Consider the following 230,686-nt stretch of genomic DNA (forward strand, 5'->3'; position numbering starts at 1 on the left):
AAATCATTGGACTATTAACTACCATTTTATAAACCGAATACACACTTTTGAAATAGTTTTTTAAAATTCAACATTCCTTCAAATTGCATTTTTACTTTTGTCTAATAAAATTAAAACAATAAGATAAATGCGAATTAAAATCATTCTTTTAGTCTCATTTCTATTGCTATCAATAGCAAATTTAGTAGCCCAAGAAAAAGTGGTAACGGTATCGGGCAGTACAAAAGACAAAATTACCAAAGCAGCTTTACCTTTCGTTAATGTAGTTTTAAAAACTTCAAAAGATGCTTCTATAGTTGCTGGCACAATAACCAATGAAGAAGGAAGATTTTCAATTGCTAACATAAAATCAGGAAATTACGTTTTAGAATTTTCATTCATTGGTTACAAAACCAAAACTCAATTGGTTTATGTGGGTTCACTTTCCGAATTTTTAGATCAAGGCACTGCAGAATTAGAGGAAGATACCACAACTTTACAAGAAGTAGTAGTAGTTTCCGAGCAAAATACTATTGGAGAGAAAATGGATAAAAAAACATTTTCTATGGCTGATAATATTAGTCAAAGTGGTGGTTCAGTGCTGCAATCAATGCAAAATTTACCGGGTGTTACAGTGCAAGATGGCAAAGTACAAATTAGAGGTAACGATAAAGTTACCGTATTAATTGATGGTAAGCAAACGGCTTTGACAGGCTTCGGAAACCAATCAGGGTTAGATAATATTCCAGCTTCAGCAATCGATAAAATCGAAATCATTAATAATCCGTCAGCCAAATACGATGCAAATGGTAACGCGGGAATTATCAATATCATTTACAAGAAAAACAAAAAAGAAGGCTTTAACGGTAAAGTCGGTTTTACTTCTGGATTAGGTGCTTTATGGGAACGAAAAGAAAATTTACCTGCAATAAGACCTCAATACTCACTAACTCCAAAAGTTAATCCTACACTATCACTTAACTACCGTAAAAATAAAATCAATGCATTCTTTCAAGGCGATTATTTATATACCGAAACGCTAAATAAAAATGAATTTGTGACGCGGACATACAATGACGCAACAATTATTAACCAACAATTAAAAAGAAACCGAAATACACATTTCACAACTATCAAATCGGGAATTGATTGGAACATCAATGACCATAATACACTTACTGTTTCGGGTTTGTTTGGTTCAGAAAAAATTATTGATAACGGCGACCAGCCCTTTTTTAATGCGGACTATTCCGAGCGATTGCGACTTTGGACATTTTTGGAAGATGAATTAAAGACAACATATATGGGAACAGCATCGTATCAACATAAATTCAAACAAGCTGGACATTTATTGAATATAGGTTTCAATTATACTTTTCATAGAGAAGATGAAAAATATTTTTTCGATAATATTCTACCTACTTCAACCAGTAAAGATGCTTTCAAATTGTTGTCAGACGAAAGTGTAGTAGATTTTAATATTGATTATGTGAAGCCTTTAAAATACGGTCGAATTGAAACAGGGTTTAAATTTAGAAACCGAATTATTCCAACCAATATGCAATTCTTTCCTGGAACAAATTCGCCTTTAGATGCAAGCGCAGGAGGCGAAGCAACTTATGAAGAAATTATTCCTGCAGTTTATGGAAACTACATTTATGAGACTAATAAAATCGAAGCAGAAATTGGATTACGTTTAGAGTATTTAGATTTAGAATACGAAGTAAATCCAAACCATCCAACCTATAAAACTGATGGCTATTTCTATTTAGAACCGTTTCCAAATTTTCGCTTTGCCTATAAAATCAATGATAACAACAAACTATCGTTGTTTTACAACCGCAGAATTGACAGACCAAATGAAGTTGATATTCGAATATTTCCAAAATATGACGATGCCGAAATTATCAAAGTGGGAAATCCTGCACTGCGACCACAATTTACCAATTTAGTAGAATTAGGTTTCAAAAGAAATTTAACAAAAGGATATTTATATTCGGCTTTATACCATCGATTTGCTAATGCAACGATTACAAGAATAGCATCTACCGTACCCAATAGTAATCTAATTTATGCCATATTTCAAAACGTGGATAAAAGTTCTAATACAGGTATAGAAATGGTTCTTTCCCAAGATTTCACAAAATGGTATTCCTCCAATCTTAACCTAAATGCCTATTACAATCAAATTGGTGCGTTTACGGTGCAAAATTTATATCCACAACCCAATACCTTTTCAGCAGCAAAACAAGAGGTTTTATCAGGAAACATAAAGTGGAATAATACGCTGCACTTGCCCAAAAAAATAGATGCTCAAATAACGGCAATATATTTAGCCCCAGATATTATTCCGCAAGGCAAAATAAAATCGCGATTTTCAATTGATTTAGGGTTAAAAAAATCAGTCCAAAATGGCAAAGGAGAATTCTTTCTTAATGCAACAGACATTCTAAACACTCTGGTAATTAAAAAAGAAATTCAAGGGCAAAATTTTAGTTACACTAGTGTCGATTATTATGAAACACAAGTGATTAGATTAGGATATAATTATAAATTTTAATTTTTAAATCAAGTCCAATGAAAAAATTACCAGAAATCACCATAGCATTTTGGATAATGAAAATTTGCGCAACTACTCTTGGAGAAACAGCAGGAGATTTATTTTCAATGACACTTAATATAGGTTACGCAATAAGTTCATTAATTTTAATAGTTTTTTTTATCATTACACTTCAAATGCAATTGTATGCAACTAAATATAAGCCTCTACTGTATTGGTTTGTAATCCTTGCAACAAGCACAGCTGGAACTACAATGTCGGATTTTATGGATCGAACATTGGGATTAGGATATGCCGTAGGATCATTAATTCTAGTTATACTATTAGCGATAACATTTATACTATGGAAAAGAACAGAAAAATCAGTTTCTGTAGATGATATTCATACATTTAGAGGAGAGACATTTTACTGGATAGCAATATTGATTTCTAATACATTAGGTACAGCTTTAGGAGACTTTTTAGCAGATAATTCTGGACTTGGATTTCTTGGTGGTGCTACATTAATAGGCAGTTTGCTACTACTTATAATTTTAGCACACTATTTTCTTAAAGTTTCATCAATAGTATTGTTCTGGTTTGCATTTGTTTTAACTAGACCATTTGGAGCAACTTTTGGAGATTTACTTACTAAACCAATCGAAAAAGGAGGTTTAAATTTTGGAACTATTGGTTCATCCTTAATCCTTTTTACAATTCTAATGCTATTGATAATCTTTGCAATTAAGAAAAACAATGAGTTAGAAAAAGTAAGCTTGATTGATAAAAATTAATCTCAAAAAAATAAGTTAAAAAGCACTACTGATTTCAAAATTCAATATTTCTACAAAATTGGTTTACAACTTTGGCTATTATTAATTCAAAAATAAATAGCAATGAGAAAATCAGTAATTATTTTAATAGCATTAGTGTTATCTACAATCGCTTTTGCTCAAAAAGTAAAAGTTACAAAAGTACCAGAGATTGTATCTAAATCTCTATTGTCAAAATATCCCAATGCAAAAAATATCAAATGGGATAAAGAGGAAAACAATTATGAAGCCAGTTTTGAAAATAATAAGATCGAAAATTCAGTCTTATTTAGTGCGAATGGTAAAATCATCGAAACAGAAGTTGAAATTACCGTTGCACAATTACCGAAATCAATTCTTAATTACATAGGTAAAAACTATAAAGATCAAAAAGTAAAAGAAGCGGCAAAGATAATTTCAGAAAAGGGTATCATTACTTACGAGGCTGAAATTCAAGGAAAAGATTTGTTTTTTGATGAAAACGGTAAATTATTATCAGTTAGTTAATTCTTTCATATTAAAGCACTCACATCATTTGGCGTGAGTGCTTATTTATTTTTAAATATCCTAATAAAAACTTGGTTGATGTATACTGTTTTCATAATAGTTGCAAATCATTGTGCCCGTAGTACTGGAAATGATGAAATTGATGTGGTAATTATCATATTCCTTCATTCACCTTCAATCTTCTGGAATATCTAAATCAAAAAATTAAAAAACAGCGTTCTCAAATAGATGTTTTTCCAACCTTTTTCAGTCATAAACTATTAAAATAATATTTAATGAAAGTATCCAGCAAAATAAACTTTATTAGAAGGAAGCTTACTCGTTATCTTACTTCAAACATTGGAAAATCTAGTAATGAAAAAATAGATGCTGGTAAGTTTAACAATAGAAATATTAAGATTCTAATAGTAAGACCAAATCATAGATTAGGAAACTTACTTTTATTAACACCTGTTGTAAAAGAATTAGAAGATATTTTTACAAATCCCTCTATTGATTTATTCGTAAAAGGAAATTTATCTGAAATCATCTTTAAAAATTATGATTCTATAAATAAGCACATAAAACTACCTAAAAAACCTTTCAATAATCTCTTTTATTACTTTTTAATTTGGACAAAATTATTATTTAAAAAATATGACTTGGTTCTTAATATTGATGAGTTTTCGTCGTCAGGAAGATTAGCGTCAAGCCTCGTAAATTCCAAATATAAAATTATTGGAAATGATAAAAAATGGTCTGAAAAATCAGATTCACATTCTGAAATATTTAAGCATATGGCAATAAAACCCATTGTGTTGATAAGAAGTTTCTTGACTAATACATCGTTTCAAGATGGAAAATTTTATTCATTAGATTTAAAACTTGATGAAAAAGAAATTGAAAACGGAAATCGAGAGTTAATTAGAATTTTCAAAAATAATAAAAAAACAATTTCAATTTTTACTTATGCAACTGGTAACAAAATGTTATCTAAAGAATGGTGGGATACTTATTATAATCATTTAAAAAGCAATTTCTCAAATTATAATATTATTGAAATACTACCTATTGAAAATGTATCTCAAATTGATTTTAAAACAAAAACATACTATAGTAAAAATATACGTGAAATAGCTTCAATAATAGCTAACACAGATATTTTTATTGGAGCTGATAGTGGAATTATGCACTTATCCGCTTCTTCAAATACAACAACTATTGGTTTATTCAGTGGGGATTTTAAATACAAATATGAACCATACGGAGAAAAAAATATTGGAATGGATAAAAACAAGTTTTCCCAAAATGATATTATAACAGAAATGAAAAAAAAATTAGAAAGTTAATAATCATACTAGTCCATTTATATTAATCCATTTTTTCATAATGATATATCATAAAACTAACCCCCCTAAATTATTAAAATGTTTAAGACCCTTTTATTTTTACTTTTAAGTATCTCTACATTGAATGCACAGGAAGTCTTTACAGATAGTGTTCAGAAAAAAGACAACACTCACGAATTTAAATTTAAACAATTAATTATTCCAACAGTTCTAATTGGCTATGGTGTTATAGGTCTTGAAAGTGATGGCTTGAAATTATTCAACACTGAAATAAAGGAAGAGGTAAACGAAAATATCGACGAGAAAATAACAATTGATGATTTTTCACAATACCTACCCGCTGTTTCTGTTTATGGTCTTAATGCTATGGGAATAAAAGGCAAACATAACTTTAAAGACAGAACTATCATTTTAGGAACTTCCTATTTGCTAATGTCGGCTACAGTTTTAAGTTTAAAATCCATAACAAAAGTAGAACGACCTGACGGTTCTGCAAATAATTCTTTTCCTTCAGGACATACAGCAACTGCTTTTGCTGGAGCAGAATTTCTTTGGCAAGAGTACAAAGATGTTTCTGTTTGGTATGGCATTTCTGGATATATCGTAGCTGTTGGTACAGGAGCATTCCGAATTTACAACGACAAACATTGGCTAACTGATGTTGCTGCAGGTGCTGGAATAGGAATTTTAAGTACAAAAGTTGCCTATTGGATAAATCCTTGGATGCAAGAAAAAATATTCAAATCTAAAGAGAAAAACACAACATCAATTATGGCTCCTTTTTACAATGGCAAACAATTAGGAGTAGGATTTGTAAGGTCTTTTTAATTATCACCATTCTATGGAATAATTTAATAAAAGATTGAATCCGTCAAAATAATAAAACTGTTTTTGACTAACAAAATATAAAACGATCTTATAGTATTAAGGTCTTAAAACCACATCATATATGAAGACTTATAAAAAGGCATTCTTTCTGAAACCCATTTTAAACTTTTTAATTCTAGGTTTATTAATCACTACATTATCAAGATTTTTTTTGTTTTTTTTATTTAGAGAAAGAGTAATCGAAACAGAAGACTTTTGGTATCTTTTTCCAATTGGTATGAGAATGGATTTAATTTTATTAAGTTATATTATATTTCTTCCTGCGATATTAATATGTTTGCTTCCAGATTCTTTTTTAAAAAAAATAAGTCCTTTTTTAAATTTTTATTTTATTTTATTCTTGGTTCTAATTTTGTTTTTGGAACTAGCCACTCCGAATTTTATTGGACAATATGACACGAGACCCAATCAATTATTCATAGAATATTTAATTTATCCTAAAGAAGTAATTCAGCTACTGTACAAAGGCTATCTAGTGTCAATTATTGCAACATTTATATTTATTACTGCTTTTGTTTATATCCTAATAAAATTTAGAAAAAATCTTTTCGGAATAGAAACTTCTGTTTATAAGACTAAATTGATTTTATTTCCTGTTATTGCCTTTCTTTTGTTCTTTGGGGCTCGTTCCAGTCTCACTTCAAAACGTCCTATAAATGCGAGTAATGCTGTATTTTCTACAGACCAATTAACAAATTGTTTAGGCTTAAATTCATTTTACACTGTAGGTTTTGCAGTTTATTCTATGAAGAATGAAGGAAATTCAGATAAGATGTATGGAAAAATGAATCCTATTGAAGCGATTTCTAGAGTGAAAAAATATATGAATGTTGCTGAAAGTGATTTTATCAATAAAGAATTGCCGTTACTTCATCAGGTATATTCGGATAGTTTGGTTGATAAACCATACAATATAGTGATTATACTTGAAGAAAGTTTAGGTGCTGAATATGTTGGTAGTCTTGGAGGGTTGCCATTAACACCTGAATTTGATAAACTGACTAAAGAAGGTTTGTTGTTTACTAATTTGTTTTGCACCGGAACACGAAGTGTACGTGGAATCGAAGCTGTTGTAACGGGATTTTTACCTTCTCCATCAGAAAGCGTAGTAAAATTAAACAATTCTCAAACTGATTTTTATACTATTGCCAGCTTACTGAAAACAAAAGGATATGATACCAGTTTTATATATGGAGGAATGGCTAATTTTGATAATATGGGATCATTTTTTAACGGCAATGGTTTTGATACAATAATTGATGAAGGAAATTTTGTTTCAAAAGAAAGTGCTTATCATTCTACTTGGGGTTGGTCAGACGAAGATGTGATGAAAAAAGCCAATACCTATTTTACTTCTTTAAAAGAGAAGCCTTTCGTCTCATTGATTTTTTCTTCTTCAAATCACGAACCTTTTGAATATCCCGAAGGAAGAATCAAATTATATGACAAGCAAAAGAATACTGTAAATAATGCAATGAAATATGCCGATTATTCCATTGGAAAGTTTTTTGAAATGGCCAAAAAGGAAGCTTATTATAAAAACACCATTTTTATCGTCATAGCAGATCATAACACCAGAACCTATGGAAAGCATTTAGTTCCAATACATAAGTTTCATATTCCTGCATTAATCATTGGTCCAAATTTTCCTAAAGGAGAGAAATACACTAAATTGTGTAGTCAAATTGATATTCAACCTACTGTTTTAAGTAAAATTGGAATGAATGTAATTACACCTATGCCTGGAAGAAATTTATTTTTGTTGCCAGAAAGTACAAAAGGACGTGCTATAATGCAATTTCACGATGTAAATGCTTTTAGAGTTGATAATCAGGTAATCATAATGCAACCTTATAAAGAACCCTTGCAATTTAAAATTGAAAATGACACCGTTTTAACTCCAGTTTCTTTAGACAAAGAATTAGCTAAAGACGCATTGGCTCACGTAATTACTGCCTCCTATCTGTATAAACAACGAAAATATAATTTAAAAATTCCAAATTGAAATTAAGCAAATTATAATAAATTTTATTTAGTAATTATTTACTGAATGCCTTCTGTACTGGAAAATAACAATTTCGAAGTGTTTTAAAGCATACTATTTTTACATTTGTTAAATAAATAAATTATTGAATGCCAAAACCACAAAGAATAAAAAAGAAAAAGATTGCAAAGAAAAAACCAATTACAGCATACGCTGTGATTCGTATTATATTGATAACATTAGTTTGTTCAATCTTGATTCTAGGAATAGTGGCAAGAATTATGCACTATTTTAATTTTCATCTCAAATAATTATTAACAATAAAATAAAAATTACTACTTTTACACCAGTGAAATTTGTAAACATCATATTATCAATCATTTTCCTAATACTTTCAAGTATGCCTTGTGCAGATATGAAAGTGGATCGTTCTGTATATGGTAAAACCGAATTCGCTTCAAGCCACGATAATCATTCTCACGATAATCAAAAAGATTTATGTTCCCCATTTTGCATTTGCAATTGTTGCGGTTCACAAATTACAAGTTTTTCAGAATTTGTAATTATTGACTTTCCAATACCATCCAATGGTATTAAAACACAATTACCTACATACAAATACGTTTTTGCTTCCAATTTCTTCGGAAGTATTTGGCAACCACCTCAAATAGCATAATGATGCCCGAGTAATTTCGGGTTAGAAAATTGTGACTTTTTCACAAATAATGGCAAATATTCTATTTGCTCATTTCTAATTCATTATATATTTTCAATGTTAGACAAAATCATACAATTTAGTATAAAGAACAAGTTCATTATACTCTTATTTACCCTTGTACTTATAGCTTGGGGAAGCTATTCTATTAAAAATTTACCGCTAGATGCCTTGCCAGATGTTACTAATAATCAAGTGCAAATTATTACTACTGCACCAACATTGGCAAGTCAGGAAGTAGAACAATTAATTACCTATCCACTCGAACAGGCTGTAAAAACTATTCCAAAAGTAATCGAATTGAGAAGTATCTCTCGTTTCGGATTGTCTGTGGTAACTGTTGTCTTTAAAGACGATGTAGATATTTTTTGGGCAAGAGAGCAAATTTTTCAGCGCTTAAAGCAAGCCGAAGAAAACATTCCTAAATATGCAGGCTCTCCAGAATTAGGACCTATTTCTACAGGTCTAGGAGAAATATACCAATACGATGTATATGCTAAAAAAGGCTATGAAGATAAATACGATGCCGTAAAATTACGAACTATTCAAGATTGGATTATCACTCCACAATTACAGGGTGTTGAAGGTGTTGCCGAAGTCAGTACTTGGGGAGGAAAATTAAAACAATACGAAGTGGCTATTAATCCGAATAAACTAAATAGTTTAGGAATAACCATTACCGATATTTTTGAGGCACTCGAAAAAAACAATCAAAATACAGGTGGTGCTTATATTGAAAAAGACCAATACTCTTATTTCATTCGTGGTGTCGGTATGGCTACAGGCATCAAAGATTTAGAAAACATAGTGGTTGCAAATAAAAACGGAGCACCTATTTTAGTTCGAAATGTAGCCGAAGTTCGAGAAGGTGTAGCACTGCGTTATGGGGCATCTACTAAAGACGGAAAAGGAGAAATTGTATGTGGAATGGCTCTTATGCTAAAAGGAGAAAATTCAAGTGCAGTTGTCAATAGAGTAAAAGAAAAAATGGATCAGATTAACAAAACTCTTCCAGAGGGAGTGGTTGCTGAAGCTTTTATTGATAGAGGAAAATTAGTAGATAGTGCCATAGGAACTGTTACTAAAAACCTATTGGAAGGTGCATTAATAGTAATATTTGTATTGATCTTATTTCTTGGAAATCTTCGTGCAGGACTAATTGTAGCATCTGTAATTCCATTATCAATGCTTTTCGCTGTGATTTTGATGAATACCTTTGGAGTAAGCGGAAATCTAATGAGTTTAGGAGCAATCGATTTTGGAATTATTGTCGATGGTGCGGTTATAATTGTCGAAGCAACAATGCATCATTTGCAAAAACTCAAAAGAAAAAAAGATTTAACCCAATCTGAAATGGATGAAGAGGTATATCAATCGGCTTCCAAAATTAGAAACAGTGCCGCTTTTGGCGAAATAATTATCCTAATAGTGTATTTACCAATCCTGGCATTAGTTGGCACAGAAGGTAAAATGTTCCGACCAATGGCAATGACAGTAGGATTTGCAGTAATAGGTGCATTTGTTATGTCTTTAACCTATGTACCAATGATGAGCGCAATGTTCTTATCCAAAAATACAGAACACAAAACCAATTTTAGTGATAGAATGATGGCTTGGTTCGAGGGAATATATACCCCGTTTTTAGAAAAAGCATTGCGTTTCAAAAAAGCAGTTTTGGCTATTTCATTAGGTCTATTTGTATTGGCACTAGTAATTTTTCAAAATATGGGTGGAGAATTCATTCCAACAATTGAAGAAGGAGATTTAGCCTTAAATGCTACAATTATGACAGGAAGTTCGCTTTCGCAAATGGTAAAAACAACCACAGAATATGAAAAAATTCTAAAAGCTAAATTTCCCGAAATTAAAACAATAGTAACCAAAATTGGTAGTGGTGAAATTCCAACGGATCCAATGCCTATAGAAAGTGGGGATATGATTATTGTACTTAAAGACAAAAGTGAATGGACAGGTGATTACGACAATTGGGAAGATTTAGCCAATGCAATGAAAGAAGAAATGGAAGCCATTCCGGGTGCTAATATTGAAGTTTCACAACCAATTCAAATGCGATTCAACGAGTTAATGACCGGAAGCCGAAGTGATATAGCCATTAAAATTTTTGGTGATGATTTAGAAATTTTAGATACTAAAGCCAAAGAATTGATTGCTAAAGTCAATAATATTGAAGGTATTGGCGATTTAAAAGCAGATAAAGTAACAGGCTTACCGCAAATTACTGTAAAATACGATTACAATAAAATTGCATTATATGGTTTGAATATTACCGATATCAACCAAATCATCCGTTCCTCATTTGCAGGAGAAAGCGCAGGTAAAATCTATGAAGAAAGCAAACGATTTGATGTAGTGGTAAGAATGGATGCAGCTAGCCGAACAGATATTACTGATGTGAGCAATCTATTTATTCCTTTACCAAACGGACAACAAGTACCACTATCACAAGTAGCAACGGTTTCTTATGAGCAAGGCCCTGTTCAGGTTTCTCGTGAGAATGGTAAACGTAGAATTACTGTTGGATTAAACGTTCGTGGTCGAGATATAAAAAGCGTTGTCGAAGAAATTCAGGCTAAACTTGATAAAGATTTCAAACTTCCCCCAGGTTATTATGTTACTTATGGAGGACAATTCGAAAACTTGATTGAAGCTACTAAAAGACTTTCGGTTGCCTTACCTATTGCATTAGCATTAATAATGGTGCTGCTATATTTTACTTTCAATAGTATGAAACAATCTTTGCTAATATTTACAGCTATTCCATTATCAGCCATTGGAGGTGTTTTCGCACTATGGATGAGGGGAATGCCTTTCAGTATTTCGGCAGGAATTGGATTTATAGCCCTTTTCGGAATCGCAGTGTTAAACGGAATTGTATTGATTTCTTATTTCAATCAATTGAAATCTGAAGGAATAACCGATCCATTACAAAGAGTTTTAATGGGTACAAAAACGCGTTTACGCCCTGTTTTAATGACAGCTGCTGTAGCGTCTTTAGGATTTATGCCAATGGCATTATCCACCAGTGGTGGAGCTGAAGTACAAAAACCATTGGCAACAGTTGTTATTGGAGGATTATTATCGGCTACATTATTGACGTTGATTGTTTTACCAATACTTTATTTATTGTTTGAAAAAGGAATTAAAGCAAGAAGAAAAATAAAAACACCAATCGTTACCCTAATAGTTTTATTGATAAGTAGTTTTTCTTTTGCTCAAAATAGCCAGCCTATTTCATTACAAAAAGCTATCGAAATTGCAAAAACCAATAATATTGATTTAAAGATTGCTGATAAGGAAATTGAGAAACAAACGGTTCTGAAAAAGACAGCATTTCAAGCAGATCCTTTGCAAGTGCAATATCAGGGTGGGCAATTCAATAGTAAATATTATGATAGCAATGTTTCGATACAGCAGTATTTTCCAATTGGAAGAATTACAAAAGCCAATCGTCAATTACAGGAAGAATTGGTGAAACTAGCTGAAAAACGAAAAGCATTATCCGAATATGAAATCGAAAAAGCAGTAACAATCGCCTACTATCAATATTTATATGGTGTTTCTGTACAAAAACTAAATGCAGATTTATTGGAAATTTATTCCAAATTCTTAAAGAATGCAGAACTACGTTTTGAAACAGGCGAAAGCGGAAAAATTGAAGTAATCAGTGCCAAAGCAAAGTCAAAAGAAATAGAAACACAGCAAGCGCAACTCGAATTTGATTTGGCAATTTACCAAAAACAATTACAATTTTTTATTCAAACGGAAGAGAATATTGTACCGGATAGTACAACGCCAATGCAATATTCATTTCAACCAAATGAAAACCAATCCAAAGTAGAAACGTTGGTAACCGATTATTATACACAGCAAATTTCGGTGTATCAAAAAGAAGCCAATACTTTTAAAGCATTGCGAACACCAAAATTAGGATTAGGTTATTTTGGACAAACCATTGATACCAAATCTTATTTTCAAGGGTTTACTGCGGGTTTACAAATTCCTTTATTTGGTGGGGTAAATTCAGCTAAAGCTAAAGCATCTGCTATCAGTATTTCGCAATCCCAATTAGAATTAGACAAAAATAAATTGACTTTGAAATTACAAATGCAGGAATTGAAAAATGATTTCGAAAAGCAACAAAAAGCATTAGATTATTATCAAAAGGAAGGTTTGCTATATGCAGAACAAATAATTGCAACGGCTCAAAAAAGTTATGCCAATGGTGATATGAGTTATTGGTATTACATCAGTTTTTTGAATCAGGCTATCGACATCAAAAAGCAAAATGCCGAAGCTACCAATGCTTATAATCAAAGTGCTATTCAATTGCAATTTCCATCTATTTCTAACAAATAAAATTTCTCAAAATGAAAAATATAAATTCAAAATTCAAAATTTTCTTAATACTTAATACTTTATTCTTACTACTTCTCACCTCTTGTGGAGAAAAGAAAACAGAAGAAGCAGGACACGAAGAAGAAAAATCAGAAAACGAAGTAGCATTAACAGCCTTACAATTCAAAACAGTTGGTATTCAAACAGGTTCTGTAGAAAACAGGAATCTTAATTTAGTGATTAAAGCCAATGGATATACGACAGTTCCACCACAAAACAGGGCTAACATTTCAACCTTAATTGGAGGAACGGTTAAGGATATTTTTGTTTTAGAAGGCACGTATGTAAACAAAGGAAAAGTACTGGCAACTATTCAAAATTTAGAAGTAGTTGGAATGCAGGAAGATTATAATTCGGCTGTTGCCAATATTGAATACCTGCAATTAGAATACAATCGCCAGAAAACATTAACTGATGAAAATGTAAACCCTAGAAAAGTACTTCAGGAAGTAAAATCAAAACTAGCTGTTGAAAGAGCCAGAGCAAAAGCTGCAAAAAACAAATTGCAAGCCCTGAATATGAGCACAAGCGGATCAAGTTTGGTACCGATAGTTTCACCAATATCCGGTTATGTTGGAAAAATCAGCATTGCCAAAGGAGCATTTGCCGAAACAGGAATAACCCTTTTTGAAGTCGTAGATAATAGCCAGATGCACTTGGACTTAAACGTTTATGAAAAAGATTTGGAATCAATTTCTGTGGGGCAAACGATAGACTTTATTTTGACTAATCAAGGAAACAAATCCATTAAAGGAAAAATATTTGGTATCAATAAATCCTTTTCAAATGAAAGCAAAACCGTTGCTGTTCACGCCAAAATTAATCCAGCTGATTCCAAAGATTTAATTTCTGGAATGTATGTTTCTGCCAATATCAATATTAAAAATGCAACCGTCCCTGCCCTACCCAAAGATGCTGTTGTAAAAAATGGAGATAAATACTTTGTCTATATCCAAGAAGAACACGAAGAAAAAGCCACAGGTAAAAAAGCAGAAGCTCACGAACACAAAGAAGGCGAAGCACATTCTGAAGAAGCTGTTGGCGAGGAAGAAGGACACAACGAAGTACATTTCAAAGCAATAGAAGTTGTACCAGGAACAACAGATTTAGGGTATACCGAAGTGAAATTTGTTGAAGCAATTCCTGCCGATGCAAAAATTGTAATTAAAGGAGCTTTTTATTTACTGTCTGCTATGAAAGGTGGCGGTGAGCATACACATTAATAAGTAGTTTAAGAAGCATTAGTAAATTTTATTCACAACAATAGCTCGAATCGAACGGAGTGTGATAAAAATATCCTAAAACGTTATGGGCAATTAGAAAATTTAAGACTATCTAAAACCGCTAGTATTATTTGTATTGGCGGTTGTGATAGTAAATTAATTGATGAAGACTATGCCCCCAAAATAATATTAGAAAAATCATTAATTGCTGAATATGAAAACAACAAAATATAGTTTTCTGCGAAATACTAGCGGAATAAAAAAGATAATAATTTGTCTTACCTTATCATTATTGTTGTATTTCATTTTACTGTTTTTTAAAATTGATATTAAAAACAGGATAATTTTATCCTGGGATCTCTTTTGTCTTTCTCTAATTATATTTAGCTGGGCATTGTTTTTTACTACCACAAATAAAGATCTATGTGAGGTGGTAGAGCGTCAGGATGATGGACTTAAAGTGATTTTTACGATAGTGCTCATTGCTGTTTGTGTTAGTTTGTTTGGTACTTTACTCCTTTTAAAAGGTACAGAAGAATCGTCCTTTAACAGAATATTTGATGCAATCGTTTCATTATCGCCCATTTTAGTGTCGTGGACATTGCTTCATACAATTTTTACAATTCGGTATGCACACTTATATCACGACCATAATCAATTAAAAACGGGTAGTAATGTTGGAGGTATCAAATTTCCGTGTAAGGAGGAGCCTGATTATATTGATTTCGCCTATTTCTCATTCGTAATTGGTATGACATTTCAAGTTTCAGATGTCCAAGTAAGCTCAAAGGTTATCAGAAGATTTGTTTTGTTGCACAGTCTAATTTCATTTGCGTTCAATACAATTATTGTGGCACTGACTATTAATAGTATTGCCAGTTTTAAATAACTATTTAATATAAAAATCAAAATCATAGCTCCCATTTACTGTATAAATGGCATAAAAATTGCACCTATGTATTATAGTATTAACATAAAAAATTTAGAAAATGAACAACAGACTCAATTGTTGGAAGTGTGTATTAATGCTTTCAGGTTTGCTTGGAATGGCTACCGTTTTTTCATAATAACATTAACCAAGTATCAAATTAGGGTTGTAAATAGTTATACTATTTGCAACCTTTTTTTATATAATTTAAAAAACATTTTAAATCTAGTTTGATGAAAAAATTAATAGTACTAGGAATTATAAATATTGCAATAATGACGATTGTTTTTTCCTGTAAAGAAGAGAAAAAAGTACAAAAGGTTCATATTCACAAAAAGGCAGAAGCCCATAAGATAGTCTACGAATGCCCTATGAAATGTGAAAAAGGGAAATTTTATGACATTTCTGGAAAATGTCCTGTTTGCAAAATGTCATTAATAAAAATTGAACACGAAGAAAATAAAAACCATTTAGAACATAATCATAAATAACTAAAAAATAAACACCAACACAAATACGATGCAAACAGCAAACAGCTTTGGTGCAGACAGGAAGAAAAAATAAATCACCAAACAAACAAACAAACAAACAAACAAACAAACAAACAAACAAACAAACAAACAGGTTGTTCTACTCACAATGATTCAGAAAATCATTCTGATGATGTTCATAAACGCTAAAGCGAAAGAAATGTCTGCCGAAGATAAATAACACGGCTGTTCGCACGATCTAAAGCACAAGCATTAAAAAGTAGAACATAAATGAGTATTGTTTTCTGTACTCATTTGCATTATAAAAATTTTGATTAAAAAGACAGAAGAATGAAAAACAAAATAAATTTGTTACAAATAACCAATTTAGTGGTGTTGTTTTTTTGCATAAACTTTGCAAATGCCCAGAATTTAGACATTGATGTTTTAAGAAACATAAATCATAATAGGAACAAATCACTGGATCCAGCATTAAAAGGAATTACAAATAGTCTAGCTCCTGTAAGTATTGGAACTCCAATTATTATGTACTCTGTCGGATTGATAATGAAAGATAGTACAGTCAAAAAGAAAGCTATTTTTATTGGAGAAGCCTTTTTGGCTTCAGGATTTATAACATTTACTTTAAAAAAAACAGTAAATAGAGAACGACCATTTGTAACTTATCCAGATATTGAGCAAGTTACAACAGCAACCGAACCTTCTTTCCCATCAGGGCACGCTTCTTTAGCTTTTGCAACTGCCACTTCTTTGAGTATGGCGTATCCAAAATGGTATATTATTGCTCCTTCATTTGCGTGGGCAAGTGCAGTAAGCTATTCTCGTATAGTATTGGGTGTTCATTATCCAAGTGACGTGTTAGCTGGCGCAATCATAGGAAGCGGATCGGCTTATCTTTGCTATAAATTGAATAAATGGGTTAATAAAAAACAGAGGAAAAAAATCCCACAGCTTTGGGAATAAATAGTTCTTTTTATTTAAAATCAAATACTTATGTTTTATATAGTAAAAATAAAAAGGTTACAAACATTCTAAAACGAAAGAAAACTGCGAGTGAACGATTCAAAAATGGTAAGATGAAACAAAGTAATTAATTATAAATGATTATGTTTTTGTTCTAGATGGATTTTGTCTAAATAATTAAAAAATTAATTTATGCTATTAAATAAAAGAATATCAATATTCACATTTTTGAAACAAATAAAATTTGACATAACTGCCATTCTAATCTATGCTATAGTAGTAGGAATTGCTGACCAGTACGGTTTTCTGTCAAAAATAGAAATACCAATTGCTATGAGTGCCATAATCGGAACTGCATTATCATTATTACTGGCTTTTAGAACAGCCCAAGCTTATGAAAGATGGTGGGAAGCAAGAATAATTTGGGGTGCAATAGTAAACGATTCAAGAACTTTAATACGTCAAGTAAAGCAATTTTTACCAGAAAAAGACACTAAAATTGTGCAGGATTTTGCGTACCGTCAAATAATTTGGTGTTATGTTTTAGGAGAATCGTTGCGAAAATTATCGTATTCAAAAAAAGTATACGATTATGTTAAAGAACATAAATTATCAAAAAACAACATCCCAAATGCAATAATTAATCAACATAGTGAAGCACTATCTAAACTAGAAATTAGCGATTTCAAGCAAATACAGATTGACAGTACTTTAAGTCGCTTGTGCGACTCTATGGGAAAATGCGAACGTATTAAAAATACCGTTTTTCCAAAATCATACAGCTTATTGGTACACTTTTTTATTTATGTTTTTGCCACGCTTTTACCATTTGGGTTAGATGATAAATACGTTTTAGTAGAAATATTTTTAACAGCTTTGATACCTATAATATTTATAGCCATAGAACGAACGGCAATTATATTACAAGATCCGTTCGAAAATGTAACAACCGACATTCCAATGACAAGTCTTGCAATAACAATAGAAATAAATATTAAAGAATTGATAGGCGATACAGATTTACCAATTGTAGAAAAGCCAAAATCGTTTTATATAATGTAATATATAAATTATGGATATAAATGCAGAATTAATTATTGTTTCCAAACTGATTGTCTCCTTTTTATTAGGAGGATTTATTGGTTTAGATAGAGAAAAACACGGTCAAGATGCAGGAATAAGAACGTATGCAGCCGTATGTATTGGCGCAACTTTGTTTACAGCTATTACAGCCCATTTGGTAAATAACCCAGCGGATACTTCAAGAGTAATTGCAAATATTGTAACAGGCGTTGGTTTTCTAGGTGCTGGAATTATTTATCGCAATTCTACTGCAGGAACATCACACGGATTAACAACAGCAGCAACCGTATGGTGTACATCAGCAGTTGGTGTTGCGGTAGGATTAGATATGTTTATTATAGCTATAATAGGTGCTTGCGCATTGTATTTTCTACTTTCATTACACCATCAAAAATGGTATATAAAATGGAAGCAAAATATGATAATAAAACACGGTAAGGAAAACGAAAATGATTAAATAAAATATTCTTAATTAATTTAAAATGATTAAAAAATGAAAAATACAGATCCAAAACACAAGCACACTTATGATGCTCAAGGCAAAATGACTTGCTGTTCACAAGAAGAAAAAATAAATAAAATAGCAGATAAGCAGGTAAAAAAGAAAACTAAAAAAGAAAGCTGTTGTAGCAACGAACACGATGATACAAAGGCTAAAAAAGTAGTAAAGGATCAGCACAATCACGATGAGCATTCGGATGATGACGGACACGACCATTCAGGCGGTAATCAAACGACGTTTCAAATGTTCTTGCCAGCAGTTATAAGTTTTGTGCTATTACTCATTGCTATTGGTTTTGATAATTATTTTCCACAAACTTGGTTCACTGGCTGGGTGCGTATTTCTTGGTATGTAGTAGCTTATGCTCCTGTAGGTTTTCCGGTAATAAAAGAAGCTTTTGAAAGCATACGTAAAGGCGAAATCTTTTCAGAATTCCTATTAATGAGTATTGCTACAATCGGAGCATTCGCTATTGGTGAATATCCCGAAGGTGTTGCCGTAATGCTATTTTATGCCGTTGGCGAAGTATTTCAAACACTGGCAGTTCAAAGAGCAAAAAACAACATCAAATTATTGTTGGATCAAAGACCAGATACCGCTACAGTTATCAAAGAGGGCAATACTATTGATAAAAAAGCAGCTGAAATTGTCATTGGAGAAATAATCCAATTACGCCCAGGAGAAAAATTAGCACTCGACGGAAAATTACTTTCAGATAATGCTTCCTTAAACACAGCAGCATTAACAGGAGAAAGCAAACCAGATACAAAACAAAAAGGAGAAACCGTTCTTGCAGGAATGATTAACCTGAATACAGTTGTTCAAGTCGAAGTGACAACGGCTTACACTGATAGTAAGTTGTCAAAAATCCTTGAGATGGTGCAAGATGCCACGGCTAAAAAAGCACCTACCGAACTATTTATTCGAAAATTTGCTAAAATATACACCCCAATAGTTGTGTTTTTGGCAATCTGTATTTGTTTAGTTCCAATGATATTCATAGAAAATTATATCTTCAACGATTGGTTATACCGAGCTTTAGTTTTCTTGGTTATTTCCTGTCCTTGTGCGCTGGTAATTTCTATTCCTTTGGGATATTTTGGAGGTATTGGTGCAGCAAGTAAAAATGGAATTTTAGTAAAAGGCTCGAATTTTCTAGATATAATGGCATCTATTCAAACAGTAGTTATGGACAAAACTGGAACGCTGACCAAAGGCGTTTTTAAAGTTCAAAAAGTGGTAGCCGTTGATATTCCGGAAGCTGATTTAATAAAATTCACAGCAGCATTAGAAACCAAATCCACACATCCGGTAGGAACTGCTATTATTGAATATGCCAAAGGTTCAGAAAAAGAGGTAACCGTTACCGATGTCGAAGAAATTGCAGGACACGGATTGAAAGGTAATGTAGAAGGAAAAGAAATATTGGCAGGAAATGTAAAATTAATGAAGAAATTCAATATCACTTACGATGCTGAAATCGACAACACACCTTTTACAATAATAGTTATTGCCATCAATCAAAAATATGCAGGATACTTTCTAATTGCTGACGAAATAAAAGAAGATGCAAAAACAGCTATTGAAAGTTTGCATAAAATAAACATCAAAACCGTAATGCTTTCGGGAGATAAACAAGCAGTCGTTGATGCTGTTGCAAAAGAATTAAATATCGATCAAGCCTATGGCGATTTGTTACCTGAAAACAAAGTAGAAAAAGTAGAGGAACTTAAATCACAAAACCTAAAAATTGCTTTTGTGGGCGATGGCGTAAACGATGCGCCAGTGGTTGCCCTTGCCGATGCCGGAATTGCAATGGGTGGTTTAGGAAGCGATGCCACTATTGAAACGGCTGATATTGTAATTCAGAACGACCAGCCTACAAAAATTTTTACAGCTATAAATATTGGTAAAAAAACAAAACAAATAGTGTATCAGAACATTGGTTTAGCATTCGCTGTAAAAGCAGTTGTTTTGGTTCTTGGTGCAGGAGGTTTAGCCACAATGTGGGAAGCTGTTTTTGCAGATGTAGGGGTTGCAATGTTAGCTATTTTGAATGCAATTAGAATACAAAGGATGAAGTTTTAGCACTAAATTTTAATTTAATTGCCCTATTGTATTACAATCACAATTTATTATATCAAATTTATAATAAATTGTGATTTTTTTATAAGATTTAATTTGTTATTTTTTTACAATTCATCAAAATATTAAGTATTTTAGTTCGTTAACAATTATACCATTCAAACCAGTATAGCCCTTGAAAAAAACATAGAAATTACTATTAAAGCAGTTAAAAATTTAATCGTGATTTTTCTCAACTGAAACCTAATTTTCTATATTTCTAACCCTATATGAAGCCAAAATACATTTTAGAAAACTACGATAGAATCCTAAAAGAAATCAAAAATCCAAAGATTATTTTCAGTAACGATTTAGTACCTTTTCTAGAAAATTTTACTTCTGAAAGCTTCCTTATCTACCAAGTAGATTTTATAAAACAAGACAGCACCACAAAGTACGTTGTCAAAAAACCAATTCACAATCTGCATCCAAAAGCTACAAAAATAAATTTCAAGGAAGTTGATGTTGCGGAAGAATTTAAAACATTAATTCCAAAAATACTGGATGAATTAAACATTCTGGAGCATCAAATTAATTTGCGTTGGTGTAGCAAAAACGGCAATACTTTATACATTTTAAAAGCGTGTGAAATAGAAGATTTATCCCAAGAAAAACGTTTCTTTCTGTATTGTTATCATTCACTCAAAGATGAAAACTTAAAAATAAAGAAAATAAATAAAGAACTGGTTTTTAAACTAAAATCAAAAAAAAGAATTGAACAATACATTCATCGAAAGCAGTATGCCCTTGAAAATTTAGCCCATAAATTAATCAAAGAAATCAACCCAATAAATTCATCAGAACTTTATCAATTTTCTAATAATTATGATAAAATTGATTGTCTAAAAATTGCCTATATCTATCTTGAAAAATTACTGCGTTTCATAGAAAAAGAATATCGTAACTACTTAAATGTGGATATTAAAATACCATATCGTTCCACTTTTGTCAAAGAATTTGAAATCACAAAAAAAGGCAAAGAAGTCAAATCACAACTATTAAAAAGTAATAGCAACGAAAAGCTATTAAAATTAGCTTTCGAACCCTTACTAAAAATTGAAACAATAAACATTAAGGAAAAATTGACCTATTATGAGTTCAATTACTGTTCCGAATTTATCTTGACACTACACAAACAAATCAACTCCGAAAATAATTCCGAAGAAACAATCAAAGAATGCCTTTTCTATTTAAACTTCAATTCATTACAGTTTTTTAAATACTTAACTGTTGAGGTTCTACAAGAATTAGAAACACAAGAAAACAATATCAAAAAAATAGATATTCTATACCGATACCTCAAAAATTACAATCAAAAACAAAGTAGAAACTTCATAAAATATAAGCCAAACTTACCTTCGTTAAAAGAACAAATTATTGGTTGGTTAGAAGAAGAAGTAGAATATTTAACCAAGAAAGTGAAACTAGAAGCCAATCAAAATATTGCTAACGACGAAGAAAAAATCAAATTCTTAACAGGATTGTCAGTGGCTCAATTAAGTTATTTCTTTGGTCTATTGATGGAAACAGGAATTATAAAACACAAAAACCAAACCGATGTTTTTAGATTCATTTCGGAAAATTTCAAAACAAACAACACCGAAAAAATTTCTGTGGATAGTATAAAAGTGAAATATTATAATGTCGAAAGCACTACTAAAAATGTACTTCGAGAAAAAATAATAGAATTAGTTGGTCTCACGAAGTTCTAAAACTTCTCGCATCATTCTCCAACCAAAACCAACCATTCCAAGCAACACCTCATCCTCAATTTGAAGTAACGAATTAAGATCTAAAATTTTATGCAATTCCATAAATCGTTGTAACTCGGGACTAATTACAGTTTCATTTTTCATAATAATATCTTTTTTAATATATACGAAAAAAATCCATTTTGGTATTGGTACAAACAACAGCGTGGGACATCGATCACCAGCCAAAGAGGTACGACCAAGCACCTACAGCTCCGATAAACCGAGCCCACGCATAGCGTAGGCGAACAGTTTATTTGTAGAGCTGATTTTGAAATTTTGGTCGTTTTCTTTGGCTCGAAATAACTTTCGCAATATATTTTATAGTGGTTTACCACTATTCTGTATTCATTAGGCAAATTTAGTTATAATTGCTTTAAAATAGCTATCCAAAACACATAAATAAAAAACTTTTTTAATGTTATTAGCTGATTTTGTTGGGGTTTGTTGGGGGTTCCGTAACCCCCTGTAACTGTTTTGGTATTACTTTATTATTTCTCTTTGTCCAAAATATTTAAAACCACGACACTATGGCAATCGAAGTTATCACTCGCGAAGATTTAAATGAATTTCGCACACTCCTGCTTTCTGATTTAAACACAATCTTTAATTCAAAACCGCAACAGCAAAAACAATGGCTCAAATCTTCCGAAGTCAGAAAGTTGCTAAACATTTCCCCAGGTACTCTACAGAATCTTCGCATCAATGGAGTGCTATCTTATACCAAAGTTGGCGGAATAATTTTCTATGCGTATGCTGATTTGCAAAAAGTTTTAGAAACTAACAAAGTCGAAGCAACTCCCAATTTGTTCAATCCTAAATGGCTGGTAAGATGAATTATATCAAACACCTCACAGGGTTTTTCAATCGCATTGCGCTTGAAAACTCACTTAATCCAACACACATCAGTTTATATTTAACACTTTTTCAATGTTGGAATGTCAATCGGTTCAAAAATCCAATCACAATCTCCAGAGACGAAATGATGAAAGGAAGCAAAATTGCATCAAAAGCAACCTATCATAAGTGCATTAAGGAATTACAAAGATTAGGATTTTTAGACTACCAACCTTCTTTCAATCCGTATTCTGGAACATTGGTTTTTGTGCATAATTTATCCGAAGGCTACATCGAAAAACCAATTATTGAAGAAAAAACCAGTTCAAATAATGACCCAACCACACCATTTTTTGAACCAAGCAAACCAAAAAATGAACCTGTTAATGGTAATGTTCCTGAACAGGTTAATGAACTGCCTTATATATATAATAATAAACAAACATCTAAAAACAATAAAAACATAGATATAGACACCAATTTTCAAAATTTTGATAATGATTTGTTTTTAAAAAACGAAACTGCCGAAAAAAAAGAAAAAAGTTCCGGCAAAAAAGAAAAAGTAAAATCGCCAACATTGGAATCAGTCAAAGAATATTTCAAGTTTCAAAATTTCACCGAATTTGAAGCGGAACGATTTTTTAATTATTACTCCAGCATCGGTTGGCTCATTGGTGGTAAAACCAAAATGAAAGATTGGCAAGCTGCTGCACGAAACTGGATGTTGAATACACCTAAATTTTCAGTCAATTTGCCAAATCCACAAGCCCAAAAAGCAAATCCGCAACCAAGAGCCTACAACCTCAACGCAACCATTGACAAAAATTATGCAGAACCATTGTAATCCGATTTGTCATTGCGAGGAACGAAGCAATCTACGTTTTGACAAATAAAAAATAAAATTTTCAAAACGATGAATTCACAATACAATTATACCGAAATAATGACTTGGTTAGAACAAAAAGGCAAATTGCAGTTTGGCGAAAAGTTCCATTTCAGAGAAGCGGATGTAATCAATATTCAAAAACTGATTTGCTATTTTCTAAAAGATGAGGTAATGGCAGCCCATTTTAATTTAGATCTATCCAAAGGAATTTTACTTTCTGGACCTGTTGGTTGCGGTAAAACAACATTGATGACTTTAATGCGACACGTTGCACAACCAAACTATAAATTCATAGTAAAAACCTGCCGAGACATTAGTTTTGAATTCATCAAAGAAGGCTATCAAACCATTCAAAAATACAGTAACGGAAACAATTCACATAGCGAATACAGAAACTATTGCTTCGATGATTTAGGTGTAGAAACCAACATAAAATACTATGGAAATGAATGTAACGTAATGGCAGAAATCATACTCTCCAGATACGATATTTTCATTTCAAAACAAGTCATAACACACATAACCAGCAACCTTTCCGCTTCTGAAATAGAAGCTGCTTACGGCAACCGTGTTCGCTCCCGTTTGCGAAATATGCTCAACCTAATTGCCTTTGACAAAGACACGAAAGACAAACGATAAAGTCATTGTGAAGCAACAAACAAAACTTAAAAATTATACAAATGAGAAAAATAAACACATTCTGGAACTGGTTCCAAGACAACAATACAACCATCCAAAACATAGTAAATGAAACACCTAAAAATCAAAAGCACATTAGTTTTTGGATAGATAAACACTTGAAATTCTATTGCAAGGAATTAGATTTTATACTCGTTTTTTCAAAAATAAAAACAACCAAATCCGAAATGATAATTACGGCAAATGGCAATCCGGATTACTTCCACCAAGTGATACATTTAGTTGACAATGCACCTCAACTCAAGAACTGGAAATTTACAGCGTTTATTCAACCAACATCTGAAATAGACAAAATTAGTATTGGACTTGATGAACCTTACTTTTTTCAAGATATTACACTAAAAGCAAGTGAACTCAAATTTGCTGCACTAGATTATGATGAAGAAAAATCAAGATTAGATCTAATTATTTACCTCAAAAACTACGCATTACATTGTGATAATAAAACATTGCAACAAGCCATTTTTATAGTAATTCAGGATTTATTAGGAGAGAAATCCCTTTTCCAAAATATTAATTTAGTCCAATTGGCACAAATGCCCGACAACGATAATGGCTTAATTCACTTGTACGAATTGCAGTTTTATATTGATGAAATTAATGCTTTCAAAAAAAAGATAATTCCGTAAAAATATAAGTTTTTTTTCTATCCAAAATACCAACTTGTTTTTTGATAAACATTATGCCTACTTTTGCAGTCTTGATTGATACTTTTTAAAATATGGAAGAAACAGCCGAAAGAATACTTGAAATTTTACAAGATTATCATTGTGATTTTCCAGCGACCAAATACGAAATGTCGGTCGAGCATATTACAAAATGGGCAAATCAATTTGGAGATGATGCGGCATTTGTGCTTTCAGAATTATTGCATTTTCTGCCACAAGTTTACATTTCCAAAAGCAAAGCAATCGAGTTACTGAAACAAAGATTAATAGACTTCCAAAATCTTTACAAGTACCAAACAATGAATGAATTCATTGCAAATACGCATTTTATTGATGTTCAAAAAGAAGAAAAAAGCCAAAAAGAGATTCTAAAATTAGTCAAAGAAATCATTAATAATAACTTCGGAATTAATTACGATCTAACAATAAACGAACCTAAAAAGCATCATATTTATTTTGATGATGTGTTAGCAACCGGAGGTACTATTTATCGAGATATTTCCATTTGGTTAACTGAAAATTTTCAAGATGTTGTTGAAAATAAAAAAACGTTTGCATTGAGTTTGTTCTGTTTTCATCAATTGGGTTATGGGAATATGAAATGGGGATTAATGCAAGATGAAGGATTGAAAAAGCTATTTGATACCTTTGAAGTAAGTAATAATATCATTGAAAAAGTGGTACAAACTAGAGCCAATTATATTATAGAAAATCAAGCAAAATGGAGTAATCAAAAACTAAATTGTGCATATCCATTGCAAGAACAATCAAAAGATGTGTTGGTTTATTTAACTAATTTTAGCGAAAGTAGTAGCAAAGTACAAGCATTTAGAACACCCAATACACCGTTAATCGAAACCTTTTTTACAAACAGTCAAAACAGAAACAAACTCGAAAAAATATTTACCGAAAAGGGATTGGAGCTATTAAAAAAAGTCAATTCGGATGAAGTTGATTTTGCTAAAAGACCTTTAGGATATACTGTAAGAAGTCATAAAACTTTAGGAACAGGGACTTTGTTTTTTACTTGGCGTAATATATCCAATACTTGTCCTTTAGTATTTTGGTGGGATGTACCTAGTCACAACTGGACACCATTATTTTGTCTCAAAAACAGAGGTATTTAATATTTTTTCATTAATTTGGCACTATGAAAATTTCAGAAAGAACATATAACAGTTCAGAAGTTATTGCTTTTAAAAGCACTAAAGAAGAATTTGGAGGTTTATCAAATATGGCTCCGGGTTATTCTATTCGTGTAAATGACGTAATTATCCCTTCCGCTGAAGCTTTATACCAAGCGTGTAGATTTCCTTTGTTTCCTCATATTCAAGAAGAAATAATCAATCAAAACAGTCCAATGACAGCTAAAATGGTTAGTCGAAAATACACCACACACACCAGACAAGATTGGGAAGAAATCAAATATGCAGTAATGTATTGGGTTCTTAAAGTAAAACTATCTCAAAATTTTGATAAATTCTCTAAAATTTTAAGTAAAACAGGTAATACTCCAATTGTGGAATTATCTCATAAAGACAAAGACTGGGCAGTTATCGCTGAAACAAAAGACACCCTAAAAGGTAAAAATGCGTTGGGTAGATTACTAATGCAGCTTCGTTCAGAGTTTATTATAAATAATAATGATATAGAATGTGTTTGTCCTCCAAACATTAATGGTTTTATGCTGTATGGTTCAGAAATTGAAACTGTTTGTAATCCCGAAACTGAATTAGAAAACAAACTACTTTTTGATTTAGATTTCGCATAAGAAACCTTTATCTTTCTTAACCCATTATCTCATTCAGCTGCACAAAACTTTCATTTAGTCCAAGTATTCCTAAACTCAAGTCTTTGTTTGCTTCATTTCGCTAATTACGTTTCAAATATCTAGAACATTTTTTTTCGTTCGTTGGTAAAAGTCAAAATGATTTTAAAACACATTAATCTTTTTTAACAATTGATTAGTAATCAATTAATATAATTTGATTAATTTTGATTCAAATTAAAGCACAAATGAATAAATTTCACATTATAGTAATTGTATTATTTGGTTTCTTATTGATGCCAAGTAGTTCTTTTGCGTGTGAAAATAATTCATCAAAACATTCTTCTACAAAAGAAACTTCCTCAAAAATGGACAAAGAGGATTGTTGCAAAAACGACAATCATTCCAAAACAAAAAACCACGAAGGTTGTGGAGGAAAATGCAACCATTCTAAATGTGGTTGTGCTACTTCTTGTAACAGTTGTACTGTTGCTATTAATGAATTAAAATTCAATAGCAATCTTTTTAATTTCTCTTCTGAAAAACAAAATTTTTACAATTATGAAACCAACATTTCTTCCGGTTTCTATTCACTATGGCTTATACCAAAAATAAGCTAAATTTCAATTCTGATAGCCATAATTGTATCTAATTGATAACAAATATTGGTATTCAAATCATTTATTTATCGGTTAATTTCAGTTTCAAAATAATGACTTTATCATAGTTTCATTTTTTGTTATTGATTAACTAATTCAATTTCAAAATTATTCACAAAATGAACTCATTAAAAAAAATAATGATGGCAATACCGTTATTGTTATCAATCGTGGTATCCAATGCACAAATAAAAAATGCTAAAACAGAATCCGTTAAAATTTACGGAAACTGTGGTATGTGCAAAGCCACAATAGAAAAAGCAGGAAGTCTTAAAAATATCGCAAGCGTTGATTGGAACGCAGATACAAAAATGGCTGTCCTTACTTATGACCCAAAAATAACCAATCAAGACGAAATACTCAAACGTATTGCATTGGCAGGTTATGACAGTGATAAATTTCTTGCTCCAGATGCTGTTTACTCAAAATTGGCAGAATGTTGTCAATACAATCGTGAGGCAAAAGTTTCCGTAAAAGTAGATGCAATATCAGGAGCAGATAAATCAGAACATTCAGAAATGGATATGTCTAATCATTCTAAAACAAATGATAACCAGTTAAAATCAGTTTTCGATAATTATTTTCTATTGAAAGATGCTTTGGTAAAAACGGATGGAAACACTGCTTCATTGAAAGCAAAAGATTTACTTTCAGCAATTATTGCAGTAAAAATGGAAACTTTAAAAATGGACGAACATTTGGTTTGGATGAAAGTATTAAAAGATTTAACTGCTGATGCCAAAAGTATTTCCGAAACACAAGATATTAAGAAGCAAAGGGAAGCTTTTAAATCATTATCCAAGAACACGTATCTATTGATAAAAGCTTCAAAACCAACCGAAGCCATTTATTATCAATATTGTCCTATGCAAGATGCCAATTGGTTAAGTAAAGAAAACGCAGTCAAAAACCCTTACTATGGCTCACAAATGTTGAGTTGTGGTAAAACAGTAGAAACAATTAAATAACAATTAAAATACTAAAAAGATGAAAACAATAATTATCGTATTAAGTGCATTTTTTGCATTTAGTTCAACCGTGATAGCACAAAAAGCTACAAAAAATGAAGACCAAAAAGTAATTTATACTTGTCCTTCTCATCCTGACGAAATGAATTCAACTTCTGGAAAATGTCCAAAATGTGGTATGGAATTGAAAAAAGTTACCGAAAAAGTACCTACCTACGCTACAAAAGGAAGTCAACCAATGACTAAAACGGTAACCAAATATGTTTGCCCAATGGACGGATCAACTTCTGATAAACCTGGAGAATGTTCTAAATGTGCAATGAAGATGGTAAAAACTACCGAAAAAGTAGATACACACCCTCTAAAAGGTAGTCAGCCCACAAGCAAAATGGTAACAAAATATGTTTGTCCTGCCGATGGTTCAACTTCAACAACCGAAGGAAAATGTTCTAAATGTGGGACTGGAATGGTAAAAATCACCGAAACAATAGACAACCACCCTCAAAAAGGAAGTCAGCCTAAAACCAAAACTGTGACTAAATACGTTTGTCCTATGGATGGAACAACAGCCGACACCAAAGGAGAATGCCCTAAATGTGGAATGCAAATGGTTGAAAAAGAAAATCACAAACACTAATCTCTATATTCTAAATAAACAACCCATCACAATAATTATTTGTGATGGGCTTGTTATAAAATCAAATATTCATCAAAAAACATTGTCAATAGCGACAATAAACAATTAAAAAAATAATACAAATGAAAAATGTAATTCTTTCAATTCTAGCAATAGCATTAGTAATGTTTTCTGCAAATGCTCAAACCAAAAAAGTACAAACCAAATTTTCAATCGATAAAATTGTAACCGATTATTTAGCTTTAAAAAATGCTTTAATCAAAGATGATAGCAAAGCATCAGCCAAAGCAGGAAAAACTTTGTATGCAACATTCAATGCTGTAAAAACAAATACAATTGATCCTAAACTAAAAAAATCCTATCTTGATATTGCCGAAAGTGCCAAAGAAAATGCAGAACATATTGGCGATAACGCAGGAAAATTAGACCACCAAAGAGAACATTTCGTTTTATTAAGTAAAGACATCAACGATTTGATAAAAACTTTTGGAACAAAGCAAAAACTCTATCAAGATTATTGCCCAATGGCAGATGATGGAAAAGGGGCTATTTGGATTAGCGAAGTAAAAGAAATTAAAAACCCTTATTTTGGTTCTAAAATGCTTACCTGTGGTTCAATAAAAAAGATATTATAAAATGAAAATTATCATCCAAAGAATAGCGATCATTAGTTTGATTTTTTTTTTGTTAATGCAGTTATATCAGCCTGATCGAAACATTGCTTTTGAGCAGGATATAACTGTTAATTTTACAAAAATCTATACTGTTCCTAAAAATATAGAAAACATATTGCGTACTTCTTGTTATGACTGTCATAGTAATAACACCAAGTATCCTTGGTATTCTAATATTCAACCCGCACGTTTTTTTATGGAAAGACATATCAAGGAAGGCAAAAAAAACTTAAACTTTAACGAGTTTGGCAATTATTCTAAACGAAAACAAGAAAACAAATTAGACAGAATTGCAAAACAAATAAAATCTAGCGAAATGCCTTTAAGTTCTTATACATTAATTCATAAAAATGCAATACTCACACCTACTCAAAAAGTAGAAATAATCAATTGGATAAATACACTAAAAAATGAAGAATAATTTTGGAATAACAATCATAATTCTTTTTATTGGATTATCTGCAACTGCCCAAAAAATCGTTCGCTACGATTTATATGTACGAGATACAATTGTCACTTTTGGAAACAAACCAAAACACGCCATTGCAGTAAACGGACAAATCCCTATGCCTACTTTAACATTTACCGAAGGAGACATTGCCGAAATCTATGTACATAATGAGTTAAAAGAAAGTACCTCTTTGCATTGGCACGGTCTATTTTTGCCCAATAAAGAAGATGGTGTTCCTAATTTAACACAAATGCCAATTGAACCCAACACTACTCACAAATACACTTTTCCAATTATACAAAACGGTACACATTGGTACCATAGTCATTCGGGATTACAAGAACAAATAGGTATGTACGGAAATTTTGTAATGCTCAAAAAACCAACCGATCCAACTTTTAGAAAAGGAATTGACGATTTGCCAACTGTTCCAATCGTTTTAAGTGAATGGACAGATATAAAACCTGAAAATATTCATAGAATGTTGCATAACGCAAACGATTATCCAGCAATAAAAAAAGGAACAACCCAAAGTTACACAGAAGCTATAAAGCAAGGGTATTTTGGTGTAAAAGTAAAAAACGAGTGGAAGCGGATGAATGCAATGGATGTAAGCGATGTATTTTACGATAAAATCCTTATGAATGGTAAACCAAGTACAGATGTTAAAAGTATTGATGGCAAACCTTTAAAAGCAGAAGATAAAGTTCGTTTGAGAATTTCCAACGGTGGAGCTTCTTCCTATTTTTGGCTTACTTATGCAGGTGGTAAAATTACTGTTGTTGCCAACGATGGTAACGATGTCGAACCAGTAGAAGTCGATAGATTAATTATTGGAGTTTCTGAAACTTACGATGTTGTTGTTACTATTCCTGCCGATAAAACGGCTTATGAATTTTTGGCTACCACCGAAGATAGATTATATTCAGCCTCCTATTTTATTGGCGATGGTATCAAGCAACTTATTGAACCTCTTCCTAAACTTAAATATTTTGAAGGGATGAAAATGATGAACGGAATGATGAAAATGAACGGCGACCTTGACGATATGGGAATGCAAATGAGTCTCAATCAAATGGATATGAACGTTGTAATGTACCCGGAAATAACAGGCGAACAAAAAAAGAAAGCGGATATGAAAATGAAGGATATGAAAATGACCGAAGCCGATTATAACAGTAATGCACTTTCGGATATTACAACCTTAAATTATGCAATGCTAAAATCGCCAACAAAAACTACACTCCCAAAAGATGCACCAGTAAAAGAGTTAAAATTTGAACTCACAGGAAATATGAACCGCTATGTTTGGAGTTTAGATAACAAAGTAGTTTCCGAAACCGATAAAATTTTAATCAAAAAAGGCGAAAATGTCCGCATTACAATTTATAATAATTCGATGATGCGACACCCTATGCATTTACACGGGCACGATTTTAGATTATTAAATGGTCAAGAAGATTATGCACCACTAAAAAACATTGTGGACATTATGCCAATGGAAACCGACACCTTGGAATTTAATGCTAACGTTGAAGGTGATTGGTTTTTTCATTGTCATATTTTGTATCATATGATGAGCGGAATGGGTAGAGTTTTCAGCTATGAAAACCAAGAACCAAATCCCGAGATCCCAAACCCAAAATTAGCACAGCGTAAATTGTTTGCCGATGATAGAGCATTTCATTTTATGGCAGAAAATGATTTTGCAACCAACGGAAACGATGGAGAAGCAATGTACCAAAGTACTCGTTGGAGCATTGGAACAGAATGGAGATTAGGTTACAATGATATGCACGGTTACGAAACCGAAACACACATTGGGAGATACATTGGTAAAATGCAATGGCTAATGCCTTTTATTGGTTTTGATTGGCGTTACAGAAAAATGGGTAAAGATGAGCAAGAACATAATATTTTCAATCAAACCAATACCAAGGACAATCGTTCCGTTTTTAGTGCTGGTATCAATTATACCTTACCAATGCTTATTATGGCACAAGCAGAAATTTTTACTGACGGAAATATTCGTTTACAATTCGAACGAAAAGATATTCCTGTATCTAAACGATTACGAATGAGTATAATGTGGAATACAGACAAAGAATATATGGCAGGATTACGTTACATCGTAAAAAGAAACTTTGGCATAACAACTCATTATGACAGTGATATGGGAATTGGTTTTGGAATGAATTTGAATTACTAATATTTTTGGTTAAGGCTAATATTGAGAGTGCTTGTTGTAAAAGACAAGCACTTTTTTTATGCTAAATATCAACTCGATTTCAAACAGTCGATATTTCCGTTCTGTGGTAAAAAAGACGTTTTACATTTCAATTGCCACTCCTTTGCCAACGCTCCAAAAGTTTTTGTACGCCCTAGAACGTTTACGATTCTAAAGGAAATTTAGTAGTAGGGCAACAAAAACTTTCCCCAAGCTGTGTTACATAATTGAGTATTATAATTCATTACAAAGCGTTGTTATTGTTTTTTGGTTTTTGCAATGAAGTTATAATATCATTTATGTAAAACAGCCGCCACACCCAACGCGCTAGGCGGTGGCTCTAGGATGGTTTTTTGAGCAGCTTCCTCGCACCAGCCGGCTCCTCAAAAAACCACCCTTCACCACCGCCCTCAACAACGTTAGCTATTTCATAGGAACATTTTTCGAACTTAATTACTTTCAAGAACTTTCACGGTCACTGTCTTTAGCAACTTTATGTTTAAATCGGTAGTGTTTGCATTGCTTTTGTAAGTGCCAAAAATAGCAGGAACTTTTTCTATAATCTACAAATTTTGATTGTGCTATTTTTGGCACCCACAAAACCAAAAAAGCCAGCAAGAGTGTGATTTTTTATTTGCCAGAAAATAAGAAGTAATTGTTTTCACGATGGCTTGATGCCATAGCAATTTCATAGCACATTTTTTGACAATTGAAAATCTGATAATTTCAAGAACGTTTCTGGCATCAAGCCATCATAAAAACAATCAGAAACACCCCAGTAGGCAAATAAAAAACCACACACTTGCCTGCGCTTCTGCCTCATCACACTAGGAATTATCTTTTCATTGTTTTTGTAAGTATTGAAAATCACTTGGAACTTTTGTCTAAAATTAAAAACATCAGTAAAGTGATTTTCAATACCTACAAAATCAAGTCCAGGAAAGAGTATGAAATTTTAAAGCAGAAAAATAATAGGAATGGTTTTGATGTTTCTTTTTTCTGCTTTAAAATTTCATACCCTTTCTGAAGAACTCCCTTCTTCCGAATCAACTTTTTTCGATCCCATTTCATAAGACGTTTATCGGTCACGAGGAAAATAAAAAAATAAATAAAAAGAAAGTAAAGGTAAGCTCCAGTTTCAAGAAAAGAAAGTTCAAGCCTACGGTTTTCAATAAAATCTCCACCCTCGTTTTCGTTTCGCTTCAACACTTTTTGTGAAATCTAAACTCCAATTCCGAACAACTTTATCGTAAAAATCCGGGTAGTATTTTTTTGAAAAAACTTGCTTTTCTTGAAACCTCCACTTGAGAGATGACTTTCTTTTTTTTTCTTTTTTTTCTTTTAAAAAATTTAATGTGTGGCGAGTTCAGCGAGGCACATCATCCTAAAAACCGAAAGTATGACAAATTTTATCATTAAAACCCACCAAAAAAATACCAGTTATACAAAACCCCATTTATTCATATTGAACAAAGGAATGAACAGCGGTAAGCCACAAAAAGAGCCTTTTACAAACAGTTTTGTGGTCATTTTTCAAAATGAAGAAGATTGCGAAAGTATCTATTTTGTGGCTTACAGCTTATGGAAAACCAAGTTTTGGCATCCACATTTAGTAGGCTCGGTTATTCCATTTTTACGTCTTCCTAATTTTTTAAAAGAATTCAATCTAAAAGCCAGTTTGATGATGCAGGAGCACGAAGAACATCAAAAAAATATCGCAACTCTCAAGCTTTTGGAGAAAAAAGAAAAACAATTTCACGAAAACATCAATCTAATCAACGATTTAAGAAGAGTAATTCTATATCGCTATTCTAAAAGATAAAATCAATTTCTAACTTTAAATTTTGACAAATGAAGCTATTTATTTTGTACCAAACCGACAATTGGAAATCCAAAGCATCAAGAGTGTGTTTTGGAGTTTTCGACACCAGAGCCAAAGCCATAGACAGCGCAAAATGGCAAGAATTATACAACCACAATTCAGAAGTAGTCGTTTTAGAAGTTACCCTTAATCTATTTGAAGAAGTTTAGTTTTTAACCACAAAAAAGCCCAATCCTTAAGGTTTGGGCTTCAATATCGTCTAATCCAAAGGTCACCACAACTAGAATTAGACTATTTTTTGTGCTTCTTAATGAAAATTTTGAGTATCAAAGATATTAAAAAACTGACTATTGCCCCAAGCGTGGCAAGAATTATAGTTTTAAGCACATCTTCCGAATGTAGATTCGGCAAAACACTCAAAAACGTACCGCTAGCGGTACCCATTACAGTTGAATTACTGTGATCCATCAGCTTTTTCGGTTGTCAATTGGCTAACCGCTGAAATAACACCTCCAGCAACCGTCAAATAACCCGCTACCGAAGTAACAACAACTGGTAAAGCAATGGGTGCAGCCAAAACAGTTCCGCCAACGGCGGCCAATGTCAAACCAATATTTCGAAGCACTTTGAAAAATTTTGGAGTTGGAGCTTTCGCTCTTTTTATTGCATTCATAAATTTATTTTTTTGTCATTCCCGTTTGGGAATCTGATTTAACAATCAATTCAACACTTTCGCCCTTATCTAAAGCTTTATAAACCAATTCTTTTAATTTGACAAAAGCTTTTCGAGACATCAGACCTAAACCAGGACCTGAAAGTTTCGTTACAGGAGCAATACAGCCATTCAATTCTTGCAAAGCATTATTGGCTGGATGAAACAAAATCAAACTTCTCTTTTTTACACCCAAAACCTCCAAATGCCATTGAAATTTGTTGCTATATCGTTTTTTTATAAAATATTTCCCTTCCGGAATGCAGGAAACTTTCGTTTCGTTATTCTTCCAAGACAATTCAATGGTATTACAAATGAATTTACCCTCACATTCGAGTTTACTGTTTGTTCCATCAGGGAAATAAGTTCTAGTTATAGTAAGAACCATTATACACCACTATCAACTTTCACAATAGATAATGGGTTATAAGCACCGTTTTTCAACGAATACATTTGACCATTGACCTCTTGATAAAACTCCAGTCCTAAAGCCAGAAACAATGGTTTTGTACTTGCAGGAGTTACAGGGTTTGAATGACTAATAGCGACGGTCGGAGCAACAGTCCACGGCAAAATAGCTGTTTCTGCATTCGAAACAACGAATGTTTCAGCTTCAAAATCAATTTCTGCACCTGCAGAAATGATTTTAAAATGCGTTGAACCACTTGGAGCGGCAATCATATTCAACGGAATAAATGGTGCTAAATCAACTGTGATAGCGCCAGTCACACGATCAATAGTAGCCACAAAAGGAGCAAACAAACTGGTACCCAGTTTTCCTTGAATATTGAATTCAAAGCCTGCTAAAAGTTCAGCTTCCCCATCAATTACGTTACGCAATCCTCTGTCACTAGTAGTATCAGCTTGGATAACCTTAACCATTGTTTGAGTAAGACGACTTACCATTCTGCTATCCGCAGAATTGATTAAAACAGCTCTCAAAGCCGTTCTCAAAATCTTCCCAGCTTTTCCAGCTCGACCAAACTCCGAACCATTTTCACGTGTTCTCTGGAATGCTGGATCGCTCGCAATTCTGCTCGCATCTATTCCGCCTTTTTCACGTGCCAAATGCCCGTCTTTGGTTTTGTAAAAAGTAATATCTCCGATAGTACCTTTCAACTTAATTATGCCTTTCTGTCTTGCCATAATTTCTAAAATTTAGATTAATAATTACTCTAAATCATCTTTCTGTTGCAACATCTTCCGATTGATTTCGAAACAAATTTTAGCCAATTAAACCAAATAAAAAAGCAGTGCCTATTCCGTATGTCACTTTGTGACATAAATGGCAGAAATCATCATAAATGCCGATTTATGAACTTAATAAATTAAAGAAAACCAACGCTTCTGAACAAAAAAGATTATTCCTTAATTTTATCACATCAAATATTTGGACCATAGGGCTTTCAAGTATATCAAAGCCTAGTCAAAGCTATAGATAGTGTATGAAAACTGAAAATAAGCGGTTGTGTATCTACCCAAAGGACATACAACGCATTACAGGAAAGAGTTATCGCCAAAGCATTAGATTGTTGCAAAAAATCAGAACCAAGCTTAATAAGCTTGAAAATGAATTTGTATCAATTGATGAGTTCTGCCAATACACCAGTTTAAAGATTGAACAGGTTTTGATTTTGATTGTTGATTGAAATATGCTAGTGTCCTATTCAAATAATGAACTGAACATAACTAAAAAATGAATTTAAAACCAGTTCATTTATTGGTATTGTTTACCCCTTAAAAGTTTTGTTTTAACTGGTTAATTATGTACTTTTACAATTCACAAATTAATCGAATTCAAAAACGATAAAAAAGGGGGGTGAATTCGGTTACCCAATTTTAAATTCAATTACAAATAGCTGGTTTTTAAATCGTTGGAATAGGTTGTCAAATCCCTCTTTCTCCGCCAGTAGAAATACAAATGGTTACAAAACCCACTAAATTCAACGATTTAGTGGGTTTTTTCGTTTCTAGGAATGTCAAATTATTCATTTAATCTCAAAGTTTTGGTGTCTTTCGAGGTGTCACTAAATTATAAAAATTTAAGTGACACCTCCCGCAGAAAACCACCAGTACAGCAAGGTGTTCAATAACATATTCAGAATATGTACATCTTGTTTGTAATTATTAGAAATTTTAAATTTAATAATAACTAAAAGGTTACCACTTATGAACACTACTGTATCCATTCTCTTTTACATAAAGAGATCAAAAGCCAACAATGAGGGCGTCTGCCCTATTTATGCAAGAGTAACAATACAAGCCAAACTATTTGAGTTTAGTGCTAACAAGTATGTAAATCCAGAGAAATGGTCGTCAGAAGGCACAAAAGTTAAAGGTACAAATGAAGAAGCTAGAACAATAAATAGCCATCTGAATTATTTGAAAAATCAAGTTTTGGAAGCCGAAAAAAGATTATTTAAAAAAGACATCAAAATTACATCTGAAACTTTGAAGAATGAATTGTTTGGAACTACCGAAACTAAACGAATGTTAATTCCCATCTTCCAAGACCACAACAACAAAATCAAAGAATTGGTGGGCAAAGAATATGCACCAGGAACATTAGAACGGTATAAAACATCTTTGAGCCATACAATCGAGTTCTTGCAATGGAAATATAAAGTTTCGGATATTGAGATAACCAAAATAGATCACGCTTTTATTACTGATTATGAATTCTGGTTAAGAAGCGTTAGGAACTGTGCCAATAACACAGCTGTAAAATACATCAAGAACTTTAGTAAAATAATCAAGCTTTGTCTGGCCAATGATTGGCTAGACAAAAATCCATTTGCAAATTACAACATCGAAAGTTAAAGAAGTCGAACGAGTTTATTTATCTGAAGAAGAAATTCAAAATATCATTGAAAAAGATTTCAAAACGGAAAGATTGTCATTAGTGCGTGATATATTCCTTTTTAGCTGTTTTACTGGCTTGGCATACATAGATGTCAAAAACTTAACAAAGTCGCATATAAGCATCGGAATTGATGGAGAGAAATGGATATTTACTCACAGAAAAAAAACAGAAACTGCTTCTAAAATCCCAATCCTTCCTGTAACACAAATGATTATTGATAAATATGAGCACCACCCGAAAAGTAATAACGAGGATAGACTACTTCCAATTTTGACAAACCAAAAAATGAATGCCTATCTCAAAGAGATAGCAGGCGTTTGTGAGATAGAAAAAGAACTAACCTTTCATATTGCTCGACACACTTTTGCAACGACTGTAACCCTTACAAATGGCGTTCCGATAGAAAGCGTTAGTAAAATGCTCGGTCATAAAAATTTGAGAACAACACAACACTACGCAAAAGTTTTGGATAAAAAAGTAAGTGAGGATATGCAGATTTTGAGGAACAAGTTTACAGCAACGGTTAATAAATTTAATAAAGCCAATTGATTAAAAACTCAAAAAAAATCCACAATAAATTATTAAAGAGTAAAAGATGTTTTTATTCTTTAATAATTTCTTTTCTATATGCTGTTCCCCAAACAGCTAGTTGTTTAATTGAGTCCTTTAATTTTATTCCGTGTTCGGTAAGTTCATATTCTACGGTTATTGGCTGCGTTTCTAAAACAGTTCTTTTTAAAAGCTGATTCAATTCCATATCCTTTAGTTCTTTGCTCAACATTTTTCCTGATATTCCTTTAATTTCTTTTAAAAGATCGGAATATCTTTTTTTACTGAAACAAAGTACTGCAATAATTGGAATCTTCCATTTACCATTCAGTACATCCATTGCATCGTGTGCGGCTCTAATGATTAAAGTACACTCTGATTCTTCATTTTGATTTGCTTCCATAAGTTACTTTGTTACCTTATTGTTACCATTACTTTTTGTTACTATATTACAAAAGTAAACTAATTTGATTTAGTTTTGTAAGTCATTAAATTATAAATTTATACAAATATAGTAATCAATATTCCTATGCTTTCTTGAATAACTAGGCATAATAAATTATAGAACAACACGATGAATAAACTAATTTATGTAATGGATCCGCTTTGTGGTTGGTGCTATGGAAACAGTACCAACACCCAACAGTTATACGATAAATACAAAGACAAACTAACTTTTGAGATTTTACCTGCTGGAATGTGGATTGGAGAAAACACCAGAAAACAATCCAAACCAATGGCGCAATTTATCAAAAAGCACGACCTTCAAGTACAGCAAACTACGGGAACTGAATTTGGAAAAGATTATTTTGAATTTATAGAAAATGAAAGTATCATTTTAGACAGCGAAATTCCATCAAGAGCGATCGTTACTGTAAAGAAACTATATATTATACAAAGTGTTCCTTTTGCTATTGAAGTTTAAAAAGCAAGATATCTATACGGAAAAGACTTGAATGAAGATGCTACCTATTTAAGTATTTGTGAAAATTTAAAATTGGATAAAAAACAATTTCTAGAAGTATTTCATTCCCAATCAATAAAAAAAGAATCACAAGAAACTTTTACTTTGGCACAACAATACGCCAGTTCTTATCCAACACTTTTGGCAGAAAAAACAGGTAATTTGTATATTCTAGAACAAGGATATGTGCCATTTGGAGCCATTCAAAAAACAAATTGACACATTCTTTTTTAACTAATTTAATGATTGAAAAATGAAACAAATTATCTCAACAGTATTTTTAGCAACCTTAATTTTATTTAATATGGAATCACAAGCACAAAGTTTCAAAACAATTGAAACCAAAGATTTGAAACTTCAAGTTTACAACGCATCCGAAAATAGTTTTGGTGTAGCCTCGGTAATTGTATCAGGAAAAACGGATGCGATTTTAATTGATGCACAATTTACTTTCGTGGATGCTGAAAAAGTAGCCGCAGAAATCAAAGCAAGTGGAAAAAAATTAACCACTATTTATGTTTCTCACGCAGATCCTGATTACTATTTTGGATTGGAAATATTCAAAAAATATTTCCCTGATGTAGTGGCTTATGCTTCACCAGCTTCGGTAGAAGCTATCAAGGCTACAGCTCAAAAAAAATTAGACGTTTGGGGCGAACGATTAGGTAAAGCTATTACGTCAAATGTTGTTTTGCCTCAGGTTTTAAAAGGAAACAGCATTGAATTAGAAGGTCAGCAATTAGAAATCATTGGTTTGGAAGAATTCCCAAATAAAACTTTTGTGTGGATTCCTTCTATCAAAGCTGTTGTAGGCGGAATCAATGTTTTTGGAACCACTTTTCATCTTTGGATGGCAGATGCACAAACTACAGAGGCCCGTAAAAATTGGATTTCAGTTTTAGATAAAATCACGGCTTTGAAACCTGAAATTGTTATTCCTGCTCACGCCAATTCAAATTCGCCATTTGATATCACTTCCGTAAATCATACCAAAAGTTATATTCAATTCTACGAAGAAGCATTGAAAACAAATAAAACTTCAGAGGCTTTAATTTCAGCTTTGAAAGCAAAATATCCAATACTTACTTTTGAAACTGCACTGCAAATTGGTGCCAAAGTAAATACAGGAGAAATGAAATGGTAAAATCAATTATTTACACCCTGATAATACTTTTAGCATTGTCAGGCTGTTCTTTAAATAAAAAAGCAATGACAAATCTTGATATCATAAAAAGCACTTACGAAGGAAAAACTTCGGAAGAAAACGGTAAAAATCTAGCTCAATATTCGGCTGAAAATATTTCCTGGACTGAAGCAAAAGGTTTTCCATACGCAGGAACTTATATAGGATTAGAAGAAATAACCAAAAATGTTTTTAGCCGATTGGGAAGTGAATGGATTGATTATAAATTCACTCCTGAAGATTACGTGGCTAGTGATGATAAAGTGGTTGCTTTTGGAACCTATTCTGGAACTTATAAAATTACAGGCAAATTATTCACAGCCAGAGTAGCTCACGTTTGGAAATTAAAAGACAGCAAAATAATCAATTTTGAACAGTTTGTAGATAGTCAGCCAGTTAATGATGCTATGAAATAAAAATCATTTTTTTGTATATTGCATTGTCTTTAATACGACTAACAAACAGTTAAATTTGTTCTTTTTTAGCTTGCTATTTTTAATTTAATCAAAAATCAATGCACCAAAATCTTATATCCTACATAAATCGATATACTACTTTACCACTTACTAGCGATGAAGAAGCTTTGATTGTAGCTACTTTTAAACCCAAAAAGTTCAGAAAAAAACAATATTTTTTGCAGGAAGGCGATGTTTGCAAATACGCTGGTTTTATTGTAAAAGGAGCTATGCGCCAATACAGCGTAGATGATAAAGGAGTAGAACATATTGTACAATTGTACATAGAAAACTATTGGGCAAATGACCGAGAAAGCTCTACAATGCTTACTCCTTCTATTTATAACATTGATGCTTGGGAAGATACCGATATACTACTTATAACCAGAGCCGATATGCTGGATTTAATGGCAAAAATTCCTTCAATGACAGAAATGATACGGTTAATGGATGAACGAAATGCCATTGCCAACCAACGAAGATTGAATTCTACTATTAGTAATACAGCAGAAAAACGCTATGAAGAATTTTCAAAAAATCACTCCCAGTTTATACAGCGATTTCCACAACATCTTATTGCCTCTTTTTTGGGTATAACAAAAGAAACCTTGAGCAGAATTAGAAAACAAGCCATAAAATAAAGACTCGATTTAAAATTTTACAAAAACCGTTGACATTTGTCAACGGTTTTTTTTATCATATCTCATTGTCGCAAGGCTTACCATTGATGCAACTTTGCCTTATCAAAAATTATTAAAATTTAAAAAAATAAAACAATGAGTGATTTATCAAAAATGTCAAAAACGGTGGTTTTCCACGAAGCTGGAACGGCAGAAGTATTAAAAGTAGAACAAGTTGAAGTTGCTTTCCCAGCAGCACAAGAAGTAAGAATTCAAGTTAAATCAATTGGAATTAACAGAGCTGATGCTATGTACCGACAAGGAATGTATATCGAAAATCCTATTTTTCCAGCTCAATTAGGTTATGAAGCCGCTGGAATTATCGAAGCAGTTGGTGCTGAAGTTTCGCATTTGGCAGTGGGCGATGTCGTAAATGTTGTTCCGGGGTTTTCTTTACACAACTATGCTTCTTATGGCGAATATATTAATATGCCAGCCTATGCAATACACAAATATCCATCTAATTTGTCTTTTGATGAAGCAGCATCTGTTTGGACAAGTTACTTAACAATGTATGGTATGGTGGTGCATTCAGGTCAATTAAAAGCGGGACAATTCGTGGTAATTAATGCCGCTTCAAGCAGTGCAGGATTGGCTGCTATTCAAATGACAAACTACGTTGGAGGAATTGCAATTGCTTTAACTACTTCGTCAAAGAAAAAAGAAGCATTATTAAAAGCGGGTGCGGCTCACGTTATTGTAACATCCGAAGAAGATATAGCTGCTTCAGTTTTAAAAATCACCAATAATGTTGGAGCTCATATCATTTTAGATCCTGTTGTGGGTGCTAAATTCAGTAATCTTTTAAGCTCGGTTGCCGAAAACGGAAAAGTATTTGTTTACGGTGCATTAAGTCATGAACCTGCCAGTTTCCCAGCATTTGATGTTTTGATGAAAACACCAACTATTAGAGGTTATTCAGCGATTGAAGTAATGGGAAATATGGAAGTTTTAATACAAGCTGTCACTTTTATTGATAAAGGATTAGCAGAAGAAAAATTGAAACCAGTTATTGATAAAGTTTTTAGTATTGATGACATCGTTGCTTCTCATAATTATTTAGAATCCAACCAGCAATTTGGAAAAATTGTAGTGAATATATAAGTCACGACACTTTAAAAAAAATCAAAACAGTTGACATTTATAACTACTGTATTTGTTGGAAGGGTTTAACAAAACTGACTTACAAACAGTCATCAAAAAAAGAATATAAAATGAAAGTAATTGTATTTGGAGCTACAGGATTAGTTGGGAAACAGATTGTAAAAGAGAGTTTAAAACTTGGAAATGAAGTAACAGTTTATATCCGACAAACTGGATTTTCAATTGACGGAGTAAAAGTTATTTCCGGAGAATTGGATGATGAAGCTAAAATTGCAGCAATCATTAAAGATTATGATGCAATAGCTTGTGCAGTAGCCAATAGAGATCTTGAAGATCCTACACAAGTTCTAACACCATTTGTAAAATTAGTTACTAAACACATTTCGCAAGAACAAAGATTGATTGTAGTAGCAGGTTCTGGTTTAACACTTTTAAATTTCAATACTTTAAGAAGAGATTTGCCAGGACAACCAGCATTTTTGAAAAATCCACGAGCTGATCATTGGGATGCTTATACTTATCTTGCAGCTATAGATGTCAATTATTTAGTTGTGTGTCCAACAATGATTGTTAAGGGGGACTCTGATGGTAATTATATTTTTGAAGAAAAATATTTTCCACAAAGCGAAAGCAAAGAAATATTCGCAGGTAATGTAGGGCATTATATTGCGAAAGAGCTTAATGAGCAAAATTTTAAACAAACAAGAATTGGTCTTGTAAACAAAGGATAACTTATAGTATCCCCTTTAAAATAATTCAAAACCGTTGACAAGATGTCAGCGGTTTTTTTATGAATCGATGTTAAAAAATAATGTGACAATAATTTTAAACTAACATTCTTTTGATAATTGATTATGAATTTCACCCCACTCTGCCATAGCCTCTAGGACAGGTAGTAATGTTTTACCTTTTTCAGACAAATAATATTCTACGTGTGGGGGAACAATTTCTTTTGCATCTCTCACAACCAAACCATCAAGTTCTAACTGTTTCAGTTGTTGCGCCAGCATTTTCTCTGTAGTGAATATCAATATTTTTTTCAACTGTCCAAATCGCAATGGCTCATTTCGAAGTTGATATAGAATGATCGTTTTCCATCGCCCACCAATCATTTCAATGGTAAAGGACATAGGACATTTAGTAAGGACGTTATTGTTTAAGCTATTGGTTGAATTCTCTTTTCTCTTTGCCATTTATACGCTTACTTTTTAGGTAGTACTTGTTTTTACAATAGTGCAAATATACCTTTGTATTATTAAAAATCAAATAAAAATAAAAATCTTATGAAAGTATTATTAATTGGAGGAACGGGCAACATTGGGCAGAGAATTTTAAAAGAAGCTTTGGATAAAGGGTATGAAGTAACGGCAGTGCAACGTAAACCAGAAGCATTAGAATTGAAACACCCAAATTTAACAGTAATCAAAGGCGACTTACTAAACCAAACAGAATTACCGTCTTTAATAGCTGGTAAGGATGTTGTAGTATCTGCAATATCACTTTATGCAGGACTTTCTCCAGAACAGTTTAAAAAAGCGCATCAAAATCTTATTGATGCTTTAAAAAAACAATCACAAACAAGAATTATTGCAGTTGGTGGAGGTACCAATAATGAGGTTGCACCAGGCGTAAGAATGTTGGATGTCGCTGACATTATGAGTAATATTCCTGAAGAATATAAGCCTTCGATTTTCGTACACGGTGAAGTTCAAAAATTATATGAAGCTTCAGGACTGGAAAATTGGACTTATTTTAACCCAGCAGCAATGATACAAGCAGGCGAAAGCACTGGTAAATTTAGATTAGGAACTACTAATCTAGTTGCAGACGAAAACGGAAGAAGCACTATTTCATTCGAAGATTATGCGGTGGCATTAGTTGATGAAATCAAAAATCAACATTACGTTGGTAAGCCATTTACTATTGGTTATTAATTGAAAAATTGCTTTTAAAATAATCGTCTATCACAAATAGAATTGCAATTTTTAGTCAATCTTAACGGTATTAAACCTGTTTTCAATTCTAAATAATTTTGACTAAACCGTTGACATTTGTCAACGGTTTTTTTTATCATATCTCATTGTCGCAAGGCTTGCCTTTGATGCAACTTTGCCCTATCAAAAACGATAAAAAAACAACATTAAAATTGAATCAAAAATGAAAAATTTAAAAACAATCACATTAGCCCTATTAGTAGCATTCGGAACAACCGTATCAGCACAAACAAAAAAAGCAAAAAACACAAAAAAAGTTCCAGCTACAGAATTGCTTCGAAACAGCTTAAACACCTTTCTTTCTAAAGATATGAAAGCTTGGTCAGAACTTTGTGATAAAGACGTAGTATGTGAATTTCCTTTTGCTCCTGAAGGTATGCAAGCAAAATTTGAAGGGCGTGTTGCCATTTATGAATACCTAAAAAATTACCCAACTTACATTGATGTAAAATCGCTTCCAACCTTGAAAATCTATCCTACTGATGACGAAAATGTTGCCATAGCAGAATGGAGTGCGTCTGGTGTGGTAATTGGTAATGGCAATCCGTATGAAATGAAGTATGCCACTTTTGTAACTTTCCGTAACGGACTCATTATAAACTACCGTGAATATTGGAATCCACAAGCTTTCCAAAAAGCAATGACTGGTGGTAGTTTTGATAAGAAATAATTATATACACCTTTTTTTACAATACACCAATAGAAACCGTTGACAAATGTCAACGGTTTTTTTTATCATATCTCATCGTTTTAAGACTTGATTAGAATGCAATTTTACAGTATAAAACAAACAAAAAAACAACCCTTAAAAATTAGAAAAAATGAACAAGAACAAAATTATTTACTGGGCAACAACTGGAATTATTAGTGCTATGATGATATTTAGTGCTTACGGATATTTTTCAAATCCAGATATGAAAGCAGCATTCGTGCATTTAGGATTCCCTGATTATTTCAGAATTGAACTTGGAGTTCTCAAAATTTTAGGAGCTTTAGCATTAATACTTCCAATAGTTCCAGATAAAATTAAATCGTTCGCTTATTTTGGATTTGCATTGACATTTGTTTCTGCATTTATTGCACATATAGCAAGTGGAGACCCAATGTCTGTAGCTACTGCACCGATTATCTTTTTAGTGATTTTGGGAGTATCTAATTACTACCAAGATGAAATTTAATAAATAAAATATCCACTAAAAAAACGGTTGCGAAGCATAATGAAATAAGATCGCTCAAAAAACAAATCCTATACCTATGAAAAAGGAAACCAGTTTCTCTACAAAAGGTAACAAAACCGATCTCGGTCCTTTGATTATCAATAGAATTTTACCCAATCGCTATGCAAAAAAAGTAGGTCCTTTTGTGTTTCTTGATTATGTAGCACCAGCTATCAAAGAAATCATCAATACAAAAGGAATGGGTGCTCATCCACATCGGGGCATTGCTACATTAACGTATATTCTTCAAGGCGAAGTAGAACATTTTGACAGTGCAGGACATACCGGAAAAATTTATTCTGGCGGTATGCAATGGATGAAAGCCGGAAACGGAATCATACACGACGAAAATTTTAACTACGACTCTCAAACGGATAGTAAAATGATTCAAGGCTTTCAGTTTTGGATTAATCTTCCTGCCAAAAACAAAGCAGAAAGTCCAGAACATATAGCAATCCAAGCGGAAGAAGTACCTAGAAAAGCATTGCCTAACCAAGCAGGTTGGATAAAAGTAATTGTAGGCAACTATGAAGAATTGAGTTCTAAAATCCCTAATTATTCTGAACAGTTTTTATATCACATTCATTTAGAGGTTGGAAAGAAATTTTCTATCAATTTGGCTGATAAAATAGAAGTTGCCGCTTTTTTAACCACACAAAATGCAATACTCAATGATGCCGAATTTCAAGCAGGAGAGTTTGTAGAATTTGGTAGAAAAGCAGGAGAAATTGAAATAATAAACACCTCACAAACCGCTATCGATGTGTTATTGTTTGGTGGCGAAGAATATACAGAACCTATTGTGTCAGAAGGTCCGTTTGTGATGAACTCACTAGCCGAAATATGTGAAGCATACCGTGATTTTTATGATGGAAAATACGGAAAAATTAATCTAAATAAATAAGAAAAAATGAAATTATTACAATCAAATAAAATTGGAAACTTAAGTCTAACAAACAGTATAGCAATGGCACCTATGACACGTGCTCGTGGCGAAGGAAACGGAGTAGCAAATGATTTGACCGTTCTTTATTATACCCAAAGAGCAACTGCAGGGTTGATAATTACGGAAGGCATCAATATCTCGGAACAAGCATTAGGAAGCCCTTTTACACTCGGAATTTATACCGAGGAACAAATTGCAGGCTGGAAAAAAGTAACAGATGCAGTACACGAAAAAGGAGGCAAAATTTTCGCCCAGCTTTGGCATACAGGTCGTGTAGCCCATTCGGCAGATAAAAAAGGTGTATTACCAGTTGCACCATCTGCAATTGCTATTGCAGGTCAACAACATTTTTCGTCGCAAGGACTTGTAGATTATGAAACGCCAAGAGCATTGAGCACAATCGAAGTAAAACTAGTGGTGCAAGATTACAAACAAGCTGCCATAAATGCTATAGAAGCAGGCTTTGATGGGGTAGAACTTCACGCTGCTACAGGTTATTTACCGAATCAATTTTTAGCCGAAAGTGCTAATATCCGCAATGATGAATATGGTGGAAGTATCGAAAATCGAAGTCGTTTTATTCTGGAAGTAATGCAGGCAATATCAGCTACTATTGGCGAAACAAAAACAGGAATCAAATTATCGCCAAGTATTCCATATAACAGCATTATCGAAAGTGATCCAATTGCAACCTATTCTTATTTAATAAAAGAACTGAACAATTTGCCTTTGGCTTACATTCATTTAATGAATCCATTGTTTCTTCCAGAACAAGGCTTTGAGCAATATGCAAAAGATGTAATGGGAACTTTTGGAACATTAACAAAACATACCGTAATTGCCAATGCAGGTTATACTCGTGAAACTGCCGAAGAAGAATTACAAAAAGGAATAGCCAAAATTATTTCTTTTGGAGTTCCGTTTATTGCCAATCCCGATTTGGTAAAACGTTTTGAACTGAACTCCGAACTTAATGAAGCCGACCGCACTACATTTTATGGAGGCAATGAAAAAGGTTATACCGATTATCCAAGTTTGCAATAAATCGATTATTCAACCAACAAATTATGATAACATCAATCAAAAAAGTAGCTTTGATAACAGAAGCTGCAACAGGTATCGGTCGTGCTATTGCCATTCGGTTGGCGAAAGACGGAATTGCTATAGCGGTGAATTACATTGGAGATTCTAAACCAGCCGATGCCGTTGTAAATGAAATTACTGAAGCTGGTGGAATTGCAGTAGCATTTCACGCCAATGTGGGTGTAGTATCAGAAATAAGTAGCCTTTTTGACGCTGTGATTCAAGAATTTGGCGGAATCGATATTGTTGTAGCCAATGCAGGAATAGCTATTATGGGGATTCCTATTGCAGATGTTACGGAAGCCGACTTTGACCGAATCAATGCGGTAAATTACAAAGGAACTTATTTTGTCTTGCAACAAGCAGCCAAACACGTTAAAAATGGCGGACGCATTATTCAAATTTCTTCATCGAGTTCACTTTATCCAGCAGCGGGTCTAGGTATTTATTCTCCCAGTAAAGCAGCTGGAAAAGTAGTTGCCGAAATCTTATCACAAGAACTGGGTCATCGCCAAATATCCGTAAACAGCGTTTTTCCAGGACCAACCAGAACTCCTTTGATGGAAAAAGAAATTTCAAAAGAAGAAATGGAAAGAATTTCTCAAGCTATGAATTTAGGAAGAATGGGAGAACCAGAAGACATTGCTGGTGTAGTGGCATTTCTAGCAAGTCCTGAAGGAGCTTGGATAAACGGACAACAAATCATTGCAAATGGCGGTGGTAGAATATAATTTTTAATTAAAAGTAGTATGGAAATAGGAATAGACAGTTTTGCATCCGGCACAATTCAAAAAGCCGTTGATGGCGCAGATATTCTCGAAGATTTATTAACCCGAATAGAACAGGCGGATCAGGCAGGTTTGTCAGTATTTGGTATTGGCGAGCATCATCGTCGTGAGTTTTTCGATTCAGCACCAGCCGTAATTTTGGCAGCCGCTGCCGCTAGAACAAAACAGATTAGACTAACCAGTGCAGTAACTGTTTTGAGTGCTGCCGATCCAGTGCGGGTTTTTCAGGAGTTTGCCACGCTTGACCTTATTTCGAGAGGGAGAACAGAATTAGTAGTAGGACGTGGCTCATTTACAGAATCATTTCCTTTATTCGGATTCAATCTTCAGGATTATGATGCACTTTTCTTGGAAAAATTGGAATTACTAATCCAAATTCAAAATAATGAAAAGGTCACTTGGTCAGGAAAGTTCAGAGCTCCTTTACACAATCAATCTATATATCCAAGACCGTTCCAAGATACATTGCCTTTATGGATTGGTGTTGGCGGTACTCCAGCATCCTTTGTAAGAGCGGGTACGTTAGGAATACCACTTATGATTGCAATAATTGGGGGCGAAACAAGACGATTTAGAGGATTGGTAGATATGTATCGAGAAGCAGGAAGACAAGCAGGACATTCGCCAGAAAAATTAAAAGTTGGTGTACATTCTTTAGGTTATGTAGCCACTAGCAAAAGCAAGGCATTGTCTGATTATTATCCTGGTTATGCCGAAACCTTTACCCGAATGGGAAAAGAAAGAGGCTGGCCACCAATTACTCCAGCCCATTTTGATGCTCAAGTAGGCAAGAATGGTGCATTATTAGTTGGCGAACCCGATGAAATAGCCGATAAAATAATGCGATTCAGTGAAGATTTAGGAGGTGCTTCCAGATTTACTTTCCAAATGGACAATGCGGGTTTAACACATTCACAATTAATGGAATCCATTGAATTAATTGGAAGTAAAGTTATTCCCATAATTAATACTTAAATCTAATTATATATAAAGTGTCTGATAGCGAACTTCTGTTTGTATCAGACATTTTTATATTCTTTAATTCAAATATTTAATTCAAATTGTATGAAACAAAAATACATTCTGGAAAACTATGACAGAATACTAAAAAAAATCAAAAACCCAAGGATTATTTTCAGTAACGACCTAATACCATTTCTAGAAAATTTTACTTCAGAAAGTTTCCTTATTTACCAAGTAGATTTCATCAAGCAAAGTGGGAATACAAAATATACTATAAAGAAACCAATCCACAATCTGTATCCAAAAGTTACAAAACTAAATTTCAAAGAAAGTGATGTGCCTGAAGGATTTGAACGATTTATTCCAAAAATACTTGATGAACTAAACATTACAGAGATCCAAATCAGTTTACGTTGCTGTTCCAAAAACGATAATGTTATATACATTTTACAAGAGTGTGAAATCGAAGATTTATCACAAGAAAAACGTTTCTTTCTATATTGTTACCATTCACTGAAAAATGAAAATGCTAAAATAAAGAAAACAAATAAAGAACGGGTTTTTAAATTAAAATCAAAAGAGCAAATCGAGCAGTACATCCATCGAAAACAGTATGCACTTGAAAATTTAGCTCATAAATTTATAAAAGAAATCAATCCCGCAAACTCATTAGACTTATATCAATTTTCCAATAATTATGATAAAATAGATTGTTTAAAAATTACTTATATTTACGCACCTATCCATATTAAGACAAACGGTGTTAAAAGTATAAAATAAATTCAGATATTTGATTAATTAAAACAAATCAAATGGAAGAAAAATTAAAAGAACAAGAATCAGAAACGATTTTTGAAAAAGGAATTGGATTGGAAAAAGAATTTTGCGAGTATTTAAAATCTGATTTAGGTTGGGAAAAAGCAAGAATACGTTCTCAAATGGCATCGAAGTTTAATATGCGAGGTACTAATGTTGACGTGATTGCTGAACGTTTAGATAATAGAGGCGAAAGATTAAAAAAACTAGGTAATTTCTATATGATTATTTGCATACTTACTTGTTTGATAGGTCTATTTTTAGTGATAAACAATAATTCAGATGGAATGTATATAATATTTTTTGGCACATTTGTTTTAATAATTGGAATTATTTCTTTTAAATTAAGTGAAAACTTAAATAAAGAAAATGCTTGGGTTGAATGTAAAAACCTTAAAACAAAAGTTAATATTAGTCAAGTTCAAAAAACGATTGATGAAATTAACCATTATAAAGCAAGTGAAAATAAAGAATATAAGTTTGTTGAAGTGTATTTTATTTCATCAAATGGATTTGTAGAAAACGCTTTGAAATTAGCAATAGACAATAAAATAATTTGCTACATAAAAGAGAATGAAAAATTTAAAAAAATTGATTATTGGAATCACTAAAAATTAGGAAAAATGATAACAAAAGAAAAATTAAAAACAGCGTGGGATAAGCATCCAATAGCTTTAACAATTGGAGTTTTAGCAGTTTTAGTTGGTTGCTATGACATTTATAAAAGGAGTAAATAAAATGAACTTAAAGCAATTACATAAGGACTTTGGAACACAAAAAAAGTGTGTTGCCTATCTTGAAAAAATAAGATGGGGCAAGAATCCTGTTTGTGCTAATTGTGAATCGTCAAACGTTACTAAACGTAAAGATGGTATGCGTTGGCATTGTAACAGTTGCAGGAAAGACTACAGCGTGATTATGGGAACGATATTCGAGGGAACACGTTTACCTTTACCACAGTTCTTTCAAGCAATGTTTATAATGAATAACGCTAAAATGGGAATATCTGCATCTGAAATTTCAAGAGCAGTAGGAATCAAATATAATACGGCTTGGTATGTTTGCCATAGAGTAAGATGCGCAATGATTAACAACGAATTAAGATTAGAGGGAGTTGTCGAATTTGACGAAGCATATATGGGTGGAAAAGCAAGAAACAGAAAGAAACCCATAAACGAAGCAAATTTAGCAAGGATAACATCCACAAGAGGTCGAGGCACGTCTAAAATACCAGTAGTCGGGGCAGTCGAAAAGAAAGGTAAAGTATATGTGAAAATTATTGAGAAACTAACTTCAAGAAATTTGTTGGCAATGCTTAAAAAAGTAGTTAAGACAAATGAAACGATAGTTATTACAGATGATTTTAGAAGCTACAAAGCATTTGATGACGAAGTAGAACATATTACTATAAAACATAGTGAGGGTTACGGTAAAGGAATGAGAACGATAAATACAATTGAGGGGTTTTGGAGCATAATCAAAAACGGAATCAAAGGTAGTTTCAGGAGTGTAAGCAAAAAGTACCTACCATTTTATCTTGCCGAGTTCTCATACAAGTACAATAACCGTCATTTACAGAAAGATGCTTTCCTGCAACTGCTTAAAAATGCGGTAGTTGAAGAAAAACATTTCAATAATTATAAACCTATCGGAAATCCGAGGGATATAGTTTATAATCAATAACTTAACAAAGTGCATTTGTCTTAATATGGATAGGTGCGTATATTTATCTTGAAAAATTACTTCGTTTTATAGAAAAAGAATATCGGAATGACACTTTACAAACAAATAAATTTTACAACTATTTCCGAAGAAACAATCAAGGAATCCCTTTTCTATTTAAACTTCAATTCTCTTAAGTTTTTTAAATACTTAACTGCTGATATTATTCAGGAATTAGAAGCTCAAGAAAACAATTTCCAAAAGATAGATCTACTATACAAGCTTTTAAAAAATTACAACCAAAAGCAAATTAGAAATTTCATAAAATACAAACCAAATTTGCCATCATTGAAAGAGCAAATAATCAGTTGGATTGAAGAAGAAATTGATTATTTATCCAAAAAAATTAAACTCGAATCCAACCAATTGGCAACTATTTCAAACAATGAAACAAAAACTAAATTTTTAACCAATTTATCAGTAGCACAATTAAGTTATTTTTTTGGCTTATTGATAGAAACAGGGATTATCAAACACAAAAACCAATCAGATATTTTTAGGTTCATTGCAGAAAACTTCAAAACAAATAATACCGAAAAAATATCTGTGGATAGTATTAAAGTAAAATATTACAACGTTGAAAACTCTACTAAAAAAGCATTTCGAGAAAAATTAATAGAATTACTGGGGCTCACGAAGCTCTAAAACCTCTCGCATCATTCGCCAACCAAAGCCATCCATTTCAAGCAGTATTTCATCTTCTATCCAAAGGTTAATAAAGAAAAAAAGTCTATTCCTTTATATCATTTTCTGTTTTCTAAATTCATTTAGAAAAACACACCACAATCACAAAGTTTAAATTAACAAAAAACAACGGCGATAATCGCCGTTAAAATTATTTTACATAAACTAAATAATTTACATTATCTTTGTATAACGGCGATTAACACCGCAATAAGCTAAACTTTTAAATTATGGCTGTAAATGTAATACGAAGAAAAGAGTTATACGAAATAATGCCCGAGGGTTTAGTAACTACTCATAAGTGGCTTATGGAAAATAATTTAAGCCGTCACGCAATAGATAATTTGGTAAAAAGCAATCAACTAGAATCTATCAGCAAAGGGGTTTATGTTAGAAATATCAGCAAAATAACTTGGCAATCCGTAGTTTTCTCCTTGCAATCAGTATTGAAATTAGATTTGGTTGTAGGTGGTTTAACAGCACTTGAAATACAGGGATTATCGCATTACTTATCACTTTCAGAAAATAAAATAGTGCATTTATTTGGAAATGATCTATTGCCAGAATGGGTTACTAATTTAGATTTGAATATAAAATTTGTTAGACATACTACCAATAGTTTATTTGTCGAAAATAAAGAAAACAAACAATTACATCCTTTTACATCAGAAAGAAATTGGGATAATGACAATAGAAAATTAATACTATCTATCCCAGAAAGAGCCTATCTCGAAGTATTATTAGACGTACCGCAAAAAACAACTTTTGAACACGCAGACCAATTAATGCAAGGGCTAACAACATTGTCCCCTAGAAATCTCCAAAAAGTGCTGGAATGCTGTCAAAATGTAAAGGTAAAACGACTTTTCTTTTGGTTTGCAGACCGCCAAAATTATGTTTGGTTGGGTAAAATAAATCGAGAAAGTATAACATTGGGTTCTGGAAACAGAATGCTCATAAAAGGCGGAAAATTAGATACTAAATATAAAATAACAGTTCCTGAATGGCTTTAGACGCAAACAATATATACCGCAAACAGGTACAACTTTTAGTCCGTGTTTTACCGTTAGTGGATACTGAAAAATGTTTTGCATTAAAAGGTGGAACAGCAATTAATTTGTTTTACAGAGCTTTGCCTCGACTTTCTATTGACATTGATTTACTATACATTCCGATGGATGATCGAGATACAGCATTACTAAATATTAGAGAAGCTTTATCAAGAATAAGCAAATTGATACAACAAAAAATACCTGGAACCAAAGTACAAAACACACACGACCAAAGCGATGCACTACGCTTAATTGTAAGTCAAGATGAAATTCGCATCAAAGTAGAATTATCGCCAGTAATCAGAGGAACTGTTTTTTCAGAAGTTAGAATGGAAGTTGTTGAAGAAGTGGAAAGAGAATTTGGATATGTAGAAATGCAAGTAGCATCGCTTCCAGATTTATATGCGGGTAAATTATGTGCGGCTTTAGACAGACAACATCCAAGAGATTTATTTGATGTAAAATTTCTTCTCGAAAACGAAGGTTTAACAGATAATTTACGAAAAACATTCTTAATATTTCTAATAAGTCATCAACGACCAATGTCAGAACTGTTGGCACCAAATCGAAAAGATATTAGCGAAATCTACGAAACCGAGTTCAAACAAATGGCTGAAGTTGATGTACCTTTAGAACAATTGGAAGAAGCTAGAGAAAATCTAATTTATCAAATCAATTCACAAATGACAGAGAATGAAAAGAAATTTCTTTTGTCTTTCAAAAACAAAACTCCTGATTGGAATTTACTAGAAATGGAAAATATTACAGTAATTGCTAATCTTCCTTCGGTACTTTGGAAAATGATAAATCTTGAAAAAATGCCAACTCATAAGCACAAAGAAGCGTATGATAAATTGCAAAATATACTATATACTATATCCAATACAACAAAAATACCCTTTAAAGCATATCCCAAATTCTAAATGATAAAAAAAACGCTACCTTTTGACGCAAGATAAACCCCATAATTTGAGGTTTATCTTGCAACGATTGGTAATATAATTAAGAATTAATTTTGGGACATCATTACTTCGTTTCTGTTTAATTTTCTTAAAATAGAAGCTTTTAATTGACGACCTTTATGATTGTGCCAATTCCTAACCAAACAGGATTCTATGCGTTCCAATGCTTCTGACCATTCTCCTTTTATGCTATCAATTTGGGCTAGAGCATAAAAAGCTGCATCTTGCCAAGCCGCATTCCAAGTGGACTTGAATAATGATTTATAGGCATCTTCCAATTTGCCTTGCATTTTCAAACAAAACCCTAAATTGTAGTGAGGCTCACCATCATAAGGATTTGGACTACGTTCTGTTAAAGTTTCAATTGCGGTATTAAAATAGCCTTCAGCTTCTTTAAACTGTCCTCGTCTCATAGCCAATAATCCTAACGCATTATTGCAACGCATGTCTTTTGGTTCTCTTCTTAAAGCCTCCAAATAATAATCCATAGGATTGTAGGTAGCATGACGGTATTGCTCTAGATGCAAACCTGTTAAAAACAATTGTTCAATAGACAAAATATCTTTTGGCTCCAGAGCAGCTTTTGCTGGATCTGGAACTGGTTTTAATTCTGGATTTTCTTCTTGATATTCAACAAGTATCTTCCCTTCCGCTGTATAGATCGAAAAAATCAAATTCTCCGATAATCTATTTCCAATCGAAACGCTATTTTTATACGGATTTAACGGTGAAATCGTGATTTCATCTTGAAATAACACAAGTCCTTCATTGTCTTTGAGTACTAATTTTAAATTTTCGAAAAGACTGGTTGTGTATAAAACTAAATTGGCATTGTCACCCTCAACTTCAATATTGATCATTGCATCCTTGGTAGCATTTTTTACATAGCCCACTTCGGCATAAGGCATAAAATACTGTACCCAAGATTTTTCCTCATAGGCTTGCAACCAAGAAAAATCAGGCTGGTTATCTGTAAAAACACCCGTCATCAATTCGATATAAGGTCCGTCAACATCTGTTAAATTTCTATCCCATGCAAGTCCAAAATCTCCATTACCCCATGTCCATTGTTTTTTTCCTGGTGATACATGATGGTTTGCAACGTGAAGCAAACCTGCTTGAACATTATCCTCATAACCTCCAACAAAATTATATTTGGAGGAAACAGCCGTGTAAGATGTAGGGACAGGAATGTTTTTGTACTTGGAGATGTCCACCCCAGCTGAATAGTCTTGCTTATAATATTCTCCTGTTGCGATTGGAAATTTTGAAACATCTCGTTTCCCGTGATCAAAAACAGCATTGACATCTGGAGGAAATACGGACTTGTAGCTTTCATTAACCACAACTGCTGGATTTGCCCACCACAAAAAAGTTTGATGAAAAGCTGTTCTATTGTACACTTTTACTTTTATCTCAATATACGCTTTGTCAGGGTGTAAAGTAAATCCTTGCATTCCTTTGGTTCTAAACATGCGCTCTACTTCATTGCACCAAACTGTTTTACTTCCATCTGTATTTTCTTCAATACTATAATCAGTTGGAAGAAAGGTACTTGGTCGATGGTGTTGTGGCCAATTAAACTCAATTCCTCCAGAAATCCAAGGACCTGTAAGTCCAACAAGAGCTGGCTTTATTACTTGATTATAATAAACAAAATGACATTGCTTTACCTTGTCATAAGCCATGTGGATACGACCGCCCAATTCAGGCAATATCATGATTTTTATGTATTTATTTTCTAGGAATAAAGCATGATAGGATTGATCTACCTTGACATCCGATATTTTTTCTACAACAGGATAAGGATATACAGCACCAGAACTTCCTTGATAAACTCGTTTTTCAAGGAAAATTGGATTTTTTTCCTCTTCCCCTATTTGGTAAGTTGGCAATAATACATCTTCTGCCCACACACGAACAACACCATCTTCATGTACAGTGGATTGTATTAAATAAGAAGTTATCTTTTCGTCTTTAAAATTTTCGGTCAAGGGCATTATTACGTCTTGTGTTTTCATTATTTTATATTTTAACAGTATTCGATGGAGTTCAATTCAAAGTTTTTTTTTAATTTAATACTGTATTATTTTGTCAATTCGTTTTCTATTTTTTCTAATGATTTTCCTTTTGTTTCTGACAAATAACCCCTTAAAAAGAGATACCCCTGAATACAAACAATACAATAAACCTAAAATGTTCCGTAAGCTCCTAAACTGCTATTTAGCAATTGAAAGGTGTAAGTAAGTACAAAACAGGTCGTCCAAAGCGCAAAAGTTGAAACTGTCATTGCCAATACACGAACTATAGTTGGAAATATTTCAGACAAAACCATCCAAGTTATTGGAGCAAGTGTCATGGCGTAACAAGCAATGGCTGCAATAACAAGTATTAAAACAACTAGACCAGTCACTTCAAAATAATAACAAGCTACTAACAAGGCATAAATACAATCCAATCAATCCAAAAACATGAGTGCCCTTCTTCTCAATTTGTCAACTAAATACATCCCAGCAAATGTGAATATCAAATTAGTCAAGCCAGTGATAACAATATTGAACAGGATATCTGTTACTCCACACCCTGCAGCCGAAAAAATTTCTTGGGCATAATTGAAGATTACATTAATACCTTACCATTGTTGAAAAACAGCTGTAAAAATTCCCAACAACATATTTTTTGACATTTTACCTTAAACAATAATTTATAGTCTACTTTTTCATTTACATCACCTGTACAACAGCCCAAAATAGCACAGCTCATTACCCAACCTTGCATTGAAGGAGAATTTGTTACATTAAAGAAAACTTCATAAAATGGTTTGGCTCCTCTAATAACAACCCAGTCGTATTCAAACAATAAACCACCCATGGCCGAAACCAATGCAATGAAAAGCAAATAAGAAGAATTGTATTTGTACATGTATATTATAATTGATTTAACTAACACAAAAGTATATACATCGCAAAGCCTACAAAATGTAAAATCCATATAAAAGATGTATAAAATCACGATTTTGATAAATATTTTATCATAATGAAAAATAAAAATGATTATTTTTGCATTACACATTTTTTTTAATAAAAAAATGTGTGAAATAGATATTGTAATCAATAAATCTACTAGTGTTATTAATTACTTATGAAACATTAGGTAATAAAAACAGGAATAATACATAAAATATAAAACCCAACAACACCACTAATAAACTGACTTAAAGACTATTAAACAAGAGGGATTAAATCACAAATTATTTACATTAATAATTAATTTTTTAAAAATTAATTGATCACCAATTAGGTATTTTGATAATTTTGGATTAGTTTTTTTAATATTTCAATTTATTTGAAACATTCAACACAAATACATTTGAATTAAAAATTAAAACAACCTCTTTTCAAATAATGTACTATTTGATTATTTTATACATTTAACCCCAAATCAATTCTTCTTGGATTTTTTTTTAAATTTTAATATATCAATGATAAATGGAAAAAATAGCCGATGGTTTTAAAGGAGAAAGAGCAATAGTTGTTCCTTACAGTATACGCCATTTCCAATCTGAAAATCAACTTACAAATACATTCTTCATCACACATATTGGTTATTATCCAAATGCTAAACACCATTTTAGAAAACGTTCAAAAGGAGCATTGGAAAACATTCTTATTTATTGTGAAAACGGAAAAGGATTTATAACCATAGAAGACGAAAAATTTGCACTATCCAAAAATGAAGTTTTCATAATTCCGGCAAATAAGACTCATAGTTATGAAGCAGAAGCGTCTAATCCATGGAGTATCTATTGGATTCATTTCAAAGGAACAAATACGCCTTTTTATTCCTCCATTTTTGAAAAAATAATTAACCTCGATGACAAAAGGTTATCAGATAGACTAGACCTTTTCGAAGAAATTTATCAAAATTTAGAAATGGGTTTCTATTCTGATAATATAGAGTATTCAAGTGCTTGCTTTCAACATTTTTTAGCCAGCATAAAATATGTAGATCAATTTTTAAAAACTAAAACTGTCGACGAAGACACTTTAGATGTGATACATAAAAGCATTATTTTTATGAAAAATAATTTGACCAACAAAATAACGCTCCAACAAATTGCACAGCATGTAGGTTTTTCAAGTTCCCATTTTGGAACTTTGTTTTTGGAGAAAACATCATTCACTCCTATGGAATATTACAATCAATTAAAAGTGCAGAAATCATGCTCTTTATTACAATTTACCACTATGAAGATCAAAGAAATTGCTTATCATCTGTGTTATTACGACCCATTCCATTTTTCAAAGTCTTTTCACTCGGTAATGGAAATATCACCGCGAGAATATCGCTTTAGATATAAAGTTAAAGGTTGATTAGATGAGTTGTAGCAAGTGATTTAAGATTAAAACAAAAATCTCCAATCTTAATAGTAGTGCTAAAAAATTAGTATCGATTATTAGAAAAAGAGGTTTAATAAATTGAATCTATTCCAAAACAAATGGTAACTTTTTTAGAACGTATCTTTTATTCACTCTAAATCCTCTATAAAATAATCCAAGTACTCACTAGTGTCCACTAAAGATTAAGAGATGTTCTTTTAAATTATTGTAAATCTAACGTGTTTTTGATAGATGTGGATACACAAACTAGCAACTTGAATTAATTATTCTCAATTAATTTTCATCTTCTGAACCTGTATTTTGGATTGTATTTACTCTTATTTCAGTGTGACGAATTTCTCCACCAGAAGTTCCTGTTTGTTGAGCAAAAAAAACACCTACTGCAGCTACTACAACAGCTAGATAAGAAACCATTTTAGCTTTAGAATTATTTTTATAAGTCAAAAACAAACCCAATACCGAAATTAATCCCAAAGCATATAAAACTAGTGCTAATTTTTCGGCGATTTCTTCATGCTCATGGATGATTTTTTTACCAACAGAGGGCATATTTTCAACCAGTTCTTCTGCTCCTTCTCCAGTCGCCATGCTGAATACTGCAAAAATTGCTCCTACAATAAATACAGCATAAGCAGTGTTTTTAACTGAATTGTTTTTCAGAATCATTCCTGCAATTAAAATTCCTAGTCCCAAAATTGTCCCGATAATAGGAAAATGGTTTACTACCATGTGTAAGTGTGCGTCGTTCATAATTTCAATTGTTTAGTTATTTTTATAGATTTTATTCCGCCAAATCAAAAACACCTTTTACTAGTATTTTTGAAGAAGCATTAATTTGGTCGTTCGGCACAATTTCGACTCTGTTTTCAGACTTTTGACCAACAGTAACTGGTACTTTCTTAAATAAAAATTTGTTACTGTTTTTGTTATCTAATAAAAGTACGAAATTTTTGTTATTTTCAGGAATTAAAGCATCTTGAGGAATGGATAATCCTTTCTTTGAATTAATATTTATCTTGGCTTCTACAAACATTCCTGTGAGTAATTTTTGCTTGATGTTGTCGTCCAGATGCCCGTGAACATTGATGGTTCTGTCGTTGCCTTCAATCGATTTTCCAACCAAATGCACTTCGGCTTCAAAAACTTCTTTGTTAGCTTCTGGAACGGTAAAAGTGATTTTTTGCCCTACTTTTACTTTTAAAATATCTTTTTCAAAAACGGCTAATTCCAGATGCAAATGATTGGTATCTACAATTTCCAAAATTACATCCGAGGGCGCAACAGGCATTCCGACATTGGCATTCATAATAACAATATCGCCAGTAATTGGGGCATAAATGGTAACAATTGAAGTCAATTTGCCACTTTCTACTTGGCTTGGATTGATGTTCAACAATTGCAATTTAGCTCTTAAACTTTGATACATTCCCAATGTTTTTCTGTAATCACTTTCGGCTTTGAGGTAATTTTTTTGGGAAGTTATTTTTTCGTCATAAAGTGTTTTTTGTCTTTCGAATTCCGATTTCAAGTATTTAATTTGCTCGGCTACTTCTAGATACTCTTTCTGAATATCAAGATATTCTGTGTTTTCCAAAGTTAAAAGTGCTTGACCTTTAGTCACTTTATCGCCAACCAAAAGTCGAGTAGCTTTAACGTATCCTCCAATAAACGAAGTTACTTTTGCTCTGTTTTGAGGCGGAACATCAATTTTTCCAGAAGTATTTATAGTAACATCAAAATCCTGTTCAACGAGACTTGCTATTTCCATCCCCGATGATTGAAATTGAGCTGCCGTGACCGTAATTAAGCCGTTATCTTTGACTGTTGGTTCTTCGGTTTTGGCGTCTTTACAAGAAAACAAAAGCGAAGTTATGATGAGGGTAAATATTGTTTTTTTCATTGTTAAGATGTTAAAAATTAAGATATTGCAAGTCTAATTGGGTTTTATTGAATTGAAGCACATTGTCCAAATAATCCACTTGAATAGTTGTCGCATTTTCCAAGCTTTGAATGTATTGAAAGAAATCTATTTCACCTTGTTTGTAACTTCGATTCCCAACTTTGATAATTTCTTCCGAGAGTTTTTTTCCGTATTGGTTGTAATAATGAATAGCTTCTTGATATTTTGCCAATTCATTTATTTTCTGGCTAATATATTTATCTATTTTTTGCTCTTCGTTTTGTTTTTGTTGTTCCCAAGATTGCAATTCCAATTGGGCTACTTTGGTCTTGGCTTTGTTACCAAAATAAAATAACGGAATTCCTACTCCAACCTGAAAACCATATAAAGATTGTGATAATCCACTGTTTTTTCCTTGAAAATAATCCACGTTTAAATCGGGCAACCAATGTTGTTTTTGCAAACTAATTTGATTCTTATAATTTTTTGTAATACTTTCTAAATAAGAAGAATAAAGTAATTTACTTGTTTCGTTTGTTGCATTATTTATCGATTCTATTTTAGTATTGCTTATCACAATTTTATCTTCGGATTGAACCAAGGATTGCAAGATTTCATATTGTGCTTTTTTATCGTTTTCTAGCTGCAAAAGCGTGGTGGTTATCTTTCTGAATTTGGCTTGAGCCGTAATTTTTTCGAGATAATTGGTTTCTCCTAATTCAAATTTTCTGTCGCTGGCTTTGGAGAAATTCTGATACAAACTGTCCAAATAACGATACAGTTTTTCCTGATGTTGCAAATACACGATATGATGATACGTACTAGAAACATTAAAAGTCAGTTTGTTTTTTTGAATTTCGAAACTGGCTTTTTCTTTCTCATATTCGGCAGTATTAATGCTTTTTTGTGCACCATAAACGGTCGGAAAAGCAAAACGCTGTTGAATGCCAAAAACTTTCAAAGCATTGTTATTTACAGCCAAATTATTTTGGTCATAGCTGTAATAAATATTGGTTTTATCAAAAGAATAAGCTGTATTGATATTCGCTTTGGTTTTATCGACTTGCAATTGTGCTGCTTTCAAAGCTTTATTATTTTGAATTCCATTCGCAATCAATTGATCTAATTCAGCATTAGCATTTTGAGCAAAAGAAAATGAAGTACTCAACAATAATAAAAAAATATAAGTTCCGCTTTGGTATTTTTTGAATTTAGGTTTCTTAAATTCTTTTCCATCAAAAACTTTAAATAAAACAGGCAACACAATCATTGTTAATATAGTAGCCGTAAACAAACCTCCTATAACAACTGTTGCTAACGGTCTTTGTACTTCGGCACCACCTGAAGAAGAAATTGCCATTGGCAAAAAACCTAAAGCAGCTGCAGCAGCGGTTAGTAATACAGGTCTTAATCTATCGGTTGTCCCTTTCAAAATCAATTGGTCTTTGTTTGTTATTCCTTGGTGTTTCAATTCTTTAAAATGTTCTATTAATACAATTCCGTTTAATACTGCAATTCCAAACAACGTAATAAAACCAACTCCTGCCGAAATACTGAATGGCAAATCTCTAATCCATAAAAACAATATTCCTCCAACGGCCGAAAGCGGAATTGCCGAATATACCATCAAAGCTTCTTTGATTGAACCAAAAGCAAAATACAACAGTATAAATATTAAAAATAAAGCAATTGGTACAGCAATCATTAATCGGGCTTTGGCACTTTGAAGGTTTTCAAATTGACCTCCATATTCAATCGAATACCCAGATGGTAATTTTACTTTGGCAGATACATTTTTTTGAATGTCAGTTACCACACTTTGTAAATCTCTATTTCTAACATTAATTCCAACGACAATTCTCCTGTTGGTATTGTCTCTAGAAATTTTTGCCGGACCTTGAGTATATTCAATTGTTGCCAATTCTTGCATTGGAATCTGATTACCCGACGGAGTAGTTACATAGAGATTTTTTAAATCCTCAATATCATGTCGGTTATTTTGATCCAAACGAATGACCATATCAAATCGTTTTTCGCCTTCAAACACATTTCCAACCGTTTTTCCGGCAAAGCCAAGAGCAATCAATTCATTCAAATCAGCAATATTCAATCCATAACGTGCTATTTTAGAACGGTCAAATTGTACACTCATTTGTGGCAAACCTTCTGTTTTTTCTATAATGATATCCGAAGCTCCTTCAACATTTCTAATGGCCTTCTCAATTTCTTGTGCTTTTTTAGCTAAAACATCTAAATTTTCCCCAAAAATTTTCACCGCCACATCCGAACGTGTCCCTGAAATTAATTCGTTAAAACGCATCTCAATAGGTTGGGTAAATTCGATTTCCATATTCGGAATTTGTTCTTCGACTGCTAATTTGATTTTATCAGCCAATTCGTCTTTGCTGGAAGCTGAAACCCATTCGGATTTTGGTTTTAACTTTACAATAACATCACTTTCCTCCATACTCATTGGATCGGTTGGGACTTCGGCTGCACCTATTCGACTCACCACCTGTTGAACTTCGGGAAAGTTTTTAAGAATTATTTTCTCAATTTTAGTTGTAGTTTCGATGGTTTTACTCAAAGAAGTTCCTGTTTTTAAAACAGGCTGAATCACAAAATCGCCCTCATCCAAAGTCGGAATAAATTCGCCTCCCATGGTCGTAAATAAAGCTATAGCCATTGCCAATAATCCGATGGCACCGTACATTACTTTTTTGGTATTGACCAATGCCCAAGTGATTACGGGTAAGTAAAGCGAATTTAATTTAGCTATTAATTTATTCGAAAATGAATCTGGATTTTCTTCTTTAGGTTTTAAAAATAAGGATGCAACCACTGGAACATACGAAAAACAAAACAACATTGCTCCAACCAAAGCAAAACTAAAAGTCATTGCCATGGGTTTGAACATTTTTCCTTCAATGCCGGAAAGCGATAGAATTGGAATGAAAACAATTAAAATAATTAACTGTCCAAAAATAGCCGAATTCATCATTTTTGAAGCACTTTTGTAGGTAATCTGGTCAATTTCTAGTTGACTATCTTCTTTTGAAAGTTTGGCTAAATTTGCTGATTTATGCGCAATTTGGAACGCAATAAATTCGACAATAATTACAGCTCCATCGATAATGATTCCGAAATCAATCGCACCTAAACTCATCAAATTGGCATCAATGCCAAAAATATTCATTAACGAAATGGCAAACAATAAACACAGCGGAATAACCGATGCTACAACCAATCCTGAACGCCAATTTCCAAGCAACAAAACAACTACGAAAATAACAATCAAACAGCCCAGAATCAGGTTTTCGGCAACTGTAAAAGTGGTTTTACTTACTAATTCGCTACGTTCCAAAAAGCCATTGATATAAACGCCTTCAGGTAAACTTTTCTGAATTTCAGCTACTCTGTCTTTTACATCATTAATTACCTTTTTAGAATTGGCATCTTTGAGCATCATTACTTGTCCAAGTACCTTCTCTCCTTCTCCGTTTCCGGTAATTGCTCCAAAACGATTGGCGTGACCAAAACGCACATTGGCTACATTTTTTATCACAATAGGCAATCCGTTGTTGTTTTTAACTACTATGTTTTCAATATCTTCAAGTGATTTTACTTTTCCTTCGGCACGAATAAAATAACTTTGGTTGACTTTTTCAATATAGGCTCCTCCTGCAATTCCGTTGTTATTTTGCAAGGCTTTAAAAACATCCGAAACACTAATATTCATTGCATTTAAACGAGAGGGCGAAATGGCTATTTCGTATTGTTTTAAATAACCGCCCCAAGTATTAATTTCGACTACTCCTTTAATTCCTGAAAGTTGACGTTTTACCACCCAATCCTGAAGTGTTCTTAAATCCGTAACCGAATAATTGTTTTTAAATTCAGGTTTTACTTCAAGTGTATATTGATAAATTTCACCCAGTCCGGTTGTTATAGGCCCCATTTCGGGTGTGCCAAAACCTTCCGGGATTTTCTCAGCAGCAGATTTTATTTTTTCAGCTATTAATTGTCTTGGCAAATAAGTTCCTAAATCATCATCAAAAACAATAGTTACTACCGATAATCCGAATTTTGAAACCGAGCGAATTTCTTTTACTCCAGGCAAATTAGACATTTCAATCTCCACCGGATAGGTAATAAATTGTTCAATATCCTGAGTAGAAAGATTACGTGAGGTAGTAATCACCTGAACTTGATTGTTAGTCACATCAGGAACAGCACCTATGGAAATTTGGAACACAGAAAAAATTCCGAATCCAAAAATTCCTAAAGTAAACAACAAAACAATAAGTTTGTTTTTTAGACTGAAAGCTATAATTTTTTCTAACATCGATTTCGTGATTTGATATTACAAAAATATTGAGCTCAATAGAAAAAACGCTTAAGGACAACTTAAGATGTACTTATGGGAAACTTAAAAAACTATGATTTAAAATATTTTCTACAGCAGTAAATCTTGATGAAAAACAATCTTGTAATGTATTAGTTTTCAAAACTTAAAACAACTGTAGTTCCTTTGCCTACTTCGCTATGAATTTCAAATTGAATATTGAGCAAATCTGCTAATCGTTTTACAATAGAAAGTCCTAATCCAGATCCTTTTATCTCGGGATGCTGCGTTGGATTTGAACGATAAAAAGGATTGAAAATTTTATCTAAATCTTCTTTAGCAATACCAATTCCGTTATCCGTAATGGTACAAGTTGTAGTGTTTTGATTTTGTGAAAGTTGTATTGAAACAGTTCCTTTCTCATTAGAATATTTAATTGCATTACTGATAATATTACTAATGATTATGGATAGTAAATAATTATCGGATTCAATATTAAAATCTTTTGAAAAAGAAGGATTGATGCTTATTTTTTTGACATTAATTTTACTGGAAAATCGGGTCAGAATATCTAAAATCATAGCGTTCAAATAAACTTTTTCTACCTTCAAACTTTGAATTTGATTTTCAAATCGAGCCAGTAATAACAGTTGATCTACTAAAGTATTCAATCGATTTACTTCTGAAATTCCATATTTAATTTTGTCTTCATATTCCGCTTGTGTTCTGGGTTTTCTAACCAGAACTTCTAATGTTCCTTTCAAAACCGTTAGTGGAGTTCGTAATTCGTGTGAAGCGTGTGAAGCAAATTGTTTTTCTCTTTCTACGGCATTTTCAATTCTATCCAGCAAATCATTTATTGTTTTGGATAAAACATAAAGTTCGTCTTTATTTTGAGGCAAAGAGATTCGTTCTTGCAAATTGTCTTTAGTGATTTTGCTAGACGTTTCAGTAATTAAGGTTACAGGCTTGATACTTCTTCCGGCAATGAAACGAGCAATTAAGAAAAGAATAGCTAATATCAATGGAAAAGCAATCAATAAAGTATCCTGCAAATTCATTAAAATCATTGTTGCATCATCTAATGACATGGCAATTAATAAATAACCAACCACTTTATTTTTGTCTAATAGTGGTACTTGAATTTGTCTAATTGGTTTTTTATTCAAGTAAGTATCTATGAATTTATTGTTCCATTTTGTAGAATATACTTTGAGTTGTATTCCTTTTAAATTAGGAGACTTGTCAATTAATTGTTTGTTGATGTCTAAAAACTGTACAAAAACTGGATTTACATTAACGGTATTGTGCTCCCGTTCTCGCCATTCGTCAACATGAATTAAATAAGTATTATTAGGATCAATGACAATCTCTCTTAAATGCTTTTGCACTTCGTCGTTAATATCTTCATTGATATGAGTATTTACATTGTGATCTATACTATGATAAATCAAAAAAAACACCACCGAAATCAATAATCCCGTGCTGATGATGTAGTAAAAAGCAATTCTGTTTTTAAAAGAAAAGGAAAACATATATTGGGTGTTAATCATTAGCAATATAACCAACTCCTCGAATAGTTTTGATTAAATCTTCGTCTTTATTTAAATTTAAATTTAATTTTTTACGAATGGCATTCATAAAAACATCAATCACACCAGTATCATATTCAAAATGAATGTCCCAAACGTCTTCTATAATTTGAGTTCGAGTGCAAACTTTTCCTTTATTTTGAACTAAATAGCGTAGCAATTCAAATTCACGTTGTGTTAAATTCACTTCATTTCCATTGACGCTAACAAGATATTGAGCCAAATCAATTTTTATAGACCCCAATTTTAATATTTCAGGTTGAGTTTGATTCCTAAAATGAATTTTAATTCGTTCGAGTAATTCTTCAAAACTAAATGGTTTTTTGATGTAATCATTGGCTCCAGCTTTGAGTCCTTCTATGGTTTCCTGAACTGTATCTTTGGCCGTAAGGAAAATAATTGGTGTTGTTGAATTTGCTTTTCGAATAGCTTTACAAACTTCAATTCCAGTTATTTTGGGTAACATCCAATCTAAAAGAATAATATTTACTGTTTGAGCCAAGGCTAATTCGAGTCCTTTTTTCCCATCATTAGCAACTAAAACAGTATAACCTTCTTCTTCCAAACCTTGTTGGAGAAAATTAGCGATACCTATTTCGTCTTCAATTAGTAGAATTTTCATTTTTTTATTGTAAGATAAACTTAAATCCAATAGTAGCAATATTTGCTGTTAAATTATCACTTCTTTGGTAATGATTGAATCTGAAATCGATATTCTTTAAACCTAATTTCCAAATTTTTGCTCCTGTAAAAATATCAGTATAATTAATACCAAAACCATATTGATTAGCATCAAAACTACTTAAATCAGCATCCGAAGTATAATATTTTTCGGTTGATAAATGGGTTTCATAAGGCGCATAATATTTAGATTGCGTTTGGGTATAAAAACGATACATTGGGAAAATAGTAAATCGATCAGAAATTTTAAAAGGTAATTCAACATTAGCTGTATGAGACTGAATATCCCAATTGTCGGAATAATAGCGATAATAAGTTCTCAAAACAAATCGTTCGTTAATGTAATAATTGAGTCGCCCTCCAATAGGCAATTTGAATCGACTATTAGGTAATCTTTCAATATCGTCTGCTAATTTATAAACACCTGTATTACTTTCATTTTCGTAATTTGCAATATATTCAGGTTGGCCAATATAATAATTGTCTTTGTCAGCAAAATAAATTCGGTGATACGGTGTTGACAATAATCCTTGTTGCTTTAAAACATCAAAGAATACAGAGAATTGTAATTTTTTTGAAACTACCTGCGAAAATCCAAATGAAGCAGAATACGAATTTCGATTCACAGCACTTACAGTTTGAAAAGTTGAAGGTAAATAATCCACCGTAGCTTGTCCGTTTTGATTTAAAACTGAAACTCCATTAAAAAATCCTTGGTTTAAGAAATCAGGACCGTTTTTTGAATATTCGTGTAATTCTGTTGGGTAAATGGGTTGCCATTTATCTAAATAAGCATTGACTTTTAGACTTATTTCCGAGTTTTTATCGTTAAAAAGTTGCGCAATTCCTCCTCCAAAACCTATAGAAGTATAATCATATTCATTGGAAAAAGAAACATCTGCATTCCAAATAAAATTACGAGAATCACTACTGTGAGCATAATTTACGGTTATAGCTGTTAACTGATCACTCTTTGAAGCTCCTGAAGAAGCTTGCCAAGGCGTTCCATAAGGTTCGCTGGCTGCTGCCATTGTCTTGTTATTACTTTTTCTGTCATCATCGTCATCGCCACCACCCGAAGCACCAGTTGCATTAAATGGATTAATATTACTAGAAGAAGCAGATGAATATGCTGAAATACCCAAATCAACCGTTAAAACATCATTGTCATTTATAGGCATGGAAACTACAACATTTGAAGCTATATCTGTTAATTGTTCCGAACCAAGACCTCCCGAAACGGCTGATTTAGAACCATCTTGATTGTAATAACTCAATAAAAAATCTACCTCGGTACTTTCTAAAACTCTTTTCTTAAACTGGATGCTGTCAGTAGTTTTTTGAGAAAATGCACTGATTCCAACTAATAAAAAGAGAAATGTGATTCTAATTTTCATCTTAAAAATTGTAAAATAATATTGTTTTTTATTTATCGAAATTTAGTTGCAACCACAACCTCCACCCGATTTTCCACCATTGGCTCCAGCCGCTGCTTCTCTATAAACTTGAAAAGTAATTTCATAACGTTCTGCCGTTCTTGCAGAAAGTTTCATGTCAGGATCGTTGATAGCAACTTTTTCGTACTCTTTTACAGTATTACACGATTGCAAAAAAAGTCCAATCACTACTACTAAAATTATTTTCTGTATCATCTTATTCAAATTTTTTGATGTCTATTCCTTTTGATGTATGAATTTTACCTTTATCATCCACAATAATACACTGAATCCCTTTCATTTGATTGACTAAATCCAAGCCTACTTCTACTCCAAGAACAAAAATTCCTGTAGCTAAAGCATCAGCAATTTCGGTTTGTTTGGCAAAAACCGAAACACTCACAATACCTTGAGCCGGATATCCCGTTCGTGGATCAATGATATGAGAATAGCGGATACCATTAAAAACAACAAATTTTTCATAGCTCCCAGAAGTTTCTACAGCACTGTTTTCTAATGGGAAAGTGGCAAAAATTTTATTTTTATTCATGGGGTTTACAATAGCAACTGTCCAAGATTTTCCATCAACTTGTTTACCCCAAGTATTAATATCGCCTGAAACATTAACAATACCTGAAACACAGCCTTTAGTTTGGAGTAATTCTTTCACTTTGTCAGCAATATAACCTTGACCAATGCCACCAAGTCCTAATTTCATTCCCTCCATTTTAAGGAAAATAGTTTGCTCTTTTGAATCAAGAATAATGTTTTTATATCCAATTTTAGAAACCGATTTCTTGATGGCTTCTTCCGTTGGCATGGCTTTCATACTACCATCAAATTTCCAAATTTTATCCATTGAAGCATAGGAAATATCAAATGCTCCAGAAGTAATTTGGGATACTTTCATAGCTCTACCCACTAGATCAAATACTTCTTTATCTACTTTAATGGCTTTGATTCCGGCATTTTGATTGACTTTCGATATTTGCGAACTCGGAATCCAATCGGAAATTAAGTTTTCTATACGTTTGACTTCGGCCACAGCCAAATCGATATATTGATTTCCTTGAATCGTGTCTTTAACAACCACAGTCATTTCGAATGGACTACCTAACATTGATAGTTTTCTCTTGTGAGTGATTTGTCCAAAAGAACTATAAGTCGCAAGTAAAAAAAGGAAGTAAGCTATATTTTTCATTTTTTCTCCAATGAATGAATTAACTGTATATAATCTGTTGCTGAAATGTTTTTGAAACCAGTCATTCCAATCACTTTTCCTGTTTTATCCAAAAGAATCACCAAGGGAAAACTACCATTTCGATTGTATTTTTCCGCCAATTTATTATTCGATTCTGTTTGTTCGACTGACAACTGATTGGCTTTCTTTTTAGGAAAATCAGCTTTATAAATCACCCAGTTTTTTTCGGATTCCGATTTGAATGCTTCCGATTTCCAAACAGCATTATCTAATTTGATGCAAGGTGCGCACCAATCTGATCCTGAAAATACAAGAAGAATATTTTTATTTTCATTTACAGCTTCTTTTTTAGCTTCATCAAAATTACTTTTCCAATCTTGAGAAAAACTGGAACTACTAATAAAAACAAGCAGAATAATACAAATTTTTTTCATTGATTTATGTTTTAAAAATTAAGAACAATTTTCTTTATTTTAAAACACAAAAATAGAATATAAAGTATGGAGCAAAATGTCAGAAACAGAAACTTAAGCCAATATTAAGTTTGAAATAGCAGACTAAATAAACTGAAATTGAGTTCTTTTTGTACTACAACATCCCATTGTATTTTCGAACAAACCACTCCGAAGTTAGTGTAATGGCTATTAAAATCAACAACCAAACCCAATCAATTAAAGGTGTTTTGGTTAGGATTTCTTTTTGAATGGCTTTGTAATTTTCGTCTTCCAAAAGCGATTTGATTAAAACATTCACTTGGTTTGGATAATAAATTTTTCCTTGAGTTTGTGTTGCCAATTGATTCAATTTTTCGACATCGGGATTAACGAATTGTTTTTCGATATTAAAATCCAGAATTTCAAAATGACCTGAATAACTGGTTTTCGAATTCAATTCTTTTACCGAAAAATTATAACCACCTGCCGAAAGTCCGTCCAAATTGACTTTAAAAGAATTATTACCTTTTAGTAAATCGTAATTTTTGGTTTGCTTGGTTTTTATATTGGTTACCGAAATCGTCAAGCGAGCCTTTTCATCAAATTCGTAGTTTTTATTGAAATAAGAAGCTGTAATTTCGATGGCTTCTCCCGAATTATAAAAACTTTCGTGATTGACCGCCAAGGATTTTTTGGAATCATTAGATGCCAAAAACTGAATAATTTTATCCACAAAAACATCGTATTTTCCGAAAGACTGATGGTCAAGATGAAATTGAATACGCCATTTCCAACTATTCTCTCCCAAAAGAAAAGCAGAACGTTTGCCTTGATTTTCGGCAAAAGCCAACAAAGGTGAATTAGTTGCTATATTTCTAATTTTGGAAGAAAGCAAAGTAGAAACCGTTCCATTTGTAGTTATCGTTCCAAAAGGATTTTGCAGTGGAGGAAAATTTTCGAAACCTAAATTATCCATGGCAAAAAGAGTAAACTGCGAATTAAATTCGGCTAAATAATCCTCTTTTTGACTGCTCATTTTGAAAACCAAATTGTTTTGTTGTTGGTTCAAAAAATTGAAATCCGTGCTATTTCCAGTAATAATAAAAGTATTAATTCCAGCTACTTTATTCTTTTCAAAAACCGACTTAAATTCATTTGTCGGCTGATACAGGATTAAAATATTATAATCTTGTAATAAATTGATTAAGTTAGGTTTAAGAACACTTACTTTGCGCTGTACATTAGTTTCAATAGCACGTTTCAAAGCACCCAAATCGGGATGATTTATAGCCGAAACAATGGCAATATTTGTCTTTTGATCGATGACTTCAACCGCAAAATTTTTGGTGTTATTATAAGTATTTTTCTCTTTTTGGTTAGAAGAAATGGTCGCTTTAAAAACTTGTATTCCTACTTTGTCTGCAGGAAGCAAAACGTTTAAAATCACCGATTTTTTGGATTGAGAAAAAGAAACCGTTTGCTTACTCAAAACCGAATTCCCTTGCGAAATACGAAAATCAGCCGTTACATTTTTGTTTCCCGAATAATTCAAAAATACTTCTACAGGAAATTTATTTTTCTGAAAAGCATATTTATTGACGTTTAATTGACTCACTTTTAAGTCTAAAAATTTAGTTGTATCACCAACAACTAAAGGATAAACCTTGTTGTTTGCATCAAAAGAATACACATAATCATTCCCCGAAGTTTGATTTCCATCCGTAATCAAAACCGTTGGAAAAGTGGTGTTCTTATAAATACTTTTCAAACTTTTGGCAACTTCATCCAGATTGGTTTGCGTTCCTTTGAAATCAAATTCCTCCGATTGTTGAAATTCACTGTCAAATTGATAGGATTGCAAATCAAATTTTTCCTGCAATTCTTTGTTTTGAGAAAGTTTTTTATACAATTCTAAAGCTGTTTCTTTAGATTTTAAATCAGCAATAGAACTCGAATTATCTACTACAACAGGCAAAGGTGTTTTGATAGTTTCCAATGTTTTTCGGGTCATTATTGGATTAATCAACAACAATAATATTCCGAAAATGGATAAAAAACGTAAAAAAGCCAAAACCAAGTTCAGTTTCGACTTGGTTTTGGCTTTATAATAATATTGAAAAAATGACAAACCGCCTGCTATTAATAAAGAAAGTAATAATAATAGAATCGTGTTTGTTGTCATGTTTTTAGTATTCAGCGTTCAGTATTCAGTGTTCAGTTGATTACTGAATACTGAACACTGCTAACTTTTTTTAAGTAAGCATTCCTCCGCAAACGTTCAAGACTTGCCCTGTAACGTAAGCACTCATATCTGATGCCAAGAAAAGACAAGCATTGGCAACATCTTCAGTTGTTCCGCCACGTTTCAATGGAATTCCTTCTCTCCAACCTTTTACTACATCTTCGCTTAATTTAGCTGTCATCTCCGTTTCAATAAATCCAGGAGCAATGGCGTTGCAACGAATGTTACGAGAACCTAATTCTAATGCTACTGATTTTGTAAATCCAATCGCACCTGCTTTTGAAGCAGCATAATTGGTTTGACCTGCATTTCCAGAAACCCCAACAACAGAACTAATATTGATAATGGATCCAGCACGTTGTTTCAAAAACGTTTTTTGAATCGCTTTGGTCATATTGAAAACCGATTTCAAATTTACATCAATTACTTGATCAAAATCCGCTTCGGACATACGCATCAACAAGTTGTCTTTCGTAATTCCAGCATTGTTGATTAAAATATCTACAGTTCCAAATTCAGCTAAAACAGCATCAACAAAAGTTTGCGCTTCGTTAAAATCAGCCGCATTTGATTGGTATCCTTTGGCTTTGACGCCCAAAGCATTCAATTCATTTTCCAATGCCAAAGCAGATTCTACAGATGAACTATAGGTAAACGCTACATTGGCTCCGTGTTTTGCAAAAACTTCTGCGATTCCTCTTCCGATTCCACGACTTGCGCCAGTGATGATGGCTACTTTTCCTTCAAGTAATTTCATATTATGATTTGATTTTTTATTTCTAATTGAATTTCAAATATAGGCATAATGTATTTCGTGCCAAAAAAAATGCCCAACGAATTACGTGGGCATTTCAATTATTTTAGAATTTAGGATTTAGAAAGCCACATTCCATCTTGGTAATTTTGCGTTTTCGTCCAAGAAATTTTGTAGAATTTGTCCTTCCAAGAAAGTTGGGATTACTTTATTCTTGTCGTTGAAAGTTTCATACCAAGCCACTTCTAGTAATGAAATATTTTCCAATTTCATTTGCGCTGGCCAAGAATATTTACGCCCTGTTTTTGCAAATTGGTGTCCATTTACAATCTTGTCATACAAACCACCGTTTTTGCTTTTCAAAGTTCCGTCGTTTTGCACAGTTCCAGTAGAACCTACCATAATCAATTCTTTTTCTTCACCTTCAACGGCATAAACCAAGAAGATTCCGTTTCCAGTTTCTGGCGCATTACACACTTCCTCTAAACTATCGTCAACTGAAAAAGTAAATTGATTTTGAACTTTAATTTTTTTTAATTCTTTATACATTTTATATTTATTAATCAAAATGCCTCACTATTTGGTGAGGCATTTTGGATTATGTTATTTAAAACATTGGAATTTAACTATCCCAATACTTCTTTTACTTTTTTACCAATTTCTGCAGGAGAGTCAACCACGTGGATTCCACATTCTCTCATGATGCGTTTTTTAGCTTCAGCTGTATCGTCAGCACCACCAACAATTGCACCTGCGTGACCCATTGTTCTTCCTTTTGGAGCAGTTTCACCAGCAATAAACCCGATAACTGGTTTGCGGTTTCCATCCGCTTTTACCCATTTAGCAGCATCAGCTTCAAGTTGCCCTCCAATTTCACCAATCATGATGATTGCTTCCGTTTCTGGATCATTCATCAATAACTCAACTGCTTCTTTAGTTGTAGTTCCAATGATTGGATCTCCACCAATTCCGATAGCTGTTGTAATTCCTAATCCTTGTTTTACTACTTGGTCAGCAGCTTCATACGTTAAAGTTCCTGATTTAGAAACGATACCAACAGTTCCTTTTTTGAAAACGAAACCAGGCATAATACCTACTTTAGCTTCACCTGGAGTAATGACTCCTGGACAGTTTGGTCCGATTAATCTAGAATTTCTTTGTTTAACATAATTGTTGGCTTTGATCATATCAGCAACAGGAATTCCTTCAGTGATAGCTATAATTACTTTGATTCCAGCATCAGCAGCTTCCATAATTGCATCGGCAGCAAAAGCTGGTGGTACAAAAATAATGGTTGTATCAGCACCTGCTTGATCTACTGCTTCTTTTACAGTATTAAAAACAGGACGATCCAAGTGAGTAGATCCTCCTTTTCCTGGAGTAACACCACCAACAACGTTTGTACCATACTCAATCATTTGAGAGGCGTGGAAAGTACCTTCACTTCCTGTGAATCCTTGAACAATAATTTTGGAATCTTTATTAACTAAAACACTCATGATATATTTTTTTATGTGGTTTTTAAAATTTGTGTTGCAAAAGTATAAAATTGTAAACAGTAATCTGTATTGATTTTTTAGTATTTTATAATAAAATTGTTATAATTGGCTTATTCGATTAATCTCGAAATAATTTATCAGCTCAAATTTATCAAATTACTAATAGAATTGATTCTGAAATTTATTTAAAGAAAACTATTGCCTTTTATTTCAATTGATTTTGAATTTCGGGTATTTTTTTCAAATTTGCCAATTGTTTTAAAAACTCTCTCGATTCCTGTGCTGGATTTCCATTATAAACTTTATTTCCTGGGTGCGATTTGGTTACGCCTGCTTGAGCCAAAAATACTGCTTTTGACCCAATAGTAATTCCGCTTGTTACACCAACTTGTCCCCAAAGTGTCACTTCGTCTTCGATAATCACACAGCCTGCAATTCCGGTTTGTGAGGCTATTAGGCATTTTTTACCAATGACGGTATCATGACCAACGTGTACCTGATTGTCAATTTTAGTACCTTCGCCAATAGTAGTATCCCCTGTAACTCCTTTGTCTATGGTACAGAGTGCTCCGATACCAACATTATTTTCTATCACTACACGACCTCCTGAAACTAACTGATCAAAGCCATCAGGACGTTTTTTATAATAAAAAGCGTCAGCACCAAGTATGGTTCCTGCATGAATAATAACATTATCGCCAATTATGGTGTGGTCATATATAGATACATTAGAATGAATCAGACAATTTTTACCAATAATAACGTTGTTTCCAACAAAAGAATTAGGCTGAATTATGGTTCCCTCTCCTATTTTTGCAGAAGCTGAAATAGCAACATTTGAAGACTGAAAGGGTTTAAAATGTTTGGTTAAAATATTAAAATCCCGAAATGGGTCATCAGAAATTAACAAAGCTTTTCCTTGTGGACAGTCCACATTTTTGTTTATCAAAATGATTGTTGCCGCAGAATTTAATGCTTTGTCATAATATTTGGGATGATCTACAAAGACAATATCACCTGGCTCTACCACATGAATTTCGTTCATTCCAGACACCAAAAAATCAGCATCACCAACATATTCACAGTTGATGATGCTTGCTATTTCTTGTAAGGTTTGTATTTGAGAAAATTTCATAAACTTCTAGGTTTTGCAATCTAAAATTCTGCAATCTAAATTCTAAAATTTACTCTTTAACACGCTCCATGTAACTTCCTGAAGCTGTGTCAATTTTGATTTTATCTCCTTCGTTGATAAATAAAGGAACGTTTACAGTAGCTCCAGTTTCAACTGTAGCAGGTTTTGTAGCATTGGTTGCTGTATTTCCTTTTACTCCTGGTTCAGTATAAGTCACTTCTAAAATCACAGATGATGCCATATCAACAGATAATGGTAAATCGGTTTCTGTATTAATTTGAATCATTACATTTTCTCCTTCTTTTAATAAATCTGGAGAATCCAAAACATTTCTATTTAATGTAATTTGTTCAAAAGTTTCAGCATTCATAAAATGAAATTCATCTCCTTCTGGATATAAAAATTGAAAAGTGTGAGTTTCTACACGAACGGTATCAATTTTATGACCTGCAGAAAAGGTATTGTCTAATACTTTACCATTAGTCAATGATTTTAATTTGGTTCTAACAAAAGCAGGTCCTTTTCCTGGTTTTACGTGAAGAAATTCAATGATCTTGTAGATATCGTGATTGTGCTTAATGCAAAGTCCGTTTTTAATGTCTGATGTTGATGCCATTTGAATGTTTATTTGTTTATGCGTTAAATCGGTTATTTGTTTATTTGCTAAATCGGTTAATTGTTTTCCGAATAAACGAATAAACAAATAACCGATTCAACTTTTATTTATGAATTTCCAGTATAGCCTTTCATAATTCCTCTGGATGAATTTCTGATAAAATCCAATATTTCGTCACGTTCAGGAGTTGCTTCCATTTCTGCTTCGATGATACCAATGGCTTGAGTAGTATTGTAATTCTTTTGATATAAAATTCTATAAATATCTTGTATTTCTCTGATTTTTTCAGGAGTAAATCCGCGTCTTCTCAATCCAATCGAATTGATTCCAACATAAGACAAAGGTTCTTTTGCTGCTTTAGTAAATGGCGGCACGTCTTTTCTTAACAAAGAACCTCCCGAAATCATTGCGTGATCACCAATACTAATAAACTGGTGAATAGCCGATAACCCGCCAATAACAGCATAATTACCAACAGTTACGTGTCCTCCTAAAAGAACTCCGTTTACTATAATGGCATTGTCACCAATATGACAGTCGTGAGCAATATGAGCAGCTGCCATAATCAGACAGTTGTTTCCAATTACGGTTTGTCCTGAAGCGATAGTTCCTCTATTGATCGTAACACATTCACGAATCGTACAGTTATCCCCTATGATTGCTAAAGAATCTTCTCCTCCAAATTTTAAATCTTGAGGAACTGCAGAGATTACTGCTCCTGGAAATATATTACAATTTTTTCCGATTCGTGCGCCTTCCATTATGGTCACGTTTGAACCTATCCAAGTTCCGTCACCTATGATTACATTATTATGAATGGTTGTAAAAGGTTCTATAACCACATTTTTTGCGATTTTTGCACCCGGATGAACATAAGCTAATGGTTGATTCATTTGTTTTTGTTTAATCGTTTAACTGTTTAATTGGTTAATCAAATAAACGATTAACCAATTAAACAAAAAATTACTGCTTTTTAGCTATTTGAGCCATTAATTCTGCTTCTGCAACGAGTTTTCCATTGGCGTAAGCATTGGCTTGCATGTGGCAAATTCCTCTTCTGATAGGAGTTATTAAATCACATTTAAAAGTCAAGGTGTCACCAGGTAATACTTTATGTTTGAATTTGACATTGTCTATTTTCATGAAATAAGTCAAATAATTTTCAGGATCAGGAACAGTGCTCAATACTAAAATTCCTCCTGTTTGCGCCATCGCTTCTACAATGATAACACCAGGCATTACTGGAGCTCCAGGGAAATGACCTACGAAAAAAGCTTCGTTCATGGTAACATTTTTCAAACCTACAATATGACTATCAGACATTTCGATAATTCTGTCCAGAAATAAGAACGGAGGTCTGTGTGGCAAAACCGACATGATTTTGTGAATATCCATCAAAGGCTCTTGATTCAAATCATAAACAGGAACAAAATTTCTTTGTTCGATTTTGATGATTTTTGCCATTTTCTTGGCAAATTGTGTGTTTACAAAATGACCTGGTTTATTAGCAATTACTTTTCCTTGAATTCGAGTTCCAATCAGAGACAAATCTCCAACCACATCAAGTAATTTATGTCTTGCTGCTTCGTTTGGATAATGCAAAGTCAAATTATCTAAAATTCCGTTTGGTTTAACTGTAATTTCTTCTTTTCCGAAAGCTGTTTTTAGGCTATTCATTGTTTTTTCGGAAATTTCTTTATCCACATATACAATGGCATTATTCAAATCGCCGCCTTTAATTAATCCGTTGTCTAAAAGCGATTCTAGTTCATGCAGAAAACTAAAAGTTCTAGATTGAGCAATTTCGGTTTTAAAATCTCCAATATTTTTTAGAGTAGCATTTTGAGTTCCTAATACTTTAGTACCAAAGTCAACCATAGCAGTCACACTATAGCTATCACTTGGCATAACAATAATTTCGCTACCAGTTTCCTCGTCTGTATATGAAATTACTTCTTTGACTACATAAATATTTCTTTTAGCTTCTTGTTCAACAACTCCCGCCTTTTCGATAGCTTCTACAAAATATTTTGATGATCCATCCATAATAGGCAATTCTGAAGCATTTAACTCGATAATAACATTATCTAAATCACAACCTACTAATGCAGCCAAAACGTGTTCTGGGGTTTGAATTTTAACGCCTAATTTTTCTAAATTAGTTCCTCTTTGTGTGTTGACAACATAATTTGCGTCTGCTTCAATAACAGGATGTCCTTCTAAATCTAATCTAGTAAAGGTAAAACCATTATTAATTGGCGCAGGTTTAAAAGTCATTTTAACTTCTCTTCCTGTGTGTAATCCAACTCCTGTCAGTGAAATTTCTGTTTGGATGGTCTTCTGTTTAACCATTATTTTCTTTTTTTTGGTTTAATATTTCTTTTTTTATTTCTTCTATTTCTGAAACAATCTTTGGTAAATTCTTAAAATGAACATAAGACTTGCTAAAATCATTATACCCCATTGTTGGGCTTCCTTGCAACGTTTCGTTGTCTTTTATATTACGAGCAACTCCTGATTGTGCTTGAATTCTAACATTGTTACCTATCGTTAAATGACCTACAATCCCTACTTGACCACCAATCATTCCATTACTACCAATTTTTGTAGAACCAGCAATTCCTGTTTGGGCAGCAATTACGGTATTCTCACCAATTTCTACATTATGTCCAATCTGGATTTGATTGTCGAGTTTGACTCCTTTTCTTATAATAGTCGAACCCATTGTGGCTCTATCAATCGTTGTATTGGCTCCAATATCTACATTATCTTCGATAATTACGTTTCCTATTTGTGGAATTTTTGAATAAGTTCCGTCAGGATTTGGTGCAAAACCAAAACCATCAGCCCCTATAACTACACCTGAATAAATGAAACAATTATTTCCAATTATGGTATCTGAATGAATTTTTACGCCAGCAAAAATAGTAACATTATTTCCTAAAACTACATTGTCACCAATGAAACTATTGGGGTAAATCTTCACATCATTACCAATAACTACATTTTCACCTATATATGTGAAACTCCCCAAATAAAAATTAGCACCATATTTTGCACTTTCTGACAAAGTGGAAGGCTGTTCGATACCTACTTTATTTCCTTTTTTGGCCTGATCATAAAATTCTAGTAACTTGGTAAAAGACAAATAAGCATCTTCTACTTTAATTAATGTTGTTGATAGTTCTCCTTCTGGAATAAAAGTGGTGTTTACAATAGTTATCGTGGCCTGTGTGGTGTAAATATAATGCAAGTATTTTGGGTTTGCCAAAAAACTTATTGAGCCTTCGGTACCCTCCTCAATTTTAGATAATTTATATACTTCGGCTTTGGGATTGCCTACGACTTCTCCATCTAAAACGCCCGCTATTTGTTCTGCTGTAAATTTCATCTTATTGTATTGTATTTTTTATAATAATAAGATGGAACTTTCTAAAAAACGTTCGGCTTATATTCAAAAAAAATATACTAATTTGTTTCATTTCGACAAAAATATAAAAAATTAACCTTTAATGTAGATTTTTATAAAAGTTGTTTAGGAAAGCAAATATAATATTTAGTTACTGATTTAGATAAGGCTCTTAAATTCAGCTGATCAGAAGCTTCTACTACGTCTTCAATTGTTTTGTCTTTTTTCAAAATTCGAATAGGTTCGGCGGCTTTGCTATAGGCTTGGTTTTTTATTTTTCCCTTAAAAATAAAATAATTCGTGTCCACAATTGAGATATTATTTTCTGATGAAAAACGTTCTTTCAACACTTGCAATTCATCAGAGGATGGCTTTTCCTCGGTTAGTTGTATTTTCAATAAATCTCTATTGATAATCATTTTACTTAAAGACGATAAAATAAAATCATCTTGATTTTGCCAAGATTTCAAAGCGCTAATAATATCAAAATCATCCAATTGGGAAAATAATTCTAGATTTTTACTATCAAAAGTTTCGATCGTAATTTTGTTTTGCATGAAGAATAGCAAAGGTTCACTACACGGCAAAACGATTCCTTTTTGAGTCAATTCTTTAGCACGTTTTAAGACTTTTGTCAAAATTAATTCGGCTGCCAAACTGGTTTTGTGCAAATACACTTGCCAATACATTAATCGTCTGGACATCAAGAACTTTTCGACAGAGTAGATGCCTTTTTCTTCAATAACCAAAACATCATTTACAACATTCATCATCTGAATCAAACGCTCTGAATTTACATTTCCTTCTGCCACTCCCGAATAAAAACTATCACGCTTTAAATAATCCATTCGATCCATATCCAGCTGACTGGAAATGAGTTGCAACATAAATTTTCGATGATATTCTCCTTTAAAAACTTGAATGGCTAAACTCAACTGACCATCAAATTCTATATTTAATTGGTTCATAAACAACAGTGAAATCGCTTCGTGGTGCACATCTTCCACAATACTACTTTCCATAGCGTGCGAAAAAGGACCATGACCAATATCGTGCAATAAAATAGCTATATATAAAGCATTTTCTTCCTCTGAAGAAATAGAAACTTCTTTAAAGCGAAGTACATCAATTGCTTTTTGCATAATGTGCATACAGCCCAAAGCGTGATGGAAACGAGTATGATTGGCTCCAGGATAAACTAAATAAGACAATCCCATTTGAGAAATTCGTCTTAATCGCTGAAAATAAGGATGTTGAATTAAATCGTAGATTAAAGCATTGGGGATGCTAATAAATCCATAAATAGGATCATTAAATATTTTTAGCTTGTTGATTTCGCTCACTATAATTTTCTTTTTGGGTAACAAATATAAAGGAAATTAAGTGGCAATGAAAATTTTGTTTTGGAAATGGAAATCCATCACGACCGTCAAATAAAATAACATGAATTCTATATTTCTAAAAATCTAAACCAACTATTTAACTCCGCCACAAAACGGCAGACAAATAAATGATCTTTGAAAAGTAAATCCAAAAACTATGTCAAAACTAATTTATTTCAAAAGGTATTTGTACGTTATCGACCGCTTGCGAAGCCGACCTTGTAGTTTCAATGAATTGCAAGAACACGTGATGCGCAAATTGGAAAACGACGATATCGACACAACTTTTGAATATGCCATTCGTACTTTCGAAAGGGACAAGAAAGATATTTCCACCCTTTTTGGAATTGATATTCACTACAACCGAAAAGACAAAACCTACGCTATTGACGAAGAAGAAATCGAAGACCAATCAGTAACCCGAATGATTGATGCTTTTTCGATTCATCACGCCTTACAAAAAGGCAACAAATTATCTCCCAGCGTGTTTCTGGAAAACCGAAAATCATTAGGAACGGAGCATATTCACGGTATTATTCACGCCATACAAAATCAATACATTTTACAATTTACCCATCAAAAACATTGGGAGGATTTTAGCACACAACGTATAGTTTATCCCATTGCCATCAAAGAATCGCAACAAAGATGGTATTTAGTTGCCTTGGACAAAAAAAACGAAACTGTAAAAACCTTTGGTTTAGATCGAATTTCGAATTTAAAAATTACCGATACCAAGTTCAAACCCATTACTTATAACGTAGAAAAAGAATTTCAACACGCTTTTGGAGTAGAGACTTATGAGGCAGCCGAAAAAGTGATTTTGGAATTTTCCAAACAACAAGGTAACTATATCAAAACATTTCCCTTGCACGAATCGCAACGCATTCTGGAGGAAACTCAAAATACTGTTGTACTGGAAATTTTCATTCACACCACCAACGATATTAAAATGGAATTGTTGAAATACGGTAGTGATGTAAAAGTGCTCTCTCCTATTTCACTTCAAAATGAAATCAAAAACAGAATTTCGGAGATGTCTAATCTTTATAAATAATTATGGAAAAAGAAGAATTTGTGCGCTTATTTTCAAAACGGATGGATAAACTAGAGGAAACTTTTAAGGAAAAACTCCCTGATGGGATAGATGATAGAACGACAGCGACTATTCCACTGGGGTTTCTGAATCGATTAGTAATTGATGGGAGATTGTATAAGATAGAAATTTCAGGGATGAATATTACAAATTGTAATGAATAGCAATTAAACTTATGGATTGTTTTACCGCAATAGATTTTGAAACCGCAACGGGTTATAGAAATAGCATTTGTCAGGTTGGATTGGTAAGAATAGAAAACGGAATCATAACCCAAGAAGTCAATATATTGGTACAACCACCCGATAATTATTATTGGAGTCGTTTTACAGACATTCACGGGATTGCGGCAAAAGACACTTTGAACTCACCCACTTTCGACCAAGTTTGGCATCAAATTGCGCCTTATATCAAAGACCAAAATGTAGTGGCACACAATGGTTTTGGCTTTGATTTCCCTGTTTTGGATAAAACACTAGCTTACTATAATTTACCAACTCCCGACTACAATAAATTTTGCACTTATAAGATTTATAGGTCAAATTTAGCTACCTTGTGCGAAGAATATAATATTCCGTTAAACCATCACGATGCGTTGAGCGATGCTAAGGCTTGTGCGGAGTTGTTGTTGAGGAGGTTAAAAGATTAACAAATAAAAAACTAAATAAATAATGGAAATAGAAAAAAAATTTACAATTAATGCAAAAACTTGCACACTAAAATACAATAATCAAAATGGGCAAGCAATTGTATTAGATAATAAAACAAAATACATCATTCCTATATATCAAAGACCTTACTCTTGGACTGAAGATCAAATCATAAAATTTATTTCTGATATTTTCACTTCTTATTGGGGAAATGATTGTTTATCAAACGAAGAACCAATGTTTATAGGAACAATGCAATTATCCGAAAAAAATGAGGAGAAACAAGAAATAATAGATGGACAACAGCGAATATCAACTTTTTTAATTCTAATCAAAGTTTTAAAGAATAAATTTCCTAATTGCAGTGAATTAGAAAAAATAAATCTTAATTGGTTGATTACAAGAGTAAATAATGGAACGCAACAAATATTTCTCGAAGAAATGATTGCGGATGAATTAATAATATCTATGGAAAATTCATTAAATCCTTATTTAAAAAACGCATATTTAATAAAGCAACTAATAAATGAAAAAGTCGACAGTAACGATGAAAATCTGGGAGATTTTGAAATAGACCGCTTTATAAAGTATTTGTTTAGCAATATTTATTTTGTAATAATCGAAACACAAGCTGGACTTTCAAAAACTTTACAAATATTCAATGCAATCAATACAACTGGTTTGGACTTGAATGGAAGTGATCTCTTTAAAATCAGGATGTACGAGTACCTTACTGATATAAAACAAAAAGAAGAAAATTCTTTTGAAGAAATTAGCGAACTATACAAAAAAATAGACAAATATAATTCTGATTTAGGCTCTAAAAAATCTAACATTAATGACATTCTCAACATATATCAATATATTTTGATAGCAAAATATAATTTACCCGTTACGCTTTACAGTTATGGAACAGATACTTTCTTTGAAAGGTTATTTGATAGCATACTGAATATAAATCAGTGGGAACATTTCAAAAACAATATTAAAGATGTTGAACTTTCGATAAAAGATATAGATCGAATAATCGAAGTCCGTTATGCTTGGCAAAAACATTATTATGCAACAGCAGAAGATGCTTGTGCGATGCACTTTATATGGTGGTCAAGATATGGTAGATATTGGAAACTAATATTTGTATTTTTATATAAGTTTGACAATACCGAAGATTCATTTGATAAAATGTTCTTGTTTACTAGACAATTGAGTAAATTATATACTATTTATAGTATAAGATTTCAAAAATCCATAAATCATATTCATACATTCACTTATTCTGTAATTAATAAAATTATTAATGGGTCTTTTGAAGAAATCGTTGAACTTATTAATAATGAAATTGGTACGATTGAAAATCATAGAGGATGGAATAATTTAGAAAACACTTTAAATGGAAATATTATTTACAATGGAAAGTTAAAAAATATACTTTGTCGTTTATCAGCAATGCTTGAAGAAAATTACAAAACTTCAAATTTTGAAGAATCAGAAAAAATCAGGGTAAATTTATTTGAACAAGAAATTGACATTGAGCATATTCAATCTTATAATGATAGTGACGGAGAAAAACGAGAAGATGTTTGGGAGGAATGGGGTGAAGAAATTAATTCTATTGGAAATTTGATTGTATTGGAACAATATATAAATCGTTCAATAAGTAATAATCCATATCCTGAAAAAATAATACGTTATCCTGAAAGTCTTTACTCAATTGTTGGTAAACACGTTGAAAAACACAAAGAATGGAACTTAAATTTATGTAAAAAACGAAAAGAATATGAAATCAAAAAAATCGTGAATTATCTATTTGAAAAATAAAGTTTTAATAGCCACAACGACACTCCCACCCGAGTGTCGTTTTTTATACAAAAAAAACACTCCGCCACACTTTGGCACACTCCCCTACTTTCTTTGTAAGATGGGAAAGCCGAAAACCAATTTAGAGTAGGCAAAATGAAAACAAATAGTATTATGGCACAAATGATTTTAAAAGGAAAAAAAATGATTCGCATTAATCCAACAACGAAAACCAAAATTGAATATTCTACCAATGATGGAAGAAGCTGGATTTCACGGTATAATTCCAGCAGCTGTGGCGATTTTAATGATTTAACCGACAATGGCAAAGAAATTTTAGGAATAACCTCAAAAGGATTGTATTATTCTACCAACGATGGCAGAAGTTGGATCAAAAGGAGTTAAAGACCATTTGCTTCAAGATATATCTTTGTCAAAGTCAAAAAAACTTTGACAAAGATTCTCAAAATACCTAAACAACAAAAAAGGCATTACGATTATGCAATGCCTTTTGATTCTGTTTGTGTAAATGCTACAAATACCTTTCCTGAAAAACCTTCTGATGGTGTTTCAAATGTCCAATAATCAAAAATCCAATAGCTCTTACTGAAATGGGATGTTCGGACGCAATTCCCATTCGGGTTAATTGTTCTTCTGAAAAACTTTTGAACAACAATAAATTAGAATGTCTTACAGCGGAAAATTCGGTTAATAATTCTTGAAGATTTCTACTATTGCCATTGGTATTTTCGACATAATCATTTTCTTCGAATCCAGGTAATGGGGTTTTGTCATTTCTAGAAATTCTCAAAGCACGATATGCAAAAATCCTTTCGGTATCTATGATATGCTGAATAATTTCTTTGATTGTCCACTTTCCATCGGCATACCGATAATCAAATTTGTCCATTGGAATATTCTGGACAAATTTGATAAAATCGTGTAAGCTAATTTCTAATTCTTCCAATAATTCCACATTATCAATTGCGTTGATATAAGTCGCATTGAATTGAGAATACTCATTTACGGGTAACTGATTGGAATTCATATTTTAATTTTAATCTTTCTTTGAAACAATCTAAATTCTAAAATCTAAACTCTAAAATTATTTTTTAAGCTGAATTTCTACTAGCATTAGTGTTTCCAAAAAGCGAACGAGTTACAATCTTCTCGTAAGTATTTATTAACTCCAAATCTGGATTTTTCTCTTTGTTCAATTCGTTGATTCTTAACAAAGCATATTGTTGTATTGTCAACAAAGGCAATACGATACGCTCTCTTATATCAATCGATGCTTTTCCGTCAGGATAGTTTTCCATTAAACCTTTGTGACCCGCAATTTTTAGCAACATACTTTTTGTTAATAAAAATTCGTCATAAATAATTTGCCAAAAATCCCCAAATTCAGGATCTTTTCTCATATAAGCTGTCAAAGGGAAAAATGATTTTGCCAAGGACATCATACTGTTTTCTAACAAGGTTTTGAAGAACAAAGAGTCGTCATACAAATCTTGAACCTTGTCCCATTGTCCGCTTTCTTCAAAATGTTTTAAAGCAGTTCCTACCCCAAAGAAACCAGGTACATTTTGCTTCAATTGACTCCAAGAACCTACGAACGGAATCGCTCTTAAATCGGCAAAATCCAAATGTTCTGATTTACTTCTTTTGGATGGACGACTACCAATATTGGTTTTAGCATAATATTTCAAAGTACTCATTTTCTCCAAATACGGAATAAACTTCTCGTGATTTTTGAAACTCAAATATTTATCATATCCTAATCCTGCCAATTGATCTAAAATAGCAATTTCGTCATCCGACAATTCATTTTTGTTTTTGCTAAAATGATTGGTAACCCCAGCACTCAATAGGTTTTCTAGATTGTAACGGCAAGAATCCAATGTTCCAAAATTAGAACTAATGGTTTGTCCTTGTACGGTAACTTGAATTTCGCTGTTTTCGATTTTTGGTCCTAATGAAGCGTAGAATTTATGTGTTTTTCCACCACCACGAGCTGGAGGTCCACCACGACCGTCAAAGAAAATAGCGTGAATTCCGTATTTTCTAGACATTTCTGTCAATTCTTTTTTAGCTTTATAAATACTCCAGTTCGCCATCAAATAACCCCCATCTTTTGTTCCGTCAGAGAAACCAAGCATGATGGTTTGCTTCTGATTCCTGTTTTGCAAATGTTTGGCGTAAGCAGGATTTTTATACAATTTTTCCATAATAATATGGGCACTTTGCAAATCATCAACTGATTCAAACAAAGGAATAATATCTACAGACAAATCATCTCCCCAACCATTTAAGTGGAAAAGAGCAAAAGTCTCCATCACATTCAATGCACTTTCATTATTACTAATGATGTATCGATCCGCTCCAGATTCTCCGTTTGAATCTTGAATTTTCTTGATAGCTTGAATGGATTCCAATGTTGATTTTGTGATTTCATTCTCAAAAACATTGGTATCAATATTCCCTTTTACATTCGACAAAACTTCAATTTTTTCATCCTCTGACAAATCATAATAATTAGCTGGAAAAACAGTTGAACCCGAATTCAAATAATACCCCAAAACATCTTTGACAACTGCATCGTGTATTTTACTGTTTTGACGAATATCTAAAGAAGCAAAATGGAAACCAAATAAATTTACTTTGATAAGCAATGATTCTAATTCTTCTAGATACAAAGATTGGTGTTGCTCTATAACAATAGTTCTAATCTTATCCAATTGGGTTTTGAATTCCTCTAAAGTGATAAAAATTTCTCCTTTAGAATAAAACACAGAACGATATAATTTTTGTTCTAATTCGGCGACCAAAATATCTACACCTGGAAAAGTCAACTTTCTTTTCAAACGTCTCATTTCGATATAGTAACATTTCAAAATGGAAGTTCTCAATCTTTCGGCTACTTTTAGTGTGATTTCAGTGGTTACAAATGGGTTTCCATCACGGTCACCACCTGGCCAAAATCCTAATTTTATCAATTGATTTTGGATGGAATCGCCATTATTTACGTTCTTTTGAAGGTAATGCACTATTTCACCAGAAGTTTCATAAAACACATTTTCTAGATACCAAATCAAACTAACCGCTTCATCAAAAGGATTTGGTTTTTCGTTTTGAATAAAAGGAGTTTTCCCTAATTGAGCCAATAATTGTTTGATTACCAATAAATCATTTTTGCGTATAGCATCGGTCAAATCATTGATAATTCCGAGTACTGATCCTGGATAAAATTGAGTTGGATGAGCCGTAAGAACCGTTCTTACATTGAAGCTTTCTAAAAAATCGATTAATTCTGATTTTCTCTCTTTGGCATCTGATTTTTCTTTTATATCTCGCAAAGACCCTCTTCCTTCCATATTGTTAACGACAGGAAAAGCAGCATCTTCTATAGCATCAAAAAGAACAATTTGACGTTCTATAAATTGTATGAAACGAAACATTAAATCGATATTTTCTGTTTCAGAAACATTGTGCAAATATTTATTAGTAAAGAAATTAACTATTTCTTTAGGCGTTTCTTGTTTTTTGAAACCAGTATCGCAAACATCTGAAAACAAAGGCAATAAAACTCCTGTATTATCTATAGAATCAAAAGGCAAAGTAATAAAAACACTATTATAAATTTGGTATTTAGAAAGTACCTCCTCGTTAAATCGTTCAATTTTTGGATGTGTGTACATATATGGAAAATTTGTTTTTTGTGATTATTAAAAAAAAACCCCAAGAAATTACTTGAGGTCGTTATAAAAAAAACAGCGTTCAAGTAAATTACATATTTTTGAAGATAGTGTGCATCAAACGCTTTTTGTCGTTGATACTTTCTTCTAATGAAATCATTGTTTCTGTTCTATATACACCTTCGATATCGTCTATCATAAAAATTACATCTTTTGCATGTTTTGTATCTTTTGCTCTTATTTTGCAAAAAATATTAAACTTACCAGTCGTTACAGATGCCACAGTTACAAAAGGAATTTCGTTAATACGCTGTAAAACAAATTTTGTTTGAGAAGTATTATTAAGAAAAACGCCCACATAAGCTATGAAAGAATAACCTAGCTTGTCATAATCAAGGACTAATGACGAACCCATTATAATCCCTGCGTCTTCCATCTTTTTCACCCTAACGTGAACGGTTCCTGCTGAAATCAATAATTTTTTGGCAATATCTGTAAATGGAATTCTAGTGTTGTCTATCAACATGTCTAGTATTTGGTGATCTACTTCGTCTAAACGGAACTTACTCATAATTCTTAAATTAATATTATTATTGCAAATGCAAAATTCTCATTTTGAAGGAATGGTTATTGTTTTATAAAATCATCGAACCATTCACAAATTTAATGTTATTTTCAATATAAAAATCAGCTTTTTGATCTAATTTAGGAATATTGTTAAAATTATCGCTATAAAAAGCTCCTTTCCCATCAAATTCAAAATGTCCAAAATAATTATCTAATTCTCCTATTTTTGCGATATATGCAGTAAAACAAATAGAATCGTCAATTAATTCTTCTTTATATTGTAATGCAAAACTCGTGATTATTTCAATACCATCATAATTTATTTTGATATTTTTACATATAAAATCATAAAAAACGACTTTATTTTGAGAAATACTCAAATAATCATCTAGTTTACTAACAACTATATCGTTTTCGCTTATAATTTTAAAGCTAGTTATCAAAGCCATAAAAATATACTTTCGGGTTTCTTCTCGAAGATAATCCCCCTGAAAATGACCAGCTTCAAACAAAATTGTAGGCACTCCTAAATACTGAAAAGTATCTCCAATACAATTAATATTAAAAGAATCATCAAAACGACCTACTTGACCAGGAATGTACTGCTGTAAAACAGCATTCATGCCAGCAATTATATTAATTGCTTTCAATCGGGATGGATTAATTTCTCTGGCTTCATTAAAAGCTGGCGCCAAAAAAGATACCGTTGCTGGTTTTCCAGTATCTGCCACGCCAAAAATAGTACGCTGATCATGAAGATTGTAACAAAAATCAGGTTTGAAATCCTCAAAAGTCGCTCTTAAAACTTTGCTCTCTGGTTGTGTTAAATCTTGTGAATCTCTATTCAGGTCAACATTGTTAGCGTTTGCTCGAGTATGTAATTTTGCTCCATCAGGATTCAACATCGGAAGGCAACAAAATGTAAATTCAGCTAGGAACTGATTTGCTAATTCAGAACCACTGTGAAGCAGATTTAAAAAATCAAAGAGTGCTTTTGTAGTAGTACCTTCATTTCCGTGCATTTGAGACCAAAGAAAAATTTTAATTTTTCCTGTCCCAATTTGATATTTATATATTGGTTTATCCAATACAGATTTTCCAATAATTCTTAATTCATGATTTGTATTTAATCGATTCAATAACGGCTCTATTGCATCTAAAGTAATGTAACGTCCGTGTAATGATTGTTCTTTGTTTTGTTCAAATAATTGTTCTAAATCCATAGTTGTAATTTTGCTTTACAAAAGTAAACATCTTTATTTTTACATTTGTAAACACCAAAAAACATTATTATTTTATTAATGTAAACAGTTTTTAAAGTTTTAAATCAGCTATAAAACGAACACTTAACAACAATTGTTAAGTGTTTTTTAAACTATAATCAAATTGCTAAAAATCAATATTTTAAATAATTAAATATAAAGTTATAATTTACACAAATAAGCCATAATTTAACAATTTACAATTGTAATATATGATTGCTATCGCTTTTTGATTACATTTGTAACTTATTTGTTTTCAAAAACATTTCACAATGGTAAACACTGATGATTTTATAAAAAGACTAGAGTTCATATTAGAATATTACGGACTAAACGCCTCTTCTTTTGCTGATAAAATTGGAGTGCAACGTTCTAGTCTATCCCACTTACTATCTGGCAGAAACAAACCTAGTTTAGATTTTATTCTCAAAATTTTAGATGTTTTTCCTGAAGTAGATTTGTATTGGGTTTTGAACGGAAAAGGAACTTTTCCAAAATCAGAAACAGAAAATGAAACTCACTCTCCTGCTCAAACTTTAATCGAATCAGCTCAAGAATTTAGTAATGAAAAAACGGTTAATTTGTTTTCAGAAGAGTTACCTAGTTCAGAAAAATGGATTCAAGAAAAAACTACACCTACATCTCAAAACACAACCGAACTAAAAAATAGTTCCGAAATAGATCGAATTGTAATTTTTTATAAAAATGGGACTTTCAAAACCTACTCTTCAGAATAATTATTTTAGAAACACTTCTGAAATTCAATTTTATTCGCTTTATTTGAAATAAATCAAATTTCAAATGCTCAAAAAACTCTGTAGTTACCTACTTCCTTTTAACATTCACAAACAAAAATCTTCTATAAGTCAAACATTAGAAGTCACTTGGACTGATGGGCAATTGGTTTTAGACAGTAAGAACACTAATTATTCATACGGAAGCCTACAACGCATTTTGAGAAAAGGCTTGAAACACATTGGTTTTGAAAAGATAAAAGCCATGAACAGCATCCTTGTACTTGGAGTGGCTGGCGGAAGTGTAATAAAGACCCTGGTTGACGAAATTCGTTTTGAAGGCAAGATTACAGGTGTCGAAATAGACAAAGCCATAATCGCTATTGCAAATGAGTATTTTCATTTAGACAAAATTCAAAATCTAGAAATTATCATTGATGACGCTTTTGAATTTGTGCTAAAAACCAAAGATAAATTCGATTTGATTATCATTGATGTTTTTCAGGATTCGACAATGCCAAGTTTTCTTTTTGAAAAACATTTTACAGACAGACTTTGTTTTTTATTAAATTCAAAAGGTTTTATTCTTTTCAACTCAATGGTATTAAATGACAAACAAAAACAATTGAATTTGAATTTTTTCAACGCTTTTGATCAAAAAAAATACGTTGTGACTAAACTACATAAAGTTGAAGAAAAAAATGAATTAACAATTATTGAAGGACTGTTTTAAAGTGATTTACAATAAAAAAAACTGGAAAATTTCATTTGAAAGACTATTTCGAAATCACTTTTTCGAAACGCATCATTTCAATATTTCCTGAAATAAAACTTAAGATTTTCCCATCTTTGGAAATGGAATAAGAATCCACTTTTTCTAAAGTTTTCATATAAGTAGCTTCGCCTAAACCCTGGCAAGCCATCATTGTAGAGCCTATTTTAGCGTCCTTGAAATTAATCTTATTTGCATCTAAAAGTAAAGCCCCAAAATATTGATTACAACTATTATTTCCTGATATTTTATTTTCTTTTAAATCAAAATTAATAGTTGGTTTTTTCTCTGGATACAAACCATTGAAAGCTATTCTAGGTCCAGTAATGTAGTTGAGCTGCCAAGTTCCTTGTAAACCATTGTCAGTAGTAGCAATAGATTTTGTAGTATTACAAGATAGTAATGTGATGCAAAAAATGGCTAGTGAAAAAATAATTGATTTCATGTATCTCGGTTTTATTTTTTAATGGTAAAATTAAAGCTGTTAAAATTCAAACTAATCTTAAAAAGTTTCGCCTGCGTTGAGATAAAAAGCTTTCGATTTTCGACCCCAAGCATAATTTAAGACCAAATTGGTTCGAGTGGCTTTGTCTATTAACACACGTAAACCAACACCCGCTGCAGGCTGAATGTGTTGAAATAATCGAATATTTTGATCTCTATCACTCGCAGACGTAAAATTACCAAAAACAGTGCCACTGATTAGGTTGCTACAAAGAATTGGGAATCGGTATTCGGCTTCAAAATTGACCAATTGTTGTCCTCTAAACAATCCTTGCGTATATCCTTTGCCGCTTCTACTTCTTTGATCCCAACCAATGGATGGCAAATTCAGATAAGGAAGCGTTCCTGCAGTAACAAATTGACCTGTTGCCCAAATACTAAAAACATGTTGCTTATTGATTTTACTCAATGGTAAAAAATAACGATACTCCATAAAAAGCACATTACTAGCATTTTGATTCTTATTAAAAGCCGAATTAATTCGATAATTAATATTGGCAAACATTCCGTTATTAGTATTAATTTGATTGTCTCTTGAATCGTATAACAGATTCAGGCTGAAACCATTTACGTAATATTCATTCTCATTAAAACCATACTTTTTACTGTAGTTGTAATGGTTTGTAAACTGATTGTTAGGCACATCCAAATTTCTATCGGTTATGGTGGTGTACCAGTCCAGATGTACTCCCGCACCTACATAATAATTATTCCATATTTCCCAAGAGGCCGTTTGATGTAACTTGAAATAATTATAATCCATGGGTTCTTTTATGGACTCTAAATCAAAATTATTTTCTTTGGTATTTCGAGGAATTACATCGGTTCCTAATCCGTAATTGGCTTGCGAAAAAATATAAAAACGCCAGTCACCGCTTAAGAATATTTTATTATTTTTAAGCATTACACTATTTTTAAAATTAAGAAGTAACTGTTTTTTTTCGGTATAAGTAGCTCCTAAATTGACGGATGAATATTTATCCTTCTCCATTTTCCCTTTAAAAGTATATTGAGAGACAAAACCATAAGCAAAACCTGTTGCTGGTTGTGAACCAATAATTGGAATTATAAGAAAAAAATTGTTTTTGGCTGGTTTTAAAACCAATACTGAATCCCTTTTTTTAAAAAGTTCCGGAAGTGATTTTTCAGAACAATAATTACTTATCGAATCTATAGAATTTTGAGCCAAAATACTATATTGTATAGCAACAATTAGCAACAAACTGAAAACAAAGGAGCGTCTTTTTATAAAAAATATCATGCTGCTAATTTATGCAATTATATACAATGGAGTCAATACCTAATTTTTAAAAATCAATTATTTTTGACTTAAAACAAAACGCAGATTATAAACCTAAATTGTGTTTATAATCTGCGTCAAAATGTTTTAATAGAATAAAACTACTCTTTTTGTAAAAGTCCTGTTTTAATGAGTTCAGTTTTAATAGCCAAGATAATACTGTCTAATGTCTTATCAATTTTTGTTGGATTAATTGTTGAAGTAGTACCTGCCCAGAGTAATTTATTGGTTTGTACATCATAGAGATTAGTTTCTACATAATAGGTTTTGTCTTGCTGGTAATAACCTGGCATTCCGAAAGCACCACCAAAACCCATTCCGCCATAGCCCCATCCGCCAAAACCGCCATAAAAGCCTCTACCGAAACCCCAACCACCATAATACATACTACCAGGAACATAAGAGGTACTTTTCTCTATATCGGTCAAACGCATCAGAATAATGCCTTCGATACCATCTTTCAACAAACTAGATACTACTAAATTTTGATCCTGCTGGTCTGGTTTTAAATATTGATAAGATGGAATAAAATTACCTAAAGAGGAAGATGCTACAATTTTATCTTCGGTAATTCTTCTGGAAGTTTCGTCTTTTAGTTGAGCGATAACCAACACTTTTTTGTAAGCCTTTACCTTTTCTGTTGTCAATGTCGGACTGTACCACATTTTAGTAAGTTGTGTTGATGGTCCGCAGGAAACAAACAAAACTGTTGTTATAATTGCTAATGCTATTTTAATTTTCATAATTACATTTTTTAAATTATTTATTCCTTTGAAACACTTTTTGAATCTTATTATTTTCCATATCAATTATTTAACCAAAATATGTTTTTTTGACAACTATTTAATTTATTTTTTATTAACAGCTTTTATTTCACCATTAAAAGAAATGGTACTTCTATTGTTACTACTCACAAAAAGATACGCGCTTCCGTTATCATATATGGAAAGCATTAGTGTGAAATAATCTTGTTGCCCTTTCACTCCAGCTTTAATTATAGTTGCTTTTTTTGTTTTTTCGACTTGGTAGTTTTCAGCTTTTCCTTTGAATCGCAATCCGTTATCGCCACCATAACCTATACCACTAAATCCTCTACCAAAAAATGGTAACTCACTCTTAATAGAATCTACATTAAATTCGATGCTATAGTCTTCAGTCAAATTAATGAGCCTACCACTTTGCGGGGTTGCCATATTGGTTATAAAAACAAATTCTTTAGAATCTATCAAAAGTTGGGTTTGTTTTTGTTTTTCTACTCTAGCTTTTTGTTTTAATTCTTTTTTGGTTAGTTCTTGTGCCATTCCTTTCGAAAGAAATAGAAATGAAACTAGTACAGACAATATTGAAAGTTTTTGAATTTTGTTTTTCATAATTTTTAAATAATTGATTAAAAAATACTTACTAATTTCAAAATTACAGAATCAAAGTTTAATATTAAGTTAAATAAATAACCCTCTTAAAATCAAAAAAATGAGTTATTTGCTCTTATTTTTTTATTTCATAATAAGTCTTTTTAACCACAGGAATTCCTGTTGCAGTAATACCCTCCAGCGCTACTTTAACTTTGGTTTCTACTTTGGTATTGTAATAATTTACGGTTGCATTACCTGTTTTGTCTGGATGCACGTACGGATTCCAATAAATGGTGTTTCTTACCGCTAATTTATTTTCTAACTCGGCTTGCTCGGGTGTTGGCGAATAGAAAACACGTGCTGTATAAAATCCGTCTATTTTTACTTTAACAGTATGAAAGTATTCATTAATGATTTTACTCCTATTTCCATTTGTGAAAACGGAAATGACAACCCCTCTTCCGTACACAGCTTCAACAGCCTTTCCACTAGCAACTTCAATTTTTATAATATCTTCAGGTGCAATCGTCATCAATTCAGCTGCTTCATAAGCTTGATTACCATCTATTAATATCATAGGATATGTTGACTCGGGATCAAAATAAGAATTTACTTCCATACTAAAATTAGGGCGAATAACTCCAAAACATTGGTCTTCAATAAGTTCAGCAGCATTGTTCTTCTTTTTTGCTTCTTTTTTATCTATCATGTACTTATAATCTGGTATCCCGTAAAGTACAGGTGTATATTTTTTATTTTGAACCTTAATTTCTACTTCCTTCAACATATTTTCAGATTTTACTCCGAAAGCAGTATATTTTTTGAAAATATTATCCACTACAATTCGAGTTGATTCCGACCAATTAATAGGCTCTTTTTTAAAAGAAACCGCTACAGGTGCATTTCCAACGGAATCTAAAACTATTTCTCCTTTGAACTTTCCTTTTTCGTCTCTTGAATTCAAACTCATATCAGTTTTATCTGAAAACATAATGTTTTCAAACTTAAAACTTCCCGTTGAATCTGTTTTTGTCTTAAAAGTATTGATGTGTTTTTTGTTTAGTAAAACCAATCCTACTCGATAATCTGTCTTTGCCTTATCGCTAAAAACTTGCTTTACTCTACCTGTTATGGTAAATCCTTTTTCAGCAATATAATTTATACCGTCAGTAGCTTTTGGAATGGTTTTCCAAAGAAAATCTCGCCAACCTTGGGTCAAGAGTAAATTATCCAAATGATCTAATTTTTTGGGATTATTAATATCAAAATAATAACCAGGCTGATGTACTTTGCCCTTAATATCGGATTCCATCAAAAAATAAGAACAGATATTGGAATCATACTCTTTCTCCTCTATTATTCCGTTTGTATCAGTCACGCTTAAAGAGAAACTTCCCGATTTAGCCATTCCATCATTCGATTTTGAACTAATTGTTACAATTGCTTTTTCATTGGGTTTATAGATTGGTTTATCGGTAGCAACTGTTACTTGGAAGTCTTTTTCTTTTTCAATAATAATCAATCGCTCGCTGTGAGGTTTGGAATTACTGTCTAATAAAGTAATTTGACTTATACCATCGGGAGTGGCATTTTTTTCTAATTCGAATGAAGTTACGGTTTGAGTAATAGTTTGTCCATTTTCTAAATAAGAAATCCCTTTGGCTTTGCAAATAACTGTAACTGCTGCATTTGGATTTTGCAATAAAGTTGCTTGGTTGGTCAGAATTGAAATAATGTTTCTACCTTTCAAGGCTTTATAACTCAACAAATAACCCTGTTTTTGCACATTGGGCAAATTTTCTTGAAGTGTTCCTCCTTGCAAAGTTTTAATTTTTGCATAATACTTTTTTCCTTCCATAGGTAGGATTTGAAATTTCCCCATACCATCGTGAACGCTAGAAAAAGAAGTAATCAATTGATTATCGGAATCGAAAATATCGCCCGTAATTTCTATTGGACTTCCGTTAGCATCCACTGCTTTGAAACCAACAATACTAGCAACATTCTCCAGAAGTGAACCCCCTTCAGGGAAGAAATCAACCTTATAATTATTTAGAGAATTAGTAGTTATAGGCTGGATTTGAGGTTGACTTTTGGCTCGTTTGTCTTCTTTTTTGGTGGAATTAACTTTAGAATTGGATTCGAATACATCAATAATTTCAATATTCTTTTTAAAAACAAATTGGTCTCCAAAATTTCGATTCCAATTCGTGTAAGCTCGTAGCTGATAGACTCCTGGTTTTACACCAATCGAATCTGTTAATTTAAAATCGCCATGCCCCAAACCTATTTCAATATTGGTTTTGTTTCGGGCAATTATTTCTTGATTTGACGAAATTAATTCAACATATACAATATTACTATTATCAAAAAGAATATTGTTAGAAGCCCGAACATTATAGACTTTATAAAACAAATCATCGCCAATAGCATAAATAGAATTGTCTGTGTGGAGATAAACTTTCTCAACATCAGGATTGGTTTTTATTTCTTGCGCTTGCAAAAAACCTAATGAAAGAACAAAACCAAGAAAACAAAGCAAACGGCAATTTTTAGCCCCAATAAAAGTCTTAAACATATAGTATTTGATTTATAGTAAACAATATTTTTTTTTATTTTTTAATCGTGTAATAAGTATTTTTAACCACAGGAATTCCTGTTGCAGTAATGCCTTCCAAAGCCACTTTTACTTTAGTTTCTACTTTGGTATTATAATAATTTACAGTTGCATTACCTGTTTTATCTGGATGCACATACGGATTCCAATACAATGTATTTCTTACTTCTAATTTGTAGTCTAATTCAGCTTGATCAGGTGTTGGCGAGTAAAAAACTCTTGGGGTATAAAATCCGTCTATATTCACTTTAACAGCATGAAGTCTATCATACACTAGTTTACTTCTATTACCATTGGTGAAAACGGAAATAACCCTAGACTTTCCATATAATGCATCAACCACAACTCCACTTGTAACTTCTATTTTTAATACATCTTCTGGTGCTATTGCTAACAACTCATTCTCTTCGATTGCCAGAAATCCATCTATTAATATCCCAGTAGTTGAATTCAGATAAAAATATTGATAGCTATTCATAACAAAGTCAGGCGCAATAACACCAAAACATTCATCCTCTATAAGATAAGCTACATTTTTTTTCTTTATGGCTTCCTTTTTATCAATCACATATTTATAATCGGGTATTCCATAACCAACAAAAGCGTAATTTTTCTTTTGGGCTTTAACTCGTACTTCCTTCAACATATTTTCTGATTGTACTCAATAAGCTGTAATTTTTTTGAATACATTATCAACAATTGCTTGGGTGGATTCCGGCCAATTAATTGGTTCTTTTTTGAAAGAAATAGCCATAGGTGATTTTCCCACAGAATCTAAAACGATTTCACCTCTAAATTTTCCTTTTTCATCTCTTGAATTCAAACGCATATCGGTTTTATCCGAAAACATGATATTTTCAAACTTAAATTTCCCTGTTGCATCTGTAAATGTCTTGAAAGTATTGATATGTTTTTTATTCATTAAAACCATTCCAACCCTATTGTTTACTTTTGCTTTATCACTAAAAATTTGTTTCACTCTACCCGTTATGGTGAATCCTTTTTCTGCTTCATAATGAATGGTATCAGTAGCTTTTGTTGTTGTTTTCCAAAGAAAATCACGCCAACCTTGGGTTAAAAGTAAATTCTCTAAATGATCCAATCGTTTGGGATTTGTGGTATCGAAATAGTAGCCAGGATTATTTACTTTTCCTCTAATATCGGATTCCATCAAGAAATAGGAACAAATATTAGAATCAAAATCTTTCTCCTCCACTATTCCGTTTTTATCCGTTACGCTCAAAGAAAAACTGCCTGATTTAGCTTCCCCTGTTTTAGTCTTGGAGACAATACTTATTATCGCTTTTTCATTAGGCTGATAAGTTATTTTATCTGTAGAAAGTGATATGTTTATATCCTTTTCACTCTCAATGTAAATTAATCGTTCACTTTGAGGCCTATCAATACTATCGAATAATGTAATTTGACTTATGCCATCTGGAGTGGTATTTTTTTCTAATTCAAAAGAAGATATTGTTTGAGTTATTGCCAATGTATTTTCTAAACAAGCAACTCCTTTTGCTTTGCAAACCACCGTCACAGTTGCGTTTGGATTTTGCAATAAAGTAGCTTCGTTGGTCAATACTGAAATAATGTTTTTCCCTTTTAAAGCTTTATAACTTAATAAATAGCCAACTTTTTGAACTTCTGGAAGATTTTGTTGGAGTTCAGTTTCCTCTACTGTTTTAATTTTAGCATAATACTTTTTTCCTTCCATAGGAATGATTTGAAATTTACCCATTCCGTCATGAACGCTTGAAAAAGAAGCAACCAATTGGTTATCGGAATCGTAAATATCTCCTTTGACTTCTATTGGTTTTCCTTCATTATCAACCGCTTTAAAACCAACAATACTGGAAACATTTTCGAGAAGCGAACCGCCTTCAGGAAAGAAATCGATTTTATAACTATTGAGCTTTTCAATTACAACTGTTTTCTTTTTTCTTTTAATATTAGTTTTTTCAACAGCTTTTTGTTCTGCAATGGTTTTAGAATTGGATTCGAAAACATCTATAATTTCAATATTTTTTTTGAACACAAAATCTTCTCCAAAATTTCGATTATAATTAGTGTAAGTCCTCAATTGATAAACGCCTGGTTTTACGCCAAGGGAATCCACTAATTTAAAGTCACCATGTCCCAAACCTATTTCGATATTGGTCTTGTTTCGGGCAATAATTTCTTGATCTGAAGAAATTAATTCTACATATAAAATATTGCTATTATCAGTAAGCAAGTTGTTTTTTGCAGATACATTATAAGCCTTATAAAACAAATCGTCACCTAAAAAATAGATGGAATTGTCCGTATGAAGATATACTTTTTCGACATCAGGAATGGCTTTGCTTTCTTGCGCTTGCAAAATACCAAAAGTTAAAACAAAGCATAAAAAATAAAACAAACTGCAGTTTTTGTTCCCAATAAAAGTCTTAACCATACAATAGTCAATTTATGATAAAAAATAAAATTTAATAAAATTAACATTAATCTTATTAATTTAAACTTAAAAAAATAAATCAACAATCATACCAAGAAAAATCTTTCAAGAACAAGAATAGTATAATTTTATGTCAACTCCTTAAAATACTGTAATAAAATCTTATTATTTTCTAACGTAGGTGTGAAAATTTCAAGAATACTTGGTCTTTCATTTTGAGCATACAATTCTTTTAGACTACTTTCTAGGCTACTTTCATCACTAGCAATGCTATATTCAAAACCATACATTTTGGCTAAATGTTCCGCCGTCAAGCAATGCGAGGTTTCGAAAAATGTATTAAAAACAGGGGTTTCTTCGTGACCTGGCAAAATTCTAAAAATGCCGCCTCCTCCATTATTCAAGAGAATAATTTTAAAGTTTTTGGGCGTGTATTCGTTCCACAAAGCGTTGCTGTCATACAAAAAACCAATGTCGCCCGCAATCAAAACCGTCGGTCTTTCATTGGCAACTGCCGCACCAATAGCTGTTGAGGTGCTACCATCAATTCCGCTAGTACCTCGATTGCAAAAAACCTGAATCGAAGGTTTTATGGCTATCAATTGTGCATATCGAATAGCCGAACTGTTACTCAAATGCAACATCGAATTTTCAGGCAAAGAAGGAATTATTTTTTCAAAAACCTTAAAATCTGAAAAAGGAATTTTTCCCAAATATTCCTGATGTTGCTTCTCTCTTAAAATGGAAATTTGATCAAAAATCGTAAAATAATCACTCGCAATTGGAATCGTAAAAGGCAAAAATTGATTGAAAAATATATTCGGATTAACTTCAAAATGTTTGGTCAAACAACCATAAGTATCGTAAGCTCTCAAGGGATCAATGTGCCAATGATGTGCAGGTTTGTATTGTCGTAAAAAAGCTTTTATCCTTTTGGAAACCACCATTCCTCCAAAAGTGATTAGAATATCAGGCTGAAATGCTTCAAATTCTTTGGCTGTAAAAGGCGTAATTATGGTATCAATATTGTTTAAAAACGAAGAATGATGCAGATTAGAAGTCGTTTCTGTCATCACCACAACCGAGTTATCTTTGGCTAAAGCCTCAATAATTTTAGCATCAATTGTATTGGGTTTGTTTTCGCCAACCAGAATTAATTTCTTTTGCGATTGGTTCCAAATATTGGTAAATTCATCTAAATCATCAATTGAAATTTTATTGTTTTTTTTACTAAAAGTCGAAATTGTTACATCAACATCCAATTTGGAAACCGTTTGATACAAAGGTTCTTCAAAAGGTGCATTGATATGAACGGGACCTCTTTTAGTAAAAGCGGCATTAATGGCTTCGTTGATTTTCAAATCATTTTCAACAGAAGCATCTTCGTTTAAATTAGCGTTATACAACGAATGATTTTGAAAAACATTTTCCTGACGAATCGTTTGTCCGTCGCCAATATCAATCTTACTTTGTGGTCTGTCAGCCGAAATTACAATCAGTGGAATCTGGCTGTAAAAAGCTTCCGCAAAAGCAGGATAATAATTCAACAATGCCGATCCCGAAGTACAAACCACAGCCACTGGTTTCTGAATTTGTTGGGCAATACCCAAAGCAAAAAAAGCAGCACAACGCTCGTCAGCAATACTATAACAATTGAATTCGGGATTATTGACAAAACCTATCGTTAAAGGTGCGTTTCTTGAACCGGGAGAAATTACTATATTTTGGATTCCTTTAGACAAACAAATTTGGATGATACTTTGTGCCAAAGGTATTTTAGGATAAACCATTATTTAAAGTTAGAAGTTAGAGGTTCGAAGTTTTACAACCTAAACCTGAAAAGCAAAGTTACAAACTTGACAACTGAATTCATCCAATCCGAACAACTTTTTCTTACTTTTGAAGTGAAATATTTTAAACAATGGAAATCCAAATTAGACCTTATCAAACCGAAGATACCCAAGCTATTTTGGACATCATCAACCACAATATTTTGCATTCGACGGCTTTGTATGATTACAATATTCGAAGCTATGAACAGCAAAAAACTATTTTGGAAGACAAAGTAAATAAAAATTTTCCAGTGATTGTTGCTGAATATAATAATCAAGTGGTAGGTTTTGGAATGTATAGCGAGTTTCGATTTCGGGAAGCATACAAATTTACGGTAGAACATTCGGTATATGTGAACGAAAATTTTCACGGAAAAGGCATTGGCAAATTATTACTTCAAGAATTAATTTCTCTGGCTCGAAAACAAAAACTCCACACGATGATTGCCGTTATCGATGCCGAAAATCAAAGTAGCGTAGAATTTCATGAGAAATTTGGTTTCAAAACCGTGGGAATCATCAAAGAATCAGGTTTTAAATTTGACCGTTGGCTAGATTCGGTTTTTATGCAATTGATTTTGGAGTAATTATATTAAGGAGTACGCCGCAGATTCGCAGATTTTATAAAAACTTTTAAATTAAAATCTGTGAATCTGTGGTGTTTTATTATTTGCAACTCTATTTAAAAATCGAATGCCTTATCTTTGCTGCTTTACAAAAACTATGGACTTTACCCTACTCTCTTCGCCTTTACAAGGATTTACTGATTTTCGTTTTAGAAATGCCCAAAACAAACTCTTTGGAGGAATTGACACTTTTTATTCGCCTTATATTCGATTGAACGGAAAATTGGTAATAAAAGCTTCTTATGAAAGAGATTTACTTCCTGAAAACAATATTGGTTTAGAGGTAATTCCACAAGTGATTACAAACGATGCCGAAGAATTTTTGTTTGTTGCCAAATACGTTCGAGAATTGGGTTACAAAGAATTGAACTGGAATTTAGGTTGCCCTTATCCAATGGTAACGAAATCGGGAATGGGTTCGGGTTTGATTAAAAACACCGAACAAATCAATCATATTTTAGACAGAGCGCATTCTGAAACTGATATTATTGTTTCGATGAAAATGCGATTGGGATACGATACTACCGAAGAAATTTTGGATGTTTTACCGATTTTAGACAACTATCCTATTAAGAATATTGCCATTCACGCCCGAATTGGCAAGCAACTGTATAAAGGTGGCGTGCACTTGGATGCTTTTCAGCAATGTATAGATAATACTAAACATAAACTGTATTATAATGGCGATATTACTTCGGTGGCAAAATTTCACGAAATGCAGGAACGTTTCCCAACGATTAACCACTGGATGATTGGACGAGGATTAATATCAGATCCTTTTTTGCCCAGCATGATTAGAAATAATACGTCTGAATATCCGAAAAACAAAATGGAATTATTCAGTGCTTTTCACGATACTTTGTATGCTATTTATAGTGAATCCTTATCGGGACAAACCCATATTTTATTGAAAATGTATCATTTATGGGAATATTTTTCAGAAACTTTTTCAAATCCTCATAAAGTTTTAAAACAGATAAAAAAAGCCAAAAGTATCCGAAATTATGAAGCAGCTGTGGCTAGTATTTTTAAGAACGAGAAAATTTAAAACCATATAAGTCATATAAGTTCACATAAGAGTAATACCTTAAATGAACTTATATGACTTATATGGTAAAAAATCTATTCTATAATTATCCTTTAACCCAATTGACAACTTCTGGATCAGAAGGCAAAGTTCTTGAGGATATTACTTTTTCTAATACGCCTTTTTCGTTAATTAAATATTTCTGAAAATTCCAACCTACTTCGCTGTCTTGTAATCCGTTTTTTGATTTTTGAGTCAAAAATTGATAAACAGGATTCATATCACTTCCTTTAACTGAAATTTTACTCATCATCGGGAAACTAACACCGTAATTCAATTGGCAAAAAGAAGCGATTTCTTCGTTGGTTCCTGGTTCTTGTGAACCAAAATTATTAGCAGGAAAACCTATAATTACAAAACCTTTAGACTTGTACTGTTTGTACAAAGCTTCTAATTCCTTGTATTGTGGGGTCAATCCACATTTAGAAGCTGTGTTTACAATCATAATTTTTTTTCCTTTTAAAGAAGCAAAATCAAAAGTATCTCCTGATAAATCTTTTACTTTAAATTGGTAAATCGTTTGTGGTTTCATTGCTGTAGCACTTTTTTTGTTCTGACTTTGAGCTGGATTGCTTATCAAAAGGAAAATTCCGCAAGCAATAATAAATAAGTTCTTCATTGGATTTATTTTTTTATAAAATTAGGCAAAATGATTTCTTAATCACACGAACGATTCCTAAATTTTTGATAATCTTTTTTAACAATAACAGCCACTCCAAACCATTAGCATGAAGCAGCTGCTATCTAACAAAAACAAAACAATCTAAATTTATTAACCACATTTATAACTGTCAAATTTATTTACGAGAATTAAATGTTTACAGTTTTAAAAAAGTTTAAAAAAATTTCTTTTATAAGAAAAATAAAATGAATTACTTTTATAACATCCAAAATGGGATTTCTATCGTATATGCTTTTAACAAAAACAAAAAAACAATGACACAAGAAGAATTAATTCCGTTGATCCTCCAGAAGGATGAGCGGGCATTTACAATCATGTATGATATGTATTCGAAAAGTTTATTTAGTGTAATATCGAATCTTTTAAAGGAGACTGAAGATGCCGAAGATGTTTTGCAAGAAGTATTTGTAAAAATATGGAAAAGCATTGATAGTTATGCCGAAAGTAAGGGACGTTTGTACACTTGGATGTTAAACATTGCACGAAACACAGCCATTGACAAATTAAGATCTAAAGGATATAATAACAGTCAAAAAAACCTATCGTCTGATAATTTCGTACATCTATTAGACGACAGTAACAAACTATCTAACAAAATTGATACGATTGGAATTCTAGAATTTGTCAAAAAATTAAAACCAAAGTGTATTGAAATAATCGAGTTATTATTCTTTCAAGGCTATACACAACAAGAAGCTGCAGAAGAATTATCGATTCCGTTAGGAACGATCAAGACACACAACAGAAATTGCATTAATGATTTAAGAACTTATCTAAAAGTATAATGGACACGAAACAATATATAGAAACCGGGATTTTAGAACTCTATGTTTATGGTTTGCTCTCCGAAACCGAAAACACAGAAGTGAGCCAATTGGCACAAAAACATCCAGAAATCGAAGCCGAAATTGTTTCAATTGAAAAAGCAATTGTGAACTTATCGACTAGTTTTTCTCCGTTTTTATCTGCCGAAAATTTTGAAAAAATCAAAGCTAAATTAGATTTGAAACATTCAAAAGTGATTCCAATGAAATCAATATCTAATAGAAACCAATATATAGGTTGGGCAGCTGCTGCTATCCTTTTTGTTGGAGTTGGGTATCAATATCTGCAATTATCCGAAACTAAAAACTTGGTAGCAACTACCGAAAAAGAAAAAGCAAATTTGCAAGAGAACGTTGCTAGTTTAGAACTTAAAAACAAGCAAACAACAACCGCTTTGACTGTAGTTCGTGATACAAAAAATACGGTAATTACTCTTGGAGGTCAAGCAGTTTCGCCAACATCGTCAGCTAAAATTTACTGGAACAAAGAAACCGAAGTGGTTTATGTAGATGCCAGCGGTTTGCCAGAACCACCAGAAGGAATGGTGTACCAAATTTGGTCTTTAAAATTACAACCACAACTGACTCCAACAAGCATTGGTTTACTGTCTGACTTTACTGCCAATAAAGAAAGAATATTTGCTGTAGAAAAAACAAGCGATGCCGAAGCCTTTGGAATTACATTAGAACCAGCAGGCGGAAGCAAATCGCCAACAATGGAACAATTATATACTTTGGGGAAAGTGTAAACCTAAAACTGTTTTAAATAAAAAAGCTTCCAATTGTAATGATTGAAGGCTTTTTTATTTGGTTGAAAAATTGTCAGAGATTTTCAATCAATAGAAATTAAAAAATGATATCAAAGCAGTATCATTTTTTCACCATATAAGGCATATAAGTTCATTTAAATTTTGTGTAAATAACTTATATGAACTTATATGCCTTATATGGTAAAATTTAAAAGTCTAATTGTTTAGAGCTAATTATTTCTTACTCTTTTTACTGTAATATTTCCTGTATTTTGGATACGTTATCGCACCTAAAATTGAAATAACTAGTATTGATTGCCAGATCCAATCCAATGATTTTGCTTCTCCACTGGCATAAGAATGCAAACCTACCAAGTGGAAATTTACCCCAAAATAAGTAAACAAAATTGACAGGAAAGCAAAAACACTCATTAGATTGAAAATCCATTTTCCTCTTAAAGCTGGAACAAAACGAGCGTGAATCACAAACGCATATACCATAATACTAATCAATGCCCAAGTTTCTTTTGGATCCCAACCCCAATAACGACCCCAACTTTCGTTCGCCCATTGTCCACCTAAAAAGTTACCAATAGTCAACATAATCAAACCAATAGTCAATGCCATTTCGTTGATGTATGATATTTCAAGGATATTGAGTTCCATTTTGGCTTTATTTTTTTCATTGGTAAACAAAATCAACAATAGCGAAACAACTCCTAAAATCATTCCCAAAGCAAATGGGCCGTAACTTGCCACAATAATCGCTACGTGAATCATCAACCAATAGGAATTCAGAACAGGTTGCAAATTAGCAATTTCAGGATCGATCCAGTTCATGTAAGCCGCTGTCAGAATCATTGCAGTTACAAAAGCAGAAGATGCCACAGTCAATTTCGATTTAATGTCGAATGCCAATCCAAAAAACATTGTTGCCCAAGCCACATAAATGATAGATTCATACGCATTACTCCAAGGTGCATGACCCGAAATATACCAACGGGCGATTAAAGCCAGTGTATGCAAAACAAAAAGCAAACCGATAATAACATGCATCGTGTTGACCAAAATAGTCAGTACTTTTCTTTCTTTGAATATTTTAAGAATCGTAAATAACAACATCAAAATAGCAGCTGTAAGATACCAATAAGGGAGTTTTTGGAACACATCATATTGGTTATATAGTATTTCCATAGAGATTTTATCTTCACTTGGACGAACCTTGCTCCCGTATTTTCTCTGGAAACCATTCAAACTTTCTAATAATCCATCTGCATCTTTATAATTACCAGAAACCGTAGCTTGATCTAATGCTGCAAAGTAAAGTTGCAAAATATTTTGAGTGTACATTGATGCCATTCCTTGCAAATGAGCCTGTCCTAATTCAGGATAAGAAATCCATTTATTATTAGCATTGTTAGGAATTGGAAAAATCTTAAGGATACTGCCACTCAAGGCATCGTTCATCAAGTTGATTTTCTTGTCCGTCTCTACAAAATCTTTTTCAAACTGATTCGGATTGGCAGTTTTGTAGGCAGCATCCAAATATTTGGCTAATTTATAATTCCCAAACTTATCGAAAAAGGATACGAATGACGCATATTTAGCTTTAGAATCTACGCCAATAATTTTACGAATACTATCATTTCCGCTTTTCATATAAATCATCGGAACGTGAATCCAAACGCTACCTTCCTTTGTCATAGAAAGCAAAACCTGATCGGGATTCATTCCGTTATACGAATTTTCATGACTCACTTTTCGCAACAATTCAGACGAAAAAGTATTGATTGGTTTCATTCTTCCGCCCGCATCTTGAATAATCAATCGCCCAAATTTAGCTGCGTGTGCCTCTGATACTTTACGCTTGTTAAGAATAGAATCGACTTGTTTTGCCGTTGGTACAATTATTTCTGGAGCTACTGTACTTTCCGTACTTACAGGTGCTTCGTGATGGTGTCCTGGAGCATTGTGATCGTGATTGTGGTCGTGCTCTTGTGCAAAAGCATTAAAACTCAACAATAAAATCAATATCGTAATTAGCTTGTCTTTTTTGGTTTTTACCACTTCTAATTTTCGTTTCAAATCAGCAAAACGAGAATGCTTGGTAAACATGATTGCCATCAATGCAAAATACAACAAATAATACCCAAAATAAGTAATATTTGTTCCCCAAAAATCATGATTTACAGACAATACAGTTCCTTTTTCATCTGGATCAAATTGAGATTGAAAAAATCGGTAGCCTTCGTAATCCAAAATATTATTCATAAAAATTCTAGCATCAAAAGTTTCGGTACTATCCTGAACGGTAACTTTACTTTCAAACGAGGAATAACTTTTCTCGGTTCCAGGATATTTTTGAGCTATAAAATCATTTAATTTAATGCTAAACGGCAAAATGTATTCTTTGCTTCCGAAGAAAAAAGTATAATCTACTTTCCCTATTTTAACCGATTTAGACTGACCTGATTTTCCTTTAGACCCTAATAATTTAATTGTTTTCTCTTGTCCTTCGGCAGTCAATTTTAGTACCAACGCATCTTCACTTCCTTTGGCTTTAAAATCATTTTTAGATTCATAATCGACACTTCCTTTCATTGCAGGATCAGGAAAAACAAAACGTTTTTCGCCAACGCTGTAAAGGGAACGCATCATCAAGGGTTGTTCCACATCTTTGACAACTTTGCCTTTTAGCTGATCAGCCATTCGCATAAAATCACCTTCAAACGGCATTTGAATCGTAGAAACACCATTTTTTATAGTAATATTAATAGCGCCTGCTGTAAATTTGTTCAACGTAAAAAGTACGTTATGAATGTTTTGAATTTCTCCTTCTTTCAAAAAATGTTCTTCACGTCCGCCCTGACCTGCTTCAACTAATTTTAGGTACAAAACGCCTTTTGGATCGGGTTTGATTACTTCTTTTGCCCCCATAATAAAGTTCTCATATTCCACTTTAAATGGAATGTCTGCAAAATTTTCAGCAATAGAAAAATTATTATTAGTTACTGGCGAAAGCAATAATGGTTTTTCATAAACTCGGCGTTTCATTTCGCCTTTGTATTCGCCATCGGCAAAAATGGTTAGGTACATTTTATCCGAATAAAATTTATTTTCCGAAGCGCCTTCGCGAATTGGCATCATTCCTTCATAACTAATATATCGGGTAATAAAAGCCCCTGTGAGGATAAAAATAAAAGACAAATGCAGCAATAAAGTGGCCCATTTCTCTTTTTTTAATAATTGGTAACGCTGAATATTTCCAAAAAAATTGATTAGAAAAAACACCATAATTACTTCAAACCACCAAGCGTTATATATCCAAATTCTAGCGGTATCAGTATTGTATTTGCTTTCGATAAAAGTTCCAACACCCATTGCAACTGCAAAAGTCAGGAAAAGTATTGCCATTAATCGAGTGGAAAATAAAATGGAAGTAAATTTAGTATTCATTTATGAAGAATTACGTTTTGTAAAAGTGGTACAAAAGTACTCAAAAATGTTGAGTTGCAAATTTTGACGTTTGTTAATTAAAACCAAAAATAGAGATGACAATCTTTTAAAATAGTTAACAGAGATTTCACAAACTTACACAGATTGATTTGTGAAATTTTGTGATGAAATTTTTTTTTGGAATCCGTTAGAAATACACTTATCAATCAAGGCATTCGCTTTTAGATTAAACGCAAAATCATACCGCAGATTTGCAGATTTTTACTGTATAATTCAGAAAAAATTAACGCAGATTTTTGAATTAGTGAAATAAAACAGCACTATATTTATTTTTAAAATCTGCGAATCTGCGGTGGAATTTTAAAAGCGAATGCCGTGCTTATTAACATTTAACTTTTTTGCTTAATTTTGCAGAATGGTTAAAGTAATACTTATCGGTTCTGGAAATGTTGCTCAACATTTGATTAAGGCTTTCGCCAAAAGCGAAAAAATCGATGTCATACAAGCATTTTCAAGACAAAAACAAGCCCTCACTCACCTAGTCGATGCTGATAAAATTACCAACAATTTCAAAGATTTGACAGAAGCTGATTTGTACATCATAGCCGTTTCTGACGATGCTATTGCTGAAGTTTCATCCCAATTGCCTTTCGAAAATCGTTTGGTGGTGCATACTTCAGGAAGTGTTTCTTTAGACGCTTTGGACAAAAAAAACAGAAACGGAATTTTCTATCCTTTACAAACTTTTTCGAAAAAGGCAGATGTCGATTTTAGTCAAATTCCACTTTGTTTGGAATGCGAAAATGAAACCGATTTTGAATTATTGAAAAATCTAGCCGAAATAATTTCAGATAAAGTATATGAAATCAATTCCGAACAGCGGAAAGCATTGCACGTTTCGGCCGTTTTTGTAAATAATTTTGTGAATCATCTGTATCAAATGGGAAATAAAATCTGTACAGAAAATAATGTTCCTTTTGAGATTTTGAAACCTTTAATTCAGGAAACAGCAAATAAAATCATGACCCTTTCGCCAAACGAAGCACAAACTGGTCCAGCGATTCGAAATGACAAACAAACCATTGCCAGTCATTTGGATTTTTTATTAGACGAAAATCAAAAAAACATCTATCAAATACTAACACAATCTATACAAAATAATGGCAAAAAGCTATAAAGAAATAATGAACGACATCACGACTTTTGTATTCGATGTTGATGGCGTACTTACGGATGGTTCCGTTTTTGTAACCAATGAAGGTGAAATGCTTCGAACCATGAATATTCGTGATGGTTTTGCGTTGAAAGTGGCTGTAGAAAGCGGTTATAACATTTGCATAATTTCGGGAGGAAGTAACGAAGGTGTTCGCATTCGATTGAAAAATCTAGGAATAATAAATATTCACTTGGGTTCGCCAGATAAGGTAAAAACCTTTAAAGCATACACCCAAATAAATAATATCAATGCCGAACAAGTTCTCTATATGGGCGACGATATTCCGGATTATAATGTGATGCAATTGGTTGGATTGCCTAGTTGTCCTCAAGATGCTTGTCCAGAAATCAAGACTATTTCCCGTTACATTTCGCACATAAATGGCGGAAAAGGTGCTGTTCGTGATGTGATCGAACAAGTAATGCGAGTGCAAGGAAAATGGAATACCTATTTTGATGGAAAACTAGATTAGTATTCAGTGGTCAGTAATCAGATTGCAGATTGTGTACTTCCAAAAAAATTAACCTTGCTGAAACAATCTAAAATCTAAATTCAGAAATCTAAAATTGCTTGCAAAAACAATCTAAACTCATAAATCTAAAATTAAATTTAAAATGATAAAAACAGTAATTTTTGATATGGATGGCGTAATCGTTGATACGGAACCCGTTCACAGTTATGCTTATTTTCAACATTTTGCCGAATTAAACATTGATGTTTCCAAGGATATGTTCACTACATTTATGGGAAATTCGACCCGAAATACGTTTCAAAAACTAAAAAATTTATTCCCAATAGAACAAGAAGTTGAAGATTTGATTCAAAGAAAACGAACCATTTTTAACGATGCTTTTGACAATAAAGAAGATTTGTATTTAATTGAAGGTGTTGAAAAATTAATTCAGGATTTGCACAGCAATGGAATGCAATTAATTTTAGCTTCATCGGCAGCAAAAGTAACAATTGACAGAGTTTTCAAGCGATTCAATTTACACCAATATTTCACTCATATTGTGAGCGGAGAAGATTTTCCTAATTCAAAACCCGATCCAGCTATTTTTGAATATGCTGCTAGTTTGTCTGTAGCTCCAAAAGAAAACTGCATCATTATAGAAGACAGTACTAACGGTGTAAAAGCAGCAAAAGCAGCAGGGATTTTTTGTGTGGGTTATAACAGTGTCAATTCTAAATTGCAAGATATATCAATGGCAGATGTTAAAATCAATAATTTTGACGAATTGAATTTTGAAATAATCTCAAATTACTAACTTCAATTAGCTAATAATTAACACTTTTTGATTCTTTGAATTTGTAATTTTGAAAAAACTAAATTTTATACTATGAAAAAAATAATCTTCCTACTAGCAATGATGATTGCTAACTATGTGACAGAAGCCCAAGTAAAAACACCGCAAGCGAGTCCGAAATCGACTTTAATACAAGTGGTAGGTTTGACTAATGTAGAAGTTGTTTATTCCAGACCTAGTGCTAGAGGTCGTGATGTATTCAATAATTTAGTGCCCTTTGGCAAATTATGGAGAACTGGCGCTAATGAAAACACCACAGTTTCATTTAGCGATGATGTTACAATTGATGGCAAAATCTTACCAAAAGGAAAATATGCTTTATACACCAATCCAAGGGCTGATAACTGGGAGGTCTATTTTTACACAGCTACAGATAATTGGGGAACACCACAAACTTGGGATGAATCTAAAATTGCTTTGAAAACAACAGTAAAATCTCAACATTTAGATAAATTTGTAGAAAGTTTTACTATTGGAATTGATAATTTAGATAACAATTTTGCTAATCTAGAATTGTCTTGGGAAAACACTATTGCTAGTATAAAATTTGAAGTTCCAACCCAAAAAATTGCAACGGCAAGTATCGAAAAAGCATTGGCAGGACCGACAGCAGCTGATTATTATGCCTCTTCACAATACCTATTTCAATCGAATGGTGATTTAGCTAAATCATTGACTTATATCGACAAATCATTGGAAATGAGCAAAGAAAAACCTTTTTATTACTATCGCCTGAAATCATTAATTCAAGCTAAAAAAGGAGACAAACAAGGAGCAATCGAAACTGCAAAAATCTCGTTAGCTGGTGCCGAAGCTGCCAAAAATCAAGATTATATCAAAATGAATAAAGACAGTATTGCCGATTGGAGCAAGAAATAATAGGTATCAATATTAACCAAAAATCCCGTTTTGATTCATTTTTCAAAACGGGATTTTTTTATGCTTCTTGAAATTCATTTTTGCTGAAAAGAGTAAACTGCATGAGGATAGACAAAACTATAGTCAACAATGCTCCAATGAAATTGAGCCATAAATAGCCTAATTTTTCTTCGCCACTTGGATAGATAAAAATGAAAAAATAATAAATAATAAAAATGGTTATTTGACTAATTACCGCACTATAAAATATTGCTTTTGCTTGAACGTACTTGATATAAAATCCAACCAAAAAAATCCCCAAAACCGTTCCATAAAAAACAGATCCAACAATGTTTACTAATTGAATCAGGTTTTCGAACAAAGTTCCAATACTGGCAAAAAGTATAGCTACCACTCCCCAAAACAAGGTAAAAAACTTGGTTACATTTACGTAATGCCGTTCTGATTTTTCTTCTTTTACATTTCGTTTATAAATATCAATCGCAGAAGTTGATGCCAAGGCGTTCAATCCAGAAGCTGTAGAAGACATGGCAGCTGAAATAATTACCGCTAATAATAAACCTATCAATCCTTTAGGTAAATAGTGCAGAATAAAATGAAAAAAAACATAATCTTTATCATTAGTTTCACTATTACTGTCTGCTTTTTGAATAATTTCTTTAGCACGATCTCTCAAATCTTTTTCTCTACTGGATAACGCAACTAATTCTTTTCGCAAAATAGGATTATCATAATCCTGATTCAATTGGTCAATGTACAATAAGTTGATTACTTTTTTATCTTCAGACAAAGCATCTAGTTTTTTTTCAAGCGAATGGTATTCGTTTTTAAAAGCTGATTTTTCTATTAAAGCTTTGTTGTTGGGATTAAAATTCAATGGAACTGGATTGAACTGAAAAAACACAAAAACCATCACTCCTGTAAGCAAGATAAAAAACTGCATGGGTACTTTAAGTAAGCCATTCATTATCAATCCCATTTGGCTTTCACGAACTGATTTTCCAGATAAATAGCGTCCTACCTGCGATTGATCGGTACCAAAATAAGCCAATGCCAAGAAAAAACCGCCCGTAATTCCGCTCCAAAAAGTATATTTCTCTTCTGGATCAAACGAAAAATCTACAATATCCATTTTGTCATTTGCCCCAGCAATATGCAAAGCGTTACTAAAAGTCATATCGTTAGGCAAATAATACAAAATCAAAAAGAATGTGATAAACATACCTGACATAATCACAAACATTTGCTGTTTTTGGGTCACGTTGACCGCTTTGGTTCCTCCCGAAAAAGTGTAAATGATTACCAAAACTCCAATCACAATATTCATGATGGTAAGATTCCAACCCAATAATGCCGACAAAATAATCGCTGGCGCATAAATCGTCAATCCGGTTCCTAAACCTCTTTGTACTAAAAATAAAATGGCTGCTAGAGAACGGGTTTTTAAATCAAATCGTTTTTCGAGGTATTCGTAAGCGGTAAAAACTCGGTATTTGTGATACAAAGGAATAAAGGTCAAACAAATAACCACCATAGCCATGGGCAAACCAAAATAGAATTGTAGAAATCCCATTCCGTCGTGATAAGCCTGTCCTGGAGTGGAAAGAAAAGTAATCGCACTGGCTTGTGTCGCCATAACCGAAAGTCCCACAGTGTACCAAGGTGTTTCGTTGCTTCCGAGGATGTAATCTTCTACATTCTTGCTTCCTTGCGTTTTCCAAACACCATAAATCACTATAAATAGCAAGGTAATAATTAGAACAATCCAATCGAATAATTGCATAATTTTAGGAGTAAAGTTGCATTAAAAAAACAAAAATCAAAATGTAAATGGCATTGGCTACTAAAACCCAAGTGTAGCTTTTTTTCCAATTATAAACTTTTTTAATATTCATAGCTTTTTGTTTTATTAAAGACTAAAGCAATCGCATCAATAAGTTGAACACGAGCTGTGCAAATTTACACGAAAAAATAGGTTTTCAAGTTGCACTAATTATTAAAATCATCATAAATTGTATATTGAAGTACAAATCAATTTTTCAACGAAATCATATTTGCCATTAATTTGTAAGCACCCAAAACGCCTTCGGGTAATTCCCTAAAGAAGCTTAAACCAGTATAAATATAATATCCATTTCCATAAGGAGCTAACAACAAAGCACCATTTTTAGGACTTTCGCCTTTGTCGTTAGAAGATAAAATAGGCACAAAAGCAGCATCAAAATCATTAGGATAATACAATCCTTGTTCTTGTTTCCAACCCTTAAAATCTTTTGCTGTAATTTTATTTGGCGAATTCAAAACTCGGTGATCAGGAGCCAAAAATCGAACTTCAGCATTTTCTTCTGTTACTCTATCTCCAGAAAGTTTCAACGGAAATGGAGCAATATTTTCAGTTATTAATTCTTTTGGTGTGTTGTATTGCACCAGCATTGTCTTACCACTTTTAACAAAATCAAAAAGGATAGTTTGCTTATTTGCTAACTCTTTGATAGTGTTATAGGCACGAACTCCTGTCATTACTACATCAAAATTAAGCAATTTTTCAGGGGTAATTTCTTTAGGATTTAACAGCGTGACTTTATACCCCATTTGCTTCAAACTATTCGGAACTTCATCGCCTGCTCCCATGATGTATGCAATTCTCTCATTATTCGTTTTCAAATCCAAACGAATAAATTTTGATTCTGAAAATTTTAGCACTTGCTGGTTCGAAATATGATCGTAGTCGATAATAATTTGGTCTTGGTCATAGCGTTTGCCATCCACAATAGCCACACTTTTGGCGATTGCTTCCTCTTCCGAATCTGGAGGTGTCACTTCAAAATGAACGTTTTTTTGATGTCCTTTTTTATCCAAACTAAAAGGAATTGATTTGGGCGAAACTATCCAATTTTCAGGTAATTCGAGTTGTAATTCTCCTTTTACAGCATCTTTTCCCGCTTTAATTTTTACAGTAATTCTTTTCTTTTTAGTATTCGTAAAAAGCAATACTTTATCGGAAATACTGGTTGTTGCCGCAGGAATAATATCCAAATAATTGTACATCTCTCCTTTTACATTGTCGTTGTATTTGTAAACCACAGTGCGCTCAAACGGGATTTCAACTCCATTAATAAGAATAGTAAAAACGACTTTTACCTCTCGAATAATGTCTGGAATTCCAATATTTTTTTGATCCGAAACACTATACATCCCATCCGTTCCTTTTTCTTTTAACCAATACGGTTGGCTGTAATCTAAAGTTGTTGGCAATTCTATATCAAGATTTATATTTTGAAGTAGATTATTCTTTAAATCCAAATGCTGTGGAATACTTTTAGATTCTGGCAAAATCGTTAGGTTAACCAAATTCATTGCAACTGCACTTCTATTTATGGCTTCGATTTTTAGTTTCAAAATACTAGCCGGAACTGCTTCTGGATTTTGTGATACCGCTTCAAGATACAAACCTGCACAAGCAGCAATGGTTTTTTTAATCTCTTCTGATTTGATTGTTTTCCAATGATTTTCTTCTAAAGATTGTATCATTGAATACACTTTTACCAAATTTGGAATACTTGCTGATGGATTGGAAAAGTTAAATTCAGAACTAATTTTAGTTAGTAATTCGCCAATAGACTTCCCTCCTTTTACTCGATTCCAAGACGTATCAATACCTTCAAAAACTGATTTTTTATCTTTTAAAATATCACCATTAATTTGCTCTAAATATTCGGTTTCTTCGCCTCTAACTCCTGTGCTTCCAAAACCTTGCGATTGATGGCGACTGCGACTCAAAGCGGCAATTTCCTGATTAGATTTGCCAATGGCGGCATAATAAACACCTGTTTGCAAATAGATAAAATTCGATTTATCGGCAGTATTAAATTTTTCTTGACTTCCGTAAAACCAAACCGAAGGATTAAAAAACTGACGTTTGGTTTGCCAAGGTTGCACCAAGTTCAATTGTTCTGGAAAAATGTTGGGATCATTCGCTTTATTAAAACTTTCAACACTCAACAATGCAGATGCGGTATGATGTCCGTGCGTATTTCCCGAAGTGCGATGATCGAATCGATTGATAATTACATCGGGTTGAAATTTTCGGATGGCAAAAATAATATCCGCTAGCACTTTTTCTTTATCCCAAATTTCTAATGTTTCGTTTGGATTTTTAGAATAGCCAAAGTCATTGGCACGAGAAAATAATTGTTCGCCACCATCAATTTTTCGGGCTTCGATTAATTCTTGGGTTCTGATAACGCCTAATAATTCTCGGAGTTCAGGTCCAATTAAGTTTTGCCCACCATCGCCACGAGTCAACGACAAATAAGCAGTTCTGGCTTTAATTTCATTCGAAAAATAAGAAATCAATCGGGTATTTTCGTCGTCAGGATGTGCGGCAACATACAATACTGAACCTAAAAAGTTTAGCTTTTGAATTTGATTGTAAATTTCTACCGAATTGGGTTTCTGGAGTTGTTGCGCATTTATGGTTTGAAAACAAAGAAGGAAAATAACAAAATATGAGATTAAAACTTTCTTCATTTTTTAAGGAATTAAATGGGTAAAATAGGAAAAGAAGTGTCTTGAATGTTTCAACAAAAACTAGACCAAATGAAATTAAGTAAGCAAATCTTATCTAAAAAAATTATCACAAATTTTAGCATCATTAAAATTTGTGATAATTTGTATTTAGTTTTTATATTCTATTTTTTACTTGGCAATTCAATGTAATCTTTGAGTCCGCAATCCTTAATTTTCTTAAGGCTTTCAGCAACTGCAAGTGCATTAAAATCAGCACCTTCTAAACCGGTATGAGTATGATCTTTTGGGAAAAATGGTTTCACCGCTTCTTTGCCCAAAGCTTCGTATTTCAAAGCTACAATTTCATTCAAATCGATGTAGAAAGCCTTTTGATTTGCAGCAGCTATTTTAGACCATCCGCCATAAGAATCACTTCTTCTTTCTACTTTATCGTTTGGCCATTCGTTTCTTGGTGTTTGGCTCAAAACAATTGGAATCGCTCCTTTTTCTTTGGCTTCTTTGATAAAGGTCTCCATATACCAGCCAAAAGTATGTACTTTTTCGGTTAAACTATCACGAACTACTTCTTGAGTTTCATTGCCATTTCCTTTCAGAGAACCTCTGAATTTTTCTTTATCCACCGCTCCCGCATCATTATGACCAAATTGAATCATAATGTAATCGCCTGGTTTCAATTGATTTTTAACGGCTTCCCACAACCCTTCTTTCACAAAAGTTCGGGTGCTGCGTCCGCCACGAGCTTTATTGATAACTTCAACTCTCATGGTATCGCAATATTTCGGAAAAGCAACTCCCCAACCCACTGCGTTCGGATTTTTACCATTATCAGCCATCGTAGAATCGCCAATCAAATAGACTTTTTTCTTGGCAGGAAGTGTAATTTTTGGATTTTTAAGAATGCAATTTTTTAAAGAATTATCACTTTTTTTCAATTCGTTGATAATTACCGAAGCCGAAAGCACCGCTCCTTTAGCAGAAGTATGGGTATGATCTCGTTTGTAAAAATAAGTTCCTGTAACTTTGGCTTCGCCCAATTTTTCCATTTCGATAGCCATATTATCGTTCAATTCGATAAAAGTTACCTTTTCTTTTTCGGCAATTTGCTTTGCCCATAAACCATAAGAATGATTATTTCTTGGTACTTTACCTTCCTTCCAATCGTTTCTTGGAATCGATGAACAAATAATTGGAATAGCTCCTTTTGATTTGGCATCACGAACCACTTTCTGGATGTACCAGCCGTAACTGTGAACCACTTCACGCTTTTTGGTCATCATGTTATCGATTTCTTGGGTTTCGTCGCCAATGCCTTTGATAGTTCCTCTAGCACGAAGCGTATCGTTCAAAGGCGCATCATCGTTGTGACCAAATTGAATCATTACATAATCGCCTTTTTTTAATTTTTTATATACTGCTTCCCACAAACCTTTAGACTGAAAAGTACGGCTACTGGTTCCTCCTAAAGCGTGATTTTCTATTCTAACTTTAGTCGTGTCTAAAAACTGACCGATGTAATCACCCCAACCCCAAAGTCCGCCATCGCCTTTACCAGCACCATTTTTCACGGTCGAATCACCTACGGTATAAACAGTGGGTTTCTCTTGTTTTTTGGGTGTAAAATTGAAAAACAAGAACGCTAAACAAAGGATTGAAACTATTTTTATTGACTTCATAATGTATTAAAATCTAAATTTATTTATCTGCTGTAACTCTAAAATCGAACCAAAGATTCATTGTAATTCCATCATCGCCACTTTTGATACGGATATTGGTGGCTTGACTTTCAGGCCCTTGATGCTCTAAAGGTTTGAAATCACGCATCGCTGGAATTTCATACATAAAGGAAATGTCGCCAGCTGGAAAATCAGGTTGTGGATAACTGCCTGGGAAACCATTTTTAGGCAAATCAGGGGTGAATACTCGCAAAAACATATTGTCCGATTCACTAAAAACTTTAAAAGATGATGTGCCTGCTTTTAGGTTTGCTGCATATACATTGGCGTGATAGCCTTTAAATTCTGGGTAAACCAAATTTTCAAAACTTTCTCCTGTAATTGTGGTGTTATAATCTTTCTCCCAAATACCGTAAGTAGTTCCTTTTATTCTGTTTTTCCAAACGTGGTAAGGACCTCTTCCGAACCATTTCATTCCCGTAACTCCTTGTTCTGGAAAGCTAAACGTGATTCCAAAAGCATTGATTTTGTCTTCAAAAGCTGCTCCGTCAAATCCACCATTATTTTCCGAATTTTTCAAAGCGATTAATTCCATTTTGAATCTTCCATCAGGCTCCATAATCCATTTGATAGATGACAAACCTCCAACATACAATACTTTGCAAATCGCTTTGTCGCCTTCTTGAGATACTTGAACTTCTTTCAATTTGGCTTTCATACCAACAGGACGTGGGCCATTGGTCAATGGAATTGTAGTCGTTCCATTAGTAACCGAAAGAATTTCACCTCTTGTTTTATCCAAAGTCACACTGACATCACTTCCTTTTAAAGTTACTTCATTTCCTGACTGAACCGATGTTGCTTTTGTTTTAGTCGTTTTTGCCACTAAAAATTTATTGGCATAAAATGAAGCTTTGTGGATTGGCCAAGTCCAAGTATAAATTTCGTTTCCGTGAATATCATTTGCTGTTATCGACAAAACATCGCCCTCGAAAAAATTAGTTGGAACTGCAAATTTAATCTTTCGAGTTTCTCCAGGTTCTATGCTTGGAATATCAATTTTTCCAGAACCAATTGTTTCAGGAACAGCATTCGTGTAAAGAACTGTATTTTCCGATTTTAGTATTTTGTATTCCATTCTACTGGAATTCAAATTGCTAAAAAGGTAGTCATTGGTAATCAAAAAGGAACCATCAAAACTCTCTACAATTTGTTTTGGTACAAACTGAATAGGTGCCCAAACTTCTTTTACAGTGTAATAGCTACCTTCTTTTTCACGGTGAGGACCTAAAATTCCATCAGCTGCAAGAGAACCTTTGGAGTCAAATTTAGTTTCGCCTTTCCAATCGGAACGAAAAACGGCTTCATCTAACATTGCCCACATAAAACCACCAGCAAACAAAGGGCTCTGTTTATAGCGAGTCCAGAAATCTTCCAAGGCAGCTCCGTGTCCGTTATCATAAGTTCCGTGCATGAATTCGGTTGGGAAAAATACGTTTTCTCCTTGATTGAAACGGTGCATTCCTGTTAGATAGGTTGGATAATGATGTGTATCCCAACCGTTAAAATCCGCCCAAGGATGGATTACGATTCTTTTTTGTGGGTCATTTTCTCCAAAAACTTTATCTACTTCATAATTCCAACCACCTTCGTTTCCGTTATCCCAAATAATTACCGAAGCATGATTGACATCTCGAACAACGGTTTCGGTAACTAATTTTGTGCCTAATTTTGTGTCATACGAGTTTTGCCAACCGGCTAATTCATTCAAAACAAAAATTCCTAACGAGTCGCAAACTTCCAGAAAATGTTCGTCTGGTGGATAATGTCCCCTAACGGCATTCATATTCATGTCTTTTATTAATTTACCGTCTAATTCGCTGATGCGCTTGCTAGTACTACGTCCGCCCTCTGGCCAAAAGGAATGACGATTAATTCCCTTCATGATAATTTTTGTACCATTTACATAAATTCCGTCTTTCTTTTTGAATTCTAAAGTTCTAAAACCAATTCTTTTAGTCACTGTATGGATAGTAGTTCCGTTTTGTTTTAGCACCAATTCTAAATCGTATAAATTTGGTGTTTCGGTGTTCCAAGGTTTTACGTTTTTAAATTGGGTTGCAATGGTTTCTTTAGTGCTTTTGGCTTTTATTGGAAAAGAAAAAGTTTGAAATTTTTCGCCATCCAAACCTTTTAAAGTAGCTTCAACAGTCGCATTTTTGGCAATATTTTTTAAGTTCATATCAATAGTGATTGAACCATCCATTTTTGGATTTACAGCAATATGCTGAATTTGAGTTTTAGGAGAAACTTCTAACCAAACTGGGCGATAAATACCACCAAACAACCACCAATCGGTTTTGCGTTCGGCTGCATTTACACTTTTGTTGCTAGAATGTTTCCAAACGTGAACTTCTAAAACATTTTTTTCTCCGAACTTTAAAAGCGAAGTAATATCATATTTGAATTCGTAAAAACCACCTTGATGAATTTCTCCTGCCAGTTTTCCGTTGACCTTAACTTCGGTATCCGTCATGGCTCCACCAAAAGCAATTACGACATCTTTACCTTTGTAGTTGGCTGGAACTTCAAATTCGAATTTGTATAAACCTTCTTCTTTACTTGGTTCTTTTTGGTTCAGTTCTTTGTACCAACGTCCATAAGTATATTCGCCAAAACCTTCTAATTCCCATTGTGAGGGAACATTAATTTTAGTCCAAACGTTACTTTTATTTCCGCCAGTACAATAAAAATCCCATTGCACAGGATGTTCAAAATCTTTTCCTGATAGATAAACTTTATCTGTTTGTTGTCCAGAACTATTTAATGTCGAAAAAAGAGCAATTGCAGTAATTGCAAAATTTTGTAAAGTATTTTTTAGTTGCATAATTGAGTTGTGATTAGTTTCCGTCAGGTTTTACAATTTCGAAGCGAGTACTCATTGGCAGTGTCCAATTCGAAAAAGAATTCGGTTTAGTTGGATCGTATTGTGGAGTTTCTTTTGAAATTTGCTTTTTTAGTGGAATATCCAATTCACGGATTCCTGTGATAACGCAAAGGGCTACTTCATGCGCTCCAAACATATTAAAATGCGTATTATCTTCTAAAACTTTTACTTGACCTGGAAAAGTGTTTAATGGATAATGTACCAAAGCTTTTTTTGTGGCCTCACTACCCCAAGCTTGATACATTTGAGTCGTCATTTTGGTAACATCAATAAGGACAATATTATTTTTTTTGGCAACTGCTCTCATGGCGTCTGGAAATTCTCCGTGAGTTTCTTTTAAAATTCCGTTTTCGTCAAAAGAACGACGTTGCGTTGGAGTCACTAAAACTGGAATGGCTCCTTTTTCTTTTGCAGCTTGTACAAATTCTGTTAATAAATTGGAGTATAATCCCCAAGCTCCGTTGCCTTCGCCTTTTACTTTTTCGTCATTATGACCAAATTCAACAAACAAATAATCGCCTTTTTTGATTTCTGAAAGAATTTTTTTCAAACGGTTTGTACCTTTAAAAGAACCCAATGAAGAACCTGAATACGCATAATTCGCTACGACTACTTCATTGTTAAAATAGTTGGTTATCGCTTGCCCCCAAGAAGCCCAAGGCTCGACATCTTGATCGGTTACGGTGGAATCTCCCGCTAAATAAACGACTGTAAGATTGTCTTTTTTAGTGATTTTGATACTTTGAATCGCCACTTCTCCTAGAAATTCCAGGGTTAATTTATCATCCCAATTGAAAATTTCTTTTTCTCGGTCTTTCAAACTGATGGAAGTATTAGAATCGATTTTAGGAGTTCTGATATTAACATTAAAAATTTTGGTAATTGTTTGTCCTTTTTGGATAGAAAGTTGATTCACCATTAATCTTCTTGATTCCGCTTTTATAGTGACATTGGAAGCTGTTTCTTTGCTGCCCATCGTTACTTCAATTTGGTAATTTCCTTCAGGAACTTTTACCGAAAAGTACGTTGGTTTTACAATAGAAAAATTATTCGAATTGATTTTTACATTCGCATTTGTATCCCAATCAAAGCCATAACCTGTAGATGAATTGTAAACTAAAGTAGTATTTATTGGGTTTTCTTTCTTTGATTTTGAAGCTGTTCCAAAAGAAAACAATTGCGATTTTTCTTTTTTACTTGTTTGAAGAGAATTCGTTTTTATTGCTGGACTTTCTGGATTTTCGATTATAGAATTTGTACCATTTGCCAAAAAAACAGTAGGCATTGAGATACATAAAGTAGCCAATAATAGGTTTTTGATTGGTGTCAATTTGATGAAATTTATTAGGTTAGATTTTCAAAACTAATAGTTCAGAATTGATATACTGTCCTGTACTATGATGTTAAAAAAACTTTAATACACTAAAATTATGCCAAAAAGACAAAGCATCATTAAAATTTGCTACCTAATATTTTTAATCCTCCAATAAATCGGGACGCCTGTTTTTGGTATGTTCATACGCCATATCTTCTCGCCATTTATCAATTTTGGCAAAATTTCCGCTGGTTAAAACTTCAGGAACTTTCCAACCCTTATAATCTGCTGGTCTGGTATAAATAGGTCCTGATAATAAATTATCCTGAAAACTATCTGTTAAAGCCGAGGTTTCATCACTCAAAACGCCTGGAATCAATCGTATCAAGGAATCGCATAGAACTAAAGCTCCCAATTCTCCTCCGCTCAAAACATAATCGCCAATAGAAATTTCTTTGGTAATAAAATGATCCCGAACCCGTTGATCTACCCCTTTGTAATGTCCACAAAGAATAATGATATTTTCATACATCGACATGGTATTTGCCATTTTTTGGTTCAAGGTTTCCCCATCAGGCGACATATAGATTACTTCGTCGTAGTTTCTTTCACTTTTTAAATGGGTAATACAATCGTCAATGGGCTGAATATTCATAACCATTCCAGCTCCACCACCATAAGGATAATCGTCAACACTTTTTTGTTTGTTGGTCGTATAATCGCGTAAATTATGAAAATGAACTTCTACAATTCCTTTATCTATGGCACGTTTCATCATCGAAGCTTCAAACGGACTTCGCAATAATTCAGGGAGAACGGTAATAATATCTATTCGCATTTTTATGTTTTCTAGGTCGCAAAGGTACAAAGTTTTTTTGCAGAAGAAATTTAGGGTATTCGTTTTTTATATCCCAACTTTATTTTTAATTTTATCCAATAAAAAACTCATACAAAACCACCTCTAATGGCTACATTTAGCAAACAACTCTCTTTTCGTTGGTCAGATTTAGATCCTAACTTTCACTTGCGTCACAGTGCTTATTATGATTTTGGAGCTCAACATCGTGTCGAAATTTTAGCCGAATTAGGATTAACTATTAGAGCCATGCAAGCGGTTCACATTGGTCCTGTATTATTTAGAGAAGAATGTATTTTTAGAAGAGAAATCAACCTTTCGGATGTGATTGTCATGCAAACCAAAATGGCAAAAATGAATACTGATGCTTCTCGTTGGTCTATTGTTCATGAGTTTTACAGAGAAGAAGTTTTGTGTGCTATTATTACTGTAGATGGTGCTTGGATGGATACCAAACTTCGAAAACTAGCCAGTCCTACTCCACAAATTGTTACAAATGCCTTGAGTATATTCCCAAAGACAACTGATTTTACAAACTTATAATCAAACAGAACTATGTTTACAATTACACAAATAAAAGAAGCCCATTCTAAAGTTAAATCAGGTGCTGAATTTCCTGCTTATATTCAAGATTTAATACAACTCGGCGTTCAAGGCTATGAGATTTTTGTCAATGATGGTCATGAAGAATATTTTGGCAACGCTAATTATCGAGTAGTAGCAACTGAAACTTATCCTAGTATTACTATTGCACCATCAGCAAACAAAGAGCGTTTTATTGAATTTCTAGTGATGCACCAAGACGGGCAAACGGATTACCTTACTTTTTGTAATCATGCAGCACAATGCGGTATTGCTAAATGGAGTGTAAATATTATCGAAATGACTTGTACTTATTTTGATTTATCTGATGCAGCAATTTTAATCGAAAAAATACCTGTTTAAAACTCCTGAATCTAACTTTAATCTATTTTTTAAAATTTGAAATTCCTATTTTAAGCCAAGTTTCATATTCTTCAACTCCAACATAACTAATTGTTGGTTTTTCTTGATTCAAGCTATTGCCTTCCAAATCCGTTAAAACGTATAAAGGTTGTGTATTAGTTTTGTATTTAGAAATCATAAAATCTGTCCATTTATCACCAACCGTTTCTATGGTTTCGCCTGTAGATTTAGAAACAAATTGTTCGCTTTTAGGCAAATCCCTTTTGTCGTCAACATATAGTGAAATCAAAACTACATCATTTTTTAGAATGGATAAAATGCGTTTGTCAGACCAAACATTATTCTCCATTTTTCTACAATTGACACAAGCATATCCTGTAAAATCCAACATAATGGGTTTGTTGACTGTTTTGGCATAAGCCAATCCTTTGTCGTAATCTTCAAAAACTACTATTTGATGCGGGCCTAATTTGGCGCCTTCTGGCAAAACTTCTGCCGAAGTACTACTTCCTGAACGCCCCAATCCTAATGGACTTTCGCTATATTCCATTGGTGGCGGAAATGCGTTAATTAATTTTAATGGCGCGCCCCAAAGTCCTGGAATCATATAAATTGTAAAAGTTAAAGTCACTAATCCTAAACACAATCTTCCCACCGAAATATGTGGCAATGGACTATCATGTGGTAAAGTAATTTTTCCAAATAAATAAAAGGCTAAAGCTCCAAAAATAGCAATCCAAATCGACAAGAAAACTTCTCTTTCTAACAAATGCAATTGCAAAACCAAATCAGCATTTGACAAGAATTTGAATGCTAAAGCTAATTCTAGAAACCCTAAAACAACTTTAACCGTATTTAACCATCCACCAGATTTTGGTAAAGAATTCAACCAACCTGGGAACATTGCAAAAAGCATAAAAGGCAAGGCTAATGCCAATGAAAAACCTAACATTCCGACCACTGGAGCAATTCCACCTTTGGAAGCAGCTTCAACTAATAATGTTCCAACAATTGGTCCTGTACATGAAAATGAAACAATTGCCAAAGCCAAAGCCATAAACAAAATCCCAATAAATCCGCCTCTATCTGCTTGTGAATCGACTTTATTAGCCCAAGAATTAGGTAACATAATTTCAAAAGCTCCTAAAAATGAAACCGCAAAAACGACTAATAAAATAAAGAAAATTAGATTAAACCAGACATTTGTTGATAAAGCATTTAGAGCATCGGCACCAAAAATTCCTGTTACTAATAGTCCCAAAATTACATAAATCGCAATAATTGAAATCCCATAAATGATAGCATTTCTAACTCCTGCAGCCTTATTTTTTGATTGTTTGGTGAAAAAGCTAACCGTCATTGGAATCATAGGAAACACACATGGCGTCAACAAAGCTGCAAATCCTGACAGGAAAGCGATGAAAAAAATGGTCCACAATCCTTTTTGAGTTTCAGGTTTGGAAGCATCTGTTTTTACTTCTTCTAAAGGTGTTTTTGACTCCTCAATTTTTACTGGTTTCGCAGGAATTACTTTTTCTTTTATGGTATCAACGGTAACAATTTCTGTTACTGATTTTGAAATAGCAGGAAGTTTAAAACTGAAATTTTTCTCCTGATTGATGCAAACTTCTTTACAAACTTGATAATTTAAGTCCGCTTCTATTTTTGACAGTTTTCCATTTAGTATCGAAATTTCTTGTTGGATTTGAACTTTCTTTTCAAAAAAAGTTTCATTTACCTCAAAAACATCATTGTAAGCTGTTCTAGTTTTGCTTTCTTTAGCTTTGCCAATTAAACTAAAATTCCCTTTCTGATTTTTGAAAATCACTTCCAATGCTAGTGGCCCACCATCGGGAGTAAATTGAGAATACATGTGCCAACCATCCTCGATTACTCCATTAAAAGTAAGCACATAATTAGTTTCTGATTTTTTTTCAATTTGAGTAGTCCATTTTATAGGGTCTAAAATTTGTGCATTTCCATTGGCGAAAGCCAAAAAAGTTAAGAGTAAAAGAATATATTTCTTCATTATTCCAATTGTATTTTAAGTATATTTTGAGTTGAATCCGTTACTCTAAAACGTTCGTCTTGTCGAATACCAACAATCCAAACTATTTGATTATTAGAAACTAAAATCCAAGTTTTTTCTTTTTCAATCAATGATAATTTTTCGTCTTTGAAAAATTTGCTCACTTTTTTTGATTTTCCTTCCATTCCGAAAGGTTGAAAAACATCACCTTCTTGCCATGGTCGCAAAACCAATGGAAACTGCAGTTTGTTTTCGTCCACAAATATAGTCGAATTGGAAACTAAACTAATGTCGGCTACTTTACTAAACGCAAGTTTTAAGGGAATCTTAACTTCTGTTTGGTTTTTATTAATAAAATAGACTTCCTCTACACGCTCTTCATTTATTGGACTTAAGATTAAAAAATCTCTGTTTTTGAGTAATCGAAATTCAGGTGAAAAAACTTGTTTACCTGATTGCCCAGCAACCAAATCATAAATATCGTCCCAAGCAGAAAACCCAAATTCATTAAGCCATTGGTACAAATAGGATTTATAATTGGGTAACTTTTTCAGCTGATTCAAATCGAAATAAATGTCCTCTCCTTTTTCTTTTGCCACTTGCTGATAGACCATAATTGCTGCATCTTCGACCATAGTTTGTACTTCCTGCAAATAGGTTTGGGTTTTATAAAAAGAAGCCAAAAAATCAGGATTCAGCTCTTTTAAAACAGGAACCAAATCGTGTCTGATTTTATTTCGCAAATATTTATCCGAAGCATTGCTACTGTCTTCTCGCCAATCGATGTTATTTTCTTTAGCATATTGGGCGATTTCTGAACGAGAAAAAATCAAAAGTGGTCGAATAACATTCTCATTTTGCGCTGGAATTCCCGTCAAACCATCCAAACCTGTTCCTCTAGCTAGATTAATCAAAAAAGTTTCCAGATTATCATCAGCGTGATGAGCCGTGAGAATATAATCGTATTTCTCGGTTTCTAATAATTCGTAAAACCAATTGTAGCGTAATTCTCGAGCGGCAACTTGGGTCGAAAGTTTATAATCTTTGGCGAAAGCTTCGGTGTCAAATTGGGTTAAAAACAATTCGATATTATTAGCTTCAGCATAATTTTGAACAAATTTTTGATCGCCAAAACTCTCCAGTCCTCGTAATTGAAAATTGCAATGTGCCATCGCAATATCAAACGAAAGTTGATGCAACAAATCAACCATTACCATACTATCTAATCCTCCACTGGTAGCCAAAAGGAGTTTTTTATTATTCAAAAAAGGAAAATTTGTATCGATATGATTTTGAAGTATATTCTTCATCTTAATTTTTTATTTTATTTCGTACCACGAAAGAACATCGGCTGCGGTTCTTTTCTCGTTTTCTAAACCTGCATAAACCAAGGTTTTGGATTTTACATTCTCTTTTGCCAAAGTTTCGAAATAGGTAATTCCTTTGAATAAATCGTGCATAATAGTCTTGGTCGATTTGATTTCGATAACATTATAATTGAAATCATCTTGACGAATTAAATCTACTTCGTGTCCTGATGCGTCTCGCCAAAACCAAAATTCGTCATAATTATTTTGATGATAATTTTGTTTTGCATACTCTGAAACAATCATATTTTCGAACAAATTGCCTTTGAAAGCATTTTCAATAATTTGATTTTCGTCTTTTATTTTCAACAAATGACAAAGTAATCCTGTATCATAAAAATATAACTTCGGAGTTTTTATAATTCGCTTGTTAAAATTATTATGCAAAGGTTGCAACAAAAACACAATATAACTACTTTCTAATGCTGATAACCAAGCTTTTGCAGTAGGTTGCGAAATACCACAATCAATGGCTAGATTATTCAGATTCAACAAATGTCCAGCACGAGCGGCACATAAACCCAAAAACATTCGGAACGAACGTATGTTTTGTATATTGACCAAATCGGTAATATCTCGCTCCACATAAGTTTGAATATAACTATTATAAAAGTTTTTAGACGGAATATTTCTATCATAAATTGCTGGATAAAAACCTTTCAACATGGCTTTTATATAATCTTTATCCAATAAGTTTTTGGATTTAAGTTCGTTAAAATCTAACGGAAATAATTTAAAAATAGCCACACGACCTGCCAAACTTTGAGTAATACTTTTCATTAAATGAAAATTTTGCGAACCCGAAAGAATGTATTGCCCCATTATTTTGTCGTTATCTACTTTAGTTTGCAAATACGAAAACAATTCAGGAGCCCGTTGTGCTTCGTCGAAAATGCAAAACTTATCATATCTTTCGAAGAATCCTTTAGGGTCTTTAGCTAAAAAATTTCTAGCATCAATATTCTCTAAACTCAAGTATTCATACTCCGGAAAACTCTCTCTTAACATCGTAGTTTTTCCAGATTGTCTTGGTCCAGAAATAGCAAGAATAGGATACATTTTTATATTCTCGTTAATTGCATTTACTATTTCTCTTTTTATGCCCATAAATTATTGATTATAAGCGCAAATATAAATAAATATTTTGAATTAACAAGACTTAAACTTTGAATTAACAGAAGAAATATTTTGAATTAACATGACTTAAATTTTGAATTAACAAGACTTAAACTTTGAATTAACAGAAGAAATATTTTGAATTAACAAGGATAAATTCAACTTAAAACTTCTCGCATTGCATTGGCTTTCAACAAACACTCTTCGTATTCTTTTTCAGGAATTGATTTTGATGTAATGGCACTTCCTACAGAAAAAGAAACGTATTTATTTTCTTGATTGTATAAAATGCTTCGGATTACAACATTGAAATCGAAATCGCCATTTGGAGTAAAATAACCGACAGCTCCGCTATACAAACCTCTTTTAGTTTCTTCTAATGCTTCAATAATTTTCAAAACCGATATTTTAGGCATTCCTGTCATGCTTCCCATTGGAAAAGTAGCTTTAATGGCATCGACAGCCGTGTATTGACTATCTAATTTTGAAGCGATTGTAGAAATCATTTGATGCACTTGTTCAAATGAATATATTGTGCACAACTCTGTTACATTAACAGAGCCTTTTTGAGCAGTTCGAGACAAATCATTGCGAACCAAATCGGAAACCATAATGTTTTCGGAACGTTCCTTGGGATCGGAAGCCAAATCATTTTTGGACTTTTCGTCTTCTATCGGGTCTTGAAATCGCTTTGCAGTTCCTTTTATCGGTTGCGAAATCAACATTTCACCTTCTTTTCTTAAATACCGTTCTGGCGAAGCAGAAAGCAAAAATTGATGGTTATTTTTGAAATAAACAGCTTGAGGAGCTTTAGAAATTTCGTTAAGCCTTAAATATTTTTCCAATGGATTGATAACTGCATTTGTAGCAAAAAATTCCATACAAAAATTAGCTTCATAAATATCACCTCGATGAATATGGTCTAAAATTTTAGACACTTTGTCTAAATATTTTTCTTTTGAAATGCGTTGTTTAATATCAATCTCTGAAGTCTGAAATATGAAATCTGCAATCTGTAATTGTATTTCCTTAAAGTCGTCCTCTACCTCATCGTCACACATGTTGAGATATTGAATTTCGAGTTGATTTCCTTTGAGCGAAAATACTTTTTTAGGCTGAAAGAAAAACAAATCTGGAAAACCCAAACCATCAAAATTATTGGATTGTAAATGTTCTACATCATTTTTTAAATCGAATGATAAATACCCAAATAGCCAATCTTTTGTAGTTTGTTGGTATTGTTTTAAATCCTCGAAAGCGTTGTGATAATCCGTTTTTATGGAAGTTAAGGCATCAACCGCAAGAATGCAATCGAAACTAGAATAACGTTGTGGATAATCATTACTGTCCAAAAAAACAACTTCACGAAACTGTTGTGACCAAATCAGAAGTTCTTCCTTAAACCGAATAGGATTCGCTATATTTTTTATGATTGATGTTCTCAAAGAATAGTTTTATTTAAAAAACTCAAAATTACGATAAATTTATTTCAAAATTTTTAGTATATTTATAAGACTATTAACCTCTAAAACTGTTTGTTATGAAAATTGCTATCATTATTATTCGTGTTTTAATTGGAGTTTTGTTTCTTTTTACCTCAATTGGCTTCTTCCTAAAACTTTTTCCAGAACCTGAATTCACAGGAAATTTTAAAGCTTTCCAACTAGGTCTTATTGCTTCTAACTATTTAATCCCTTTGGCAAAATCAGTTGAACTCCTTTGCGGATTAGCATTTGTGACCAATCGGTACGTAACATTGGCGAACATTCTAATACTTCCAGTAACGGTAAACATTCTATTTATCAATTTCTTTTTGAGTCCCGAAGGAATTCCACTAGCTTTATTTGTATTTTTTGGCAACTTATTCTTGATTTATAGCCATTGGAAAAACTATAAAGGCTTGTTTGTAGCATAATTTTTTTTTCAAACCATCAGAAAACTGATGGTTTTTTTTCATATAAAATATACCTTTGATAGATAATAATTATCGAAAACCAATTACTATGTGTCATTCAAAAAAAACATAGAAAAAAAACTAAAAAAAACTGAATTACAATAACTTAATATAGAAAAATCAACTTGAACACATTTTTAGAGTAATATCAAAGAAAAAGAATTGGTTATTTTACAAGATATTAAAAAAACGAAAAAACTATTGACTAAATCCTCTTTTTAGTTTAAATCACAACAAATGAATCAAAACTTACAAAAAAAATTTCCGTCATTTTCAACCCCACTTATAGAAGACATCAGCGCTAACGCCATCGAGCAATCTTTTAATGCAGGTCATGTTCTTATGAAAACGGGGCAGTATATAAAAAATACCGTGTTAGTTTTAAATGGCAGTATCAAAATTTACCGTGAAGATGAAGATGGAGGTGAGTTTTTAATGTATTATTTACAATCAGGACAAGCCTGTGCAATTTCTATGATATGTGCTACCAAAAGTGAAAAAAGTCAAATCATGGCTAAAGTGGTTGAAGATGTCGAATTAATCATGATTCCATTACCATTGATGGACAAATGGATGATGCAACATCGTAGTTGGTATGAATTTGTTATCGATACCTATCGTAGCCGATTTGAAGAAGTACTAGAAGTAATCAATAGTATTGCTTTTAAAGCCATGGACGAACGTTTAGAATTTTATTTAAAGCGTAATCAAAAAGCTTGTGGTTGCAGTGATTTGAATTTATCACACCAAGAAATTGCCACAGAGTTAAATACCTCAAGAGAAGTTATTTCACGATTACTCAAAAAATTAGAACAACGAGGTGATTTAAAATTGCATCGAAATCATATTGAACTTTTGAAATAAATCAACTAATTATAAAAAGAAGTTATGTGATTTATACCTTGACTGTTGGCATTTCAATTGTTATATTTGTGATATGGAAAATAGTAACAGAATTTACCTTTAAAAATATTTTTTGATTTATTACTATTACAATTCTACCACGATGCATCCTCGGTTAATTACTTTGTCCAAAAAATTGATCTACTGCATTTTACAACATTGATAATCAACACCAAAACGAAACAGTTATGGACGTAGAAATTCTTGCTCGAATTCAGTTTGCTTTTACCATCGCTTTCCACTATATCTATCCGCCATTGAGTATCGGAATTGGATTAATAATGGTTATTATGGAAAGTCTCTATCTCAAAACTGGCAAAAAAGAATACGAAATTTTAACACGCTTTTGGATTAAAATATTTGCATTAACATTCGGTATCGGAGTGGCTACTGGCATCATCATGGAATTTGAGTTTGGAACTAATTGGGCGGTTTATTCTCGATATGTTGGCGATATTTTTGGCAGTGCTTTAGCTGCCGAAGGATTGTTTGCCTTTGGTTTAGAAAGTGCCTTTTTGGGTGTTTTGCTTTTCGGTTGGCATCGCGTAAAACCATGGGTGCATTTGGTTTCTACCATTGGTGTTTTTTTAGGTTCTTTATTCTCGGCTGTTTGGATTGTAGTGGCTAATTCTTGGCAACAAACGCCAGCGGGTTATCATATCGTTGGCGAAGGATTAAACGCTCGTGCCGAAGTTACCGATTTCTGGGCAATGGTCTTTAATCCCTCCAGCATGGACAGATTAGTGCATACTTGGCAGGGTTCGTTTTTGGCTGGAGCTTTTTTGGTTTTAAGTGTTCATGCCTATTATCTACGAAAAAATCGTTACACCGAAATTTCTAAAAAAGCATTTAAAATTGCTTTGGTTGTAGCTACTGTTTTTTCTTTATCACAATTAGTTTCCGGACATAGTTCTGCCGATGGTGTTGCAGTCAATCAACCTGCAAAATTAGCTGCTATGGAAGGTCATTTTCAGAAATCTGCCCCTGCGGATTTGTATCTACTGGGATGGGTTGACAAAGAAAAACAAGAAGTTACTGGCTTAAAAATTCCAGGAGGATTATCGTTTTTGGTGCATCAAGATTTTAAAGCGCCCATAACTGGTTTGAATACTTTTCCTGTTGCAGACAGACCGAGCCAAATCAATGCCGTTTTTCAATTTTATCATATTATGATTGCTATTGGAATGATGCTTATAGGACTAACACTTTACGCCTGTTTTCTTTGGTGGAAAAATCAATTATTCGAAACCAAATGGTTGATGTGGATTTTTTCTTTCTCCGTTATTTTGCCTCAAATAGCCAATCAAGTGGGATGGTTTGCTGCCGAAATGGGCAGACAGCCCTGGGTTGTTTACGGACATTTACGAACATCTGATGCTTTTTCGCAAGAAGTATCGGCCAACCAAATCGTGTTTTCGTTAATCATGTTTACCCTAATTTATTCGCTTTTATTTGTCTTATTCATGTATATGGTCAACAAAAAAATAAAACATGGGCCTTATGACGAGCTGAACGAAGCTATAAATTTTCAATCATTCTAAAAACATAAAAAGCAGTAATTATGGAATATTTTTTAGGAATTGATTATCCCACTTTATGGTATTTAGTTATTGGGCTTTTGTTTTCGGGTTATGCCATTCTCGAAGGATTTGATTTTGGTGCAGGAGCTTGGCACTTATTTTTTCATAAAGATTTAAGCAGACGAATAGCCATCAATGCCATTGCACCTGTTTGGGATGCCAATCAGGTTTGGTTGGTTATTGGCGGTGGAGCTTTATTTGCAGGATTTCCTGTTATGTATGCTACAATGCTATCGGCAATGTACGTTCCGTTTATGCTGTTTTTAATGTTTAATATACTCCGTGCGGCAGCCATAAAATTCCGTAGTGCCGAAGAAATGCTATGGTGGCGTAAAACTTGGGATATTGTGTATAGCGTTTCTAGTATTATGATTGCCTTCTTGTTAGGAGTTGTTCTAGGCAATATTCTACAAGGTTTTCCTCTGGGAGAAAATTACAGTTACAAAGGCGATGCTTTTTTCTCGTTTTTAAATCCCTATGCTATAATGACTGGGCTAACAACGCTGTCTTTGTTTATGACACAAGGCGCTATTTATTTATTGCTAAAAACCGAAGGACGATTGCACGCCAGACTTACTTTTTTGCTCCGTCGTGGAATGATTTTTTTCATCATCACTTTCGGAATAATGACGCTTTATACTTTGGTTTTTATTCCAAAAGTAACGGCAAATTTTAGAGCCAATCCCGTTTATTTTATAGTCCCAATTCTTTCTTTTCTGGCCGTTGCCAATGTACCTCGTTTGGTTTCCAAAAAAAGATACATGCTGGCACTAGTCTTTTCATCCATAACAATGATGTTTTTGTTAATGCTTGTGGCTATCCAATTGTACCCTACTTTATTACTATCGACTATTGACCCAAAATACAGTGTAACGATTTACAATGCTGCTTCGTCTCAAAAATCTTTAGGCATCATGCTAACTATTGTTGTAATTGGAACTCCTCTGCTGGCTGGATACTTCTACTTTCTGTACAGTACCTTCAACGGAAAAGTAAAGCTAGACGACACTAGTTATTAAAATTGAAATACTAGTTCCTATAAAATTTTGAGCTTCCTACTCTTTTTATAACATTTTTTGTGTTGTGTAACTTTTGTCACTATTTAAAGTAAAAACTTGAAATACCTTTGTATTGAATTTATCAACAAACAGAATTTACACCATGAAAATAGAACAGATTTACACCGGATGTTTAGCACAAGGAGCTTATTATATCACATCTAATGGCGAAGCTGCTATTATTGATCCCCTTCGTGAAACAGAACCATATATGGACAGGTTAGAAAAAGATGGTGGCAAACTTAAATATATTTTTGAAACTCATTTTCATGCTGACTTTGTTTCTGGTCATTTAGATTTAAGCAAAAAAACGGGTGCTCCTATTGTTTACGGACCAACCGCAAAACCTGATTTTGAATTTATTGCTGCTACCGATGGACAAATTTTTGAAATTGGAAACATCAAAATAAAAGTATTGCACACCCCTGGTCATACTATGGAAAGCACCTCGTATTTACTAATTGATGCTGACGGAAAAGATCATGCTATTTTCTCTGGAGATACTCTATTCATTGGCGATGTAGGTCGTCCTGATTTGGCACAAAAAGCCGCTTCAATGACACAAGAAGAATTAGCAGCAACCTTATTTCATTCGTTACGAAATAAAATAATGACTCTGAACGATGATGTTGTTGTATATCCAGCTCATGGTGCAGGTTCTGCCTGTGGAAAAAACATGAGCAAAGAAACCGTTTCGACCATAGGAGAACAAAAAATGACTAATTATGCCTTGAGAGCCAACATGACCGAAGCGGAATTTATCAAAGAAGTTACCGATGGTTTACTGCCTCCACCAGCCTATTTTGGGATGAATGTGGCTATGAACAAAAGCGGAATCGAAAGCTTTGAATCGGTATTTAACAACGGAATGCAAGCCATAAACTCCGCCGAATTTGAAAGTGTTGCCGAAGAAACTGGAGCATTAATTTTAGATACTCGCAACAACGAAATTTTTGCCAAAGGCTATATTCCACAATCTATAAACATTGGCATCAATGGCGATTTTGCTCCTTGGGTTGGTGCTTTGATTGGTGACGTAAAACAGCCTATTTTATTAGTTACCGAAATAGGAATGGAGGAAGAAACAGTTACTCGCTTGTCTCGTGTTGGTTTTGACAACCTTATTGGTCATTTGAAAAATGGATTTGAAGCTTGGACAAAAGCAGGATTCGAAATTGACAGTGTAAATAGAATTACTGTCGAGCAATTTGAAAATGAAATAAAAACTAGCCAAAGCAAAGTAATTGATGTTCGCAAAGAAAGTGAATACGAAGCAGAACATGTTGACGAAGCTTACAGCCGACCACTTTCGGCAATAAATGAATGGGTAAAAGATATTGATCCCAAAGAACATTTTTATCTTCATTGTGCAGGAGGCTATCGTTCGATGATGGCAGCATCCATATTGCAAGCACGTGGTTATAGAAACTTTTCCGAAATTGAAGGAGGATTTAATGCCATTGCAAAAACAACAGTTCCTAAAACCGATTTTGTGTGTCAAAGCAAAGTTTTGAAAGTATAAATAGTAAAACATTCAACATCAAATGGACGATTCAAAGACAATAAACAAAGATTTAATTTTAAGAGAACGATTGGCATTACAACGAACTGTTTTAGCTAATCAATCTACTTTTTTAGCATTCTTAAGAACGGCAATGTATTTTTTAATTGCTGGTTTGAGTTTAAGAAATTTGCTCAAAATAGAGAATAGTTTTTTTACAGAAATAGTATTATTTAGCATAGCATTTGTGATTTTTATCCTTGGAATTATTAATTATTTCAAACATAAAAAGTCAATTTTAGAAGATCAAAAACACATTGGAAATTATCAATTAGAATATTATCAATAATTAAATATGGAAATTTTAGAATTCATCAAACAACCCTGGCCATGGTACATCGCTGGCCCTTTAATTGGTCTTACTGTACCAGCCTTATTACTATTAGGGAACAAAAACTTTGGTATAAGTGCTAATCTACGCCACTTTTGTGCCGCTTGCTTGCCGGCAAATATTCCGTTCTTTAAATACGATTGGAAAAAAGAAATCTGGAATCTGTTTTTTGTCCTCGGAATTCTTATTGGAGGTGTGATTGCTTTTCAGTTTTTAGCCAATCCAAATTCAATGCTTATCAATAAAGATTTAAGAACCGAATTAGCCACTTATAGCATTACAAACATTGATGGAATGTTGCCTTCTGCCATTTTTTCGTGGGAAAATCTATTTACAATCAAAGGTTTTTTGATGATGGTTGTTGGCGGATTCATGATAGGTTTTGGTTCTCGCTATGCGGGTGGTTGCACTAGTGGACATGCTATTTCGGGATTGTCTAATTTACAATTACCGTCTTTAATTGCTACTTGCTTTTTTTTCATTGGTGGACTTATAATGGCAAATTTCATCCTTCCTTACATCCTTTTACTTTAAACTAATAATCATGGAAATCAAAGATAAAAACACTGATTTTGAAACTCGTTCTTTAGATACTATTTGTGTCAACGAAAGTCATTTGCAACACAAATGGTATCATAATATCAAATATCTAATTGTAGGTTTATTGTTTGGAATCGTATTTATCAAAGCCGAAATCATTAGTTGGTATCGCATTCAGGAAATGTTTCGTTTTCAATCCTTTCACATGTACGGAGTTATTGGCAGTGCCGTTGTGGTGGGAGTAATTTCAGTTTTAATAATCAAAAAATTCAATATCAAAACCATATATGGAGAAAAAATAGAGTTCCACGATAAAACATTCAACAAAGGTCAAATCATTGGTGGATTCATTTTTGGATTGGGTTGGGCCATTACAGGTGCTTGTCCTGGTCCTCTTTTTGCTCAAATAGGAACTGGAGTAACTGTTATGATTGTTACTTTATTCTTTGCTATTGTGGGGACTTGGGTATATGGTTATTTTAGAGATAAATTACCTCACTAATTTACCTCTTTTCAAATTGTGAGTTTAATTATTTTTTAATTCTATAGCCTTGTTAATCCAAAAATTATTTAATTCGTCATAATTAACTGGTTTTGCTGGAGGCTGATTTGTTAATCGTCCTGATTCAAAAGCTCTTACAAGTATGGTTTCTATTAAAAAATCTTCGTTAACTTGAAAAGGTGCATAAGGAGTTTTCATATTAAGATCAAACATTTTTGCAGTAGTGTTCGACCAAAATGCAGTCCATCCGCTTTTTAGGGTTTTGACTAATTCATAAGTCGTTTCACCTGTTTGACGGTGAATCAGTTTAATAAGTATTTGCCCTTGCTTGCGAGAAAGTTTTTTAAGTCGAGCTTCAAATTCATTGTTGATATAATCTTCGGCAATCTTGAAGTATTTCTTTTTTTCTTTATTTGTTTTCAAACTAGCCATGCCTTTATTAAGCGCAACCAATTTATCAGCTGCTAATGTTGCATACGGATAGGTTTTGTACACTCTACTTCGAAGCAAATCAAATTGTTTTTTAGCTACTTGATCTAATTTCCCTTTATAAAGAATTATTTCAGGCAACTGAATAGTGTCTTTAAAAACAGTATCAGTTTCGGTCAACGCCTCATCAATCATAGAGCCATCTCTAGGCTTTGTTTGCGCATGACCCAAAATAGAAATAAACAGTAAAAGAAAAGACAAAAACATTTTAACAATCTTCATATAACAAAAATTTATGTCACAAAATTATACATTAAATACACAACTCTAATCTCAAATTTATATTTTAGCAAAAAATAATTTTATGAGTTCAAAATCGATATTAAAAAAGACTTCGCTAACATTTTTAGAAAACTACCTTAACAACGCATCCCCTACTGGATTTGAAAGTTCTGGTCAAAAACTGTGGATGGATTATTTAAAACCTTATGTAGATACTTTTATCACGGATACTTATGGAACTGCGGTTGGGGTTATTAATCCCGATGCTCCTTACAAAGTAGTAATTGAAGGTCATGCGGATGAAATTTCGTGGTATGTAAATTATATTACTGATGACGGATTGATTTACGTTATTAGAAATGGAGGTTCAGATCATCAAATTGCTCCTTCTAAAAGAGTAAACATTCATACTAAAAAAGGAATCGTAAAAGGTGTTTTTGGATGGCCTGCTATTCATACCCGTGGTAGAGGAAAAGAAGAAGCTGCTAGAATTGACAACTTATTTATTGATATTGGTTGCTCTAAAAAAGAAGAAGTAGATGCTTTGGGTGTTCATGTGGGGTGTGTGATTACTTATCCAGATGAATTTATGGTACTCAACGAAAACAAATTTGTTTGCCGTGCTATTGACAATAGAATGGGTGGCTTTATGATTGCCGAGGTGGCGCGTTTGTTACACGAAAACAAAATCAAACTTCCTTTTGGGTTGTATATTACTAATTCTGTTCAGGAAGAAGTAGGTCTTCGTGGTGCCGAAATGATTACCAAAACCATCAAACCGAACGTTGCCATTGTTACTGATGTATGCCACGACTCGACTACTCCAATGATTGAAAAGAAAATTGAAGGAGAAACAAAAATTGGCAAAGGTCCTGTTATTACTTATGCTCCAGCGGTTCAGAACAATTTAAGAGAATTGATTTTGGATACAGCTGAAGAAAAAAATATTCCTTTCCAACGTTTAGCATCTTCCAGAGTTACTGGAACTGACACTGATGCTTTTGCTTACAGTAATGGCGGAGTAGCTTCGGCTTTGATTTCGTTGCCTTTGCGTTATATGCACACTACAGTAGAAATGGTGCATCGTGATGATGTGGAGAATGTTATTAAATTAATTTACGAGACTTTATTGAAAATCGAAAACAACGAAACATTTTCTTATTTTAAATAAAAAAGCATATTTCTATAAATTAAATCCTTTCCTTTTTGTAAAAATTAAGGAAAGGATTTTTTTTATAAGCCAAAATCAATTCAACTAAAGAAGAAATTCTCCAAAATCCCATTTTAAGATAATCTTCCAAACTGTTATACCGAAAGAATAAATCAAAATGGTAACTTTGCGTTTTGCCAAAATTCTATGCTAGAAAACGACAACAACATTGAAGTATTAGGTGCGAGAGTGCACAATCTAAAAAATATAGACGTAAAAATTCCAAGAGAGAAACTAGTGGTGATTACAGGACTTTCGGGTTCGGGAAAATCTTCTCTTGCTTTCGACACGATTTATGCCGAAGGTCAGCGCCGTTATGTCGAAACTTTTTCGGCTTATGCGAGGCAATTTTTAGGTGGTTTGGAGCGTCCCGACGTGGATAAAATTGACGGACTTTCTCCTGTTATTGCTATCGAACAAAAAACAACCAGTAAAAGTCCTCGTTCTACCGTTGGAACCATTACCGAAATTTATGATTTCCTGCGTTTGTTGTATGCACGCGCCGCAGATGCCTATAGTTACAACACAGGCGAAAAAATGGTTTCCTATAACGATGAGCAAATCAAGGATTTGATTACCCAAGATTTTTCGGGAAAACGTATCAATATTTTGGCACCAATTATTCGTGCTAGAAAAGGACATTATGCCGAATTATTCCAGCAAATTGCCAAACAAGGATTTTTGAAAGTTCGTATTAATGGTGACGTTAAGGACATCACAACTGGAATGAAACTCGACCGTTACAAAACGCACGACATCGAAATCGTGATTGACAGAATGGTTATTGAAGACACTCCCGACAACGAAAAACGCCTGTCCGAAAGTATTAAAACAGCGATGTATCAGGGTGAAAATGTTTTGATGATTTTAGACCAGGACACTAATGAAATTCGATTTTTTAGTCGGAATTTGATGTGTCCATCTACTGGAATTTCCTATCAAAATCCGGAACCGAATTTGTTTTCGTTCAACTCTCCAAAAGGCGCTTGTGACCATTGTAAAGGTTTGGGAACGATAAACGAAATCAACCTTAAAAAGATTATCCCAAATCCTAAATTATCTATAAAAGCTGGTGGTTTTGCACCTTTAGGCGAATACAAAAGCAGTTGGATTTTCAAGCAATTGGAAATCATTGGCGAAAAATACAGTTTCAAATTGACAGATGCTGTCGAAACGATTTCCGAGGAAGCGATGGAAATGATTTTGAATGGTGGCAAAGAAAAATTCTCTGTCGAATCGAAAGTTTTGGGAGTAACCAAAGAATATAAAATTGAGTTTGAAGGAATTTCGCATTTCATCAAAAACCAATATGACGAAAGTGGTTCTGCAACGATAAAACGTTGGGCAAAGGAATTTATGGACGAGGTAAAATGTCCCGTTTGTGAAGGTTCACGATTGAAAAAAGAAGCGTTATTTTTCAAAATCAATGAAAAAAATATTGCTGAACTGTGCAACATGGATATTTCAGATGTAACGGCCTGGTTTCTGGAATTGGACAAATATTTATCCGAAAAACAAAAAACCATCGCTACTGAAGTTATCAAGGAAATCAAAGACAGATTAGCATTTTTGATGAATGTTGGTTTGGATTATCTGGCTTTAAGCCGAAGCTCCAAATCACTTTCAGGTGGTGAAGCACAACGCATCCGATTGGCAACACAAATTGGTTCGCAATTGGTTGGGGTTTTATACATTCTGGATGAGCCAAGTATTGGTTTACACCAAAGAGACAACGACAAACTGATTAAATCATTGGAACAATTACGTGATATTGGCAACTCGGTAATCGTGGTCGAACACGATAAAGATATGATTGAGCAAGCCGATTATGTAATTGATATTGGTCCGAAAGCAGGGAAATATGGTGGCGAAATCATCAGTATTGGAACGCCTGCCGAAACCTTAAAATCGAATACAATTACTGCGCAGTATTTGAATGGAAAAATGAAATTGGAGATTCCAAAAAAGCGTCGTGAAGGCAACGGAAAATTTCTAAAATTAACTGGAGCAACAGGAAACAATCTAAAAAATGTCTCAATTGATTTGCCTTTGGGTAAAATGATTTGCGTGACGGGAGTTTCGGGAAGCGGAAAATCGACTTTGATTAATGAAACCCTCTACCCTATTTTGAACGCTTATTATTTTAATGGTGTCAAAAAACCGCAACCCTACAAGAAAATTGAAGGTTTGGAACATATCGACAAAGTGATTGATATTGACCAAAGTCCGATTGGAAGAACACCACGTTCGAATCCTGCGACTTATACAGAAGTTTTTAGCGAAATCCGAAACCTGTTTACAATGACTTCGGAGAGTATGATTCGTGGTTATAAAGCGGGACGTTTTAGCTTTAATGTAAAAGGCGGACGTTGTGAAACCTGCGAAGGTTCTGGAGTTCGAACGATTGAAATGAATTTCTTGCCCGATGTGTATGTGGAATGCGAAAGCTGTCAGGGGAAACGTTTCAACAGAGAAACTTTGGAAATCAGATACAAAGGAAAATCCATTTCGGATGTGTTGAATATGACTATTGACGAATCCGTTCCTTTCTTTGAGAATATACCAAAGATTTATCGAAAAGTCAAAACGCTACAAGATGTTGGTTTGGGTTATATTACTTTAGGTCAACAAAGTACCACGCTTTCGGGTGGCGAAGCGCAACGTATCAAACTGGCTGGAGAATTATCTAAAAAAGATACAGGAAACACCTTTTATATTTTGGATGAACCCACAACGGGATTGCATTTTGAAGACATTCGGGTTTTGATGGAAGTGATTAATAAATTGGTTGACAAAGGCAATACCATTTTGATTATTGAACACAACATGGACGTCATCAAACTGGCGGATTACATCATTGACATTGGTCCCGAAGGAGGAAAAGGCGGTGGCGAAGTGGTTGCCAAAGGAACTCCAGAAGAAATTAGTAAAAATAAAAAAAGCTATACAGCGCAGTTTTTGAAAAAAGAGTTAGTTTAAGGATTAGTTCAAAAATCATTTAAAAAAATAATTACATTTGTTTAAAACAGATACAAGATGAAAGAATCTATAATCATAAAAAATCTCGGTCCTCTAAAAGATATTCATATTGAAGAAATAAAACCTTTTACAGTTTTTATTGGAGAATCAGGCAGTGGAAAAAGTACTTTGATGAAAGTTATCTCTTTATTTCGATGGATTTATAAAATGCAAAACATTCGCTCTTATTTAAAAACTAGTAAAGTAAATTCTCCTTTTCGCTTTAGAATGGATTCATATTTGAAACAAACTGGCATAGATGAATTTATGAAATCAAATCCTGAAATCATCTACACAACCACATTTGATAACGGAATGACTTATGAAATAAAATTTCAAAATCATAAACTATCCTTTTCAAAAAATATAATAAATGCCTCTGACTTACATTTCAATAAAATTTCTTTTATTTCAGAAACTAGAAATATAATACCTCTATGGGCAAATAGAGGAGCATCATTAACAGGAGGTTATTTAGGATTCTATTTTCACGAAGTTTTTAAAGATTTTGATTTGGCTTCGGATTCTATAAAGGATGTTGAATTAAAACATTTAGGACTAAAGTTTTTAGTTAAAAAAAGCCATTCTGGAAAGAATTATAGAATTGAATCAAAAAATAATGAAAAATTTGATATAGAATTCAGAAACAGTTCTTCAGGAACACAAACTTCTGTACCAATAATTTTAATTTCACAGTTTTTTGCACAAAATTTTAAATTTGAAGATGCTTTTAACAGCTCAGTTTTGAAATATTTATCTTCAGCTGATAGTTTAACAGAATTTAAAGCGGTGAAAAATTTGAGCGATATAAACAAAAAAATATATATTCACATCGAAGAGCCTGAATTGAGTTTATTTCCTGATGCACAGTGTAAATTAATGGATGATTTAATAAAAAATTGTTTTATAGATAATACTAATCCTATTGAATTATTAGTTTCTACACACAGTCCATATATTGTGAACTATCTAAATCTACTTATAAAAAAATTTGATAAGAATGAGAATGATGCAAAATACAATTATGATGAGTTAACTGTCTATCAAGTTGCAAATGGAAGTTTAATTAATTTAATGGCTAAAAACGAAAGATTGGTAAATACAAATCCTTTATCCGATACCATAAACGATATTTATAACGAATATGAAAAATTAGGATAGTATGGATAGTTTACTTAAAAATGATTTTACTTCATTCCATCAGTTACCAATTTCTATTCTTAAAATACGTGAAGATACTAATTTACCTTATTTTGAATTAGAAGATATTAATACTGTTTTAACTCTATCCTCTATTAAAAATTCTGGAACAGCAAAATACTCGAATCCTAATAATTTAGAAGTAACTATAATTGATTACGATACTTTTCTAACTAATTTATCACATAAATTTAGGCAAGGAAAAAGCAGATGTGACGCTATAGTTTACACTCAAAACAAGTCTTACTTTTTATTGAACGAATTAAAAAACAGAAAAATAGTTGATGAGAATGCAGACGAGGAAGTACTTTCGAAAGCCATTTCTCAAATGCTTAAAACATTAAAATTGATAAAAATTGTTCCATCAATTGATGCTTTTATAAACTCTTTTACTCAAAAAATATGTTGTTATTGCAATAAACAATCTAATACCCCATCTCCTATTATTAATGCTCCAAATGCTTTTGGCAGATTAAACAATTTATTACCAGATGGAATTGAAATGGAACATACTGAAATCAATGCGTTCGGATTTCAATTATTTCAATATACAGGTTCACAAACAATAAAATTTAATTGATATAATCAATTCAAACTAGCGGATTACATCATTGACATTGGTCCCGAAGGAGGAAAAGGCGGTGGTGAAGTCGTTGCCAAAGGAACCCCTGAAGAAATTAGTAAAAATAAAAAAAGTTATACGGCGCAGTTTTTGAAGAAAGAGTTAGTTTAAATTTCTTTTCCAAAGTTAAAATTTTGTACTATTATTTAGCATAATATAAATAGCTACACGACCAAAACCTATCTAAATCAGATAGGTTTTTTGTTTTTCACTCTATTTTAATTTAGAAAACGCATTCCTAATTCAAATCCAACATAAGCAGTATAATTGACACAATTCCCAATTATCATGATGAATTTTAATTTTTTCGTATGATTAGACCTGTTTGTTATCATATTAATAAATTTTCAATCTTTTTAATATGATGCGTTTTTTTTACTAAATTTAGAAAAACAGAGAAACACAATTTACTCCTAATAAAAATATTGATTTACTTAATTGTTTTGATATACTATTAAGAGAAATTAAAAAGAAAACAGCAATTTAATACATGGAAATATTTCATATCGGGGCGGAGTGTTATCCAGTGGCAAAAGTAGGTGGTTTGGGCGATGTTGTGGGAGCTTTGCCAAAATATCAAAATAATGCAGGACAATTGGTTCGAGTAGTACTTCCTCGTTATGAAACAAAGTTTATACAGGAAAACGAATTTGATGCTGTTTTTTCAGGAGTTGTAAAATTGGGGATTTCAGAATTTTCATTCAATGTATTAAAAGAGCGTACCAATAAATTGGGATATGAACTGTATTTGATTGCAATTCCAACCTTATTTGACAGAAAAGAAATCTATGGTTATGAAGATGATATTGAACGTTTTTTATCCTTTCAGATAGCAACTTTGGATTGGATTACTACTCGAAATGAAATTCCAACTATTATTCATTGCCACGATCATCATACGGGTCTGATTCCGTTTATGATGCAATGTGCCAATAAATACGAGAGATTACAAACTGTACCAACGGTAATTACCATACATAATTCTATTTATCAAGGGCAGTTTGGGTTTGATAAATTGTATTATTTGCCCGAATTTGATTTGTCGAAAGCCTATCTTTTAGAATGGGATAATCGAATCAATTCTTTGGCATCGGCCATAAAATGTGCTTCGGCAGTAACTACGGTTTCTCCTAATTATTTGAATGAAATTAATGATTGGGCTTATGGTTTAGAATCTTTGTTTAGGCTTGTAAAAGATAAATCAAAGGGCATTTTGAATGGAATTGATACCGAAGTTTGGAATCCAGCTACAGATAATATGTTGGAAACCAATTATTCGATCAAAAATTTCCAAAAAGGGAAACAGGAAAATAAAGAAAAGTTGTGTACCGAATTTAATTTAGACCCAAAAAAACCGCTTTTCAGTTTCATTGGTAGATTATTAGAAGAAAAGGGAGCTGATTTATTGCCACACGTCGCAGCGATGGCTTTGTCAGAACATCCGAAAGAAATAAATATTTTGGTTTTAGGTTCAGGAAATGCCGAAATTGAAAATCAATTAACACATTTACAAACGAGTTTCAAAGGAAATTACAACGCAGTGATTGGCTACAATGAAGAGTTGGCACATTTAATTTATGGAGGATCTGATTTTTTATTAATGCCTTCCAGAGTAGAACCTTGCGGGTTAAATCAAATGTATGCCATGCGCTACGGAACGATTCCAATTGTGAGAAGAACAGGTGGATTGAAAGACACCGTAATCGATTTTGGAGACAACGGAAACGGGATTTGTCACGATCAGGCTAGTGTTAGTGATGTTTGCTATTCGATTCAAAGAGCCGTGAATTTATACAAAGACAAGAAAAAAACAAATGATATTCGAAAACTAGGAATGCAAATTGACCATTCCTGGGAAAGCGTTTGTCAACAATATATAGAAGTGTACAATTTAATACTAGAACAAAAATGAAAGCTAAAAAGAAAAGTGTTATTTCCATTATTTTAGGAGGTGGACAAGGGTCAAGATTATTTCCTTTGACAAATTCAAGGTCTAAACCAGCCGTACCGATTGCAGGTAAATATAGATTGGTAGATATTCCAATTTCGAATTGTATGAACTCCGATTTAAAGCGAATATTTGTTTTAACGCAGTTTAATTCGGCTTCCTTGAATGCACATATAAAAAACACTTATACATTTAATGCTTTCAGTCAGGCTTTTGTAGATATTCTTGCTGCCGAGCAAACTCCTGATAATCCAACTTGGTTTCAAGGAACTTCAGATGCTGTTCGTCAATGTATGCCTCATTTTTTGAATCATGAATTTGAGTACGCTTTGATTCTTTCGGGCGACCAATTGTATCAAATGGATTTTAATGAAATGATTGACGCTCATATCGCAGCAAACGCAGACATTTCTATTGCTACATTACCTGTAAATGCTAAAGATGCTCCCGAATTTGGAATCCTAAAAACCAATAGCGAAAGTTGTATCGAATCTTTTATCGAGAAACCAGACGCTTCCCTTTTACCAGAATGGGAATCTGAAGTGAGTGAGCAAATGAAATCTGAAGGTAAAATTTACCTTGCTTCGATGGGGATTTATATTTTCAACAAAAAGCTTTTAGTTGAATTAATGAAAAACCCTGACACCAAAGATTTTGGAAAAGAAATCATTCCGCAAGCCGTTGGAAACAAAAAAATATTAAGTTACCAGTACGAAGGTTATTGGACAGATATTGGTAATATTGACTCCTTTTTTGAAGCCAATATTGGACTGACAGACGACGTTCCTCAATTTAATTTGTTTGATAATTACAATAAAATTTACACTAGACCACGATTATTACCGCCTTCAAAATTTCAAAACACCAAAGTGGATAAATCATTAATCTCCGAAGGTTGTATCTTGAATGCCAAAGAAATTACCAAATCAGTAATTGGAATTCGTTCTCGAATTGGCGAAGGAACCGTAATTCAAAACAGTTATGTTATGGGTAACGATTTCTATCAAAATATTGACGATATGAATGAAGACATCGCCAATAATAGACAATTAATAGGAATTGGAAAAAGATGTTTTATCAATAATGCGATTGTAGATAAAAATAGTAGAATTGGAAATGATGTTTACATCAGTGGTGGCAAGCATTTAGAAAATACTGTGCATGAACTATATGCCATCAAAGAAGGAATTGTAGTCATCAAAAAAGGAGTAGTAATCCCTAATAATTTCGTAATTAAGTAATTAATCTTTGTCAAAGTTTTAAACTTTGACAAAGATTTTAAGATGAAATACAAAATCATTTTAGCAAATTTTAGTTGACTTTTAAAAATATAAAATGCAGAATCAAACCCGAATAGTAATAGAAAATCTTGCTCCTCAAATCGACAACGGAGCATATTACATCAAAAGAATTGTTGGTCAAACGGTAACCGTTACCGCAGATGTTTTTTCAGACGGACATGACATCATCGAATGTTGTGTAAAATTCAAACATGAAGCCGACAAAAACTGGCAGGAAGTTCGAATGAGTCCAAGAGACAACGAACAATGGACTGCCAATTTCAAAGTAGAAAAACAAGGATTGTATTCCTATTTTGTTGAAGGTTGGGTGGATTATGCCTTGAACTGGCAACACGGAACCGAACGAAAAATTAACGACAATCAATACGTAAAATCCGAACTATTAGAAGGTGCCGAATATGTAAAAGCTGCACTGAAATATGCTAATGATTCCGAGAAAGAATATCTTGAAAAATTAGTGATTCATTTCACCAATGAATCCGATTATGAAGTGGCCATTCAAGAAGCCATGTCATCCGAATTGAATCAAATCTTCAAAAAATATCCGATTAGATTGTTGGAAAATAAATCCCAAGAATTGCAAGTTTATGTAGATAGAAAAAAAGCTTTGTTCAGTACTTGGTATGAATTTTTTCCACGTTCGGCTTCCGAAGAAGAAGGAAAACACGGAACGTTCAAAGATTGTGAAAGATTATTGCCAAGAGTTGCTTCGATGGGTTTTGACACCTTGTATTTTCCACCCATTCATCCTATTGGAGAAGTAAACCGCAAAGGAAAAAATAACGCCACCAATGCAGAACCCGGAGACGTTGGTTCGCCTTGGGGAATTGGTTCACAATATGGTGGACACAAATCTACGCATCCCGATTTGGGAACGATTGATGATTTCAAATCATTAGTCAAAAAAGCAAAAGAGTTAGGAATTGAAGTAGCAATGGATTATGCTTTGCAAGCTGCGCCTGATCATCCTTATGTGAAAGATTTTCCACAATGGTTCAAATGGCGTCCTGACGGAACGGTGCAATACGCCGAAAATCCACCAAAAAAATACCAAGACATTCAACCCATTTATTTTGAAAGCAAAGATTGGAAAAACCTTTGGAAAGAATTATTGGATGTAGCTTTATTTTGGATTGAAGAATGTGATGTGAAGATTTATAGAGTTGATAATCCGCATACGAAACCGTTCTTTTTCTGGGGTTGGCTGATTGGCGAAATCAAGAAAAAACATCCCGATGTATTGTTTCTGGCAGAAGCTTTTACACGTCCGAAAATTATGAACGAATTGGCGAAACAAGGCTTTACACAATCCTATACGTATTTCACTTGGAGAAACTCCAAACATGAATTAACACAATATGTAGAAGAATTAACACAGTCTGAACAAAAAGAATTTTACCGCCCTAATTTTTGGCCTAATACGCCAGATATTAATCCATTTCACTTGCAAAATGGAAACGAATCCATTCATCTTCAAAAATACTTTTTGGCTGCCACATTAAGTTCTAGTATTGGAATTTATGGTCCTGTTTTCGAATATCGTATTTCAACACCTTTGGCTCCTGGAAGAGAAGAATATTTACATTCCGAAAAGTATGAATTTTTCAAATGGGATTGGGAAAAGCAAAACAAAATCACCACGTTAATTACTAAAATTAACACCATTAGAAAAGAACAAGCTTCGTTGCAACAAACCAATAATATTGCTTTTTGCGCTACAAACAACGACCTAATCATGGCCTATTATAAGTTTGACGACGACAAAGAGAATGAAACCCTTATGGTCGCCAGTCTTGATTCTAATTACACTGCGCAATCTATGGTGTTACTTCCAAATGAATTGCACGAAAGACTCCCTATCCATATTACCGATTTAATTACTGGAAATAGTTATATTTGGGAAAATGAATGGAATTATGTGGAATTGTCTGCTGATTTGCCTTTTCATTTGTTTAAAATTCACAAAGAATAGTTTATTTTAACCACATAGAAAAAAATTGTTAATTAGCAGAATAAAGAAAAAGTAATGACATTAAAAGAAGCCGTATTAAAAAGTCTAGAAGATATTAGCGAAATAACCAATTATTCAGCGGTTCTTAATCATATTATTGATAAAAAGTATTATGACTTTGGAACTGGAAAAACTCCTGGTTCTACAATTTCGGCAGTTCTTGGGGAATTCATTCGTAAGGGAGACACTAGAGTAAAACGAATTAAGCAAGATGGCGGAACATATTCCTACTACTTGACAAAAAATGAACAAAATATTGGAATTGAAATTTTGAGCGGTGATACAGAAATTCAATTAGTAAAACCGCTCAAGATAAATAAGTCAAAAACTTATGATGAAAGAGATTTACATAAACTTTTAAGTAGTTATTTAAAAAATACTGACACGTATTCAAAAACAATATTTCACGAACAATCTAATGGAAAAGACAACAATCAAATTTGGACACATCCTGATATGGTTGGAATTAAATTTTTGAACTTACAAACAAAAGCTAGTCAAAATTTTTTAAAATCGATAAATCGTGTTGATACTTTTAAATTAAGTTCTTATGAACTAAAAAGAGAAATTAATAGTGATAGTGAGTTAAAAAAGGCGTTTTTTCAAGCAGTTTCAAATTCAAGTTGGGCAAATTATGGATATTTAGTTGCCTTTGAATTCAGTGATAGTTTAAACGAGGAAATGGCAAGGCTGAATCAATCATTTGGAATTGGTATTATTCAACTTAATGCAAATCCATATCAAAGTAAAGTTCTTTATCCTTCGATATTTCGTGATTTAGACTTCAAGACTATTGATAAACTCTGTAAAATGAACAAAGAGTTTGAAAAGTTTATTGAACAAACGGAAAAATTAATGACAGCAAGCGAAAAATATGTTTCGGGAGCAGAAAAGGAACTTGATGAGTTTTGCGATAAATATTTTGTTAACGATACAGAAGTAGAAAATTATTGTAAAGAAAAACACATACCAATAAACGAAGAGTAAAGAAGTATTAATTCTACAATTGAATATTCAAATTAACCCTCCCAAAAATAAACTATATTAGCAATATGAAAGTGAAAGAATCCATACAACTGAAATTAGCAGAATTTTTAGCATTATGCAAAAGCCATAATGTTAAGAATATTTATGCTTTTGGTTCGGCTATAACTGAAAATTTTAATGAGGAATCTAGCGATATTGATTTATTAATCGAAATTGAAAATGAAGATCCAATCGAGCGTGGCGAGAACTTGATGGATATTTGGGATAAACTAGAAGTTTTTTTTCAAAGAAAAGTGGATTTACTGACTAGTTCTTCCATTAAAAATCCTATTCTTAAAAAGAATATTGAAGCTACAAAAATCTTACTTTATGACGGAAAAGAGCAAAAAGTATCTTTCTGATGTTTTACTATCGATAGATTTAATTAACGAATTTACTATTGGTATTTCAGACTTCAATCTTTATGATAAAGATAGAAAAACCCAAAGTGCAGTCGAAAGACAATTGGTAATTATTGGAGAAGCCCTAAATAAATTACGCCAAAATGAAACCGAAATTGTAATTGAAAATGACCATCAAATTATTGGTTTTCGCAATCGTTTAGTTCATGCTTACGACAGTATCGACAATTAAATTGTTTGGGCAATTATAAATCGGCATTTAGAAAAGTTAAAAATTGAAATCGAAAATTTACAAAAAGAATAAAATCACCACCGAATTTAATATTCGTATAAAAGAAAACCATTAAACCAAACCACCACCACTACAATGAGTCAAGTACAACCCTATTCCCTTTTTACCGATTTCGACATTGATTTATTCAAAGCAGGAAAACATTTCCGATTATACGAAAAATTAGGCGCACATCTAATAGAAGTTGACGGTGTAAAAGGCGTTTATTTTGCTGTTTGGGCACCATCAGCACGTTCGGTTTCTGTGGTTGGCGATTTCAATTATTGGATTCAGGGCGAACATCAATTGAATGTGCGTTGGGATTCGTCAGGAATTTGGGAAGGATTTATTCCAGAGCTTGAAAAAGGAGCCATTTATAAGTATAAGATTCAATCGAACAACGGCGGAATCATTACCGAAAAGGCCGATCCATTTGCTTTGTATTGCGAACATCCACCCCATACAGCATCCGTAATTTGGGATTTAAAATACGATTGGAAGGATAAAAATTGGATGGAAAATCGTAAAGATCACAATGATTTAAACAAACCCTATTCCGTTTATGAAGTGCATCTGGGTTCGTGGAAACGCAATGCAGAAGGAAAATTTTTGACCTATCTTGAATTGGCTACGGAATTGGTCAATTATGTCAAAGAAACGGGTTTTACCCACGTGGAGTTTATGCCAATAATGGAATATCCGTACGATCCTTCTTGGGGTTATCAATTGGTTGGCTATTTTGCGCCAACTTCCCGTTTTGGAAAACCACAGGATTTTATGGTTTTGGTCGATAAATTACATCAAGCAGGAATTGGAGTAATTCTGGATTGGGTTCCATCTCATTTTCCAGAAGATGCTCACGGTTTAGGCTTCTTTGATGGTTCAAATCTTTTTGAGCATCCCGATCGCAGAAAAGGATATCACCCCGATTGGAAAAGTTTGGTTTTTAATTACGGACGAAATGAAGTGCGTTCGTTCCTAATTAGTAATGCTATTTTTTGGTTACAACATTACCACGTCGATGGACTTCGTGTGGATGCTGTGGCTTCCATGTTGTATTTGGATTATTCCAGAAATGAAGGCGAATGGGAACCGAATATTTTTGGTGGCAGAGAAAATCTTGACACTATAAGTTTCCTAAAAGATTTCAACGAAGCGGTGTATTCTAATTTTGAAGGAGTGCAGACAATTGCCGAAGAAAGTACTTCTTTTCCAATGGTTTCTAGACCCACATTTGTTGGCGGATTAGGTTTCGGGATGAAATGGATGATGGGCTGGATGCACGATACTTTAGAATATTTTCAAAAAGAAACCGTGTATAGAAAATACCATCAAAATGATTTGACTTTCTCTATGACCTATGGTTTTTCGGAGAACTTTATGTTGCCACTTTCCCATGATGAAGTAGTCTATGGCAAAAAATCTATTGCAGGAAGAATGCCGGGTGATGAATGGCAGAAATTCGCTAATTTAAGATTGCTTTATGGGTATATGTTTACACATCCTGGAACCAAATTATTGTTTATGGGAAGCGAATTTGGACAAAGTGCCGAATGGAATTTTGAAGCAAGTTTAGACTGGCATTTATTGCAATATGATTTCCACGATGGTATTAAAAAAACAATAACCGATTTGAATGCTTTATACAAAAACTATCCAGCCTTACACGAAAAACAATTCAGTCCGGAAGGTTTTGAATGGATTAATTATTCCGATCATGATAATGCAGTTATGTCGTATATTCGAAAAGGAAACAATTCGAATGAAGATGTAGTTGTGGTTTGTAATTTTACTCAAATTGTCCGTGAAAATTATCGCATTGGTTTATCGCAAAGTGGCAAGCTAGAAGAAATTTTCAACAGTGATGCTGCTATTTATGGCGGAAGCGGAGTTGAAAACAATACCAGTTTAGCTATAGAAGCTACACCTTATGATGGAAGAGAATATTCCGTAGCATTACTTTTACCTCCATTGAGTGTGACGGTTTATAAGTTTGTTTAATTCTTTATATATGTAAAAATCATATAAATCAACCCTAAAAAATAACAATATTAATTTATAAGTCATAGATTATTGAATTATTACAATAAAAGCTATTTTTATAAATAAATTACAACGTTTTCGTTAATTTCAACCAAAAAAACAAACACAATTTCAATATTTTTTTATTATTTTTGATAATAATTAATTTTATAAAAGCTTACCATTATGATTACAAATACAGAACTAGAGTACAAAGGAGATTTATATCCATCAAAAATCGTTTCGATTAAAAAAGAGGTAGATTCTGTGTTTTTCTATACGGACAATAGTGTTATTTTAAAATTAACTGTCTTAAGAGACAGTATGATTCGTTTTCGTTACACCACAAAAGGGTATTTTAGTAATGACTTTTCGTACGCTATTGACAAAAGCCATTCTCACGGTTACAATTTTCTGGAGCTTACAGAAACCGAAGTATATTACCAAATAAAAACCAGTAAAGTACAATGTAGAATCCAAAAAGTAGATTTGAGAGTTTCTATATTTGATTTAGATGGAAACGTATTACTGGAAGACGAACTTGGTTTTCACTGGGAAGAAAGCTATGAATATGGCGGAAATATTGTAAAAATGAGTAAGTCATCCAAAGACGGAGAATGCTTTTATGGATTGGGAGACAAAGCCACTCAACTGAATTTGAAAGGAAAAAGACTGGAGAATTTTGCTACCGATCAATATGCTTTTGGTAAAGATCAGGAACCATTGTATAAAGTAGTTCCTTTTTATATTGGATTACGAAATAAAATTTCTTACGGTATTTTCTTTGATAATACCTTTAGGACTTTTTTCGATTTTTGTCATGAAAGACGAAATGTAGCCAGTTTTTGGGCTGAAGGTGGCGAAATGAACTACTACTTCATTTATGGTCCAAATATGCAAGATGTGGTTACAACTTACACCGATTTGACAGGAAAACCAGAATTGCCACCACTTTGGGCATTGGGATATCATCAATGTAAATGGAGTTATTATCCTGAAAGTAATGTAAAAGAAGTAGCAGCAAAATTCAGGGAATTACAAATTCCTTGTGATGCGATTTATTTGGATATCGATTATATGGAAGGTTTCCGTTGTTTTACTTGGAACAAAGAATATTTTCCTGATCCAAAACGAATGGTTACTGAATTAGCGGCAGACGGATTTAAAACCATTGTAATTATCGATCCGGGAATCAAAATTGACAAAGAATATTCCGTTTATAAAGAAGCTTTAGAAAAAGATTATTTCTGCAAAAGAGCCGATGGTCCTTACATGAAAGGAAAAGTTTGGCCTGGAGAATGTAATTTTCCAGATTATACTAATCCTGTGGTTCGTGAATGGTGGGCTGGATTATTTCAGGAATTGATTTCTGATATTGGAGTAAAAGGCGTGTGGAATGATATGAATGAACCAGCGGTAATGGAAGTTCCTAATAAAACCTTCCCTATGGACGTTCGCCATGTGTATGATGGAAACCCATGTAGTCACAGAAAAGCGCATAATATTTATGGAATGCAAATGGCTAGAGCGACTTATCATGGTGTTAAACGTTTTGCTTATCCAAAAAGACCTTTTGTAATTACAAGATCCGCCTATTCAGGAACACAACGTTATACCTCATCTTGGACAGGAGATAATGTGGCGACTTGGGAGCATTTATGGATTGCCAATATTCAGGTGCAAAGAATGTGTATTTCAGGAATGGGATTCACAGGTTCTGATATTGGTGGATTTGCAGAACAACCTTCAGGAGAATTATACGCTCGTTGGATTCAACTAGGTGTTTTTCATCCATTTTGCAGAACACACTCTTCTGGAGATCACGGTAATCAAGAACCATGGGCATTCGACGAAGAAATTATTGACATTACTAGAAAATTTGTCAATTTGCGTTACCAATTATTACCTTATTTATACACCATGTTTTGGCAGTATATTGAAGAAGGAATTCCAATGTTGAAGCCTTTAGTATATTTTGATCAAGAAGATACACAAACGCATTATCGCAATGACGAGTTCATTTTTGGTAACCAAATTTTAGTTTGTCCAATTCTAGAACCAAATTCTTTAGGAAGAAGAATGTATATTCCACGTGGACAATGGTATAATTACTGGACCAATGAATTGGTTAATGGTGGAAAAGAAATTTGGGTAGATACCAAGTTTGATCAAATTCCAATTTATGTAAAAGCTGGAGCTATTATTCCAAAATACCCTGTTCAACAATATGTTGGCGAATTAGAATTTGACGAATTAATTTTGGATTTGTATTACAAAGAAGGTAAAGAAAAATCAGTAGTATATGAAGATGCACAAGATGGCTACGACTATAAAAAAGGACGTTACAGTTTACTTTCTTTCCAAACTAATGGAAAAGAAAAAGACTTAATCATTCAATTGCACAAAGAAGGAAAGTATGCTACGAATTATTCAAAATACAAAATCAATCTTCTAGGATTACCATTTAAAGTGAAAGAAATAGAAATTGACAATGAGATTATCACTTTTGATAAATTAACTTTCGAAACAGAAAATTATATCATTATTGATAAAGAATTTTCTGAATTGCATTTCATTGGCGAATAAATAGCTCAAAAATATTGATACTTTTTGATATAATAATATAAATTTCAACAAGATGATTTTTTGTATTTTTGTCAAAAGTTAAAATTTGTATTTATGAAAAAGCATTTATCAATAACTGGACTTGGATTATGTGCATTAGGATTATTTTTTTCCTGTGCAAAAAATCCATTTACAGGAAAAAACAATTTGAATTTTGTTTCTAACAGTGAGTTATTTCCATCATCGTTCCAACAATACGGGACATTTTTGAAAGAAAACAAAGTTATTGTAGGGACAGCAGATGCAAAACGTGTTGAAAGCGTTGGGATGAAAATTAAAGCCGCAGCAGAACGTTGGTTAAAAGCGAACGGACATCCAGAATACTTAAATGGGTACCAATGGGAATATAAATTGATAGACAACAAGGAAGTCAACGCTTGGTGTATGCCTGGTGGAAAAATTGTAGTTTATACTGGAATTTTGCCTGTAACTAAAGATGATGCTGGTTTAGCTACAGTAATGGGTCATGAAGTTTCTCATGCTTTGGCCAATCATGGTGCACAACGAATGAGTGCTACACAATTACAACAAATAGGAGCCGTTGGTGTTGCAGTAGCCACTGGAAACAAAAGTGCCGAACAGCAAAAAATGTGGCAAGAATATTATGGTATAGGCTCCCAAGTAGGTGTAATGCTCCCGTTTAGTAGAAGTCATGAAAGCGAAGCCGATAAAATTGGATTGACACTTATGGCAATTGCGGGTTACAATCCTGAACAAGCAATAGCTTTTTGGGAAAGAATGTCAGCTAGTAGCGGTGGCAATAAACCACCTGAATTTATGAGCACTCACCCTGCTGATGCTACAAGAATTGCAAATCTAAAAAGATTGATTCCTGAAGCTAAAGCCGAAGCTTTAAAATTTGGAGTAGTCTTTAAATAATTTTTTTTTTTAGAGAAATATAAAAGGAGATAAACTTGATTTCAAGATTATCTCCTTTTTTTTGTGATGCTATATTCGATTTTTTTTTAACTATTTATAATTAATGCAATTATCCAAATTACAAATACTGAAAGATGAATATAGAAAGAATATTTTGTCTCCTTTTTTAACCCAAAAGTCGATATTGCATTAACAACTAATAATATTATGTTTAAAATTGCAACTAAAAAAATGGAGAAAACATCTAAATTTGGAGTACAAGGACCTGATTTAAATTGTCCTGATAAATTAATAATTACTATAGCTACTATGGAGATAGCATAAAATAGTATTGATAATAAAGCATTCCTTTTTTCTATATCCATTACTTTTTAGTTCATTAAAAGTGTTGTTATTAGTAATAATTTTATTCTGCTTTGTTCGAGTACTCAATTGACCTCCAACTTTTAAATTCCCGAATACCCTTTTAAAAAATGTATTTTTTTAGATACTGCTGCAATCCATTCTCTAGCCATTAAGGTATGAAATGGAACTGTGGGATGAATTCCATCCCAAATCCAATATTCCGCTGGAACTTTTTTAATTGCTTTTTCTAAAACTTGTGGAAAGTTAACCAAAACAGTATCATACTCTTTTGCCAATTTTTGAATAATCATGGCTTTTTCTGTTGTGGCTTTATTCCAAATTTCAAAATCATTTTGTCTTTTTCCTACTGCAGCTACAAAGGGCAAACACAAAACCAAAACCATTGCTGGATTGACTTTCTTGGAATCTACAATCAATTTGCGGTATTTGCTTTCGAACTCTAGATTATTGATTGCTGATGGTTTTTTTTCAATTTCGGAAGCAACATCGTTAATTCCGACCAAAATACTGATTACATCTGGGTTCAAGTCTAAAGCATCATGCTGCCATCTTTTTTCTAAATCAGAAATGGTATTTCCGCTAATTCCTTTGTTGATAAAATGATGTTTGTCTTTGCAAAAGTCAGCTCCAATACTACTGGCAATACTATAAACGTATCCATGTCCCATAATATGATTGGGGTCTTTAGTTCTACCCCTATTCCCATCGGTTATAGAATCGCCTTGAAATACAAAAGTCAAACTTTTATTTTCAGAATTGAAAGCTACGGTGTTGGAGGCACTCAATACTTCTGGCAAACTCATTGCCATTAAAGACGCTAAAGCTGACTTTTTTATAAAATTACGTCTGGTATTTTCAGCCATTCTTGATTAAGGTTTCAAGTTTTATCAAATATAAACTATTTTTAGTCACTGAATTCTAAAGTTTTAAAACTTGTGTAGTCATAAATCACTATTTAATTAGTCTTAAAATCTTTTTAGTAATTATTAAAAAAAAAAAGTTACAAAAAAGCATGAATACAATATATACTGAAATTTGTTAATCCTTCAAAATTCATTTCAATAAGAACAAAAACTCTTTAAAACTAATACTTCATATCAAATTCAAAACACCCCAAATCAGGTGCTTTTCCTTGAAATGGAAATCCAATATTCTTTCCTGCATCAATGGTTTTGCTGGAAGGATTTAATCTAAAGAAATCGTTTTTAGGCAAACTTCCGTCGGCTTGTCTTGGTGCGGTCAAAAAACTTTCGTCCAGACTTAAAAAGTCCGATTTAGTAATGTTTAGCTTTAAATCAAAATAATTATTGGTCAATGTACAGGTTGTTTTATCTATTTGAGCTAATTCATTGAATGTCGCTCCAAAACCTAAATTATTAGTCAATACGTGACTCCAACCCGGAACATCCGTTAAATAATCCGTTGCGTTTACGGCTTTTCGGTTCAGCATATTGTAATTTATCTTATTTCGATAGGCCGAATTATTGTACCAATTGTTTCCATTCAAATGATGATTGGCATAAAAACCGCTTTGTTTATTGCCCACAGCCAAACAAAATTGAATCGTATTTCTAGGAATTGAATTAGGTAATTTACTAATATCGGTCCCGCCATATCCTCCTGCTTTGAAGCCATTGCCATCTGCACGACCCACAAAATCAGAAGTATAACCATTATAAAAAGCCCAACAATTATCTATCAAAACAGGTTCAGCAGAATTGATTAAATCAAATCCATCATCGCTATTGAACCAAGCACGACAGCCTCTAAAGATGTTATTTTTATTGCCTTCAGGAGCATGACAACCAAAACCATCGGTGTTTCCTCCTTTTCCACCTTCGGAAACGGAATCCCAATTTCGATACGCATCACAATTCAAAATCAAATTATTGGAACCATTAGAAAGATAAACTCCAATAGCCATATTATCATACATTTTGATCTGCTCCAATGTATTATTATCGCCTTGAATTTCGAAACATTCGGATTGAGTGTGTCTTTTTATCGTAACCTGCACACCAGTAACTTCAATGCCTTTGATGTGGATATTATTTCCACTAACATTAAATGCTATCACACGATAATTGGCTGGTTTAATGTTTTTAAAATCAAATACAGGCGTTTCATTAGCATAAGACAAATAACTAATCCCGCTTTTATTAAGGTTGGTTACATAAGCCCAAATTCTCGAATATTTCTCAATTTGCTCTTCTCTCATTGTGTAAACGCCACCTCTAATGTAAACGATATCGCCTGAATTGGCTAATGCTTGTGCTCTTTTTATGGTTTCCACAGGATTTGTTTTACTACCAGAATTGGCATCATTCCCATTGGGAGCTACATAATATTCGGCCGAAAATGAAGAAAAAGTAGTAACAAATACCAGCAAAAAGATTTTTTTTTCATCGGAAAATATTTAGGATTGAGATTTGTATTTTAGATCAAAAAAAAGTTCTAAAACAGTGAAATTATGGCTAGAACAAAAAACATCCATCCTGTTGCATCCTGCTGTTTTGCAAGCCTGTGAATTAAAAACCGATGAATTAAAACTAAAAAAATTAGGCAATTATATATAACTACAGTTGTTAAATATTCAGTAAAAATACATCAAAAAAATCTATCAGAAATGATGGATTTTTTGTTTTTTATTAATGAAGATTATTTCTATTTTTTTTAATACTTTTGAAGTCAAACCAAAAAATAAATAAAGTGAATAAATAATAAATATTTTTACATATCATTTCATTAGCGTAAGCTATTAGTCCATCGACCGAAACCGCCAAAACTTCAAAAAAGATACAGACTAATAAGCAGACTGCTCTCGCAATGGCGTGGGCTTTCTCTTATCTGTATTTTAGGTGCTTGGCGGTACCTTGGTCGATTGATTTGAGTTTGTCCCACGTTTTTGATTTACTAACTAATCTAAAAGCTTCTAGGGACGGTAGCAAATCAAAAAAAATATGAAAAAGTCTATTTTAAAATCAGTTGCAATACTGGTAGTGTTAACCGCATTTTTTGGATGCTCTAGTGATTCAGATTCTATCCAACCTACTACCCCTTCAGTTATTGTAAAAACAAAAGTAACTATTACAAAAATTCAAATAACTAATATTCCTACTCCAAATGATTGGGATTTATCTAGTAATCCAGATATTTATGTAGTAGGTTTAGACGGTAACAATAACGTTTTAATTCCTAAAAACGGAGTTTTATGGAATTTTATTCCATCTATTACAAATAAAGTTGAAGTGAATCTTATAGTTCCTATTTCAACTATTAACCTTTCAAGTAGTGTATTTAAAGTACAAGTTTGGGATGATGATAGTGATGATGCACTTGCAGGAGCAAATGATAAAATTGGAGAAGTTCCATTTTACATATCTGATTATAGTATTGGAGCTAACAAGTATCCTAGTTATGCAGTTAAGAGCAATGGAGAAACAATAGTTACTATATATATGACTTGGGAATAATAAATACACAAACTATTTATTCATTTTATTTATTCAAAAGCGAGGCATAAATATGCTTCGCTTTTTTTATCCATAAAAATGATAAGAAATCCGTTTATTTCAGAAGTATATTAATGGTTAGTTAAAATCAATCGTTATTAATAAACGCTATCAATATCAAGTACTTAAAGAACAATACTATAAAATAAAATAAAATGACTAAATTTGTATTTAAATACTTAAAAAACAGATGGCACAACCAGCTTTAAATATCGCTTGTTATTTTGTAAATAGAGCTTTTTCTGAAAAAGTTACTATGACAAATTTAAAGCTTCAAAAAATGATATATATAGCAAATGGTATATATATAGCAAAACATAAAGAACCTTTAATTATAGAACGTGTTGAAGTATGGGCATACGGACCAGTTATTAAACCTGTTTATGATTGTTTTAAAAGGTTTGGAGCTGATAACATTAATAAAAAAACAGTAGAATGTGACATAATTTTTACTAATTATCCAAATGCAAAAGAACTAGAAATACTAGAAGCAACATGGGATTTATGTAAAGAATTAAATGGCATTCAGCTTTCAAATTGGACACACAGACCAGAATCTCCATGGACAATATCCATGAATAATAAAAAATCTTTTATACCAGATGATTTACTTGGTACTTATTTTGACCAATTTTTAAAGAAAAATTAATGAGTGAACTTTTTGTAGAAAATTTATCTGAACAATTAACGCAAAACAATAGCAATATTGCTGACCCTTTAACAACACAAGCAATCAACGAAGATAAACATGAAAAAAGAATTGTTAAGATAAAAGGAATCCATCAAAATATTGAAGAAAGAAAAAAGTATGCTAGTTATATTTATAGTTTTACTTGTGTATGGTGTTTAGGATTGTTTTTCTTTTTGTATTTTCAAGCTGTAGGTCTTTTTCATTTATCTGATTTAGTAATAACAACCTTAATTGGTTCAACTACTATTAATATTTTGGTTTTCTTTAGACTTGTAACTGCATATCTCTTTAATAAAGATAAATCAACATAAGGAATTCTACAACTTCCTCACTTTCAACCCTAGAGCAATATCAATATTATTTTCGAATGAAGGTTTTGACTTGTTATGATTGATATGGTCTTCTATTTCAGGGAATGAAATAAATTTTTCTAAAGTCTTTTTGTTATCAATTTCTACAAGTAATGTTTTTGTTGGAGAGAACTTAAAGTTATTATCAAACACATCGTTAACATCAGCGTATTTAAAATACCAAACATCATTAACAAAAATACTTTTGATGTTTTCGTTAGTAAGTAGTGATTCTAATGTTATATCTAAAAACTGCATTTTGTATCTCTGATATTTTGATAAGTGATAGTAACAAATATATTATTCAAAATTAATGAAAATCTATCTATTGCTTTAATTTTTCTGGTATTATATCTAAAAACAAATTCATCTACATAAAATTGCATGTGTTTTCTTGACCACCAATTGTAAATTCCATTATAGCCACGCTTCATAATCGACCAAAATCCTTCTATTGTATTGCTATGTATTTCTTTGTTGTCAAAGTCAACATATTGCTTCTTGGAGTGGTCAACAATGTGGTGGTCATAATCAGAATGCAAATGATTATACCCGTGCCATTCATCAGAAATTAGAACGCTGTGTTTCTCAACATTTTTTCTAATAATTGGCTGTAAGGTTTTGGCTTTAGTATCAGGAATTACAAAGGCTCTTAAATCACCATTTCTTTGCAATATACCTAATACAGGGGTTTTGTCTTTAAAACTTCTACCTTGACATTGTGCTACTTTTTTATCCTTATGACGGTTTTTGTTTTTTCCACCAACAAAAGATTCGTCACATTCAATAATACCATCAAGTTTTACTTCTGAAGGCATATTAAATAAACGTCTAATTTTAGAGGCAATATGCCAAGCTGTAGATTGAGTAACTCCAAGTTCAGTAGCTAGCTGTACAGATGAAATTCCCTTTTTATAAGAAGTCATGTGCCAAATTGCTATAAACCAATCACGAACTGGAAGTTTAGTTTTTTCAAAAATAGTTTTGGTTCTAACTGTAAAATATTTACTGGTAGTTTTACAAAAATACTTCTCGTTTTTACATTTCCAAGCTTGCCCATTTTCAACAAAAGGACTTACTACATTTCCATTCCATCGTCTTTGTTCAAGATAATCTAAACATGATTTTTCCGTCGGAAAAGTATCAAGCAATATACGAATCGAGGTAATATTATCAGGAAACATCTTAATTTTAAAATTAGATAGTAAAATTATAAAAACAGAAATTAATAGTATATTTTTACTAAAAATTTAACAACTGTAGTTATCTATATAATTACCAAAAATTATTTATAAATTACGGTTCGTGGTTTGTCTAACTCAAAATTTTGAAGTCCAAAATCAGAGGTTTCGAAAGCATTTGTTTTTAACACATCTCGACCATCTCCTGGAATCGTTGGGTAATATGCAAGTGAAATTTGAAAGGTTCGAAATACTAAATAATCATTAACAATAATAAGCCCAACACCTAATTTTGAATAGGTTTTTCTATTCAAACCCAATTGATTATTGCTATCACCCAGCATGGCAATTGTGTAATTTAAAAAAGGATTCAATCGAAAACCAAAAATATTCCATGGTGAATAGCTTTGAGTTTGAAAGGTTAACAGAGCTTTTTGGTTGCCGTAGATAGCACTCTTAAAACCTTTAATTCCATAATCATTATTGATAGAAAGTTGGTCACCAATAGCATCCTGACGATTAATCCCAATAACCAACTGCGGTTTGACGAATTGTCTTATTTTCCATTTTCCTATATCGATTAGATTGGTAAAATAATTGGCTTGAAAGGAAAAAGCAGTTTGGTTTGTAACAGATTGTTCAAAAAAAGTTCCCAATTCAAAATTAGTACTCAAAAATCCCCATTTGTGATAATTACCAAAAGACACACGAGCTCCTAAATACAAACGGCCTGTATGGTTCTTGAACTGATAACCGCCTGTAATTCCGTAAATTTTTCCAATAGGAACATCCTCGGTTATTCCGTTTCTAAAGATATATTTATCTTGAACAAATTTACGAGTAGAAATTCCGATTCCAGCAAGAAAAAATCGTTCAGATGAATAAAAATTAATGGAGTCATAAGCAATAGTTGGACTTTCTAGATAATTGATATGGAGAAAGCGCCCTGAAACAATCAGATTAGTTACTCGATCGTTCTCTGTTTTACCTTCGGAAATCAAGTAGGAATAACCACCCCAAAGGTCTTGTGAATTGTACTTAAACCGCTGTGGAGCAAAATTTGAATTAGCATCTTGAAGCGTATCTCTTCGAAATTGTTGATCAATGTTTATACCTCCACCCCATTTAGCAAAAGGAGAATAAAAAGGACGATCTACCTTAAAAATCTTTCCAAAATTACCATCCAAATCATTGAAGTAATTCAATCTTGTTTGAATAAAAGTATTCTTGATATTAGGAACAAGATACTCTAAATCATAAGCACTTTTTCCGTCCTGAAATCGATTTTGATATTGAGTATTCAAAGTATGTCCTGTGCCAATAAAATTACGCTCTGTGAGTTTAAATTTTGATTTACTATCCGTAATTGAACCTCTAGGAAGTAAACTCCAACTGTCTATTACACGAATAAAAACATCTACCGAATCTGCATTTATACCCACTGTTTGGGTCTTGATGGAAACTCTACTAATGTAACTTTGTGCCCTTATCAAACGCACCGATTCTTTGACTAATAAGGAATCTAAAGGCTTATTTTTTTTGATAAGCAAAACATTTTTAATGGCTAGATTCTTGGTATTAATATGAATAGAATTTCCCGTTTTTTCTATCCAATTTCGAGGCTGTTTGTTAGAATCAATTTCAGAATAACCAAAAGGATCTAAAGAAACGATATCAATATTGCGAACAATCTTACCTTCATATTGCTGATAATCATGTTGAATATAATCCTTGCTTTTTCTTTTTTTAGGATTTATAGGCTTGAATATTAATTTGTGCAACGATTTAGTCAGCTTATTTTTTTGGGAATAGTTCTGTATATTTTTATAAACAGCCATACTATCCTGCTTGCTTTTTTGAGAAAACAACAGCTGAAAATTAAGAAAAAAAACCAGGAAAATTGCTGTTCTTTTTATGAGCATAAAAATTAAATTTCTTAATAGAGAGAAAAAAGATTGCCCACTTGATTTTATTCAAAATTATTTTATCAAGGTATTCTTGACTATTTTAAAAAAATGATGGTATTATTTTAATCATAAATTAATCTGTAAATTCTACATCATCATAAGGATGTTTTAATATCGAAATTCCTTTTTGCAAAAGGATGTTGTTGGGATACACAATCATTTCACCACTTTTGGCTTTCAAATACACATGAAACGCACGAATGTCTTCAATTTCGGCTTCGATTGGAAAATCTTTATCATGAATAAGAATGATATCACCAATTTTGAATGGAAAATAAAAAAACAAAATAATTCCTGAACTAATATTGCTCAAAATAGACCATTGAGCCACCATTGCCACACCCACAACGGTTGTAAATGAGGACAACGCAATAAAAATATCTTTAGTATCAACTCCCCAAATAACAATCAAAGAAAAAGCTACTAAAATATTGATTAACAAATGAATGTACTTAATAACCAATCGTGTTCTATGTTCGATTGTTTGGCTAGTTTTGGCAAAACTTCGCACCAATTTTGACACCACTACTCGCAACAGCATCAGTATAATTAATAGAATTCCAGTAGCAATTACTTCTCTTGTATAATCCTTTAAAAATTCCATATTTCTATTTTTAGGCTAATTTACTTAAAAATTCATACACTTTATCCGTTGGTAACCCCATAACATTCGTGTAAGAACCTTCAATTTTGGCAACACCCACAAAACCAATCCATTCCTGAATTCCATAAGCTCCTGCTTTGTCATAAGGCTTGTAGTTTTCTAAATAATAACGAATAGCTTCATCACTCAACTCATTGAACGTTACTTGGGTTACTTCATGAATTACAGTTGTTTTTTTACTGGTTTTGAAACAAACCGAGGTAATCACTTCATGAGTGGCATTCGATAAAGATTTTAGAATACGGAAAGCATCTTGCTGGTCTTTTGGTTTACCCAATGCTTTGTCATTGTGCCAAACTATGGTATCGCTGGTAATTAGCATTTCACTTTCTTTCAATTCGCCTTCAAAAGCACTGGCTTTCAACTCGGCAAGGAAATTGGTTATTTGTTCTCTCTTTAATTCTGACGGAAAAATTTCTTCTATTTCCTTCAATCGGATTTCAAAATCTAAATCTAAATCCTTGAAGAATTGCTGACGTCTTGGCGAACCCGAAGCCAAAATCAATTTATATCTTTGTAATTTATTTTTAAGCATTGTACTTTATATTTAAGCTAATAATCACGACTGAAAGGATACCAAAAAACAAAATCCCTTTTAGAACAGAACTCAAATGTTGAAAATCATTTTGCTTATTTGCTGACCAAATTTTAATAGAAAAATACAATAAGGGAGCCAAAATAAAAATCAATCCATATAGTGTTGCATACCACAATCCAGTAACTACTAAATGCGTGTTAATGTAATAAAGAATTACAATTATGGGAATAAAACTCAAAGCAAAAACCAATTTGGTTGTTCGTTCAATACCAAAAACTATGGGTAAAGTACTCATTGCTTGGCTCAAATCGCCTTTTATATCTTCTAAATCTTTAATAATTTCTCGAATAAAATTGATAATAAAAGCGAAAATAGCATAGTCCAATAGAATGCTAAAAAGCATCCCCATAAGTGGTTGATTTTCTTGATTTGTAATGGGAAACAAATCGAAAATCCCAACAATAACAACACTTAACGAAAGTAATAATGCCACAATAAAATTTCCAATCAACAAACTTTGTTTCAAATTAGTAGCATAAAAATAGAGTGTGGCAGCAATGATAATAAAAATGGACGCAAAATTAGGTTTATCAATCACATTCGACAAATAAAATCCAATGGCAACTCCAGTAAAAGTAAATCCAAAGTAAAGATTATAAGCCTGATTTTCAGAAATAAACTTTCCCACAATTACATCATTAGGTTTATTCTCCAAATCAGTTTCGACATCCAAAATATTATTGATAATGTAACCGCCAGCTGCAATACATACGGTTGCCAAAACCAACAAACCATATTGCCAATCGGTCAAAGCCAAAGGAATATTTTGCAATTCCAGAAAACCATACCTAAAAACAAGTTGCATCAAGGCAAGCATTATTAAGTTTGGAAAACGGATTAATTTAAGGTAGTTCATTTTTAGATTGTAGATTTTAGATTCAACGGAAGACTACTTTTTAAGCAAATACCGAATTACCGTTTCGGCAGCATACAAACCAAACAATCCTGGCATATAACTATTGGTTCCGTAAAACGATTTTTTAAAATTAGAACCATCGGTCATTTTCAAGCTCGCCTCATCCTGAATTTCGGAAGAAAAAACTACTTTCACTTTATTTATCCTCTCTTTTTTGAGTCGTTTTCTAATCGTTCTTGCCAACTTGCAATTGACCGTTTTCGAAATATCGGCTACTTTCACTTTAGCAGCTTCCATCTTTCCTCCAGCTCCCATACTCGAGATAATTTTAACTTTCTTATGCTTGGCAGCAATTATCAAATTTAGTTTTGGAGTGACACTGTCAATGCAGTCTAAAACATAATCAAATTCATTAGTTACAATTTCGTAAGCACGTTCAGGAGACAAAAATTCTTCAACTCTTGTCAGTTTCAATTCGGGACTAATATCTATTAATCGATCTCCAACTACCTTTGCTTTAGATTGACCAATGGTCGAATGCAAGGCTGGTAATTGTCTGTTAATATTTGTAATATCTACCACATCGCCATCTACAATCGTCATGGTTCCCACTCCTGCTCTAGCTAAAAATTCTGCTGCAAAAGATCCCACTCCTCCTAAACCCACTACCATAACATTGGAGTTTCTTAATTTTTCTAATCCTTCTGCTTTAAATAAAAGTTCCGCTCTTTCTGTCCACTCTTTCATTTTATATTTTTTTAAAATCTGAATTCAAAAATAGTTTTATAATTAGTATTCATAATTACCTGTAATTCTTCCAACCCTAATCCTTTATATTTCGCTGCTAAAGCATAAACCTCTTGAATTCCTTCTTCGATCATATCTGTTTCTAACAAGAATTTATCGTTTGGAATACTTTTAAAAACCGATTCTAATTCAGGGTTTCGCAATAAATTTTTTCCAAACGAAACATAAAACCCTGCATCAATTAATTGCTTGGCGAGTTCCACTTTTTTGGAAAATCCGTGAACAATCATGGGAACTTTAATCTTCAACCTTTTCTTGATTTCGATCAATTCCTGAAAAGCCAAAACACAATGAATTACAACTGTTTTTTGGTATTTCTCGGCTAAAATCAATTGTCTTTCAAAAACCGATTGTTGCACTTCAAAAGGAGTTTCACTGCGTTTGTCTAATCCGCATTCGCCAAGAGCTAAACATTCTGGCAAGCCTAATTTTTGATCTAAAATATGAAAATCATTTTCCAATCGGTTTTCGTCAATATACAACGGATGAATCCCAATAGAATAAAAGGAAATAGAAGCATCAAATTCTTGCGGATATTGATTGACCAATTCTAAAACATCAGGTTGATTGGTAAATTGATGGGTATGTAAATTGAAATATTGCATTGGACAAAAATAGTTTAAAAGTTAGAATGCTACAAAAGTAATATTTTGAAAAGAATGCTTGTTTTCTCGTAAAATCCCAATCCGTTTTTGCTTTAAAAAAGTTTTACACGAATTAAAGATTGTTAAAGTTGAATTGGCACTAATTTTAGCCATTTTATGAATTGGTGAAATTTTTAAAGTTTTATTCTTCGTGAAAATTCTAGGGAATTCGCTTTTAAAACGGAAGAAATTCTAAATAAAAAACACCGCAGATTCGCAGATTTTCACAACATAAATTAGATAAAATTAACGCTGATTTTTGAATTAGTGCAATGAAATAGTTCTGATTTATTTTTAAAATCTGCGAATCTGCGGTAATTTTTTAAAAGCGAATGCCGTGTGAAAATTCGTTAAATTCGTGTCTCAAAATCTTTGTAGCTTTGCAAAACAGAAAATTCTCCTATGCTCAAAGCTGCTCTCCATCGCTATATCAACAATTTTAGAGGTTTCAGACGTGAAGTTTGGATTCTTGCTATGATTACTTTTATCAATAGAGCGGGAACTATGGTTTTGCCGTTTTTATCCAAATATTTAAAGGAAAATTTAGAGTTTACTTACGGTCAAGTGGGCTGGATCATGATTGCTTTTGGTTTGGGCTCTATGCTGGGTTCATGGATTGGCGGAAAATTGACCGATAAAATTGGCTTTTATAAAATCATGACTTTCAGTCTTTTTACCAGTGGTATTCTGTTTTTTGTCCTGCAATTCATTACCAGTTTTTGGGGTTTGTGTTTCGGAATGTTTACCATTATGGCGATTTCTGATATGTTCCGACCCGCAATGTTTGTTTCTTTGAGCGTGTATGCCAAACCCGAAAATAGAGTTCGTGCTTTATCACTAGTACGTCTAGCTGTAAATCTGGGTTTTGCAGCTGGGCCAACTTTGGGCGGATTAATCATTTTAGGATTGGGCTACCAAGGATTGTTTTGGATTGACGGTAGCAGTTGCATTATTGCTATTTTAATTTTTGCACTAACAGTTAAAGAAAAAAAGAGAATTTCACCTACAGCGGATGAAATTCCTGCTCTTACTGACCGAAAATCTGTTTACAAAGACAAACCTTTTTGGCTGCTCCTCTTCACTTTATTTATTATTGTGATGGTCTTTTTTCAAATATTTACGACACTTCCGTTGTATCATAATGAAAAATTTGGATTGACCGAATTTCAAACTGGAATGCTGCTTTCCCTAAACGGACTTTTAGTTTTCTTGTTAGAAATGCCTATTGTCAGTATAATGGAACGCAAAAGTGTCAACAAAATTAGAATCATTGCTTATGGTGCTTTGTGCGTAGCATTAGGCTATTTTGTTTTACTCTTTGACAGTTGGATTTTCATTTTAACAGTGAGCATTATTTTATTGAGCTTTGGCGAAATCTTTGCTTTTCCGTTTTCTAATGCTGTAGCGCTAAACCGAGCGCCAAAAGGACAGGAAGGACAATATATGGGTTTGTTTACGATGAGTTTCAGTTTAGCCCATATCGCTTGTTCTAAAACGGGACTCGATATAATTGAACATTTTGGGTATAAGACTAATTGGATTGTTATGGGGTGTTTAGGAATGTTAGCTGTTTTTTGCTGTATTTGGTTGAACCGAATGTTGCAAACTGAAAAACTATAAATCCGATTCATAATCACAATTTTTTTATTCCAAACTTAAAATTTAGTTAAACAACTATAAAAATAGTTTATAAACTAAAAATATAGTTGTATGTTTGTTTTAAGAAATACAAAAAATATACAGCTATGCAAAAACTCACCAACAAAGAAGAGGAAATCATGCAAATTTTATGGAAGCTCGAAAAAGCTTTTGTAAAAGAAGTACTGGCAGAAATCACCGAAGATCAGCCACATTACAACACCCTTTCGACCATTATCCGAAACCTAGAAGAAAAAGGATTTGTTTCCCACAATGCTTTTGGCAACACCCACCAATACTTCCCTATCGTGAAGATGGAAGATTACCGAAAGCGATTTATGAACACCGCAATTGACACCTATTTTAATAGTTCTTATAAAAATATGGTGTCGTTTTTTGCCAAAGAAGAGAAAATATCAGCCGAAGAATTACGCGAGATTTTAGCCATGATCGAAAACAAATAGTCGTATGGAAACGCTATTTATTTACCTCATCAAATCCAGTGGACTTCTTTCCCTGTTTTATCTTTCGTATGTTGTTTTGCTACGAAAAGAAACTTTTTTCAACAGCAATCGTTGGTTTTTATTGGCGGGACTCATCACCTCGATCGCATTGCCGTTGGTTGTTTTTACAAAAATCGTTTGGGTTGATCCAAGTCCATCTAATTTTGACTGGTCGAAAATTCCAATGACAACGACAACGCCTATCGAAAATGAAACTTTTGAAATCAATTGGTATTTAGTTTTCACAGTAGTTTATTCGATTGGAATTCTAGGTTTCTTGGTAAAATTTGCACTTGATTTTTATAGTTTATCCAAAGTTTTGAAGGGTAAAATAATCCAAAAACAAGCCAATTTCAAGTTGATTAACGTTAGCGAAAACATTGCTCCTTTTTCGTATTTCAATTCTATCGTGTACAACTCATCACTTTACACGGAAACAGAATTGGAAAATATTTTGGAACATGAAAAAGTGCACAGCAAACAAAATCATACTGCCGATGTTTTGGTTTCGAGACTGTTTTGCATCATTTTTTGGTTCCATCCGTTGGTTTGGTTGTACAAAAAAGCCATCGTTCAAAATCTGGAATTCATCGCCGACTGCGAAGCTTCCAAAAACATTTCCGACAAAAAAGCGTACCAATTGACGCTTTTAAAAATTACAACACAAGAAAACTGTGTTGCTATTACCAATCATTTTTATCAATCATTAATCAAAAAACGAATCGTTATGTTAAACAAAAATCAATCAAACAAAAGGAATTCTTGGAAGTATGCTGTTGTACTTCCGCTATTAGGTGCTTTTTTATTTTTCTTTCAAGTGAAAGTTGTAGCACAGGAGAAAGAATCCGTAAAAACGGAAATTAAATCTCCCGAAATTGACAAAACAAACCTCATCATCACTAAAAACACAACCGACGAGGAAATCAAAGAGCATTGCGAACAAATAAAAAAAAGGTACAATATTGATTTAACTTTTTTTAATATTAAGAGAAATTCAAATGGCGAAATAATCAATATTGAAAGCAAGTATCAGAATAAAAATGATGGCGGTAGTGGTAGTTCTAATCAGCTTGACTTAAATAAGTCACCGATAAAGCCTTTTAAATTTTTGTATAATGAAACCAAAAAAGAAACAGGATACATCAATATGGATTTGGCTTCTGTATACAAAGGAAAAGAAATTATTGTCAACGGAAAAGTGGTTAGTCAAGATGAGTTAGCCAAATTAAATCCTAATGAAATTAAATCAATAGCTGAAAACACAAAAAATGGCAAACCAACTATTGAAATCGATACTAAAAACGCATTCAAACCTGTTAAAATAACCGACAAAGACATTTACATTGATGGTGTAAAAGTTACTAATGAAGAGTTTAATAAACTAAACCAAAGCACTGTTGACAAAGTAGATGTTAATACTTTTGAAAATACTGTTAGGATAACTACAAAAACAATCAATCGATCGCTAGATAATTTTGAAATACCAATTCCGCCAACACCTCCAACTCCACCTGCATTTACAATTAAAACTCCAAAACCGCCTGTTTTTCCAAAAGCCCCAAAAAGCAATTCAATAAATGGAGACAAAAAAGCTTGGAAAGAATATGAAAGCAAAATGAAAGATTTCAATAAAAAAATGAAAGCCTTTGAAAAACAAATGGAAGAATTTGACAAACAAATAAAACCTTTTAATACTGATATGGAGGCTTTTAACAAAAAAAAGAAAATCTATGAGCAACAAATGCAAGAATACGAAGCAAAAATTGAATCCGAAAATAGAAAAAAACTTTTTCAACTAATACCTCAAGAAATAGTTTCCCCATAAAGTGTTGTAAGTAAAAAAGATGATAGAGTTTACGCAAATCCTATCATCTTTTTGAAGATTCTAATCAAAACCGTGTTTTTTTATATCTTTGAGAAAAATCAACTTATGTTTAAAATCCTAGCCCGAATCAATAAGCTTATCCTTCTCAGTTTCACAAAAAACGGACTCGATATTGCCAAAGCCAAAAAATGGCAACTAGCAATCCTAGCCTATCGGTATTACGTAACTACAAGAGCATTAGATTGATGAATACAGATTTCAGATTTTGGATTTTAGATTTTGAAAAAAAATAGTTTTTTTTTGATTTTCAGTTTGCGGCATTGCAAAAATTACCTATATTTGCACCCGCAAACAACTTAATAATTGTTTACAAAATGGCCTTGTGGCGCAACTGAATAGCGCACTTGATTACGGCTCAAGAGGTTACTGGTTTGAATCCAGTCAAGGTCACAAAAAAAAAATCCTTAAACACACTGTAAATCAGTAGTTTAAGGATTTTTATTTTAAACAACTTCTATTTTATAATAATTTCCTTTTTAGAATTGACTTTAACGATACAATACGGAGTAGTCAAAGCTTGAATTACCATTCCGTTAGCATCAGGAGTGGTTTCCTTTACAGTAATAATGATGTTCTTATCTGTTTCTACAACAGTCTCAACGCTTATTTGATAGCCTCCAGTTGGCTTTTCTCCCATGTTCAAAACAACAAAATTAGCATTTTGCACATCCGAGGATTGGATTTTATTTTTCAGTTTTTCGTCGTTCTGCAACATAACAATTTCTTTGGGTTCTGACAGAATTTCAAAAAATCGAATATTGGCTCCTCCATCAGATTGTTGGGTCAAAATTTCATATAAATGCTTTTTCCCTATTGGTTTCAAAGAGGAAGAACAAGAAACTAAAACCAAGGTGAGTGATGCTAATAGTACTTTTTTCATAGGTATTTATTTATTGCTTTATGATACAAATCTTCATACAGAGGCAAAATATTTTTGATGTCAAATTGTTTAGCAACCGACAAAGCATTCTTTTTAAATTCAGCCAAAAGAGCATCATCTTTTAGAATTTTTATAGCATTTTTACCCATTTCATCAGTATCACCTACATCGCTCAAATAACCTGAAACTCCTTCAAAATTAACCTCGGACAAGCCTCCTGAATTACTCGAAATTACAGGCACACTCCACGCCATTGCTTCGAGAGCAGCAAGACCAAAACTTTCAGTTTCAGAAGGCAACAAAAACAAATCCGTATAACTCAATATCTTATCAATTTCATTACTATTCCCGAAGAAAATTACTTTATCCTGAATCCCTAATTCATAACAAAGATTTTCTGCTTTTTCCTTTTCAGGTCCATCGCCTACCATCATTAATTTAGCTGGAATTTCTTGTTGAATTTTATAGAATATTTTGATAATATCTGGAATTCGTTTTACTTTTCTAAAATTACTAATGTGTGTAATGATCCTTTCATTTTCGTTAGCCATAATCGAACGACGACAGGAAGTAATGGCTTCGGCTTCATTTTTATCCAATTCGATAAAATTAGGAATGACCTGAATTTCGTTTTTAATATTAAATAATTTCAAAGTATCATCCTTCAAACTTTGTGAAACCGAAGTCACAAAATCTGATTTATTAATACTAAAAGTTACTGCCGATTTATAAAACGGATGACTCCCAACCAAAGTAATATCAGTTCCGTGAAGGGTGGTTATCATAGGTAGATTTATTCCTTCGTCTTTGAGCATTTGCTTTGCCATATAACCCGCATAAGCGTGCGGAATGGCGTAATGAACATGCAATAATTCTATTTTATGTAATTTGACCATATCGACTAATTTGCTTGATAAAGCCAATTCATACGGTTGAAAATGAAACAAAGGATATTCTGGCACGTTGACTTCGTGGTAATGAACATTGGGGTTCAATAATGCCAGACGAACAGGTTGACTATAGGTTATAAAATGAATTTCGTGACCACGTCGAGCCAATTCTAAACCTAACTCTGTAGCCACTACACCACTTCCTCCAAACGTTGGATAACAAACTATTGCTATTTTCATATGTGATTTCTATTGTTTTTTATTGATTATATGTAATTCGCATATTTTCATTCATCCTTAAGACCAATTTTTTGATTATGCTCATTTCATATATGCTTTTTAAGAGGAACGAAATTAAGTAAATTTGAGGCGTATTTTATTAATATTTTGCCAAAAAAATACGGTTTCTAAACAAGTTAGAAACCGTATAAAAAATTTAATTCTCTGGTTTTACAACTTAATTTTCACACCACTATTAACCGTAAAACCTTCAGTATGTGTCCAAATATCGTCAAAAGTAGGATTGTTGTTCGAACCATTGACTACACGTTTATAATTACTTTGACGCGTGTCTGTGAAATTTTCGAAATTTATGAAAAAAGAAAAATGTTTCCATAAGGTCTTTTCTGCCATAAAACCAAATTCCCAAAAAGCTGGAGTATGTTCTCCATTATTCAAAAATTGTTGGTCTGTGAAATAACCTTCTAAACCTAATTTGAAATTATTTTCCTTTTCATAAATCAAAGCTAGATTCAACTTGTTTTTAGGCAACAAAGGCATAATTTGATTTCCTGAACGATATTTTTCTTCGGCATTAGTAAAAGTATAACCCAGAAAAAGCTTGAAATCTTCTTTGAAAATAAATTTAGCATTGGTTTCAAATCCTTTGCTAATAACAGGTTTCGAAGCATTAACAAAAAAAGAATTCACGCCATCATTTTCTAAAACCAACGGTTTATTGATTTGGGTAATAAAAAACATTTGGTTGGCACTAAATAATAAATCTTCAAAAATAAATGATTTGTAATTAAGATCTCCTGTTGCTCCTATACTTTGTTCGGCAATAACATTATTCAATGGCAAAAGATTTTGATACTGGTTTTCTTCGGTTTGTTCAGTAAAAATAGTTGGTGTTTTATACCCTAATCCTCCTCCAATTCTGGATGACCATTTGGAATTGATTAAAAACAATGCCGAAATTTTTGGTAAAAGGAAGGATTGGTTTTTAGAAAAGATACTATTCGAATAGGTTACATTATCAAAACGCAATCCGTTTTCTAATTTTATTTTTTGGGTAACATCCCATGTATGTTGAATATAAATTCCGGTGGTAAAAGATTTAGCATCCAATGTTACAACCTCTTTTTGATTAAAATCATCATACATAATATTAATTCCGCTGATAATAGTTTGATTTTCTTTGTTCCAAACATAAGAAGCATCAGTAAAAACATTCGTGTTGAAACCTGAAAATTGGTAATTCGGAATATTTATCTGTCTGTCAAAAAAGCTCAAACTTTGCTTTAATTTAAAACTGTTTGCATTAGCCATTTTTTTATCCAATTCAAGCGTGGTTGTGTTTCTCATCGTTTGGTTTTCTTCAAAATAAGTATGGTCGGCATTGCTATTACCATCAATTACGTGCATATCACCGCCTTTCATATTTCCTTTGGTAAAACTATTTCCAATCATCAAACTGGTGGTTTCATTGGGATAGTAAAATAAACGCGGATTGATTGTGAAATTATCGGATTTTGGAACTTCTGAAAAATCGTCGTTATCCACATCATACGAATTCTGAAAATTAACCAATCCCAAAATGGCATAACCCCATTTTCCTTTTCGCATAGAGGAATAAGCACCTAAATTAGTTTGTCTAATGTTAGACTGATTCAAAATGAAATTGTGTTCCCCTTTTTCTGTAGGTGTTTTTGAAATAAAATTAATAACTCCGGCAATAGCTCCACCCCCAAAAAGTGTCGATGATGGTCCTTTTATAACTTCGACTTGTTTTAAGTCTAAAGGTGGAATTTCTAAAATACTCAATCCACTGGCGAAATTGCCAAAATTAGGATAACCATCTTTGAGTAATTGGGTATATTTTCCATCTAGTCCTTGAACTCGAATACTGGAATTCCCGCTAGTTGCTGATGTTTGTTGCACTTGTAATCCTGTACTTTCGTGCAAAATCAAACTCACATTGGCTGCTTTCATATTGGTTTTTTCTTCCAATTCTTCAGCATCTATGGATTCAATTCTTGTTGGTGTATTTTTTATGGTTCTGCTTGTTCTAGTGGATTGAATCACGACTTCTTCCAATTCTTCTTCGTTTTGAGGCATGGAATCTTTGGGAATTTCCTGGCTATATAACAAGCCAAAATTAGTTACTGCAACTAGTAACATTAGTATTTTTCGCATTTGTAAATTATTTGAATAAATGAAATAGATTGAAAGATAGAAACAGTGTCTTTTGATTTTACTAAAATAACAAAGTGTCACGTCTCTTCGAGTGATTTTGAATAGTAATTCGAAAGCTTTACTATTCAAAATTATATCGAGAAGCATACAACGTTAAAGTTCTCGATACATTTTATTTAAAAAAGCTAACGCATTTTTTAAATAAAACACTCTAACAGACGTCGTAATAAGATTGTTTATCAGTAAAAATAAAATTTCAACTATAATTGTGGCGGTTGCCAAATACTTCCAAAGTAAGATGAAGTAAGTAGTGATGGATATTCTGAAACTTTTGTGTCAATTGTATTTCTAAAAGAAGAGAAATTATAATGCGTATAATAAACGAAAACGGGACTTCCACAACAGTTGCAAATACAAAAAGGAGAACAAGCATCGGTAGTATCGTGAGAATGTTTATCGGTATTGGAAGTGATTTTTTGTGAAGAATACGATAGATTACTTGCTTCCGTATCTGCACAAGGCATACACGAAAGCACTATTAAATAAATGGAAAATATGCAGTTCATGATTTTCATTACAGATCAAAAGAAACGACTGTGCCAACTGTCCATTGCAGGAACTTCCCAAGATTCGTTGTATTCCTGAACTGTATTCACTAGATTATTGAAAACAATAGTATTTTCTGTAACGGCTTTTTCTTTGGCCATTTTCTTGAAATCAATTAAAGTTTTGTGGGCAATGTGTTCGCCATTTTTGAAGGTAACATTCATTTTATCCAATAAATCAACATTGTATTTTTGCTCTAATTTTTGAATAAACTGTACTGATTTATCGATAGAACATCCTGTTGCAGACTGTACTTCCTGATTAACAGCAATGATAATGAAACGGTTGTATTTCAATTGATACGAAGACTCAAGGCTTACACTGTGTGCTTCCCAAGTTTCTAGAAATGATTTTACATCATTCTCTATTTCTGAAAATTCTTCATCAGAGAATTTTCTGTTGGATTGATAAATCCAAATTTTGGAGTCTTCTGGTAAATTTTCGAAAGGAATATACATACTATTTTAGATTGCAGATTGCAGAGTTTAGATTTCAGATTATCTATAGAACTCTTAATCTCGGATTAATAAATTTTAATTTAGATTTGTGATTACAAATCTTGAGCGTTGGCGATTAATTCAGCTATATCCAACACTTTTACTTCGCCTTCTTTTTCTTTATTTTTGATTCCATCAGTCATCATCGTGTTGCAAAACGGACAGCCTGCAGCAATAATTTCCGGTTGAGTTTCAAGAGCATCTTCTGTTCTTTCGATGTTGACTTCCTTATTTCCTGGTTCGGCATCTTTGAACATTTGTGCGCCACCTGCTCCACAGCATAAACCATTAGAACGGGAACGTTTCATTTCTACTAATTCGGCATCGAGTTTTTGAATTAAATCACGAGGTGCTTCGTAAACATTATTCGCTCTTCCTAAATAACAAGGATCGTGAAATGTGATTCGCTTTCCTTTGAATTGTCCGCCTTCGATGGTTAATCTTCCGTCGTCTAACAAAGATTTTAAAAATTGAGTATGATGTACTACTTCATAATTTCCGCCTAATTCTGGATATTCGTTTTTCAACGTATTGAAACAATGCGGACAAGCAGTAACTATTTTTTTGGCTTCATAAGCATTCAAAACCTCGATATTCATCATCGCCTGCATTTGAAACAAGAACTCGTTTCCTGCTCTTTTTGCTGGATCACCCGTACAACTTTCCTCGGCACCAAGAACAGCAAAAGATACGTTGGCACGATTTAAGATTCGTACAAAGGCTTTGGTTATTTTCTTTGAACGGTCATCAAAACTTCCAGCACAACCCACCCAAAACAACACTTCTGGTTGTTTTCCTTGAGCTAGCATTTCGGCCATTGTTGGTACTATTAAAACTTCTGACATTGTTTTTTGTTTATTTATTGAATCGGTTAATCGGTTAATCGGTTAAACAAATAACCAAATCAACGATTAAACCTCTAATCGTTTTTCCAATTCAATCGGTCCTGTTGGCTATATTGCCATGGCGCACCGTTGTTTTCTATATTGGTCATCATTGCATTTAATGAATTTGGTGCTGCACTTTGCTCCATTACCAAAAAGCGACGCATATCCATAATAATAGAAAGCGGACTGATATTAACTGGACATTCCTCAACGCAAGCGTTACAAGAAGTACAAGCCCACAATTCTTCGGGTGTGATGTAATCGTTTAATAAAGTCTTGTTGTCTGGAACAAAAATGCCTTTATTAGCATCGATATTTTTCCCTACTTCCTCCATTCTATCTCTGGTGTCCATCATAATTTTACGAGGAGATAGCTTTTTTCCAGTTTGATTGGCTGGACAAGACGAGGTACAACGACCACATTCGGTACAGGTATAAGCATTCATTAATTGCACCCAATTCAAATCTTGTATGTCGCTGGCTCCAAATTTGGCTGGAACTACATTTTCATCAAGAGTTGGTGTTGCATAGGGATCAGCATTGGGATCCATCATTAATTTTACTTCGGCAGTTACGGAGGCTAAATTGTCAAATTGTCCTTGTGGATTTAAGTTGGCATAATACGTATTTGGGAATGCCAATAAAATATGAAGGTGTTTAGAAAAATATAAGTAGTTCATATAAAACAAAATACCTGCAATATGCAACCACCAAAAGATTTCATTCAATAAAAAAACTAGTTCATTTGACATTCCATTAAAAACAGGAGCAATAAATTGACTAATTGGAAATGAGCCTGCTTTGATAAAATGAGAATATCCGCCAGAAACGTTTTGCAAATGCAAATCGGAAGCATTCATTAATAGAAATAAAATCATTATCACAATTTCAAAATGCAAGATGTTTTTAGCATCTCTTTTTGGCCAGCCTTTCAAGTCAGAATGAATGAATCTTTTTAATTTAATAATATTTCTTCTTATCAAAAAGACAGACACTGCAACTAAAACTAGCAATGCTAATATTTCGAAAGAGGCAATCAAAACATCATAAGTAGTTCCTAAAAAGGCAAAAATTCGATGCGTTCCGAATAAACCATCGATAATGATTTCTAGTAATTCGATGTTGATGATAATAAAACCTACATAAACAATGATGTGAAGTACTCCCGCAACTGGTCTTTTTACCATTTTGGATTGACCAAGCGCAATCATTGCCATGTTTTTCCAGCGTGCTTTGGGATTGTTTGTACGATTTACGTCTATACCCAAGTTAATGTTTCTGATTATTTTTTTTACATTCAAATAAAAATAACCAAAACCAATAATTAGCAGAATTGCAAATAATATATTATCCAAATAGCTCATAATTGCTAGTTTTTAGCTTTAGTAATACTATCGGTTACAGGAGCAACATAAGGTTTGTTTTTCTTTCCAAAAACAGAAATATTCACGTATCGCGTTGGATTTAATCGAACATCCTCAAGTAATAATTCTAGTTCTTTTGTGGTTTTTTCTAAATTTTTGTAAACCGCTTCGTCTGTCAATAGTTTGCCCATTGTTCCGTTTCCAGACTGAAGATTTGCCATAATTTTATCGACACTAGCTAATGTTTTTTCTAGGTTTTTTGCTGCTTGTCCTAAATTAGCTTTGTTCAAAGAATCGGATATTTTAGAAAAATTGCTAGATACTTTATTAAAATTAGAAACCATTCCTTTGATTTGACCTTTGTTATCGTCTAAAATGGCATTAGCACTTGAGGATGCTTTATGCAACTCTTCCATGGTTTTGCTTAATTCAGCTAAAGTCTTTTTTAAATCTGCTTGTCCTTTGGCATCAAGAATGTTGTTGAATCCAGTGATTAAATTATCAGCACTAACCATTACTTTCTCTAATTTTTGTTGCACAGGAGCAAGTTTAGCTTGTAAAGAATCGGTTAGTCCTGGAACCATTTTTGCGGGTAATCTGTCTCCCGTTTCAATTAGTGTTTTGTCACTCAAATTAGGATAAATGGCAATTTGCTTTCCTGCAATAAAACCAGGCTCGTAAATGGCTGCAACACTTGATTTAGAAATAGGAAAATCAGTTTTTAATAACAATTCAACTAATACTTTTCCGGTGTTATGATTGATTGTTATATTGTTTACAGTACCAACTACCAAACCATTAAGTGTAACTGGTGTAGATTTAGTAACACCTTCAACATTGTCGTATTCTACATAAACAGTTAGATAATCATTAAAAAGTTCCTTGCCTTTAAGAAAACTATATCCCCAAACAAAAAGCAAAATAGAGGTTAGAACTAATATGGCGGTTTTAATTTCTCTTGTTAATTTCAAAATAGTAAGTATAAATTAGTGAGCAAATTTAATGTAAAATAATGGAATTTGCGGTTATTAATTATTTAAGGGCATCTTGGACAGTGATTTTCTCTCCGTTTTTAAAGGCAATTATATAAGCAGATGTATATCCTTTAGATTTTACTTCATCCAATTGTTTTTTTATTTCATCATAATCAGCCGTTTCGCCGTAAGTGTATTTGTAAAGTTTATCTCCAGTTACTATAGCAACATTTTTCAATCCTTTGAAATTACTAGGTTTTAATTCTAATTTTTTAACAGTTGCTGCTAATTGTATTTTGAAAATAACAACTGCAGATCCTTTAACAGTTGTCGTTTTTTTAATTGTATCTTCCTTTGGTTTTACTGGTAGAGCAGAATCTTTTGCAGGTTTTTCGATTATTTTTTGAGAAGGTCTTTCGTTAGTATCTATTTCGCCATTTCCAAAATTTTCGTTTTTATAACTAATAATGGCATCATAAATAGCTTTAGCAATATCATTCTGTCCCTCTTCTGAATCTAAAATAGCGCCTTCTACAGCATTAGAAACAAATCCTGTTTCGATCAAAATTCTAGGCATATACGATTTGTGCAATACCATAAAAGGAGCTTGTTTTACGCCTTCTCCTCTGACTTTTTTACCCAAAGCAGCAAATCTTTCTTGTACTTTACTAGCCAAAGAAATACTATTTTCAAGGTATTCTTCTTGCATTAGAGTCATTCCAGTCAATGATTCAGGTGAATTGGGATTAAAGCCTTCGTATTTTTGTTCGTAATTTTTTTCCAATTTAATAACCGCATTCTCTTTTTTGGCTGCTTCAAGATTAGATGCTAATTTACTCATACCCATTACATAAGTTTCGGTTCCGTCGGCAGTGGTATTTTTGTTAGCATTACAATGTACAGAAACAAAAATATGTGCATCGGCTCTATTGGCAATATTAGCTCTTTCAATTAAGTCAATAAAAACATCCGTTTTGCGGGTATAAATTACATCTATTTTGGGATTTTTTTCTAATAGTTTTCCTAACTTAAGTACAATAGCTAGGTTAATGTTTTTTTCGACATGACCGTTGTAAGTAGCACCAAAATCGTGTGCTCCGTGTCCTGCATCTAAAGTTACTCTAAAAACATTAGACTGTCCATGAGTAGTAAGTGAAACTATTGTTAGAAAAAAAGCAAGTAGAAATTTAATTTTATTTATTGAGTACATAAATTTAAAAGTTAATTTTAATTAAAACACTACGGTTATAAATTTATTAATTGATTATTTTTGGCAAAAAATTATATGTAAGTTTGACACGTGCAAAACAAGCCATATTTCTACAAAAATAGCATTAATACCTTTGAATACAAACTTATTTAATATCGTTTTATTATCAATTTTCCTAACATTAGGTTCTTGCAACCTGTATGCACAAGATATAAAAAATAAAACGAACACGATACCATCACAAAAACCAAAAACCAATACTTCAACAACACCTGATAATAAGGCAACTACCGCCATTATTGCAAAAACAGAAACTGATACTATCAAAAAAGATAGCGTTCAACCAAAAGTATTTCTAGAAGGAAAAGTAAAATACAATGCTGAAGGATATAAAAAAATTCAACAGAAAAAAAAGCTAATCACTTTATACGACAAAGCCGAATTGTATTATCAAGATATTGAGTTAAAATCGGGGATTATCGTAATGAATTATGAAAAAGACGAGGTTTATGCAGGAAGAATAAAAGACTCAACTGGCAAATACACGCAGTTTCCTAATTTCAAACAAGGCGAAAATGTTATCGAACCGGATTCTATTCGCTTTAATTTTAAAACTAAAAAGGCATTAATTTGGAATTCAAGAACCAATCAAGGAGAATTTAACGTTAAAGCTGCTATAACAAAAAAAGAAAATGATTCGGTTTATTTCCTAAAAAATGCTCGTTTTACGACTTCGGAAGATGTAGATAACCCAGAATATTATTTTAGAACCAGTAGAGTAAAATTTGTTCCTGGCAAAAAAGTAGTTACGGGTTTGACCAATCTTGTAATTGTAGGTGTCCCTACTCCCATAGCCTTGCCGTTTGCTTATTTCCCGATGAGTAAAGAAACTAGAGTTTCAGGAATTCTTTTACCTACCTATAACGATTCGAATAACAGAGGATTTTCACTTCAAAATGGTGGTTATTATTTTGCATTGAGCGACAATTATGATTTAACAGTTCTTGGTGATTATTATACTAATGGTAGTTATGCCATGCGCTTTGAATCCAGTTATGCCAAAAGGTATAAATACCGAGGCAACCTTAATTTTAGGTTCGAAAATTTAATTAATAGTGAAAGAGGCTATCCAGATTATTCCAAGCAAAACATCTACAACCTTCAATGGTCGCACTCTAAAGATTCTAAAGGAAGTCCCAATTCCAGTTTTACGGCTTCGGTAAATATGGGAAGTAGCAAATATTTTCAACAATCGATCAATCAGGCCAATATTGGGTCTAACTTAAACAATACTTTAAGCTCATCTGTTTCTTACAGTAAGACTTTCGAAGGAAATGTGAGTTCCAGATTATCTTTATCCGCCACACATTCTCAAAATACCCAAACATCCGAAATCAACATGACATTGCCTGATTTACAATATAGCGTAGATCGTATTTACCCTTTTGTTGGAAAAAATGGCGTTAAGAAAGGAGTATTCAAAAACATCAATTTACTTTATAATTTAGTGGGTAAAAATAGTTTTGTTACCAATGACTCCTTATTCTTTAAACCTCAAATGTTTGATGATGCTAAAATTGGGTTGCAACACAGTATTCCATTAAGCACAAATTTCAAGTTATTCAAATATTTTAGTGGATCAGCTTCTGCAAATTACCAAGAAGTTTGGTACATAAAAACCATTCAAAAAAATTATAATGCTGATCAAGGTCAAGTAGTAACAACAACTGTTAACGGTTTTGATGCTTTTAGAACTTATAATTTTTCTAGTAGTCTAGGAACAACCATTTATGGAACATTTAATTTTGGCGATGACAAGAAAATAAAATCCATTCGTCACGTTATGCGCCCGGCTATTACTTATGGTTACACGCCAAGTTTTGAAAAATATTTTGATACTTATGCCTCTGATGCTAGTGGAAAAATGGCAACATATACCCGATTTGAAAGTGGCATTTTTGGAGCTCCCGGAAATTCTAATTCAAACCGCATTGGTTTTAATATGAGCAATACCTTTGAAGCTAAAGTTACTGATAAAGACAGTACTAAAGTGGAACCAAAAAAAATCATGCTCCTTAATAATTTGAACATATCAACCAATTATGACCTTAACGCAGATGGTGTCAACACCTTGGCTTGGGATCCTGTCAGAGTGAGCGGAGGAACACAGTTTTTTGACAACAAATTGAATATGAATTTTGGTGCTACATTAGACCCTTATGCTATTGATAATGCAGGTAGAAGAATTAATACCTACAATATAAATAATGATGGTAGTTTGTTTAGAATGACAAGTGCTAATCTGACCATGAATTATTCTGTATCTAGTAAAAAAGACGAGAAAGATAAGAAAGATAAAAATACTCAAAGTCAAAGAAATGGAGGGCGAAATGACGATTTGTTTGGTAGAAATACCATTGACCCAACAGGAGGAAAAAGTCAATTTGATGAAGAGGAAGATGAAGGCGAAGATGTAATTACCGAATTTTTTGCCTCAAAATTACCTTGGGATATGACTTTTGCCTATTCATTGACTTATGGAAACAACAATAGAGAAAGTAAAATCATTGGAAATTCAATTATGATTTCTGCCAATACTAGCCTGACTCCAAAATGGAAAGCAGGAGTTTCTACTGGATATGATTTTGTGCAAAACGGAGTAACATACACTCAACTTCGATTTGAAAGAGATTTATTAAGTTGGCGAATGGATTTCAACTGGCAACCTTTCGGAAACAACGCCAACTGGAGTTTCTTCATCGGGATCAAATCAGGTATCTTGAGTGATATTAAATACGACAAACGCAGTGCTTCTAACAGGTAACTTTTGACAATATTATAAAAACATTAAATTTATTATCATGAAGAAAATAATTTTTACCGAAAATGCTCCAGCACCAATTGGGCCATACAATCAAGCGGTACTTAAAGGAAATACTCTTTATACATCTGGACAAATTGCTATCAATCCTGCTAATGGAGAGTTGGTTACAACAAACATCGAAGCTGAAACCAAACAAGTGATGAACAATATGAAAGCAGTGCTAGAAGCTGCAGGAATGACTTTTGAAAACGTAGTCAAATCGACCATATTTATTATGGATATGAATGATTTTGGAACTATCAACACCGTTTATGGGTCTTATTTTAATGAAGAAACAGCTCCAGCTCGCGAAACCGTTCAAGTAGCTGGATTACCAAAAAATGTAAATGTCGAAATTTCGATGATTGCTATACTTTAAAAATCTGAATATTATTTCGCATAAAAAAAGCTCCGTTTTGGAGCTTTTTTAATTTATTCTAAACTCAAAGTAATCTGACCATCATCATCGAGTTGAATATTTCCTTCGTCAATATCCGTATTTCCTTCGACTTCTAAATTTTCTGGAACTACTTCTTCAGGCTCTTCGTAAGGCAGAGGTTCTAACAAATTAACTTGTTTTAACTTTTCCGTTGTCAATTGATTACCGAGTGCTTTAAATCCTTTTACGGCAATAAAATTCTCTATATCTACCGTTTGATTTTCTTTTTGAACTCCTTTCACTTTCGTAAAAACCAATTCAGCAACAGGACGATAATCTGTTGACACAATTTCCATTTGAGATTTAGGATGTTCGGTAATGAAACACTCTTCTTTTCCTTCACTTTCTACCAAGAATCGTTTAATGTAATACCGTTCTTTTTCACCATCATAATAAATGGCAGAGATCGGTTTTTTAGGATGCCATTTCTCCAAAACTACCATATCTTCATCAAAATGTGTAGATAATTCTGGCGTAATCACTTTTAATTTTCCTGATTGTGAGATAATTAAAATCTTATCACTTGGTCTAAATTCTCCTAATAATTCGCCACGAGCATCAGTATTCAATCGTTGAACCGTATCGTCAAACCAGATTTTTCTAGGCAATAAAGTAGATATTCCTTTTTCTTTAATTTCAATTTTCTTGATTGGATATTTACTAACCAAATTTCCTTTCGATGCACGACCTTTTATTGCTATTCCTGCAAAATCGACATCCCATTTCAGTTTTTTAATGCTTCCTATTTGGCGCAAAAGAATGGTTATTACTTCCGCTTCTCCGTTTGGATTATGCGTGAAATATAAAATTTGAGAACCTTTGGTTTCGTTAGTCAAATCGTATAATTTATCACGAGTTACTCCCGAAACATTAAATCGTTTGATATAAGATGGTCCTGATTTTCCATCACGGTAAATCATATTATAAATCGTGCGTTTATCACTTTTGTCAAAAATAGCCACGTGAATGATGTCTTTTCCAACAAATTTCTTTTCATCTACTTTACAAATCATCATACTTCCATCACGAAGAAAAACTATCACGTCGTCAATATCCGAACAATCCGTAACATATTCGTCTTTCTTCAATCCGGTTCCAATGAAGCCTTCTTCCCTATTCACATAGAGTTTTGTATTTCTCAAAGCTACTTTTGTTGCTTCAATATTATCGAAACTGCGCAATTCGGTTTGGCGTTCTCTGCCTTTTCCGTATTTCTCTTTTAACTTGGTAAAATAAGCAATCGCAAAATCGGTTAAGTTGGCCAAATTAAACTCGACTTCCTTCATTTCGTCTTCCAACCTAGCGATTAAATCATCCGCTTTGTCAGAGTCAAAACGCGTAATACGAATCATTGGAATTTGCGTCAATCGTTGCAAATCATCATCATTTATCTCACGAACGAATGATTTTTTGAAAGGCTCAAATCGGTCGTACATATAGTTGTAAAGCGACTCTCTATCTGAATACAATTTGAAATCAATGTACATTTCTTCCCGAATGAAGATTTTTTCTAAAGTAGAAAAATGCCATTTATTTTTCAGTTCCTCTAATTGAATTTCTAATTCTTGTCGAAGCAAATCCACAGTTCTAGCTGTCGAAATTTTCAACATTTCTGAAACACCCACAAACAACGGTTTGTTATCTTCAATTACGCAACCCAATGGTGCCACCGAAGTTTCACAAGCCGTGAAAGCAAACAAAGCATCGATAGTTTTATCAGGTGAAACTCCTGGGAAAAGATGAATTAAAATCTCTACATCAGCAGCCGTATTGTCTTCGATTTTCTTGATTTTGATTTTCCCTTTTTCATTGGCTTTCAAAATACTGTCAATCAAAGTTGTCGTATTGGTCGAAAACGGAATTTGAGTAATCACCAAAGTATTTTTGTCTAATTGAGCAATTTTGGCACGAACACGAACACGTCCGCCACGCATTCCATCATTATAATTGGAAACATCCGCAATTCCCGCTGTCATAAAATCGGGATAAATTGTAAACGGTTTTCCTTTTAATATTTTTATCGAAGCATCAATTAATTCATTGAAATTATGCGGTAAAACTTTGGTCGAAAGTCCAACTGCAATTCCTTCGGCACCTTGAGCTAAAAGCAATGGAAATTTTACGGGAAGATTATTCGGTTCCGCACGACGACCATCATAGGAAACGCCCCAATCGGTAATTTTTGGAGAATACAAGACTTCCAAAGCAAATTTGGACAAACGTGCTTCAATGTATCGAGAAGCTGCTGCACCATCACCCGTGAGGATATTTCCCCAGTTTCCTTGGCAATCAATCAGTAATTCTTTCTGACCGATTTGCACCATCGCATCTCCAATACTCTGATCTCCGTGCGGATGGTATTGCATCGTGTGACCTACAACGTTCGCTACCTTGTTGTAACGACCATCATCCAACTCTTTCAACGAGTGCATAATTCTACGCTGAACCGGTTTAAAACCATCCTCAATAGCAGGAACAGCACGCTCCAAAATCACATACGAAGCATAATCCAAAAACCAATCTTTGTACATTCCTGTAACCTTGGTAATGGTATCTTCGCTGTTTTCTTCGTTCTCGTAGAAATGCTGCATTCCTCCCGAAGTGATTATATCTTCGAATCCTTCTTCGTTCGTGGACTCGTTTAACTCTTCGTTATTCTCGTCTTCGTTTGGAACAATGTTATCTTCTTCTTCGTCTTTCATTTATGCTGAATTTATTTCAGTTTTTTCTTTTATAAAAAGTTTTACCAACTCTTTGTATGTGTTCAATTAAACTTTCAGATTTTAAATCTTTGTAAACTGAAATATCAAATTTGTAGGGAATAAAACTATCGTCTAGTTTATGCCATAATTTATTCAAATCTTCTTTGCTAATATTTCCTTTCAAAGTAACATCGATATCTGAACCTTCCTTAAAATTCCCTTTCGCTCTAGATCCATAAATAATAACTTCATCAATAGAAGAGCAATCTTCAATTATTGATAAAATCTCTTCAAAACTTTTAGGATATAAACCGAACATTAGAGATAACTTTTCATTTTGTTTTCAAAATCAATAAAAACTGGAAAATAATCATTTAAAATGACTTCCAAAATAGCCAAAACTTCATTTTCATCATAAATATGAGAAGTGAGATTTCTACTTTTAATCATATCAAACCAAATATCTCCATTTGAAATAAGTCCAACATTAAAAGCTTCTTTTACTGCATTTTTACTGCCAAACATATCTGTTTTACCTTGTTCTTCCAAGAAATCTTTCATTACTTTCCAAGACAATTCTTGAGACACTTCAAAAGCTTGTATTACACCTTGCAATTCTAATTCTGTGAACTCTCTTTCGTTTTTTAATTCTTTGGCTTTTTTTAATTGTTTAAAAGCTTTTACAAAATGTTCAAATCTTTGTTTCCAACGAATATCTTGATTTTCCATAGACTCTAATTACAAAATTAATTTCATTAAATCTTCCTTACTAGGAAGAACTGTCTTATATTTATTAGCAAAAATTTGCTCATTATTTTCTGATAAAGTATATTCTACAAAAAACGAAATCAGTGATTGCGCTTTTGAATTTCTCAATTTCGCAGACACTGTCTGCGTTTTTTGAGATTTAAATTCCCCAGTCAGCGACTAGGATTTTTTAATTTACAATATCCGAGTCAATGATTCGGATATCAAAATTTTAAATTCGTAATCGTTGATGACGAATTTGACATTTCGTATACACTGTCGACGATTTTACTTTTCTAACTTGCCTCTATTGTATCCAATTCCACTTTCAAATTATTGATAATGAATTCTTGTCTATCTGGTGTATTTTTTCCCATATAGAAAGACAATAATTGCTCTATTGAAGTGTTTTTGTCCATCATAATTGGATCAAGGCGAATCGTATCTCCAATGAAATTCTTGAACTCATCTGGAGATATTTCTCCCAATCCTTTAAATCGAGTGATTTCTGGTTTTGGCTTTAATTTTTCGATAGCGTCTTTTCGTTCTTCTTCGGAATAGCAATAAATGGTTTCTTTCTTGTTTCGAACCCTGAAAAGTGGTGTCTGCAAAATATACAAATGTCCTTCTTTGATTAACTCTGGGAAAAACTGAAGAAAAAATGTAATCAACAACAAACGAATGTGCATTCCATCGACATCGGCATCGGTAGCGATTACAATGTTGTTATACCGCAGGTTTTCCATATCGTCTTCGATATCCAAAGCTGCCTGTAATAAATTGAACTCTTCGTTTTCATACACAATTTTCTTACTCATTCCGTAGGAATTCAAAGGCTTACCACGCAAACTGAAAACCGCTTGTGTATTCACATCACGCGATTTTGTTATAGATCCCGAAGCGGAATCTCCCTCGGTAATGAAAAGTGTACTTTCAAGGTTTCTTGGGTTTTTAGTATCAGTAAGATGCGCACGGCAATCTCTTAATTTCTTGTTGTGCAAATTCGCTTTTTTGGCTCGGTCTTTGGCTAATTTTCGAATGCCTGATAATTCTTTACGTTCTCTTTCGGCTTGTAAAATCTTGCGCAATAAAGCATCCGCCGTTTCTGGATTTTTGTGTAAATAACTGTCTAATTTATTTTTTACAAAATCATTTACAAAAGTACGAACCGATGGCATTCCGGGTTCAGAACCTATTTCTGTAGAACCCAATTTTGTTTTGGTTTGTGATTCAAAAACCGGTTCCATTACTTTGATACTAATCGCCGTAACAATAGATTTTCGAACGTCGGAAGCTTCGAATGGTTTGTTATAATATTCCCGAATCGTTTTTACAATAGCTTCGCGATATGCGGCCAAATGCGTTCCTCCTTGCGTGGTATTTTGACCGTTTACAAAAGAGTGATATTCTTCAGAGTATTGTGTTTTACTGTGGGTTAAGGCAATTTCAATATCGCCTTCTTTCAAGTGGATAATTGGATATTCTAAATCTTCAACACTAATGGTTTCTTTCAATAAATCTTTCAATCCATTTTCAGAAAAATACTTTTCACCGTTAAAAATAATCGTCAAACCATTGTTGAGATAACAATAATTTTTGACCATTCGAATCACATACTCCATTCGGAATTTGTAATTCTTGAAAATGGTTTCATCGGGTGTAAAAGTAACTTTGGTTCCTTTTCGTTTGGTGGTATCAATAACATCCTCCTCTAAAACCAAATTTCCAGCTGAAAATTCGGCCGCTTTTTGTTTGTCATCGCGAACGGATTCTACTCGGAAATAATTGGACAAAGCATTGACCGCCTTGGTTCCTACTCCGTTCAAACCAACTGATTTCTGAAAAGCTTTAGAATCATACTTTCCACCTGTATTCATTTTTGATACTACATCGACCACTTTCCCTAGAGGAATTCCACGACCGTAATCCCGAACTGAAACTGTTTTGTCCTTGATAGTTACTTCAATGGTTTTACCTGCTCCCATTGCAAATTCATCGATACAGTTATCGAGAACTTCTTTAACCAAAATATAAATTCCATCGTCTGCCGAAGAACCATCGCCTAGTTTACCAATGTACATTCCGGGACGCATTCGAATGTGTTCTTTCCAGTCGAGTGAGCGTATATTATCTTCGGTGTATTGATTTTGTTCTGACATTTTAAAAAAGTATCGAATTTGTGCTAATGTAGTGTAATTCGATAAATTTTAAAAGAGGATAATATCAAAGTTATTGACAAAGTAATGAGCCAATTTAAAATAGGCTATTGATAATGACAAAAAATTCCTTTATCGGTTACTGTCCACAAACTTGCTTTTTGATTGGCAATTTTCAGTGCGTTGTTAGCCCAAGTATTACAAGTATAAAACAAATTGTAACTTCCTTTGGCTTCATAAAACGCATCTCTATTTCCATACGAATTTCCAGCAATCCATTGTACATTTTTTGTGGCGTCATAATCGAAACTTTCCGAAATATAAGTTATTAATTTTTGATATTCTTCAGCCGAAATTTTGATTTTTTTGCAATCAGCGCCTTCTTTCATCTTTTTGTAAAATGTGGTGTGCATAGCGGATGTACTCAAACCAAAAGCTGCGTTTAAAGCCGTACTTACTTTCAAATCTGACCATTCAGGAGTATTGAGATAAAATCCTTTGTCTCCCCATCCAAAAGCCAGATAATTGACCAAACTATCTTTTGATTTAGTTTGTTCGATAAGAATTTCTTTAGACCAATCTTTGAATTCATTTTTTATTGGAACCACAATATCCGTGTGAACTCCATTAGACAAAATGAATATTTCAATTTCCTTGTCTTTTTGAGAAACATCCGAGTTGACTGAAATTTTAGAAATTAAAAGCGTAGAAACTACATACAAAAAAAGGAAACTGATGATTCCTAAAATGGTCCAGCCTAAAATTTTTAAGCTCTTTTTAACTGATATCATACGAATGCTTTTTGGTTTTATGGATAAAAACAATTTTCACGCCAAAAAGAATAGGTTTTAAAAATTTTCAATATTTTTTTTCAACTGATTATCTAATTCTGCATTAGAAATAAATCCTTTTTCAACATCAAAATTAGTATTGAAACTTGGCAAAGAAAACACGGCTTTTATATCGGCAGCAAAACGAGGAAAATTATTTTTAGCAATTTCCAAAACACTTGCTCCACCTCTTGCTCCTGGCGAAGTTGCCATCAGCAACATTGGTTTGTCTTGAAATAATTTTCCATTAATTCTAGAACACCAGTCAATGGTGTTTTTTAATGAAGTAGCATAATTTCCATTATGTTCAGCAAGAGAAACAACCAAAATATCGGCAGTTGCAATTTTATCTAAAAATGCTTGTGCTACAGGATGCTGACCAATTTCTTTTTCAGCATCAACGCTGAATAATGGCATTTCAAAATCGTTTAAATCCAAGACTTCTACTTCGGCATTTTCGAAAAGTGAAGCTGCGTAAGTGGTTAATTTTTTATTGATAGAATTTTGGCTGTTACTTCCAGCAAAGGCGATGATTTTCATAGTTTTTGTTTTTGATAAAAGTACTATAAATTTAGATTACAAATAAAAAAAACTGCTCAATTACTTGAACAGTTTTGTCAATTTTCTATAAGTCTATTATCTTTTATCTTACTTACACATTAAATCTAAAGTGCATTACGTCACCGTCTTTTACAATATATTCTTTTCCTTCTACTTTAAATTTTCCTGCTTCTTTTGCTTTCGCTTCCGATCCGTATTGAACATAGTCTTCGTATGAAATCACTTCGGCACGAATGAATCCTTTTTCAAAATCAGTATGAATTACTCCTGCTGCTTGTGGTGCAGTGGCTCCAATATTAATAGTCCAAGCACGAACTTCTTTTACACCTGCTGTAAAATACGTTTGTTGTTTCAATAATTTATAAGCAGCACGAATTAAAACAGATGCTCCTGGCTCGGTCAACCCCATATCTTCCAAAAAAACTTGACGCTCTTCGTAGCTTTCTAGTTCTGTAATATCAGCCTCTGCTCCTACTGAAAGGATAATCACTTCGGCTTCTTCGTCCTTTACTAATTCACGAACCTGATCTACATATTTATTTCCGTTAACAGCCGAACTTTCGTCAACATTACACACATACAAAACTGGTTTTGCTGTGATTAATTGAAAACTTTCTAACAAAACCTCTTCGTCATTATTTTGAGGAACAATCGTTCTTGCTGATTTGGCTTGTAATAAAGCTTCTCTAATGCGGTTTAGTAAAGCTTCTTCTACTTGTGCTTCTTTATTACCAGTTTTAGCAGCACGTTTTACTTTTTCAAGACGCTTATCAACCGTTTCTAAATCTTTTAATTGCAATTCGATATCGATAGTTTCTTTATCACGAATTGGGTTTACATTTCCGTCAACGTGAACAATGTTATCATTGTCAAAACAACGCAAAACGTGAATAATAGCATTACATTCTCTGATGTTCCCCAAGAATTGATTTCCTAAACCTTCTCCTTTACTAGCTCCTTTAACCAAACCCGCAATATCAACAATATCAACAGTCGCCATTTGAACGCGCTCTGGTTTTACTAATTCTTCCAATTTGTTAATTCTTGGATCGGGTACGTTTACAACTCCAATATTAGGTTCGATGGTACAAAACGGAAAGTTGGCACTTTGCGCTTTGGCATTGGATAAACAATTGAATAATGTTGATTTTCCAACATTTGGTAATCCTACAATTCCTGCTTTCATTTTATCGTAATTTATTAAAAGTGTGCAAATATAAGATTTAATAAGTGCTTCATAAATAAAAACCCGATATTAATGTATTATTGGTAATTTTGTTATAAAAACAAAAATATTCTCAAATGTTTTGTTAAAAAAAGTTAAATTGCAGATAAATTTCAAACAAAACCACTACAAAACCGAATTATTATGAAGAAAATTATTCTATTATTATTGTTCTTAAATGGGTGCTTTCTTTTTGCCCAAAAACAAATTTCTGGTGTTGTAAAAGACAATACTGGAGCTGCGCTGCCAGGAGTAAACATTATCGAAAAAGGAACTAAAAACGGAGTTTCTACAGATATTGATGGCGCTTACAGGATAACCGTTCCCGAAGGAGCAACGCTAGTTTTTAGCTACATTGGCTTTAAAACTTTTTCTAAAATTGCTACAGATAGTAAAATAGATGTTGCATTAGATCCCGAAGGAGAATTATCATTAAAAGAAGTTCAAATTGTAGGTTCCAGAAATACTAAAAGAACCGTAGTAAATTCGGCCGTTCCTATTGATATTATTAGCGTAAAAGATGTTACTACTCAAAGCGGAAAATTAGAAATTAATGAATTACTACAATATGTTGCACCTTCGTTTAATGCCAATAAACAATCTGGTTCAGACGGTGCCGATCACGTAGATCCTGCTTCCTTAAGAGGTTTAGGTCCCGATCAAACTTTGGTTTTGATTAACGGAAAAAGAAGGCATCAATCCTCGCTCATCAATTTATTTGGAACCCGTGGTCGTGGAAATACCGGAACCGATTTGAATGCTATTCCTGCTTCCTCTATAAAAAGAATAGAAATTTTGAGAGATGGCGCTGCTGCTCAATACGGTTCGGATGCCATTGCAGGAGTTATAAATATAGTGCTAAATGACAATGTAGATGAACTAACTGGTTCTGTAACCTACGGTGTCTATAACACAAATGCTAAAGGCGATTTTCCTACTGGAACTGCTAATACCGATGGCTATCGATTGGATCAAAATGGAAATGGAAATTCTTATGGAAAAGACCAAGCTTTTGATGGTGGTTCTGTAAAAATAGCAGCTAATTATGGTGTAGCCATTGGAGAAAAAGGCGGATATGCCAATTTTACCACAGAATACTTAAACAAAAACAAAACTTTGCGTCCTGGATTTGATTTCAGAAAAGGATTTGGAGAAGCCGAAATAGAAGGCTTTAACTTTTTTGGAAACATGGCAATTCCAGTATCAGATAAGACCCAATTTTATGCCTTTGGTGGAAGAAACTACAGAGCTACAGATGCTTATGCTTTTACCAGAAATGGTGGTGAAAGAGTAGTTGAATCTGTTTATCCTGGCGGATATACTCCAAGAATTACCTCAAATATCATTGACAACTCTCTTGCAGCTGGTTTTAGAACAGAAACAGCTAGTGGATGGAAAATAGATATCAGCAATACTTTTGGAAAAAATCTATTTCATTATTATACTAAAGGAACCATTAATGCTTCTTTGGAGGCGGCTTCTCCAAAAGAATTTGACGCTGGAGGACATAGTTTGAGTCAAAATACTACCAATTTTGATTTCTCAAAAAATTATGACTCTGTATTAAATGGACTAAATATCGCTTTTGGAACAGAATTCAGAACGGAAAAATTCACAATTTTTGCTGGCGAAATAGGTTCTTATGCGACGTACGATACTAACGGTCGTCCAATCACTGACCCTCTTACCCAATCAGCCCCTATTGACCCGATTTCAGGCGAAGCTAGACCAGGTGGTTCTCAAGGTTTTCCTGGATACAGTCCTGCCAACACGGTAGATCAAAGCCGTTCTAACTTTTCTTTATATACAGACACTGAATTGGATGTAACAGATAACTTCATGGTAAGTGCAGCACTTCGTTTTGAAAATTACAGCGATTTTGGAAGTACACTGAACGGCAAATTTTCTGCAAGATTAAAAGCTTCAAAAAACATTAATTTTAGAGGTTCGATAAGTTCTGGATTCAGAGCTCCTTCGTTGGCTCAAGTGTACTACAATTTAAGATTCACTAATTTTTCCTCCAGCGGAGCGTCAGAAATTTTACTTTCTCCAAACAACAGTCCCGTGACACAAGCTTTCGGAATTCAACAACTGAATGAAGAAAAAGCAGTAAATGGTTCATTGGGAATGACAGCAACTTTTGGTGATTTTACAGCTACAATTGACGGATATATGATTAATGTAAAAGACAGAATTGTATTGACTGGTTATTTTGATGCTTCCTCTTTTAATTTAGGTGTCGATGAAGCCCAATTTTTTGTAAATGGTGTTGATACTAAAACGAAAGGACTCGATGTAGTCTTGTCTTGGAAAAAGAAATTTGGCGAGGATTCCTTCGGAGCAACTTTAGTTGGAAACATCAACAATATGAATATAGACAAAGTAAAAAATGGTAATTTAGACAAAGAAATTTTCTTTGGAGAAAGAGAAAAAGCTTTCCTATTAGCATCTGCACCAGAAAGCAAGTTTGGGTTAAATCTTACTTATGACCGAAAATGGCTAAATGCTGGATTGTCTTTCACACGTTTTAGCGAAGTAAAACTATTGGACTACCAAATGTATGAAGATGTTGCTGATTATGGAAGTTTTGCTGACCAAATTGCAGCCGCAACTGATACTTACAGTGCTAAAATAGTAACTGATTTGACATTAGGTTTCAAACTTTCTAAATCACTTAAATTGAGTGTTGGTGGTAATAATATTTTCAACATTTACCCAGACCAACAAGATGACTGGGTTGAAGCTGGTGGATATTGGGATGCTGTTCAAATGGGTTTCAGCGGAGCTTACTATTATGCTAGACTTGGATTTAATTTCTAAAAGACAAAACTTTTTTAAAACCAAAAATCCTGAATTTTACAATTCAGGATTTTTTTTTATATTTTTTGATTTACATCTTATATTCTAAAGATTGGATTATTGCTTTTTCTTCATCAGTAGCTGTAAATCCTGAAATATCCCAATAATTAGTTAAGATATTATTCTTTTTATTAAACAGTGATTTCTCTTTAAAAACATCAGCTTCTTTATGACTAAACTTTTGTTTATTAAAATTAGTTGTTATAAAACTGTTGCGTACTTCTATACTTTTGATTTTATCTTTCAATACAATATCATAAGCTGTTTCTTCATTAGATTTCAATAAATAATAATCTGTTCCATCCAGCCTATAATCTACCCTAACAAATGATCTTGTTATTTTTTTTGTTCCTAAACCTGCTGTTTTTTCTATTTTAGCAATATTTCCCAAATTAGCTTTAACCGTAAATCCTATAATTATTTTTTGTTCAGGATCATAGGTAATTTCAAAATTATCTACCGCTTTTTTATTGCCTTCCAAGGGCGCTATTGACATCACATAATAATTTTTATTTGTAGGATGTCTTTTAATGATGTAGTAGTATTCTTTTTTAGCTTTTGAATCTATGATAGGCTGAAAATATTTAAAACTACAATAGTTTTCCATGATATTATTCAAATTATAACCTTTCAAATCATCACTTACATCGCTATCTATCAAGCCATAGGAACGATTTTGTTCTACTAGTAATGTAGTAAATATCTTTTTTTGATTGGTTGCAAACTGAAAATGAACCAATCCATCATTGTAATAAGAATATTTATCGTCAAGTAAAAAAAACTCTCTCACAAAAACTTTTAATCTATAAGAAGGTTCCATTTTTTTGATAGAATTAGAAACCACTTTTTGGAGTATTTTTTGCGGAGATTCTTTTGATAAAATAATCTCATCTAACTTACTATTTTTACTTTTCAGATAAATAATAAATTCATTTTGTTTTAATGTTGCCCAGCGTACGGTTTCTGCCTCATAACCCGATATAAATGTTTGTACATTAGAACCGCCCGTTAGTTTAAAATTTACTTTTCCTTCTTCATTGGTCAACAAGATTTGTCTTGTTTTCATGATAATTACCGTAGCGTTTTCAATAGGCATTTGGGTTTCTATATCTTTTATAAAAATAGAATACTCCTCATTTTGGGCAAAAACACCATAGTTAATTAACACAAAAAACAAAACTATTATTCGCTTCATAAAATTATTTTTAACAAAATATAAAAAACATTATCCAAATTAACTAAATTAAATTCAGATATAAAACACTCAACACCAACACAATAAAATAATTAAAAAAAAAAAAAAAAATCCTGAATATACATTCAGGATTTTTTTTAATTATTTCTTTTTACAATATTATTCGTTATGCAAAAACGCTTGTCTGTTTAACAAAGTTTCTTCATCTTCTACGTGATTTTCATCAGGAACACAACAGTCAACAGGACATACCGCAGCACATTGTGGCTCATCATGAAAACCTTTACACTCTGTACATTTACCTGGAACGATATAGTAGATATCATCAGATATTGGAGTTTGAGCCTCGTCAGAATCTACTTCTTCTCCTGAAGGCAAAACTACAGTTCCTTTTAAACTTGTTCCGTCTTTGTATCTCCAATCATCCGCTCCTTCATATATTGCAGTATTTGGACATTCTGGTTCACAAGCTCCACAATTGATGCATTCGTCAGTTATTATAATTGCCATTTAATTTTAGATTTATGATTTTAGACTCATTAACAATTGTAATGAAAATGATACTCTAAATTCTATTTTTAATATCTATTATTGTCTATAAAGTATTATAGCCTTATTTTTGTGCAAAATTACAATCAAAACTTTTCATATACAAGTTACTTATGTTAGAAAACAACAAAAAAAATGGATTTATTGAATTAGGGAAATTTTTAAGCCAATTTTCCGAGAATGAAACCATACAAAACCCTTCTGTTTTGCACAATAATTTGTTTTTTGAAGAGTTTAAAAATTTAATTCAATTATCACAATCACACAACGGTTGGTACACTCCAGAAAATGTCTATTTTTCGATTCAATCTTGGGCCAATGCTTTGAGCGAAGAAAATTTAAACCAATGGCTTTCTGCTTATAATCTTGAAATTAATAAACCAAAAAGCGTAGGCTTAATTCTAGCTGGAAATATTCCACTGGTTGGTTTTCACGATTTTCTTTCGGTATTGATTTCTGGCAATAGTGTCTTGATAAAAACATCATCAAATGATCAACATTTATTGCCTTTTTTAGCTAAATACCTAATTGCGATTGACCCCGAACTTTCTAACAAAATCAATTTTGTTGAAGGAAAACTTGAAAATTTTGATGCCGTAATTGCCACAGGAAGCAACAATACTACTCGTTATTTTGATTATTATTTTAAAGACAAACCGAGTATAATTAGAAAAAACAGAAATTCGGTTGCGGTTTTAAATGGAGAAGAAACCAAAGAACAACTCATTGCTTTAGGCGAAGATATTTTTAGATATTTTGGTTTGGGATGTCGCAATGTTTCCAAACTTTTTGTTCCAAAGGGCTATTCGTTTAATGCTTTCTTTGAAGCAATTTTCGAATACCAAGACATTATTCATTATGAAAAATATGCCAATAATTATGATTACAACAAGGCAGTTTTCTTGATGAGTAATTTCAAATTGTTGGACAATGGATTTTTGACCATCAAAGAAGATTCTAGTTATGCTTCGCCAATTTCGAGTGTTTTTTATGAATTTTATGAAAACCTCGAAGATCTAGAAACCCGATTAGCATCAGAACACGAACAAATTCAATGTATTGTCAGCAATAATTTGGTAAAAAACAGCATTAATTTTGGACAAACTCAAAGTCCAAATTTATGGGATTATGCAGATAATGTGGATACGATTTCATTTTTGTTAACAACATAATGAAAAAAAGTATAAATATTTTGAATTATTTAATGTTTATTCGACTCCTATTCCCGAAATTTGCACTTTTAAATTTTGGACACAATCTATACTATGAAAAAACACAACTACAGCGCAGGACCATCTATTTTACCTCAAGAAGTTTTTGAAAAATCAGCACAAGCTATTTTAGATTTTAACAATTCAGGATTGTCAATTTTAGAAATTTCGCATAGAAGCAAAGATTTCGTTGCAGTTATGGACGAAGCTCGTGCCTTGGCATTAGAACTTTTAGGTCTTGAAGGCAAAGGATATCAAGCTCTTTTTCTTGCTGGTGGAGCCAGTACAGAATTCTTGAGAGCTCCTTACAATTTAATGAAAGAAGGTGGAAAAGCTGCTTATTTAGATTCAGGAACTTGGGCAACCGCCGCTATAAAAGAAGCTAAATTCTTTGGAGAAACCATAATTGTAGGTTCTTCAAAAGAAGATAATTACACATATATTCCTAAAGGATATACTATTCCTAGTGATGCTGATTACTTTCACTGTACTAGTAACAATACTATTTTTGGTACACAAATGAAAGAATTCCCAGCTACAACTATTCCTGTAGTTTGCGATATGAGTTCTGATATCTTTTCAAGAGTTTTAGATTTTTCTAAATTTGATATTATTTATGCTGGTGCTCAAAAAAATATGGGACCTGCAGGAGCTACTTTGGTAGTTATCAAAGAAGAAATTCTTGGTAAAAACGGAAGAGCAATTCCAAGTATGTTGGATTATGCAAAACATATCAAAGCAGAAAGTATGTACAATACTCCACCTGTTTTCCCAGTTTATGTTTCTTTATTGACTATGAAATGGATCAAAGAAAAAGGTGGTGTTGCAGCAGTTGAAAAATTAAACAATGCAAAAGCAGCTTTATTATATGGAGAAATTGACAGAAACCCATTATTCAAAGGAGCTTCAGTTGTTGAAGATCGTTCAAATATGAATGTTACTTTCTTATTGAATAATGCTGAACATACTGAAGCATTCGACAAATTATGGAAAGAAGCTGGAATTTCTGGTTTACCTGGACACCGTTCAGTAGGTGGTTACAGAGCTTCTATTTACAATGCCATGCCAATTGAAAGCGTTCAAGTTTTAGTTGATGTAATGCAAGCTTTAGAGAAAAGTGTTCAGTAATTAGTGAACAGTATTCAGTTTTGAAATACCAAATACAATTTTACAATATACATTATACAAATTATAAAAAATGAAAGTATTAGCCAATGACGGAATTTCAGAAAGTGGAATTCTAGCCTTACAAAAAGGTGGATTTGAAGTTATCACTACAAAAGTTGCTCAAGAGCAAGTAGCTAACTTTGTAAACGAAAACAACGTAAGCGTAGTATTAGTAAGAAGTGCAACTAAAGTTCGTAAAGATATTATTGATGCTTGCCCAGGATTGAAAATCATCGGTCGTGGTGGTGTTGGAATGGATAACATCGATGTTGAATATGCAAAAAGCAAAGGAATTCACGTAATTAATACACCTGCATCTTCATCAGAATCTGTAGCTGAATTAGTTTTTGCTCATTTACTTTCAGGTGTTCGTTTCTTACACGATTCTAACAGAAACATGCCTCTTGAAGGAGAAACAAACTTTAATGGTTTGAAAAAAGCATACGCTGACGGAGTTGAATTAAGAGGAAAAACACTTGGAATTGTTGGAATTGGACGTATTGGTCAAGCTACAGCAAAAATGGCTCTTGGTTTAGGAATGAAAGTTATCGCTACTGATGGATTTATTCCTCAAGTTGATGTGAAAGTGGAGTTTTTCGACGGACAATCCATCACAACAACAATTGTTACTCAATCATTAGAATCTTTATTCAAAGAAGCTGATTTCATTACGTTACACGTTCCTGCACAAGATGGTTATATCGTTGACGAAGCTGCTTTAGCTACTATGAAAGACGGTGTTGGAATCGTAAACTGTGCTCGTGGTGGTGTGATTGATGAAGTAGCTTTGATAAAAGCATTAGATTCAGGAAAAGTATCTTTTGCAGGTCTAGACGTTTTTGAAAGCGAGCCAAAACCAGAATTGACAATCTTGATGCACCCAAAAATCTCGTTGACTCCACATATTGGTGCTGCAACTGGAGAAGCACAAGACAGAATTGGAACAGAATTAGCTTCACAAATTATTAGTTTGTTAGGATAACATCCATTTCGTGTTAAATAATCAAATGCTCATTATTAATTTAGTTTAATAATGAGCTTTTTTTATTAGCTTTGATTTAAAAATCAAAATCAAATCTTATGCTAGAACAATTAACCCAATTAGTACAACAATATGGAAATGATGCAGTTGTGAAAAACAACGCTATTCCAAACGAACAAAATGAAGCTGTAATGGGCGAAGCCAGTTCGTCTATCCTTTCCGGACTTCAAAAAATAGCTTCCGAAGGTGGTATAGAACAACTTGCTGGATTATTTCAAGGAAACGCTGCTCAAGATAGTTCCAACCCAGTGGTACAACAATTAACGCAACAATTATCTGGAAGCTTGGGCGAAAAATTTGGAATTAATAGTACCGATGCTTCTGGAGTAGCTGGAAATTTAATTCCTCAAATTTTAGGCTCTCTAGTTGGAAAAGCTAAAGATCCAAATGACAGTTTTCAGATTTCTGATTTAGTAACTGCTATTTCTGGAGGAAGTGGAAATGGCGGGTTAATGGAAGCGGTTTCAAAATATGGTGGACAATTTGGTTTAGACCAAAACGCCGATGGAAAAGTAGATATGGAAGATGCAATGACAGCTGTTACCAAAAAAAGTGGAGGACTTGGTGGTCTTTTTGGAAAACTTTTTGGAAAATAAATTCAAGTAAAACTAAAAAACTCAAACCCGTTCGCAATTTCGCCAACGGGTTTTGTTAAATAATACAAACCTCTTGCTATTTTTCGTAAATTTAAATTTCAAAATGAGATTTTATGAAAAATGGAATTTACATAATTGCACTTCTAACAATTATTGCTTGTTCTTCAGTCAAAAAAGATACTATTGCATCTTCATCTGAACCATCAAAAAAATTAAACGACACAGTTCGAATTGCCAATGATTCGTTAGAATATGAAGTACTAATCATTGACCCTAATTTTAGCAATTGGCTTAACGCTAATGCTTTTCCTCGAAATTTTCATTCACTGACTTATTTAGAAAACAAAAATCAAATTTATGTAAATGAGTGGAACAATAGAGTGATGCAACCGCAACGATACAATCCTAATTTGTACGTCATGACTATTGACTACAGTCCAAATATCCGCTATGGATATGAAGTCAACTACTTAATCTACAATTATATGATTTATTTCCAAAACACCTTCAAACAAAAGCTGAGCGGTTATGTACCAATGAGATAATCTTACTATATTTGTTTTATCTAATACAAATATGAAGAAATTAAAACAACGTTGGGGAATCGCTTCAAATTATGATTTGGTAATCATATTTATAGTTTTTGCTATAAACGGTTCTTTGTCAGCCAAAATTTCTAGTTATGCGATGACTTTTTTGGGTATAAACAAAGAAAATACACATTGGTTTTTCTATTATATCATCCTATTAGTTTTGGTTTTGCCACTTTATCCTTTCTTATTGATGTTCTTTGGTTGGCTTTTTGGACAATCGAAATTCTTCTTCCCTTTTTCGAAAAAAATGCTAAAAAGTATGAAACTAGGATTCTTCTTTAAAGACAAAGAAAAAAATTAATCCTTCGATTTTTTTATTAAATACGTATAAATCCAAGTTAAGGTAAACGAAGGAATCACATCTGTAAACGGAATTATTTCTTCCAAAAAAGCAAAAATTCCAGCTACTTTTCCAACAGTTCCTTTATACATCCAAGTCATCAAGAATCCCGCTATTGGAGCCCAAATTACATCCGAGAATTCTCCCAGAAACGGAATTGAAAAAGAAAGCATTCCTATTCCGTCAAACAACAAACCTAGAATAAGATCTCGGTTTTTATTGTCAATTTGCTCAACCTCAATTTGTTTTTTCATTTTTATCAGCTTTTCAAAACAAAGATACAAATCCAATGCCAAAGAAAATTTTAGATTTTCGAATTCCCATTTTAGAAGAATTAAAACCCGTGAATATTACCAAATTCTTTGTTTCTTTGTAAAAACTGTGCCAATCAATGATACAAGCAAAAAACATACATAAATATTACGATCAACTTCATGTTCTTAAAGGTGTTGATTTACATATACAAAAAGGAGAAATTGTCTCTATAGTAGGTGCTTCAGGTGCTGGAAAAACAACGCTTTTGCAAATTCTTGGAACATTAGACCAACCCACAATCGAAAATGGAATAGAATTACTAATCAATGGTGAAAATATTTTGACCATGAATGACAAAACCCTGTCTAAATTTAGGAATTTGAATTTGGGGTTTATCTTTCAGTTTCATCAATTGTTACCCGAATTTACAGCTTTAGAAAATGTTTGTATTCCAGCTTTTATCGCTAATAAATCCAAACAAGAAACTGAAACGGAAGCCAAAAAATTACTGGAATATTTAGGTCTTTCGCATCGAATCAACCACAAACCCAACGAACTTTCGGGCGGAGAACAACAGCGTGTGGCAGTGGCAAGAGCTTTAATTAATAAACCCGCTGTGATTTTTGCCGACGAACCTTCGGGGAATCTCGACACGCAATCTGCCGAAAATTTGCATCAATTATTTTTCAAACTCCGAGAAGAATTTGGACAAACTTTTGTAATTGTTACCCACAACGAAGAACTCGCCAACATGGCTGATAGAAAACTCATAATGGTGGACGGTCAAATTAGTAATCCCTAATTATGATTGTAATAGCATTGAGTTGGATAATTCTGTTATTATTCTTCATTCCTACAGGAATGGTTGCCAAATCGTTTCTCAAAATACAAACCACTGATAATTATCTTCCAATATTTCTGGGTATTTTTCTGCAATGCGTCGGATTGTGCATTTTCAGTTTTTTCTTCAAAATTGGATGGGTTGTATTTCTTTTTAACTTTCTAATGGTCATTGGATTATCTGTTTGGAAATCAAAGGAAATCAAAAGCAGCCTGAAAGAAATAAAAGCAGACATACAAACGCTTCCTAAAATTTCAAAAATTATTCTGGCAACAATTTTTGTTTTTGCATTGTTCAAATGTGCGCAATCGCCTTTTATTATTGACAATGAAAGCTATTATGTACAAACCATAAAATGGATTAACGAATATGGTTTTGTAAAAGGATTGGCCAATCTTCATATTTATTTGGGTCAAAATTCGCCTTTTCATGTATTGCAAGCAGGATTTAATTTTAGTTTTTTGACCGATCGAATCAATGATATTAATGGATTTTTGCTAGTCTTCTCGTCCGTTTATTTTATCACTGAATTTGAAAAAAGACATTCCAAAAATGCAGAAACTCATTGGATTGGGTTTATTCCAATATTCAATATTTTGTTTTTTCAGTTCATTAATGCACCTTCGCCAGACTTATCTATAATTCTGGTTTCGCAAATACTGTTCTATTATTTTTTAGACAAAGACAATTCTTTGGATTCTTTCAAAATTGTAACGCTCTTATTTTTATACCTAATTTTTATAAAAATAACAATTGCTCCATTGGGATTATTGGTTATTTATTTGCTTCATTTTGATAAAAAAAGATTTTCCTTTTTATTGATTTTCGGAAGTTTAACTTCCCTAATTTTAATTTTAAAAAATTCAATCATTACAGGTTATCCGTTCTATCCATTCTATATTTTGCCTTTAGAAAAAGATTGGAAAATTCCGCAACAATTATTAGAATTTATAGCCTCAAGGACTAAAAGTGCTGGTTATATAAAAGTTGGCTCTCTAAATAATGCGTCCTTGCTAACAAAATTAAATTCGTGGTTGCACCTTGGCGGAATTAATCGTGTTTTCAATATTGGAATGTTAGTACTATTTGCATTTGGATTATTTATAAACAAAATACAGCAGCAAATAAAATACAAAATCCTGTATCTAATCCTCGGAATTCATTTTGTGCTTTTGCTTTTGACTTCGCCACAATTCCGATTTTTTCTTCCTGAATTTGTGTTTTTGTCTGTTTTGGCTTTAAGTACTTTATTTAATTATTTTAAAATGAATAGCCAATGGGTTCGATTCACATTACTAACTGGAATTATACTGCCTTTGATAGCGGTTCCGTTTATTGATTATAAAAATTTCACAGCCAATAAATTGCATCAACACAAGGAAAAATACAATTGGTATCAAATATTAATTCCCGAAAAAAATTCCAAATATGCCGAAATACCTTTCGAAAAAATAAAAGAAGGCAATTTAGATTACTATTCTCCAAAAGAAAATTTCTTCTTTTACGGAACTGCCAATGGCGATATACCTTGTGTAAACAAAGTGCAAGTAGAATATTTCAAGAACTATTATTATATAAAACCACAGCTACGAACTTCAGATTTAAGCGATGGATTTTATTCCAAAAGCATTCTAAATAATGAATAAAAAAGAACTAAAATCTTTCTTGGACGAAAAAGTCCTGCAATACAACACTCTCGATTTTATCGAGAGTGATCCAGTACAAATTCCGCATTTATTTTCGCAAAAAGAAGATGTTGAAATTGCTGGTTTTTTGAGTGCAACTATCGCTTGGGGCAATCGCAAAATGATTATCAAAAATTCCCATAAAATGATGGATTTGATGGGAAATTCGCCTTACGATTATGTGATGTCACATTCTGAAGATAATTTAGAACAACTCGAAAGCTTTGTTCACAGAACTTTCAATGGACAAGATTTTGCTAGTTTTATAAAAGGCTTGCAACACATTTACAAAAATCATGGTGGTCTTGAAGCTGTTTTTGCTAAACACCAAGAAGCGAATTCGATGCAAAAAAGCATTTCGGAATTCAAGAAAATATTTTTCGAAATTCCACATCAAAACCGTACCCAAAAACACATTTCCGATCCAATGAATGGTTCGGCTGCCAAACGCATCAATATGTACTTGAGATGGATGTGTCGCCAAGACAACAAAGGTGTTGATTTAGGTATTTGGAAAAATATTTCACCATCACTCCTATCCTGTCCGCTCGATGTTCATTCGGGTAATGTGGCTCGAAAACTAGGATTACTTACCCGAAAACAAAACGATGGTAAAGCTTTGACTGAATTAGATTTAAACCTCCGAAAACTAGATTCTAATGATCCTGTGAAATATGATTTTGCTTTATTTGGGCTAGGAGTTTTTGAAGGATTTTAATACTACTTTATCCCTTAATTCAATAACAATTTGTTAAAAATTAGATTATACAATTCTATTTTTTTGATACAAAAAATATAATCACTACTATTGCTTAATCGTTTAAACAAATTAATATCAACTCAAACCATTAAACCAGCACAGGACAGAACGCAATCGTTAAAAAAACTATCTGATAAATAAAACTAACTCACCAAAAAACCAAATTAAGATGTTAAAAAAACCAATGTGGCTTTCTCTTATAACAGGCATCGCCCTACTCTCAACTGCTACAATAGTAGCTCAAAACCCAGTAGTGAAAATTGATTTTGACCAATCTGGGAGACAACCCGCAGAAGTGAACGAACCTGGCTACATTCCATGGGTAATCGCTTCAGGAATCACCGCCTCTAAAACAGAAAACGGAGTCACTTTTACAATAAATAAAGGAGATAAAGGAACTCAATTAGCCACAAATTGGTACAAAGCTGGATTACTAGCACCTGATTATGCAAGATTGATTAGCGATGGGGTTTTTGTAAAGGACGGAACTGCTAATCAAGGTGGAGCAATTGAACTTCGTATCAGCGGATTAGCTACTGGAAATCACACTGTATTAGCTTTTTTAAATGCTGTTGATAGTCCTACAACCAATACTTTTAGCCCTATCGATGTTTCCGTAAATGGTACTTTGGTATTCGATAATGTAATTCCAAGTGTAAGAGCATTAAAAACAGCAGATGCAAAATCTGTTTATTTGAAATTTCAAGCAACTGCAGGAACAGATGTTGTTATCTTATTTGCTGCAGAAACTTCGGGTAAAGAAAACGTTAAAAATGTTATGCTGAATGGATTCGAATTAAACACTCCTAATATTTTTAACCAAGCAACAAATCCAATTCCGGGGCATAATAACGAACATGTTGAATTGAATTCAGGAGGAACTGTATTAGGATGGACTCCAGCCATTAACGCTTTGTCACATAACATTTATTTTGGAACTGATTTGGCAGCTGTTGAAAGTGCTACTACATCATCACCTGAATACAAAGGCAATCAACTCAAATCAAATGTTTCTTATTCATTAAATGGATTATATACTGGAGCGACTTACTATTGGAGAGTAGATGAAGTTCTTGCTAATAATGCCATCGAAAAAGGAAATACATGGCGTTTTCGTCCTGCAAAATTAGCATTTCCTGGAGCAGAAGGCTATGGTCGTTTTGCACGTGGAGGAAGAGGCGGCAAAGTTGTAGCTGTTACTAATTTGAATGATAGCGGACCCGGAAGTTTACGTGAAGCGGTTACTAATGATATTGGACCGAGAACAATTGTCTTTAATACGTCAGGAATTATTCAACTGAATTCTCGATTGGTATTAAGCCAACCTTATGTAACTATTGCAGGACAAACGGCTCCTGGAAAAGGAATTTGTATTAGAACCGCTCCATTCGGAATTACAGGTAATGATGCTATTGTTCAAAATGTAAGAGTACGACTGGGCGGAGGACCTACTTTTGATGGAATGGGATTAACCGGCGCTAATCATAGCATTATTGATCATTGTTCTATAAGTTGGACTATAGATGAATCTTTCAGTTCTCGTTCTGGTAAAAATATTACATTGCAAAAAACCTTAATTTCAGAAGCCTTAAATGCTGCTGGACATGCAAATTACCCTGTTGGAACACAACACGGTTATGCGGCAACAATCGGTGGTGACGTAGGAAGTTTTCACCATAATTTATTAGCACATTGTTATGGACGTAACTGGAGTTTAGGTGGCGGATTGGATGCCAATAATTATTTTGCTGGAAAAATGGATATTACCAATAACGTCGTTTACAACTGGGGATCCAGAACAACGGATGGAGGAGCTAGCGAAGTAAACTTTGTGGGTAATTATTACAAACCAGGACCTGGAATGGAGTTGCAACGTTATGCTTTAACAATGGATCACGAAAATGACTTTGCTGGTATGCAAAGAGCATACTTTAATAGTAATGTTATGCCTGGTTTTTTTGATGAAACCAATCAAGAATTTGGAAGAAGATCAAGACTATCAAATGGTGTTACAATTAACTACGAAACATTTGTAACTACACCTTTTTTCCCTTCTTATGTAACTACTCAATCAGCGGCTAATGCTTATAAAATTGTTCTTTCAGACGTAGGTTGTACACAACCTGAATTAGACAATCATGATACTAGAATGGTTACAGAAACTTTAAACGGAACTTATTCAGTAACAGGTAGCAAAACTGGTAAAAAAGGTTTTCCTGATAATGAAGCTGATTCTGGAGGTTACGAAAACTATCCTGTAATTAATAGAGCTGCCGACTGGGATACTGACAATGACGGATTACCAAACTGGTGGGAAACCATTAAAGGAACTAATGTAAATTCAGGTAGCAGTGATTTCTCTGATTCGAATGCCGATGCTAATTTAGATGGATATACTAATTTAGATGAGTATTTACAATGGATGTCTTTACCACATTATGAATCTCCAACAGGAAATAAAGTGAGTGTTAATATTCAAAAATTGTCTCGAGGATTTACAAGTGGTGTTAGCTATTCTGTTTCTAATGTTGTCAACGGAACTACTTCTTTAGTAGCTGATGTAGTAGAATTTACTCCAAGTGCAAATGGTTTGGGTTCTTTCGATTTTACTGTAACAGACAATACTGGAGGAACAATGACCCGAAAAGTAAATATTGTTAGTGGATACAGTTTACTTTCAACAGAAAATAATGAAAAAACAAATACAGGAGTTAGCGTTTGGCCAATTCCTAATAATGGATCATTTTCAGTACTAGTTTCAAATGACGGAGCTGAAACTGAATATAAAATCTATGATATTTTAGGTAAAGAAATCAAAAAAGGAACACTTAACAGTAACACATCAGAAAACATCAACTTGCAAGCAAAAGGAGTTTTCATCTTAAAAGTTTCTGATGCAACAACTAAAAAAATAGTGCACACACAAAAAATTATCGTGCAATAGTTTTTTTCTTATATTTGATACCAAATGGCAACTTTTTTAAGTTGCCATTTTATTTTAAAAACAAAAAAATATGAAAACTACAATTCAACTATTCAAATTCTCTTCTCTCTTTTCCTTGATACTATTATTAACTTCCTGTTTCGGTCAAGAAAAAGTTTCAACCAAAACATTTGATGACATTGCTTTAGTCAACAAAATTGATTTTTTTGATTCCAAATTAAATCAGGAAAAATTCAGTTGTGGATTCTTATTGCAACACAACAACGAAACTTATGCAGTAACCGCAAAGCATTTGTTAAAGCACATCAAGCCCGAAAGTATGAAGACATTATCATTTGAAAATAATATCAAATCTTGGTCTTTATATCCTTTGGAAAATAAATCTGAATTAGTTACTTGTGACAAATTATTAAACGAAAACAAATCTGAAAATTTAGAAGCCAAATCAACTTATGATAATGACTGGCTGGTTTTTTCAATAAAAGAAAATAGTTCAAAAGTAAAACCGCTACAAATAAGAACCACTCCTTTAATCGCTGGAGAAAAAATATATGTAGTAGGTTGGACTAGAACAATGGAATCCGGAAAACAAAGAGTCTATGAATTCGAATATTACAAAACCATAGGAGATAGAATTCTCTTAAAAGATGTTGTTGTTCCTGAAAAATTCGGAGGCTTGAGCGGTTCGCCAGTAGTTGACGAAAAAGGACAAGTTGTTGGAATTGTATCTGGTCCCAAAGAGGATCCTGATACGGACAAAAAGTATTTCGCTCCTTGCTCTTTAACAAATTTGGTGTTGTTTTTGGATAAAATTAAACCGAGTAAATAACCTGAAAGGCATTCATTATTAAGTGTTTTCAAAAAAGTTAGCCACGAATTACACCAATTATCACTAATTTTCATCAAAATTAAAATCGAATTGCACGAATTCTATCTATTTTAATAATTCGTGAAATTACAACAGCTTGTAATTTGTGTTTATTTGTGTAATTTGTGGCTGAAACTTTTAAACGTAAACAACCTGATAAATAACAAGATTCTCAACCATTAGCATAAATAACGTACCTTTGCACAAAATTTACGTTTTATGACCACTTTCGAACAATTCAATCTCCCTAAATCAGTACAAAAAGCAATTGATGATTTAGGATTTACTACTCCTACTCCCATTCAGGAAAAAACTTTTTCCGTGATAATGTCAGGACGTGATATGATGGGAATTGCACAAACCGGAACGGGTAAAACTTTTGCTTATTTATTGCCTTTATTAAAACTATATAAATTCACTCCGGGTCATACGCCTAAAATAGTAATTCTGGTTCCAACACGTGAATTGGTAGTTCAGGTTGTGGAAGAAGTAGAAAAACTGACCAAATACATGTCTGTTCGTACGGTTGGTATTTTTGGAGGTGTGAACATCAATACTCAAAAAACAGTTGTTTATACTGGCTGTGATATTTTGGTAGGAACACCAGGGCGTGTGATGGATCTAACATTAGACAATGTCATCCGTTTTGAAGAAATGCAAAAATTGGTTATCGATGAGTTTGACGAAATGTTAAATTTAGGTTTCCGTACCCAGTTAACTGCTATTTTGGCGATGATGCCTAAAAAACGTCAAAACATTCTATTTTCAGCCACTATGACGGATGAAGTGGATAAAGTTTTGAATGATTATTTTGATTATCCTGAAGAAGTTACGCTTTCAGCATCAGGAACTCCGTTAGAAAACATTACGCAAATTACGTATAACGTTCCCAATTTCAATACTAAAATCAATTTGCTGAAACACTTATTGCAGACGAATGAAGATATGAGTCGTGTTTTGGTTTTCGTTAATAACAAGAAAATTTCTGATATGGTTCACGAACGTATCGAGGAAGATTTTGCAGATCAATTTGGTGTAATTCACTCCAATAAATCACAGAATTATCGTTTGAGTACGATGGCTGAATTTCAGGCAGGAAACCTTCGTGGATTGATCACTACCGATATTATGGCAAGAGGTTTGGATATTTCCAACATTACCCACGTCATCAACTTTGAAATGCCCGAACTTCCTGAATTGTATATGCACCGTATTGGTCGAACCGGTCGTGCAGATGCTACAGGAACAGCTATCAGTTTCATCACTCCACGTGAAGAAGAATCCAAATTTGCCATTGAATTATTAATGGATATGGAATTGCCAATCGAGGCTTTCCCTGAAACGGTTGAAGTATCTTCAAAACTAATCGAACCTGAAAAAGACCGCCAACCGATTAAGTTTTTGATGAAAAAACAAAAACTAGAAGGAGATGGCGCCTTTCACGAGAAAAGCAAAAAGAACAAAAAAGTCAACCTTGGTGGCCCTGGAATAACCAAGAAAAAAACACACGGTTCTGTCAATAGAAATATGTTGAAAAACCAAGCCAAGAAACGCAAGGACAAAAAATAAGTTGGCAGTGTTCAGTAATCAGTGTTCAGTTGAACACTGATTACTGAATACTGGAAGCTAAATCTTCGTAAAAACAAAACAAACTGGGGAACACAATTCTACTTTTTTTCCAGTTGCTGTAAGACTTCCCGTTTTTTTATCTCTTTTGAAAATCACAATATCATTCGAATTTTGATTGCCTACCAAAAGAAAATTTCCTGTTGGATCAATGGTGAAATTTCGAGGGGTTTTTCCTAAAGTACTTGTTCTACTCACAAATTCCAATTTTCCTTTTTTCAAAATCTTAAAAGCGGATATATCATTAGCAGTTCCACGATTACTGGCGTACAAAAACTTCCCATCAGGCGAAATATGAATATCTGCTGAAGAAGTTTCTCCTTTAAAATCAGGAGCTACAATGGAAGTTTCATCCACTTTTTTCAAGATTCCGTCAGCATAACTAAAGGTTGTCAGACTGCCATCAATTTCTTGTAGTAAATACACGTATTTTCCATCTTTGCTAAAAGTAAAATGTCTTGGTCCACTACTCTTTTTAGCATTTACAGTATCTTTAAAAACGAGAACTTCTTTTTCTGCATTAGGATTGTACTGATACGAATAAATTTTATCTGTACCCAAATCGCTTACCAAAACATACTTTTTGTCTGGCGAAAAACCCGTCATGTGTGCATGAGCCATTTCCTGCCTTCTATCAATGCCTTTTCCAAAGTGTTGCACGATTTGCTTAACTTCACTCACACTTCCGTCATTATTTTTACCAAAAACAGAAATACTTCCGCTAGAATAATTGGCTGTTATTATATTTTTATCATCATCAATAATGTAACAAGGCCCGTCTGCATTGGCAATTTTCTTGTTTATAAAATCTAGTTTACCCGTTTTACTATCGTATTTAAAAGCACTAACGCCATTTTCATTACCACCATTCTTATTTTGATTCACAGAATAAACAAATTTAGTATCACTAGAAACACTCAAATAACTTGGATTCAGCACATTTTCAGTATTGTTTTTCAAAGTCAAATCTCCTGTATTGGAATTAAATTCATAGACATACATTCCTTTGCTTTCGCAAGTACGATTATAAGTTCCAACGATTAAATTGAATTTATTTTCCTGTGCCTGTAATCCAACAGTTGCAAAAAGAAATAGAAGATAGAAATAGATTTGTTTCATTTTTTTGAATTTATTATTGTAATTGATATTGCCATTGAAATTGCTACTGCTTTTTATTGTCTAAAAGTGTTTTTGCAGAAATACTCGTAACTACTTTTTTACCTGTCTTGGCTTCCAACTCTTTCAAGGCAACTTTGGCAACATTTCCGCCTTGTTGCGCCACTTTTTGACTCTCCACGAAATTCTTTGGATTAACTGCTTGCGAAATATCTTTAGTGGAAGCTTCTGCCAACATATTCAAGATTAACTCGGTATTACTCATATTATCCCGAAGGTTTTCTTTTTTCAAACCTTTCAGAATTTTATATTCTTTGGTTGTTTTTTCAGACCAAGCTTTAGTAATAATATCAGTTAATATGGCAAATTGAGTGCCTTCTTTTAATCCTTTGTTTTTCCATTCATCAGTAAGTTCTTTACGGATTTCAATGCTTTTCAAACGCTGATTAATCCAATTTTCAGAATAACCCAATTGCAAATAATGTTGCAAAGCCCTGTCAATTCCTATTTCTGGATCCTGCATTTCGTCCAGTCTTTCGCTTCCCACTTTCGCCAACCAAAGCTTGAAAGGTTCTGCTTTTGGTGATGGAATGGATTGGATGATTCTAAAAATAGTCGTGGTATCTCCAGCTAATGTTTTCCTTTTTTTACCATTAGTCAACATAGTTACCTGGGGACAATTTGTCCCTATGTAGCTTCCCAACTCCGTATCTCTTTTTCTGATTTTTTTTAAATAATCAGTTGGATTTACAGAATCTGTTAATGCTTCTACCACATCAACAATAGAAAAATACCATTTTTCTTCCTCTTCATTCCATAAAGAACGAACTTGCTTTTGCTCAAAAAGTTGTAATGCAGTTTCTTTGGTCATAATTCTAAATTCTATTCTTCAAATATAAGAAAATTTAAAAACTGATTTCTGTAATATAAAATCAAAATACTATCTTTGAAAAATGCAATTCAAACATCCAGAAATCCTCTATTTCCTCTTCTTATTGGTCATACCAATTCTAGTCCATTTATTTCAATTGCGACGTTTCAAAAAGGAATATTTCACCAATGTTCGTTTCCTGAAAGAACTTTCCATCCAAACCCGAAAGAGTTCGAAAATAAAAAAATGGCTGCTTTTAGCCACGCGATTATTACTGTTAACCTGTATTGTCATTGCCTTTGCGCAACCCTTTTTCAAAGCCAAAGACACCAAAAACAGTTCCAACGAAATGTATATTGTTTTGGACAATTCCTTTTCGATGCAGGCCAAAGGTCAAAAAGGTGAACTACTAAAAAGAGCCGTTCAGGAATTATTGGAAAACACTCCTGAAAATCAAACTTTTTCTTTGATTACCAATTCCGAAACTTTTTGGAATACCGATATCAAATCCATTCGAACTGAATTACAAAACCTAAAATACAGTGCTTTACCGTTCCAATTAGAAAGTGCTATGGCGAAAATAAAATCAAGAAAATCAGCTTTTAACAAAGATGTTGTCGTGATTACGGATGCAGTTGGTTTGGAATCCAAACAATTGAAAAGTATTGACAGCGACTTCAATACCTATTTTATTATTCCAGAAGCGGAACAAAAAAACAATGCTTCGATTGACAGCGTTTTTATTCATCAAACCCTGGATGATTTTTATGAAATTGGTTTGAAATTATCTGCTTTTGGCGAAAAAGACGCAGCACTTCCAGTCGCTTTATACAATCAAAACAAACTGATTGCAAAGACTTTGACAAAATTCGAAACCAAAGACAAAACAATCTATTTCACCATTCCAAAAAAGGATTTCCACGGTTATGTTTCTATAACGGATAACGGATTAGAATACGATAATAACTTATATTTCAGTATTTCAAAACCTAAAAAAAACAACATCATCAGCATTGGAACAGCTGAAAAATCGAACTTTTTGTCTCGAATTTATACCAATGACGAATTCAATTTCAACAACTTTGCAATTGAAACGTTGGATTACAACGCACTCGAAAAACAAAATACTATTGTCTTAAACGAACTGGATGAAATACCACAAGCCTTGCAAACTACCTTGAAATCGTTTGTGGAAAAAGGTGGAAACTTGGTTCTTATTCCATCGGCAAAAACTGCAACAGCAAACATTAATCCGTTTTTGAAAATCTTTGGAAACATCCAATTCAAATCTTTGGAAAACAAAGAAAAAAAGGTCACTAAAATCAACTTCAATCATCCTTTGTTTAGTGGTGTTTTCGAAAATAAAATCAATAATTTCCAATATCCAAAAACAAAAACTTCCTTTGCAATAGCGGGTTCTAATCCTGCCGTTTTGTATTATGAAGACCAAACTGCGTTTTTGACTTCCATCAGCAATCCAATTTCGTCAGTTTATATTTTCACAGCTCCAATTAATCTCGAAAATTCTAATTTTCAACAATCCCCCTTGATTGTTCCCGTTTTTTACAAAATGGGAATCAACAATCAAAATAATGGTGTAATCGCATTAAACATTGGCAACAACAATCCATTTTTGGTTGACGCCACTTTGTCAAAAGATGAAATTTTGAAAGTCAAAAACGAGACCGAAACCTTCATTCCTGTTCAACAAATCCTGAACGATAAAGTAAAAATGACTTTCAACGATTTTCCAGAACAAGCTGGAAATTTTGGAATTTACAACCAAAATGAGCGTTTGCAAAACATCAGTTTTAACTACAATAGAACCGAAAGTGATTTGGCTCAAGCTAATAAAGAAGCGCTTTCTGATTATAAAACTATCGATTCCATCGACACCGTTTTCAATAGCTTACAAACCGACCGAACAGACAGTCAAATTTGGAAATGGTTTGTTATATTTGCATTGCTTTTTCTGGTAACCGAAATGGCAATTATACGATTTGTGAAGTAAAAAATTAGACACAGATTTCACGAATTTTCACGAATTTATTTAAAATAATTTGTGAAAATTTGTGCAATTCGTGGAGAAAAGAAATATTCAATAATTAGAAAGTACTATGAATACAATCATCCGGGACGCCAAAATTATCGATTCTGAAAGTCCTTTTCACAACCAAACTGTTGATATTTTGATTGTTGATGGCAGCATCAACAAAATTGGAAAATTGCTTCCTAATTTAGAAAATACCGCGGAAGTAAAACTCGACAATTTACACGTTTCCCAAGGTTGGTTTGACTCTAGTGTTTCACTTGGAGAACCCGGTTTTGAAGATCGAGAAACCATTGCAAACGGATTGAATGTTGCTGCCAAAAGCGGTTTTACTGCGATAGCTTTGCAACCCAACTCCTACCCGATTATCGACAATCAATCGCAAATAAATTTTGTAAAAAGCAAAGCCAATGGATTTGCTACCGAACTTTTCCCAATTGGAGCCTTGACAAAAGGAAGCGAAGGAAAAGATATGGCGGAATTATTCGATATGAAAAATTCCGGTGCCGTTGCTTTTGGAGATTACAACAAGAGTTTGGACAATGCCAATTTACTAAAAATAGCCTTGCAATACGTTCAGGATTTTGATGGATTGGTTATTGCTTTCGCCCAAGATTCGAACATCAAAGGGAACGGCGTTGCCAATGAAGGAATCGTTTCTACAAGATTAGGGCTAAAAGGAATTCCAAATTTGGCCGAAGAATTACAAATAGCCAGAAACTTGTTTTTGCTGGAATACACTGGTGGAAAATTACATATTCCAACCATTTCTACGGCAAAATCAGTAGCATTAATTAAGGAAGCCAAAGCTAAAGGATTGAATGTAACTTGTAGCGTTGCCGTACATCATCTAGTTTTGACGGATGAAAAACTAGAAAATTTTGACACTCGATGCAAAGTTTCGCCACCATTGCGAACAGAAACCGACAGACAAGCATTGCTTGCCGGAATTCTGGACAATACAGTTGACATAATTACGACCGACCATAATCCAATCGACATAGAACACAAAAAAATGGAATTTGATTTGGCCAAAAACGGAACTATTGGTTTGGAAAGTGCTTTTGGAGCCTTGTTGACCGTATTGCCTTTGGAAAAAGTAATCGAAAAACTGACTTCCGGAAAAGCTACTTTTGGCATTGAATCACAAACCATTGCTGAAGGAAACAAAGCTAACATCAGCTTATTCAATCCTGAAGGAAAAAGTATTTTTTCTAAAGATAACATCTTATCAAAGTCTAAAAACTCTGCTTTTTTAGGAACAGAAAGCAAAGGAAAAGCATACGGAATTTACAATCAAGGAAAATTAGTTTTAGTATAAAACTTAAACACAAAGTGCACGAAGAAGGCACAAAGAACACTATTATTAAACTTATAAAAACCAAAAAAACTTTGTGAACTTCGCGTAAAACCTTTGTGAACTTTGTGGTTAAAAATATGGAAAACAACAGTATAGAAAAAGGAAAAACAGCCGCTATAACAAGCTACATTTTAATCATTGGTGTTCCTATTGCAATGTCAATGAATAGCGGAGAAGATAAAAGTACTTATGCTTCATTCCACATTCGTCAGGCATTGGGATTGTCACTCACTTTTATTTCATTGGGATTAATCATCAGTCCTTTTGACAGCCCAATGATTTCCATATCTATGTGGGTTTTCCTTTCTATTTTATGGACTTACGGCATTTTTAGCGCCATCAATGGTGAAACAAAACCTGTCCCTTTATTGGGAAATTATTTCCAAAAATGGTTTAAGACAATTTCATAAATTTCAATACAAAACACACTCCTTTTATCTTTGTCAAAGTTTAAAACTTTGACAAAGATTCTAAACAATACAAAAAATGAATTTATCTTTAGAATACCTCATCAGAGAACCCAAAATAAAATTGGATAAAAATCCTCTTTTACTATTAATTCACGGTTACGGAAGCAACGAAGAAGATTTATTTTCTTTCGCTACAGAACTTCCTGACGAATATTATATTGTTTCGGCTCGTGCTCCATACGATATGCAATACGGAAGTTATGCTTGGTACGCCATCAACTTTGACGCTGATCAAAACAAATTTTCCGACAACGACCAAGCTAGAAGTTCCAGAGATGTAATTGCTCAATTTATTGATGAATTAGCCGCAAATTATCCTATTGATTCTCAAAATGTAACTTTAATTGGGTTTAGCCAAGGTGCTATTTTGAGTTATGCTGTGGCGCTTTCTCATCCTGAAAAAGTGCAAAAAGTAGTAGCTATGAGTGGTTATATTAATCTGGAAATTATAGAAGAAAATTATTTAAAGAATACATTTTCAAATCTTAAAATATTCACTTCTCACGGAACTGTTGACCAAGTAATTCCTGTGGAATGGGGAAGAAAAGCAAAACCTTTTCTGGAGAATTTAGGCATCAATTCGACTTATAAAGAATATCCGATTGGTCACGGGGTTTCTCCTCAAAATTTTTATGACTTCAAGAATTGGCTACTTTCTTGAAGTAGGCAGTAATCAGTGGTAAGTGTTTAGTTGCGCACTGACCACTGAATAACTGACCACTATTTCTGGTATAACAACGATTGAAATGTTTCAAAAGAGACGGTTTCATCATCATTGACAAAATATTTAATTAGGGCTTCTCCCCAGTATTCGCCATCGCTGAAATCAACGATAATCCAACGGTGATTTAGGACTTTCACTTTGTTAATGATAAATTTATTCACTCCTATTTGATCTTGACCGATGTATGGATTTCCTTTAGGATTTTCATTCAAATCCATTAATTTTTCGGTTACAACTGGAATCAATTTTTCTACTAGAATTGTTTTGGTAGCATTATCTGGATTAAAATAATTCTGGGCGTTTTCATTTTTTTCTAAAGAAAAATAATTGGCATCTACAAGTTTTGCATCGGCTGTTACTATATCTTTTTTCAATCGTGCTTCTATTTTTGCTGCTTTTTCTTGTTCATAAACGAGTTGCTTACTGAAATACATATAAGTAAATATGTTTACAAGAACTAACAATATAAAAAGGTAAAGCAATAATGATTTTTTCATTTTCAATTAATTTTAAAGAGTAATTTCTAAATTATCGTAAGCCAGAAAAACGTTTTCTGGAAGTCTTTTTTGTACTTCTTCATGAAATCCCATAAGATGACTAATATGAGTAAGATAAGCTTTTTCAGGTTGAATCAATGCTATAAAATCCAAGGCTTCTTGCAAATTAAAATGAGTATCATGAGGTGTTTCTCGCAAGGCATTTACAACCAATACTTTTAGATTTTTCAATTTGGTAATTTCGTCTTTTTCAATGGTTTTTACATCGGTCAAATAAGCAAAATCATCAATTCTATAGCCAAAAACAGGAAGATCTCCGTGCATTACAGTAACTGGAATTGCCATTTTATTTCCAATTGCAAACGGATGATTGTTGACTACTTCAATCGTTTTGACAGAAGGTGCACCGGGATATCTATTTTCGGTTTTAAAAACGTAGTCGAATCGCATTTTGAGATTATCCATTACTCGTTGATGGGCATAAATTGGCATTTCGCCTTGCTTAAAATTAAAAGGGCGAATGTCGTCTAAACCCGCAGTATGGTCAGCATGCTCGTGAGTATATAAAATTCCATCTACTTTTTGACAATTGGAAGCCAACATTTGCTGTCTAAAATCAGGACCACAATCTATGACATAAGAATGATTTTCCCAATGAATCCAAACCGAAACCCGAAGTCTTTTATCCTTTAAATCAGCACTTAAGCAAACGGGATGATTGCTTCCTATTATCGGGATTCCTTGTGATGTTCCTGTTCCTAAAAAATATACTTTCATCTAGCACAGTATTTGCTAATTATTTTTGCAAAAATAGGATTAATTTCTCTTTCATAAGAAGCCGATTTAATTAACTTTGTAGAAATAATCCCTATACTTCGAATAATATGGATAAAAAGATAAAACTCAAGGGTGACAGAGTCATCGAACAAATTCCCTCTACTAAAGATAAAGCACTTCGTATCAACTTAAACGGAAACATTTATGGCACTTTTGCCGAGATTGGTGCTGGTCAAGAAACCGTTAGACATTTTTTCAGAGCAGGAGGTTCTTCAGGAACCATTGCCAAAGCAACATCAGCTTACGACAAAGATTTTAGCGATGTTATTTATGGAATTGAAGCTGATGGAAGATATGTAACCGAAAGCCGTCTTAAAAAAATGCTGTCTCACGAAGTTAACCTAATCGAAAAAAGATTAAGCCGAGCCAAACATCCTGATAAAATGTTTTTCAGTTACGCCAATACAGTTGCTACAATTGACTTTGCAAAACAATTTAAAGGTCATGGCTGGGTAGGAATTCGATACCAATTAGAACCTGACGAAGCCTATAACGATATAATTCTGCATATTCGTTTTAAAGAAACTGATGTGCGATTGCAACAAGAAACATTAGGAGTTCTTGGTGTAAACTTAATTTACGGTGCTTATTACAAATATGATGATCCTAAAAAATTCCTACGCTATTTATACGATCATTTAGACAAAGATCAACTAGAAATAGACACCATCAATTTTTCTGGACCACGTTTTGCTAATGTTGACAACCGTTTGATGAGTTTACAATTAGTAAAAAACGGAATGACCGATGCCGTAATATTTGACCCTCAAGCCAGAAACGTCCTTCCTGCTGCTATTTTATACAAAAAAAATATTCTTACCTTAAGAGGAAGTTTCCGACCTGTAACCAAGGTAAATATGGACATGTATAAAGAATCCTTGAAGATGTTCCTGAACGAAAACAAAGTCGATGAAAAAAACACCTTGGTTATTTTTGAAATCACATTATCAAACTTGCGTTCGGACGGAGAAATTGATGAAAAAGATTTTATGGATAGAGCCGAATTGCTTTGTTCATTAGGACAAACTGTAATGATTTCGAATTTCCAAGAATACTATAAAGTCGTTGAATATTTCTCTAACTATACCAAAGCAAGAATGGGATTAGCCATGGGAGTAAACAATTTAGTAGATATTTTTGACGAGAAATACTATCGCCATTTGAGTGGTGGAATTCTAGAAGCCTTTGGTAAGTTATTTTATCGAGATATGAAGGTATATTTATATCCAATGCTGGATGAAAACAAGGAAATCATGAATTCCGAAAATTTAAAAGTACATCCAAGAACGAAAGAATTATATAAATTTTTCAAATTTAACGGTAAAGTAGTTGATATAACCAACTTTGCTCCAGAAACATTAGAGGTTTTTTCTCGTGAAGTTTTAAAAATGATTGGAACCAACAAACCTGGATGGGAAACCATGCTACCACCCGGAGTATCCGAAATCATTAAGAAAAAATCACTTTTTGGATACAATCCAAATTCATTAATGGAATCAAATAGCTAATACTGAAAGTAGTTTTTTAACTTTAAAAGAAAAACCCGTTGAAAAAAATCACTTTTTATAATTCATAATTCATAATTTATAATTATTTTTGCGCCCTCATTAGACCAACCTCTGGCGAAAACCGTGAATGTTGCTCTTTTTAAAAACCATAAAATAAAAAATAAAATGGCAGATTTATTGAAATTCGTTCAAGACGAATTCGTAACAAGAAAAGATTTCCCTGTATTTGGAGCTGGAGACACAATCACAGTTTTCTATGAAATTAAAGAGGGTGAAAAAACAAGAACACAGTTTTTTAAAGGTGTTGTTATTCAAAGAAGAGGTTCTGGAAACACAGAAACTTTTACTATCCGTAAAATGTCAGGTGCAGTTGGTGTAGAGCGTATCTTCCCAGTTAACTTGCCAGCTTTGCAAAAAATTGAAATCAATAAGAAAGGTGCTGTACGTAGAGCTAGAATTTTCTACTTCAGAGAACTTACTGGTAAAAAAGCTAAAATTAAAGATAAAAGAAGATAGTTTACTCTGTACTCTTAATTACAAAAAGTCCCAATGCGATAATTATCGAAATTGGGACTTTTTTTTTGATAATTTTCATACCACTAAAATCATAATTTAAGAATCAAATAGTCTTTAAAATCGTAAATTCAAAATATCACATAATATCTCTTTAAAATTGTTTTTTTGTAAACAATTCCCTCTGCTATTACAACTTCATTTCATATCTTTGCCACCCTTATATCAATCGTTAAAATTATCAATAAGGTCTTAATTAATTGTGATTTAGATTATAAAATAAAAGAAATGACATCAAAAGCAAAAATTTTTTACACTCTTACAGACGAGGCTCCTTTACTAGCAACCTACTCTTTTTTACCAATTGTTCAGGCATTTACTGCTACTTCAAATATCGAGATTGAAACCAGAGATATTTCTCTTGCGGGAAGAATCTTGTCTAACTTTACAGAATTTTTAAAGGATGACCAAAAAACTGGAGATGCTTTAGCAGAACTTGGAAAATTAGCTACTTCACCAGAAGCTAATATCATAAAATTACCAAACGTATCTGCCTCTGTACCACAATTAAAAGCGGCTATTGCTGAATTGCAATCACACGGTTATGCTGTACCAAACTTCCCTGAAGATGCTCAAACGGATGCTGAAAAAGAAATAAAAGCTAAATATTCTAAAGTTTTAGGATCGGCTGTAAACCCGGTTTTACGTGAAGGAAACTCGGATCGTAGAGCTCCAAAAGCGGTTAAAAACTACGCTAAAGCCAACCCTCATTCAATGGGAGCTTGGTCTTCTGACTCAAAAACCAAAGTTGCTTCAATGGAAAGTGGTGATTTTTACGGAAGTGAAAAATCAGTTACTCTTGCAGATGCTACAGATGTAAAAATAGAATTCGTTGCTAAAGACGGTTCAACTACTGTTTTGAAAGCAAGTACTCCTTTGAAAGCTGGTGAAATCATTGACAGTTCAGTATTGAACGTGAATGCTTTGAAATCTTTTGTTGCTAAAACTATCCAAGAAGCTAAAGAACAAAACGTATTGCTTTCGGTTCACTTGAAAGCTACGATGATGAAAGTTTCTGATCCAATTATTTTTGGTGCTATTGTAGAAGTTTATTTCGCAGCTGTTTTCGAAAAATATGCTACTTTATTCGCTGAATTAGGTGTTGACACTAGAAATGGTTTGGGTGATGTTTATGCTAAAATTGCTGGAAAACCAGAACAAGCAGAAGTAGAAGCTGCTATCAACCAAGCTATCGAAAACGGACCAGCATTGGCAATGGTAAATTCTGAAAAAGGAATTACTAACCTGCAAGTTCCTTCAGATGTAATTGTTGATGCTTCAATGCCAGCAATGATCCGTACTTCTGGGCAAATGTGGAACAAAGACGGAAAATTACAAGATACTTTCGCTGTTATTCCAGACCGTTGTTATGCTGGTGTTTATACCGCTACAATTGATTTCTGTAAAAAACACGGTGCTTTTGACCCAACAACAATGGGAAGTGTTCCAAACGTAGGTTTGATGGCACAAAAAGCAGAAGAATACGGATCTCACGACAAAACTTTCCAAATGAAAGCTGACGGAGTGGTTCGTGTTGTGGATGTTAACGGAAACGTTTTAATGGAACAAGCAGTTGAAGCAAAAGATATTTTCAGAATGTGTCAGGCAAAAGATGCTCCTATTCAGGACTGGGTAAAATTAGCTGTAAACAGAGCGCGTTTGTCTAGTACCCCTGCAGTATTTTGGTTAGACGAAAACAGAGCACACGATAGAGAATTAATTGTGAAAGTTCAAAAATACTTGAAAGATTACGATACATCTGCTTTAGACATTCGTATTCTTAATCCGGTTGCTGCAACTGAATTTACATTAGAAAGAATCATAAAAGGTCTGGATACTATTTCTGTAACAGGAAACGTATTGCGTGATTATTTAACAGATTTGTTTCCAATTCTTGAAGTTGGAACTTCAGCAAAAATGCTATCTATCGTTCCGTTGATGAATGGTGGTGGTTTGTTTGAAACGGGTGCTGGTGGATCGGCTCCAAAACACGTGGAGCAATTTATTGAAGAAGGCTATTTACGTTGGGATTCATTAGGTGAATTCTTGGCATTAGGCGCTTCTTTAGAGCATTTAGGACAAACATTAGACAATTCAAAAGCGATTGTTTTATCAGAAACATTAGACGAAGCAAATGATAAATTCCTAGCTACTGATAAATCTCCTGCTCGTAAAGTAGGTCAAATTGACAATAGAGGTTCTCACTTTTATTTAGCATTCTACTGGGCTCAAGCTTTGGCTGCTCAAACAAAAGATGCGGAATTGAAAGCGATTTTCACTCCTATCGCTACTGAATTTGAAGCGAACGAAGCAAAAATCAACGCTGAATTAATTGGAGCACAAGGAAAAGCACAAACTATTGGTGGTTATTACCAACCTACTCCAGAATTAGTTAGCAAAGCGATGCGTCCAAGTGAAACATTCAATACTATTTTGGCAAAAATTGCATAAGTAGATTTTTTACAATTCTAGTTTATACTATATTAAAGACGACTTTCGGGTCGTCTTTTTTTATATATTTGGTTGAGGGAAAAAAATGAAAATAAATATGGAAACCAACTTTCAAAACATCGACGAATACATTTCCATTCAAACTCCAGAAGTTCAAATTCTTTTGGAACAAATGCGTCAAACCATACAGAAAGCTGCTCCCGAAGCCGAAGAAGTCATTAGTTATAAAATGCCAGCCTTCAAATACCACGGAATGCTAGTGTATTTTGCGGCTTATAAAAAACACATTGGTTTTTATGCCACACCAACTGGTCATTCGGAATTCGAAAAAGAATTATCCGTTTACAAACAAGGGAAAGGTTCGGTTCAATTTCCGTTATCACAACCATTGCCTTTGGATTTAATTGCTAGAATTGTAAAATTTAGAATTGATGAAAATTTGCAAAAGAAGTCCATTTGAATACCTAATTTAGCATTTTAAAACTTTAACGTTTGTTTATGAAACTTTAACGCTCGTTGATTTACAAATAGACCACAACTTAACGAATTTTGTATTTCAAAAACTAAAAAATGATTTCAAAAAAAATTATAGCCTTAAGCCTGTTTTTTTTAGTAACTTTTTCCTCATTTTCACAAGAAAAATTTACCCTGAATGGAACTATTTCTGATACCAGAAGCAACGAAACACTAATCGGAGTAAATATTGGTGCTAAAGACACTAAACTATTTACAACCACCAACGAATATGGTTTTTACTCCTTGACTTTACCTAAAGGAGAATACGAAATCGTAATCAGTTACGTTGGTTTTGCAACTGTTTCAGAAAAAATTTCGCTAAATCAAAACACCAAAAGAAATTTTTCACTCACTGAATCGGGTCAAGAACTAAAAGAAGTAGTTATCAATTCTGAAAAAACAACTGCTAACATTCGTAAACCCGAAATGAGCGTGAATAAACTTTCTATTGCAGCAATCAAAAAAATGCCTGTGGTAATGGGCGAAGTGGATGTCATCAAATCTATTTTATTTCTTCCAGGAGTAACCAATGCTGGCGAAGGACAATCCGGATTTAATGTTCGTGGTGGTGGTGCCGATCAGAATTTAATTCTTTTGGACGAGGCCACGATTTTCAATTCCTCGCACGTTTTTGGTTTTTTCTCCGTATTCAATCCCGATGCTATCAAAGATTTAAAATTGTACAAAGGCGGAATTCCTTCTAAATTTGGGGGTCGTGCCTCTTCTGTTTTAGATATTTATCAAAAAGATGGCAATAGCAAAGAGTTTCATGTCAATGGAGGAATTGGCTTAATCTCTAGCCGACTTCTCGCCGAAGGACCAATTGTAAAAGACAAAGGTTCGTTCTTGGTTGCAGGTCGTGGTTCGTATGCTCATTTATTTTTGAAATTAGCTGATAATGATAATTCGGCTTATTTTTATGATTTGAATACCAAGCTAAATTACAAACTCAATCCTAACAACAACTTATTTCTTTCAGGCTATTTTGGGAGAGATTTGTTTACTTTGAGCGAAAGTTTTACTAATACTTATGGAAATGCTACACTAAACTTGAGATGGAATCACCTTTTTAGTGACAAATTATTCTCTAATTTATCACTCATCTACAGTGATTATTACTATGGGTTAACTTTAGACTTTATTGGATTCAACTGGGATTCAGGTATAAAAGATTACAATTTAAAATACGATTTTAAACATTATTTATCCAATACCATAAAACTAAATTACGGTTTTAATTCTACCTATTATGAGTTCAATCCAGGAACAATAGAACCTAACAACGAAGATTCGAGTATCAATTTTAGACAATTAGATATAAAATACGCTTTTGAAAATGCCATCTATTTTGAAGCTGAACATATTCTAACCGACAAATTAGCTATCAATTACGGACTACGATACAGCACATTTAATAGATTAGGCAGTTCAACAGTTAATTTATACGAAAACAATCAGCCAGTATATTACGATTCAGATTTGAAAATCTACGAAAAAGCAACTCCAATTAGTGCTACTTTTTACAAAAAAAACAAAACCATTGCAAGTTATAACAATCTGGAACCGCGCTTGTCTGCAGCTTATGAGTTAAATAAAAACCAATCAATAAAAGCCAGCTACAATCGCATGGCACAATATTTACAATTAGTTTCAAACACTGCTTCACCTACTCCACTCGATGTTTGGACACCAAGTGATACCTACATCAAACCACAAATTGCAGATCAAGTAGCTCTTGGTTATTTCAATAATTTTAAAGAAGGAACCTATACTTTAGAAGTCGAAAGCTTTTATAAAACCATCAAAAACCGAATGGATTATATTGATGGTGCTGATTTAATTGCTAACGAAGCCATTGAACAAGTTGTACTAAATGGCGAAATGCGTTCCTATGGTTTAGAAATTTTACTACGAAAAAATACAGGTAAATTCAATGGATGGATTGCTTATACTTTATCCAAATCACAACAAAGAACTCCTGGCAGAACTCCTGACGAAATTGGGATTAATAACGGCAATTGGTATCGTTCTGCCTATGATAAATTGCACAACCTTGCCGTTACTGCCAATTATAATTTAAGCGAAAAATGGAATTTTGGAGGAAACTTTACACTACAATCAGGACAACCAGTAACCTACCCTAATGGTCAATATATATACCAAGGAATAGTTATACCAAGCTATGGAGAAAGAAATGGCAACAGCCTCCCTATGTATCACCACTTGGACATTTCGGCAACCTACACTCCAAAACCTGAAAAAAAGAAAGGATGGCAAAGCGAATGGGTTTTTAGTATTTATAATATTTATAACCAACAAAACGCAGCCTCCATCAGTTTCAGACAGAATGCTGAAACTGGCGTTAATGAAGCTATAAAACTATCTATTTTTGGAGCAGTGCCTTCTGTTTCATACAATTTTAAATTCTAAAAAATGAAAAACATAAAACTATTCATAACCATATTAATAGCATCATTAAGTACAACAAGTTGCGAAGAAGTTGTTGATGTTGATTTAAACACTGCTGATCCAAAACTAGTCATTGATGCATCGATAAAATGGGAAAAAGGTTCTAATGGAAGAATTCAAAAAATTAAATTAACCACTACTACCGATTTTTATACCGATATAATTCCAGCAGCAACAGGAGCTACCGTTACAGTAACCAATACTACTTCAAGCACTCCTATTTCTTATTTATTCATTGAAAATGGACAAACTGGCGAATACGTGTGTAGTAATTTCGCTCCAGTACTCAATAATGATTATACCCTTACCGTTGCCTATAAAGGACAAACATACACATCCACTTCTAAATTAATGGCTACTCCAATAATTGAAAAAACAGAACAAAGTATAAAACCTGGTTTTGATGGTAAAGACGTTTATGAAATCAAATTTTATTTCAAAGACAATGCAAACGAAACTAATTTTTATCTAGTTGCAGCCAAAAGTGGTAAAATAGCTTTTCCTGAATATGGAGTGCTTTCTGATGAGTTTTTTCAAGGAAATTTGATGTTTGCTATTTACCAAGGCGAAGATTTAAAAACAGGAGATATTATTGATTATAGTGTGCAAGGAATAACCGAGAAATACAACAATTATATGAACAAACTAATTAGTATTGCTGGAGATAATAGAAATGGCCCATTTGCAGTCCCACAGGCAGCTGCCATCCGAGGAAATATAATCAATACTACTAATCCTGATGATTTTCCTTTAGGTTATTTTCATCTCTCTGAAATTGATTCTGATAGTTATACAATTAAATAAAACAAGCTACAAAACAACACTATATTATGCAAACTTTTGGCGCAAGTAAAGAATTTATAAAAGACAACGAATTCGAATGGGAAGTTGTTGGCGAAGGTATCAAACGTAAAATCATGGGTTATGATGACAGCATCATGATGGTTAATGTTCTTTTCGATAAAGGATCAATAGGAACACCACACGAACACTATCACTCACAAGTAACCAATGTTGCCAAAGGAGCTTTTGAAGTAACCATTGGTGGCGTGACCAAAGTAATGAAAGAAGGCGATTGCTTCTATATTCCACCTCATGTAATTCATGGTGTGGTTTGCATAGAAGATGGATTGTTGATTGATGTTTTTAGTCCTATTCGAGAAGATTTCATGCAGAAAATGACCTATTAAATTTAATCGGATAGGTTTTTAAAACCTTTCGACTTTGCAAATTAATTTTTGTAAATTTGCACCTCTATAAAAAAACAATAAAAAATGGAAAACGGAATATACGCTAAATTCAACACCGCAAAAGGTTCAGTTTTAGTTAAACTAACACACGATTTAACGCCAGGAACAGTGGGTAACTTTGTAGCACTTGCTGAAGGAAATATGGAAAACAGAATAAAACCTCAAGGAACAAAATTCTACGATGGTTTGAATTTTCACAGAGTAATTCCTGATTTCATGATTCAGGGTGGTTGTCCACAAGGAACTGGAACTGGAGATCCTGGATACAAATTTGATGATGAATTTCACCCAAGCTTGAAACACGATAGACCAGGAGTTTTGGCTATGGCCAATTCAGGACCTGGATCTAATGGTTCACAATTTTATATCACACATGTACCAACTTCTTGGTTAGACGGAAAACATA

212 protein-coding genes, 1 tRNA gene and 1 pseudogene (2 of these 214 running past the window's edge) are annotated in these 230,686 nt (G+C 33.0%); 127 read left to right on the forward strand and 87 right to left on the reverse strand.

The annotated features are described in order from the left end of the window. The 17 genes from OZP15_RS09895 to OZP15_RS09975 form a co-directional block, all read left to right on the forward strand. Positions 1-64, forward strand: the 3' portion of a protein-coding gene (locus OZP15_RS09895) for a sensor histidine kinase (RefSeq protein ID WP_281336003.1). 1,226 nt of this gene lie to the left of the window's left edge; 64 of the gene's 1,290 nt are visible here — the last part of the coding sequence; the start codon falls outside the window, past its left edge; it ends in the stop codon at positions 62-64. Positions 65-127: 63 nt separating this feature from the next. Beyond that, positions 128-2,539: a TonB-dependent receptor gene (locus tag OZP15_RS09900; protein ID WP_269225304.1), complete on the forward strand. Its 2,412-nt coding sequence runs from the start codon at positions 128-130 to the stop codon at positions 2,537-2,539. Between the two features lie 17 nt (positions 2,540-2,556). Continuing rightward, a complete protein-coding gene (locus OZP15_RS09905; RefSeq protein ID WP_269225305.1) occupies positions 2,557-3,312 on the forward strand; it encodes a COG4705 family protein in 756 nt (251 codons plus the stop codon). 102 nt (positions 3,313-3,414) lie between these two features. Further along, positions 3,415-3,837, forward strand: a complete 423-nt coding sequence (locus OZP15_RS09910; RefSeq protein WP_269225306.1) for a PepSY-like domain-containing protein — start codon at positions 3,415-3,417, stop codon at positions 3,835-3,837. A 275-nt stretch (positions 3,838-4,112) separates the two neighbouring features. Further along, positions 4,113-5,165, forward strand: coding sequence for a glycosyltransferase family 9 protein (locus tag OZP15_RS09915; protein ID WP_281336004.1), 1,053 nt, complete (start codon positions 4,113-4,115; stop codon positions 5,163-5,165). 78 nt (positions 5,166-5,243) lie between these two features. Next, complete coding sequence (locus OZP15_RS09920) at positions 5,244-5,993, forward strand: phosphatase PAP2 family protein (RefSeq protein WP_269225308.1); 750 nt, start codon at positions 5,244-5,246, stop codon at positions 5,991-5,993. A gap of 418 nt (positions 5,994-6,411) precedes the next feature. Continuing rightward, on the forward strand, positions 6,412-8,058 hold the full coding sequence (locus tag OZP15_RS09925; RefSeq protein WP_281336005.1) for an LTA synthase family protein: 1,647 nt from the start codon (positions 6,412-6,414) through the stop codon (positions 8,056-8,058). Between the two features lie 328 nt (positions 8,059-8,386). Next, positions 8,387-8,713 (forward strand): DUF6660 family protein, encoded by a 327-nt coding sequence (locus OZP15_RS09930; RefSeq protein ID WP_349293253.1) that lies wholly within the window; start codon positions 8,387-8,389, stop codon positions 8,711-8,713. A 96-nt stretch (positions 8,714-8,809) separates the two neighbouring features. Next, positions 8,810-13,129 carry a CusA/CzcA family heavy metal efflux RND transporter gene (locus OZP15_RS09935; protein ID WP_281336006.1) on the forward strand — a complete coding sequence of 1,440 codons (4,320 nt, stop codon included), beginning with the start codon at positions 8,810-8,812 and terminating at the stop codon, positions 13,127-13,129. An 11-nt stretch (positions 13,130-13,140) separates the two neighbouring features. Then, complete coding sequence (locus OZP15_RS09940; RefSeq protein WP_281336007.1) at positions 13,141-14,391, forward strand: efflux RND transporter periplasmic adaptor subunit; 1,251 nt, start codon at positions 13,141-13,143, stop codon at positions 14,389-14,391. 214 nt (positions 14,392-14,605) lie between these two features. Further along, positions 14,606-15,280 carry a DUF1345 domain-containing protein gene (locus OZP15_RS09945; protein WP_281336008.1) on the forward strand — a complete coding sequence of 225 codons (675 nt, stop codon included), beginning with the start codon at positions 14,606-14,608 and terminating at the stop codon, positions 15,278-15,280. 272 nt (positions 15,281-15,552) lie between these two features. Beyond that, the gene (locus tag OZP15_RS09950; RefSeq protein WP_281336009.1) at positions 15,553-15,810 is read left to right on the forward strand and encodes a heavy metal-binding domain-containing protein; all 258 of its coding nucleotides are present in this window, start codon (positions 15,553-15,555) and stop codon (positions 15,808-15,810) included. A gap of 330 nt (positions 15,811-16,140) precedes the next feature. Further along, complete coding sequence (locus OZP15_RS09955) at positions 16,141-16,773, forward strand: phosphatase PAP2 family protein (RefSeq protein WP_281336010.1); 633 nt, start codon at positions 16,141-16,143, stop codon at positions 16,771-16,773. 192 nt (positions 16,774-16,965) lie between these two features. Continuing rightward, a complete protein-coding gene (locus tag OZP15_RS09960) occupies positions 16,966-17,835 on the forward strand; it encodes a bestrophin family protein (RefSeq protein ID WP_131910601.1) in 870 nt (289 codons plus the stop codon). Positions 17,836-17,845: 10 nt separating this feature from the next. Next, complete coding sequence (locus OZP15_RS09965) at positions 17,846-18,313, forward strand: MgtC/SapB family protein (protein ID WP_024981668.1); 468 nt, start codon at positions 17,846-17,848, stop codon at positions 18,311-18,313. 36 nt (positions 18,314-18,349) lie between these two features. Further along, positions 18,350-20,446, forward strand: coding sequence for a heavy metal translocating P-type ATPase (locus tag OZP15_RS09970; protein ID WP_269225311.1), 2,097 nt, complete (start codon positions 18,350-18,352; stop codon positions 20,444-20,446). 266 nt (positions 20,447-20,712) lie between these two features. Next, entirely contained in the window at positions 20,713-22,194 is a 1,482-nt protein-coding gene (locus tag OZP15_RS09975; protein WP_281336011.1) for a BAR domain-containing protein, read from the forward strand. Here OZP15_RS09975 and OZP15_RS09980 read toward each other — a convergent pair. After that, the gene (locus tag OZP15_RS09980) at positions 22,171-22,338 is read right to left on the reverse strand and encodes a hypothetical protein (RefSeq protein WP_269225314.1); all 168 of its coding nucleotides are present in this window, start codon (positions 22,336-22,338) and stop codon (positions 22,171-22,173) included. The genes OZP15_RS09975 and OZP15_RS09980 overlap by 24 nt on opposite strands. 425 nt (positions 22,339-22,763) lie before the next feature. Here OZP15_RS09980 and OZP15_RS09985 point away from each other — a divergent pair, with 425 nt between their 5' ends. The 14 genes from OZP15_RS09985 (at position 22,764) to OZP15_RS10050 (ending at position 34,738) form a co-directional block, all read left to right on the forward strand. Further along, entirely contained in the window at positions 22,764-23,069 is a 306-nt protein-coding gene (locus tag OZP15_RS09985) for a helix-turn-helix domain-containing protein (protein ID WP_269225315.1), read from the forward strand. Then, a complete protein-coding gene (locus OZP15_RS09990; RefSeq protein WP_269225316.1) occupies positions 23,066-23,914 on the forward strand; it encodes a transcriptional regulator in 849 nt (282 codons plus the stop codon). The genes OZP15_RS09985 and OZP15_RS09990 overlap by 4 nt, the downstream gene beginning before the upstream one ends. 69 nt (positions 23,915-23,983) lie before the next feature. Continuing rightward, a complete protein-coding gene (locus OZP15_RS09995; protein WP_269225317.1) occupies positions 23,984-24,595 on the forward strand; it encodes an ATP-binding protein in 612 nt (203 codons plus the stop codon). A 41-nt stretch (positions 24,596-24,636) separates the two neighbouring features. Continuing rightward, positions 24,637-25,284, forward strand: coding sequence for a hypothetical protein (locus OZP15_RS10000; protein WP_281336012.1), 648 nt, complete (start codon positions 24,637-24,639; stop codon positions 25,282-25,284). Between the two features lie 92 nt (positions 25,285-25,376). Continuing rightward, entirely contained in the window at positions 25,377-26,450 is a 1,074-nt protein-coding gene (locus OZP15_RS10005; protein WP_269225319.1) for a phosphoribosyltransferase-like anti-phage protein, read from the forward strand. A gap of 23 nt (positions 26,451-26,473) precedes the next feature. After that, positions 26,474-27,094, forward strand: coding sequence for an NADAR family anti-phage protein (locus OZP15_RS10010; RefSeq protein ID WP_269225320.1), 621 nt, complete (start codon positions 26,474-26,476; stop codon positions 27,092-27,094). Positions 27,095-27,339: 245 nt separating this feature from the next. Further along, positions 27,340-27,711, forward strand: a complete 372-nt coding sequence (locus tag OZP15_RS10015) for a hypothetical protein (protein ID WP_269225321.1) — start codon at positions 27,340-27,342, stop codon at positions 27,709-27,711. A 158-nt stretch (positions 27,712-27,869) separates the two neighbouring features. Beyond that, entirely contained in the window at positions 27,870-28,718 is an 849-nt protein-coding gene (locus tag OZP15_RS10020; protein ID WP_281336013.1) for a DUF3347 domain-containing protein, read from the forward strand. Positions 28,719-28,737: 19 nt separating this feature from the next. Next, positions 28,738-29,355 (forward strand): heavy metal-binding domain-containing protein, encoded by a 618-nt coding sequence (locus OZP15_RS10025; protein WP_269225322.1) that lies wholly within the window; start codon positions 28,738-28,740, stop codon positions 29,353-29,355. Positions 29,356-29,477: 122 nt separating this feature from the next. Next, a complete protein-coding gene (locus OZP15_RS10030) occupies positions 29,478-29,990 on the forward strand; it encodes a DUF3347 domain-containing protein (protein ID WP_281336014.1) in 513 nt (170 codons plus the stop codon). A gap of 1 nt (position 29,991) precedes the next feature. Beyond that, on the forward strand, positions 29,992-30,450 hold the full coding sequence (locus tag OZP15_RS10035) for a heme-binding domain-containing protein (RefSeq protein ID WP_281336015.1): 459 nt from the start codon (positions 29,992-29,994) through the stop codon (positions 30,448-30,450). Then, entirely contained in the window at positions 30,440-32,689 is a 2,250-nt protein-coding gene (locus OZP15_RS10040) for a multicopper oxidase family protein (protein WP_281336016.1), read from the forward strand. The genes OZP15_RS10035 and OZP15_RS10040 overlap by 11 nt, the downstream gene beginning before the upstream one ends. 1,417 nt (positions 32,690-34,106) lie before the next feature. After that, positions 34,107-34,529, forward strand: a complete 423-nt coding sequence (locus OZP15_RS10045; RefSeq protein ID WP_281336017.1) for a DUF6943 family protein — start codon at positions 34,107-34,109, stop codon at positions 34,527-34,529. A gap of 29 nt (positions 34,530-34,558) precedes the next feature. Further along, positions 34,559-34,738 carry a hypothetical protein gene (locus OZP15_RS10050; protein WP_103725652.1) on the forward strand — a complete coding sequence of 60 codons (180 nt, stop codon included), beginning with the start codon at positions 34,559-34,561 and terminating at the stop codon, positions 34,736-34,738. 245 nt (positions 34,739-34,983) lie between these two features. Here OZP15_RS10050 and OZP15_RS10055 read toward each other — a convergent pair whose 3' ends face one another. The 3 genes from OZP15_RS10055 to OZP15_RS10065 are packed head-to-tail and all read right to left on the reverse strand — an operon-like array spanning position 34,984 to position 36,387. Then, entirely contained in the window at positions 34,984-35,202 is a 219-nt protein-coding gene (locus OZP15_RS10055) for a hypothetical protein (protein ID WP_269225324.1), read from the reverse strand. A gap of 4 nt (positions 35,203-35,206) precedes the next feature. Then, a complete protein-coding gene (locus OZP15_RS10060; RefSeq protein WP_281336018.1) occupies positions 35,207-35,629 on the reverse strand; it encodes a DUF5675 family protein in 423 nt (140 codons plus the stop codon). Beyond that, positions 35,629-36,387, reverse strand: a complete 759-nt coding sequence (locus OZP15_RS10065) for a hypothetical protein (RefSeq protein WP_269225325.1) — start codon at positions 36,385-36,387, stop codon at positions 35,629-35,631. Before OZP15_RS10065 ends, OZP15_RS10060 begins: the two co-directional genes overlap by 1 nt. 1,023 nt (positions 36,388-37,410) lie before the next feature. On the opposite strand from OZP15_RS10065, the gene OZP15_RS16265 reads away from it, so the two are divergent. Both OZP15_RS16265 and OZP15_RS16270 read left to right on the forward strand, forming a co-directional pair. Then, on the forward strand, positions 37,411-38,061 hold the full coding sequence (locus tag OZP15_RS16265; RefSeq protein WP_349293254.1) for a phage integrase SAM-like domain and Arm DNA-binding domain-containing protein: 651 nt from the start codon (positions 37,411-37,413) through the stop codon (positions 38,059-38,061). After that, a complete protein-coding gene (locus OZP15_RS16270; RefSeq protein ID WP_349293255.1) occupies positions 38,036-38,653 on the forward strand; it encodes a site-specific integrase in 618 nt (205 codons plus the stop codon). Before OZP15_RS16265 ends, OZP15_RS16270 begins: the two co-directional genes overlap by 26 nt. Before the next feature lie 52 nt (positions 38,654-38,705). Here OZP15_RS16270 and OZP15_RS10080 read toward each other — a convergent pair whose 3' ends face one another. Further along, positions 38,706-39,056 carry a winged helix-turn-helix transcriptional regulator gene (locus OZP15_RS10080; protein ID WP_110306986.1) on the reverse strand — a complete coding sequence of 117 codons (351 nt, stop codon included), beginning with the start codon at positions 39,054-39,056 and terminating at the stop codon, positions 38,706-38,708. 171 nt (positions 39,057-39,227) lie between these two features. On the opposite strand from OZP15_RS10080, the gene OZP15_RS10085 reads away from it, so the two are divergent. The 7 genes from OZP15_RS10085 to OZP15_RS10115 all read left to right on the forward strand — a co-directional run bounded on the left by OZP15_RS10085 (position 39,228) and on the right by OZP15_RS10115 (position 43,770). Beyond that, entirely contained in the window at positions 39,228-39,578 is a 351-nt protein-coding gene (locus tag OZP15_RS10085) for a thioredoxin domain-containing protein (protein ID WP_269225327.1), read from the forward strand. Between the two features lie 72 nt (positions 39,579-39,650). After that, positions 39,651-39,836 carry a thioredoxin domain-containing protein gene (locus OZP15_RS10090; RefSeq protein WP_281336019.1) on the forward strand — a complete coding sequence of 62 codons (186 nt, stop codon included), beginning with the start codon at positions 39,651-39,653 and terminating at the stop codon, positions 39,834-39,836. 34 nt (positions 39,837-39,870) lie between these two features. Continuing rightward, the gene (locus tag OZP15_RS10095) at positions 39,871-40,761 is read left to right on the forward strand and encodes an MBL fold metallo-hydrolase (protein WP_281336020.1); all 891 of its coding nucleotides are present in this window, start codon (positions 39,871-39,873) and stop codon (positions 40,759-40,761) included. Between the two features lie 65 nt (positions 40,762-40,826). Continuing rightward, complete coding sequence (locus OZP15_RS10100) at positions 40,827-41,216, forward strand: nuclear transport factor 2 family protein (RefSeq protein ID WP_281336021.1); 390 nt, start codon at positions 40,827-40,829, stop codon at positions 41,214-41,216. A 98-nt stretch (positions 41,217-41,314) separates the two neighbouring features. Beyond that, positions 41,315-41,896, forward strand: a complete 582-nt coding sequence (locus OZP15_RS10105) for a Crp/Fnr family transcriptional regulator (protein ID WP_269225332.1) — start codon at positions 41,315-41,317, stop codon at positions 41,894-41,896. Positions 41,897-42,031: 135 nt separating this feature from the next. After that, positions 42,032-43,039 (forward strand): zinc-dependent alcohol dehydrogenase family protein, encoded by a 1,008-nt coding sequence (locus OZP15_RS10110; protein ID WP_281336022.1) that lies wholly within the window; start codon positions 42,032-42,034, stop codon positions 43,037-43,039. A gap of 110 nt (positions 43,040-43,149) precedes the next feature. Further along, positions 43,150-43,770 (forward strand): NAD(P)-dependent oxidoreductase, encoded by a 621-nt coding sequence (locus OZP15_RS10115; RefSeq protein ID WP_269225334.1) that lies wholly within the window; start codon positions 43,150-43,152, stop codon positions 43,768-43,770. A 99-nt stretch (positions 43,771-43,869) separates the two neighbouring features. Here OZP15_RS10115 and OZP15_RS10120 read toward each other — a convergent pair whose 3' ends face one another. Continuing rightward, the gene (locus OZP15_RS10120; protein ID WP_269225335.1) at positions 43,870-44,232 is read right to left on the reverse strand and encodes a winged helix-turn-helix transcriptional regulator; all 363 of its coding nucleotides are present in this window, start codon (positions 44,230-44,232) and stop codon (positions 43,870-43,872) included. 90 nt (positions 44,233-44,322) lie between these two features. Between OZP15_RS10120 and OZP15_RS10125 the strand changes: the two genes are divergently transcribed. From OZP15_RS10125 to OZP15_RS10185, 13 genes are all read left to right on the forward strand, one after another. Next, on the forward strand, positions 44,323-44,973 hold the full coding sequence (locus tag OZP15_RS10125) for an NAD(P)-dependent oxidoreductase (RefSeq protein ID WP_269225336.1): 651 nt from the start codon (positions 44,323-44,325) through the stop codon (positions 44,971-44,973). 223 nt (positions 44,974-45,196) lie between these two features. Beyond that, positions 45,197-45,703 (forward strand): nuclear transport factor 2 family protein, encoded by a 507-nt coding sequence (locus OZP15_RS10130; RefSeq protein ID WP_269225337.1) that lies wholly within the window; start codon positions 45,197-45,199, stop codon positions 45,701-45,703. A gap of 151 nt (positions 45,704-45,854) precedes the next feature. Then, a complete protein-coding gene (locus tag OZP15_RS10135) occupies positions 45,855-46,211 on the forward strand; it encodes a DoxX family protein (RefSeq protein ID WP_269225338.1) in 357 nt (118 codons plus the stop codon). A 76-nt stretch (positions 46,212-46,287) separates the two neighbouring features. After that, the gene (locus OZP15_RS10140) at positions 46,288-47,154 is read left to right on the forward strand and encodes a pirin family protein (RefSeq protein WP_281336023.1); all 867 of its coding nucleotides are present in this window, start codon (positions 46,288-46,290) and stop codon (positions 47,152-47,154) included. Positions 47,155-47,160: 6 nt separating this feature from the next. After that, positions 47,161-48,240 (forward strand): alkene reductase, encoded by a 1,080-nt coding sequence (locus OZP15_RS10145; protein ID WP_281336024.1) that lies wholly within the window; start codon positions 47,161-47,163, stop codon positions 48,238-48,240. Between the two features lie 23 nt (positions 48,241-48,263). After that, complete coding sequence (locus OZP15_RS10150) at positions 48,264-49,010, forward strand: SDR family oxidoreductase (protein WP_269225341.1); 747 nt, start codon at positions 48,264-48,266, stop codon at positions 49,008-49,010. 18 nt (positions 49,011-49,028) lie between these two features. Beyond that, positions 49,029-50,042, forward strand: a complete 1,014-nt coding sequence (locus OZP15_RS10155; protein WP_269225342.1) for an Atu2307/SP_0267 family LLM class monooxygenase — start codon at positions 49,029-49,031, stop codon at positions 50,040-50,042. 90 nt (positions 50,043-50,132) lie between these two features. Beyond that, positions 50,133-50,810, forward strand: a complete 678-nt coding sequence (locus OZP15_RS10160; RefSeq protein ID WP_269225343.1) for a hypothetical protein — start codon at positions 50,133-50,135, stop codon at positions 50,808-50,810. A gap of 32 nt (positions 50,811-50,842) precedes the next feature. Then, positions 50,843-51,457: a hypothetical protein gene (locus OZP15_RS10165; RefSeq protein WP_269225344.1), complete on the forward strand. Its 615-nt coding sequence runs from the start codon at positions 50,843-50,845 to the stop codon at positions 51,455-51,457. Between the two features lie 127 nt (positions 51,458-51,584). Beyond that, the gene (locus tag OZP15_RS10170) at positions 51,585-52,529 is read left to right on the forward strand and encodes an IS1595 family transposase (protein ID WP_281336025.1); all 945 of its coding nucleotides are present in this window, start codon (positions 51,585-51,587) and stop codon (positions 52,527-52,529) included. Between the two features lie 87 nt (positions 52,530-52,616). Next, positions 52,617-53,213: a hypothetical protein gene (locus tag OZP15_RS10175; RefSeq protein WP_281336026.1), complete on the forward strand. Its 597-nt coding sequence runs from the start codon at positions 52,617-52,619 to the stop codon at positions 53,211-53,213. 269 nt (positions 53,214-53,482) lie between these two features. Further along, complete coding sequence (locus OZP15_RS10180) at positions 53,483-54,265, forward strand: type IV toxin-antitoxin system AbiEi family antitoxin (RefSeq protein ID WP_269225346.1); 783 nt, start codon at positions 53,483-53,485, stop codon at positions 54,263-54,265. After that, entirely contained in the window at positions 54,256-55,227 is a 972-nt protein-coding gene (locus OZP15_RS10185) for a nucleotidyl transferase AbiEii/AbiGii toxin family protein (RefSeq protein ID WP_269225347.1), read from the forward strand. Before OZP15_RS10180 ends, OZP15_RS10185 begins: the two co-directional genes overlap by 10 nt. A gap of 86 nt (positions 55,228-55,313) precedes the next feature. On the opposite strand, the gene OZP15_RS10190 is transcribed toward OZP15_RS10185, so the two are convergent. From OZP15_RS10190 to OZP15_RS10200, 3 genes and pseudogenes are all read right to left on the reverse strand, one after another. After that, positions 55,314-57,287 carry a DUF5107 domain-containing protein gene (locus tag OZP15_RS10190; protein WP_281336027.1) on the reverse strand — a complete coding sequence of 658 codons (1,974 nt, stop codon included), beginning with the start codon at positions 57,285-57,287 and terminating at the stop codon, positions 55,314-55,316. A gap of 170 nt (positions 57,288-57,457) precedes the next feature. Then, positions 57,458-57,895: pseudogene (locus OZP15_RS10195) on the reverse strand (MFS transporter). Further along, entirely contained in the window at positions 57,886-58,188 is a 303-nt protein-coding gene (locus OZP15_RS10200) for a hypothetical protein (RefSeq protein WP_269225349.1), read from the reverse strand. Before OZP15_RS10200 ends, OZP15_RS10195 begins: the two are co-directional and overlap by 10 nt. Positions 58,189-58,754: 566 nt before the next feature. Here OZP15_RS10200 and OZP15_RS10205 point away from each other — a divergent pair. Then, positions 58,755-59,639, forward strand: a complete 885-nt coding sequence (locus tag OZP15_RS10205; RefSeq protein WP_269225350.1) for an AraC family transcriptional regulator — start codon at positions 58,755-58,757, stop codon at positions 59,637-59,639. A 300-nt stretch (positions 59,640-59,939) separates the two neighbouring features. Here the strand turns inward: OZP15_RS10205 and OZP15_RS10210 are convergent, their stop codons facing one another. The 19 genes from OZP15_RS10210 to OZP15_RS10300 form a co-directional block, all read right to left on the reverse strand. Continuing rightward, entirely contained in the window at positions 59,940-60,416 is a 477-nt protein-coding gene (locus OZP15_RS10210) for a DUF2231 domain-containing protein (RefSeq protein ID WP_269225351.1), read from the reverse strand. A gap of 31 nt (positions 60,417-60,447) precedes the next feature. Continuing rightward, positions 60,448-61,566 (reverse strand): efflux RND transporter periplasmic adaptor subunit, encoded by a 1,119-nt coding sequence (locus tag OZP15_RS10215; protein WP_269225352.1) that lies wholly within the window; start codon positions 61,564-61,566, stop codon positions 60,448-60,450. 10 nt (positions 61,567-61,576) lie between these two features. Further along, positions 61,577-65,911 carry a CusA/CzcA family heavy metal efflux RND transporter gene (locus OZP15_RS10220; protein WP_281336028.1) on the reverse strand — a complete coding sequence of 1,445 codons (4,335 nt, stop codon included), beginning with the start codon at positions 65,909-65,911 and terminating at the stop codon, positions 61,577-61,579. A gap of 152 nt (positions 65,912-66,063) precedes the next feature. Further along, positions 66,064-67,446, reverse strand: a complete 1,383-nt coding sequence (locus OZP15_RS10225; RefSeq protein ID WP_281336029.1) for a sensor histidine kinase — start codon at positions 67,444-67,446, stop codon at positions 66,064-66,066. Positions 67,447-67,456: 10 nt separating this feature from the next. Further along, on the reverse strand, positions 67,457-68,125 hold the full coding sequence (locus tag OZP15_RS10230; protein ID WP_269225353.1) for a response regulator transcription factor: 669 nt from the start codon (positions 68,123-68,125) through the stop codon (positions 67,457-67,459). A 4-nt stretch (positions 68,126-68,129) separates the two neighbouring features. Next, on the reverse strand, positions 68,130-69,581 hold the full coding sequence (locus tag OZP15_RS10235; RefSeq protein WP_269225354.1) for a DUF3570 domain-containing protein: 1,452 nt from the start codon (positions 69,579-69,581) through the stop codon (positions 68,130-68,132). Positions 69,582-69,623: 42 nt separating this feature from the next. After that, positions 69,624-69,836, reverse strand: a complete 213-nt coding sequence (locus OZP15_RS10240; protein ID WP_281336030.1) for a DUF4266 domain-containing protein — start codon at positions 69,834-69,836, stop codon at positions 69,624-69,626. A 1-nt stretch (position 69,837) separates the two neighbouring features. Then, positions 69,838-70,821: an FAD:protein FMN transferase gene (locus tag OZP15_RS10245; protein WP_269225355.1), complete on the reverse strand. Its 984-nt coding sequence runs from the start codon at positions 70,819-70,821 to the stop codon at positions 69,838-69,840. Beyond that, complete coding sequence (locus OZP15_RS10250; protein WP_269225356.1) at positions 70,818-71,255, reverse strand: thioredoxin family protein; 438 nt, start codon at positions 71,253-71,255, stop codon at positions 70,818-70,820. The genes OZP15_RS10245 and OZP15_RS10250 overlap by 4 nt, the downstream gene beginning before the upstream one ends. Before the next feature lie 154 nt (positions 71,256-71,409). Further along, positions 71,410-73,437 carry a hypothetical protein gene (locus OZP15_RS10255; protein WP_281336031.1) on the reverse strand — a complete coding sequence of 676 codons (2,028 nt, stop codon included), beginning with the start codon at positions 73,435-73,437 and terminating at the stop codon, positions 71,410-71,412. 70 nt (positions 73,438-73,507) lie between these two features. Further along, the gene (fabG, locus tag OZP15_RS10260; protein ID WP_269225357.1) at positions 73,508-74,254 is read right to left on the reverse strand and encodes a 3-oxoacyl-[acyl-carrier-protein] reductase; all 747 of its coding nucleotides are present in this window, start codon (positions 74,252-74,254) and stop codon (positions 73,508-73,510) included. A 117-nt stretch (positions 74,255-74,371) separates the two neighbouring features. Next, positions 74,372-74,800, reverse strand: a complete 429-nt coding sequence (locus OZP15_RS10265) for a hypothetical protein (RefSeq protein WP_281336032.1) — start codon at positions 74,798-74,800, stop codon at positions 74,372-74,374. Positions 74,801-74,877: 77 nt separating this feature from the next. Further along, complete coding sequence (sucD, locus tag OZP15_RS10270; protein WP_269225359.1) at positions 74,878-75,750, reverse strand: succinate--CoA ligase subunit alpha; 873 nt, start codon at positions 75,748-75,750, stop codon at positions 74,878-74,880. Positions 75,751-75,955: 205 nt separating this feature from the next. Further along, positions 75,956-76,885 carry a UDP-3-O-(3-hydroxymyristoyl)glucosamine N-acyltransferase gene (locus OZP15_RS10275; RefSeq protein WP_269225360.1) on the reverse strand — a complete coding sequence of 310 codons (930 nt, stop codon included), beginning with the start codon at positions 76,883-76,885 and terminating at the stop codon, positions 75,956-75,958. Between the two features lie 49 nt (positions 76,886-76,934). Next, positions 76,935-77,501 (reverse strand): elongation factor P, encoded by a 567-nt coding sequence (gene efp, locus OZP15_RS10280; RefSeq protein WP_281336033.1) that lies wholly within the window; start codon positions 77,499-77,501, stop codon positions 76,935-76,937. A gap of 107 nt (positions 77,502-77,608) precedes the next feature. After that, a complete protein-coding gene (gene lpxA, locus OZP15_RS10285) occupies positions 77,609-78,394 on the reverse strand; it encodes an acyl-ACP--UDP-N-acetylglucosamine O-acyltransferase (RefSeq protein ID WP_269225361.1) in 786 nt (261 codons plus the stop codon). Between the two features lie 70 nt (positions 78,395-78,464). Continuing rightward, positions 78,465-79,853 carry a bifunctional UDP-3-O-[3-hydroxymyristoyl] N-acetylglucosamine deacetylase/3-hydroxyacyl-ACP dehydratase gene (locus tag OZP15_RS10290; RefSeq protein WP_281336034.1) on the reverse strand — a complete coding sequence of 463 codons (1,389 nt, stop codon included), beginning with the start codon at positions 79,851-79,853 and terminating at the stop codon, positions 78,465-78,467. After that, entirely contained in the window at positions 79,846-80,892 is a 1,047-nt protein-coding gene (gene lpxD / locus OZP15_RS10295) for a UDP-3-O-(3-hydroxymyristoyl)glucosamine N-acyltransferase (protein WP_281336035.1), read from the reverse strand. The genes OZP15_RS10290 and lpxD overlap by 8 nt, the downstream gene beginning before the upstream one ends. 131 nt (positions 80,893-81,023) lie before the next feature. Then, entirely contained in the window at positions 81,024-82,253 is a 1,230-nt protein-coding gene (locus OZP15_RS10300; protein ID WP_281336036.1) for an HD domain-containing protein, read from the reverse strand. A gap of 196 nt (positions 82,254-82,449) precedes the next feature. Here OZP15_RS10300 and OZP15_RS10305 point away from each other — a divergent pair, with 196 nt between their 5' ends. The 5 genes from OZP15_RS10305 to OZP15_RS10325 all read left to right on the forward strand — a co-directional run bounded on the left by OZP15_RS10305 (position 82,450) and on the right by OZP15_RS10325 (position 86,240). Then, entirely contained in the window at positions 82,450-83,349 is a 900-nt protein-coding gene (locus tag OZP15_RS10305) for a helix-turn-helix transcriptional regulator (RefSeq protein ID WP_281336037.1), read from the forward strand. Between the two features lie 2 nt (positions 83,350-83,351). Further along, entirely contained in the window at positions 83,352-83,552 is a 201-nt protein-coding gene (locus OZP15_RS10310; protein ID WP_269225364.1) for a hypothetical protein, read from the forward strand. A gap of 11 nt (positions 83,553-83,563) precedes the next feature. Beyond that, positions 83,564-84,037, forward strand: a complete 474-nt coding sequence (locus OZP15_RS10315) for a 3'-5' exonuclease (protein WP_281336038.1) — start codon at positions 83,564-83,566, stop codon at positions 84,035-84,037. Between the two features lie 22 nt (positions 84,038-84,059). Continuing rightward, a complete protein-coding gene (locus tag OZP15_RS10320) occupies positions 84,060-85,856 on the forward strand; it encodes a DUF262 domain-containing protein (protein WP_281336039.1) in 1,797 nt (598 codons plus the stop codon). 135 nt (positions 85,857-85,991) lie between these two features. Next, entirely contained in the window at positions 85,992-86,240 is a 249-nt protein-coding gene (locus tag OZP15_RS10325; protein WP_281336040.1) for a beta propeller repeat protein, read from the forward strand. A gap of 127 nt (positions 86,241-86,367) precedes the next feature. On the opposite strand, the gene OZP15_RS10330 is transcribed toward OZP15_RS10325, so the two are convergent. The 4 genes from OZP15_RS10330 to OZP15_RS10345 form a co-directional block, all read right to left on the reverse strand. After that, a complete protein-coding gene (locus OZP15_RS10330; protein WP_269225368.1) occupies positions 86,368-86,883 on the reverse strand; it encodes a DinB family protein in 516 nt (171 codons plus the stop codon). A 64-nt stretch (positions 86,884-86,947) separates the two neighbouring features. Further along, complete coding sequence (locus tag OZP15_RS10335; protein WP_269225369.1) at positions 86,948-89,533, reverse strand: phosphoenolpyruvate carboxylase; 2,586 nt, start codon at positions 89,531-89,533, stop codon at positions 86,948-86,950. Between the two features lie 88 nt (positions 89,534-89,621). Beyond that, positions 89,622-90,101: an Lrp/AsnC family transcriptional regulator gene (locus OZP15_RS10340; protein WP_073371425.1), complete on the reverse strand. Its 480-nt coding sequence runs from the start codon at positions 90,099-90,101 to the stop codon at positions 89,622-89,624. Between the two features lie 64 nt (positions 90,102-90,165). After that, the gene (locus OZP15_RS10345) at positions 90,166-91,320 is read right to left on the reverse strand and encodes a M14 family metallopeptidase (RefSeq protein ID WP_269225370.1); all 1,155 of its coding nucleotides are present in this window, start codon (positions 91,318-91,320) and stop codon (positions 90,166-90,168) included. A gap of 311 nt (positions 91,321-91,631) precedes the next feature. Between OZP15_RS10345 and OZP15_RS10350 the strand changes: the two genes are divergently transcribed. Together OZP15_RS10350 and OZP15_RS10355 are read left to right on the forward strand one after the other, a co-directional pair. After that, on the forward strand, positions 91,632-92,096 hold the full coding sequence (locus OZP15_RS10350; RefSeq protein ID WP_269225371.1) for a helix-turn-helix domain-containing protein: 465 nt from the start codon (positions 91,632-91,634) through the stop codon (positions 92,094-92,096). 64 nt (positions 92,097-92,160) lie between these two features. Beyond that, positions 92,161-92,826, forward strand: coding sequence for a spermidine synthase (locus OZP15_RS10355; RefSeq protein ID WP_281336041.1), 666 nt, complete (start codon positions 92,161-92,163; stop codon positions 92,824-92,826). A 43-nt stretch (positions 92,827-92,869) separates the two neighbouring features. Here the strand turns inward: OZP15_RS10355 and OZP15_RS10360 are convergent, their stop codons facing one another. The 8 genes from OZP15_RS10360 to menD all read right to left on the reverse strand — a co-directional run bounded on the left by OZP15_RS10360 (position 92,870) and on the right by menD (position 102,865). After that, a complete protein-coding gene (locus tag OZP15_RS10360) occupies positions 92,870-93,310 on the reverse strand; it encodes an META domain-containing protein (RefSeq protein ID WP_269225372.1) in 441 nt (146 codons plus the stop codon). 57 nt (positions 93,311-93,367) lie between these two features. Next, the gene (locus OZP15_RS10365) at positions 93,368-94,630 is read right to left on the reverse strand and encodes a BamA/TamA family outer membrane protein (RefSeq protein ID WP_281336042.1); all 1,263 of its coding nucleotides are present in this window, start codon (positions 94,628-94,630) and stop codon (positions 93,368-93,370) included. 140 nt (positions 94,631-94,770) lie between these two features. Further along, the gene (locus OZP15_RS10370) at positions 94,771-95,412 is read right to left on the reverse strand and encodes a hypothetical protein (RefSeq protein WP_269225374.1); all 642 of its coding nucleotides are present in this window, start codon (positions 95,410-95,412) and stop codon (positions 94,771-94,773) included. A 105-nt stretch (positions 95,413-95,517) separates the two neighbouring features. Next, on the reverse strand, positions 95,518-96,039 hold the full coding sequence (locus OZP15_RS10375) for a DUF4251 domain-containing protein (protein ID WP_269225375.1): 522 nt from the start codon (positions 96,037-96,039) through the stop codon (positions 95,518-95,520). A gap of 115 nt (positions 96,040-96,154) precedes the next feature. Further along, a complete protein-coding gene (locus tag OZP15_RS10380) occupies positions 96,155-98,599 on the reverse strand; it encodes a hypothetical protein (protein WP_281336043.1) in 2,445 nt (814 codons plus the stop codon). A gap of 34 nt (positions 98,600-98,633) precedes the next feature. After that, positions 98,634-99,284 carry a hypothetical protein gene (locus OZP15_RS10385; RefSeq protein WP_281336044.1) on the reverse strand — a complete coding sequence of 217 codons (651 nt, stop codon included), beginning with the start codon at positions 99,282-99,284 and terminating at the stop codon, positions 98,634-98,636. A gap of 15 nt (positions 99,285-99,299) precedes the next feature. Next, positions 99,300-101,075, reverse strand: a complete 1,776-nt coding sequence (locus OZP15_RS10390) for a hypothetical protein (protein WP_281336045.1) — start codon at positions 101,073-101,075, stop codon at positions 99,300-99,302. Positions 101,076-101,203: 128 nt separating this feature from the next. Then, positions 101,204-102,865: a 2-succinyl-5-enolpyruvyl-6-hydroxy-3-cyclohexene-1-carboxylic-acid synthase gene (menD, locus tag OZP15_RS10395; RefSeq protein WP_281336046.1), complete on the reverse strand. Its 1,662-nt coding sequence runs from the start codon at positions 102,863-102,865 to the stop codon at positions 101,204-101,206. A 131-nt stretch (positions 102,866-102,996) separates the two neighbouring features. Here menD and OZP15_RS10400 point away from each other — a divergent pair, with 131 nt between their 5' ends. Both OZP15_RS10400 and OZP15_RS10405 read left to right on the forward strand, forming a co-directional pair. Continuing rightward, positions 102,997-103,494 carry a GNAT family N-acetyltransferase gene (locus tag OZP15_RS10400; RefSeq protein WP_269225382.1) on the forward strand — a complete coding sequence of 166 codons (498 nt, stop codon included), beginning with the start codon at positions 102,997-102,999 and terminating at the stop codon, positions 103,492-103,494. Between the two features lie 136 nt (positions 103,495-103,630). Continuing rightward, positions 103,631-104,581: a tRNA dihydrouridine synthase gene (locus OZP15_RS10405; protein ID WP_281336047.1), complete on the forward strand. Its 951-nt coding sequence runs from the start codon at positions 103,631-103,633 to the stop codon at positions 104,579-104,581. An 85-nt stretch (positions 104,582-104,666) separates the two neighbouring features. Here OZP15_RS10405 and OZP15_RS10410 read toward each other — a convergent pair whose 3' ends face one another. Then, positions 104,667-105,239 carry a glutathione peroxidase gene (locus OZP15_RS10410; RefSeq protein WP_269225384.1) on the reverse strand — a complete coding sequence of 191 codons (573 nt, stop codon included), beginning with the start codon at positions 105,237-105,239 and terminating at the stop codon, positions 104,667-104,669. 317 nt (positions 105,240-105,556) lie between these two features. Between OZP15_RS10410 and OZP15_RS10415 the strand changes: the two genes are divergently transcribed. Next, positions 105,557-106,087 carry an RNA polymerase sigma factor gene (locus tag OZP15_RS10415; protein WP_269227915.1) on the forward strand — a complete coding sequence of 177 codons (531 nt, stop codon included), beginning with the start codon at positions 105,557-105,559 and terminating at the stop codon, positions 106,085-106,087. Continuing rightward, a complete protein-coding gene (locus OZP15_RS10420) occupies positions 106,087-106,875 on the forward strand; it encodes an anti-sigma factor (RefSeq protein ID WP_269225385.1) in 789 nt (262 codons plus the stop codon). The genes OZP15_RS10415 and OZP15_RS10420 overlap by 1 nt, the downstream gene beginning before the upstream one ends. A 234-nt stretch (positions 106,876-107,109) precedes the next feature. Here the strand turns inward: OZP15_RS10420 and OZP15_RS10425 are convergent, their stop codons facing one another. After that, on the reverse strand, positions 107,110-110,331 hold the full coding sequence (locus OZP15_RS10425) for a cytochrome c biogenesis protein (protein WP_281336048.1): 3,222 nt from the start codon (positions 110,329-110,331) through the stop codon (positions 107,110-107,112). Positions 110,332-110,746: 415 nt separating this feature from the next. On the opposite strand from OZP15_RS10425, the gene OZP15_RS10430 reads away from it, so the two are divergent. The 4 genes from OZP15_RS10430 to OZP15_RS10445 all read left to right on the forward strand — a co-directional run bounded on the left by OZP15_RS10430 (position 110,747) and on the right by OZP15_RS10445 (position 113,733). Then, the gene (locus OZP15_RS10430; protein ID WP_269225386.1) at positions 110,747-111,508 is read left to right on the forward strand and encodes a Rossmann-like and DUF2520 domain-containing protein; all 762 of its coding nucleotides are present in this window, start codon (positions 110,747-110,749) and stop codon (positions 111,506-111,508) included. Beyond that, positions 111,492-112,019, forward strand: a complete 528-nt coding sequence (locus tag OZP15_RS10435) for a KdsC family phosphatase (protein WP_269225387.1) — start codon at positions 111,492-111,494, stop codon at positions 112,017-112,019. The genes OZP15_RS10430 and OZP15_RS10435 overlap by 17 nt, the downstream gene beginning before the upstream one ends. Before the next feature lie 142 nt (positions 112,020-112,161). Continuing rightward, positions 112,162-112,815, forward strand: coding sequence for an HAD family hydrolase (locus OZP15_RS10440; RefSeq protein ID WP_281336049.1), 654 nt, complete (start codon positions 112,162-112,164; stop codon positions 112,813-112,815). A gap of 72 nt (positions 112,816-112,887) precedes the next feature. After that, positions 112,888-113,733 (forward strand): DUF2911 domain-containing protein, encoded by an 846-nt coding sequence (locus OZP15_RS10445; RefSeq protein ID WP_281336050.1) that lies wholly within the window; start codon positions 112,888-112,890, stop codon positions 113,731-113,733. 58 nt (positions 113,734-113,791) lie between these two features. Here the strand turns inward: OZP15_RS10445 and OZP15_RS10450 are convergent, their stop codons facing one another. The 6 genes from OZP15_RS10450 to trmD all read right to left on the reverse strand — a co-directional run bounded on the left by OZP15_RS10450 (position 113,792) and on the right by trmD (position 125,036). After that, on the reverse strand, positions 113,792-115,516 hold the full coding sequence (locus OZP15_RS10450; RefSeq protein WP_269225388.1) for a sodium:solute symporter family protein: 1,725 nt from the start codon (positions 115,514-115,516) through the stop codon (positions 113,792-113,794). Between the two features lie 248 nt (positions 115,517-115,764). Continuing rightward, the gene (locus OZP15_RS10455; RefSeq protein WP_281336051.1) at positions 115,765-118,263 is read right to left on the reverse strand and encodes a PIG-L family deacetylase; all 2,499 of its coding nucleotides are present in this window, start codon (positions 118,261-118,263) and stop codon (positions 115,765-115,767) included. A 161-nt stretch (positions 118,264-118,424) separates the two neighbouring features. Next, positions 118,425-119,936 carry a rhamnogalacturonan acetylesterase gene (locus OZP15_RS10460; protein WP_281336052.1) on the reverse strand — a complete coding sequence of 504 codons (1,512 nt, stop codon included), beginning with the start codon at positions 119,934-119,936 and terminating at the stop codon, positions 118,425-118,427. Positions 119,937-119,955: 19 nt separating this feature from the next. Beyond that, positions 119,956-122,823 carry a glycoside hydrolase family 2 protein gene (locus tag OZP15_RS10465; protein ID WP_281336053.1) on the reverse strand — a complete coding sequence of 956 codons (2,868 nt, stop codon included), beginning with the start codon at positions 122,821-122,823 and terminating at the stop codon, positions 119,956-119,958. A gap of 13 nt (positions 122,824-122,836) precedes the next feature. Next, entirely contained in the window at positions 122,837-124,213 is a 1,377-nt protein-coding gene (locus tag OZP15_RS10470) for a rhamnogalacturonan acetylesterase (protein WP_281336054.1), read from the reverse strand. A 145-nt stretch (positions 124,214-124,358) separates the two neighbouring features. Further along, positions 124,359-125,036 carry a tRNA (guanosine(37)-N1)-methyltransferase TrmD gene (gene trmD / locus OZP15_RS10475; RefSeq protein WP_281336055.1) on the reverse strand — a complete coding sequence of 226 codons (678 nt, stop codon included), beginning with the start codon at positions 125,034-125,036 and terminating at the stop codon, positions 124,359-124,361. 126 nt (positions 125,037-125,162) lie between these two features. Here trmD and OZP15_RS10480 point away from each other — a divergent pair, with 126 nt between their 5' ends. Continuing rightward, entirely contained in the window at positions 125,163-125,597 is a 435-nt protein-coding gene (locus OZP15_RS10480) for an acyl-CoA thioesterase (RefSeq protein ID WP_281336056.1), read from the forward strand. Positions 125,598-125,609: 12 nt separating this feature from the next. Next, positions 125,610-125,999, forward strand: a complete 390-nt coding sequence (locus tag OZP15_RS10485) for a DUF1398 domain-containing protein (RefSeq protein WP_269225399.1) — start codon at positions 125,610-125,612, stop codon at positions 125,997-125,999. Positions 126,000-126,021: 22 nt separating this feature from the next. On the opposite strand, the gene OZP15_RS10490 is transcribed toward OZP15_RS10485, so the two are convergent. The 4 genes from OZP15_RS10490 to OZP15_RS10505 all read right to left on the reverse strand — a co-directional run bounded on the left by OZP15_RS10490 (position 126,022) and on the right by OZP15_RS10505 (position 131,956). Next, the gene (locus tag OZP15_RS10490; RefSeq protein WP_281336057.1) at positions 126,022-128,028 is read right to left on the reverse strand and encodes a protein-disulfide reductase DsbD family protein; all 2,007 of its coding nucleotides are present in this window, start codon (positions 128,026-128,028) and stop codon (positions 126,022-126,024) included. Then, entirely contained in the window at positions 128,028-129,338 is a 1,311-nt protein-coding gene (gene tilS, locus OZP15_RS10495) for a tRNA lysidine(34) synthetase TilS (protein ID WP_281336058.1), read from the reverse strand. Before tilS ends, OZP15_RS10490 begins: the two co-directional genes overlap by 1 nt. Positions 129,339-129,347: 9 nt before the next feature. Next, entirely contained in the window at positions 129,348-130,502 is a 1,155-nt protein-coding gene (locus OZP15_RS10500; protein WP_281336059.1) for an ATP-binding protein, read from the reverse strand. A gap of 167 nt (positions 130,503-130,669) precedes the next feature. Beyond that, the gene (locus OZP15_RS10505) at positions 130,670-131,956 is read right to left on the reverse strand and encodes an anthranilate synthase component I family protein (protein ID WP_269225401.1); all 1,287 of its coding nucleotides are present in this window, start codon (positions 131,954-131,956) and stop codon (positions 130,670-130,672) included. Between the two features lie 95 nt (positions 131,957-132,051). On the opposite strand from OZP15_RS10505, the gene OZP15_RS10510 reads away from it, so the two are divergent. The 8 genes from OZP15_RS10510 to OZP15_RS10545 all read left to right on the forward strand — a co-directional run bounded on the left by OZP15_RS10510 (position 132,052) and on the right by OZP15_RS10545 (position 138,940). Then, a complete protein-coding gene (locus OZP15_RS10510; RefSeq protein ID WP_269225402.1) occupies positions 132,052-132,426 on the forward strand; it encodes a DoxX family membrane protein in 375 nt (124 codons plus the stop codon). Between the two features lie 276 nt (positions 132,427-132,702). Then, the gene (locus tag OZP15_RS10515) at positions 132,703-133,329 is read left to right on the forward strand and encodes a Crp/Fnr family transcriptional regulator (protein WP_281336060.1); all 627 of its coding nucleotides are present in this window, start codon (positions 132,703-132,705) and stop codon (positions 133,327-133,329) included. 227 nt (positions 133,330-133,556) lie between these two features. Further along, on the forward strand, positions 133,557-134,909 hold the full coding sequence (locus OZP15_RS10520; RefSeq protein ID WP_281336061.1) for a cytochrome ubiquinol oxidase subunit I: 1,353 nt from the start codon (positions 133,557-133,559) through the stop codon (positions 134,907-134,909). A gap of 20 nt (positions 134,910-134,929) precedes the next feature. Next, on the forward strand, positions 134,930-135,967 hold the full coding sequence (cydB, locus tag OZP15_RS10525) for a cytochrome d ubiquinol oxidase subunit II (protein ID WP_281336062.1): 1,038 nt from the start codon (positions 134,930-134,932) through the stop codon (positions 135,965-135,967). A gap of 142 nt (positions 135,968-136,109) precedes the next feature. Beyond that, positions 136,110-137,528, forward strand: a complete 1,419-nt coding sequence (locus OZP15_RS10530) for an MBL fold metallo-hydrolase (RefSeq protein WP_269225403.1) — start codon at positions 136,110-136,112, stop codon at positions 137,526-137,528. A 22-nt stretch (positions 137,529-137,550) separates the two neighbouring features. After that, on the forward strand, positions 137,551-137,856 hold the full coding sequence (locus OZP15_RS10535; RefSeq protein WP_269225404.1) for a DUF202 domain-containing protein: 306 nt from the start codon (positions 137,551-137,553) through the stop codon (positions 137,854-137,856). Between the two features lie 12 nt (positions 137,857-137,868). Then, complete coding sequence (locus tag OZP15_RS10540; RefSeq protein WP_281337483.1) at positions 137,869-138,432, forward strand: YeeE/YedE family protein; 564 nt, start codon at positions 137,869-137,871, stop codon at positions 138,430-138,432. Between the two features lie 10 nt (positions 138,433-138,442). After that, the gene (locus tag OZP15_RS10545; RefSeq protein WP_281336063.1) at positions 138,443-138,940 is read left to right on the forward strand and encodes a DUF6691 family protein; all 498 of its coding nucleotides are present in this window, start codon (positions 138,443-138,445) and stop codon (positions 138,938-138,940) included. Between the two features lie 24 nt (positions 138,941-138,964). Here the strand turns inward: OZP15_RS10545 and OZP15_RS10550 are convergent, their stop codons facing one another. Beyond that, positions 138,965-139,651 carry a DUF4294 domain-containing protein gene (locus OZP15_RS10550; protein ID WP_281336064.1) on the reverse strand — a complete coding sequence of 229 codons (687 nt, stop codon included), beginning with the start codon at positions 139,649-139,651 and terminating at the stop codon, positions 138,965-138,967. 82 nt (positions 139,652-139,733) lie between these two features. On the opposite strand from OZP15_RS10550, the gene OZP15_RS10555 reads away from it, so the two are divergent. From OZP15_RS10555 to OZP15_RS10615, 13 genes are all read left to right on the forward strand, one after another. After that, a complete protein-coding gene (locus tag OZP15_RS10555; protein WP_269225406.1) occupies positions 139,734-140,822 on the forward strand; it encodes a M42 family metallopeptidase in 1,089 nt (362 codons plus the stop codon). Between the two features lie 186 nt (positions 140,823-141,008). Continuing rightward, entirely contained in the window at positions 141,009-143,840 is a 2,832-nt protein-coding gene (gene uvrA, locus OZP15_RS10560) for an excinuclease ABC subunit UvrA (RefSeq protein ID WP_281336065.1), read from the forward strand. 57 nt (positions 143,841-143,897) lie between these two features. Continuing rightward, positions 143,898-145,040 (forward strand): AAA family ATPase, encoded by a 1,143-nt coding sequence (locus tag OZP15_RS10565; protein ID WP_281336066.1) that lies wholly within the window; start codon positions 143,898-143,900, stop codon positions 145,038-145,040. Between the two features lies 1 nt (position 145,041). After that, entirely contained in the window at positions 145,042-145,659 is a 618-nt protein-coding gene (locus OZP15_RS10570; protein WP_269225409.1) for a hypothetical protein, read from the forward strand. Between the two features lie 532 nt (positions 145,660-146,191). Continuing rightward, positions 146,192-147,613: a glycogen synthase gene (locus OZP15_RS10575; RefSeq protein ID WP_269225410.1), complete on the forward strand. Its 1,422-nt coding sequence runs from the start codon at positions 146,192-146,194 to the stop codon at positions 147,611-147,613. Further along, complete coding sequence (locus OZP15_RS10580) at positions 147,610-148,890, forward strand: glucose-1-phosphate adenylyltransferase (protein WP_269225411.1); 1,281 nt, start codon at positions 147,610-147,612, stop codon at positions 148,888-148,890. The genes OZP15_RS10575 and OZP15_RS10580 overlap by 4 nt, the downstream gene beginning before the upstream one ends. 94 nt (positions 148,891-148,984) lie before the next feature. Then, the gene (locus tag OZP15_RS10585) at positions 148,985-150,922 is read left to right on the forward strand and encodes an alpha-1,4-glucan--maltose-1-phosphate maltosyltransferase (protein ID WP_281336067.1); all 1,938 of its coding nucleotides are present in this window, start codon (positions 148,985-148,987) and stop codon (positions 150,920-150,922) included. A gap of 54 nt (positions 150,923-150,976) precedes the next feature. After that, positions 150,977-151,948, forward strand: coding sequence for a hypothetical protein (locus OZP15_RS10590; protein WP_269225412.1), 972 nt, complete (start codon positions 150,977-150,979; stop codon positions 151,946-151,948). Between the two features lie 65 nt (positions 151,949-152,013). Continuing rightward, complete coding sequence (locus OZP15_RS10595) at positions 152,014-152,349, forward strand: nucleotidyltransferase family protein (RefSeq protein ID WP_281336068.1); 336 nt, start codon at positions 152,014-152,016, stop codon at positions 152,347-152,349. After that, positions 152,318-152,581, forward strand: coding sequence for a HepT-like ribonuclease domain-containing protein (locus OZP15_RS10600; protein WP_269225414.1), 264 nt, complete (start codon positions 152,318-152,320; stop codon positions 152,579-152,581). The genes OZP15_RS10595 and OZP15_RS10600 overlap by 32 nt, the downstream gene beginning before the upstream one ends. Positions 152,582-152,716: 135 nt before the next feature. Then, complete coding sequence (glgB, locus tag OZP15_RS10605; protein ID WP_281336069.1) at positions 152,717-154,621, forward strand: 1,4-alpha-glucan branching protein GlgB; 1,905 nt, start codon at positions 152,717-152,719, stop codon at positions 154,619-154,621. 207 nt (positions 154,622-154,828) lie between these two features. Continuing rightward, complete coding sequence (locus tag OZP15_RS10610; protein WP_281336070.1) at positions 154,829-157,228, forward strand: glycoside hydrolase family 31 protein; 2,400 nt, start codon at positions 154,829-154,831, stop codon at positions 157,226-157,228. 93 nt (positions 157,229-157,321) lie between these two features. After that, a complete protein-coding gene (locus OZP15_RS10615) occupies positions 157,322-158,146 on the forward strand; it encodes a M48 family metallopeptidase (RefSeq protein ID WP_281336071.1) in 825 nt (274 codons plus the stop codon). 86 nt (positions 158,147-158,232) lie between these two features. On the opposite strand, the gene OZP15_RS10620 is transcribed toward OZP15_RS10615, so the two are convergent. The 3 genes from OZP15_RS10620 to OZP15_RS10630 form a co-directional block, all read right to left on the reverse strand. After that, positions 158,233-158,511, reverse strand: a complete 279-nt coding sequence (locus OZP15_RS10620; RefSeq protein WP_269225415.1) for a hypothetical protein — start codon at positions 158,509-158,511, stop codon at positions 158,233-158,235. 81 nt (positions 158,512-158,592) lie between these two features. Beyond that, positions 158,593-159,375 carry an SGNH/GDSL hydrolase family protein gene (locus OZP15_RS10625; RefSeq protein ID WP_281336072.1) on the reverse strand — a complete coding sequence of 261 codons (783 nt, stop codon included), beginning with the start codon at positions 159,373-159,375 and terminating at the stop codon, positions 158,593-158,595. A 221-nt stretch (positions 159,376-159,596) separates the two neighbouring features. Continuing rightward, positions 159,597-160,901, reverse strand: coding sequence for a right-handed parallel beta-helix repeat-containing protein (locus OZP15_RS10630; RefSeq protein WP_281336073.1), 1,305 nt, complete (start codon positions 160,899-160,901; stop codon positions 159,597-159,599). 571 nt (positions 160,902-161,472) lie between these two features. On the opposite strand from OZP15_RS10630, the gene OZP15_RS10635 reads away from it, so the two are divergent. The 3 genes from OZP15_RS10635 to OZP15_RS10645 all read left to right on the forward strand — a co-directional run bounded on the left by OZP15_RS10635 (position 161,473) and on the right by OZP15_RS10645 (position 163,026). After that, positions 161,473-161,985, forward strand: coding sequence for a hypothetical protein (locus tag OZP15_RS10635; RefSeq protein WP_269225420.1), 513 nt, complete (start codon positions 161,473-161,475; stop codon positions 161,983-161,985). Positions 161,986-162,214: 229 nt separating this feature from the next. After that, entirely contained in the window at positions 162,215-162,673 is a 459-nt protein-coding gene (locus OZP15_RS10640) for a Panacea domain-containing protein (protein ID WP_269225421.1), read from the forward strand. Further along, on the forward strand, positions 162,673-163,026 hold the full coding sequence (locus tag OZP15_RS10645; RefSeq protein WP_269225422.1) for a hypothetical protein: 354 nt from the start codon (positions 162,673-162,675) through the stop codon (positions 163,024-163,026). The genes OZP15_RS10640 and OZP15_RS10645 overlap by 1 nt, the downstream gene beginning before the upstream one ends. Positions 163,027-163,032: 6 nt before the next feature. Here the strand turns inward: OZP15_RS10645 and OZP15_RS10650 are convergent, their stop codons facing one another. From OZP15_RS10650 to OZP15_RS10685, 8 genes are all read right to left on the reverse strand, one after another. After that, positions 163,033-163,323 carry a hypothetical protein gene (locus tag OZP15_RS10650; protein WP_269225423.1) on the reverse strand — a complete coding sequence of 97 codons (291 nt, stop codon included), beginning with the start codon at positions 163,321-163,323 and terminating at the stop codon, positions 163,033-163,035. Then, a complete protein-coding gene (locus OZP15_RS10655; RefSeq protein ID WP_269225424.1) occupies positions 163,311-164,249 on the reverse strand; it encodes an IS1595 family transposase in 939 nt (312 codons plus the stop codon). The genes OZP15_RS10650 and OZP15_RS10655 overlap by 13 nt, the downstream gene beginning before the upstream one ends. 101 nt (positions 164,250-164,350) lie before the next feature. After that, positions 164,351-166,084, reverse strand: a complete 1,734-nt coding sequence (locus OZP15_RS10660; RefSeq protein WP_281336074.1) for a BamA/TamA family outer membrane protein — start codon at positions 166,082-166,084, stop codon at positions 164,351-164,353. A gap of 202 nt (positions 166,085-166,286) precedes the next feature. Then, complete coding sequence (locus OZP15_RS10665; RefSeq protein WP_269225427.1) at positions 166,287-166,817, reverse strand: mechanosensitive ion channel domain-containing protein; 531 nt, start codon at positions 166,815-166,817, stop codon at positions 166,287-166,289. A gap of 10 nt (positions 166,818-166,827) precedes the next feature. Then, positions 166,828-167,412 (reverse strand): Maf-like protein, encoded by a 585-nt coding sequence (locus tag OZP15_RS10670; RefSeq protein ID WP_269225428.1) that lies wholly within the window; start codon positions 167,410-167,412, stop codon positions 166,828-166,830. Continuing rightward, complete coding sequence (locus OZP15_RS10675) at positions 167,405-168,331, reverse strand: geranylgeranylglycerol-phosphate geranylgeranyltransferase (RefSeq protein WP_269225429.1); 927 nt, start codon at positions 168,329-168,331, stop codon at positions 167,405-167,407. Before OZP15_RS10675 ends, OZP15_RS10670 begins: the two co-directional genes overlap by 8 nt. Before the next feature lie 33 nt (positions 168,332-168,364). Continuing rightward, a complete protein-coding gene (locus tag OZP15_RS10680) occupies positions 168,365-169,078 on the reverse strand; it encodes a tRNA threonylcarbamoyladenosine dehydratase (RefSeq protein ID WP_269225430.1) in 714 nt (237 codons plus the stop codon). Between the two features lie 11 nt (positions 169,079-169,089). Beyond that, positions 169,090-169,743 carry a TatD family hydrolase gene (locus OZP15_RS10685; RefSeq protein WP_269225431.1) on the reverse strand — a complete coding sequence of 218 codons (654 nt, stop codon included), beginning with the start codon at positions 169,741-169,743 and terminating at the stop codon, positions 169,090-169,092. Positions 169,744-170,184: 441 nt separating this feature from the next. On the opposite strand from OZP15_RS10685, the gene OZP15_RS10690 reads away from it, so the two are divergent. From OZP15_RS10690 to OZP15_RS10710, 5 genes are all read left to right on the forward strand, one after another. Continuing rightward, a complete protein-coding gene (locus OZP15_RS10690; RefSeq protein ID WP_281336075.1) occupies positions 170,185-171,402 on the forward strand; it encodes an MDR family MFS transporter in 1,218 nt (405 codons plus the stop codon). Between the two features lie 125 nt (positions 171,403-171,527). Further along, positions 171,528-171,884, forward strand: coding sequence for a BlaI/MecI/CopY family transcriptional regulator (locus OZP15_RS10695; RefSeq protein ID WP_269225432.1), 357 nt, complete (start codon positions 171,528-171,530; stop codon positions 171,882-171,884). Between the two features lie 4 nt (positions 171,885-171,888). After that, positions 171,889-173,748, forward strand: coding sequence for a M56 family metallopeptidase (locus OZP15_RS10700; protein ID WP_281336076.1), 1,860 nt, complete (start codon positions 171,889-171,891; stop codon positions 173,746-173,748). Positions 173,749-173,853: 105 nt separating this feature from the next. Beyond that, the gene (locus OZP15_RS10705; protein WP_269225435.1) at positions 173,854-173,994 is read left to right on the forward strand and encodes an SsrA-binding protein; all 141 of its coding nucleotides are present in this window, start codon (positions 173,854-173,856) and stop codon (positions 173,992-173,994) included. 130 nt (positions 173,995-174,124) lie between these two features. Then, positions 174,125-174,198: transfer RNA gene (locus OZP15_RS10710), tRNA-Arg, on the forward strand. A gap of 64 nt (positions 174,199-174,262) precedes the next feature. On the opposite strand, the gene OZP15_RS10715 is transcribed toward OZP15_RS10710, so the two are convergent. The 9 genes from OZP15_RS10715 to OZP15_RS10755 all read right to left on the reverse strand — a co-directional run bounded on the left by OZP15_RS10715 (position 174,263) and on the right by OZP15_RS10755 (position 183,534). Continuing rightward, positions 174,263-174,688 carry a protease complex subunit PrcB family protein gene (locus OZP15_RS10715; protein WP_269225436.1) on the reverse strand — a complete coding sequence of 142 codons (426 nt, stop codon included), beginning with the start codon at positions 174,686-174,688 and terminating at the stop codon, positions 174,263-174,265. Further along, positions 174,685-175,818 carry an N-acetyl-alpha-D-glucosaminyl L-malate synthase BshA gene (gene bshA, locus OZP15_RS10720; protein WP_281336077.1) on the reverse strand — a complete coding sequence of 378 codons (1,134 nt, stop codon included), beginning with the start codon at positions 175,816-175,818 and terminating at the stop codon, positions 174,685-174,687. The genes OZP15_RS10715 and bshA overlap by 4 nt, the downstream gene beginning before the upstream one ends. A gap of 210 nt (positions 175,819-176,028) precedes the next feature. Continuing rightward, positions 176,029-177,996 carry a TonB-dependent receptor plug domain-containing protein gene (locus OZP15_RS10725; RefSeq protein WP_281336078.1) on the reverse strand — a complete coding sequence of 656 codons (1,968 nt, stop codon included), beginning with the start codon at positions 177,994-177,996 and terminating at the stop codon, positions 176,029-176,031. 260 nt (positions 177,997-178,256) lie between these two features. After that, positions 178,257-178,562, reverse strand: coding sequence for a DUF6660 family protein (locus OZP15_RS10730; protein WP_269225441.1), 306 nt, complete (start codon positions 178,560-178,562; stop codon positions 178,257-178,259). A gap of 15 nt (positions 178,563-178,577) precedes the next feature. After that, positions 178,578-179,060: an ABC transporter ATPase gene (locus OZP15_RS10735; protein ID WP_269225442.1), complete on the reverse strand. Its 483-nt coding sequence runs from the start codon at positions 179,058-179,060 to the stop codon at positions 178,578-178,580. 92 nt (positions 179,061-179,152) lie between these two features. Continuing rightward, a complete protein-coding gene (locus tag OZP15_RS10740; RefSeq protein WP_269225443.1) occupies positions 179,153-179,944 on the reverse strand; it encodes a (Fe-S)-binding protein in 792 nt (263 codons plus the stop codon). A gap of 74 nt (positions 179,945-180,018) precedes the next feature. Further along, positions 180,019-181,350 (reverse strand): 4Fe-4S dicluster domain-containing protein, encoded by a 1,332-nt coding sequence (locus OZP15_RS10745; RefSeq protein WP_281336079.1) that lies wholly within the window; start codon positions 181,348-181,350, stop codon positions 180,019-180,021. A gap of 5 nt (positions 181,351-181,355) precedes the next feature. Further along, positions 181,356-182,321, reverse strand: coding sequence for an MlaD family protein (locus tag OZP15_RS10750; protein WP_269225444.1), 966 nt, complete (start codon positions 182,319-182,321; stop codon positions 181,356-181,358). A 61-nt stretch (positions 182,322-182,382) separates the two neighbouring features. Beyond that, entirely contained in the window at positions 182,383-183,534 is a 1,152-nt protein-coding gene (locus OZP15_RS10755; RefSeq protein WP_281336080.1) for an N-acetylmuramoyl-L-alanine amidase family protein, read from the reverse strand. Between the two features lie 133 nt (positions 183,535-183,667). On the opposite strand from OZP15_RS10755, the gene OZP15_RS10760 reads away from it, so the two are divergent. Continuing rightward, the gene (locus OZP15_RS10760) at positions 183,668-186,358 is read left to right on the forward strand and encodes a putative LPS assembly protein LptD (RefSeq protein WP_281336081.1); all 2,691 of its coding nucleotides are present in this window, start codon (positions 183,668-183,670) and stop codon (positions 186,356-186,358) included. Between the two features lie 37 nt (positions 186,359-186,395). Then, a complete protein-coding gene (locus OZP15_RS10765) occupies positions 186,396-186,776 on the forward strand; it encodes a RidA family protein (protein ID WP_281336082.1) in 381 nt (126 codons plus the stop codon). Between the two features lie 53 nt (positions 186,777-186,829). On the opposite strand, the gene OZP15_RS10770 is transcribed toward OZP15_RS10765, so the two are convergent. From OZP15_RS10770 to ychF, 7 genes are all read right to left on the reverse strand, one after another. Further along, on the reverse strand, positions 186,830-189,538 hold the full coding sequence (locus tag OZP15_RS10770) for a DNA gyrase/topoisomerase IV subunit A (RefSeq protein ID WP_269225446.1): 2,709 nt from the start codon (positions 189,536-189,538) through the stop codon (positions 186,830-186,832). A 16-nt stretch (positions 189,539-189,554) separates the two neighbouring features. After that, positions 189,555-189,857 carry a nucleotidyltransferase family protein gene (locus tag OZP15_RS10775; RefSeq protein WP_269225447.1) on the reverse strand — a complete coding sequence of 101 codons (303 nt, stop codon included), beginning with the start codon at positions 189,855-189,857 and terminating at the stop codon, positions 189,555-189,557. Then, positions 189,857-190,267 carry a nucleotidyltransferase substrate binding protein gene (locus OZP15_RS10780; protein WP_269225448.1) on the reverse strand — a complete coding sequence of 137 codons (411 nt, stop codon included), beginning with the start codon at positions 190,265-190,267 and terminating at the stop codon, positions 189,857-189,859. Before OZP15_RS10780 ends, OZP15_RS10775 begins: the two co-directional genes overlap by 1 nt. A gap of 314 nt (positions 190,268-190,581) precedes the next feature. Beyond that, positions 190,582-192,444 (reverse strand): DNA topoisomerase IV subunit B, encoded by a 1,863-nt coding sequence (locus tag OZP15_RS10785; protein WP_281336083.1) that lies wholly within the window; start codon positions 192,442-192,444, stop codon positions 190,582-190,584. Between the two features lie 104 nt (positions 192,445-192,548). Then, a complete protein-coding gene (locus tag OZP15_RS10790; RefSeq protein WP_269225449.1) occupies positions 192,549-193,232 on the reverse strand; it encodes a TIGR02117 family protein in 684 nt (227 codons plus the stop codon). 57 nt (positions 193,233-193,289) lie between these two features. Next, on the reverse strand, positions 193,290-193,811 hold the full coding sequence (locus OZP15_RS10795) for an NADPH-dependent FMN reductase (RefSeq protein ID WP_281336084.1): 522 nt from the start codon (positions 193,809-193,811) through the stop codon (positions 193,290-193,292). Between the two features lie 112 nt (positions 193,812-193,923). Beyond that, positions 193,924-195,018 carry a redox-regulated ATPase YchF gene (gene ychF / locus OZP15_RS10800; protein WP_281336085.1) on the reverse strand — a complete coding sequence of 365 codons (1,095 nt, stop codon included), beginning with the start codon at positions 195,016-195,018 and terminating at the stop codon, positions 193,924-193,926. A 183-nt stretch (positions 195,019-195,201) separates the two neighbouring features. Between ychF and OZP15_RS10805 the strand changes: the two genes are divergently transcribed. Next, the gene (locus tag OZP15_RS10805) at positions 195,202-197,877 is read left to right on the forward strand and encodes a TonB-dependent receptor (protein WP_281336086.1); all 2,676 of its coding nucleotides are present in this window, start codon (positions 195,202-195,204) and stop codon (positions 197,875-197,877) included. A 70-nt stretch (positions 197,878-197,947) separates the two neighbouring features. Here the strand turns inward: OZP15_RS10805 and OZP15_RS10810 are convergent, their stop codons facing one another. Together OZP15_RS10810 and OZP15_RS10815 are read right to left on the reverse strand one after the other, a co-directional pair. Then, the gene (locus OZP15_RS10810) at positions 197,948-199,111 is read right to left on the reverse strand and encodes a hypothetical protein (RefSeq protein ID WP_281336087.1); all 1,164 of its coding nucleotides are present in this window, start codon (positions 199,109-199,111) and stop codon (positions 197,948-197,950) included. 159 nt (positions 199,112-199,270) lie between these two features. After that, complete coding sequence (locus tag OZP15_RS10815) at positions 199,271-199,621, reverse strand: 4Fe-4S dicluster domain-containing protein (RefSeq protein ID WP_269225454.1); 351 nt, start codon at positions 199,619-199,621, stop codon at positions 199,271-199,273. A gap of 152 nt (positions 199,622-199,773) precedes the next feature. Here OZP15_RS10815 and OZP15_RS10820 point away from each other — a divergent pair, with 152 nt between their 5' ends. The 6 genes from OZP15_RS10820 to OZP15_RS10845 all read left to right on the forward strand — a co-directional run bounded on the left by OZP15_RS10820 (position 199,774) and on the right by OZP15_RS10845 (position 204,570). Next, positions 199,774-200,832, forward strand: coding sequence for an acyl-CoA reductase (locus OZP15_RS10820; protein ID WP_281336088.1), 1,059 nt, complete (start codon positions 199,774-199,776; stop codon positions 200,830-200,832). A 93-nt stretch (positions 200,833-200,925) separates the two neighbouring features. Next, positions 200,926-201,999, forward strand: coding sequence for a 3-phosphoserine/phosphohydroxythreonine transaminase (gene serC, locus OZP15_RS10825; protein ID WP_281336089.1), 1,074 nt, complete (start codon positions 200,926-200,928; stop codon positions 201,997-201,999). Between the two features lie 70 nt (positions 202,000-202,069). Further along, complete coding sequence (locus OZP15_RS10830; RefSeq protein WP_281336090.1) at positions 202,070-203,020, forward strand: D-2-hydroxyacid dehydrogenase; 951 nt, start codon at positions 202,070-202,072, stop codon at positions 203,018-203,020. A gap of 98 nt (positions 203,021-203,118) precedes the next feature. Then, positions 203,119-203,676 carry a DUF937 domain-containing protein gene (locus tag OZP15_RS10835; RefSeq protein WP_269225455.1) on the forward strand — a complete coding sequence of 186 codons (558 nt, stop codon included), beginning with the start codon at positions 203,119-203,121 and terminating at the stop codon, positions 203,674-203,676. A 113-nt stretch (positions 203,677-203,789) separates the two neighbouring features. Next, entirely contained in the window at positions 203,790-204,221 is a 432-nt protein-coding gene (locus OZP15_RS10840; protein ID WP_269225456.1) for a DUF6146 family protein, read from the forward strand. A 31-nt stretch (positions 204,222-204,252) separates the two neighbouring features. Next, complete coding sequence (locus OZP15_RS10845) at positions 204,253-204,570, forward strand: DUF6787 family protein (protein WP_269225457.1); 318 nt, start codon at positions 204,253-204,255, stop codon at positions 204,568-204,570. Here OZP15_RS10845 and OZP15_RS10850 read toward each other — a convergent pair. Then, positions 204,567-204,863: a hypothetical protein gene (locus tag OZP15_RS10850; protein WP_281336091.1), complete on the reverse strand. Its 297-nt coding sequence runs from the start codon at positions 204,861-204,863 to the stop codon at positions 204,567-204,569. The genes OZP15_RS10845 and OZP15_RS10850 overlap by 4 nt on opposite strands. A 137-nt stretch (positions 204,864-205,000) precedes the next feature. Here OZP15_RS10850 and OZP15_RS10855 point away from each other — a divergent pair, with 137 nt between their 5' ends. From OZP15_RS10855 to OZP15_RS10880, 6 genes are all read left to right on the forward strand, one after another. Beyond that, positions 205,001-205,666 (forward strand): ABC transporter ATP-binding protein, encoded by a 666-nt coding sequence (locus tag OZP15_RS10855; RefSeq protein WP_269225459.1) that lies wholly within the window; start codon positions 205,001-205,003, stop codon positions 205,664-205,666. A 2-nt stretch (positions 205,667-205,668) separates the two neighbouring features. After that, on the forward strand, positions 205,669-207,351 hold the full coding sequence (locus tag OZP15_RS10860) for an LIC_10190 family membrane protein (RefSeq protein WP_269225460.1): 1,683 nt from the start codon (positions 205,669-205,671) through the stop codon (positions 207,349-207,351). Next, the gene (locus OZP15_RS10865) at positions 207,344-208,108 is read left to right on the forward strand and encodes a TIGR02757 family protein (protein ID WP_269225461.1); all 765 of its coding nucleotides are present in this window, start codon (positions 207,344-207,346) and stop codon (positions 208,106-208,108) included. The genes OZP15_RS10860 and OZP15_RS10865 overlap by 8 nt, the downstream gene beginning before the upstream one ends. Before the next feature lie 211 nt (positions 208,109-208,319). Further along, a complete protein-coding gene (locus OZP15_RS10870; protein ID WP_281336092.1) occupies positions 208,320-211,094 on the forward strand; it encodes a T9SS type A sorting domain-containing protein in 2,775 nt (924 codons plus the stop codon). Between the two features lie 70 nt (positions 211,095-211,164). Then, on the forward strand, positions 211,165-211,923 hold the full coding sequence (locus tag OZP15_RS10875; protein ID WP_281336093.1) for a trypsin-like serine protease: 759 nt from the start codon (positions 211,165-211,167) through the stop codon (positions 211,921-211,923). Between the two features lie 258 nt (positions 211,924-212,181). Then, on the forward strand, positions 212,182-213,531 hold the full coding sequence (locus OZP15_RS10880; RefSeq protein ID WP_281336094.1) for a DEAD/DEAH box helicase: 1,350 nt from the start codon (positions 212,182-212,184) through the stop codon (positions 213,529-213,531). Between the two features lie 57 nt (positions 213,532-213,588). Here the strand turns inward: OZP15_RS10880 and OZP15_RS10885 are convergent, their stop codons facing one another. Then, positions 213,589-214,707: a lactonase family protein gene (locus OZP15_RS10885; RefSeq protein ID WP_281336095.1), complete on the reverse strand. Its 1,119-nt coding sequence runs from the start codon at positions 214,705-214,707 to the stop codon at positions 213,589-213,591. A gap of 43 nt (positions 214,708-214,750) precedes the next feature. Beyond that, positions 214,751-215,575, reverse strand: a complete 825-nt coding sequence (locus OZP15_RS10890; protein WP_281336096.1) for a BRO-N domain-containing protein — start codon at positions 215,573-215,575, stop codon at positions 214,751-214,753. An 82-nt stretch (positions 215,576-215,657) separates the two neighbouring features. Between OZP15_RS10890 and OZP15_RS10895 the strand changes: the two genes are divergently transcribed. The 4 genes from OZP15_RS10895 to OZP15_RS10910 all read left to right on the forward strand — a co-directional run bounded on the left by OZP15_RS10895 (position 215,658) and on the right by OZP15_RS10910 (position 220,116). After that, positions 215,658-217,586 carry a vWA domain-containing protein gene (locus OZP15_RS10895; RefSeq protein ID WP_269225469.1) on the forward strand — a complete coding sequence of 643 codons (1,929 nt, stop codon included), beginning with the start codon at positions 215,658-215,660 and terminating at the stop codon, positions 217,584-217,586. A gap of 106 nt (positions 217,587-217,692) precedes the next feature. Then, on the forward strand, positions 217,693-218,946 hold the full coding sequence (locus OZP15_RS10900) for a dihydroorotase (protein WP_269225470.1): 1,254 nt from the start codon (positions 217,693-217,695) through the stop codon (positions 218,944-218,946). A gap of 116 nt (positions 218,947-219,062) precedes the next feature. After that, positions 219,063-219,395, forward strand: coding sequence for a hypothetical protein (locus tag OZP15_RS10905; protein ID WP_269225471.1), 333 nt, complete (start codon positions 219,063-219,065; stop codon positions 219,393-219,395). Positions 219,396-219,471: 76 nt separating this feature from the next. Next, the gene (locus tag OZP15_RS10910) at positions 219,472-220,116 is read left to right on the forward strand and encodes an alpha/beta hydrolase (RefSeq protein ID WP_281336097.1); all 645 of its coding nucleotides are present in this window, start codon (positions 219,472-219,474) and stop codon (positions 220,114-220,116) included. Positions 220,117-220,175: 59 nt separating this feature from the next. Here OZP15_RS10910 and OZP15_RS10915 read toward each other — a convergent pair whose 3' ends face one another. After that, positions 220,176-220,676, reverse strand: coding sequence for a hypothetical protein (locus OZP15_RS10915; RefSeq protein WP_281336098.1), 501 nt, complete (start codon positions 220,674-220,676; stop codon positions 220,176-220,178). A 12-nt stretch (positions 220,677-220,688) separates the two neighbouring features. Beyond that, positions 220,689-221,453 carry an MBL fold metallo-hydrolase gene (locus OZP15_RS10920; RefSeq protein WP_281336099.1) on the reverse strand — a complete coding sequence of 255 codons (765 nt, stop codon included), beginning with the start codon at positions 221,451-221,453 and terminating at the stop codon, positions 220,689-220,691. A gap of 107 nt (positions 221,454-221,560) precedes the next feature. Here OZP15_RS10920 and OZP15_RS10925 point away from each other — a divergent pair, with 107 nt between their 5' ends. The 8 genes from OZP15_RS10925 to OZP15_RS10960 all read left to right on the forward strand — a co-directional run. After that, the gene (locus OZP15_RS10925; RefSeq protein WP_281336100.1) at positions 221,561-223,021 is read left to right on the forward strand and encodes a TonB-dependent receptor; all 1,461 of its coding nucleotides are present in this window, start codon (positions 221,561-221,563) and stop codon (positions 223,019-223,021) included. A 165-nt stretch (positions 223,022-223,186) separates the two neighbouring features. Further along, on the forward strand, positions 223,187-223,537 hold the full coding sequence (rplS, locus tag OZP15_RS10930; RefSeq protein ID WP_269227918.1) for a 50S ribosomal protein L19: 351 nt from the start codon (positions 223,187-223,189) through the stop codon (positions 223,535-223,537). A 285-nt stretch (positions 223,538-223,822) separates the two neighbouring features. Further along, the gene (locus OZP15_RS10935; protein WP_281336101.1) at positions 223,823-226,045 is read left to right on the forward strand and encodes an NADP-dependent isocitrate dehydrogenase; all 2,223 of its coding nucleotides are present in this window, start codon (positions 223,823-223,825) and stop codon (positions 226,043-226,045) included. An 85-nt stretch (positions 226,046-226,130) separates the two neighbouring features. Beyond that, entirely contained in the window at positions 226,131-226,505 is a 375-nt protein-coding gene (locus tag OZP15_RS10940) for an iron chaperone (protein ID WP_269225473.1), read from the forward strand. A 110-nt stretch (positions 226,506-226,615) separates the two neighbouring features. Beyond that, positions 226,616-228,991 carry a TonB-dependent receptor gene (locus OZP15_RS10945; protein ID WP_281336102.1) on the forward strand — a complete coding sequence of 792 codons (2,376 nt, stop codon included), beginning with the start codon at positions 226,616-226,618 and terminating at the stop codon, positions 228,989-228,991. A 3-nt stretch (positions 228,992-228,994) separates the two neighbouring features. After that, positions 228,995-229,834, forward strand: coding sequence for a DUF4249 family protein (locus tag OZP15_RS10950; RefSeq protein WP_281336103.1), 840 nt, complete (start codon positions 228,995-228,997; stop codon positions 229,832-229,834). 26 nt (positions 229,835-229,860) lie between these two features. Beyond that, positions 229,861-230,220 carry a cupin domain-containing protein gene (locus tag OZP15_RS10955; RefSeq protein ID WP_269225475.1) on the forward strand — a complete coding sequence of 120 codons (360 nt, stop codon included), beginning with the start codon at positions 229,861-229,863 and terminating at the stop codon, positions 230,218-230,220. An 84-nt stretch (positions 230,221-230,304) separates the two neighbouring features. Next, positions 230,305-230,686, forward strand: the beginning of a protein-coding gene (locus tag OZP15_RS10960) for a peptidylprolyl isomerase (protein ID WP_281336104.1). Its footprint extends 551 nt past the window's final position; the window shows 382 of its 933 coding nt (coding positions 1-382); it begins with the start codon at positions 230,305-230,307; its stop codon lies beyond the right edge, outside the window.

Source organism: Flavobacterium eburneipallidum (assembly GCF_027111355.2).
GTDB lineage: Bacteria > Bacteroidota > Bacteroidia > Flavobacteriales > Flavobacteriaceae > Flavobacterium > Flavobacterium eburneipallidum.

What these genes read in the sequence shown, in the direction of transcription:
- OZP15_RS10865 (WP_269225461.1), top strand. Translation starts at nt 207,344, where the DNA reads ATGAATAAAAAAGAACTAAAATCTTTCTTGGACGAAAAAGTCCTGCAA.
- OZP15_RS10180 (WP_269225346.1), top strand. Translation starts at nt 53,483, where the DNA reads ATGGCTGTAAATGTAATACGAAGAAAAGAGTTATACGAAATAATGCCC.
- OZP15_RS09950 (WP_281336009.1), top strand. Translation starts at nt 15,553, where the DNA reads ATGAAAAAATTAATAGTACTAGGAATTATAAATATTGCAATAATGACG.
- OZP15_RS09995 (WP_269225317.1), top strand. Translation starts at nt 23,984, where the DNA reads ATGAATTCACAATACAATTATACCGAAATAATGACTTGGTTAGAACAA.
- OZP15_RS10340 (WP_073371425.1), bottom strand. Translation starts at nt 90,101, where the DNA reads ATGAGTAAGTTCCGTTTAGACGAAGTAGATCACCAAATACTAGACATG.
- OZP15_RS10645 (WP_269225422.1), top strand. Translation starts at nt 162,673, where the DNA reads ATGAGTGAACTTTTTGTAGAAAATTTATCTGAACAATTAACGCAAAAC.
- OZP15_RS10095 (WP_281336020.1), top strand. Translation starts at nt 39,871, where the DNA reads ATGAAACAAATTATCTCAACAGTATTTTTAGCAACCTTAATTTTATTT.
- OZP15_RS10170 (WP_281336025.1), top strand. Translation starts at nt 51,585, where the DNA reads ATGAACTTAAAGCAATTACATAAGGACTTTGGAACACAAAAAAAGTGT.
- OZP15_RS10675 (WP_269225429.1), bottom strand. Translation starts at nt 168,331, where the DNA reads ATGAACTACCTTAAATTAATCCGTTTTCCAAACTTAATAATGCTTGCC.
- OZP15_RS10165 (WP_269225344.1), top strand. Translation starts at nt 50,843, where the DNA reads ATGGAAGAAAAATTAAAAGAACAAGAATCAGAAACGATTTTTGAAAAA.
- OZP15_RS10840 (WP_269225456.1), top strand. Translation starts at nt 203,790, where the DNA reads ATGAAAAATGGAATTTACATAATTGCACTTCTAACAATTATTGCTTGT.
- OZP15_RS10305 (WP_281336037.1), top strand. Translation starts at nt 82,450, where the DNA reads ATGTCAAAACTAATTTATTTCAAAAGGTATTTGTACGTTATCGACCGC.
- OZP15_RS10915 (WP_281336098.1), bottom strand. Translation starts at nt 220,676, where the DNA reads ATGAAAAAATCATTATTGCTTTACCTTTTTATATTGTTAGTTCTTGTA.
- OZP15_RS10050 (WP_103725652.1), top strand. Translation starts at nt 34,559, where the DNA reads ATGAAGCTATTTATTTTGTACCAAACCGACAATTGGAAATCCAAAGCA.
- OZP15_RS10775 (WP_269225447.1), bottom strand. Translation starts at nt 189,857, where the DNA reads ATGTTCGGTTTATATCCTAAAAGTTTTGAAGAGATTTTATCAATAATT.
- OZP15_RS10615 (WP_281336071.1), top strand. Translation starts at nt 157,322, where the DNA reads ATGAAAAAGCATTTATCAATAACTGGACTTGGATTATGTGCATTAGGA.
- OZP15_RS10010 (WP_269225320.1), top strand. Translation starts at nt 26,474, where the DNA reads ATGAAAATTTCAGAAAGAACATATAACAGTTCAGAAGTTATTGCTTTT.
- efp (WP_281336033.1), bottom strand. Translation starts at nt 77,501, where the DNA reads ATGGCATCAACATCAGACATTAAAAACGGACTTTGCATTAAGCACAAT.
- OZP15_RS10820 (WP_281336088.1), top strand. Translation starts at nt 199,774, where the DNA reads ATGTTAGAAAACAACAAAAAAAATGGATTTATTGAATTAGGGAAATTT.
- OZP15_RS10025 (WP_269225322.1), top strand. Translation starts at nt 28,738, where the DNA reads ATGAAAACAATAATTATCGTATTAAGTGCATTTTTTGCATTTAGTTCA.
- OZP15_RS10855 (WP_269225459.1), top strand. Translation starts at nt 205,001, where the DNA reads ATGATACAAGCAAAAAACATACATAAATATTACGATCAACTTCATGTT.
- OZP15_RS10225 (WP_281336029.1), bottom strand. Translation starts at nt 67,446, where the DNA reads ATGTTTTCCTTTTCTTTTAAAAACAGAATTGCTTTTTACTACATCATC.
- OZP15_RS10460 (WP_281336052.1), bottom strand. Translation starts at nt 119,936, where the DNA reads ATGAAGTCAATAAAAATAGTTTCAATCCTTTGTTTAGCGTTCTTGTTT.
- OZP15_RS10665 (WP_269225427.1), bottom strand. Translation starts at nt 166,817, where the DNA reads ATGGAATTTTTAAAGGATTATACAAGAGAAGTAATTGCTACTGGAATT.
- OZP15_RS10060 (WP_281336018.1), bottom strand. Translation starts at nt 35,629, where the DNA reads ATGGTTCTTACTATAACTAGAACTTATTTCCCTGATGGAACAAACAGT.
- OZP15_RS10275 (WP_269225360.1), bottom strand. Translation starts at nt 76,885, where the DNA reads ATGAAATTTTCTCAAATACAAACCTTACAAGAAATAGCAAGCATCATC.
- OZP15_RS10835 (WP_269225455.1), top strand. Translation starts at nt 203,119, where the DNA reads ATGCTAGAACAATTAACCCAATTAGTACAACAATATGGAAATGATGCA.
- OZP15_RS10810 (WP_281336087.1), bottom strand. Translation starts at nt 199,111, where the DNA reads ATGAAGCGAATAATAGTTTTGTTTTTTGTGTTAATTAACTATGGTGTT.
- OZP15_RS10945 (WP_281336102.1), top strand. Translation starts at nt 226,616, where the DNA reads ATGATTTCAAAAAAAATTATAGCCTTAAGCCTGTTTTTTTTAGTAACT.
- OZP15_RS10265 (WP_281336032.1), bottom strand. Translation starts at nt 74,800, where the DNA reads ATGTATAAAGAATTAAAAAAAATTAAAGTTCAAAATCAATTTACTTTT.
- OZP15_RS10755 (WP_281336080.1), bottom strand. Translation starts at nt 183,534, where the DNA reads ATGTACTCAATAAATAAAATTAAATTTCTACTTGCTTTTTTTCTAACA.
- OZP15_RS09960 (WP_131910601.1), top strand. Translation starts at nt 16,966, where the DNA reads ATGCTATTAAATAAAAGAATATCAATATTCACATTTTTGAAACAAATA.
- OZP15_RS10780 (WP_269225448.1), bottom strand. Translation starts at nt 190,267, where the DNA reads ATGGAAAATCAAGATATTCGTTGGAAACAAAGATTTGAACATTTTGTA.
- OZP15_RS10660 (WP_281336074.1), bottom strand. Translation starts at nt 166,084, where the DNA reads ATGGCTGTTTATAAAAATATACAGAACTATTCCCAAAAAAATAAGCTG.
- OZP15_RS10435 (WP_269225387.1), top strand. Translation starts at nt 111,492, where the DNA reads ATGGCAAAAAGCTATAAAGAAATAATGAACGACATCACGACTTTTGTA.
- OZP15_RS10430 (WP_269225386.1), top strand. Translation starts at nt 110,747, where the DNA reads ATGGTTAAAGTAATACTTATCGGTTCTGGAAATGTTGCTCAACATTTG.
- OZP15_RS10140 (WP_281336023.1), top strand. Translation starts at nt 46,288, where the DNA reads ATGAAAAAGGAAACCAGTTTCTCTACAAAAGGTAACAAAACCGATCTC.
- OZP15_RS10310 (WP_269225364.1), top strand. Translation starts at nt 83,352, where the DNA reads ATGGAAAAAGAAGAATTTGTGCGCTTATTTTCAAAACGGATGGATAAA.
- OZP15_RS10655 (WP_269225424.1), bottom strand. Translation starts at nt 164,249, where the DNA reads ATGTTTCCTGATAATATTACCTCGATTCGTATATTGCTTGATACTTTT.
- trmD (WP_281336055.1), bottom strand. Translation starts at nt 125,036, where the DNA reads ATGCGAATAGATATTATTACCGTTCTCCCTGAATTATTGCGAAGTCCG.
- OZP15_RS10935 (WP_281336101.1), top strand. Translation starts at nt 223,823, where the DNA reads ATGACATCAAAAGCAAAAATTTTTTACACTCTTACAGACGAGGCTCCT.
- OZP15_RS10105 (WP_269225332.1), top strand. Translation starts at nt 41,315, where the DNA reads ATGCACCAAAATCTTATATCCTACATAAATCGATATACTACTTTACCA.
- OZP15_RS10565 (WP_281336066.1), top strand. Translation starts at nt 143,898, where the DNA reads ATGAAAGAATCTATAATCATAAAAAATCTCGGTCCTCTAAAAGATATT.
- OZP15_RS10245 (WP_269225355.1), bottom strand. Translation starts at nt 70,821, where the DNA reads ATGAAAAATATAGCTTACTTCCTTTTTTTACTTGCGACTTATAGTTCT.
- OZP15_RS10160 (WP_269225343.1), top strand. Translation starts at nt 50,133, where the DNA reads ATGAAACAAAAATACATTCTGGAAAACTATGACAGAATACTAAAAAAA.
- OZP15_RS09920 (WP_269225308.1), top strand. Translation starts at nt 5,244, where the DNA reads ATGTTTAAGACCCTTTTATTTTTACTTTTAAGTATCTCTACATTGAAT.
- OZP15_RS10910 (WP_281336097.1), top strand. Translation starts at nt 219,472, where the DNA reads ATGAATTTATCTTTAGAATACCTCATCAGAGAACCCAAAATAAAATTG.
- OZP15_RS10320 (WP_281336039.1), top strand. Translation starts at nt 84,060, where the DNA reads ATGGAAATAGAAAAAAAATTTACAATTAATGCAAAAACTTGCACACTA.
- OZP15_RS10880 (WP_281336094.1), top strand. Translation starts at nt 212,182, where the DNA reads ATGACCACTTTCGAACAATTCAATCTCCCTAAATCAGTACAAAAAGCA.
- OZP15_RS10685 (WP_269225431.1), bottom strand. Translation starts at nt 169,743, where the DNA reads ATGCAATATTTCAATTTACATACCCATCAATTTACCAATCAACCTGAT.
- OZP15_RS10315 (WP_281336038.1), top strand. Translation starts at nt 83,564, where the DNA reads ATGGATTGTTTTACCGCAATAGATTTTGAAACCGCAACGGGTTATAGA.
- OZP15_RS10230 (WP_269225353.1), bottom strand. Translation starts at nt 68,125, where the DNA reads ATGAAAATTCTACTAATTGAAGACGAAATAGGTATCGCTAATTTTCTC.
- OZP15_RS10715 (WP_269225436.1), bottom strand. Translation starts at nt 174,688, where the DNA reads ATGAAAAAAGTACTATTAGCATCACTCACCTTGGTTTTAGTTTCTTGT.
- OZP15_RS10020 (WP_281336013.1), top strand. Translation starts at nt 27,870, where the DNA reads ATGAACTCATTAAAAAAAATAATGATGGCAATACCGTTATTGTTATCA.
- OZP15_RS10745 (WP_281336079.1), bottom strand. Translation starts at nt 181,350, where the DNA reads ATGAGCTATTTGGATAATATATTATTTGCAATTCTGCTAATTATTGGT.
- OZP15_RS10000 (WP_281336012.1), top strand. Translation starts at nt 24,637, where the DNA reads ATGAGAAAAATAAACACATTCTGGAACTGGTTCCAAGACAACAATACA.
- OZP15_RS10860 (WP_269225460.1), top strand. Translation starts at nt 205,669, where the DNA reads ATGATTGTAATAGCATTGAGTTGGATAATTCTGTTATTATTCTTCATT.
- OZP15_RS09985 (WP_269225315.1), top strand. Translation starts at nt 22,764, where the DNA reads ATGGCAATCGAAGTTATCACTCGCGAAGATTTAAATGAATTTCGCACA.
- OZP15_RS09900 (WP_269225304.1), top strand. Translation starts at nt 128, where the DNA reads ATGCGAATTAAAATCATTCTTTTAGTCTCATTTCTATTGCTATCAATA.
- OZP15_RS10350 (WP_269225371.1), top strand. Translation starts at nt 91,632, where the DNA reads ATGGTAAACACTGATGATTTTATAAAAAGACTAGAGTTCATATTAGAA.
- OZP15_RS10805 (WP_281336086.1), top strand. Translation starts at nt 195,202, where the DNA reads ATGAAGAAAATTATTCTATTATTATTGTTCTTAAATGGGTGCTTTCTT.
- OZP15_RS10045 (WP_281336017.1), top strand. Translation starts at nt 34,107, where the DNA reads ATGACAAATTTTATCATTAAAACCCACCAAAAAAATACCAGTTATACA.
- OZP15_RS09955 (WP_281336010.1), top strand. Translation starts at nt 16,141, where the DNA reads ATGAAAAACAAAATAAATTTGTTACAAATAACCAATTTAGTGGTGTTG.
- OZP15_RS10455 (WP_281336051.1), bottom strand. Translation starts at nt 118,263, where the DNA reads ATGAAGAAAGTTTTAATCTCATATTTTGTTATTTTCCTTCTTTGTTTT.
- OZP15_RS10080 (WP_110306986.1), bottom strand. Translation starts at nt 39,056, where the DNA reads ATGGAAGCAAATCAAAATGAAGAATCAGAGTGTACTTTAATCATTAGA.
- OZP15_RS10920 (WP_281336099.1), bottom strand. Translation starts at nt 221,453, where the DNA reads ATGAAAGTATATTTTTTAGGAACAGGAACATCACAAGGAATCCCGATA.
- OZP15_RS10345 (WP_269225370.1), bottom strand. Translation starts at nt 91,320, where the DNA reads ATGGATTTAGAACAATTATTTGAACAAAACAAAGAACAATCATTACAC.
- OZP15_RS10445 (WP_281336050.1), top strand. Translation starts at nt 112,888, where the DNA reads ATGAAAAAAATAATCTTCCTACTAGCAATGATGATTGCTAACTATGTG.
- OZP15_RS10550 (WP_281336064.1), bottom strand. Translation starts at nt 139,651, where the DNA reads ATGAAGATTGTTAAAATGTTTTTGTCTTTTCTTTTACTGTTTATTTCT.
- OZP15_RS10425 (WP_281336048.1), bottom strand. Translation starts at nt 110,331, where the DNA reads ATGAATACTAAATTTACTTCCATTTTATTTTCCACTCGATTAATGGCA.
- OZP15_RS10450 (WP_269225388.1), bottom strand. Translation starts at nt 115,516, where the DNA reads ATGCAATTATTCGATTGGATTGTTCTAATTATTACCTTGCTATTTATA.
- OZP15_RS09965 (WP_024981668.1), top strand. Translation starts at nt 17,846, where the DNA reads ATGGATATAAATGCAGAATTAATTATTGTTTCCAAACTGATTGTCTCC.
- OZP15_RS10015 (WP_269225321.1), top strand. Translation starts at nt 27,340, where the DNA reads ATGAATAAATTTCACATTATAGTAATTGTATTATTTGGTTTCTTATTG.
- OZP15_RS10355 (WP_281336041.1), top strand. Translation starts at nt 92,161, where the DNA reads ATGCTCAAAAAACTCTGTAGTTACCTACTTCCTTTTAACATTCACAAA.
- OZP15_RS10130 (WP_269225337.1), top strand. Translation starts at nt 45,197, where the DNA reads ATGAAAAATTTAAAAACAATCACATTAGCCCTATTAGTAGCATTCGGA.
- OZP15_RS10515 (WP_281336060.1), top strand. Translation starts at nt 132,703, where the DNA reads ATGAATCAAAACTTACAAAAAAAATTTCCGTCATTTTCAACCCCACTT.
- OZP15_RS10415 (WP_269227915.1), top strand. Translation starts at nt 105,557, where the DNA reads ATGACACAAGAAGAATTAATTCCGTTGATCCTCCAGAAGGATGAGCGG.
- ychF (WP_281336085.1), bottom strand. Translation starts at nt 195,018, where the DNA reads ATGAAAGCAGGAATTGTAGGATTACCAAATGTTGGAAAATCAACATTA.
- uvrA (WP_281336065.1), top strand. Translation starts at nt 141,009, where the DNA reads ATGCTAGAAAACGACAACAACATTGAAGTATTAGGTGCGAGAGTGCAC.
- OZP15_RS10420 (WP_269225385.1), top strand. Translation starts at nt 106,087, where the DNA reads ATGGACACGAAACAATATATAGAAACCGGGATTTTAGAACTCTATGTT.
- OZP15_RS10360 (WP_269225372.1), bottom strand. Translation starts at nt 93,310, where the DNA reads ATGAAATCAATTATTTTTTCACTAGCCATTTTTTGCATCACATTACTA.
- OZP15_RS10535 (WP_269225404.1), top strand. Translation starts at nt 137,551, where the DNA reads ATGGACGATTCAAAGACAATAAACAAAGATTTAATTTTAAGAGAACGA.
- OZP15_RS10695 (WP_269225432.1), top strand. Translation starts at nt 171,528, where the DNA reads ATGCAAAAACTCACCAACAAAGAAGAGGAAATCATGCAAATTTTATGG.
- OZP15_RS10065 (WP_269225325.1), bottom strand. Translation starts at nt 36,387, where the DNA reads ATGGCAAGACAGAAAGGCATAATTAAGTTGAAAGGTACTATCGGAGAT.
- OZP15_RS10670 (WP_269225428.1), bottom strand. Translation starts at nt 167,412, where the DNA reads ATGCTTAAAAATAAATTACAAAGATATAAATTGATTTTGGCTTCGGGT.
- OZP15_RS10890 (WP_281336096.1), bottom strand. Translation starts at nt 215,575, where the DNA reads ATGACCAAAGAAACTGCATTACAACTTTTTGAGCAAAAGCAAGTTCGT.
- OZP15_RS10135 (WP_269225338.1), top strand. Translation starts at nt 45,855, where the DNA reads ATGAACAAGAACAAAATTATTTACTGGGCAACAACTGGAATTATTAGT.
- OZP15_RS10555 (WP_269225406.1), top strand. Translation starts at nt 139,734, where the DNA reads ATGAGTTCAAAATCGATATTAAAAAAGACTTCGCTAACATTTTTAGAA.
- OZP15_RS10625 (WP_281336072.1), bottom strand. Translation starts at nt 159,375, where the DNA reads ATGGCTGAAAATACCAGACGTAATTTTATAAAAAAGTCAGCTTTAGCG.
- OZP15_RS10795 (WP_281336084.1), bottom strand. Translation starts at nt 193,811, where the DNA reads ATGAAAATCATCGCCTTTGCTGGAAGTAACAGCCAAAATTCTATCAAT.
- OZP15_RS10490 (WP_281336057.1), bottom strand. Translation starts at nt 128,028, where the DNA reads ATGAAGAAATATATTCTTTTACTCTTAACTTTTTTGGCTTTCGCCAAT.
- OZP15_RS10770 (WP_269225446.1), bottom strand. Translation starts at nt 189,538, where the DNA reads ATGAAAGACGAAGAAGAAGATAACATTGTTCCAAACGAAGACGAGAAT.
- OZP15_RS10255 (WP_281336031.1), bottom strand. Translation starts at nt 73,437, where the DNA reads ATGACAACAAACACGATTCTATTATTATTACTTTCTTTATTAATAGCA.
- OZP15_RS10115 (WP_269225334.1), top strand. Translation starts at nt 43,150, where the DNA reads ATGAAAGTAATTGTATTTGGAGCTACAGGATTAGTTGGGAAACAGATT.
- OZP15_RS10400 (WP_269225382.1), top strand. Translation starts at nt 102,997, where the DNA reads ATGGAAATCCAAATTAGACCTTATCAAACCGAAGATACCCAAGCTATT.
- OZP15_RS10465 (WP_281336053.1), bottom strand. Translation starts at nt 122,823, where the DNA reads ATGCAACTAAAAAATACTTTACAAAATTTTGCAATTACTGCAATTGCT.
- OZP15_RS10610 (WP_281336070.1), top strand. Translation starts at nt 154,829, where the DNA reads ATGATTACAAATACAGAACTAGAGTACAAAGGAGATTTATATCCATCA.
- OZP15_RS10100 (WP_281336021.1), top strand. Translation starts at nt 40,827, where the DNA reads ATGACAAATCTTGATATCATAAAAAGCACTTACGAAGGAAAAACTTCG.
- OZP15_RS10585 (WP_281336067.1), top strand. Translation starts at nt 148,985, where the DNA reads ATGCAGAATCAAACCCGAATAGTAATAGAAAATCTTGCTCCTCAAATC.
- OZP15_RS10365 (WP_281336042.1), bottom strand. Translation starts at nt 94,630, where the DNA reads ATGATATTTTTTATAAAAAGACGCTCCTTTGTTTTCAGTTTGTTGCTA.
- glgB (WP_281336069.1), top strand. Translation starts at nt 152,717, where the DNA reads ATGAGTCAAGTACAACCCTATTCCCTTTTTACCGATTTCGACATTGAT.
- OZP15_RS10690 (WP_281336075.1), top strand. Translation starts at nt 170,185, where the DNA reads ATGCTCAAAGCTGCTCTCCATCGCTATATCAACAATTTTAGAGGTTTC.
- OZP15_RS10055 (WP_269225324.1), bottom strand. Translation starts at nt 35,202, where the DNA reads ATGAATGCAATAAAAAGAGCGAAAGCTCCAACTCCAAAATTTTTCAAA.
- OZP15_RS10085 (WP_269225327.1), top strand. Translation starts at nt 39,228, where the DNA reads ATGAATAAACTAATTTATGTAATGGATCCGCTTTGTGGTTGGTGCTAT.
- OZP15_RS09905 (WP_269225305.1), top strand. Translation starts at nt 2,557, where the DNA reads ATGAAAAAATTACCAGAAATCACCATAGCATTTTGGATAATGAAAATT.
- OZP15_RS10385 (WP_281336044.1), bottom strand. Translation starts at nt 99,284, where the DNA reads ATGTTGAAGGAAGTACGAGTTAAAGCCCAAAAGAAAAATTACGCTTTT.
- OZP15_RS10325 (WP_281336040.1), top strand. Translation starts at nt 85,992, where the DNA reads ATGAAAACAAATAGTATTATGGCACAAATGATTTTAAAAGGAAAAAAA.
- OZP15_RS10145 (WP_281336024.1), top strand. Translation starts at nt 47,161, where the DNA reads ATGAAATTATTACAATCAAATAAAATTGGAAACTTAAGTCTAACAAAC.
- OZP15_RS10215 (WP_269225352.1), bottom strand. Translation starts at nt 61,566, where the DNA reads ATGAAAAAAACAATATTTACCCTCATCATAACTTCGCTTTTGTTTTCT.
- OZP15_RS10205 (WP_269225350.1), top strand. Translation starts at nt 58,755, where the DNA reads ATGGAAAAAATAGCCGATGGTTTTAAAGGAGAAAGAGCAATAGTTGTT.
- rplS (WP_269227918.1), top strand. Translation starts at nt 223,187, where the DNA reads ATGGCAGATTTATTGAAATTCGTTCAAGACGAATTCGTAACAAGAAAA.
- OZP15_RS10640 (WP_269225421.1), top strand. Translation starts at nt 162,215, where the DNA reads ATGGCACAACCAGCTTTAAATATCGCTTGTTATTTTGTAAATAGAGCT.
- OZP15_RS10380 (WP_281336043.1), bottom strand. Translation starts at nt 98,599, where the DNA reads ATGTTTAAGACTTTTATTGGGGCTAAAAATTGCCGTTTGCTTTGTTTT.
- OZP15_RS10725 (WP_281336078.1), bottom strand. Translation starts at nt 177,996, where the DNA reads ATGCGAAAAATACTAATGTTACTAGTTGCAGTAACTAATTTTGGCTTG.
- lpxA (WP_269225361.1), bottom strand. Translation starts at nt 78,394, where the DNA reads ATGAATCAACCATTAGCTTATGTTCATCCGGGTGCAAAAATCGCAAAA.
- bshA (WP_281336077.1), bottom strand. Translation starts at nt 175,818, where the DNA reads ATGAAAATAGCAATAGTTTGTTATCCAACGTTTGGAGGAAGTGGTGTA.
- OZP15_RS10155 (WP_269225342.1), top strand. Translation starts at nt 49,029, where the DNA reads ATGGAAATAGGAATAGACAGTTTTGCATCCGGCACAATTCAAAAAGCC.
- OZP15_RS10600 (WP_269225414.1), top strand. Translation starts at nt 152,318, where the DNA reads ATGACGGAAAAGAGCAAAAAGTATCTTTCTGATGTTTTACTATCGATA.
- OZP15_RS10110 (WP_281336022.1), top strand. Translation starts at nt 42,032, where the DNA reads ATGAGTGATTTATCAAAAATGTCAAAAACGGTGGTTTTCCACGAAGCT.
- OZP15_RS10870 (WP_281336092.1), top strand. Translation starts at nt 208,320, where the DNA reads ATGTTAAAAAAACCAATGTGGCTTTCTCTTATAACAGGCATCGCCCTA.
- OZP15_RS10150 (WP_269225341.1), top strand. Translation starts at nt 48,264, where the DNA reads ATGATAACATCAATCAAAAAAGTAGCTTTGATAACAGAAGCTGCAACA.
- OZP15_RS10175 (WP_281336026.1), top strand. Translation starts at nt 52,617, where the DNA reads ATGACACTTTACAAACAAATAAATTTTACAACTATTTCCGAAGAAACA.
- OZP15_RS10390 (WP_281336045.1), bottom strand. Translation starts at nt 101,075, where the DNA reads ATGGTTAAGACTTTTATTGGGAACAAAAACTGCAGTTTGTTTTATTTT.
- OZP15_RS10955 (WP_269225475.1), top strand. Translation starts at nt 229,861, where the DNA reads ATGCAAACTTTTGGCGCAAGTAAAGAATTTATAAAAGACAACGAATTC.
- OZP15_RS10190 (WP_281336027.1), bottom strand. Translation starts at nt 57,287, where the DNA reads ATGAAAACACAAGACGTAATAATGCCCTTGACCGAAAATTTTAAAGAC.
- OZP15_RS10885 (WP_281336095.1), bottom strand. Translation starts at nt 214,707, where the DNA reads ATGAAACAAATCTATTTCTATCTTCTATTTCTTTTTGCAACTGTTGGA.
- OZP15_RS10595 (WP_281336068.1), top strand. Translation starts at nt 152,014, where the DNA reads ATGAAAGTGAAAGAATCCATACAACTGAAATTAGCAGAATTTTTAGCA.
- OZP15_RS09945 (WP_281336008.1), top strand. Translation starts at nt 14,606, where the DNA reads ATGAAAACAACAAAATATAGTTTTCTGCGAAATACTAGCGGAATAAAA.
- OZP15_RS10620 (WP_269225415.1), bottom strand. Translation starts at nt 158,511, where the DNA reads ATGGATATAGAAAAAAGGAATGCTTTATTATCAATACTATTTTATGCT.
- OZP15_RS10830 (WP_281336090.1), top strand. Translation starts at nt 202,070, where the DNA reads ATGAAAGTATTAGCCAATGACGGAATTTCAGAAAGTGGAATTCTAGCC.
- menD (WP_281336046.1), bottom strand. Translation starts at nt 102,865, where the DNA reads ATGGTTTATCCTAAAATACCTTTGGCACAAAGTATCATCCAAATTTGT.
- OZP15_RS10765 (WP_281336082.1), top strand. Translation starts at nt 186,396, where the DNA reads ATGAAGAAAATAATTTTTACCGAAAATGCTCCAGCACCAATTGGGCCA.
- OZP15_RS10700 (WP_281336076.1), top strand. Translation starts at nt 171,889, where the DNA reads ATGGAAACGCTATTTATTTACCTCATCAAATCCAGTGGACTTCTTTCC.
- OZP15_RS09915 (WP_281336004.1), top strand. Translation starts at nt 4,113, where the DNA reads ATGAAAGTATCCAGCAAAATAAACTTTATTAGAAGGAAGCTTACTCGT.
- OZP15_RS09940 (WP_281336007.1), top strand. Translation starts at nt 13,141, where the DNA reads ATGAAAAATATAAATTCAAAATTCAAAATTTTCTTAATACTTAATACT.
- OZP15_RS10500 (WP_281336059.1), bottom strand. Translation starts at nt 130,502, where the DNA reads ATGGGCATAAAAAGAGAAATAGTAAATGCAATTAACGAGAATATAAAA.
- OZP15_RS10520 (WP_281336061.1), top strand. Translation starts at nt 133,557, where the DNA reads ATGGACGTAGAAATTCTTGCTCGAATTCAGTTTGCTTTTACCATCGCT.
- OZP15_RS09910 (WP_269225306.1), top strand. Translation starts at nt 3,415, where the DNA reads ATGAGAAAATCAGTAATTATTTTAATAGCATTAGTGTTATCTACAATC.
- OZP15_RS09990 (WP_269225316.1), top strand. Translation starts at nt 23,066, where the DNA reads ATGAATTATATCAAACACCTCACAGGGTTTTTCAATCGCATTGCGCTT.
- OZP15_RS10210 (WP_269225351.1), bottom strand. Translation starts at nt 60,416, where the DNA reads ATGAACGACGCACACTTACACATGGTAGTAAACCATTTTCCTATTATC.
- OZP15_RS10815 (WP_269225454.1), bottom strand. Translation starts at nt 199,621, where the DNA reads ATGGCAATTATAATAACTGACGAATGCATCAATTGTGGAGCTTGTGAA.
- OZP15_RS10545 (WP_281336063.1), top strand. Translation starts at nt 138,443, where the DNA reads ATGGAAATCAAAGATAAAAACACTGATTTTGAAACTCGTTCTTTAGAT.
- OZP15_RS10940 (WP_269225473.1), top strand. Translation starts at nt 226,131, where the DNA reads ATGAAAATAAATATGGAAACCAACTTTCAAAACATCGACGAATACATT.
- OZP15_RS10240 (WP_281336030.1), bottom strand. Translation starts at nt 69,836, where the DNA reads ATGATACAGAAAATAATTTTAGTAGTAGTGATTGGACTTTTTTTGCAA.
- OZP15_RS10375 (WP_269225375.1), bottom strand. Translation starts at nt 96,039, where the DNA reads ATGAAAAACAAAATTCAAAAACTTTCAATATTGTCTGTACTAGTTTCA.
- OZP15_RS09980 (WP_269225314.1), bottom strand. Translation starts at nt 22,338, where the DNA reads ATGAAAAATGAAACTGTAATTAGTCCCGAGTTACAACGATTTATGGAA.
- OZP15_RS10735 (WP_269225442.1), bottom strand. Translation starts at nt 179,060, where the DNA reads ATGTATATTCCTTTCGAAAATTTACCAGAAGACTCCAAAATTTGGATT.
- OZP15_RS10030 (WP_281336014.1), top strand. Translation starts at nt 29,478, where the DNA reads ATGAAAAATGTAATTCTTTCAATTCTAGCAATAGCATTAGTAATGTTT.
- OZP15_RS10510 (WP_269225402.1), top strand. Translation starts at nt 132,052, where the DNA reads ATGAAAATTGCTATCATTATTATTCGTGTTTTAATTGGAGTTTTGTTT.
- fabG (WP_269225357.1), bottom strand. Translation starts at nt 74,254, where the DNA reads ATGAAATTACTTGAAGGAAAAGTAGCCATCATCACTGGCGCAAGTCGT.
- OZP15_RS10730 (WP_269225441.1), bottom strand. Translation starts at nt 178,562, where the DNA reads ATGAACTGCATATTTTCCATTTATTTAATAGTGCTTTCGTGTATGCCT.
- OZP15_RS10785 (WP_281336083.1), bottom strand. Translation starts at nt 192,444, where the DNA reads ATGTCAGAACAAAATCAATACACCGAAGATAATATACGCTCACTCGAC.
- OZP15_RS10530 (WP_269225403.1), top strand. Translation starts at nt 136,110, where the DNA reads ATGAAAATAGAACAGATTTACACCGGATGTTTAGCACAAGGAGCTTAT.
- OZP15_RS10570 (WP_269225409.1), top strand. Translation starts at nt 145,042, where the DNA reads ATGGATAGTTTACTTAAAAATGATTTTACTTCATTCCATCAGTTACCA.
- OZP15_RS10895 (WP_269225469.1), top strand. Translation starts at nt 215,658, where the DNA reads ATGCAATTCAAACATCCAGAAATCCTCTATTTCCTCTTCTTATTGGTC.
- OZP15_RS10790 (WP_269225449.1), bottom strand. Translation starts at nt 193,232, where the DNA reads ATGATATCAGTTAAAAAGAGCTTAAAAATTTTAGGCTGGACCATTTTA.
- OZP15_RS10845 (WP_269225457.1), top strand. Translation starts at nt 204,253, where the DNA reads ATGAAGAAATTAAAACAACGTTGGGGAATCGCTTCAAATTATGATTTG.
- OZP15_RS10200 (WP_269225349.1), bottom strand. Translation starts at nt 58,188, where the DNA reads ATGTACAAATACAATTCTTCTTATTTGCTTTTCATTGCATTGGTTTCG.
- OZP15_RS09975 (WP_281336011.1), top strand. Translation starts at nt 20,713, where the DNA reads ATGAAGCCAAAATACATTTTAGAAAACTACGATAGAATCCTAAAAGAA.
- OZP15_RS10235 (WP_269225354.1), bottom strand. Translation starts at nt 69,581, where the DNA reads ATGAAAATTAGAATCACATTTCTCTTTTTATTAGTTGGAATCAGTGCA.
- OZP15_RS10905 (WP_269225471.1), top strand. Translation starts at nt 219,063, where the DNA reads ATGGAAAACAACAGTATAGAAAAAGGAAAAACAGCCGCTATAACAAGC.
- OZP15_RS10590 (WP_269225412.1), top strand. Translation starts at nt 150,977, where the DNA reads ATGACATTAAAAGAAGCCGTATTAAAAAGTCTAGAAGATATTAGCGAA.
- OZP15_RS10120 (WP_269225335.1), bottom strand. Translation starts at nt 44,232, where the DNA reads ATGGCAAAGAGAAAAGAGAATTCAACCAATAGCTTAAACAATAACGTC.
- sucD (WP_269225359.1), bottom strand. Translation starts at nt 75,750, where the DNA reads ATGAGTGTTTTAGTTAATAAAGATTCCAAAATTATTGTTCAAGGATTC.
- OZP15_RS10040 (WP_281336016.1), top strand. Translation starts at nt 30,440, where the DNA reads ATGAAGAATAATTTTGGAATAACAATCATAATTCTTTTTATTGGATTA.
- OZP15_RS09935 (WP_281336006.1), top strand. Translation starts at nt 8,810, where the DNA reads ATGTTAGACAAAATCATACAATTTAGTATAAAGAACAAGTTCATTATA.
- OZP15_RS10680 (WP_269225430.1), bottom strand. Translation starts at nt 169,078, where the DNA reads ATGAAAGAGTGGACAGAAAGAGCGGAACTTTTATTTAAAGCAGAAGGA.
- OZP15_RS10125 (WP_269225336.1), top strand. Translation starts at nt 44,323, where the DNA reads ATGAAAGTATTATTAATTGGAGGAACGGGCAACATTGGGCAGAGAATT.
- OZP15_RS10185 (WP_269225347.1), top strand. Translation starts at nt 54,256, where the DNA reads ATGGCTTTAGACGCAAACAATATATACCGCAAACAGGTACAACTTTTA.
- OZP15_RS10950 (WP_281336103.1), top strand. Translation starts at nt 228,995, where the DNA reads ATGAAAAACATAAAACTATTCATAACCATATTAATAGCATCATTAAGT.
- OZP15_RS09970 (WP_269225311.1), top strand. Translation starts at nt 18,350, where the DNA reads ATGAAAAATACAGATCCAAAACACAAGCACACTTATGATGCTCAAGGC.
- OZP15_RS10875 (WP_281336093.1), top strand. Translation starts at nt 211,165, where the DNA reads ATGAAAACTACAATTCAACTATTCAAATTCTCTTCTCTCTTTTCCTTG.
- OZP15_RS10480 (WP_281336056.1), top strand. Translation starts at nt 125,163, where the DNA reads ATGGCTACATTTAGCAAACAACTCTCTTTTCGTTGGTCAGATTTAGAT.
- OZP15_RS10650 (WP_269225423.1), bottom strand. Translation starts at nt 163,323, where the DNA reads ATGCAGTTTTTAGATATAACATTAGAATCACTACTTACTAACGAAAAC.
- OZP15_RS10635 (WP_269225420.1), top strand. Translation starts at nt 161,473, where the DNA reads ATGAAAAAGTCTATTTTAAAATCAGTTGCAATACTGGTAGTGTTAACC.
- OZP15_RS10220 (WP_281336028.1), bottom strand. Translation starts at nt 65,911, where the DNA reads ATGTTAGAAAAAATTATAGCTTTCAGTCTAAAAAACAAACTTATTGTT.
- OZP15_RS10370 (WP_269225374.1), bottom strand. Translation starts at nt 95,412, where the DNA reads ATGAAAATTAAAATAGCATTAGCAATTATAACAACAGTTTTGTTTGTT.
- OZP15_RS10850 (WP_281336091.1), bottom strand. Translation starts at nt 204,863, where the DNA reads ATGAAAAAACAAATTGAGGTTGAGCAAATTGACAATAAAAACCGAGAT.
- lpxD (WP_281336035.1), bottom strand. Translation starts at nt 80,892, where the DNA reads ATGAAATTTACAGCAGAACAAATAGCGGGCGTTTTAGATGGAGAAGTC.
- OZP15_RS10740 (WP_269225443.1), bottom strand. Translation starts at nt 179,944, where the DNA reads ATGTCAGAAGTTTTAATAGTACCAACAATGGCCGAAATGCTAGCTCAA.
- OZP15_RS10330 (WP_269225368.1), bottom strand. Translation starts at nt 86,883, where the DNA reads ATGAATTCCAATCAGTTACCCGTAAATGAGTATTCTCAATTCAATGCG.
- OZP15_RS10005 (WP_269225319.1), top strand. Translation starts at nt 25,377, where the DNA reads ATGGAAGAAACAGCCGAAAGAATACTTGAAATTTTACAAGATTATCAT.
- OZP15_RS10440 (WP_281336049.1), top strand. Translation starts at nt 112,162, where the DNA reads ATGATAAAAACAGTAATTTTTGATATGGATGGCGTAATCGTTGATACG.
- OZP15_RS10925 (WP_281336100.1), top strand. Translation starts at nt 221,561, where the DNA reads ATGGATAAAAAGATAAAACTCAAGGGTGACAGAGTCATCGAACAAATT.
- OZP15_RS10250 (WP_269225356.1), bottom strand. Translation starts at nt 71,255, where the DNA reads ATGAAAAAAATTTGTATTATTCTGCTTGTTTTTATTAGTAGTTCCAGT.
- OZP15_RS10335 (WP_269225369.1), bottom strand. Translation starts at nt 89,533, where the DNA reads ATGTACACACATCCAAAAATTGAACGATTTAACGAGGAGGTACTTTCT.
- OZP15_RS10705 (WP_269225435.1), top strand. Translation starts at nt 173,854, where the DNA reads ATGTTTAAAATCCTAGCCCGAATCAATAAGCTTATCCTTCTCAGTTTC.
- cydB (WP_281336062.1), top strand. Translation starts at nt 134,930, where the DNA reads ATGGAATATTTTTTAGGAATTGATTATCCCACTTTATGGTATTTAGTT.
- OZP15_RS10575 (WP_269225410.1), top strand. Translation starts at nt 146,192, where the DNA reads ATGGAAATATTTCATATCGGGGCGGAGTGTTATCCAGTGGCAAAAGTA.
- OZP15_RS10900 (WP_269225470.1), top strand. Translation starts at nt 217,693, where the DNA reads ATGAATACAATCATCCGGGACGCCAAAATTATCGATTCTGAAAGTCCT.
- OZP15_RS10290 (WP_281336034.1), bottom strand. Translation starts at nt 79,853, where the DNA reads ATGGTTAAACAGAAGACCATCCAAACAGAAATTTCACTGACAGGAGTT.
- OZP15_RS10485 (WP_269225399.1), top strand. Translation starts at nt 125,610, where the DNA reads ATGTTTACAATTACACAAATAAAAGAAGCCCATTCTAAAGTTAAATCA.
- OZP15_RS10410 (WP_269225384.1), bottom strand. Translation starts at nt 105,239, where the DNA reads ATGAAGAACTTATTTATTATTGCTTGCGGAATTTTCCTTTTGATAAGC.
- tilS (WP_281336058.1), bottom strand. Translation starts at nt 129,338, where the DNA reads ATGAAGAATATACTTCAAAATCATATCGATACAAATTTTCCTTTTTTG.
- serC (WP_281336089.1), top strand. Translation starts at nt 200,926, where the DNA reads ATGAAAAAACACAACTACAGCGCAGGACCATCTATTTTACCTCAAGAA.
- OZP15_RS16265 (WP_349293254.1), top strand. Translation starts at nt 37,411, where the DNA reads ATGAACACTACTGTATCCATTCTCTTTTACATAAAGAGATCAAAAGCC.
- OZP15_RS10580 (WP_269225411.1), top strand. Translation starts at nt 147,610, where the DNA reads ATGAAAGCTAAAAAGAAAAGTGTTATTTCCATTATTTTAGGAGGTGGA.
- OZP15_RS10035 (WP_281336015.1), top strand. Translation starts at nt 29,992, where the DNA reads ATGAAAATTATCATCCAAAGAATAGCGATCATTAGTTTGATTTTTTTT.
- OZP15_RS10405 (WP_281336047.1), top strand. Translation starts at nt 103,631, where the DNA reads ATGGACTTTACCCTACTCTCTTCGCCTTTACAAGGATTTACTGATTTT.